Source organism: Pseudomonas syringae group sp. 26L6 (genome assembly GCF_032587815.1).
Taxonomy (GTDB): Bacteria; Pseudomonadota; Gammaproteobacteria; order Pseudomonadales; family Pseudomonadaceae; genus Aquipseudomonas; species Aquipseudomonas amygdali.
Genome location: NZ_JAWHPJ010000003.1, coordinates 114,863 through 345,548, shown reverse-complemented (window position 1 = coordinate 345,548; position 230,686 = coordinate 114,863). Strand labels below are relative to the sequence as shown.

Here is a 230,686-nt window from a genome sequence, read left to right as displayed (position 1 = left end):
TGCGCCACAGCGATGTGTCGCTGGAGGTTCCGGAACTGGGCTGGGCGGGCAAGATCAGTGCGTGGCTGGCCGCCGGTGCACTGGCGCTGATTGCCAATTATGTCGGCTACAAGACGCTGTCGGCCGATGCATTCACCGGCATGGGCATCATGATTTTCTGTGCCTTCGTCGGCGAAGCGCTGTGCAACCTGATCCGTCGCAAGATCCCGGCAGTGTGCATGGTGTCGCTGGTGGCGATGTTCCTGACTTCACCGGCCTGCCCCTGGGCGGCCGAGATTGCCCGGATGACCAGTTCGATCAACATGCTGGCAGTCATTACGCCGATGCTGACCTTTGCCGGTCTGTCGATTGCCAAGGACCTGCCAGCCTTCCGCCGTTTGGGCTGGCGAATCGTGCTGGTATCGTTCCTGGCCAACTTCGGTACCTTTATCGGCGCCGTGCTGATTGCCGAGATGTTTCATTGATTCCGGAGCGGGCTAGATCACCGCTTCGTTCACCAGCCAGTCATGCACGGCGCGGCGTGCCGGAGTAGAGAGCGCACCCTCACGATAGGCCAGGACGTATTTCTTCCTGGCCTTGATCGGATGCCCGAACGGCACGATCAACAAGCCTTGCTCCAGTTCGTCGGTAATCAGCGCCTTGCGGGCAATGGCCACGCCCATGCCCATGCGCGCGGCGTCGATGGTCAGGTGGTTGCGGTTGAAGGTGTGACCACGGCGCACGTCGATACCATCAGCGCCGATGGCGGTCAGATAAAACTCCCACTCAGCGTATTCATAGCTGCCGCGCCAGGCAGTGATGTCATGCAGCAACGGAAAGTGCACCAGCTGGCTGGGCGTATCGAGTGGCGGCTTGCCCACCAACAGGCTTGGCGAACAGACCGCAAACAGCTCTTCTTCCAGCAACGGCGTGGTCGACAGCCCCGGATAGCTGCCGTCGTTCAGGTCGATGGCCAGATCGAAATCGTCATCGCGCAACGACCCGCTGCTGTCTTCGGCAATGATCCGCAACTGGATGTCCGGAAACGCTTCCTGCAAGCGTGGCAGGCGCGGCATCAGCCATTTGCTGAGGAATGAGGGGATGCAGCGCAACTTGAACACCCCGCCGATGCGCCCGGAATACAGCAGACGCAGCTCTTCACTGATACGGCTCTGCACCTCGTTGGCGACCACCGCCAGACGCTGACCTTCGGCGGTCAGCTCCAGCCCGCGCCCGACCCGGTGAAACAGCGCGAAGCCCAGGCGCTCTTCAAGCTGGCGCATCTGCTGGCTGATCGCGCCGGGAGTGACGTGCAGCTCTTCGGCGCACCGGGTGAAGGAAAGATGTCGGGCTGCGCAGGCGAACACCTGTAACCAGGCGTGCATCTGTGCGTTGAAGATTCTGCTCATTGAAGAGTTCCGCTAAAGCGTTGCATAGCAACAATCGTTTGTCGTTTCGACAGCCGAAGCCAAAGATGAGTAACAGAAAAAGGGGAATACCAAATTCCCGTGCATCATCTCACCTGAAGGACCTTCGTGATGGCTATCAGCGTCTTCGACATGTTCAAAATCGGCATCGGGCCGTCCAGTTCCCACACCGTCGGGCCAATGCGCGCCGGGGCACTGTTCGTGACCGAGCTGCGTAACCAGAACCGGTTGCACAGCGTAGAACGGATCGAGGTGCGATTGTACGGTTCTCTGTCGGCCACCGGCATCGGACACGGCAGCGATCGCGCAACAGTCATGGGCTTGATGGGCGAATGGCCGGACCAGATCGACCCTGGCCAGGTCAACCAGCGCATCGACGCGCTGCGTGCCGATAACCAGTTGATGCTGGCGGGCGAGCAGGCCATCACCTTCGTCTGGGAGCGGGACATGTGCCTGCTCAATGAAAACCTGCCCTATCACCCCAACGGCATGACGCTGTGCGCCTACGGCAAGACCGGTGAAGTTTACGAGCAAACCTACTATTCGGTGGGTGGCGGCTTTGTGATCGATGCCGAACAGGCAGCCAGCGGCGTGCTGGACAACGACACCACCGTCCTGCCCTACGACTTTTTCAGTGGTGCGCAGTTGCTGAAGCTGTGCAAGACCCACGGCATGAGCATTTCCGAACTGATGATGGCCAACGAGAAGGTATGGCGCAGCGAGGAAGAAATTCGCGAGAAAATAATGGTGATCTGGGCCGCGATGCGCGCCTGCGTCGACAAGGGCCTGCTTGAAACCGGCATCCTGCCCGGCGGGTTGAACGTGCGCCGTCGCGCCTACCGCCTGCATCAGAGCCTGCAGAACCTCGATAACCCGAACGTGATCGGCTCGACCCTGAGCGCCATGGAGTGGGTCAACCTGTTCGCCCTGGCGGTCAACGAGGAAAACGCCGCGGGCGGGCGCATGGTGACCGCGCCCACCAACGGCGCGGCGGGTATCGTGCCTGCGGTGCTGCATTACTTCATGAAGTTCAAGCCTACGGCCAATGATGACGACGTGGTGCGTTTCTTCCTGAGCGCTGCTGCGGTCGGCATTCTGTGCAAGAAGAACGCGTCCATTTCCGGTGCCGAAGTGGGTTGTCAGGGCGAAGTAGGATCGGCCTGCGCAATGGCCGCCGCTGGCCTGGCGGAAATTCTCGGTGCCACGCCCGAACAGGTGGAAAACGCGGCGGAAATTGGTCTGGAACACAACCTGGGACTGACCTGCGACCCGGTTGGCGGGCTGGTGCAAATTCCTTGCATCGAGCGCAACGCGATTGCTGCCGTGAAAGCAATCAACGCTGCACAAATGGCGCTGCGCGGCGACGGCGAGCACTTCATCTCGCTGGACCACGCCATCCGCACCATGCGCGATACCGGCGCGGACATGCACGATAAATACAAGGAAACTTCACGCGGCGGGCTGGCAGTCAATCTGATCGAGTGCTGATCGGCTCAGGCGTTTACTGATTCAACAGTGCCGAGCCCGAATAGAAGATTCCGCCCAGCGCGATCAGCAGCAAGGTCACGCTGGAGGCGACTTCGATCTTGCGCTTGTACTTCAAGGCCAGCTTCTGACGCATCAGGAAGATGTAGGCAAACAGGATCGACAGGTCAATGATGATCCACAGCAACGACAACAAGGCAATGCTGCCCTTGAACGATTCGGTGACGTGAATGAACTGCGGGAAAAACGAGACGAAGAAGATGATGTCCTTCGGATTGGAAATCCCCACCAGAAAACCGGTCACCAGCCCGCTGTGCCTGCTACGCGCAGGCAACGGCGCTGGCGCTGCTTCAGGCGGCGTCGGGGCGTAACGCAACGCCTGTTCCAGCGCCTGCATCGACAGATAGGCGATGAAGAAACAGCCCACCAGGCTGATCCAGTTGAGCATGCTTACGCTCACCGACAGCGTGCCCGTCAGAATCAATGCCGCGACCAACACCAACACCAGTGATGCCCAGTTGGTGCCCAGCGCCGTCAGCATCGCACGTTTCGGCCCGCACGCCAGGCTGGTATTGACGATCAGTGCCACCACCGGACCAGGGGTGATGATCAGCATGAAGACGCTGAACATGTAGATCAGCAGCAACGATATATCCATGGGTACTCAACGCTCGTTCAAATGGTCAGTCTTGTCGACTTTGATATGCAGAGGACAACGGGACAGTGAAAGCCCGCCTTCTTCATACAGTTGGTATTGCTTCCATTCCAGGCTGCTACGGTCGCCGAAAAAACCCAGCGTGTCGGGTACCACGCCGTTGTTGTAATCGGCGATTCGCTGGCGAATCTTTTCCCTGACCTTGCGACCACTTTCCGTCTCGGCGCTTGCCACCTCGTCAAAGTTCTCTCGAGGGTTGACCACAAACACAATGTGCCCACCCAGCGAACGGCTTTTCATCGCGCTGTGACGGGGAAAGCTCATGTTGATGAACATCGGCAGTCCGGCGAAGTGATAGGTCCACTCGAACACTTCAGGGTCTGTGCAGGCTTTGGCCGGCCAGGGCGTTCGGTCACCATCATGTAAATGCTGCAAGGTGGCCCACGCATAGGCCTGCTCTTCGGCCAAGGTGTTGAAATCGGTTTTCTCGAAAATGACAATCAACGGGTTGAACAGGCGATCTTCAAGTGGCGTGTCATTAACGAACTTTACGTACGCTTCCATGCCGTCACGTAGCGCTTGTTGCTCATTCTCACAGGGGATGAACAGCAGCAGACAGCTTCCGGACTTGTTGGCACGGCGGCCAAACAGACAAGGAAAGCCCTTGTCACTCAGCACCTGCTCGAACTGCCTGTAAGCCTGAACCCTCCAGCCCATTTCCAGGGCGGTGTCACTTTCCAGCAAATGTCTTACAACAGATTGGCGTAACAGCTTTTCGGACTTGGGCAGCATATTCCCTCACGCACGCAGCAGATAAGAACACCGCCTTATTGTTTGATTTTTACGACAGTGGACGAGCCGGCGATTCTGACCGGAGACACGTGCGCGGAAAAATGGAAAAAGGTGTAACCTACTATGACAAATAATCATGGTTAGTTATCACATGACTGAACGTATACCGCCTCTTTACGCGCTGAGAGCCTTTGAAGTCGCGGCTCGATCATGTTCATTTACGCGTGCTGCGCAGGAACTCTCCCTTACCCAGAGTGCCATCAGTCGTCATATTCGTACCCTGGAAGAAACCCTTGGCTGTCGATTGTTCGAGCGCAATGGCCCGCGCCTTTCGCTCAGTGACGAGGGCCGGCGGCTGTCCAGTCAACTCAAGATCGGCTTCCGGATTATCGAGGACGCCTGCCAGCCATTCCGGGGTCAGGGCGCGAATCTGCGCCTCAAATCACCGTCCACCCTGACCATGCGCTGGCTGCTGCATGCGCTGGAGTCCTTTAAAAAGCCTGCACCCGCCCTGCCGGTGCAGCTCTCCAGCGTATGGATGGACTTTGATAGCGTGGACTTCTATTCGGAGCCTTTCGACTGCGCGATTCTGCTGGGCAATGGCAGCTTTGGTGCCGAGGTGGAAACCTGCAAGCTGTTCGATGAGTGGCTGATTCCGATCTGCTCGGCAGACACGTTAGGCGACCAGCCGTGGGGAACAGAGAGGCTGCAGGCCGCCGAACTTATCCATCCTTCCAGCGACCGCCGCGACTGGCGGCGCTGGCTGAGCCGGATGGACCTCTCTGGTCAGGTGACGTTGAGCAAAGGCAAGGTGTTCGACACCCTTGATCAGGGCATTACCGCTGCAGTCAGAGGGCACGGTGTGTCGATTGGCGATCTGTTTCTGGTCGCTGATGACCTGAACGAAGGTCAGGTCTTTCTGCCGTTCAACTCGGCGGTTGGCACCGGAGATGCCTATTACCTGGTCTGGCTGCAGGACAGCTTCAAGCGCCAGCGAGTACTGGAACTGCGCGACCACCTGCTGACCTGCCTGCCGGACATATCCGGTATTGCAGTGGAGTTGCTCGCGGCACCTTGAAGGAGTCCGTTCCCGGTGGGAGTGAGCTTGCTCACGAAGAAGCCGGACAACCCCATAAAAAGGGCGTCTGGACCATTGCCTTCGTGAGCAAGCTCACTCCTACGGCATAGTATGCAAGCCATTCAACTCAGCGGCAGACACTGCTCCACCAGCGATGTCCAGACCGCCACACCCGGTTCGATCACCTGGTCGTTGAAGTCGTAATACGGGTTATGCAACGCCGCCGACGGTTTCTCGCCATCGACGCCCATCCAGATGTACGCACCCGGGCAGGCATGCAGCATGAAGGCGAAGTCTTCGGAGGCCATCGACGGGTTGCAGCCCCACTGCACGTTGTTCTCCCCCACCGCAGCGGCCGCTGCGCGGCGGATCGTAGCAGCAGCATCGACGTGGTTTTCAGTCACCGGATACCCCACGTTGTAGACCAGTTCGCCACGCACCCCGAAGGCCGCCGGCAAACGCTCGACGAACTCGCCAATCAGTTGCTGAACCTTCTCGCGCACCGGCGTTTGCAGACAACGCACCGTGCCGCGCAAAACAGCGGTTTCCGGAATGACGTTGATGGCTTCACCGGCGTTGAACTGAGTGATGCTGACCACCGCAGAATCCAGTGGCGACAGACGGCGGGAAACGATGGTCTGCAGCCCGAGCACCAGTTCGGCAGCCGCCACAATCGGGTCATTGCCCTTGTCCGGCATGGCCGCATGGCTGCCCTTGCCAGTCAGGGTGATTTCGAAGGTGTCCAGCGATGCCATCATCGGCCCTGGATTGATGACCACCTTGCCAGCAGGCACGCCCGGCCAGTTGTGCAAACCGTAGATCGCTTCCATCGGAAAGCGCTCGAACAGACCGTCTTCGATCATCCGTTGCGCGCCGCCGAGGTTTTCCTCGGCAGGCTGAAAGACAAAATGCACCGTGCCGGCAAACCGGCGGGTTTCCGACAGGTGCCGGGCGGTGGCCAGCAGAATTGCCGTATGGCCATCGTGTCCGCAGGCGTGCATGCAGCCCTTATGGGCCGACTTGTGCACGCTGTCGCCCAGCTCCTGAATAGGCAGGGCGTCCATGTCGGCGCGAATGCCGATGGTTGGGCCGTCGCCATTGCGCAGGGTGCCGACCACGCCAGTACCGCCCAGACCGCGGTGCACCTGAATGCCGAAGCTACTCAGCAGATCAGCCACCTTGTCCGAGGTTTTCAGCTCCTGAAACCCCAGCTCCGGCGCAGCGTGGATCGTGCGGCGCCAGACAGTTGCTTCGTCGATCAGTGTCTTTGAAATGGGCATGTACTTACTCCAGACTCGCGCCGTAGCCAAAACTGGCGGCAGGCTTGGCGGCGGTTTCGACCCAGACGCTTTTCACTTCGCTGTACTCGCGCAGTGCATCCAGGCCGGAAGAACGGCCATAACCACTTTCACCATAGCCGCCAAACGGCGAGCTGACGTGGATAGTCTTGTAGCCATTGACCCAGAACGTCCCGGCACGCACCTGTCTGGCAACGCGATGGGCACGCCCGACATCACGGGTCCAGACGCCACCGGCCAGGCCAAAACGGCTGTCGTTGGCGATGCGGATCGCGTCTTCTTCATCCTTGAACGGAATCGCTACCACCACCGGGCCGAAGATTTCTTCCTGCGCACAATGCAGCTCGTTGGTGCCCGCCAACACCGTCGGGTTGACGTAATAACCCGGCTTGTTCGGGATCGGATCAGCCTGCTCGCCAACCAGTCTTGCGCCGTCTTTCAATGCGCGCTCGACCATGCTCTTCACATGGTTGTACTGCTTGGCATTGTTGATCGGGCCGATCTGGGTTTCCGGATCGCTCGGGTCACCGACCTTGAACTGCGTCGCCGCCACCGCCAGAGCGTTGGTGAACTTCTCGAAAATCGATTCCTGCACCAACAGCCGTGAGCCGGAGACACAACTTTGCCCGGCACCGGAGAAAATCGCCGCCTGAGCGCCACGCAAGGCCACTTCCAGATCCGCATCGTCGAATACGATGTTGGCTGACTTGCCACCCAGCTCCAGCACCGCGGGAATACAGCGCTGCGCCGCAGCCACGGCGATATGCCGACCGGTCGCTGGCGAGCCGACGAACACCACTTTGCGGATGTCAGCCTTGGCAATGAACGCCTGGCCGATGGAATGTCCGAAACCGGCAATCACGTTGACCAGCCCTTTCGGTACGCCCGCGCGCTCAATCAGCACACCGACCATCAAAGAGCTCAGCGGGGTCAGTTCCGACGGTTTGAGGATGACTGCGTTACCCGCCGCAATCGCCGGGGCGATCTGCCAGCCGCAGGTGAAGATCGGCGCGTTCCACGGGGTGATCTGCAACACCGTGCCCAGCGGTTCGTAGGTCACGTAGTTGAGGTGGGTGGTCGGCACCGGGATGATTTCGCCATGCAGCTTGTCTGCCCAGCCGGCGTAATACTCGAACATCTCGGCTACCTTGAGCACTTCAACGCGGGCATCGCGGATCGGCTTGTTGGCGGTCAGGGATTCGATCTGCGCGAGGTTTTCCAGTTCTTCACGAATCAGATTGCCTACCTGATACATGGCGCGACCCCGCGCCTGAGCGGTCAGCGCCCACCATTGCTGCTGCGCAGCCTTGGCCGCCTTGTCGGCGATGTCGACCAACGACTCGTCAGCGTCCGGAAAGCTCAGCAACAGGCTGTCGTCATGGGCATTGCGCACTTCAACCGGCGCGCCATGGCCTTCAATGAACTGGCCGCCGACGTAGCTGGCAATGACGCTGCGATCGCCCCAGTAAGGACGCATCAGTTCAAGAATTTTTGCAGTGCTCATCGCTTATTCTCCATGACCGTAAAGTTTGCCATCGGTGCGTTGCACGATGGCGCAGAAGTCTTCGTTGTCCGCCAGGGTTTCACTGCTGGCCTGCCACAATTGCGCGACGACGCGCGACAGCGGCAGGTCCATGTCGAGGCTGTCCGCCAGATCGCTGGCCAGGCCGACGTCTTTGCGCATCAGGCCCATGGTGAAACCTGAGTCATAGGCCTTGTTGAGTACCCAGGTCGGGAACATCACTTGCGTGGCACCGCTGCGTCCGGAACCGGCATTCAGGCCCTGCAGAAGCTTTTCCGGATCGACACCTGCACGCGCGGCCATCGCCACGGCTTCGGCAGTGCTGATCAGGTGGCAGGCGGCGAGCATGTTGTTGGCGATCTTGGCCACATTCCCTGCGCCGCACTGGCCGACGTGCACGCGTGTGCCGCTCATTCCTTCCAAAATCGGCATGGCGCGCGCAAGATCGGCATCTTCAGCGCCGACGACCATCGACATGGTGCCGGTAGCTGCGCCTTTCGGGCCGCCCGAGACAGGTGCATCGATAAAGGCAATGCCGGTTTTGGCCAGTTCGGCGGCGACCTTACGGCTCATTTCCGGTGTTGATGTGGTGGTATCGACCACGATCAAGCCCTTGCGACCGAACTCGCTGATACCGCCCGCACCGAGACACACCGACTCCACATGCTCGGCCTTGGGCAGCGACAGGATCAGAATATCCACGCCTTGAATCAGTTGTTTGCGGTCGGCAACCGGCTTGACGCCTTTGCTTTCAGCCTGGGCCAGCGCAGCCTGCGACAGGTCGAAGCCGCTGACATCAAAGCCCTTGCCCGCCAGCGTGGCAGCCATGCCGCCGCCCATGTTGCCCAATCCGATCACACCTGCTTTCAAAGTCATGTCTGCATCCCGGTCAAAGGTTTTGTACGAATTCGAGAACGACGCTGCGAGCCTTGTCGGCGAGCAATGTGCTGATGATCCGAGTATGGACAGCGCTCTCACCTCTCAGCAATAATCCTCAAATCGAATTTATGTTGCCTTTAGCGCAACACAGAGCCTCTACAGGAGCCTTATGAGCCTGGTGCAAGATCGACGCATCCTGTATTTCTTCGAAGCCGTGCGGCTGGGCAGCGTCAGGGCTGCCGCCGACTTCCTCAACGTCGCGCCCTCGGCGGTCAGCCGCCAGATCGCGCAACTGGAACAGGAGCTCGGCTCGCCATTGCTCGAGCGCCATCGCCGAGGGGTCAAACCCACTGAAGCAGGCGACAAGGTGCTGGCCTACTACCGCCAGCGACTGACGCAGCAGGAGGTCCTGCTGGATTCGATCCAGGCGCTGAAGGGCCTGCACAGCGGCTCGGTGACATTGGTATCCGGAGAAGGTTTTCTTGAAAGCCTCGCCCAGCCGCTGGCCCGGTTTTCCGAGCTGTACCCGCGCATCGAACTGCTCGTGAACGTTTGTGGCAGCAACGAGGTGATTCGCCAGGTCGTGGAGGACGAAGCGCATATCGGCCTGGTCTTCAACCCCGCTGCCGACCCGAAAATCCGCTCTCACGCCCATCAACGCAAGCCGGTGTGCGTGATCACCGCACCCGATCATCCGCTGACGCAAGAGCAGGCTCCGATAGAGCTGCGGGCACTGGAACACTACCGTGTCGCGCTGCCTGCTGTGTCTTACGGCATTCGCCAGATTCTTCTGCAGGCCGAACATCAACTGGGTATTACAGTGCAGCCGACACTGACCTGCAGCACCTTCGCCATGCTCAAGCATTTCGCCATGCAGGGTGGCGTCACGCTGTTGCCGACCTTTGTTGTGGAGGAGGAGATAAAGGCCGGAAAACTGCGCGCCCTGCCCTTGCAGCATGAGGTGTTCAGCAGCCCGCAGACGCATTTGATCAGCCGTCTGGGTCGGCAGCTCAGCGTCGGTGCCAACCGCCTGATGGGCATGCTGTTGCAGGACATGACGGCGTTTCGCAATTGACCTACCGTTAGTCCCGCTTCGACCAATCGCGCTGAACCAACAAAATCCTCATGGTTCATCTTCAGTACGGATCAGAACTTCTGCTGCCATCGAGGATTAAACATGAGAGCTTTGACTTACCACGGCGCGAACAGTGTGAAGGTCGACACAGTGCCGGACCCGGAAATACAAGAAGCTGACGACATCATTTTGAAAGTCACCGCAACCGCAATCTGCGGCTCTGATCTGCACTTGTATCGCGGCAAGATACCCACGGTGGAACACGGCGACATATTCGGCCATGAGTTCATGGGCATTGTCGAAGAGACTGGCCCGGCGGTCACCGCTGTGCAGAAAGGTGATCGTGTAGTGATCCCTTTTGTGATTGCTTGCGGCAGCTGCTTTTTCTGCAACATCGACCTGTTCGCAGCCTGTGAAACCACCAACACCGGGCGCGGCGCGATCATCAACAAAAAGTCCATTCCGCCAGGGGCAGCACTGTTCGGTTTCAGTCATCTGTATGGCGGCATTCCCGGCGGTCAGGCTGAGTACGTGCGCGTGCCAAAGGCCAATGTCGGCCCGTTCAAAGTGCCGGGCACACTGGCTGACGAGAAGGTTCTATTCCTTTCCGACATCTTGCCCACTGCCTGGCAGGCGGTAACCAATGCGGGCATCGGCCAGGGTTCCAGCGTTGCCATCTATGGCGCTGGTCCAGTGGGTCTGATGAGCGCCGCATGCGCGAGAATGCTCGGCGCCGAGAAGATATTCATGGTCGATCACCACCCGTATCGCCTGGCTTATGCGCAGAAAACCTATGGTGTGATCCCGATCAATTTCGATGACGACGATGACCCGGCCGATACCATCATCCGTCAAACAGCTGGCATGCGCGGCGTGGACGGTGTGGTCGATGCAGTCGGTTTCGAAGCCAAGGGCAGCACCACCGAAACCATTCTGGCCACGCTGAAACTGGAAGGCAGCAGTGGCAAGGCATTGCGTCAGTGCATCGCAGCGGTAAGGCGTGGCGGCGTAGTGAGCGTACCGGGCGTTTACGCAGGGTTTATCCACGGTTTCATGTTCGGCGATGCGTTCGACAAGGGCCTGACGTTCAAGATGGGCCAGACCCATGTCCATCGCTTCATGCCTGAACTGCTCGAGCACATCGAAGCGGGACGACTCGAACCGGAAGCCATCATCACCCACCGCATGTCGCTGGAAGATGCTGCGAAAGGTTACAAGCTGTTCGACAAGAAGGAAGAGGATTGCCGCAAGGTAATTCTGACTCCGGGCAACAACACCATTGTGGTGCCAGACGCCACGACAGAAGCGCTGGTTGCGGGTGGCGTGCCAGCCATGTGAGGCGCACCCTTGGTGCTCAAGATCGGACGCAGAGCGTCCAGAAGTGCTAGTAAGCGGAGCGTGGGAGTGATCGCCACACGCTCCGTCGCTAGAGAACGCGGAGCGTCCAGAAGATAGTGGTCGTTGAGACTATCGTTCCCTACGTTCCAGCGTGGGGATGCCGTTCTGGACGCTCTGCGTCCGATCTTTGTGCCGCGGAGCATCACCCAAAGCGTGTGTCAGTGCATTTGCGGACGCACATTTTATCGGCTCAGGTAGGCAAATCGCCCTTTGAACGGTTTGCCGATGGGGTCGGCCAGGTCGCCGTGTTTGCTGGTACTCAGCCCAAGGTCCACCAGCGACTCTGCCAGTTTCACCGCCGCCGCCACGCCGTCGATCACCGGCAGACCAATCGCTTCACTCAATTGCCTGCCCAAATCCGCCATCCCGCCGCAGCCCAGCACAATGGCACCTGCCCCCTCTTCATCACGTGCCCGGCGAGCCTGTTCGGCCATGCACTCGATCAGTTCGGGCCCGCTCTCTTCCAGCGCCAGCACCGGTAGATCGATACAACGTACCGAGGTGCACAGTTCGCTGAAGCCATAGCGCTGCAACAGGTGCTCGGCGATGATCCGAGTTCGGGTCAGCGTGGTGACCACTGCGAAGCGGGTGGAAATCAGACTGGCCATGTGGAAAGCCGCTTCGGCAATGCCGATCACGGGTGCGCTGGCGTACTCGCGGGCTGCCAGCAGGCCAGGATCGCCGAAACAGGCGATGATGTGCGCGTCGACCTGTTGCTCACGGCCTTTGCGTATCTCTTCCAGCACGCCAAGGGTCGCTATCGCTTCGTCAAAATGGCCTTCGATAGACACCGGGCCATCATCGGGACTGCACGCAAGAATCTGCGTACCGGGGCGTGCAATGGCTTGCGCCGCGAGGCCAATCTTGTGGGTCATGGCTTCGCTGGTGTTGGGGTTGATCACTTGAATACGCACCGGAACTCCTTCAGCGCCGTTTGAAAATGCTATGAAAATCTACTGTCTCGCTCACCGGTGCATCTACATTCAGGCTGGCGCGGATACGGCGCAGATGCTCGGCCATCCACTCGCGGGCCTGTTCGCCCTGCCCGGCTTCGAGCAAGGTCAGCAAGTCAACGTGCTGACCACAATCACAGCCGACGCTGCGCCGCGAACCGTACACCGCCACGATCAGCGAAGAACGCGTAGTGAGCTGCGCGACTTGCTCGGTCAATACCTGATTGCCCGCCAACGCGCTCAATTGCACATGAAATCTGGCCGACAACTGAATAGCTTCGCTGTGACGCCCGGCGTGTTGCGCCTCATGTTCCTGTTCACAGAGCGCACGCAGTGATTCCAGACGCTGACCGCCTGCCCGTGCGGCGATATCGGCCATCAGCGCGGGTTCGATCAACTGCCTGGCACCCAGCACATCCTGCGCTTCCTGCGCCGACGGTTGCGCGACCTCTGCGCCGCGCTTGGGACGCAAGGTCACCAGCCGTTCCAGGGCCAGGCGCTGCAAGACCTTGCGAATGCCGGTCCGGCTGATCTCGAACACTTCAGCCAATGCGTCCTCGGGCAAACGCGTGCCTGGCGCAAGCCGGTGCTCGACGATTGCTTCCAGTACGTGCTGATAAATTTGCTCGTCGCGGCCTTTTTCATCGGCAGCGGGCGTCAGGAACAAGGGAGCGCTGGCAGGTCGAGTCATGGTTTCAGATCACTTTTTCGGTACAGATCGTATACAGGAATAGTGCCCGATGTACCACTTGATAAATAGCGCTATCTAAGCCGCCAAGCAACGCCTATGGGCTGGGCAGCCTACAAAATCGCACCGAAAATGGGCCATTGCGCTCCGTTAGTGTGCGCTTTAAACGCTATGACGGACGTGCCCACTGTGCTGACTTTTCTGGACTGAAACGCCAGCTGGCATAGCGCGCATTGACTTTTTGTCTATGAAAAAACGTATGGCACATCTTTTGCGTACACGATCGTATACAAAAATATCATCGATCGTACCCCGATCCCGCCACGATCCATCGAGGGAGTAACGCTATGACAGACCAACGCCCGGCCGGATACAGCCCGCGCCTGCACAACCATGATCTGGGGCCGGTGCCGCAGAAGTGGACCTGGTACAACATTCTGGCGTTCTGGATGAGCGACGTGCACAGCGTCGGCGGTTACGTTTTCGCCGCCAGCCTCTTCGCGCTCGGTCTGGCCAGCTGGCAAGTGTTGATTGCGCTGCTGGTGGGCATCTGCATCATTCAGGTGATTGCCAATCTGGTCGCCAAACCCAGCCAGCAAGCCGCCGTGCCCTACCCGGTCATCTGTCGCCTGGCCTTCGGGGTATTCGGTGCCAACATTCCTGCAATCATCCGCGGGCTTATTGCAGTGGCGTGGTACGGCATTCAAACCTATCTGGCGTCCAGCGCACTGGTGATCGTGGTTCTACGCTTTTTCCCGGAACTGGCTGCGTATCAGAACCTGACCTTTCTCGGGCTGTCGTGGCTTGGCTGGTTCGGTTTTCTGGCGTTGTGGGTGGTCCAGGCTGCTGTGTTCTGGACCGGCATGGAATCGATCAGACGCTTCATCGACTGGGCCGGTCCTGCCGTTTACGCGGTGATGTTCGCGCTGGCAGGCTGGATTGTCTGGCGCGCCGGTTGGGATAACATCAGTTTCACCCTGGCTGAAAAAGAGTTATCCGGCTGGGCGGCGTTCGGGCAAGTGGTCATGGCCATCGCGCTGGTGGTCTCATACTTCTCCGGCCCGACCCTGAACTTCGGTGATTTCAGCCGCTATTGCCGCAGCATGGCTGACGTGCGTCGCGGCAATTTCTGGGGCTTGCCGGTGAACTTTCTGGCGTTCTCGCTGGTGACGGTGGTGATTGTCTCGGGCACGCTGCCGATTTTCGGTGAAATGATCCACGACCCTATTGCCACCGTAGCGCGTATCGATAACACCACCGCCGTGCTGCTCGGCGCATTTACTTTCGTGACCGCCACTGTCGGCATCAACATCGTCGCCAACTTCGTTTCCCCGGCCTTCGACTTTGCCAACGTGGCCCCCAGCCGCATCAGCTGGCGTGCAGGCGGTATGATTGCTGCCGTAGCTTCGATCTTCATCACGCCCTGGAACCTGTTCAACAACCCTGAAGTGATCCATTACACCCTGGACGTGCTCGCGGCCTGCATCGGCCCACTGTTCGGCATCCTGCTGGTGGATTACTACCTGATCAAGAAGCAGCAGATTGATGTCGACGCCCTGTTCAATGACACGCCAAGCGGTCGCTACTGGTACACCAATGGCGTGAACTGGATCGCGGTCAAAGCGCTAGTGCTGACAGCGCTGGTGGGTCTGTGCTTTACCTTTGTCGAGTGGTTCAAGCCCATTGCCAACTTTGCGTGGTTCACCGGGTGCATCCTGGGTGGCGCGCTCTTTTATGTGATGACCCGATGGTCGCCCGTGCAGACTGCCAACCTGCCTGCGCCTGTCGGCCAGAACTAAGAGCTACTGTAGAGGCGCTGGCACCTGACCGGGACCAGCGCCTGCACGTTACACAAACACCGGTCGCCTCGCGAAATCAGCGCTTTCAGCTGGCTCGGCAAGCCCGATATGACCTGAAAGCACTGCCCAGACTGCCTCCGTAGAAAATACTGCACTTATCAGGTGATATTAATTTAATATCACTCTCAGGCCAAACCCATGGAATGATGAAGTGTCACTGATCGCCTGTAAGGCCTGGGGCACAAAATAGAATAAAATTTGTACAACTTTCAGGCCGCTGCGCTGCCCTATGACTGAGTCTTTGTGAACCAGGCGTTCAAGTGGGTCGATAGTGATGAGCAATGATGTTTCCGGCGGCATGCCATTCGCCCCCCAGCCACTCCTGCCTTCAGAGCAGGAAGCGGCCGAGCAGCTACAACTCGCCCTTGATTCAGGGGCAGTTGTCGGCACTTGGGTGTGGGACATCATTGCCGATCAGTTGACCGGCGATGAGCGTTTTGCCCGGACCTTCGGCTTGTGCCCGAAGCTGTGCGCCAAAGGCTTGCCACTGGAGCTGGTGATAGCCTCCATTCATCCCGACGATTCGGCCAGAGTCGACAAGTCAATCGAGGACGCGCTTCAGAACAGCGAAACCTACCGATGCGAATACCGGGTTCTGCATGAAGACGGCCTTTATCGCTGGGTTGAAGCCAGCGGAAAAATCGAGCGTGATAGTCGCGGCAAGCCTGTTCGCAGTCCGGGCGTATTGCTCGATATAGACAGCCGTCGCATGGCTGAAGACGAGCGCGACCGGCTCAACGAGTTGCTGAGGATATTCACGGCTGCCGTTCCGGGCGTTGTCTACGCCAAGGATCTCGAAGGTCGCATGCTGGTCGCCAATCGTGGCACCGCTGAACTGATCGGCAAGCCGCCCGAATTTTTCATCGGCAAGACGGACCTGGAGTTTCTGGATGATCAGCAACAGGCACGGGTGCTCATGGAAACCGACCGCCGGATCATGCAGAACAATGTCAGCGAACAGATCGAAGAACAGGTCAACCTGCCTGACGGCTCTGCAGCGACGTGGCTCTCGACCAAAGCGCCCTTGCTCGATGAAAACGGCGAGGTGATCGGTCTGATCGGCTCGTCTGTTGATGTCACCGCCAGAAAAAAAGCCGAAGAAGCGGTCAGAGAACTCAATCAGACACTCGAACAGCGCATCGAACAAGCCGTTTTCGAACGTGAGCAGATCGAAGACGCCCTGCGCCATTCCCAGAAGATGGACGCCGTCGGACAACTGACAGGCGGCATCGCACATGACTTCAACAACCTGCTCGCCGGCATTTCCGGCAGCCTTGAACTGATCACCAAACGACTGGCTCAAGGCCGTGTCGGTGATGTAGACCGGTACGTGTCGGTCGCTCAGGGCGCAGTACGACGCGCGGCTTCGCTGACTCACCGGCTGCTGGCGTTTTCGCGGCGTCAGAACCTGTCCCCGAGAGTCACCAACGTCAACGTGTTGATTCAGGACATGGAAGAACTTATTGCACGCACGGTCGGCCCGGAGATAGATATAAAAGTCGTCGCCCACGATGACTTGTGGCCTGCACTGATCGATCATGCCCAGTTGGAAAGTTCGTTACTGAACCTGTGCCTGAACGCCCGTGACGCAATGCCCAGTGGCGGGCGCATCGTCATCGAAACAGCCAATGCGTCCATTGAAGAATGTACCGACCCTGATCACGGCATTCCTGCCGGCGAGCACCTGAGCATCCGCGTCACAGATACTGGCATGGGGATGAGCCCGGACATCGTCGCCAAGGCGTTTGAACCGTTCTTCACCACCAAACCGATTGGCGCCGGGACCGGCCTGGGCCTGTCGATGGTCTACGGTTTTGTGCGCCAGTCCGGCGGTCAGATCCGCGTCGAGTCGGTTGAAGGTCAGGGCACCAGCGTGGTCATGCACCTGCCACGCCATATTGCTGAAAATGCTCCACGCGCTGCAGAGCCCGAAATAACCGAAGAGCCAGCGCAGCACACCGGCGAAACCGTTCTGATCGTTGATGACGAGCCGTCGGTCAGAATGCTTGTCGCCGAGGTGATCACCGGCCTGGGCTACAACTGCCTGGAAGCAGGCGACGCTCAGTCAGGTTTGCAGATCCTGCAGTCAGATACCCGCATCGACCTGCTCATCAGTGACATCGGTTTGCCGGGCGGCATGAACGGCCGGGAAATGGCTGACGCTGCGGGCGACTGCCGACCGGGGCTGCCGACCCTGTTCATCACTGGCTACGCCAAGACTTCAGTGCTGGACGACTGCCACCTGCGGCCCTGCACACAAGTTTTGACCAAGCCGTTCGGGCTGGATGCGCTCGCCGGGCGAGTGACAGGCCTGATCGGCGCGGATGCAGCCACTCGCTGCTATTGATAGCGTGCACCCTACGACACCCGATGGCCGGTATTTTGTGGTCAAGGGACAACTCTGGCGATGTTCCAATCCGTCCCTGAACGAAGAGGTTCGTCAGCGATTAGTGAATGAGTTGATGGCTGCCCGGCGCGAGGTCAAGGCAGCCAAGGCAAGCGCGGATTCAGATGCACTGAAAGCCGCCCGGGCCGGGGTTCACCAGGCCAAGGTTGCACTTGGGGAGCGCGGCGACGTCTGGTGGACTGACGGGGCGAGGGATTTCAATCGGTGCAAGGTGGAAAACACGCCATATGCGCAGTGGTATGTAGGGTCAGAAGCACAACGATCGACTAAGTAAACGCCTTCGATACAGCGGCAAACCTCATTCATTACTATTCACCGCCCCGCTTGATCATCGGATTAGGCTTCGCCTTGCCCCTGAGGCGCTGTGATAGACGCTCCGCGAAGCATTTATATGATAACCAGCATTCATTAATCGGCGCGCCCGCCGATAAACCGCTATTGCTTTCGCTGTACTTCACCTCTCGGCACTCCCCCTCTAAAGGCCCTTATCGGCATGACAAAATCGCTAAAATTCAGCCATAAAATCCTGTTGGCGGCGTCTCTCGTGGTGATCGCCGCATTCACCCTGTTCACGTTTTACAACGACTATCTGCAACGCAACGCCCTGCGTCTGCAATTGAAGGAGAACCTGAATCAGACGGGTGACAGCACCGCAGGCAACATCCGCAACTGGCTTTCAGGGCGAATTCTTCTGGTAGAGAACCTGGCGGAAAATGCGTCTTCGCCGCAATCAACCGACGCGCAGAATCTTGCCCTCGGCCAACCCACGCTTATCGCCACCTTCATGAGTATTTACCAGGGTAAGAGCGATGGTTCTTTCGTCACTCAGCCGCCTGATGACATGCCGGCCGACTATGACCCCAGGACCCGGCCGTGGTATGTCGATGCCGTGCGCGCAGGCAAGACGATCCTCACCGAACCGTATCTGGATGCTGTGACCAAAGGGTTGATCGTGACCCTTGCCACACCGGTCAAAAGTGCATCGGGTGTATCCGGGGTCATTGGCGGTGATCTGAGCCTGGAAATACTGGTGAAAATGATCAGCTCGCTGCGCCTTCATGGCGACGGCTACGCGTTTCTGGTCGATGCGAATGGCCGCATTCTGGTCCACCCGGACACTTCGCTGGTAATGAAAACGCTGGCAGAAGTCTACCCGGCGAATACGCCGAAATTGTCCCAGGACCTGAGCGAAAGCGAGCATGCCGGAAAAGCTCAGATTCTTACGTTTGCCCATGTAGACGGGCTGCCTTCCGTCAACTGGTATGTGGGCGTGGCGATGGACAAAGAGATCGCCTATGCATCACTGGGCGAGTTCAGAAACTCGGCCATCGTGGCGACTGTCATTGCGGTGGTGCTGATCATCCTTCTGCTGGGAATGCTTCTGAGCGTACTGATGCGGCCGCTCAACCTGATGGGCCGCGCCATGCACGATATCGCTGCCGGCGAAGGTGATCTGACCAAACGCTTGACGATTCAGAGCGAAGACGAGTTCGGGTATCTGGGCAACGGCTTCAACCTCTTTGTAGAACGAATCCACGACTCGATGCGTGAAGTAGCCTCCTCCACGGTACAGCTCAATGAAGTTGCCCAGCGGGTAGTGAATGCCTCCAACTCGTCGATGCTCAATTCCGATCAGCAGTCCAACCGTACCAACAGCGTGGCCGCAGCCATCAATGAGCTGGGCGCTGCAACCCAGGAGATTGCCCAGAACGCCGCGCGCGCCTCTGGCCATTCAAGCGATGCACGCACGCTGGCCTCGGACGGTCAGGACGTGGTCGGGCAGAACATCGCGGCCATGAGCCGCCTGTCAAAGCGCATCAGCAACGCAAGTGAACAGATTGAAACGCTCAATACAAAAACCGCCAACATCGGCCAGATACTGGAAGTGATTACCGGCATCTCTCAACAGACCAACCTGCTGGCCCTTAACGCAGCCATCGAGGCGGCACGCGCGGGTGAAGCCGGCCGAGGTTTTGCCGTGGTGGCCGACGAAGTACGCAGCCTGGCCCACCGAACGCAAGAATCGGCGAGCCAGGTGCAAGAGATGATCGAGCAGCTGCAATCGGGCGCTCGCGAGGCTGTTGCGCTCATGAACGAAAGCCAGCGTGAAAGTGTTGAAACGGTCGGCATTGCCAACAAGGCCGTTGCAAGCCTTGAACACGTTACCGAACGCATTGGCGAAATCGACGGCATGAACCATTCGGTTGCCACGGCGACCGAAGAACAAACTGCCGTTGTGGAAGCGATCAATGTGGATATCACAGAGATCAATACCCTGAACCAGCAAGGTGTGGAGAACTTGAACGCTACCCTGCGCGCCTGCACTGACCTTGAACAGCAATCCACCCGCTTGACGCAGCTGGTGGGTAGCTTCCGTATATAACGCTCAAGCCGCTGCCAGAGAATTTCTGGCAGCGGCTCTACATCCCGGCTGCCAGGAAGCACGCGCAACTAAGGCAACTGCTGTTCAATCACCCCCAGCCACCCCATGCCGGGATAAGTCTCAAAGCCCGGGGTCATTGAATACCCTTGAATGCTGTTGTTGGGCAGTGTGCTGTAACCGGTGGCCTGCCCTGCCCTGGTCTGCAAGTCGATACTGTGGCCCAACGGGCTTTGGGGGTCGGAACTGGCAATTATCCTGTGGCTGGCATCGACCATCATCACTCGGGTGCGGGTGCGCTCTTCATCACTCAGACGCACGCCATTGATCACCGAGTCCGACTGATTCTTCCAGTCAAAGAAAATCCCGATGACGCCGATCACAGGTGAGTGTTTGCCAGCGTTACTGCGCACGGCTGCACTGAACGCACAGGTTTGCGAGCCGTTGAGCAAGGGCTCCACAGCGACTTCACCGGCAAAGTATTGATCGCCAGACGAGTGCCGCACCGCCTGCTTGAACCAGGTCGCCTCATTTACATTCGCACCGATAACCTTGTCGAAGGTATCGGGCCGACCGGACGCAATCACGCAGCCGGTTGTATCGGCAACCCAGATGTCCAGATACACCGTATAACTGTCCAGAATGACGCCGAGGCGCTCACTGGAGTGTGCGCGACTCTGCGCAGTTGGGGTCATCAGTACATCAACCAGCGATGCATCGGTCGCCCACCAGCGAACATCGCACGTGCGCTCATATAGATTGCGATCAATGATTTCGATCAGGTTCAGTGCGAGGTCTGCCAGCCGTTGACCTCGCACATCAAAACACATGCCCTTACCAAGCTCGGTCAGTTCATTGACCGATGCTTGCAGGTCTTGAGTCAGACCGCTGGCAATCTTCGAAATCTGCTCAGAGATATTCTTCACCTCCTCGGCCACCACCGCAAAACCCCGACCGGCTTTACCTGCATGCGCCGCTTCGATCAGCGCGTTTATTGCCAGCAATCGAGTCTGGCGGGTGATCAGTTGTATATCGCTGACGCCACGAGTTGCCAGAGATTCCACTTCACGGGACAGAGTCACAATTCGTTCGGGTTCGATCATTTTCTTTCTGCTTCAATGAGTTACCGTAGGCGGCAGCCATCGCACAATCGTCGTGCAAAAAACAGAGGGAAAGAAGTTGTCATTCTCAAGGGCGCGGAAGTCTGGGCTTCCTGTTTTTATCGACTGATGTCGTAATGCCCTCAACCCCGCTAATGTAGTTTTGAAGGTCGACAATCTGCAAGCATTGCGCACGGAACGTTTGCACTACGGGTTTAAGAAGCATGTATGCGGAAGGGATTCGGGCTGAGTGCGGACGCTCAACTGTTGACGCTTTCGATCTCAGACTTTGTTGCTTGCACTACAGCCTCGCCCACCTCGGTAAGACCGAAAATAATATGCTGCACATAGGGAAACGAAGCGTCACAGGGCAATACGGCACCTGAAATCAACAGGCCTTCTTTCACAAGAGTATCGATCATCTCCATGAATTCCCCTATTGCCGGAACCGCTGGCTGGAGACGAATCAAACTCAGGTACAGCTGACCAGACGTCATCTTTCCAGGGCGGAAAAAATGGGCGCTGTCAACGATCTCCAGCACGGCCAGCTCATCGGAAAAATGATGATTGCTCACAGTGACCTCCAGCCTCAGGAACCACGACCCGCGTCTCCAGCCAGGTCAGGGTTCAATCGGCGTTGGCAAGTGACTATCCGGCTTCAGAAACTCCATCACTTCAGCAGTAACGGAGGGGTGATCAATCAGCCGGTTATGGCCCAGCCCTTCCGTGGTAAAGAGACGCGCTCCGGGCCATAGCTTTGCGAACCGGGCACCCTTTTCCCACGGGGTTTCGCGATCTCGGCGGTCATGAATAACAAGCGCTGGACGATCAAGCAACTGCAGTCGCGCAGAAGCGTCGTAATCCGCGAAGCGGCGGCCGCTCAGCGCATGCAAGTATCCTTCAAAAGGTGCGAAAACCTTGTGCGCGATACCAAAAGTTTCAAACTGATGAAGCGCGTTGTCAGCCGGGGCCAGGAACGGCGCAATCAACACAAACCGGTCGGGACGCCACTGCTCTTCCTGAGCGAATATGATTGACGAAGCGCCCAACGAATGAGCGATCACGGCCGCAGGCTTTCCGAAATGGCGTCCTACCTGCTGAAGCACTTCCACAAACTGCGGCATGTGGCTGATATCGCCAGAGCTTAATCCATGGGCAGGCTGATCAAAACCAACCACCGCATAGCCCATCGATCGTAACAACGGCACCCAGCCGACAAAACGCATCGCGTAGCTTGACCACCCATGGGAGAACAACACATAAGGTTGACTGGAAGGATCTCCCCACACGTAGGTGCAGATCTTGATCCCGTTCAGTTCCAGAGTACCCGTTTGCACATCCGCCGATGCGCTCAGCGCAGCCGCAGCCTCGGCACGTCCTGCGGCCTGGGGTGTCACGAAACGTCGGGCAAGGTATCTTCCGGTGGGGCCAGGTAGAATACGGCTGGCAAGCATGAAGGTGCCCCGCAGCGTCAATAATCGAAGCCTGTTGGTAAGTTTGCTCATCGGTATTCTCCGCACCAGCCATAAGACCTGGAGCAATTAGAGCAGCCTATCTTGTCACTGACAAGATAAGCTGTACGATGGCTATATAACTTTTATTTCATGACAGGGAGCTTCGTATGTCGACCTCAGATACCCCGCGTACTTACCACCATGGCAACTTGCCGACCGTCTTGCGGCAGGCGGCCTGGGACATCGTGGGGGAAGCAGGCATGCGAGGACTCTCACTGCGTGAATGCGCAAGGCGGGCGAACGTTTCACACGCCGCACCTGCGCACCATTTCGGCTCTCTGGAAAACCTGATGGCAGAGGTGGTGGCCGATGGTTATGAACGGATGGTCGACGCTATCCGAGCCGCGCAGCGGGACCTTGGCGACTGTGTGCTGGGCTGTGGGATAGGCTATGTCAATTTCGCTAAAAACTACCCACAGCATTTCCGGTTGATGTTCGGAATGGGCGGGGTCAACCGCACATTACCCAGATTGCTCACTTCAGGCGAAGCCACGCTGCAACTGCTTCGTCAGTCGATACGTACAGCATGGGTCGCAAAAAACGGTGCCGAACCAGACTCGACAGTGCTTGAGCAACGCACCTTCCTCGCCTGGAGCACTGCGCATGGATATGCCTCATTGGCGATCGACAGAAAGCCGGATGAACTCTCTGTGGTCTCGGCCGAATCGATACTCAAACCGATGGCGTCTTTTTTGCTTACACCATAGCGCCCCGCGCCCCGCAAAAAGCGCCCGGGCCTATATGCCCACTTCGCCCTCTGAAACGCCCTCTGCGCCGCATCTCCCGAGCGGCCAAGCGCCTGCGCGCGAGATTTCTCTTCGCCCCTCTCGCCTATGAATGCAGACGCACACGACCTCGCCGCATTTTGATGTCGATCAACATCAATACGTTGACATTTTAGATTTAGATCGTAATCATAACTCCAAGGATCAATTGGCAGGGCCCTTCAGCGTCAGCGTCGAAGGCCCTGCCGGGTGACCGACAATCGCAGGCGCAAACGCCTGGCTGCCCTCATCGCATTACTTGTCAGGACATCACCAATGACTACTCTCCCCACTGTTCTCATCACTGGCGCTTCCAGCGGTATTGGTGCCATTTATGCCGAGCGATTTGCCCGTCGCGGCCACAATCTGGTGCTTGTCGCACGTGACAAACCACGCCTCGATGCTCTGGCAGCAAGGCTGGGTAAAGAAAACGACGTAGCTGTCGAAGTGCTTCAGGCCGACCTGACCAACTCTGCCGACCTCACAGCGCTTGAAACTCGCCTGCGCGACGATGCCCGGATCGGCGTCCTTATCAATAACGCAGGTATTGCTCAGTCCGGCGGATTCATTGAGCAGAGCGCTGAGGCTATTGAAAAGCTTGTCGCCCTCAACATTGTTGCGCTGACGCGACTCGCTGCCGCAGTGGCCCCTCGCTTCGCGCAGTCCGGTACCGGTTCAATCGTCAACCTCGGGTCGGTGGTGGGCTTGGCGCCAGAGCTCGGCATGACCGTTTACGGTGCCACCAAGGCTTATGTGCTGTTCCTGTCTCAAGGCTTGAACCTGGAACTGGCACCCAAGGGCGTGTACATCCAGGCGGTCCTGCCGGCAGCTACCCGCACCGAAATCTGGGAGCGCGCCGGGATCGACCTCAACACCCTCCCCGAGGTGATGGACGTTGAAGAACTGGTCGATGCAGCGCTGGTGGGCTTCGATCGTCGCGAACTGGTGACCATTCCGCCACTGCACGTTGCAGGTCGTTGGGACGCGCTTGATGGCGCGCGGCAAGGGTTGCTGTCGGACATTCGACAGGCGAACGCCGCAGAGCGCTATCTGACCAAAGCCTGAAACCAGGGTACCCATCATGAGTAGCTCAAATCTGCAGACTCATTCGGCGCAGTCGTTTGTCCAGGCGCCTAATAAAATCGCAACAGTCGCAGGCATTGCCTTCGCCTATCGCGAGTCAGGTTTGCGTGGTGGCGTGCCGCTCTTGTTGCTCAACTACTGGGGCGCGGTACTGGACGATTTCGACCCGCGCATTGTTGATGGTCTTGCTACCCGGCATCACGTTATCGCCATCGACTATCGCGGGGCTGGTTTATCGACCGGCACCGCGCCGCTGACGATAGGCGAGATGGCTCGGGACACCCTCGAGCTTGTGCGGGCAATGGGCTACAGACAAGTGGATCTGATTGGCTTTTCAATGGGCGGTTTCGTGGCCCAGGACCTGGCATTGAAAGCACCCGATCTGGTACGCAAAGTTATTCTGGCAGGCACCGGACCGGCAGGCGGACACGGTATCGAGCGCATAGGTGCGCTGTCCTGGCCACTTACTCTCAAAGGTTTGCTGAGGCTGCGAGACCCCAAGGTCGATATGTTTTTCACCTCCACGCTCAATGGCCGACGCGCTGCCAGAGACTATCTGAGCAGGGTGAAGGAACGTACGGTTGACCGCGACAAGCCGCCAACGCCTCGCTTGCTGCTTCGCCAACTCAAAGCAATCAAAGCCTGGGGCAAACAACCCGCGCAGGATCTTGCACGCCTGCGGGTGCCTGTACTTATCGTCGTCGGGGACAGCGACGTCATGGTCGCAAGCGAGTTGAGTCGCGATATGAGCCAACGTCTCCCGCAGGCACAACTGGTGGTTTATCAAGACGCAGGCCACGGTTGCGTCTTTCAGTATCACGCCGACTTCGTCTCAACGGCTCTGGAGTTCCTTGCATAAAGCGTTCGAACTTCAACTGCACATCGTTTTTAAAAACAATCCATCACTGTCAGACGACCCTGGAAACCTAGCGTCATGAAAGCACTTACCTTCGAAAGCTATGGCAAGTCGCCTGAAATTGCGATAACGCATGTACCTCTGCCGACCATCAAGCCTGATGAACTGTTAGTGGAAGTTCACGCGGCCGGGTTGAACCCGATCGACAACATGATTACTACAGGCACGTTCAAGGCCGTCCTCAAGTACGAATTACCCGCCATTATGGGCAGCGATCTTTCCGGCGTGGTCATCGCGGTAGGCAAAGCCGTCACCCGCTTCAAGGCGGGTGACGCCATTTTCGCCAGCCTCTTTGACCTCGGCAAAGGTAGCATCGCCGAATTTGCAGCCGTGCCTGAGCACGCTGCTGCACTTAAACCGGCGAATCTGGATTTCGTACAAGCGGCCTCTATTCCAATGGTCGGGCTTACATCCTGGCAAGCCTTGAAAGAACGCGCCAATCTTCAACCCGGCCAGAAGGTATTCATACCTGCGGGGGCTGGAGGCATCGGCACCTTCGCTATTCAACTGGCTAAACACCTGGGGGCCAACGTCGCCACGACCACCAGTACCGGCAATGTAGAGCTGGTGCGCAGCCTGGGTGCAGATGAAGTGGTGGACTATAAAAAGCAGGCATTCGAGCAAGTATTGCGCGACTACGACCTGGTGCTGGGTACAACGCGAGGAGACACGATTAAAAAAGCCGTCGGCATCCTCAAGTCAGGAGGTTTGATCGTATCCCTCGTCGGGCCACTGGATAAGGCGTTCGCCAAGGCACGCCGGATGAATGCCTTCTTCACTTTCCTCTTCGGGCTGATGAGCCACTCAATCAGGCGCCGTGCGAAAAAACACCACGTGACCTACTCGTTCCTGTTCGTACGCCCGCAGGGGGCTCAACTCGAGAAGATTGCCGTGTTACTTGAAAGCGGGCAAATCAAACCCGTCATTGACAGGGTCTTTGCGCTTGAGCAGGCCAAAGAAGGACTTGAGTACCTGGCCCGGGGGCGTGCCAAAGGGAAAGTAGTTGTGAAGATCAGGTAAGTGTCGGTGACCCGCGTTTTCAATTCCCCACATAAGCAACTTGTCGGCCCCCAGCCTTTTGAACACTGGAGCATTACATGAGCACATCTTCCGGAAAAACGGCCATTGTCACCGGTGCATCATCCGGTATCGGCCGCGCAACGGCCGAGGCGCTGGTGCGCTCGGGCTATACCGTATTCGGCACCAGCCGCAAGATTGGCGAAAGTGCAACGCAGGTATCCATGCGTACTTGTGACGTAACTGACGATGACTCGGTCAGCGCGCTCGTTTCCAGTGTACTTGCGCAGACCGGGCGGATCGACCTGCTGGTCAACAATGCAGGTATTGGCCTGATAGGCGGCTCCGAGGAATTCTCGATACCCCAGGTGCAGGCGTTGTTCGACGTCAATCTGTTCGGCGTCATCCGCATGACCAATGCAGTATTACCGTCGATGCGCGAACATGGCCAGGGGCGCATTATCAATATCGGTTCGATTCTGGGCTTGATACCCGCGCCCTACTCTTCGCATTATTCGGCGGTCAAGCATGCGCTGGAAGGTTACTCGGAATCTCTTGATCACGAAGTGCGCGCCTTCAATATTCGTGTCTCGGTCATCGAGCCGGCATTTGTACGAACCGTCTTCGATCAAAACGGCCTTGAGCCGGACCGGTTATTGAAGGAATACGATCAGGCCCGAGCAGGATTCAAGGCGTTGCTCGCCGATGTAATGCCGAAAGCCGATTTGCCGGAAGTGGTGGCGGCTGTAGTGCTTAAAGCGGCGAGCGATGTACTCCCCAAGCGGCGCTACACTGCCGGCAAGACAGCCCGACAAATCAGCATGCTGCGTCGCTTTGCACCTGCCGGGGTGTTTGACAAGAGCCTGCGCAAGGAGCTTCGTTTGCCGGTTTGAAATGCAGGTGAGGCGGTCACTTCAGGGGCGGTGCTTGAGCTGGACAGCCGGGGAATGCAGGGGCGTACGATGACAATTCAGACACCAGACCACACCGCTGACCAGCAAGGCAATGGCCGCCAGCTCATAGCCGTCGGGTAGCCGGCGCTCCCATAAAAAACCGAAGACGAGCGCCGCCAGCGTTTCAATCACGAGCACTTGCCCGCTGAGTGCCAAGGGCAGAAGTCGGCTCGCTTGATTCCAGCAGGCACCACCCACCACCGAAGACAAAAGCGCAACGCCACCGGCCACTACGAGAAAATGCAGCCATTCGGAAATACCATAGGTGCCCACTTGAGAACCCAAGACCGGCGCTGCCAAAAGCAGTGATTGAGCGCCCGTCATGACCCCCATAAGCAACGCCCAGTCATGCGCGGAGACGTTGGTGACCTGCACCAGCCGCCGGGCATTGCTCACCGCAAACCAGCTCCACGTCAGCAACGCACCTGACGCGCATAAAATCCCGACAATATTTGCCGCTGTATCGGGCCTTTGGTCATTGATCAGCGCGTGCCAACTGATAAGCACAACACCGCCCACTGCGCAGCACAGTGAGGGGAAGAGCTTGCGCAGAGAAACGGCATTTGCGTCATGACGACCTGCCAGGGTTACGAGCACCGGAATAAGTCCGACAATCAACGACGTTGTGGCGATGCCGACCAACTGCACGCCTGTGCCCACTAGCGAGTAGTAGATGAGGTTGCCGACCAGGCTAAGCCAGAAGAGTGACTTCCAGTCGGCCAGGGTGAGACTGGCGCAAACACGCCGCCAACGCAGCATCAGCAGGGCCGCAGAAATGGCACCGTAGCAGAGAAATCTTATGACCGCGAACTGCACACCGCTCAAACCTGGAGTCAGCTGCGGGCCCAGGAAAATCACGCCCCAGCACAGACCGGCGCAAACGCCATAAACAATGCCCTTGGGCAATGATCGATCAGCAAACATTTCACCTGCGCTCCAACGCCTAAAGCATGAAGTCTGGAGCGTCGGGCCTGGAGGATATTGTCGGTAACTGCGGAATTTTTTACCCGGACTGTTTTTGCGCTTTACGATAAACCGCCGGGGTCGTAGCGCTCAAACGCTGCATGGTGCGCGTCAGCGATGCCTGATCGGAAAAGCCCGCACGCAAGGCAATCTCGGCTATCGGCAGCGAGGTGCCACGCAACCACCGTTTAGCCTCCTGTATACGTAGTTCAGTCAGCCAGGCTTGAGGACTCATCGCGAATAATTGCCGGAATCGCTGGTGCAACTGGCTGATGCTCATGTTTGCGACTTGGGCCATGGCCTGATTGCTCCAGTGTGCCCCAGGATTTGCTCGCAGACGGGCTATCAAGTGCTCTACAGGGGACGAAAAACGGCAGGTGTCCGAGCCAAGGGACGACAGAAGCAGAGGGCCCAGCTGTGAGGCAGCAATGGCCAGTTGCTGGTTACCGATCAGCTCGGCGAATTCGATAAGGCGACGGGTCGCGGGCGAAACAGGCACATATATTTTCTCGGCCAGACGCCCCATCTGGATTGTCTCCAGCGTCGTCGGTGCGCAGTCCAGCACCAAAAAACGGCTGTCGACGTGAGTGTCCTGCGAGTGCCGCGAACCAGGCTTTACCAGCGCGGCCAGCGACTGATCGATAAAGCCACCGCGACCGTCCACGTCAATTTCCATTCGGCCACGAATCGGCAGTACCAATTGAGTATGGTCGTGACAGTGCTGAGGGCTTTGCGTCTTGTAGCTGCGAACTTCAAGGCTTAGAAACATTAGTGCACCCCTTGCCGTCGGGTGATTCGAGGTCTGGCGTTCCATAGTGTCTGCGCGCTTACAGGTTCAGCGGCGTCAGCAACAGGTCAACTGGCTGGCAATCCTGATCCCGCTTGATCAGCATCTACTTAAGCCGGCAGCGGCCCGCAGGCACGATAGGTATCGATCAGCGTATCAAAAAGGGCAATGTCTGACCGGCTTCTCGCAATGAGTTGAGCGCCCGCCACAGCCGAAAAAATCGCCTGCGCCCGCACCTCGCTGGCCGCTGGCATACACACATTCGCCGCCACCAGAAGCTTGCTCAGCCAGGCAATATTGACCTGGGCAAAAAGCTGAATTTCCTGAGTCATCTCTGGCGGCAATTTATCGGTTTCAGCGCCGATAAAACTGCCCAGACAAAGGCGGTTTTCAGCCTCTAGCGAGCGGCGGAAAATTTCCGGGAAACGGTGCAGCGCTTCGACAGGGTCTGGTGTTTCTTCAGAAATAGCCTCAAGAGCAGCAGCACCGTCCTGCCAGTAACGCCTGGCAACCGCCACACCCAGGTCAGCCTTGCTTGGAAAGTGGTAGTAAATACTGGCTGGTTTGATTCCAACCTGAGCCGCCAGATCGCGAAAGTTCAGACCGTTATAACCCTGAGACTGAGCAATGTTTCTCGCGGCAAGCAGAATGGCCTCTCGTGCGTTGATCGTCATCGTGGTGCCTTGTGCTTCGGACAGGTTTCTGCAAACGGGCGCATGCTAATTCAAAAACCTGACTGTTGTCAGGTAGAACGGTTGTCGAGGCACGGGGAAGTCGAGAACGCCATGCAATGACGGTCCCGACGATAATGTGCGCGCGCAACAGGTCGGTCACTCGGCCGGCGAGTCCAGTTCGGGTATACCGCTGCTGCGATCAGCATAGGCGGCCTGGAAACCCGGGCGTTTCTGCCAGCGCTTCCAGTACAAGTCCAGGAACTCGAAACGCTCATCCAGCGGCGTGGCGTTGACCGGAAACTTGGAGAAGGCAATGGCGGTTGCAAGGGTGATATCCGCGAAAGTCGGCGCCTCGCCGCCCAACAGCCACTCGCGGCCATCGGAAAGATGACGGTTGACCAATGCGGCGTGTGTCAGCGCCTCTTTGCGGCAGTGCTCGCCCCATGCTTCGTTCTTCGTCAGTTCAAGTTTGAAGCCGAGCCCGGTGTGCAATACATGAAACGCGGTAACGATCCGGTAGAGAATATGCACCCATATCCGGTTATCCCACATGTTATCAAGGCCTTGTTCCAGAGCGCCTTCCCCCATGATCTTGCGGCCCGGATAAGACTGATCCAGATAACGAGCGATAGCGGCGGTCTCGGAAATGAAGCTGCCGTCTGCCAGTTCAAGGGTGGGCGTTTCTCCCCAAGGGTTCATATTGAGATGACGCCAGCCACGCTGCTCTCCGCCGGGGGCCATGTCGTAAATAGTCTCATCGAACTGATCGGCAATGCCTTTTTCGTGGATGAACAGGCGCAGGCGCTGGGGATTCGGAAAAGCCGAAGGAGATGTGAAAAGTCGCAATCTGGAGGTCATGGTCGGGCCTGTGAAATGGAGTGGGCATCCACCTAACAACTGTTAGGTGGATAGACCGTAGCACACTCCTGAGCCCAGTCAATACCCTACCTAACATTTGTTAGGTGGATGACCGTAGCGCCCTATTTTCGCTGGCCCGTGTTTTCAGCGCTCAAACGCGAAGTCCTTGATATTCTATTGGCTGCGCTCCAGAGACTCGTGAGTGCAGCTCAAGACAGACAAGGCCCGCGCCTGAAATACACAGGTTTGCCAGGCCGAACAGTGCAAAGAAGGGAAAAGAATGCAGCACGCTTCGCTGAACCGTTTTCATACTGGGCTGCTCGCCTTGCTTTTGCTGTGCGTGACCTTGCCAGCCCTGGCCCAGAATAGCCCGGCGCCTCAAACCGATAGCACCAGTAGCGCATCCCCCGCAGTGGATGCACCGAGCCTGGATGACTTGAGCGAACAACTGGATCAGATCCGTCAAAAAGTGACGGGCAGTGCCAACGATGACCTGCTTTCAAGCCTGCGGCAGGCCGCTTTGCAGGTCCAGAAACAAGCCGACAATCTGACTGCCCGACAAGCTGTCGACATCGAACACCTGAATGATCAGCTCAACATTCTCGGGCCGGCGCAACCGGACGAGGCGCCAAGTCTGACCAGTCAGCGCAAGACATTGACCGCTCAGAAAAACGCGCTGGTCAATGATGAACGCCAAACCAACACGTTAAGCCAGTCAGCCCGTGATCTGGCTACGCAGATATTCAATCTGCGCCGCAGCCTTTTCGATTCGCAGATAAGCACGCGGACAGCGAGCCCGCTCAGCTCGGCGTTCTGGTCCACGCTGATTCGTCCTACCGATGACGACCTGGGACGCTTGAACAGACTTCTGGTGGATGTCCGCCAAGTGCTCAGCAGCACGCTGGCACCGGAAAACCGTGTGCAATTCATCAGCATCGTAGTCGCCGCGCTGTTCGTATGGGTCGTTGTTCGCCGCCTGCTGGAGCGCTTGCTGATCTGGTCGATGATTCGCTGGCTACCCGAAGGCCGCCTGCGGCGCAGCGCCCTGGCACTGGCTGTAGGGCTATCGACCATTCTCACCATTACCGTTGCCACTTCCTTGTTGCGCTGGGGGATCGTGCGCAATGCGGTGCTCAGCAACGACGTGGTCAACCTGCTCGATCAGGTGCAGACGCTGATCACTTTCTGCGCTTTCATCGTCGGTCTGGGCCGCGCGTTGTTGATGCGGGCACACGCCTCATGGCGTCTGCCGCAAATCCCTGACCAGATCGCCACGGCACTGGGCCGCTTCCCGCCAGCCCTGGCGCTGGCGCTCATGATCATCGGCACGCAGGAACGCATCAACAGTGTCATAGCCAGCAGCCTGGCCCTGACGGTGGCGGTCAATGGCCTGACGGCGCTGGCGGTTTCGCTGGTGTTTTTCTACGCTCTGGTGCGCTACCGCCGAACCCGCCGACGCTTCGAGCTGGAGCGGCCAGCAGGCTTCGTCGGACTGCTTCCCTTTATAGTTGCGGTATGGGTCGGCCTGAGCTTGCTGGCGTTGCTCAGCGGCTACCTGACGCTGGCTTACTTTCTGGCGGTGAAACTGCTTTGGGTGAGCGTGGTGGCGTCCACTGCGTATCTATTGATCGCCTGCTTCGGTGACATCTGCGAGACCCTTCTGTCGCCCAAACAACCTGGCGGCATGGCGTTGGGTTCGGCGCTGGGCTTGTCCGCCCGTCACCAAGCCCAGGCAAGCACCGTACTGGCAGGCATAGGCCGTACCCTGCTGTTGCTTACCGCATTGCTGCTGGCTTTCCTGCCTTCGGGTTCCAGCCCGGGCGACCTGCTCGCAAGTTTCACTCAAATGGACGTCACGTCCAAATCCCTGGGCAACCTGAACATCGTCCCCAGCGATATTCTGATGGCACTGATTTGCCTGGTCGTCGGCCTGCTGGGCGTGCGGGTACTCAAGGAGTGGTTCGGAGAACGCCTTCTGCCCGAGACCAACATGGACGCGGGCATGCAGGCCTCGCTGGTGACCTTGATCGGCTACATCGGCTTTGTGCTGGTGGTGGCCGTGGTGATGTCCACGCTCAAGATCAGCCTGACCAATTTGACTTGGGTGGTCAGTGCGCTATCGGTGGGGATCGGTTTCGGTCTGCAGGCCATTGTGCAGAACTTTATCTCGGGCCTGATTCTGCTGACCGAGCGTCCGGTCAAAGTCGGCGACTGGGTAAGCCTGGCAGGGGTCGAAGGCGATATTCGCCGGATCAACGTCCGCGCGACCGAAATCCAGATGGGCGACCGCTCGACGGTGATCGTGCCGAACTCGCAGTTCATCACGCAAAACGTGCGCAACGTCACCATGGGCAATGCGTTGGGGGTGGTTGGGATCACGCTTACCCTGCCCCTGGAAACAGATGTTCTGCAAATACGCGAGCTGCTGTTGCAGGCCTTTACCGAGCACGAAGCGATACTCGACACGCCTGCGCCTTCAGTCACCTTCAAGGACCTGACCAATACCGGTTTGATCATCAGCGCCAGTGGCTACGTGAACAGCCCGCGCTCGGTGGGAGGTGCGCGGAGTGATCTGTTGTTTACGGTCTTGGGGCGTCTGAGGGAGCTGGGTGTAGCGCTGTCTGCGCCGCAGAGCATGGTATTGATTAATGAGGGGGCTGGGAAAGAGGTCACGGAAGAGTCGGTGACGCCTTAGCGTAGGAATGAAATGCGTGGGCAGCCGTCTGAAGACACTAGGGGAGATCCCTGCGGACGGCCCGTAGCTCCAACGGTTAGAGGCGAGTCCGACGTTCCGTGAATGCATAGTCTTCCTGGCAATCTCCTGAAGGATCTGATTCGACGCTGGTGTAATGGACGGTGTCGGCATCGAGGAATTTATAGCTGTAGACATCTGGCGAGGACACGCCAACCGTCTTCATGGCATTCTTTCCGTTAGCTGCTGACCATGTCCCATGCTCGACCTGGATCCGCTGGGTTTGCTGAGCGTCCCGATAGAACGTAACGGTGAATTTTCCGTCTTGTTGAAAGTTGGTATTCCAAGACAAGAACTGACACTTACCGTTTGCCTCTCGCAAGCCCTTCCACGATCCGACCAGAGCTAGATCATTTGGAAGCCTGCTAGCTGCGCAGCCGCCAAGCACTGCTGCAAGGACGATGATACTAATTGATATGCTCCGTTTCACCTGAACTTCCGTCTTCAAAATAATAGGTAACGCGACACCGAAATGCACACGGGATTGATATCGACCGTAGGAAGGAAAACTTTTGTCATGTCGGCTTATTCAGTTCAGCCGGAGTCTTCCTTTTGAATTGATCATCCTCTTAAGAGATTCCCAATTCGTTTGGCTGAGCCGGGAAAGGCAATCCACTGATTCAACACACAAAACTTCCCCAGACTCCGCACTGGTCAACAGCCTGTGGAGTTCAGGCCGTTGCAATTTGGTACCAGAGAAATTGTCGGCATAGATCCCAGCCGCTACATAATTTCGGCTGATCTGCAAAAGCCATCAAAGAAACGCGGGGCCGGTTCGCATCTTGGTTTTATGTAGAGGCCCGCAGATGTAGGTGTGCAAGGACCATGCAGAAAGACTCTCATCAAGAAATTCCAATTGATAGCCTAATGATAATTTATCATTTGGAGATCTGCCCATATCTATTTGATATCCATCCTAGCCGCTCCAGTGACTCTCGAAGTGGTAGACTCATTTGAGAGTCCGCTTGACCGCATAACCTCTAGGTCTCAAGCTACAAATCCATCATTGGCGCCCGGTGCGTGCCGATAGTTCTTCAAGGCTTTGCGGGAACTCCAGATAAGACATCATCTCTTTGCAAAAGCGATTCAGGTCAGGCGATGCACCTTGCAACACCAAAAACACAGCATCATAAATAAAATTCTTGAAAATAGACCATTCGGCAGGATCGGCCAGCACAGCGTATGCGTGTGTTTTAGTAACCTCTGCGGGATATAGCTTCTTTACCGCATGGCTTTGCCGTCGGGCTGAATTCTTGTCTTTATCCGAGTGTTTGGAATTTGACGCGCCACACTCTACATGACCACCGTTACTAGGTAATTACGCAGAGGGATCATGACGCTCCGATTCGAGCATCGTGAGTTATGAAATGTATTCCGGATTGCATACCCCACAGATTTTCGCCGCGCTCACTATCAAAAATGGAGTTGTATTTATGCGTCATTACTTTATCGTAGTCGCTCTCCTTGTAACTGTATCTTCTCCCTCCGTATTTGCTGAGAGTAATTACTCTCCAGCATACAAAACTTGTACTTCTAACTCGGGTGGCAATACGTCAAACCTTAGCGACTGCGCCGGTATAGAGTTAGCATACAGAACGCTCGGCTGGATAGGCATACAAAACGGCTATGGCTGTCCTACATGCCGATAAGAAGAGAAATTTGCAAGAAGCCCAGGCTCTATGGGTGAAGTTTCGAGATGCTGATTGCGGTATGTACTATTCACTCACCGGCTGCACGATGGACCTTTTAGAGGGGGCGGGGTGCGAACTGAACATGACCCGAGAACGAGTTGACTCGTTAGAATGGTTTGCTAAGAATGGTGCCGAGGAGATTGGAGAGGATGGTGAAACGGATGCGTGGTGAGTAGTGGGTAGACTCCGAAATTAAACGTCCGGCTCTTACGTTCTAGCTCATCCATAACGTAAAAGGCCCTGTCTGAGAAATCCAGAGCGGGGCCTTTTCGTCCGTACTGCTGTCACCGCTTTTGGCATCTGAATTTGCTACGCAATATAATCAATTGATTGGTACTTTGCACTTAAACGGCAATCACACCTTTAACAGAAGAATTGTGTAAAAACGGTTATTTTCGGCACAGCATATTCGAGCAAACGTTTGTTTTTGCCTGACTCTGTTGATAACAAAATTCTTTTCAGGATATAGAATCAAAACTTCATACGCCAATGGCGCGAAAGTTACTAAAACCATATATAAAAGAAGTACAAGGTGACTGAGGTTTATTAATGAGCCCGAGCCACCTTATACTTAACCGGCCACACATACCTTATAGTAAAATGTCATTGAGCACACTGTTCAAACGCCCGCTTTACTATCTTCGCGACATCACCGCCCGAAATATAAACTCCTATTTCGTCATAGTTATCGCCATTCGCAGATGCTGACAGCCAATTAAGACTTGTAATTACGACATCATCATTGTCCCAGGCTAGGATTTTTGCATGAATCGTTGGGCGTACGATTTTATCTACATTAACCCCGACACTTTTGAGTTCGGCGGAAAGCAGCTTTAATTCACTATCGCGCATGCCTCCACTGGATCGTCCGTAAAAAATATTTGCTTGAACCTGCGAGTTATATTTAATGGATGTTGTCAAAGGGGCAATCACCGGCCTTTCTGCAACATGACTAAATCGATGACTGCACACAAATATGTCGGAACACGCCTCATCTCTAGCCTTGCGAACCAAATCATAATGATGATTCTTTAGTATTATTTGCATTTTTATTCGGTGTGCGGTGTTTGTCCCAACGGGAATGTTAATCGCTCCGGACCTCAGCCGATTGGCTAAAACAGCCAACTCCTTACTAAAATCATTAGAAACTCTAACGGCCCCTTGAGCAAGACTACTCGCGACAACTAACATCTCAGAAACTATCAACTTATTGCTTACCTGAACTGACGCCTCAAACCGATTAAATCCGCTACTTAACCAGTTACAAGAACCTAAAGTAACAGAAAACTCGCCCGAGTCATCATCGCAGATTACAAACTTAGAATGGGATCTGGTAGGGTCTAAATGAATATTAATCAGTGTATCTAAACCATCAGACTTCGCTGCATCTATTAAGCTACTCAAACTATCCCGAGTACGTTGATACGAAACTAAGTTTGTGCCGTCGTCCGGCTCGACTTGCCCCCAAAGGATGTCTACGCGAACTGATCGCCTGGCTGCCGAAATAAGTATTGGGAGAATATCAGAGAGATTGTCGGGATTAATAAAAGTAGAGTGAATCACTAACCTCGTCTTGGCGACTCGCATCAAGTTAAAGAAGTGCTCCCTATGCTCACTTGCCCCAAGGATTAGCTTAAACTCCTCCATTAAAACTTCATGAGGAGCGCAAAAAGCCTCAACCGATGAACCTGCATATGTTAGGAGCGAGTTTTTTTGTCCTAGTCGCTCCTGCCCTAAAAGATTTATTGCCTCATATTTTTTGTGTGCTGCTTTGATTATTTGATCAACTAGCTCACGGGAGGTTTCCCCAGGAAGATTGCTTACTCTGTCAGAGTCATCCACTGCGACCAACGCATACTTAATGCTCTCCTTATTAAACTTTCCGAAGCCTGAGTCATCGAACCCAATAACCTGTTCATCCTTCTCTGAAACGCAGTCAAAAATGTCAGAATAGTTAATACCTTTACGTACCTTTTCAAAATCCATAGAAACAACAACATCACCCTTGGATTTGATGATTTCTTGGACTCGTTTATCACTGTAAATTTGAAAGTTTTGCTGTCTATGCCCAGTTCTATAACACTGCCCAGTACAGGGATCAATAATATACTGTCTTGTAGAAATGATTGGCTCCTTTTCAAGAGGAAGCTCTTCGAGTGTAGCAACCGCTTTTCCACGCAAAGTGGCTTGAAATAAATAGTAACTATCGCCCTTAATCAACTCTAACCAACCAACTCTCATAAGTGGAATTAGAATTTCGATAATTAGCCGTTTGGGCATTTTCGACAGCATGGATAGCTGTTGCGCTGACTGAGGAGCCGAGACAATTTCCTGCAATAACAAATGATCAATTGCCCCCCATCTCTGCCCCTTCAAAATCTTAAACTTTTGTTGACCAAAGTAAAATGGAACTTTCACATAAATAATAGGGCGCAGATTCATTTATTTGGCCCTCCATTTCGACTAATATCTGCGTCTAACCCAACTGCGTCCCTTGAGCGATTGCTATCTTTAGCACCCTTAGCTTTTCTTTTCTGCGTTCCAGAGGTTCCGTTCTCATCTACTAACTTACTGCTAGAAATAAAGGAGATTTCACCTTCTCCTTTATATTTTTCGATCTTTTCAATCAATTTAAACAAGAAAGCCCCCTCCCCTCTTTCACGGGAAATGCCTTTGTCGCGAATTTCAAAAGCCCATGACTTTAAAAAGTCATATGAACCTACAACAATAAGTTTATGACGAGCCCTACTTAGGAGCACATTCATTCGGCGCTCATCAGCTAAAAACCCTAAAGCACTTCTCATAGTTGCGTTTCCATTATTCCTAACCAGAGAAACTATTACAAGGTCGGCTTCACTCCCCTGAAAGCCATCAACGGTACTGCAAAAATCAGAATGATCATCAGCGGAATCAAAACCACTCAGATGAGAATACTCATTCCTAAGCGTTTCTTTATTATAAATGAGCCTTGAAATCCTACCTACCTGCTCAGAGTATGGAGAAAGCACTGCGATTTTAGCTTTTTTTGAAAGCCCGCTTATCGGATGCAACCGCTTCAAAAGTTCAGCTACAACTTTTCGCTCCTGCGAATTATGCCAACGAGGAGTCTCATCTCCCTTGCTCATATATTTAGTTAACTGAACATCTGGCATATCAATCCAAGTTAACACTTTCGATTCTTTTAGCTCTTGAATCCCATCAAATATAAACGGTGGAATTGTCTCTAAACCCCGATAATAGAGCTCTTTTTCTTTATCCGTCTTCAAATCGCCATTATAAAATACATCTGAGATAATTTCCGCTATATCTGGATGCATACGATGCTGCACGCTTAGCATACTTCCAATTGATGTACGCCCATATTTAGAACCGAATATATTCTCATGATTTTTAGCCTCAGCAACTTCATTTTCGACTAAGGTTTGAAATAGCATAAAGTTTTGAGCGGCGATACGCCCAACTTCTCGAACTGCTTCATCCGAACTTGGGAATTCAGTCAAGAACGTCTTAACTGTCTCACCCTTTATTTTCGTATTGAATATACTTTCACCCTCCTGAAAAACCTTCCTAAGCTTCTCAGGACTTGTAAGAACTGTTTTTATCTCATTAGATCGATAGGGCGGAAGCTGCTTATGATCACCGATCATTAACCGTCTATGAGACAGCAGTAGCGGACTCACCAGCTCCAACCCGGTGACTTTCCCTGTCTCCTCCATAATTGACCAGTCGAACTGAGCTCGGTCCTTGATCATCCGCTCAACTTGCTCAGAGTTAGTAGTGGAGAATACGATATTTGCGGACCGCAGAAGCTGATTTATCAATGAATGCCGCTTATATACAGTTCCATTTAACATGGAACGAACCTCACTTTTAACTTCATCGGATGTTGAGCTTGCATACAAGTCACTATCTAGAAAACACCTTAAATAGCTTTTCGCTTTTTCATCTGCATCAGAGAGTGAAGTCTCATCATTCTTGTCTTGCTTGCTGCACCGGATTACTAATAGGTCTTGGGGAAAGCTATCGCCTAATCCAGAGCCATAGACTTCGTGAAAAAGATGCTGAACTGTTGAGTGACTTTGGGCGGTTAAGAGAACTCGACTATCAGGTTCCTCCTCAAAGAGATGCTTTATTAATGTCGATACTAGATACGTCTTACCTACTCCTGGAGGGCCCTGGACCAAGTATAGTGACAGTGTTGTTAGTATTCGCTGAAAAGCATCTTGCTTAGACTCGTCTAGGCTATCGAAGTATTTTTCGATACCCTTTGGTGTACTTGTAGTAATCGCGTGTTTTTGAGGATTCATTAAAACGTCCACTAGCTCTGAGTGCGTCTCCAGAGTATCTAGGGCCTTCGCTCGTCGACTTAACTGCCGAAAAGTCCCCTGCAAAGAGTTTGGAGCAATGAAATAAGACTGCTGAAACGGTAAAACTTGCCTGGATGTGAATACAAATATTAACTGCCCTTCGTCTGATTTATAAAACTCTTGGAATGTAAGCAATACCTCTTCTTCTTCCTTTCCTAGGCTAGAGTTGCTTACAAGGCTCCAAACTAACGCTTCAAAATCTCCTTCGCTTTTTGAAAGTATTTTCTCAAGCCTCAATGCAGGTGATTCTAATCCTAATGATGCAGCTAGACTTTCCGCATCTTCAGATTTTGTGCTAAATAGTTCAACCCTCCAATTATTGTCACCATCCTCTCTAGTATCTAATATATCCACAGGGAAAATTTCAGCCCGCGCGTATGCTATCTCTGTTAGGTGACAGGCCACAAAACCGTCAATTAATTTTTGCTGTTCAGGACTTCTAGAAGAATCGTCGACTTCAAATTTGTGAAAAAGATTACTCCAAATATTTTTAGAAATATTCTCGGGATTGCGTCGCGAAAGGTCATAAGCCTCAGCTATTGAAAGCACTCTTATTTTGTCCGACGACAACGAAATGCTATTGACGTTTCTTGAAAGCGCATAAGGCAACTCTACGTGAGCTCTTTCGCAGACGGCTATTTCCCAACTTTCCTCATCGCTTGATCGATTAGGTTTAAAGCAACCAAGCTGATAGAACAACTCTTGACCTTTTAGGAAGTACACAACATCTGAATTGCTTGTTGAAATGGACTTCACGAGCGTCGATGCATTTTTTATGTCTTGCTCAACAAACCTCTTCAACTCCTCAATATTTGTATGATCCAGAGTAACCCCGTACTTGATTTTATAAATATCTTGGATTCTAGATGTCACACTGGAACTTGATCTAGTAGCATCTGGATTGCTTGAAATCTTGATGGCCAGGTCATAAGCTGAAGATGTAGTTGATACATTTTTCTTAAGCGCTTCTATTATTTCAGATAGGGCCTTCTTTACAGTTCCACCATCCAAATTTTCTTGAGACACATTCGCTCTAAACGGAACAACTCCAAGTAGCTTCCGAATAAAACTTATTTCGATCAACATCAAGTCTGAGTCGATCGCCATTTGCTTGAATGGTGTTGATAGATCTTCTAAGACATTTACGGCAATATTCAATATTTTTGCTATTAGCCTTCCAAGGTCGGCCCAGTCTGTAGCGAAAGAATATACCGTTCTATCATTAGAAGCGTTTGGCCAATCAGCAATTGCGCTGGTTAATGTGGGAACTCTCATTGACCATTCGAAGCCAGTAAGCTGGAAATCCTTGTATTCATTATGCGGAGTTATAGAAGTTAATATTGAACTATCGTCTAGCTGACGATGCAGCAATCCTTGGCCGTGCAGTATCTCAATTGCATCAGCAATTCGAATAATGTTCTCCCAAAATATTATTCGAGACGCTGGACTTTTCAGCCTCTTAATCCAATGAGATCTAAGTCCCAAGGCTCTCTGCTTCATAAGACAAGTTAGAGGCAATCGCTCCTGCGCGTCCAGTACCAAATAGAATCCATTCTGATCTCTCCCGGAGTCTACGAGGGTAGCAATTAAGTCTTCAACGCCAGGATAACCTTTTAGGCGATGTAACTGACGGAGTTCATGTAGCCAAATTGCTTCGACCTCATCATCATTGACTTCAGGAGTGCGAGGCCATTGCTTGATTATATAAATTTCACCATCTTTCTCTGCACTCAGAATATTGGGTTTCCCAGAAAGGTCTGGTGCAGCCACCAAATACTCATCATCTACTTCATATCGTTGAAGAAAATCATCTGTCTTCGATTGCATAGTCAGTTCCGTTGATAATTAACATCCGAGCTTTCTACACCATATCAGAATAATGTTCGGATTGCAGGCCATGTGCCATCGGTTAATTTTACTAGACGTTAGCATGTGCAACGCGTGCCGTTACCAATCGCAGCCAATGTGCAGGAGGACACCACCACTGAATCCATGCTTTGCACTCCGCCTTACCATCGCAAGCCAGTTGGCAAATTCCCCATCATTGGATGGCTGGTTGTCCAGAGTGGATTTGTAGCCTGATAAAGGACGGGGAGATTTTGAGCAGCATAGGCGAACACCAAGCGCCGCGCTCGACTGTAGCGCTGACACAGAGCAACCTTGATTTAGCAGACCATAAAGTGGAAACCACGCATCTGTGACCTACAGAGATCTAACTGACTTCTCTTGCCTTGTTTGCGCGCCCCACTGGATAGTCGCCGCGATCCCTGATTGTTCTCTTTCGACGATTCCAGCGGCGTTCAAGCGTGGCAAATTTGTGGCAAAAACGCTATCAGGACCAGAACGGGCTAATAGAAGAGAAAAAAGATGGTGCTAAGACGGGATATCAACCTACGTGCTGAGCACTAGGAGGGCGGAATTGAAGGGGGTCTCTTTGGCTGGGTGTCAGCGCTAGCACCCACATGCACCCATGGAGATTTCGATCTCTTAGCGAGAATCGCTAAGGAGCCTATATTATATGGTGTCCCAGGCGGGGTTCGAACCTGCAACCTTCCCCTTAGGAGGGGGATGCTCTATCCAATTGAGCTACTGAGACACTGCGTGCCAGCACACCGATCGGTGCCAGCGAGGACGGCGTGCATCTTAGCGACATGTGCCGCTTTTGTCATGTCGTCATTGCCCTTCAGGGCTGTAGCCGATGTCGCCCCGAAACGCGGCTGAATAAACCGATCATGCAATTTGCAATCCCCCAAAAAGCCATCATTGCAAAACGCACTGCACCCGACTTTTTTTCAATTCATATCTCATTGATTTAAAAGGAATTTTTATCATTTTCTGATTGGCATGCAGACTGCATTATCAGTATCAGTGAACACATCTCCTCCCAAACGGTCGGGCACAGGTACTGGAAAATGAACAAGACTCTCTCAGTGTTGAATGCGGCAGCTCTGGTGGCTCTGGTGGCATTTCATTTTCATGACTCCGGTGCCAGTGACAAGCAGGTCACCGCACCTGCTCCTGTTCATCACCAGATCAGCCATGCGCCTCAGTTGGCTATCATGACTGACCGCATTGCTAGCGCAGCGGTATTGGCCAATGACGATGATGATTCACTTCAGATGCCACGCGCCGAGCAGCGCTGGATTTTCTGAGAACGTTTGAACCAGCCATTTTTTATAGAGAGAGTAGCCATGTCAAAATCCGCGTTGTCATTTCTGGTCCTGGCGATTATGGCTGTGATCGTTGACCTGTTGCTTCCTGTCCAAGCGCACACCCTGAGCATCGCTGCCAACATCGCTGCAGGCGTGTTCGCCAGTCTTTTCGTAGTAGCGCTTTTTCTCGGCCGTCGTATCAAATTTGACCCTGTGCTTCGCTAATCTAAAAGGCATAGCACCAAAAGCTCACAACCCTCTCGCTCAACCAGCTTATCGCGCCGAGCACCGCGCTCATATCCTCCAAATCCTCCTCTCGCCCCGCCCTCGCAACCCTTGGTCGGGTAGCTTCGTTTGCGCTGAATTCCGACCTACTCTCAGAGTCAAATGGCCATGATGGCAAAAAGAAGCTCGGTGACGTGCCCGGTTATTCAGGGGCAAATGCGAAGACTTTGCAAATTTGCTCGCATTTCTGATAATTGGTGCTGGCCAAACGCCGCCACCTGAGTCAATATTTGTCACAGAATTGACGCCAAGGATTCGACGTATTACGGCATGATGTCGGCCCCTTGGAACCCCGGTTGAACATTTGGCCAAAATGACTGTCTCACGATGACAATCTTGCGGCCACTTGCTAGAACCGCTTCCCCTGAACTAACCGGTTAAATATATGAGCCCTATGAAACAGGCTACTTATTCCAGCCGCACGGCTGACAAGTTCGTCGTTCGCCTACCAGACGGCATGCGTAATCGCGTGCAAGAGGTAGCCAAGAATCATCACCGCAGCATGAACTCGGAAATCATTGCTCGCCTCGAACAAAGCCTGATTCAGGAAGGTGCACTTGGTGATGAACCAAGCCTGCGTCTTGACAGTCCTGAGCTGTCCTTGCACGAACGCGAGCTGCTGCAACGTTTTCGTCAGCTTTCACATCGTCAACAGAATGCACTTGTTTCGCTGATTGCTCATGACACGGAACTCGCTTCCGAAGAGCCCTGAGACTTGGTGTAACAGACAAAGGCCAGCGAAAGCTGGCCTTTTTCGTTGTAGCCTTTTTCGTTAGTAGTCGTAGGCCTAGTGGCAGTACATGGCAAGCCGAAGACTTCGTCAGGGCATAAAAAAACCGCCTGATCATGGCGGTTTTTTTATTTTAAGAGCCTATCTTGAAACAGAAAGCTTAGAGCAGAAAGATCGTCGCCAACCCTAGGAAGATGAAGAAACCGCCGCTGTCGGTCATCGCCGTAATCATGACGCTTGCCCCCATGGCAGGGTCTCGCCCCAAGCGCGCCAGCGCCATAGGGATGGAAACGCCCATCAGCGCCGCTAGCAGCAGATTGAGCGTCATGGCTGCGGTCATGACCACGCCTAGCGACCAACTGCCGTACAGCATGTAGGCAACCACGCCGATCACCCCGCCCCAGAGCAAACCGTTGATCAAGCCGACAGCCAGTTCCTTGCGCAGCAAGCGGGCGGTATTACCGGTATTGACCTGATCCAGCGCCATCGCGCGCACGATCATGGTGATGGTCTGATTACCGGAGTTGCCACCAATCCCGGCCACGATAGGCATCAGTGCAGCGAGCGCCACCAGCTTCTCGATGGAGCCTTCGAACAGGCCGATCACGCGCGAAGCCAGGAAGGCCGTCACCAGATTGACTGCCAGCCAGGCCCAACGGTTGCGCAGCGAACGCCATACCGAAGCGAAAATATCTTCTTCTTCGCGTAGACCCGCCATGTTGAGAACTTCGCTTTCGCTCTCCTCACGAATCAGGTCGACCATTTCATCGATGGTCAGACGGCCGATCAGCTTGCCGTTCTTGTCCACCACCGGCGTAGAGATAAGGTCGTAACGCTCGAAGGCCTGTGCCGCATCGTAGGCATCGTCTTCCGGGTGAAAGCTGACTGGATCGTTGGCCATGACTTCGCCAACCTGCTTCTCCGGATCATTGACCAGCAGGCGCTTGATCGGCAGCACGCCCTTGAGCACGCCTTCGGAGTCGACCACAAATAGTTTGTCGGTGTGGCCCGGCAGCTCTTTCAACCTGCGCAGGTAGCGCAGCACCACTTCAAGGCTGACATCCTCACGGATCGTCACCATCTCGAAGTCCATCAGCGCACCGACCTGGTCCTCGTCATAGGACAAAGCCGAACGGACACGCTCACGCTGTTGTGAATCCAGTGCCTCCATAAGCTCGTGAACGACATCACGGGGCAACTCGGGAGCAAGGTCGGCCAGTTCGTCGGCGTCCATGTCCCGTGCCGCCGCGAGCAACTCGTGATCATCCATGTCGGCGATCAGGGTTTCACGAACGGAATCGGATACTTCAAGAAGAATGTCGCCGTCACGCTCAGCCTTGACCAGCTGCCATACGGTCAGACGATCTTCCAGAGGCAGGGCTTCGAGGATATAAGCGACGTCGGCAGAGTGAAGGTCTTCGAGCTTGCGTTGCAACTCGACGAGGTTCTGCCGGTGAACCAGGTTTTCTACACGGTCCTGATGCTGACCTTCCTGACGATGGGTCAGGTCTTCAACAATACGCTGGCGCTGCAGCAGATCGACAACCTGAGCCAGGCGATCCTGCAAGCTTTCCTGCGTTTTTTTTACTTCTCTTTCGGTCATAGGCGAACTCCACTCCCAGCAGCGGAGCACGCCGGGAGATCAATCAGTTAATTCATGATTGTTGAAAAACATTATTGAGTAACGACTGGGTAAGTCCATGGAGGTGTTCCACAAGCCCCGGCGGAGCTGACGGGCGCAATGATACACCGCTTTTAGAGAAGCGCATGCGAGAAATTCGGCCTATAACAACCGTTTGCAGCACAAACCTGTAAAACTCTGTGAGCTGGCCCGGCCTCGACGTCACATTCAGCCAAGAAAACCTGCTCGCCGCCTCCAGAGGCTGCGGCTAGGCTTGCACGACACCCTGTCATGGAGGACTTGAGCATGCGCACAGCCGTTCATATATCCCTGTGGAGCGCTCTACTCTGCTCTCCTGCACCCGCGACCGCCAGCACTGTTCATCGCTGCGAAGACGCTTCCGGAAAAATCATGTTCACCACTCTCGGCTGTCCCGAAGGCCACAGCACCAGCATGCAAAGGGCCTTCAATGCGCCACCGGGAACCAACATCGATCTACTCCCGCCCGCAAACCTTTCAGCGCCAACACGCAGGAAGCCCGCGAGCCAGGAACTGGTAGTGGTCGGCACGCGCGATGATGGTTGCGGCAACCGCCTGAGCGCCGAACAGCGCCGGACAGCTATCATCAACCAGCGCACACCTCCCGGCATGACTATGCGTGATGTCGAGAGCCTGCTGGGGCGTCCGGACAAAATCACCAACCGTAATGGCGAATTGCATTACGTGTACAACCAGAAAAAGGACCGCAGCAATAATGTGACATTCGACAGGAACGGATGCGTTAAAGGAAAACGCTAGAAAGCAAAAAGCCCACATCTTTCGATGTGGGCTTTTCGTTGTATGGTGCACTCGACAGGATTCGAACCTGTGACCGCTCGGTTCGTAGCCGAGTACTCTATCCAGCTGAGCTACGAGTGCATTGGTGTTTTTAGACCAGATCACCTCTGGTTGAAGCCAGTTATCGGAAACCTTGTAATTGCTTACAACACTTCAAACAACTTTAAATGGTGCACTCGACAGGATTCGAACCTGTGACCGCTCGGTTCGTAGCCGAGTACTCTATCCAGCTGAGCTACGAGTGCATGTGTTGGTGCCGCGCATTATAGGTCGTAAAATTGTTTAGTCAAGCACTTTTTCTAGTAAATTCAACAACTTACCGATCAAGCCCAATCTTACGCACTACATAAATAATGGCGGAGAACGGGGGATTCGAACCCCCGACACCCTTTTGAGGTGTACTCCCTTAGCAGGGGAGCGCCTTCGGCCACTCGGCCAGCTCTCCGCAACACGGGGCGTATAATAACCACCCTTTTCCCCGTTTGCAAACCAAAAATTCAATAAAAATTAATGGCTTGGTTCTTCGTCCTTCTCTTTCTTGATGCGAAGGTAAATCTCTTCACGGTGGACAGCGACTTCCTTGGGCGCATTGACACCAATACGCACCTGATTACCCTTCACTCCGAGCACGGTCACGGTAATCTCACCGTCACCAATGATCAGGCTTTCCGCGCACCGACGAGTCAGAATCAGCATACTTTTCTCCTTACGCCTTTATTCAGGGACAACAGTCTGCAAACCAGTAGGCATCGACCTGTAGCACAAGGCCACAACCCTTACCTGTGTATCGACTAACGCAAAGAAAACCACAGCCTTTCTGCGCAGCACCCGAAAGACGCGGTCGGACCGCGCCCTTCGACGACAGGATCACTCACCCTGCCGCGGAGCATCCAGCTCAAAAGCCGTGTGCAACGCGCGCACAGCCAACTCCAGATACTTCTCTTCGATGACCACGGAAACCTTGATTTCCGACGTGGAGATCATCTGTATATTGATACTTTCCTTGGCCAATGCTTCAAACATACGGCTGGCAACGCCTGCGTGCGAGCGCATGCCGACACCGACAATGGACACCTTGGCGATCTTGGTATCGCCAGACACTTCACGAGCGCTGATCTCACGTGCGGTGGACTCAAGCACCTGCAAGGCAGCCTGATAGTCGTTGCGATGGATCGTGAAGGTGAAATCGGTGGTGTTATCGTGCGAAACATTCTGCACGATCATGTCGACTTCGATATTGGCCGCGCTGATCGGGCCGAGAATCTTGAACGCTACGCCGGGGGTGTCTGGCACACCACGGATGGTCAGCTTGGCTTCATCGCGGTTGAAGGCGATGCCGGAAATGATCGGCTGTTCCATGGATTCCTCTTCATCGATTGTAATGAGGGTGCCCGGCCCCTCTTTGAAGCTGTGCAAAACGCGCAGCGGGACGTTGTATTTGCCGGCGAACTCGACCGCACGGATCTGTAGCACCTTGGACCCGAGGCTGGCCATTTCCAGCATCTCTTCGAAGGTGATCTTGTCGAGGCGCTGAGCCTGCGACACGACACGCGGGTCGGTGGTGTACACACCATCGACGTCAGTGTAGATCTGGCACTCGTCAGCTTTCAGCGCTGCGGCCAGCGCAACACCGGTAGTGTCCGAGCCACCACGGCCGAGGGTGGTGATGTTGCCGTGCTCATCGACGCCCTGGAAGCCGGCGACCACCACCACACGACCGGCTTTCAGGTCGGAGCGGATCTTCTGGTCGTCGATCTGCAGGATGCGCGCCTTGTTGTGCGCGCTGTCGGTAAGGATACGGACCTGATTGCCGGTGTAGGACACCGCAGGCACGCCACGCTTCATCAGCGCCATCGCCAGCAGCGCGATGGTGACCTGCTCGCCAGTGGAAACGATCACGTCCAGTTCACGGGGAACCGGCTGATCACTGATCTGCCTGGCCAGCTCGATCAAACGGTTGGTTTCGCCGCTCATGGCCGACAGCACGACCACAAGGTCGTCTCCAGCCTCACGGAATTTCTTGACCTTGTCGGCCACCTGCTCGATGCGCTCTACAGAGCCCACCGAGGTGCCGCCAAATTTCTGTACGATTAAAGCCATCTCAAAGCCGCCTCAGAACCCATTAAGAGCACCCATTAACCCATTCAAATCCTTGCAAGGCCTGTCGGCAATCGACAGGCCTGCAGACTCGACTCAGATACCCTGCTCTACAAAAGGAACGGCCAGTGCCAGCGCTGAATCCAGCGCACCTGCATCGACACCACCGCCTTGAGCCATATCAGGACGCCCACCGCCTTTACCACCGACAGCGGCTGCCGCCTGCTTCATCAAATCACCGGCTTTGAGTTGGCCAGTCAGGTCCTTGGTCACGCCTGCGACCAAGACAACCTTGTCCTCATGAACACTGCCGAGCAGGATCACTGCGCGGCCGAGCTTGTTCTTCAACTGGTCGACAAGCGCCAGCAGCGCCTTGCCGTCCTGGCCATCCAGGCGCGTAGCCAGAACCTTGACCCCTTTGACATCCAGCGCGGCAGACGACAGGTCGTCGCCGGCGGCACTGGCTGCCTTGGCTTGCAGTTGTTCCAGTTGTTTTTCCAGCAGACGGTTGCGCTCAAGCACAGCCGTCAGCTTGTCCAGCAGGTTGTCGCGATTGCCTTTGACCAGCGTCGCGGCTTCCTTGAGTTGATCTTCGGCCGCATTCAGCCAAGCCAGCGCAGCAGCACCGGTAACCGCCTCGATACGCCGCACACCTGCAGCCACACCGCCTTCACTGACGATCTTGAACAGCGCGATGTCACCGGTGCGGCTGGCGTGAATGCCACCACACAGCTCGACGGAAAACTCGCCGCCCATGCTCAGTACGCGAACACTGTCGCCGTACTTTTCGCCGAACAGCGCCATGGCGCCCTTCTTCTTCGCGGTGTCGATATCGGTTTCTTCGGTCATTACCTCGGTGTTCTTGCGAATCTCGGCGTTGACTATATCTTCCAGCGCACGCAGTTGCTCGGGCTTGATCGCCTCGAAATGGCTGAAGTCAAAGCGCAGGCGCTGACTGTCGACCAGCGAGCCTTTCTGCTGAACATGCTCACCCAGCACCTGACGCAATGCGGCGTGCAGCAAGTGAGTGGCCGAATGGTTCAATTTGGTTGCATCGCGAACTTCATCGGCCACCTGTGTTTCAACCTGGGCGCCGACGCTCAGGCTGCCGGAGGCCACAACACCGTGGTGCAGGAACGCACCGCCAGTCTTGGTGGTGTCACTGACATCAAAACGCACATCACCGGCATGCAGGAAACCACTGTCGCCGATCTGACCGCCTGATTCGGCATAGAACGGGGTGGTGTCGAGAATCACCACGCCCTCTTCGCCTTCATTCAGGTGAGTGACCGACTGACCTTCTTTATACAGCGCCACAACGCTGGCGCTGCCAGTCGTTGCAGAGTAACCGGTGAACTGCGTGGCAACGTCGACCTTGACCAGGCTGTTGTAGTCCATGCCAAACGAGCTGGCCGAACGGGCGCGCACGCGCTGGGCGTCCATTTCACGCTCGAAGCCGGCTTCGTCCAGGGTCAGATTGCGCTCGCGGGCGATGTCACCCGTCAGGTCCATCGGGAAACCGTAGGTGTCGTACAGCTTGAACACGACTTCACCCGGCACCACGGTGCCTTTGAGGTCAGCCAGATCCTGCTCAAGAATTTTCAGACCCTGCTCAAGGGTCTTGGCGAACTGTTCTTCTTCACCTTTCAGCACGCGCTCGATATGCGACTGCTGTTGCACCAGCTCAGGGAACGCAGACCCCATCTCGGCAACCAGCGCGGCAACGATCTGGTAGAAGAAGCTGCCCTTGGCACCCAGCTTGTTGCCGTGACGGCAGGCGCGACGAATGATGCGGCGCAGCACATAGCCACGACCTTCGTTGGAAGGCAGCACGCCGTCTGCGATCAGGAAACCGCAAGAACGGATGTGGTCCGCCACGACCTTCAGCGAAGCCTGGTTGTCATTGCTGCAACCAATGGCCTTGGCCGACGCAGCCAGCAGGCTCTGGAACAGGTCGATTTCGTAGTTGGAATGTACGTGTTGCAGAACGGCACTGACACGTTCAAGCCCCATACCGGTATCGACCGAGGGCGCCGGCAGCGGGTGCAACACGCCATCAGCCGTACGGTTGAACTGCATGAATACGTTGTTCCAGATTTCGATGTAACGGTCGCCGTCTTCTTCCGGCGAGCCTGGCGGGCCGCCCCAGATTTCCGGGCCGTGATCGAAGAAAATCTCGCTGCAAGGACCGCATGGCCCGGTATCGCCCATCGTCCAGAAGTTATCGGAGGCGTAAGGCGCGCCTTTGTTGTCGCCGATACGAACCATGCGCTCGGCAGGCACGCCGATCTCTTTGGTCCAGATGTCGTAGGCTTCGTCGTCGGTCGCGTAGACCGTGACCCAAAGCTTTTCCTTGGGCAGGTTCAGCCATTTCTCGGAGGTCAGGAAGGTCCAGGCGTAGGTAATGGCATCACGCTTGAAATAGTCACCGAAGCTGAAGTTGCCCAGCATTTCGAAAAAAGTGTGGTGACGAGCGGTATAGCCGACGTTTTCCAGGTCGTTGTGCTTGCCACCGGCACGCACGCATTTCTGACTGGTAACGGCGCGGGTGTAGGCGCGTTTTTCCTGGCCCAGGAAGCAATCCTTGAACTGGTTCATGCCTGCGTTAGTGAACAGCAGGGTTGGGTCATTGCCCGGAATCAAGGAGCTTGAAGCAACACGGGTGTGGCCTTGCTCTTCGAAGAAGCCAAGGAAGGCTTCACGGATTTCTGCGCTTTTCATAGGTTCTTCCACGGAGACTGCGGCCAGAGGCAAGTGCAAAACGTCAAATGACGTAGCGACGGCAAAGGGCCGCATTATATAGGCGTTGCGCCCTCGGTACAGTGTGTTTGTGCGATAGAAACAAGTAACTGGATTATCGTGATCTCATGAGTGTTCAAAGGCTGCAAATGCAGCGATGACCTGTTCAACCTGCGCACGCGACACATTCAGATGAGTCACCATGCGCAGCCGCGCTGCGGCTGTGAGCACGATGCCACGCTCGGCGCAGAACGCCTTGAGTGCTGCAGCGCGCTCACCAATCTGCACGTAGACCATGTTGGTCTGCACCGGCTCGACAGCGTAGCCGAGCCCGCTCAGGCCTTCGGCCAGAAACGCAGCATTGGCATGGTCATCCGCCAGCCGCTCGACCTGATGATCCAGCGCGTAGAGCCCTGCGGCAGCCAGCCCTCCAGCCTGACGCATGCCGCCACCGAGCATCTTGCGCAGGCGACGCGCTCTGGCGATCAACGGCTGCGATCCGCACAGCACCGAGCCGATCGGTGCGCCCAGGCCCTTGGAAAGGCACACCGATACCGAATCGAAGTGCCGGGTAATCTCGCGGACATCGACGCCCAGCCTGACCGATGCGTTGTACAGCCGTGCGCCGTCCAGATGAAGGGCGAGGCCTTTTTCCAGCGTCAGTGTGCGTGCGGCGGCCAGGTATTCCAACGGTAGCACCTTGCCCTGCATGGTGTTTTCCAGGGCCAGCAGGCGTGTGCGGGCGAAGTGAAAGTCATCGGGTTTGATGGCGTCGAGCACCTGCTGCAGGTCAAGGGAGCCATCGGCCTGCACCTCCAGTGGCTGCGGCTGGATGGAACCCAGCACGGCTGCACCGCCGCCTTCGTATTTATACGTGTGTGCCTGCTGGCCAACGATGTATTCATCGCCACGCTCACAGTGCGCCATCAGTGCCAGCAGATTGCTCATGGTACCTGACGGGACAAACAGCGCGGCATCAAACCCGAGGCGCTCGGCGAGCGTCGCTTCGAGCAGGTTGACGGTGGGGTCCTCACCATAGACGTCATCGCCGACGGGCGCACGCGCCATGGCATCCCGCATACCGGACGTAGGCAGAGTCACTGTGTCGCTGCGCAGATCGATGACAGTCACGAAAAAAACTCCCTGAAGTTGAAGATCGATAATGCATGCAACCTTTGGCTTGCAACAAGGCATTACTGAGGCCACAGCACATGATAATCAAGCGCCGTCACTCTCGATACTCTGTGCCCTTATAAGAAAAAGGTAGGTGCACCGTACGAAAGTGTCCATGCATGATCCGGCGAACTGTGATAAAAATCCTGCGCCGGCCACGTAAAGTGCCGGCAACGTTCTCAGGGCGGGGTGCAATTCCCCACCGGCGGTAATGGCGCGCAATGCGTCTAGCCCGCGAGCGCTTGGGGGTCGCAGCTTTGGCTGGCGATCGGCAAGGTCAGCAGACCCGGTGTGATTCCGGGGCCGACGGTCATAGTCCGGATGAAGAGAGAGCGGGATTGGTGTCAGCAAGAACGTCTGCAAAACCTCATCATGAACGACATCGTTCAGGAGGCTTTCCTACGCGACTTGAATCCCTTTCGATCCAAACGCCCTGTTTTTTCCATAAACAGGAGTCAGAACACGTGCAACCTACTGCAATCGACAGCAAAAGCAAAAGCCACCCGAACGAACGCGTTGCTTTCATCCAGGCCTGCTGGCACAAGGATATCGTCGATCAAAGCCGTAAAGGTTTTATCGCCGAGATGGCCAATCATGGCTATGCGGAAAGTGACATCGACATCTTTGAAGTGGGCGGTGCCTTCGAAATTCCGCTGCATGCAAAACTGCTGGCCAATACCGGCCGCTACGCTGGCATCGTCGGCGCTGCACTGGTAGTGGACGGCGGCATCTATCGCCATGAATTCGTTGCGCAGTCAGTGGTCAGCGCGCTGATGCAGGTCCAGCTGGAAACCGAAGTACCGGTGTTTTCCGTGGTCCTGACACCGCACCACTTCCATGCGGGCGAAGAACATCAGAAGTTCTTCTTCGATCACTTCTCCCACAAAGGCGAAGAAGCGGCCAAGACCTGCGCTGACACCTTGAACAAGGTACGCAGCCTGCGTCGCCTGGACGCTCAGCAAAAAGCGGCCTGCTGAAACGCGTAGCAGCGGCACGAGAGGCGTTCGTCAGGACGACTCTCGTTGCGCAGGTTCTATGTCGCAAAGAGGACGCAGAGCGTCCAGAACGGCATGCCGACGCGGAGCGTCGCACGATAGTCGAGATTATCGCTCCTCACGCTGCAGCGTCGCACGATAGTTGAGATTATCGTTCCTCACGCTCCAGCGTGGGAATGCAGTTCTGGACGCTCTGCGTCCGATCTTGAGGGTGCCCAGCGATCAGCCAAGGCTACCCGCATCAGTCGGCACAATCAGAATCCCCGCCCGCAGGCCGTTTTTGACCTTCGGGTTGGGGAAGATGATTCTCGCGCCATCCTCCTCTACCACCCAGCGTGAACCACCCGCGTCTTCGGCCAGCACGTAGCCCTTTTCCAGCGGTGAGAAGTTTTCTACAGCATCGGCGAGGTTGAACGTGAATGCATCGGTGCGCTTGATGACTTCGCGTGCCACGCTGAACAGTTGCAACCCCTCAAGATTTTCATCCAGCTCGGGCTCGCGGCCTTCGATGATCTGCTCCAGACGCAGACGCAGCGGCGCAAGATTGACCTGCTGGTTCTGGCCGAACGGCCGGGCCTTGCCCAGTTCCAGAGTGAAGGCCTCGGCACCCAGCTGATCGTAGGTATAGGCGCTGAACACAATGGACGGCTTGTTCTGCAGCAACACCGCACTCATCCCCGCAGCACGCAGCCGGGCCAGTTCGAGACGCGAGTGCTGACGACCTTCTTTCCACGGGTACAGCGCGAACTGCTCGATCTTCGAACCGCGAATGGCAGTGTGCAGGTCGTAATGCAGGCGGTAGCGATCCGGCAGGCTGAAAAAGCTGGCGGCCAAGTGCTCCAGCTCGCAGGCACGCAGGGCTTCTGCACCGCCACTTTGCTCGTGACGACCGTTGAACAGCCGATTGACGTCCTGCTCGACAAACCGGGTACCGCGCCGCATGGCGTCGGGATTGCCAAACAGAAACAGAATACGTGCGCGCGGTTTAAGGTCGCCGCGCGCGATGCTGCGGATCAGCTCATCCAGCAGCTCGATGGGTGCAGTCTCGTTGCCATGAATACCGGCAGAGAGCAGCAGGTCCGTGCCATTGTCACGGACCTCCGGCGGGCGGACCTCCAGAGCCCCCTCGCCCATCCATCGCATTCGCACGCCTTCGACGGTCAGTTGAGTCTTTTCCGCTGGCTCACGTCCAGCCAGGGTCAGTTCAAGCAATTTGCCGAGGGCGAGCATAGGGCAACTTCCTTAGTGGTTGCAGTCAGGACCGTGAACGTGACCGTCTTCGTCGGCACCGGCGTCGGCCGGTTCCATTTCCAGTTGCAGGCTGACCAGGTTGGTTGCCAACGGGCGCAGCAGCAGGTTGGCGTACTCGGCATCGTCTTCTTCGACATCAACACCGATCAGCAATTGGCCACGGCCATCCTGCTGAATCCACAGCTCCTTGCCCTGCCAGATAATGGCAACGCGGGTGCAAGAGGTTTCCAGCTGGGTGCCATCGGTGTCTTCAAGGATCAGTTGCAGGGCGTCGCTCATAGTCGGAATGCTCTAGATAAAGAAATCATGCGCTAGACATTTGCCCGGCGCGCAGGGTGTTTCAATTCAGTTGAAACGGATAGACGGCACCCAGTTTAAGGATTTGCGTCAGTTCATCCAATGCCGTACGGCATTCGCTCAGCAATCGGGGGTCGGCCAGATCGTTTTCACTCATGCGATCACGGTAGTGCCTATCGACCCATTGCGTCAGCGTGTCGTACAGCGGCGCGGTCATGATCACGCCCGGGTTCACCGCAGCCAGCTCGGTTTCCTTGAGCGCCACACGCAGTCGCAGGCAGGCAGGGCCGCCGCCGTTCTGCATGCTTTGCTTGAGGTCGAACACTTTGACCTGGGCAACCGGGCCGTCATCGGCAATCAATCGCTGCAGATAAGCCCAGACGCTCGCATTGGCCTGACACTCCTGCGGCACGATCAGCAGCATCGAGCCGTCCGGACGTGACAACAACTGGCTATTGAACAGGTAAGAGCGCACTGCATCCTGCACCGAGACTTCGGCACGCGGCACACAAATCGCCCGCAACTGCCCACCGACACGGCCGAGTTTGGCGCGCAGCTCATTGAGCATCAGCTCGGTGTTGAGGAATGCATCCTCGTGATAGAACAGCACCTCACCGTTGCCGACCGCGATCACATCGTTATGAAATACACCCTGATCGATGACAGCCGGGTTTTGCTGAGCATAAACCACACCGCCCTCGCTCAAGCCATGCAAACGCGCAACAGCTCGTGACGCTTCCAGGGTCTGGCGGGCCGGATACTTCTGCGGTGCCGGGTAGCGGGTATCGAACGCACTGCGGCCAAAAACGAAAAACTCCACGCCGGCCTGGCCGTAGTCCTGACAGAAACGGGTGTGGTTGGCTGCGCCTTCGTCGCCGAACTGCGCGACTGGTGGCAACGCAGGATGATGGGCAAAGTGCTTTGCATCGGCAAACATCGCCCCCAGCACGCGGCTGGTGGTCGGGTGTTCGATGCTGCGATGGTATTTGCAGTTGAGGTTGGCTGCCGTGAAATGCACGCGCCCATCTGCGGTGTCGGCACTGGGGCTGACCGTCGCCGCGTTGGCCACCCACATGCTCGATGCCGAGCAACTGGCAACCAGCAATGGCATATCCTGACGGGCGGCTTTTTCAATCACCTGTTCATCGCTGCCGGTGAAACCCAACTGCCGCAAACCGGCCACATCAGGGCGTTCCTGCGGTGCCAGCACGCCCTGGGTAAAGCCCAGGTCCATCAGCGCTTTCATTTTCGCCAGGCCTTGCAGCGCTGCCTCACGCGGGTTCGCGCATTGCTGGCTGTTACTCTGGGAGGCGACATTACCGTAGGACAACCCGCCGTAGTTGTGGGTTGGCCCGACCAGACCGTCAAAATTCACTTCACAGGACTTCATCGGCAAGGCTCCGTGGATCTGTTTTTATAAGCAATCGTGCGCACCCTGTCAGCTCAGCCTGATGCCGGGGGTCAGTGTCGACGGCAGGGTCAGGCTGCCCGCCTCCAGCGAAGCCACCGGATAGGCGCAATAGTCGGCTGCGTAATAAGCGCTGGCGCGGTGGTTGCCCGAGGCACCTACCCCGCCGAACGGTGCGCTGCTGGCGGCGCCGGTCAGCTGTTTGTTCCAGTTGACGATCCCGGCGCGGCTGTGCAGCCAGAACTGCTGATAGCGTGCTTCGGAGTCCGAGAGCAAGCCTGCCGCCAGGCCATAGCGAGTGGCGTTGGCTTCGGCGATGGCGGCGTCGAAACCGGCGTAGCGGATAACCTGCAACAGCGGGCCGAACAGCTCTTCGTCAGGCCGCTCGGTGACCGCGCTGACATCGATAATGCCCGGCGTCAGCAGCGCTGCTCCGGGCTGCGGCTGACGCATTTCCAGCAAGGTCACTGCGCCGTTGGCGAGCAGGTTGCGCTGCGCGTCGAGCAAGGCGTGTGCGGCCTCCAGTGAAATGACCGAGCCCATGAACGGAGACGGCTGCTGATCGAACGCCCCCACCTCGATAGTCGCGCTGACGGCCACCAGCCGCGCCAGCAAGGCATCGCCCCAGTCGCCCTCGGGCACCAACAGGCGACGCGCGCACGTGCAGCGCTGGCCTGCAGAAATGAACGCCGACTGAATAATGGTGTAAACCGCTGCGTCGATGTCCTGAACCTGATCAACGATCAGTGGATTGTTACCGCCCATTTCCAACGCGAGAATTTTGTCGGGGCGCCCGGCGAACTGTTGGTGCAGCGCGTCACCGGTGCGGCTTGAGCCGGTGAAGAACAGCCCGTCGATGCCTGGGTTGGCAGCCAGTGCGATACCGGTTTCGCGCCCGCCTTGCAGCAGGTTGAGAACACCGGCAGGCAACCCGGCTTCGATCCAGCACTTGACGGTCAGTTCGGCGACTTTCGGCGTCAGTTCGCTGGGCTTGAACACTACCGTATTGCCCGCCAGCAAGGCCGGAACGATGTGCCCGTTAGGCAGATGACCAGGAAAGTTGTACGGCCCGAACACCGCGACCACGCCATGTGGCTTATGACGCAATACTGCCGTGGCGTCGCCTAGCGGCCCGCTCTTTTCGCCGGTTCGTTCGCGATAGCTCTGCACCGAGATGGCAATCTTGTTGACCATGCTGGTTACTTCGGTCGCTGACTCCCACAAAGGCTTGCCGGTTTCTTCACCGATGCAATGCGCCAGTTCGTCGGCGCGGCTCTTGAGGCTGGCAGCAAAGGCCTCCAGCACAGCAATGCGCTGATCCAGAGAGCGCTGCGCCCAGCCGGGAAATGCCTGACGCGCAGCCTGCACAGCGTAATCGACTTGTTCTGCTGTAGCGCTTTGCCCGGACCACAAAGTTTGCTGGCTCACCGGGTTCAAAGAATGGAACAGCTCGCCCTGCCCGGCCTGCCATGCACCTGCAATGTAGAGGGTACTCATCAAACGCCCTCCCGCGCCGCAGACAAAGGCACGGCGCGCACGTTGTCGCCTGCACTCATGCGCAGCCGCTTGGCGGTTTGTGGCGCAACCACCAGCGTGCCAGCGGCGAAACGCGCAGCGCCTACCGTAATGCGGCAGTCTTCACGCTTGCGGTTGTAAATCAGAAACTGTGGCGCATCGTCACCTGGCGTGCCGATGGCCAGTACCAGCGCCTGGCTGTCCTTGATTGCGCGAATCTTGCCGGTCTCGCACTCGATGGCAGGTCCCGCATCGAAGATGTCGACGTAACCCTGATACGAGAACCCTTCGCCCTTGAGCATGGTCAGCGCAGGCTCGGTGTCGGCATGCACGCGGCCGATCACATTGCGTGCGTCTTCGGAAAGAAAGCAGCTATAAAGCGGAAATTTGGGCATCAGCTCGGCAATGAATGCCTTGTTGCCAACGCCGGTCAGGTAATCGGCCTGACTGAATTCCATCTTGAAGAAATGCCGACCCAGACTTTCCCAGAACGGCGACCGGCCATTCTCGTCGGACATGCCACGCATCTCGGCAATGATCTTGTTACCGAACAGCTTCGGAAATTCGGCGATGAACAACATGCGCGCCTTGGACAGCAGGCGGCCATTGAGGCCGTTGCGCGAATCGCTGTGCAGGAACAGCGAGCACAGCTCGGAATTACCGGTCAGGTCGTTGGCCAGGAACAGGGTCGGGATTTCCCGGTAGATGTTCAGTTCCTGCGAAGCACTGACCGTGAGGCCGACCCGGTAGTTGTACCAGGGCTCACGCAGGCCGACCGCCCCGGCGATGGCAGAAATGCCGACCACCCGACCATCGTCATCTTCAAGCACGAACAGATAGTCGGCATCGCCGCGCTCGGCTTCTCCGCGAAAGGTTTTTTCAGCCCAGCCTACCCGGTGCGCGAGACGCTGCTCATTGGCGGGCAGTGTCGTCAGACCGGCACCGGTGCTGCGCGCCAGCTCGATCAGCGCAGGCAGGTCACTGCTGCGTACAGGACGAACGATCATGTTATCTCCTCAGCGGCTCATCGAGAGCCTTGAAACTCGCTAATCGGCTATCGAACGTCTGGCTCAGACCGCGACGATCCGCACACTGGCACCTTCACCAACGCCCAGTGCTTCGGCGGCCTGCAGGCTCAGCACCACCGGTCTGCCAGGTGCCCAGTCCAGTTCCAGGAGCACCGCGCGGTAATCCTGCAACAGGCCGTTGGCAACCAGATAAAGACGCCCGCCTGTGCCGACATCGCTGCTTTGCGCGGTTTCGACCTTGACCGGCACCAGACGGCTCTGCGCGATGGAGCGGATTCCGGATACCTTGGCATGCAGGGTCGGGCCACCGTCGAAGATGTCGATGTAATGGTCGGTTTCAAAGCCTTCGCGCATCAGGATGTCGAAGGTGATCTGCGCACGCGGATGCACCTGGCCCATGGCCTCCTGCGCAGCGTCAGGCAGCAATGGCACGTAGATCGGGTAATGCGGCATCAGCTCGGCGAGGAAGGTCCGGCTTTTCAGCCCGCACAGGCGCTCGGCAGCGGCGTAGTTGAGATCGAAGAAGTTGCGCCCGATGGCATCCCAGAACGGCGAATCTCCCTGTTCGTCGCTGTAACCGACGATCTCGGTGACCACCGAATCGGCAAAGCGCTCGGGGTGACTGGCGACAAACAGCAGACGGCCGCGCGAATTGAGCTCCGACCATGCCGTGCCGACCAGCTCCGGGACCACGTAGAAACTGGTCAGCAGGCTGTTACCGGTCAGGTCGTGACACTGGGACAGAACATGGATCTTGTTATGGATCTTCAGTTCGCGGGAAGCATGCACGAAGGTTTCGTTGCGAAAACTGTAAAACGGCTCGGAGTAGCCCGCCGAGGCAACGATCCCCGAGCAGCCCACCAGCTTGCCGCTTTCGCTGTCTTCGAGCACGAAGAAGTAGGTTTCTTCGCCGTTGAAGCTGACCTCGGCGGCGAATGATGCCTCCGACGAGCCGATCTTGTCGGTCAGGCGGCCAGCATCGTCGGGCAAGGACGTGACACCGATAGGGCTGTCGGCAGCGAGGCGTTGAACCTCGGCCAGATCAGCCATTTGCGCAGGGCGCATCACCAGCATGGTGCCACTCCTTGTAGATCGACCGGCATTTACGACCGGCACTGGTAAAAGCACCACACGGCATCATGCCGCACAGCACAGGAAAATGTCCGGTGTTTGCCGATCAGGCAGACACCGGGATAAAGCGGATGAATCAGGACGTCAGCTTGGCGATGGCACGTTCGAAGCGGTTCAGGCCTTCTTCGATGTCTGCGTCTTCAATCACCAGGCTCGGCGCGAAACGGATTACGTCGGGACCGGCCTGCAGAATCATCAGATCCTGGGCTTCAGCGGCGTTGAAAATGTCCTTGGCCTTGCCTTTCCAGGCGTCGGACAGCACGCAGCCGATCAACAGGCCCAGGCCGCGCACTTCGGTGAACACGCCATATTGCTGGCCGATGCTCTCCAGGCGGGTCTTGAATTGCTGATGCTTGCGCTGCACGCCAGCCAGCACTTCAGGCGTATTGACGACATCAATCACCGCTTCACCGACCGCGCAGGCCAGCGGGTTGCCGCCATACGTGGTGCCGTGAACGCCGACCGCAAAGTGTTTGGCAAGTTTTTCAGTGGTCAGCATGGCCGCCAGGGGGAAGCCGCCACCGATGCTTTTAGCGCTGGAAAGGATGTCCGGGATCACGCCGTAATGCATGTAGGCGAACAGATGACCGCTACGGCCCATGCCGCTCTGCACTTCATCGAATACCAGCAACGCGTTGTGCTCGTCACACAGCTTGCGCGCGCCTTGCAGGTATTCCAGCTGGCCCGGCAACACGCCGCCTTCGCCTTGAATCGGCTCCAGCACCACAGCGCAGGTCTTGTCGGTAACAGCCGCTTTCAACGCTTCAAGGTCGTTATACGGCACGTGGCTGATGCCGGTGATTTTCGGCCCGAAACCATCGGAGTATTTCGGCTGGCCACCGACGCTGACGGTAAACAGGGTGCGTCCATGAAAACTATTTACGGCCGAAATTATTTCGTATTTTTCAGGACCGTGCAGGTCGTGCGCCACTCGGCGCGCCAGCTTGAAGGCCGCCTCGTTGGCTTCAGCGCCCGAGTTACAGAAGAACACGCGCTCGGCGAACGTCGCATCCACCAGCTTTTTGGCCAGACGCAGGGTCGGCTCGTTGGTGAAAACGTTGGACACATGCCAGAGGTTGTTGGCCTGCTCGGTCAAGGCACCGACCAGCGCCGGATGGCAGTGGCCCAATACGTTGACGGCGATCCCGCCCGAGAAATCCACCAGTTCGCGTCCCGCCTGATCCCAGACCCGGGAGCCCGCACCGCGCACGGGAATGAACCCGGCCGGGGCGTAATTGGGGACCATTACCTGGTCGAAATCGGCGCGTTGCACCGCAGCATGCTCAACGGACATCGGAGTCTCCTGATGAGGAACGCCTGCCTGAAACTGGCGAGCGATGGAAAGATTGTAAGGACTGAATTGTGTTCGGCCTTGCCGCCAGGCGACAACTTGTTACAGCGCAAAACCGGGTTTTTTCAAGGTTTTCGGCAATGCGACATATTGCGTCACAAAGGCGCAGTTTAAACGGATTGAGGCCGGCCTGTCTGGACCAGAGCTGTCGCGGCAGCACTTCTATCGCGACAAGACAATCAACCGCGCTCGGCAGGCACCGGCGAAAGTTCGAACGGGCTGCTGCTGCGTCGCTGGTTACGGTCTTCACGCGGCGTGGCGCCGAAGAAGTTGCGGTAGGCACTGGAGAAGTGCGGACCCGAGGAAAAACCGCACGAAAGACCGATCTGAATGATCGACTTGCTGGTCTGCATCAACATCTGACGCGCCTTGTTCAGGCGCAGCTCCAGGTAATACTGACTGGGTACACGGTTGAGGTACTGCTTGAAGATTCGCTCCAGCTGACGGCGCGACACACACACGTGCTGGGCGATTTCGTCAGTGGTCAACGGCTCTTCGATGTTGGCTTCCATCAACAGTACAGCCTGGGTCAGCTTTGGATGGCTGGAGCCCAGACGGTTCTGCAACGGAATGCGCTGACGCTCGCCGCCTTCGCGAATGCGCTCGACCACCAGTTCCTCGGAAACCGCCCCTGCCAGTTCCGCGCCATGATCGCGAGACAGCACCGCCAGCAGCAGGTCGAGCACCGACATGCCACCGCAGGCAGTCAGGCGATCCCGGTCCCAATCGAACAAATGGCTGGTGGCGATGACCTTGGGGAAGCGCTCGGCGAAGTCGTCCTGCCAGCGCCAGTGCACGGCAGCGCGATAGCCATCCAGCAGGCCCAGTTGCGCGAGCGGGTAAACGCCCGCCGACAGCCCGCCAATCGAACAGCCGGCACGCACCAGTTGCTTGAGCGCGCTGCCCAGCGCCGGAGCCACGGCTGCCGGAGGCTCATCAGCGAGCAGAAACAGCTTCTGAAAACCGTCCAGTCGCCCGGTCCAGGGCTCGCCCGGCAATTGCCAGGCTCCGGCAACCGCTGTCGGCTCCCCTGCCTCGGCCTGTAGAAACGACAATTCGTAGACCACTTCAGGATGAACGCGCTGAGCGACACGCAAGGCTTCCTCGGCAAGTGCCAGAGTCAGGGCTTTGGTGCCAGGCCAGACGAGAAAACCTATTCGATGGGCAGTCATTGGGACATCCGATACGTATTGCCGCAAAAGCCGAGCCTCAGAAGATGGCTCGATCTGGAACATCCAGGTCATGTCGCGCGTCGCGCAGCATGCCCTGTTCTGCCGTAAAAAGGCATCGCCATGCGATGCCGATCGTCACTTGAGGCTGCCGGACAGGAACTGCTGCAGACGCTCGGTCTGCGGGTTGGCCAGTACCTCGCGCGGGTCACCACGCTCCAGAACCACACCCTGGTGCAGGAAAACCAGCTGGTTGGAGACTTCCCGGGCAAAGCCCATTTCGTGAGTCACCACCACCATGGTCCGGCCTTCCTGAGCCAGCCCCTGCATGACCTTGAGCACATCACCAACCAGTTCAGGGTCGAGCGCCGAGGTAGGCTCGTCGAACAGCATCACTTCAGGTTCCATCGCCAGCGCGCGGGCAATGGCCACACGCTGCTGCTCGCCACCGGACATGTGTCCTGGATAAGCGTCCTTACGATGGGACACGCCGACCTTGGCCAGGTAGTGCTCGGCTTTTTCCAGCGCTTCCTTTTTCGACACGCCCAGAACATGAACCGGCGCTTCGATGATGTTCTGCAGCGCCGTCATGTGCGACCACAGGTTGAAGTGCTGGAACACCATCGACAGACGTGAGCGCATGCGCTGCAACTGTCTGGCGTCGGCAGCTTTCAGACCGCCGTCCTTGTTCGGCACCAGCTTCAACTCTTCGTTGTTGAGCAGGATCTTGCCGGCATGGGGCTGTTCGAGCAGGTTGATGCAGCGCAGAAAGGTGCTTTTGCCCGAGCCGCTGGAGCCGATGATGCTGATGACATCGCCAGCTTTGGCGGTCAGGGACACGCCCTTGATCACTTCGTGACTGCCATAGCGCTTGTGCAGGTCCTGCACTTCCAGTTTGTTCATGCTTTGGGTTCCCACAGAACGGTCAATCACTGAGCAGACGTCCATGACGCAGCGCGGTGCGCCCCGCCACTTTGGCCAGCCAGAAACCTGGTTGAGCGTAACGAAGCCGCTCGATGGCAAACAGCACCCCGGCAGTATTCGCACAAATGGTACTGACCTGATCGGACAGCGGGTCGATGACTTCGAACAGCGCATCGCCGATTTCGACTTTATCGCCTGCGGCACGCAGGAATGTCACCACGCCAGGATGCGGCGCATAGAGCAATTCGGTACCTTCGAATGGCAGACCTTCACAGGCTTGATGTGCGGGCTGCGGCCAGTCACCGCTGATAAAACCCTGTTCGGCCAGAAACGCCAGAATGCCTTCGGCGTGCGCTTGCGCCTGAGGCTTGCCGGTGTCGGCCTGACCACCCAGCTCGATAGTGGTCGCCAGACACGCCAGCGGGATCTGCGCCTGCGGGAAGGTCCGTGACAGACGCAACCACGGCAGCGAACAGGCTTCATCGAAGGAACTGCCACCGGAATCCTCGGCCAGCAGTGCCACCTGAATATTCAGGTGCGCCGACAGCGAGCGCCATTGCGGCCAGTGCTGTGGCAAGGCGTACATGTGCAGCGCGGCATCGGCATCGCAATGCAGATCAAGCACCACATCAGCGATGCAGGCATGCTTGAGCAGGATGCGCTGCATGCCTTGCAACTCCGATTGCGCGGCAGGCAAGCCTTCAAGTGCAGTCATCATCGCCTGACGAATCAATTGGGTATTGGCGCGCGGGTCATCGCCCAACTGGCCTTCCAGCAACTCGGTGACCGGCTCGCTCAGCTCGGTGAAGTCACGGTTGAAATTCTTGCCGCTGCCGAACTCGAAACGCCCCTGGTGCGCACCTTGCAGTAACTGCCCCAGCCCCAGCGGGTTGGCCACCGGCACCAGCTCGACGACGCCCTTGAGCGCGCCTTGCTGTTCCAGCTCGGTCAGGCGTTTCTTCAACTCCCAGGCGGTGCGCATGCCGGGCAGTTCGTCTGCGTGCAGACTGGCCTGAATGTAGGCTTTTCGCTCGCCAGTGCCGAAGCGAAAGACACTCAGCGTGCGTTCGGTGCCGAGGGTGCTCCACGGCAATACATGATCGATTCTTTGCATTTCAGACCTTCCGTGGGGCCAGATAGCCCAGCCAGCGGCGTTCGGCAATTTTGAACAGCCGCACCAGAATGAATGTCAGGCACAGATAGAAAACGCCTGCGGTAACGTAAGCCTCGAACGGCAGGTAGAACTGCGCGTTGACCGTGCGGGCAGCGCCGGTGATGTCGATCAGGGTCACGATGGAGGCCAGACTGGTCGTCTGCAGCATCATGATGACCTCGTTGCTGTACTGCGGCAGCGCCCGGCGCAAGGCCGAGGGCAGCAGAATGCGCCGATACATTTTGGCCTTCGACATGCCCATGGCCCGCGCAGCCTCGATTTCACCGGCCGGCGTGGCCTTGAGGCTGCCGGCAATGATCTCGGCCGTATAGGCGCTGGTATTGATAGTGAACGCCAGACAGGCACAGAACGTAGCACTGGACAGCCAAGGCCATAAAAAGCTTTCGCGCACCGCGTCGAACTGGGCCAGCCCGTAATAGATCAGGAACAGCTGGACCAGCATCGGCGTGCCGCGGATCACATAGGTGTACAGCCAGGCCGGCATATTGACCCAAGGGTTTTTCGAGACCCGCATCAGGCCCAGCGGCAACGCCGCGAGCAGCCCGAATGCGAGCGAAATCGCCAGCAGTTTCAGGGTGGTCAGCAAACCGCCGAAGTACAGCGGCAGGCTGTCCCAGATCACGTTGTAGTCAAAGATCATAGGTCAGCCGCCCTCACGCCTACCGAGTAGCGTTTTTCGAGGTAACGCAAGGCGAGCAGCGAAACACTGGTAATCACCAGGTACATCGCCGCAACCGCCAGAAAGAAGGTGAAAGGCTCGCGGGTGGCATCGGCCGCCTGCTTGGCCTTGAACATCATGTCCTGCAGTCCGACGACGGAAATCAGTGCAGTGGCCTTGGTCAGGACCAGCCAGTTATTGGTGAAACCGGGGATCGCCAGACGAATCATCTGCGGCACCAGAATGCGGAAGAACACCTTGCCACTGCTCAGGCCATACGCCATGCCGGCTTCGGCCTGCCCCTTGGGGATGGCCATGAACGCACCGCGAAAGGTTTCCGAGAGATAGGCACCGAAGATGAAGCCCAGAGTGCAGATCCCGGCCAGCAAGGGGTCAAGATCAATGTAGTCATCAAAACCCAGCAGCGGCGCAACCCGGTTGAGCAGGTCCTGACCGCCGTAGAAAATCAGCAATATCAGGACCAGATCGGGAATGCCGCGAATGACCGTGCTGTACAGATCGCCCAGCCAGGCAATCCAGCGTACCGGCGACAGACGAAGCGCCACGCCGATCAGACCGAGAACGATCGCCAGAGCCATCGACGACAGGGCCAGCTGCAACGTCAGCCAGGCACCTTCGAGGATGACAGCTCCGTAACCTTTCAACATGATGTGCGGTCCTCAAGCGTGGAATAAAAATGGCGCAAGCCAGGCAATTCTGTTTGCGCCATTGATCAGGATCGGTATGACGACTTACTTGCCGTAGATATCGAAGTCGAAATATTTGTCCTGAATCGCTTTGTACTTGCCGTTGGCACGGATGGCTGCAATGGCGGCATTCAGGCGCTCAAGGTTGGCCTTGTCACCCTTGCGCACGGCGATGCCGATGCCGTCACCGAAGTATTTCGGGTCGGTAAACGATGGACCTGTGAACGCGTAACCCTTGCCTGCGTCGGTCTTCAGGAAACCGTCCTGCAGCAGGGTGGCGTCGGCGATGGTGCCGTCCAGACGACCCGCACCGATGTCCAGGTAGATTTCGTTCTGCGAACCGTACGGCGTCACTTCCACACCCTTGGGAGCAAGAACTTCACGGGCGAAACGCTCATGGATCGAACCGCGCTGCACGCCGATTTTCTTGCCCTTGAGTTCCGCCAGGCTGTCGCTGATCACGGTGCCGTCTTTCATGACCAGACGGGCCGGGGAATTGTAGTACTTGCCGGTGAAATCCACAGACTTCTTGCGGTCGTCGGTGATCGACATGGACGAAAGGATCGCGTCGATCTTGCGCACTTTCAGTGCCGGGATAAGGCCGTCGAATTCCTGCTCGACCCAGGTGCACTTGACCTTCATTTCTTCACACAGCGCATTGCCGATGTCGTAGTCAAAACCGACGATGCTGCCATCCGGAGCCTTGGAAGCGAACGGAGGGTAAGCCGCTTCGATGCCGATTTTCAGCGGTTTTTCATCAGCAAAGATCGGCTGGGCGAGCACGGACAACGCCATCGCGCCAATAAGCATGAGCTTCTTCATTTCCAGGACTCCATCGGTAAAGCACGACAAGTGGCAAAGTGAGCAAGCGCCCAATGTGCGAAAGGACATCTCGGGGGAGAGCGACGCCGGGGGCGTGACACCGCATTGGTGGCTCACGGACCTTCGGCGAATGACGGGCATTTTAACGACAGGCTCGAAGTCGATATTTCTTCAATGCGACAACTAGTTACAGATGCACCGAAAAACCCACTACCAGCTATTGACGAAGCATATTTATGCTGATCCAGCAGAGCCAGCTAAACCTGTCATAACAGCAAAAAGCGCGCCCATTATTGGCAAACCCTTCTAATCCGGCAAGCCCAGCGTTCCATATGACGGATGAAACGCCCTGATGCGTCGCAGCTTCCTACAAGAAAGCCAGAGAACGTCCCACAATGAAGCACCGTCCGACAACGCCGTGTAAACCCGTAACAAACCGATATATATCTCGTTTCCGATACCGGGCCGCACAAACAAAAGCGCCCCGCCCGGCGTTCACCGGACGAGGCGCGCTCAGTCAATGAGAGGTCAGGCAGCGTTCATGGTCTTGTGCGTGTCAATCAGGTGCTGCACCACACCCGGATCGGCCAGCGTCGAGATGTCACCCAGCGCATCGTACTCAGCGGTGGCAATCTTGCGCAGGATACGGCGCATGATCTTCCCCGAACGGGTCTTCGGCAATCCAGGCGCCCACTGGATGAAATCAGGCGAAGCAATCGGGCCGATCTCCTTGCGCACCCAGTTGCGCAACTCAGTGCGCAGCGCGTCGCTCGGTTCTTCGCCACCGTTGAGGGTGACGTAGACGTAGATGCCCTGCCCTTTCAAGTCATGCGGCACACCGACCACTGCGGCTTCGGCGACTTTCGGGTGCGCAACCATCGCGCTTTCAATCTCTGCGGTGCCCATGCGATGGCCGGAAACGTTGAGCACATCATCTACGCGCCCGGTGATCCAGTAGTAGCCGTCCTCATCGCGACGGGCACCGTCACCGGTGAAGTACATGCCACGGAAGGTCTTGAAGTAGGTGTCGACGAAACGGTCGTGGTCGCCATACAGCGAGCGTGACTGACCCGGCCAGGAATCGAGAATCACCAGATTGCCTTCGGCCGCGCCCTCGATGAGGTTGCCCAGGTTGTCCACCAACGCCGGAATCACGCCGAAGAACGGACGTGTTGCCGAGCCAGGTTTCAGCGCCGTTGCGCCTGGCAGCGGGCTGATCAGAATGCCACCTGTTTCGGTCTGCCACCAGGTATCGACAATCGGGCAGTTCTGTTTGCCAACGGTGTTGTAGTACCAGCCCCAGGCTTCAGGGTTGATCGGCTCGCCCACCGAACCCAACAGACGCAGACTGGACCCGTCGGCACCTTCAACGGACTTGGTGCCCTCGGCCATCATGGCGCGGATCGCGGTAGGCGCGGTGTAGAGGATATTGACCTTGTGCTTGTCGATGATTTTCGACACACGCGTGATGTCCGGGTAGTTCGGCACACCTTCAAACAGCAGCGTGGTTGCACCATTGGCCAAGGGGCCATAGACAATGTAGCTGTGCCCGGTGACCCAGCCGACGTCGGCGGTGCACCAGTAGATTTCGCCCGGTTTGTAGTCAAACACACGCTCGTGGGTCAGCGCCGCATAAAGCAGATAACCTGCGGTGGTGTGCAACACACCCTTGGGTTTGCCGGTCGAGCCCGAAGTGTAGAGGATGAACAGCGACTCTTCGGCCCCCATCTCTTTTGGCGCGCAGGTGCTGGAGGCCACTTCCAGAAGCGAGTGGTACCAGATATCACGATGACGGTTCCACTCGATTTCGCCACCGGTACGTTTGCAGACGATGACCTTCTGCACGCTGCTGGTTTCCGGATTGGTCAGTGCGCGGTCGACATTTGCCTTGAGCGCAGTCTTCTTGCCACCGCGCAGGCCTTCATCCGCAGTAATGACCACTTTGGAGCTGCAATCGATGATCCGGCCAGCCAGTGCTTCCGGCGAGAAACCGCCGAATACCACCGAGTGAATCGCACCGATCCGGGCGCACGCGAGCATGGCGACCACAGCCTCGGGGATCATCGGCATGTAGATAGTGACCACGTCACCACGGTGCACGTCCTGGCCGCGCAGTGCGTTGGCAAACTTGCAGACTTCGGCATGTAGCTCGCGGTAGGTGATTTCACGGTGCTCGGAAGGGTCATCGCCTTCCCAGATGATCGCAATCGTGTCGCCGCGCTCTGCCAGATGGCGATCCAGGCAGTTATAGGCAACGTTCAGCGTACCGTCGGCGAACCATTTGATATCGACCCGATGGTCGTCGAACGAGGTTTGCTTGACCACACTGAAAGGTTTGATCCAGTCGAGGCGCTGAGCCTGTTCACGCCAGAAACCATCAGGGTTGACCACCGACTGCTGGTACATGGCCTTGTAGGTCGCTTCATCCGTCAGCGTAGTCGCTGCGACTTCTGGGCGGACGGGGTACAGGGAAGCTGCACTCATCTTGGTTACCTCGGTGGATAGTTGTTGTTTTATGCACCCGTTGTATCCCGCCCCACCCGGTGGGGCCATTCGACGTTGGTATTACCGGCGGGACCGGAGCGTCAAGAGCCCCCCCGGATTATTACCGTTTTGATGAAAGCGCTTATCCAAAGTCTTTATATATGTCGCCATGCAACGGGCCTAGAATTCATCTCGCCAACACGGCAACTATCAGCTGCCCCCACGCAGCCCGCTTCTTGATATCAAACAGAGTTCGTACATGACGCTAAAAGCGTGATGCGCACGCGCTCACTTTCAAAAAGGTAAAACATAATGAAAGCTTTATTAGTGACATTGGCACTGTGCGGTGTCAGCAGCTTCGCCATGGCCGAAGAATCGCAGACTAAAGTTGCTGCCCAGCAAGCCCGTGTCGAGCAATACACGTATGGCACTCATCTGGATATCGCCCGGGTTATTTCCATCAGTCAGATCCCCAATGTCTGCGAAGTGGTCCCGGCGCGCATGGTCTATGAAGACTCGCAAGGCGCAAGGCACACCATGAGCTACCAGGTGATGGGCAACGGCTGCAGTAACGGTTGATGCTTTTCGCTGTTGCGACCCGTGCTCGACGCCTCGCAGATATTGATTGCGGGGCGTATACACGAGCGTTGATTGCCGGGCGGTCAATCAGCAGATTGTTGATCGGCTGCGTGCCGGCCTGACTCACGCCCCAACTCATAGCCACGCAACTTGTTGGCAATGGTTGTATGTGACACCCCCAGGCGTTTGCCCAATTGGCGACTGCTGGGATATTGCGCATATAAATGTTCCAGCACCGATTTTTCGAAACGCCCGATAATAGCGTCCAGCCCCCCTTCCAGAGACACGTCGCTCAGCCCTGGCCGCACACCGTAATCCGGCAAACGAATATGCTCGGCCTGCACCTTGCTGCCGTCACACAGCGATACAGCCTGAAACAATACATTTTCCAATTGCCTTACATTTCCGGGCCAGTGGTACTGACTCAGGCGCTTGATGGCACCCGGCGCAATGCCTGGCAACGGGCAGCCGATCTGGCGGCTGGCGTGATCCAGAAAGTGCTCCACCAGCGGCTCAAGACCGTCCAGACAATCGCGCAACGGCGGTATGTGCAGCGACAGCACATTGAGGCGATGGTAGAGGTCCTGCCTGAAGACCCCTTGGGCGCATAGCTCCGACAGGTCAACCTGGGTCGAACACATCACACGCACATCGAGAAACATGTCCTCGTCGCTGCCGACCCGGCGAAGGCTGCCGTCCTGAATGAAACGCAGCAGCTTGGCCTGCATGCGCGCACTCAGCTCACCCACACCATCAAGGAACAGCGTGCCGCCTGCTGTCAGCTCCAGCAACCCGAGCCGGCCTTCCGCTCGCGCGCCCTCGAACGCTCCGGGGTCGTAGCCGAACAGCTCAATCTCGGCCATGGACTCCGACAGCCCGGCACAGTTAAGCGCCATCAGCGGTGACTGGCCACGCGGGCTGGCAAGGTGGCAGGCACGGGCGAGCAATTCCTTGCCGGTGCCGGTTTCGCCCTCGATCAGCAGCGGTGCATCCAGTGGTGCCATGCGCCGCGCCTCGCGGACCACCGCAGCCATGACCTTCGAACTCTGAAAGATGCTGTCAAAGCCGCGTAACTCCTGTTTGCGTACATGGTAGATGCGCTCACCAACCCGATCAGCGCGGTGCAGGGTCAATACAGCCCCGGCCATGGCTTCGCTGTCATCGTGCTCCGATTGCAACGGGGCGATGTCGGCGAGAAACACATCGCCGCGCACCTTGACCCGCAGACCATTGATCCGCGACTGGCTGGCCCGCACCAGCTCAGGCAGGTCGAAATCCTCGGCATAGCGCGACAGCGGCATCCCCGGCACTTCATCGACCCGCACGCCCAGCAACTGCGCGGCTGCACGATTGGCTGCGACGATTGCACCGGCCATATCGATGGACAGCACAGGGAACTCCAGCGCACCGAGCAAGGCGTTGAGCTCCATGTGCCGACGCTCGCTGGGCATCAGCCCGACACGCTTGACGCCGAATACACCGGTGATCGCCTCAAACTTCGGGCGCAGGGCCTGAAACTGCAGATTGATCAGGTTCGGGCAATGCAGATAGATAGCGTCGCCATGCTCGCCCCCCACTTCACCACGCGCCACGTTGACGCCGTAGGCCACCAACAGATCGAGAATATCGCGAAGAATGCCGATCCGGTTCTGGCAATGCACCTTGATGCGCATGATTCAGTCGCCCCTGTGAGCGTGGTTTTTTAGAGAGTGGCAAAGTTTCCGTCAACAATACGTTACAGACGCACGCTTCGCGAGAGACCAATCTGCTGAATTCATAGTCCACGGGAACCCCGCGTAAAGTTTTCGTTACGAAATCTGGCGACAGGACGGGAGCGCGACGACTTTCACAGGCAGACCCATCGTCGAAAGCGGGTTATTCCTGCAGGCAGGCTTTTACAAAAATACTTCACAAGAGCAGCCTTTCGAGGACATCAGCATGGCCCAGACGCTTTACGTGGCACGCGAGCCGGACGCTTCGGGCTTCATTGATTACACAGCTGCCGAACATGCGGTATGGAACACCCTGATCACCCGGCAGATGACGATCATTGAAGGTCGGGCCTGCCAGGAGTATCTGGACGGTATCGAGCAACTGGGCCTGCCCCATGAGCGCATTCCGCAGCTGGGGGAAATCAACAAGGTTCTGGGCGCGACCACTGGCTGGCAGGTCGAGCGAGTGCCAGCGCTGATCCCCTTCCAGACGTTCTTTGAGCTGCTGGCCAGCAAGCGTTTTCCGGTGGCAACGTTCATTCGTACCGCAGAAGAACTGGACTACCTGCAGGAACCGGACATCTTTCATGAAATATTTGGTCACTGCCCGCTGCTGACCAATCCTTGGTTTGCCGAATTTACCCATACCTACGGCAAACTCGGCCTGAGCGCGAGCAAGGAACAACGTGTGTATCTGGCCCGGCTGTACTGGATGACCATCGAATTTGGTCTGGTCGACACACCACAGGGGCGCAAAATCTACGGCGGCGGTATTCTTTCTTCGCCCAAGGAAGCGGTGTACAGCCTGTCGCCGGCTCCCGAACACCAGCTATTCGACCCGCTTGAAGCGATGCGCACGCCGTACCGCATCGACATTCTGCAACCGCTGTATTTTGTTCTGCCAAGCCTCAAGCACCTATTCGACCTGGCGCAGGAAGACATCATGGCGCTGGTAGAACAGGGCATGCAGTTGGGCTTGCACGCCCCGAAATTCCCACCTAAAACCAAAAGCCACGCGGCCTGAAACGCGGCCAGGTATCTGAAAAGGAAACCCTGTTTATGAGTACCTTGAATCAAGCCCATTGCGAAGCCTGCCGAGCAGACGCCCCACAAGTCAGCGAAGCCGAATTGCCGGAACTGCTCAAGCAGATCCCGGACTGGAACATCGAGGTCCGCGACGCGGTGATGCAGCTGGAAAAAGTGTTTCTGTTCAAGAATTTCAAATGGGCGCTGGCGTTCACCAACGCGGTGGGCGAAATTGCTGAAGCGGAAGGCCATCACCCGGGCCTGTTGACCGAGTGGGGCAAAGTGACCGTGACCTGGTGGAGCCACTCGATCAAAGGCCTGCACCGCAACGATTTCATCATGGCCGCGCGCACTGACGAAGTGGCCAAGGATGCAGAAGGCCGAAAATAAAATGTTCAACGGGCCGCGGACCCTGCTCACGCGGTCTGGCCCAATGAAATCAAGCTCGTCAGCGCCTCGCGAGATAAAAAGCCGGACAGTAAAAAAGCCATTTTGTTTCACAACCAGGGTAATCGGGGTAAAAAAATATCCTGATTGTCATTTTCGGTGGGTTATCCTGCGCAGGCTTTTTAAAGCACGGTTCTATCTGCAACCCCTTGCGAGGAGCGACGACGATGCATGAAATCCCTAACTTCCCACCAGGCCAACAGGAACCACAACAGTCGACCCTGGCTCAACAGGAGCTTGGTCAACCTGTCGCAATGAAAGCAGCACCCTCGGCTCAAGACAGCCAGAAAGCCGGAAGCAAAGACTGAAGGCGATTGTTTTCAGGCGTATCGAAAAACGGTTCTGCCGATTTTCAATACGCCTGGAAAACCAGTAACAGGCAAACAGCAGATTTTTATGAGCGACTTCACTGAAACGCAAGCCAATGCCCTGATTGGCACCGCCGAGAAAATGATCGAAATCTGGTCACGCCTCAGCCCGGAAAAACAGAGCGCCCTGCTCGCCCGTTTCGGTACTCAGGAAAACGCCTTGGCCGCCCTAGTGACCACACAGCTTGTAGCCCCGGCAAACAAATAATCCTCCATTCGCCGTTTATTTCACTTCATTGCACCTGCATGACGCGATGCGTCGGTATGATAAGCACTTCGAGAGCTTGCTAAGGGTTTTCCCCTGCCCGCTCGAACGCCATACCCGCACAGAATGAAAGCCTGCCCCATGCCCGAGACACAGCAAACCACGCCGCAAACCCCTATGGCTGTTACCCAGACCGTCATTTCCATTGTGATGTTCACGTTTATCGGCTACCTGAATATCGGTATTCCGCTTGCCGTACTACCAGGCTACGTCCACAGCGATTTAGGCTTCGGCGCGGTTATCGCAGGCCTGGTGATCAGCGTGCAGTACCTGGCGACATTGATCAGTCGACCATGGGCGAGCCGTATCATCGACAATCTGGGCAGCAAGAAAGCCGTGCAGATCGGCCTGACCGGCTGCGGGCTGAGCGGTATATTCATGCTGGTGCCGGTCTGGCTGGACAGCTGGCCGATGGCGAGCCTGGTGATTCTGCTGATTGGCCGGGTGATTCTCGGCAGCGCGGAAAGTCTGGTAGGTTCGGGCTCGATTGGCTGGGGCATCGGCCGGGTCGGCGCGCAGAACACTGCCAAAGTGATCTCCTGGAACGGTATCGCCAGCTACGGCGCTCTGGCCATCGGCGCACCGCTGGGTGTCTGGATGGTTGACTCACTCGGGTTGTGGACAGTAGGTGTCAGCATCATGCTGCTCTGCGCACTGGGCCTGTACCTGACCTGGCACAAGCAGGCCGCACCGATTGTGCCAGGTGAACGGCTGCCCTTCATGCACGTACTGGGGCGAGTGTTTCCACACGGCATGGGCCTGGCGCTGGGCGGCATCGGCTTCGGCACCATCGCCACCTTTATCACCCTGTATTACGCGAGCAACCACTGGCCGAATGCGGCGCTATGCCTGACGCTGTTCGGTGGCAGCTTCATCGCGGCGCGCCTGCTGTTCGGCAACCTGATCAATCGTCTGGGCGGCTTTCGGGTGGCGATTGTCTGCCTGTCAGTGGAAAGCCTGGGGCTGTTGCTGCTGTGGATGGCCCCCACTCCGGAGCTGGCACTGGCTGGCGCGGCGTTGACCGGTTTCGGGTTCTCGTTGGTGTTTCCCGCGCTGGGCGTGGAAGCCGTCAACCTCGTCCCCGCCTCCAGCCGGGGCGCTGCGGTCGGCGCTTACTCGCTGTTCATCGACCTGTCCCTGGGCATCACCGGCCCACTGGCAGGCGCGATTGCCGCAGGCTTCGGCTTTGTCTCGATCTTCCTGTTTGCGGCGCTGGCGTCACTTACCGGGCTGGCGTTAAGCGTCTATCTGTACAAGCAGACGCAGGTATTGCGCCACTGATGATCGGTTCCGGTCATCGTCCCCACGATCCAGAACGGCATGCGACGCGGAGCGACGCACGATAGTTGGGATTATCGTTCCGCACGCTCCAGCGTGGGAATGCAGGTCTCGACGCTCTGCGTCGCCGAGAGGACGCAGAGCGTCCGGAAAGGCATGCGACGCAGAGCGTCGCACGATATTCGGGCTGATCGTTCCCACGCTCCCGCGTGGTAACGCCGTTCTGGACGCTCTGCGTCCGATCTTGAAGGGCCAGCTGTACTCAGAAATCCACTTTCCCGCGTCCAGCCTTGATCGAGCCGCGTTTGCTCTTGGACTCCAGGCGGCGGGTCTTGGAACCCAGGGTCGGCCGTGTCGGGCGGCGTTTCTTTTCGACTTTGGCGGCGTTGACGATCAGTTCGCTCAAGCGCAATAACGCGTCGGCGCGGTTCTGTTCCTGAGTGCGGTATTGCTGGGCCTTGAGCACGATCACACCATCGCTGGTGATGCGACTGTCACTCAACGCCAGCAGCCGCTCCTTGTAGAACGGCGGCAGCGACGAGGCGTTGATGTCGAAACGCAAATGCACGGCGCTGGAGACCTTGTTGACGTTTTGCCCACCCGCGCCCTGGGCGCGAATGGCCGTCAGCTCGATCTCGGCGTCCGGCAAATGAACATTGTTGGAAATCACCAGCATCGGGGCATCTTCTTTTCTGCAACAGGCACAGTTATTTGCCAGTCTCGGCATTCACGACAACGCTACGCCTGTTCTTGGCTCGATAACACACCCACATGACCGCCAGCCAGACCGGTATCGCGTAAACCGATATCTGGATGCCGGGAATCATCAGCATGATGCCAAGGATAAACAGCACAAACGCCAGACACACGTAGTTACCGTAGGGATACCAAAGCGCCTTGAACAGCGGCACTTGGCCGGTACGGTTCATGTGCTGGCGGAATTTCAGATGCGAATAGCTGATCATAGCCCAGTTGATGACCAGGGTGGCCACTACCAGCGACATCAACAGCTCCAGCGCCTGCTGCGGCACGAAGTAATTGAGCAGAACCGCCACCACGGTCACCGCGGCAGACGCAAAGATAGCCTTGACCGGCACCCCGCGCCTGTCGACCTGCGCCAGCGCTTTGGGTGCATCGCCCTGCTCAGCCATGCCTACCAACATGCGGCTGTTGCAATAAGTGCCGCTGTTATAGACCGACAGCGCTGCAGTCAGTACCACGAAGTTCAGGATATGCGCCGCCGCATCGCTACCCAGCATCGAGAACACCTGCACGAACGGGCTGCCGCTATAGGAGTCACCCGAGGCATTGAGGCTGGCCAACAGGCTGTCCCAGGGTGTCAGCGACAACAGCACCACCAGTGCGCCGATGTAGAAAATCAGGATGCGGTAGATGACCTGATTGATCGCCTTGGGGATCACGGTCTTCGGCTGTTCGGCCTCGGCAGCAGTGAAGCCGAGCATTTCCAGACCGCCGAACGAGAACATGATGATTGCCAGCGCCATGACCAGCCCGCCGACACCATTGGGAAAGAATCCGCCATGCTCCCAGAGGTTGCTGACCGACGCCTGCGGGCCGCCACTGCCACTGACCAGCATGTAACTGCCCAGCGCGATCATGCCGATAATCGCCACCACCTTGATGATCGCGAACCAGAACTCGGTCTCGCCGAACACCTTGACGTTGGTCAGGTTGATGGCATTGATGAGAATGAAGAACGCAGCCGCTGAAACCCAGCTCGGGATGTCCGGCAGCCAGTAATGAATGTACTTGCCGACAGCAGTCAGCTCCGACATACCGACCAGGATGTACAGCAGCCAGCAATTCCAGCCGGACAGGAACCCGGCGAAACCGCCCCAATAATTGTGGGCAAAATGGCTGAACGACCCGGCGACGGGCTCTTCGACGATCATCTCGCCCAGCTGGCGCATGATCATGAAAGCGATGAAGCCACAAATCGCATAACCGAGAATCATCGAAGGCCCGGCCGATTTCAGCACGCCCGCCGACCCGAGAAACAAGCCAGTGCCGATAGCGCCGCCCAGAGCAATCAGCTGAATGTGCCGATTCTTCAGACCGCGCTTCAATTCACCCGAGGGTGCAGTTGTTTCACTCATTCGATAGCTACCTGATTGTTCTTGTTCTGTGACCGAAAAGGACCTGCCGCGCTTGTGACGCAACAGAATTGCAGCACCCCGGACGGGTGATCCGAAGTATTGAGCAGCAATGATTCACAGAAAAAAGCGCGGCATTGTACACCTGCATCCAGGTTGAGGTTTGAAACAGGGAAATGAATGCAGCGGGGCTGTATGACAAGGTTTTTCACATCGCCAAAAACGACAACGCCAGCCCTGGGGGCTGGCGATGCCATTCATTCACACCACAGGATCACTCAGGCTTGCGACGACCGAAGCCAGGACGCTGACCCGAACCTGCCGGTGGACCGCGACGCTTGCCTGACGGCGCATCGTCGTTGACCAGCTTGATGCCGACACGCTTTGGCCCAGGCTTGGCCGGGCGCTTATTCATCTCGCTCGGACGCTCGGCGACCGGTGTGCCACGGCTGTTGTCTGCCGGACGCGGTGCACGCGAACCTGGCTTGCCCGAGTCCTTGCGCGGCGAAGGACGCTGCGTGGAGTCGCCGCCACGCGGACGATCACGTTCGCTGCCGGTAATTTGCGGCTGACGCGGTGCGCGGTCGCCAGTCGCCGGAGCGCCAGCAGCCGGACGCAAGGTGCGAACGCGCTCGCCTTTGCCCAGAGGGCGCGACGATTGACGCTGCAGACGCTCCATCTTGTCTTTGGTCTTGGCATTCATCTGCGGCTGGGCCACAGGTTGCAGACCGACTTCGGCAGCCAGAATGTCGACTTCGTACTGGCTCATTTCGCGCCAGCGGCCCATCGGCAGGTCGGAGTTGAGGAACACCGGCCCGTAACGCACGCGCTTCAGACGGCTGACCACCAGCCCTTGGGATTCCCAGAGACGGCGCACTTCACGGTTACGACCTTCCATTACCACGCAGTGATACCAGTGGTTAAAGCCTTCGCCGCCCGGTGCCTGCTGGATATCGGTGAAACGTGCCGGACCGTCTTCAAGAATCACACCATTCTTGAGGCGCAGCAGCATGTCGTCATCGACTTCGCCACGTACACGAACCGCATATTCGCGGTCCATTTCAAACGATGGGTGCATCAGACGGTTGGCGAGCTCACCGTCAGTGGTGAACATCAGCAGACCGGTGGTGTTGATGTCGAGACGGCCGATGTTGATCCAGCGACCCTCTTTCGGGCGCGGCAGACGATCGAACACGGTCGGACGACCTTCAGGGTCGTCACGGGTGCAGATTTCGCCATCGGGCTTGTTGTACATGATCACGCGGCGAACCGTTTCGGCTGCTTCTTCGCGCTTGATGACGCGACCATCGACACTGATGGCGTCATGCAGGTCGACGCGTTGACCGAGGGTCGCGTCCTTGCCATTGACCTTGATGCGGCCTTGGGTAATCCAGGCTTCTACGTCACGGCGTGAACCCACGCCAATGCGCGCCAGAACCTTCTGCAGCTTTTCGCCTGCGGGTCCGATTTCCTGGCTGTCCTGCTTGTCTTTTTCACTCATCTGGGCACCTCCCGGTGTGTCGAATCAGGGCTGGCCGAGAACCGGCAAGACCTGTGCCCGGCACGCTGTGGATAGCGGCAGGGCGAAATACTTGAAAGCCCGGGCTACACTTGATCGCCGAGGGTCGGCCATCATACGCCCCTGCGCCGGTTTACGCATCCAGCGTCAGTGGCAAATGCCCGAATCACTTCTTCTTTTTACGACCGGCGGTCTTGAGCTTCGCCAGCCGCTTGGCAGACTCCTCGAGTACCGTGCGCTTGTCATCCTTGTCGAGTTTCTTCCAGGCCTTGATTTCACGCTTGCTGCGGCCACAGCCCAGGCAGATATCATCATCGAACTTGCACAGGCTGATGCAGGGGTTCTTGGTCGAACTCATGGGCAGCGGGTCTCATGGCGAGGGATATAGTTTGTGACTCTGGTCAGGCGTATGAATTCGACCGAAGTGCGCTGGGCATTGTGCACGACAGTTCTGATTACCGTTCCGCACTCCAGCGTGTGAATGCAGTTCTCGACGCTCTGCGTCGCCAAGAGGACGCAGAGCGTCCAGAAAAGCGCTACCACGCGGAGCGTGGGAGCGATAATCAGGAGCCTTTATCCTCGTCGCCATCCTCGCTCTCGATCTCAGGCTCCGCCCGCAGCAGGTCGTCGAAGTCGGTCTTGAGGCCCTGCTCCATCGAATCCAGCTCCACCAGCAGGCTGCGGAAGCTGGTTTCGTCGCGAGGTGCTTCGGGTTCCGCTTCCGGATCGAGGCTGGCGTCGGCCAAGGCCTGCAGGTGCGCGGGTACGGGGGCGTCTTCGAAATCCAGGACCGGCTCGGTTTCCATCTCGCGCAGGTCGGCCAGCGGCGGCAGCTCGTCCAGGCTTTTGAGGTTGAAGTGATCCAGAAAACCCTTGGTGGTGGCAAACATCGCCGGCTTACCGGGCACGTCACGATAGCCCACCACCCGAATCCACTCGCGTTCCAGCAGGGTCTTGACGATGTGGCTGTTCACCGCAACACCGCGCACGTCTTCAATTTCGCCCCGCGTGATCGGCTGGCGATAAGCGATCAAAGCCAGGGTTTCCAGCATGGCGCGGGAGTAACGCTGCGGCCGTTCTTCCCACAACCGTCCGACCCAAGGGGAGAACCGGTCACGAATCTGCAGGCGATACCCCGAGGCGACTTCCTTGAGTTCGAAAGCACGCCCCTCGCAAGACTTACGCAGCACCTCCAGCGCTTTTTTGAAAATCGGCGGTTCGGGACGCTCGCCCTCTTCGAACAGCTCATACAGCCGCTCCAGTGTCTGCGGCTTTCCGGAGGCCAGCAGAAAGGCTTCAAGCAACGGGGCCAGTTCACGCGGTTCGTTGAGGTTCATGGGTGTGTTCTTGCTCTACTCGGCTCGCGCCCGGACATGGATCACCGCAAAGGGCTCGTTTTGGACCAGCTCGACAAGGGATTCCTTGACCAGCTCCAGCACCGCCATAAATGTCACGACCACACCCAAACGCCCTTCTTCTGCGGTAAACAGCTCGGCGAACGGTACAAAACCGCTGCCCTTGAGACGTTCCAGCACGTCGCTCATGCGCTCACGCGTCGACAGCGCCTCGCGGCTGACCTGATGGCTTTCGAACATGTCGCCGCGGTGCAGCACTTCGGCCATCGACATCAGCACTTCTTCAAGACTGACATCCGGCAGCAACTTGCGCGCGCGGGCTTCGGGGGCGTCCAGTTTCGGCACGATGACATCGCGGCCGACCCGGCTCAGGCCGTCAATACCTTCAGCAGCGGCCTTGAAGCGCTCGTATTCCTGCAGGCGGCGAATCAGCTCGGCGCGCGGGTCGCCTTCTTCCTCTTCGACTTCCGCCGAGCGCGGCAGCAGCATGCGCGACTTGATCTCAGCCAGCATGGCGGCCATGACCAGGTATTCGGCCGCCAGCTCCAGGCGCACGGTTTTCATCAACTCGACGTAACCCATGTACTGCTTGGTGATCTCGGCCACGGGAATATCGAGGATATCGATGTTCTGTTTGCGGATCAGGTACAGCAGCAGGTCGAGCGGCCCCTCGAACGCTTCAAGAAAGACCTCCAGCGCATCGGGCGGGATGTACAGGTCCAGCGGCATCTGCGTGACCGCACGCCCGTAGACCAGCGCGAACGGCAGCTCCTGCTGGGCGTCTGCCTGGCTGTCGACGGACTCGACGACGGTCATTAAGCGCGTTCACCGAACGGCGTTGGATCACCGCAGCCAACCCGAACCACTTCTGGCTCTCCGCCAGCCAGGTTGATGACTGTGGACGCCGAAATACCGCCGATCCCGCCATCAATGATCAGGTCCACCTGATGCTCAAGAATCTGGCGCATCTCGTAAGGATCGCTGAGCGGCACAGTGTCACCCGGCATGATCAGGCTGACGCTCATCAGCGGCTCGCCCAATTGCTCGAGCAAGGCCTGGGCAATGGGGTGGCTCGGCACGCGCAGGCCGATGGTGCGGCGCTTGGGGTGCAGCACCAGGCGCGGCACCTCGCGAGTGGCGTTGAGAATAAAGGTGTACGGCCCCGGCGTGTGCGCCTTGAGTGCGCGGAAAGCGCCGGTGTCGACCTTGGCAAAAAGCCCCAGTTGCGACAGGTCGCAGCACATCAGGGTGAAGTTGTGCTTGTCGTCCAGCTGACGCAGACGGCGGATACGCTCGATGGCGCTCTTGTCACCGATCTGGCAACCCAGCGCATAGGACGAATCTGTCGGGTACACCACCAGCCCGCCGGCTTTTATGATTTCCGCGGCCTGTTTGATCAGGCGCGGCTGCGGGTTTTCCGGATGGACCTGGAAAAATTGACTCACGGTAACTTCCTGTTCAGACGGCGGCAGTAGGCTGTTCATGTTTGAATCTGCACCACAAAGGCGGTAGATCTTCAGGCACGGGACGATAAGTGCCGATCTCGCCCCAGTTGCCAGGACCGTGGAAGTCGCTGCCGGCAGTAACCAGCAGACCGAACTCGCGTGCAAGGATGGCAAGGGTCCCAACCTGATCGGCAGGCTGCATGCCATTGACCACTTCTATGGCGTGCCCACCGGCCTGGACGAAATCGCCGACCAGTTTACGCCGTTTACTGCGAGTAAAGTCATAATGTGAAGGATGCGCGAGGCTGACCCATGCACCCGATGCCCGCAAGGTGGCGACGGTTTCTTCCAGCGTTGGCCAGTGCTGCTTCACATCGCCCAGTTTGCCAGCACCCAGCCATTTGCGAAACGCCTCGGCGCGGTCCTTGACGAAACCTGCGCGCACCATGAAGTCAGCAAAGTGTGGACGCGCAGGCGCATTACCGCTGTCACCCAGCTCCTGCTGGATCGCGCGAGCGCCTTCCAGCGCGCCAGGCATACCTTTGATCGCCAATTTGCGGCTGATTTCTTCAGCACGCAGCCAGCGTCCCTCATGCAAACGGCTGATAGCTTCAGTCAGCGCCGGGGCCTGGGTATCGAATCCATAGCCCAGAATATGGATGGTCGCACCGCCCCAGGTGCAGGACAGCTCCACCCCGTTGACCAGCTGCATGCCCAATGAATGCGCTACCGCGCGGGCTTCTTCAAGCCCTTCGAGGGTGTCGTGGTCGGTCAGCGACAGGACGCGCACGCCGTTTTCATGAGCACGGGCAACCAGTGCCGTGGGCGAGAGCGCCCCGTCGGAAGCGGTGCTGTGGCAGTGCAGGTCAACATTCATAGTGGTGCTTTCGTGTTCATTGATGTTTGTTATTATGCCGCCACATCCTGCTTCTGGCTGCCATTGTGAAACAATTCATCGACTTCATCCCGCTGCTCCTGTTTTTCATCGTTTACAAAACCGAGCCGCGTGCCGTGGATATCCTCGGCAATACCTATATGGTAGGCGGCATTTTCAGCGCAACGGCGATGCTGATCATCAGTTCGGTGGTGGTCTACGGCATTCTTTACCTCAAACAGCGCAAGCTGGAAAAAAGCCAGTGGCTCACACTGGTCGCCTGTCTGGTGTTTGGCAGTCTGACACTGGCCTTCCACAGCGAAACCTTCCTGAAATGGAAAGCCCCGGTGGTCAACTGGCTATTTGCCGTGGCTTTCGCCGGCAGTCATTTCATCGGTGACCGCCCGCTTATCCAGCGCATCATGGGCCACGCATTGACCCTGCCAGCGGCGATCTGGACCCGGCTCAACATCGCCTGGATCGTATTCTTCCTGTTCTGCGGCGCGGCCAACCTGTACGTGGCCTTCACCTATCAGGAATTCTGGGTCGACTTCAAAGTATTCGGCAGTCTGGGCATGACCCTGATCTTCCTGGTCGGCCAGGGGATCTACCTGTCACGCCATCTGCACGACACCGCACCCAATACGACCAAATCCGAGGACTGACATGCTCTACGCAATCATCGCCACCGACGTCGAAAACTCGCTGGAAAAACGCCTCAGCGTGCGCCCGGCACACCTTGAGCGCCTAAACGCGCTCAAGGATGAAGGCCGTCTGGTGCTGGCCGGCCCACACCCGGCAGTCGACAGCAACGACCCGGGTGCTGCCGGTTTCAGCGGCAGCCTGATCGTGGCCGAGTTTGAATCGCAAAGCGACGCCAAGGCGTGGGCCGAAGCCGATCCATATGTTGCGGCAGGCGTTTATGCCAATGTCGTGGTCAAGCCATTCAAGCTCGTCCTGCCCTGATCACCTCCTCTGACACCCTTACGGCTCTGCCTCAACCGAGGCATAGCCGTATTGAACCCCGCCTCTTGCTCATCCTTCCTGACACCCTGCCGATACCCTGCTCAATGTGCGAATTTATACGGCTCGGTAAAAGGGAGTTCAGATGCGTTCAGGTACGTGGTGTCTGTTGGCAGTTTTGATGGCGACAGGGTTTCAGGTGAACGCCGAGACGGTCAATGAGAGCGGCGCAGTGCAGCCTTTGCACCTGCCCAGCCCCGCCAATCAGATTGCCGACCTTCAGTTGCGGCTCAAGGACAGCGAGCGTCAGCGCGACGAGCTGACACGGCAGTTGCAAAACGTCGATCCGGAACGCGACAACGCCTTGTTGACACGTTTGCGCCAGGAGAACCAAAAGCTCAAGTTGCAGCTCAAAGAAGCACTGTCGGCAGCGCCTCCTCGCTTGCTGACCGAGCAACAACAATGGTTCGTCGCAGGCGGTGGCGTTGCGATGTTCGCCCTTCTGTGCGGTATATTGGTCAGCGGTTGGCGTAGGCAACGTCGGCAGTGGCTAAATTGAGTGAGTCATGAGCGAGCTGTTACTAATTGATGATGATCAGGAGCTGTGCGAACTGCTGAGCAGTTGGCTGAGCCAGGAAGGCTTTCAGGTGCGCGCCTGTCACGACGGGGCCAGTGCGCGTCAGGCTCTGGCCGATGCAGCTCCGGCGGCCGTGGTGCTGGACGTGATGCTGCCTGATGGCAGCGGCCTGGAACTGCTCAAGCAATTGCGCAATGACCACCCGGACCTGCCGGTGGTCATGCTCTCGGCACGCGGCGAACCGCTGGACCGCATTCTGGGCCTTGAACTGGGCGCTGATGACTACCTGGCAAAACCCTGCGACCCGCGTGAGCTCACCGCCCGCCTGCGCGCCGTGCTGCGTCGCAGTCACCCGGTGGCGTCGTCTACGCAACTGGAACTGGGTGACCTGACCTTCAGCCCGATGCGCGGCGTGGTCAGTGTCGACGAAAAGGAACTGACCCTCACCGTCTCCGAAAGCCGTCTGCTTGAAGCACTGATGCGCCAGCCCGGCGAACCACTGGACAAGCAGGAACTGGCGCAACTGGCGCTGGGCCGCAAACTGACGCTCTACGACCGCAGCCTGGACATGCACGTCAGCAACCTGCGCAAGAAAATCGGCCCTCACGCTGACGGTCGTCCACGCATCGTCGCCCTGCGCAGCCGCGGCTATTATTATGCTTTGTAAGCAACTGCCCCCTTACACAAGCTTTACCAAGCGCTGACTGCGCTTGACCTTGATCTCCCTAAACTGGGCTCATCGGCATCGAGCCGCACTAGAGACAAGGAGATACACAATGCGCAAGACCCTGATCGCTTTGATGTTTGCCACTGCCCTGCCGACCATTGCCATGGCCGCACCACCAGCGCCACCTGCCGGTGGCCCGGATGCTGACGCACCTGCCATGCACATGGATCGTGATGACCGCGGCCCTGGCCCACGTATGGATCGAGGCCCTGGCCCGATGGGACCGATGGCTGAGCTGGACCTGACACGTGAACAGCGTCAGCAGATCGAACGCTTGATGCGCGAGCAACGGCACGAGCGCCGCGAAATCACTCAAAGCTACCTGGAAAAAATGCCTGCTGCCGACCAGAAAGCAATGCACGACGAAATCGAAGCCAAACGCTCCAAGACCGACAGCGAAGTTCGTGCACTGCTGAGGCCTGACCAGCAGAAGCTGTTTGACGAAATCAAGAAGAAAGAAGATGAGCGTCGCGCCGAATGGGCCGAGTTCAAGGCCTGGAAAGCGGCAAAAGCAGCAAAAACGCTGTAATCATCAGGCCTCGCGGCCCGATAAGCTGAACACAACCCGGCATGCACGCGCATGCCGGGCTTCTTTATTGAGATCGAGGGAATCCTGTGCGTTCATTGTTCTGGCGAATCCTGGCCAGCTTCTGGCTGGCCATAGCTCTGGTAGGCGGCCTGTCGGTGCTCATGGGGCACATGCTCAATCAGGATGCGTGGATCCTCAGTCGTCACCCGGTGCTCAACTCGTTGCCCGAGCAGTGGACGCAACGCTTCGAGGACAAGGGCGCGGATAACGCTCAGGAATTTCTTCAGGAGATCAAACGTCGCAATCGTATCGACACACAAGTGCTCAGCGACAGCGGCGAGCCGATGGTGCGTGGCACCTTCCCGCCGCGCGCAGCCGCGCTGGAAGCGCGGCAGCGGGAAGACGACGATCAGGGGCGCAAACTGCCCTGGCGCCGTCTGGCCACCGAGTACAGCAGCCCGAAAACCGGTGAAACGTACCTGTTCATCTACCGCGTTCCACACCCGGAGCTCGACGAGTGGCACCGCCAGAGCCTGATGTGGCCGCTGAGTGCGCTGGGCATTGCACTGGTGGTGCTGACCCTTTTCAGCCTGTTCGTGACACTCTCGATCACCCGACCGCTGAGCCGTCTGCGTGGCGCTGTGCATGATCTGGGGCAAACCAGCTATCAACAGCATAGCCTCGGACAACTGGCCAACCGGCGTGACGAGTTCGGCGTGCTGGCCAAGGACTTCAACCGCATGGGCGCGCGCCTGCAAAGCCTGATTGGCAGTCAGCGTCAGTTGCTGCGCGATGTGTCTCATGAATTGCGCTCACCGCTGGCCCGATTGCGCATCGCCCTGGCGCTGGCTGAACGTGCGGAGCCTGCCGAGCGTGAAAAGCTCTGGCCACGGTTGGGTCGTGAGTGTGACCGGCTGGAGGCGCTGATCAGCGAGATCCTGGCCCTGGCGCGCCTCGACGCCGAGCTTCGCGGCCCTGAGCCTGTCGACCTCGAAGCACTGCTGCAGCGCCTGAAGAACGACACCCAACTGGACGGTATCGACCAGAACATTCGCGTCGAGGTGCAGGACAACCTGCAGTTCAAAGGCTGGCCGGACATGATCGAACGTGCGCTGGACAACCTGCTGCGCAACGCGCTGCGCTTCAACTCCACCGGTCAGCGCATCGATCTGCAGGCAACTCAGGTCGGCGATTACGTCCGTCTGAGCGTCCGCGATCATGGCCCGGGGGTTGCCGACGAACATCTGGCACAACTGGGCGAGCCGTTTTATCGCGCGCCCGGCCAGACGACGCCGGGACACGGTCTGGGCCTGGCGATTGCAAAACGTGCAGCGGAACGGCATGGCGGCAGCCTGATACTGGGCAATCACCCGGACGGCGGCTTCATTGCCACGCTGGATCTGCCCAGAGAACCGCTCAGCTCATCATCTGTTTAGCCTTGCCACTCGCTGACAAACCCGCCAACGTCGACTTTCGGGGCTTCGCGCGGCGGGTTCTGCGGGGTGCCGAGGTATAGAAAGCCAATTACCTCTTCGTCGGCCTCAAGCCCGAACCCTTTGGCGACGTGTGGCGTATAGCACAGCTCACCCGTCCTCCAGACCGCGCCGACACCCAGTGCATATGCCGCCAGCAACACGCCGTGGGCGGCGCACCCGGCGGTGATCAGTTGTTCCGAGCGCGGAACCTTGAAATGGTCTTGCAAGCGAGCGATCACCACCACGACCAAGGGTGCGCGCAACGGTCCCAGACGGGCCTTTTCCAGCGCCTGCGGGGTAATCTCACCGCTACTTTGCTGCAGCGCTTCCACCAGCAGCTCGCCCATGCGATCACGCGCCGGGCCTTCGACGGTCAGGAAACGATAAGGCTTGAGCTGTCCATGATCCGGTGAGCGCAGCGCCGCACCGAACATGATTTCCCGCTGCGCAGCATCCGGGGCCGGGTCGACCAGTCGCGGAACCGATACGCGATTGAGCAAAACGTCGAGCGCCTGCATGGGCGGTCTCCTTGAAAAGTGATCGAGCATTCTAGAGCCTGTTTACCGTCAATAACGAGTGCGACGGACAATTCCTTACCCACTCTGTCGAACCCTGCCCCTGGCTGCACTGGTTTACATGCCTTCAAGCGCGGGTAGAATGGCGCCTTCCCTCACACCCGCCCGAGCCATTCATGTCGTTGCCGACCTTTCGCATCATCGGTTTCATTATCGGCATCTTCCTGATCACCCTGGCTGTCGCCATGATCGTGCCTATGGCTACGCTGGTCATCTACGACCGTTTCGAGGACCTGCGCGAGTTTCTGTGGGCCAGCGCCATCACCTTTATCGCCGGCCTGGCGCTGGTGGTGCCCGGACGCCCCGACAACGTCCAGTTGCGCCCGCGGGACATGTACATGCTGACCGTCTCCAGCTGGATCGTGGTGTGCATTTTCGCCGCCCTGCCCTTTCTGCTGACCCAGCACATCAGTTACACCGATTCGTTCTTTGAAAGCATGTCAGGCATCACCGCCACCGGCTCCACCGTGCTCAGCCATCTGGACAGCATGTCACCGGGTATTCTGATCTGGCGTTCGATGCTGCACTGGCTTGGCGGTATCGGCTTTATCGGTATGGCCGTGGCGATTCTGCCGTTGCTGCGTATTGGTGGCATGCGCCTGTTCCAGACCGAATCGTCGGATCGCTCGGAAAAGGTCATGCCCCGCTCGCACATGGTGGCCAAGTTCATTGTGCTGGCCTACGTCGGTTTTACCGCGCTGGGCAGCCTGGCCTTCTGGGCGGCGGGCATGAGCCTGTTCGATGCGATCAACCATGCGATGTCGGCCATTTCCACGGGCGGGTTCTCCACCTCCGACCTGTCGCTGGCCAAGTGGCCGCAGCCTGCGGTGCATTGGGTCGCGATTGTGGTGATGATCCTCGGCAGCCTGCCCTTTACCCTGTATGTCGCGACCCTGCGCGGTAATCGCAAGGCGTTGATCAAGGATGAGCAGGTGCAGGGGCTGATCGGGCTGCTGTTGGTCACCTGGCTGGTAATGACCGTCTGGTACGCCAACACCACCGACCTGCCGTGGACCGAGGCGCTGCGTCACGTGGCCCTGAACGTGACGTCGGTGGTGACGACTACCGGTTTTGCACTCGGCGACTACAGCCTGTGGGGCAACTTCTCGCTGATGCTGTTCTTCTATCTGGGTTTCATCGGCGGCTGCTCGGGCTCGACGGCGGGCGGGGTGAAGATCTTCCGCTTTCAGGTCGCCTATATCCTGCTCAAGACCAACCTTAATCAACTGATTCACCCACGCGCGGTGATGAAGCAGAAATACAACGGCCATCGACTGGACGACGAAATCGTTCGCTCGATTCTGACCTTTTCGTTTTTCTTCACCATCACCATCTGCCTGATCGCATTGATGTTGTCGCTGCTCGGGCTGGACTGGATGACCGCACTGACCGGGGCTGCCAGCACCGTATCCGGCGTAGGGCCGGGGTTGGGCGAGGTGATTGGGCCTGCGGGCAACTTCTCTACCTTGCCCGATGCTGCCAAATGGATTCTGTCCGGCGGCATGCTGCTCGGCCGCCTGGAGATCATTACCGTACTGGTACTGTGTGTACCGGCGTTCTGGCGGCATTGAGGTCTGGCTGGGCGCGGGAGCAGAACGGGCGACGCTTCGCTTATTCGCGAAGACGGCATTTGATCTATCGTTCCCAAGCTCCGCGTGGTAATGCAGTCGAACTCTGCGTCGTCAGTGCCATCGCGGTTGAAAAGCGCTTGTGGCGGTTTGGCCAAGGCTCGGTTCAGCCAGGCGCATAGCAACTAGTGCCCGCCCCCCGCCGCTGGCCCCGCCTTGGCACCAAACGGCGGTTTGGCCAGCCAGACCAGCAGTATCAGCCCCGCAAATACCCAGCCCAGCAGGTAGAAATAATCCACCGTGGACATCATGTAGGCCTGCGCGTTGAGAGTGCGTTCCAGCTGGGCGTAAGCCTGCGGGCTCGCGCCGCCCAGGCTGTCGAGGGCGTGCCGGGTTGTCGGGTCGAAGGTGCTGATGTTTTCACTCAGGTAAGCATGATGCTGGTTGGCGCGACGGATCCAGATCCAGGTGGTCAGCGAGGCTGCGAAGCTGCCGCCCAAGGTGCGCAGGAAGGTCGCCAGTCCCGAGCCGTCGGCGATCTGATTGGGCGGCAGGTCGGACAGCAGAATGCTCAGGGTCGGCATAAAGAACAGCGCCACACCAATGCCCATGAACAACTGCACCATCGCTACGTGCTCGAAATCCACGTCGGTATTGAAGCCGGCACGCATGAAACAGCTCAGCCCCATCGCCAGAAACGCCAGCCCTGCCAGCAGACGCAAGTCGAACTTGTGCGCGTACTTGCCGACAAAGGGCGACATCAGCACCGGCAGGATGCCAATCGGCGCGACGGCCAGCCCCGCCCAGGTCGCGGTGTAGCCCATCTGGGTCTGCAACCACTGCGGCAGAATCAGGTTGATACCGAAGAAGCCTGAATAGCCGCCGATCATGACCAGCGTACCGATACGGAAATTGCGGTAGGCAAACAGCCGCAGGTTGACGATCGGGTGCTTGTCGGTCATTTCCCAAATCACGAAGAAGACCAGCGCGACCAGCGAAATCAGCGAACCGAAGATGATGAAGTTCGACTCGAACCAGTCCAGATCATTGCCCTTGTCGAGCACTATCTGCAACGCACCGACACCGACAATCAAGGCCAGCAAGCCGATGTAATCCAGCGGTTGATGAGCAGTGCTGACCGGCCTTTTAGCCATCTGCGAACGCACCACCAGCACAGCGAACAAGCCGATGGGGATGTTGATAAAGAAAATCCACGGCCAACTGTAACTGTCAGTGATCCAGCCACCGAGGATCGGCCCGGCGATAGGCGCAACCACCGTCACCATCGCCAGCAATGCCAGCGCCATGCCCCTTTTCGCCGGAGGATAAACCGCGATCAGCAATGTCTGGCTCATCGGATACAGAGGACCGGCCACCATGCCCTGCAACGCCCGGAACCCCACCAGTTCCGGCATGGATTGGGAAATGCCACACAAAAACGACGCCATCACGAACAGAATGGTTGCCCACAGAAACAGCTTCACCTCACCAAAGCGACGACTGAGCCAGCCGGTCAGCGGCAAGGCAATCGCGTTGCTGACTGCGAACGAGGTAATCACCCAGGTGCTCTGCTCGGAGCTGACCCCCAGGTTGCCGGCGATGGTCGGCAACGCCACGTTGGCAATCGTGGTATCGAGCACCTGCATGAAGGTCGCCAGCGACAGACCGATGGTGCACAGCAACAGGCTTGGCGGGGTAAAAGAAGCGGGGGCGTTGTTGCTCATCGCAAATCCCTGAAGACGAGTGCGACACCCCGGCCAAGTGGCCGGGGTTCACGGATTGGCGGTTCAGCGCTGAACGGCAGTCTTGCCACTGGAAGCACTGTTCTCGTGAATCAGACGGGCGATCAACGCATCAGCGTCGGCCAGCTGCGCGGCGTAAACCTGAGTGCTGAAAGCGGCCTGCTTGCGCGGCTGTTGCGCCAGCACCGGACCGCTCTGGTCATGCAGATTGACCTCGACGGTGGTCGACAGACCGATGCGCAACGGATGCTTCGCCAGCTCTTCAGGGTTGATATGTACACGGACCGGCACACGCTGGACGATCTTGATCCAGTTACCCGTCGCGTTCTGTGCCGGCAACAGCGCAAAGGCACTGCCGGTGCCTGCGCCCAGGCTGTCGATGGTGCCGCTGTACTTCACATCGCTGCCATACAGGTCGGAGCTGATCTCCACTGGTTGACCGATGCGCATCTTGCCCAGTTGGGTTTCCTTGAAGTTGGCATCGATCCACAACTGATCCAGCGGGATCACAGCCATGGTCGCGGTGCCCGGCTGGATGCGCTGGCCCAGTTGCACGCTGCGCTTGGCCACATAACCGGTGACCGGCGCTACCAGCGTACTGCGTGCATTGGCCAGAAAGGCCTGACGCAACTGGGAGGCAGCAGCCTTGACGTCGGGATGTGAAGAAACAACCGTGTCATCGACCAGCGCCACGCTGGTGCTCAACTGCTGCTGAATGTTGTTCAACTCACTTTGCGCGCTGGTCAGGCTGTCTCTGGAATGCGACAGCTCTTCCTGGGAAATCGCCCCGCCCGCAGCCAGACTGCGCCGACGGTTGTAGTTCTCCTGAGCGGTCTGCACGGCGGTGCGCTGCGCAGCCAGTTGTGCCTTCATGCCATCGACATTGCTGTACAAACCACGCACCTGACGCACAACCTTACCCAGATTGGCCTCGGCGCTTTGCAGCGAAACTTCGGCATCGCTCGGGTCGAATTTGAGCAACACCTGCCCTTCGTGCACCAGATCGCCGTCGTCGGCACCAATGCTGATAACGGTTCCGGTAACCAACGGGGTGATTTCGACGACATTGCCATTCACGTAGGCGTCGTCGGTCTCTTCGCTCCATTGGCCGTAAAACTCGTACCAGGCCCAGATGGCCAAACCAAGAATCACGACGATGACGGCGAGCCCGATCAGCAGGAACTTGCGCTTGCCGGGCTTCGGCGTTTGCTGCGAGGACGGGGCAGATGTGTTTTCAGTGGCGGCAGTGGCCATGGCAGTTACCTTTTTATCAGCGAAGCGGCGAGACAGGAACGAGCGGCAGGCGCACGCCTGCCGACAGGTCTGCCGCTCAGCTTTTAGCTTTGGGGTTGAAGCTCAGACGAGTCAGGGTGATGTGGTCATCGGCGGCCACCAGTACCTTGGTGAGAATCCTTGTCAGGGTCTCGACCTCATCACTGTCGAGCGCGGCAAAGGTGTCATTCATGGCGTCCGCGCCAATCTGCGGCAGCAGGTCAGAGAGCGCCTGCCCCTGCTCCGTCAGCGCCAGGCGCACCTGGCGACGATCAGTCGCTGACCGCTGGCGCACGACCAGCCCTTTCTGCTCCAGACGATCGAGCATGCGGGTCATCGAACCGCTGTCCAGCGACAGGTGACGACACAATTCCACAGGGGTGTCGGTCGAGAACTGGGCAATGATGATCAGCACCTTGAACTGCGCGAACGTCACGTCATAAGGCAGCAGGTATTTGTCGAGCATGCGGTCTTTGAGCGCATTGGTACGACCGACCAGCAGCCCGATCAGGCTGGAATCGAAATTGTCGGGACTGAAATGTTTCAAGAAATCATCCAGATAGCTGCCTAGGCAGTGATTGCAAAATATTACTGCCTAGGCAGCCGTTGTCAAAGCATTTATTAGCTTGCTTACTAAATACCCATAAAAAAACGACCGCTGGCAAGGCGGTCGTTTTTGAAGGTGCGCGCGGGGAATCAGGCGGCGACGGGCACACCACTGTGAAAGCGAAACTCTTCGTCAGGGCTTTCGATCAGCTCACGCTCGGCCAGACGGATTTCCTCGATCTTGGCATCGACATCAGCCTTGTCGCCGTAGCTGTAAGCCAGCTTGAGATAATCCTGAAAATGCCGCGCTTCGGATTTCAGCAGGCCGCCGTAGAATTTGGCCAGTTCTTCGTCCAGGTGAGGCACCAGCGCAGCGAAGCGCTCACAGGAACGGGCCTCGACAATGGCACCGACGATCAGCGCGTCGGTCAGTCGGTAAGGATTGTGATTGCGCACAAGTTTGCGCAGCGCTCCGGCATAACGCGCCGAGCTGATGTTGGCCATAGGGATCTGGCGCTTTCTGATGATGCTGATCACTTGCTCGAAATGGCGCAGCTCTTCCCGAGCCAGACGCGACATCTTGCTCAACAGGTCGAACTTGTCGTTGTACTGAAACATGAACTGAAACGCAGCCCCGGCCGCCTTCTTCTCATTGTTCGCATGGTCGATCAGCAAGATATCCAGGTTGCGCAACGCGGCCTGAACCCAACTGTCGGGGGTGCGGCAAAGCAGGAAGGCTTCGATTTCGGGGATCGGGTACATAAGCTCACAGAATGACAGAGAGACAAAGCCCGGCATTATACGAGGAGCGACGATGCCTCGCGATACAAATGCATGCAGTGAAGGACGTCTGCCTGATCAGGCCCCGAACGCATCGCGCAGAAAGCCCGGTGCGATGTAACGCTGATAATGCGCCTCGGACAGCAGGAAAAACTCGCGATCGATAGCATCGCGCAATTCCGGCAGCGTCCAGTCACGAAACTCCGGCAGCAGCACAAAGCCGTAGGCCTCAACCTGACTGATGACCCGTGCGCCGCGCGCGATCAACTGGTAGGCCCAGCAATACTCGGACTGGTGCGGCACGAAACGGATCTTGCGCTGGGTGAGCTGCGCGCGCAGCTTGTCGGCATCGAAGACTTCAAGCTTGGCAGTCATCACCTGGACCAGCAATTGTTCCAGACGCAGCCATACCGCTCTTTTTTCATCCTCGTTATAGCCGTTCCAGTGGATGACCTCGTGGTGGAACCGCTTGCAGCCACGGCACACCAGGTCCCCGTAAACAGTGGAGCAAAGGCCGACGCAGGGGGTTTTGATAATGTAATCAGGCATGTCAGGCAGGACTGGGGAAGGCGAAACAGGGGCTCATGTTAGCCCTTTGTCTAAGCAAGTTCACCCCCGAAGATGTAGGGGCTAACTTACCTTTAGCGAAGTTTTGGCGTAGAATCAGCGAGCCTTTTAAGGCGCCAATGTCCGTTGGAAGCTGTTTTCAAAGCGTCACGAGCACAGTCAGGTTAACCCCGCATTGCGGCGTCGACAGGCCATTCCCTCATCAAGAATGGCCGTGTCGACCGTCACTCCCCCCGTTCTGCAGGCGTAAAACTTTGAAAACAGCTTCTGTTAGGAATCGCCGACACCCTGCCAACAAGGCTCAATAAGCCTTGCGTGGGTACGGACGATTTCTGGATGAGCGTCCCGGACACCCATTTGGGACCACTGATGAGGGTTAATACTGTGCTTGAAGCCTACCGTAAACACATCGAAGAGCGTGCCGCCCAGGGCATCGTGCCCCAGCCGCTTAACGCCGAACAAACTGCAGGCCTGGTCGAGCTGCTGAAGAATCCCCCGGCTGGCGAAGAAGCTTTCCTTGTCGATCTGATCACCAACCGCGTTCCGCCAGGCGTTGACGAAGCCGCTTACGTCAAGGCCGGTTTCCTGTCTGCCCTGGCCAAGGGCGAAGCCACTTCTCCCCTGATCGACAAAAAACGTGCAACCGAACTGTTGGGCACCATGCAGGGCGGCTACAACATCGTCACCCTGGTTGAACTGCTCGATGACGCCACCCTCGCGCCGGTCGCCGCCGAACAGCTCAAGCACACCCTGCTGATGTTCGATGCCTTCCACGACGTGGCCGAAAAAGCCAAAAACGGCAACGTTCACGCCAAGGCTGTCCTGCAGTCCTGGGCTGACGGCGAGTGGTTCAAGAAGCGTCCGACGCTGGCCGACAAGATCAGCCTGCGCGTCTTCAAGGTCACCGGCGAAACCAACACCGATGACCTGTCCCCGGCACCTGATGCCTGGTCCCGTCCGGATATCCCGCTGCACGCCCTTGCCATGCTGAAAATGGCCCGTGACGGCATCGTTCCAGACGTTCAGGGCTCTATCGGCCCGATGAAACAGATCGAAGAAATGCGCGGTCAGGGTTTCCCTATTGCCTACGTCGGCGACGTGGTCGGTACCGGTTCCTCGCGTAAATCGGCAACCAACTCGGTACTGTGGTTCTTCGGCGACGACGTTCCTTACGTGCCGAACAAGCGTGCCGGTGGTTTCTGCTTCGGCAGCAAGATTGCCCCGATCTTCTACAACACCATGGAAGATGCTGGCGCCCTGCCAATCGAATTCGATGTCTCGAACATCAACATGGGTGACGTGATCGACGTCTACCCGTACGCCGGCAAGGTGTGCAAGCACGACAGCGACGAAGTCATCACCACCTTCGAAATGAAGACCCCGGTGCTGCTCGACGAAGTTCGCGCAGGCGGCCGTATTCCGCTGATCATCGGTCGCGGCCTGACCAGCAAGGCGCGCGCCGAACTGGGCCTGCCTGAGTTCGACCTGTTCAAGACCCCTGACCAGCCAGCCGAAAGCACCAAGGGTTACACCCTGGCGCAGAAGATGGTCGGCAAGGCGTGCGGCGTTGCAGGCGTTCGTCCTGGCACCTACTGCGAGCCGAAGATGACCACCGTCGGTTCCCAGGACACCACTGGCCCGATGACCCGCGACGAGCTGAAAGACCTGGCATGCCTGGGCTTCTCGACCGACCTGGTCATGCAGTCGTTCTGCCACACTGCAGCCTATCCAAAGCCTATCGACGTCAAGACGCACCACACGCTGCCTGACTTCATCATGACCCGCGGCGGCGTTTCCCTGCGTCCGGGCGACGGCATCATCCACAGCTGGCTGAACCGCATGCTGCTGCCGGACACCGTCGGCACCGGTGGCGACTCGCACACCCGCTTCCCGATCGGTATCTCCTTCCCGGCCGGTTCCGGTCTGGTGGCGTTTGCCGCTGCCACCGGCGTCATGCCGCTGGACATGCCTGAGTCGATCCTGGTTCGCTTCAAGGGCAAGATGCAACCCGGCATCACCCTGCGCGACCTGGTTCACGCCATTCCTTACTACGCCATTCAGGCTGGCCTGCTGACCGTAGAGAAGAAAGGCAAGAAGAACGCATTCTCCGGCCGCATCCTGGAAATCGAAGGTCTCGACAACCTGAGCATCGAGCAGGCTTTCGAGCTGTCCGACGCCTCTGCCGAGCGTTCGGCTGCCGGTTGCACCATCAAGCTGGCCAAAGAGCCGATCATTGAATACCTGAATTCGAACATCACCCTGCTGCGCTGGATGATCGAACAGGGTTACGGTGATCCGCGCACCCTGGAGCGTCGTGCTCAGGCGATGGAAGCCTGGGTTGCCAACCCGGAGCTGCTGGAAGCAGACAAGGACGCCGAGTACGCCGAAATCATCGAAATCGATCTGGCCGACGTCAAAGAGCCTGTGCTCTGCGCGCCGAACGACCCGGACGATGCCCGCCTGCTGTCTTCGGTACAGGGCGAGAAGATCGACGAAGTGTTCATCGGCTCCTGCATGACCAACATCGGCCACTTCCGCGCTGCGGGCAAGTTGCTGGATCAGGTCAAGGGCCAGCTGCCGACGCGTCTGTGGCTGTCGCCGCCGACCAAGATGGACGCTCACCAACTGACCGAAGAAGGCTACTACGGCATCTACGGTAAGGCTGGCGCGCGTATGGAAATGCCGGGCTGCTCGCTGTGCATGGGTAACCAGGCACGCGTGGAACCGAACTCGACTGTAGTGTCGACGTCGACCCGTAACTTCCCGAACCGTCTGGGTGACGGCGCGAACGTCTACCTGGCCTCCGCCGAGCTGGCGTCCGTTGCTTCGATTCTGGGTCGCCTGCCGACCGTCGAAGAGTACATGGGCTATGCCAACCAGATCGACACCATGGCAGCGGACGTGTACCGCTACCTGAGCTTCGATCAGATCGCCGAGTTCCGTGAAGCCGCTGCGAACGCCAACATCCCGGCCGTTCAAGTGTAAGCACGAAAGCAGGCGTTAAAAGAACCCCATCCTCGTGATGGGGTTTTTTTGGTTTGAACCATCCCCGTACATATATTTTTCACATCCGGATGGCTATAGTAGCGGCCCTTGTTGGGGAGTAGCCTGCTCTTGACTCCGGTCACTGAGCGTTCGCATCAACATTCTCGGCTGCATGCCGTGGTGCGGACACCTTCTGGTTGGCGAGACCAACGATGCATCCATGCCTAAAGTCGGGCGTATGGTTGCGTCGTTGACTCATAGCCCGACTGGATATAACCGTGAACCCGATTTCCCTCCTCTTTCTCGCGCTTGCCATGTCCACGGACGCCTTTGCTGCGGCCCTTGGTAAAGGGGCAAGCCTGCATAAACCGCGCTTTATCGAAGCGTTGCGTACCGGTTTGATATTCGGCGCTATCGAGACCATCACTCCGGTGATCGGTTGGGGCATCGGCCAGGTCGCTGCCCGCTTTGCTGAAAGCTGGGACCACTGGATCGCCTTCACCTTGTTGCTGGTGCTGGGCCTGCACATGATCTACAACGGCATCAAGCACGATGACGATGAAGAGCAGGAAAAACCCGGCTCACACTCCTTCTGGATACTGGCAGTCACCGCATTCGCCACCAGCATCGATGCACTGGCGGTCGGCGTAGGCCTGGCGTTTGTCGACGTCAATATCATGGCCGCAGCGCTGGCTATCGGCCTGGCCACCACCGTGATGGTTACCATCGGCGTGATGCTCGGTCGCGTGCTCGGCACCATGGTCGGCAAGCGCGCTGAAATCGTTGGCGGCATCGTGCTGATCGTGGTTGGCGCAACGATTCTTTATGAGCACTTGTCTGCGGCGGCCTGATTGAGGGCCCGAGACCTATAAATGCAGAATCGAGTAGGAGGCGGGTTCACACCCGCCGTCCTCTCACACCACCCCCCGCCGACCAGCCAGAACCTTTCAGGCACTAAGATTTGTTACCACTACAACGATGTCACCCAGCACAGCCAGAAATATAGATGACATCCCGATCAGATTCTCAAGGCACTACGCGAAAATTAAGACTTCTCCTACAGACCACCTTTCACGTTTCCGATAGCCTCCCATGCGTCAACTAAACGCTGGTTATTGTTTACGGATCAAAGACATAAGGACGGCCTGCAATGATTTTTTCAGCTCGATTGGGTGACAAGCACGCCTGCCCATTGCCGGGTCACGGTACAACGCCAATCACTTCTGCATCCGGTGACGTCAACATCAACGGCATGGGCGCGGCACGTGTGGGTGATACCTGTGGGTGCGGGGCGGTCATCACTTCGGGTTTCCCCTCTATTCAAGTGAATGGCCGTCCTATGGCGCACCTGGGAAGCCCAACCAGTCACGGCGGGACAATCATCACGGGCTCCAATAATGTTGGTGGCGGCTTCGTCATGGGTGACGCGGGTGGCGCGACCATTATTAACTTCATGGCGCTGGGGGCCTTACGACCAGACGGTTCCGTGGACGACGAGAAGATGGCGACCTTGTTGGCTGACCCGAAGCTCGCGGAGAAAGCCTTGGCGGCGAACGCTTTGGTAAATCCAAATGCGGCCCGTGAGAAACCTGAAGAGGAAGCTGTACCAAATGATGGACCTGAAGGCTGTACGCATCCGAACATGATGGAAAAGCTGGCGACCTACATCGCAGACGAGATGAACAACAATATCCACCACTCCTCCGTCTTGAAGATGAATAAGCTGCTCAACTATGACGTTGCGGAAGAGACTCGTAAAAAAATGGACCTGCCTTGGTACGCCCAAATAGGGAACACCAGCCCTCAAGCTATCGGCGCTTCAAACGTGGCGGCAGCCATGATCCTTTGGACTGAGCGAGTAGGCCAGGGTCGTGATTGGGACCACAAACCAAAGATCCACGCGAAGTTTGGCAGGTATCGCCATAGGCAAGGCAAGTACGACTACTACTACGATATTTGGTCCAACATTCATTACGGCTATGTGGGCATGGCCGGAGGACTCAGTGAGAGCGTCCTTTTAGACGGCGCGGGTGTCGAGCAGATTGTTTCTGATCAATTACGACGGTGGGGAGAGCAGATATTCGAAGCCAAAGAAGATCAGAGACTCAAAGGACCTCATGCCACTGAGGGCGTAGAAGGGATGCGCGCATGGGATGACGTCCCGGATCGGATTTCTATTAGCATTGGCGTTAAACTCTTCTATGAGAATCCAAACGGAGGCGTCACGGCAAGAATGATCATGGACAAAGTACTCGCTGTCACACCGTCAGAATGGGGAGATGGCGCCAGTGTCCATGTCTGTGAAAAATATTAAGGCCCGGTATCTTATTGGGGCATTCATAGTTATTCCAGCGCTGTTCTGGTACGTGGCGACCCCAGTCGTTCGTGTCCATTATTCTAAAGAAGCTACAGACGAGCTTCGTGTGATTTGGAACACCCAGCACAACATCCATAAAGAAGGAATGCTACCGGGTCAGGGCACATACGATACCGGGCATATTTTCCCCAATGAGAAATTCTTTATGAACTTTGATTGGTGGAATGAAAAGAGTCTGCGGAGGTGTATAGCAATTACGCCAAAATGGGGCGGCGTGATCGACATCTACCTCGATGGCAGAGGCCGCATCGAAACTGCTAAAACTGGCCCTGACGTTATGGCTCGCTTGAAGAGATGTGAGGGTGACGCTGATCCTTTCCGGCCTTAAGGTGCCCAACCAGCCGCCCAAGAATGGGGAACACGTGTTATTGAGCACAAATGCAAAAAAATCAAGGTCCGTTACTTGTTCCTTTTCCTATTGATAGCTCCGCTGGTGGCTTGGTATTTTGCTGCTCCCGGCGTAATTGTCCACTACCCTAAAGAAACCCCGGACGAACTGCGCTTAATTTGGAACACTCACGACCAGATTACACGACAGCGAATGCTACCGGGGGAGGCGACATCGGAGTTTGGTCATGTATTCCCTGATAAGAACTTCTTCATGGTGTTCTTTTGGTGGACCGACAGAGGTTTACGAAAATGCATCGACATCACACCTAAGCGCTGGGCAACGATAGACATCTACCTTGACAGGCTGGTAGGGTCGATATCGAAAAAACATCTCCTAAGGTTATTGCCCGGCTGAAACAATGTGTGGGTGAATCTGACCCCTTTCTGCCCTAAAGAGCCCTGCCAGCAATACAAAAAAGACAATCAGCACGGCCATCATGCAGACCGAGACGACCTCCTTACGGAACACCACATCCAAGCTGGTTGCGCTTAGGCGCAACGCGCCATGCTTGTCGCACCACAAAAAAAACCGCATCTCTCGATGCGGTTTTTTCATGGCTCTACCGGTTACAAGCGGATCAGACCGTGAGGCTCTGCCCGCTCATGGCCAGGTCCAGCAGCTCACGGTTGGCAACGGCGTACATGGCGTAATCCGTGCCGCTTGCCGCACGAAGCTCGACCAGCATGGCACGCCAGCGCTCGACCATCAGCGAGTGCTGTTCCAGCCACAGGGCCAGACGCGCATCGATTTCCGAAGGGCCGTCAGCCATTTGCAGGACCGACACGGTGATCGCCCGTTGCTGCCAGTCGACATCGTCACGGAACGCTTCACGCGCCAGGGCCTGCCAGTTGTTTTCCACCGGCAGGCTGCTGATCTGTTGCAAGTACCAGGTGATGTCCAGCGCGCTGCCCACGGCAAAGTACGCCTTGGCCACGTCGGCAGCGTTCTGCCCGGTAACGTCGGAGGCTTCGATGATCGGCAGCAGCGTGTACAGATGCGTCGTACCCGCCACCATACGCGCCAACAGTTCCGGCACGCCGGCTTCGACATAAGCCTGATAACGCGTCTGCCAGATCTCGCGGGTAGGGCCGTCTTCCAGCAACTCGTCAAGCTTGAGGCCCAGTGCAGCAAGGTGCGGACCGAAGTGCGCCACGTCACGACCGGCATCCAGCTCGTTGCGGCGACTGCGCAGGAACCAGCGCGTCGCACGACGCCCCAGACGCATCAGTTCATCCATCAGCGCCAGCTGGATCTCGGCGGAAACCTTGTAGTCCAGCGCTTCGATCTGACGGAACCAGTGCGGCAGGTGGAAGATGTCGCGCACAATCACGTAAGCACCAGCCACAGCCGCAGCACTCATGCCGGTCGACTCCTTGAGCCGCTGCACGAAGGTGATGCCCATGTGGTTGACCAGATCGTTGGCAATCTGGGTGCTGACGATTTCGCGTTTCAGACGATGACTGCGCATGGCCGTTGAAAATCTGGCACCCAGCGACGGCGGGAATGCAGTTTCCATATCGCGCGCCAGATAATCGTCATCCGGCACTCGGGATTCCAGCAACGCTTCCTTGAGGTCGATCTTGCTGTAGGAGATCAATACCGACAGTTCGGCACGGCTCAAGCCCTGTTTGGCCGCCACCCGCTCGGCGATCTGCTCTTCAGCAGGCAGGAACTCAATGGCGCGGTCGAGCTTGCCACGGGCCTCCAGGTCATTCATCAGACGCTTGTACTCAGCAATCCGCTCGTAAGCACGGCGTGCTGCCAGCGACAGTGCCTGAGTCTGCTTGTAGTTGTTACCCAGCACCAGGTGGCCCACTTCGTCGGTCATGCTTTCGAGCAGCTGGTTGCGCTGCTTCTCGGTCATGTCACCGGCCTGCACCACCTCGTTGAGCAGGATCTTGATGTTCACCTCGTGGTCGGAGCAGTCCACACCACCGGCGTTGTCGATGAAGTCGGTGTTGGTCGCGCCGCCATTGAGGCCGAACTCGACACGGCCCAGCTGGGTCATGCCCAGGTTGCCGCCCTCGCCCACCACCTTGCAGCGCAGCTCGTTGCCATCGACGCGTAGCGCATCGTTGGCCTTGTCGCCCACGTCGGCGTGCGACTCTTCGCTGGACTTGACGTAGGTGCCAATACCACCGTTCCACAACAGGTCGACCGGGGCCTTGAGCAGCGCGTGGAGCAATTCGGTCGGGGTCAGCTTGTCAGCCTTGATGTCGAAGCGCGCCTTCATCTGTTCGGTAATGGCGATGCTCTTGAGACTGCGCGGGAAGATCCCGCCGCCAGCGGACATGATGCTGGTGTCGTAGTCGGTCCAGGACGAGCGCGGCAGATTGAACAGGCGCTGGCGCTCGACAAAGCTGCTGGCCGGGTCCGGATTCGGATCGATGAAAATGTGCAGGTGGTTGAATGCGGCAACCAGTTGCAGCTTGTCGGACATCAGCAAGCCGTTGCCGAACACGTCACCGGCCATGTCGCCGATGCCGATCACACTGATGCTGTCCTGCTGGACATTGATGTCGCGCTCACGGAAGTGACGCTGCACGCCTACCCAAGCACCCTTGGCGGTGATGCCCATCTTCTTGTGGTCATAACCGGCCGAACCACCGGACGCGAACGCGTCACCCAGCCAGAAGCCGTAGTCGATGGCGATGCCGTTGGCGATGTCGGAAAAGGTCGCGGTGCCCTTGTCGGCTGCGACTACCAGATACGGGTCATCATCGTCATGACGCACCACATTGACCGGCGGTACCAGTACACCTTCCTTGAGGTTGTCGGTGATGTCCAGCAGCCCCGAGATGAAGATGCGGTAGCAGGCAATCGCTTCAGCCTGCACCTCATCACGGTTGCCAGTGGTCGGCAGACGGCGCGGCACAAAACCGCCCTTCGCGCCGACCGGCACGATGACCGAGTTCTTCACCTGCTGGGCTTTTACCAGGCCCAGCACTTCGGTACGGAAGTCTTCTTCGCGATCAGACCAGCGCAGGCCGCCACGCGCCACGTTGCCGAAGCGCAGGTGCACGCCTTCGACACGCGGCGAGTAGACGAAGATTTCAAACTTGGGCACCGGCTTTGGCAATTCGGGGATCAGGCGCGGGTTGAACTTGAAGCTGAAATAGCCCTTGCTCTGCCCGTTGGCATCAGCCTGATAGAAGTTGGTCCGCAGGGTGGCCTTGATCAGGTCCAGATAACGACGCAGGATGCGGTCTTCGTTGAGCACCTGAACGTCGTCCAGGGCAGTCAGAATCGCCTGTTCCAGACGCAGCTGCTTGTCATCCAGATCGTCGGAACCCAGCTTGCGCGCCAGGTAGAAACGGGTCTTGAACAGACGCGTCAGCTCGCGGGCAATGTCGGTGTGGTTGTTCAGCGTGCTGGCGATGTAGCCCAGATCGAAGCCCAGACGAATCTGCTTCAGATAGCGCGCATAGGCACGCAGCAGCGCCACGTCGCGCCAAGGCAGACCGGCAGTCAGCACCAGACGGTTGAACGCATCGTTTTCGGCGTCGCCGCGCACGATATGCACGAACGCATCCTGCAAGGTGTCATTGAGCTGCTGAATATCGAGGTTCAGACCTTCGCCATAGGTGAAGGCGAAGTCATGAATCCAGAATTCGCGACCATTGGCGTGGTGCAGGCGATACGGGAACTCGCCCAGTACACGCAGACCGAGGTTTTCAAGAATCGGCAACACATCGGACAGTGCCAGCGGTGTGTCGGCGTGATACAGCTTGCAATGCAATTGCTGGCGGCCACCAGCCAGTGGCTGATAGAAGCTCATCACCAGCGGATTGGTTTCGCTCAGGCTCAGCACGTGCTGCATGTCGACCACCGCCGAATGCGCAGCAAAGCGCTCGCGGTAGCCGGCCGGGAAACCTTTCGGGAAATCGGCCAGCACGTTGGTGCCGTGGGCCTCGCCAAAGCTCTCGACCACCAGACTGGCGTAGTCGTCTTTCCACGAGCGGCAGGCCTGAATGACTTCGTTTTCCAGCTGGGCAACGTCGATGTCCAGATTGACCTTCGGATCGACCCGCAGGATCAACTGCACACGCGCCAGCACGGATTCAGAGAAGAACGTCCAGAACTCACAATCGCTGGCTTTCAGGCGATCCATCAATACCTGCTGGATCTTCTGGCGCACTTCGGTTGAGTACACGTCGCGCGGCACATAAGCCAGGCAGTAGCAGAAACGGCCGTACGGGTCCTTGCGCAGGAACACGCGAATCTTGTTGCGCTCCTGAATCTGCACGATGGACATGACCGTAGTGAACAACTCGTCCACCGGCGTCTGGAACAAGTCGTCACGGGGCAGCACTTCGACGACCTGCGCCAGCTCCTTGCCCAGGTGCGCCTTGGCGTCGAAACCGGAACGGCGCTCGACTTCTGCGACCTTGCGACGGATGTACGGGATCTGCCGTACGCTCTCGCCATACACCGACGAGGTGTACAGGCCCATGAAGCGACATTCCTTGATGACCTTGCCCGAGGCGTCTATCTGCCGGATCGACACGTAATCCGGATAGGCCGGACGGTGTACGCGGCTTGGATGCGCCGCCTTGGCAAACGACAGCAGCACCGGCTCTTGCAGGTATTTCACTGCGTAGTCTTCGATGTGCAGCTCTTCGCGGGTCAGACCGGGGCGTAACAGTCGGGTCAGCCCCAGGAAAGACGACTCGTCATAAACCAACTGGCCGCCTTCGGCGTCGTTGCGCACTTCAAACTCTTCATAACCCAGAAAGGTGAAGTGGTTATCCACCAGCCATTGCAGGAAGACCTTGATCTCGGCCTTCTCTTCGACGTCGGTATTGGATTCGTTGGCATCGATACTGGCCAGCAGCTCATGCAGACGCGCTTTCATCGGCCCGAAGTCTTCGACGGCAGCACGCACCTCGCCCAGCACCTGCTCCAGCTCGCGAGCCAGCACATTCAACTCGCTGACGTTGGCGCAGCGGTCGATCTCCAGGTACATCAGCGATTCCTGCAGCACGTCCTCGCCGGTGGTGCCCTTGGGCAGCAGCTCCAACAGTTCGCCAGCAGCGCCGCGACGCACGCTCAGTACGGTGGTCTGCAGGGTGTGGATGCTGTAACCGCGACGGTTCAGCTCGGTACGCACGGAGTCGACCAGAAACGGCAGGTCGTGATGCAGCACTTCAACGGCAGTATGAGTCGACTGCCAGCCGTGGCGCTCGTAATCAGGGTTGTAGACCCGGACCTGCGGGTGAGCGTGTTCGAAACGCTCCAGCAGGCGCCATGCGGACAAGGTGCAGCCTGCCAGGTCGGACAGACGCCGCTGGGTGAGTTCGTCGAGGGAAATGATGCCGAAGAATTGCTCGGCAAACAGCGCCACTTGTGGCAGTGCCTGTTCGCTGATGTGCTGAGCCAGTGCCGCTTGCAGTTGATGCTGGAAGTCGGCCTTGCTGGCTGCGGTGAAGAACGCCATCTGTGGTACTCCGCTTTGGCTTTTATTGGGGAGGCTTGAAGAAGGTGTTGCGACCGGTGTGCCCTTACATTCACTTGCGTGGGCATAACCTGATCGAGTGTAAAGCTAAAGTACTAACGCGCGCAGTGTCAGGGTAGTCACATTTGAATGCGGGAATAAAAAAAGCTGCGCGCATCCGACACCGTACACCACTCGTCTGCCATGCAGCTTAACGAGAGCTGACGGCGTGCTGCTTACGAGGCTGCGACATATTCGGTCATCAGGTCGCGTTAAAATCCGCACGATGGTGCCAAACATCCCCGACAAAATTTACTCGGGACTGGCAAAATCCCCCTCACGCCTCAGTTGCCAAGACCCGGAGCCACATCATGCAAATCAAGACCGCCAGCCTCATCGCCAACCCGTGCGACGACGAATACGACGACATGGCGCTGCTTTGCTGCCACGCAGAGAACGGCGTGCTGTTTTCCCTGACCCGCTTCCCGGACGAGAACGAAGTGGAAATCACTGTCAGCGATGAAAAGTCACTTAATGTGTCCAGCCTGAAAGTCAGCTTCAGTGCCGAGCGCCTGTTGGTGGAAATCACCCCGGAGGACGCGAAGCAGCTCGATGGCCACCACCAGTATGAAATTCTCCACGGCACCGACGCAGCCGAGCTGCAGGATGTTCACCACACGTTACAGATCATTCTTGAAAACGTGGGCGAGTACACCAGCACGATCAGTTAACGGGCAAAACCGCTAGAGTGAGTACTTCGCCGTAAAGGAGCCCGTCATGAACCGCATTTTCGACGCACACTGCCATATCATCGACCCGCACTTCCCGCTGATAGCCAATAACAGCTACCTGCCGGACCCGTTCGGCGTCGGAGACTACCTTGCGACGGTCCAGCCGCTGGGCGTTCAGGGCGGCGCGGTGGTGTCCGGGTCCTTTCAGGGCTTTGATCAGGGTTATTTACTTCAGGCGCTGCGCTTGCTGGGGCCGGGCTTCGTCGGTGTCACTCAACTGCCCGCCAGTGTCACCGATACTGAACTGGACACCCTCAATGCTGCAGGCGTGCGCGCCCTGCGTTTCAACCTCAAGCGTGGCGGCTCGGAGCAGCTCGACCAGCTGGAAGCGCTGGCCGTGCGAGTGCATGAACGCGCAGGCTGGCATTCGGAGCTGTACATCGACTCCCGAGAACTGGCAGAAATAGAAACCCGTCTGCTGAAATTGCCAGCGATCAGCATCGATCACCTGGGATTGAGCGCCGAAGGATTGCCCGTGCTGCTGCGACTTGCCGAGCGCGGTGTGCGGGTCAAGGCCTGTGGTTTTGGACGCGTTGACTTCCCGGTGCGCGAAGCACTCAGGGATATCCATGCCGCCAATCCGAATGCGTTGATGTTCGGCACTGACCTGCCCTCCACGCGAGCGCCCCGCCCTTTCCAGCCTGACGATATCGAATTGCTGATCGACGCACTGGGTGAAGGCGGCGCCCGTCAGGCGTTGTGGGATAACGCAGCTGAATTCTATCGGCTCTAACCCTGCCGCATTCGACGGCCTGACCCTGTCGTCCTACACGCCCATACACAGAACATGTAGGGCAATTCCCAGTTAAATGACGTATGCGTCTCTAAATGCAATAAAAAACGCGGTAGTCGTTAGTCGATACCTGCCTGGATGGATTAAAGTATCGCCCCCAGCTCAGCAGTCACCAGACACAGCTGATTACCCTGCCAGGAACCGTCACCGATGGAACATCGTGAAGCGCTGATTGCGCTGCGAACCTTTCTTTCAACGCAGATCCTTGGCCAGGAAAAGCTGATCGAACGCCTGCTCATCGCCCTGCTTGCCGACGGCCACATGCTGGTCGAAGGCGCACCCGGCCTGGCCAAGACCAAGGCCATCAAGGAACTGGCAGAAGGCATCGAAGCACAGTTCCACCGCATTCAGTTCACCCCCGACCTGCTGCCTGCCGACATCACCGGTACGGAAATCTATCGCCCGGAAACCGGCAGTTTCGTATTCCAGCAAGGGCCGATCTTCCACAATCTGGTACTGGCAGACGAAATCAACCGTGCGCCGGCCAAGGTTCAGTCAGCGCTGCTCGAAGCCATGGCCGAACGCCAGGTGAGCGTGGGCCGCAGCACCTACGACCTGTCACCGCTGTTTCTGGTCATGGCCACCCAGAACCCCATTGAGCAGGAAGGCACTTACCCGTTGCCCGAAGCCCAACTCGATCGCTTTCTGATGCACGTCAAGATCGGTTTCCCGGATGCCGCCGTCGAACGCAAGATCCTGCAACAGGCGCGTGGCGAAGCCCTGAATGGCGAAACCAAGCCGGAACGCCGTGTCAGCCAGCAGGCGATCTTTGCCGCACGCAAGGAAATTCTCGGCCTGTACATGGCCGATGCGGTCGAGGAGTACCTGGTGCAGCTGGTCATGGCCACCCGGACCCCGGCCAAGTTCGACCCGGAGCTGGCCGAGTGGATTGCCTACGGTGCCAGCCCGCGTGGTTCCATTTCGCTGGACCGCTGCGCCCGCGCACATGCCTGGCTGGCCGGACGTGACTTCGTCAGCCCCGAAGACATTCAGGCAGTGCTGTTCGATGTATTGCGCCACCGGATCATCCTGTCGTTCGAAGCCGAAGCTGCCGGTATCGATCAGGATCGCGTGATTCAGCGCATCCTCGACGTCGTGGCCGTCGCCTGAGCCCATGCAACCCTACCTGATCCCCCAGCCGGGCATCCGCGTCAGCCTCAGCGAGCTGATCGAAATGCGTCATCGGGTGCGGGAAGTGCAGCTGTTCTCTACGCCCAGCCAACGCAGCCCGTTGATCGGCCTGCACCATTCCAAACTGCGCGGGCGCGGCGTGGATTTCGATCAGGTGCGGGTCTATCAGGCTGGCGACGACGTGCGCAGCATCGACTGGCGCGTGACCGCACGCACTCAGGAGCCGCACACCAAGCTGTTCCACGAAGAACGCGAGCGGCCGATTTTCATTCTGGTGGAGCAAAGCCGTCGACTGTTCTTCGGCTCCGGCCTGATGTTCAAGTCGGTACTCGCGGCCCAGGCTGCCGCGCTGATCGGCTGGGCAGCGCTGGAACACAACGACAGGGTCGGCGGGCTGGTGTTCGGCGATAACGAGCACTACGAGATCAAGCCCCGACGCAGCAAACAAAGCCTGTTGCAGTTGCTCAACCGACTGGTGCGGGTCAATCAGTCACTGCACACCGAGATCCCGGCGGACCGCGATGCCTTCGGCACTGCGCTGCGTCGCGCCCGGGAAGTGCTGCGCCCTGGCAGCCTGGTCATCGTTTTGTGCGACGAACGCGCCCTTTCCGATGCTGCCGAACAACAGTTGAGCCTGCTGTCACGCCACAGCGACCTGCTGTTGCTGCCATTGTCCGACCCACTGGACCGCGCGCTGCCCGCTGCGGGCCTGCTGCGCTTTGCCGAACGCGGCGCGCAGCTGGAACTCGATACCCTCAACCCCGAACTGCGCCGCGCCTACCGGCAGCAGGGCGAAGACCGCTCTGCGCGCTGGGAATTGCTCGCGCAGAAACTGCGGGTATTGCTCATGCCCTTGAGCACCCAGGCGGAACTCGTTGAACAATTGCGCGAATACCTCAACGCAAAGCGTCCGGTGAAGCGCAAATGAATCCGCTTGATCAGCTCGAGCCGCTGATTGCTCCCGATGCCGTCGGCTTTTGGCCGCTTGCCCCGGGCTGGTGGCTGCTGCTGTTGCTGATCCCTGCAGCAGGCTGGGGCCTGTGGCGTTTGCGTGTACTGCTGCCAGTCAAGGCGCGCAAGGTTCGCAGCGAACAACCGCTGGACCCGGTTCGCCTCGCCGCCCTGGCGGAACTCGCCAGCTTGCCCAAGCCATACGATGGCGCTCCGGCAGGTGCCTGGCTGCAGCAGATCAACGGCTTGCTCAAACGCCTGTGCCGCAACCATTATCCGCATAGCCAGAGCCACACGCTGAACGGCCGTAAATGGCTGGCATTCCTCGACAATCGCTGTCCGGCGGCAGGCCTGACGCGCTGGATGATTCTGGTCGAAGGTGCCTACAAGCCCGAGTGCAAGCTGGACGACAAGGCGATCACCGGGCTGACCCAAGCGGTCGATACCTGGATTCGCAAACATGTTTGAGTTCGTCTGGCCCTGGGTTTTCGCCCTGCTGCCGCTGCCGTGGCTGATGCGTGCCCTGCTGCCCATGGCGGACAGCGGCGAGCCGGCGCTCAAGGTCAGTTTTCTCAGTGAACTCGAAGGGCTGAGTGGACGCCGCGCCAAGGCCAATCTGCCGGTCTGGAGACAGCGTGCGCCCTTTCTGCTGATCTGGCTGTTGCTGTTGATTGCCACCGCGCGACCGCAATGGCTGGGCGAGCCACTGCCAGTGGCTGCCAGCGGGCGCGACCTGCTGGTGGCTGTCGACGTGTCCGGTTCCATGGACTACCCCGACATGCAGTGGAAAAGCGATGAAGTCAGCCGACTGGTGCTGGTGCAACAGTTGCTCGGTGACTTTCTCGAGGGCCGCAAGGGCGACCGGGTTGGTTTGATCCTGTTTGGCACTCAGGCTTTTGTCCAGGCACCGCTCACCTATGACCGGCGCACTGTAAGGGTCTGGCTTGACGAGGCAAAAATCGGTATTGCAGGCAAGAACACTGCGCTTGGCGATGCTATCGGTCTGGGCCTGAAACGCCTGCGCCTGCGCCCGGCCACCAGCCGCGTGCTGGTGCTGGTCACCGACGGTGCCAATAACGCCGGTCAGATCGATCCGATCACTGCCGCACGGCTGGCTGCCGAAGAAGGCGTAAAAATCTACCCTATCGGTATTGGCGCGGACCCCGACAAGGACGCGCTACAAAGCGTCCTCGGTCTCAATCCGAGCCTTGATCTGGACGAGCCGACGCTCAAGGAAATCGCCAGTCTCAGTGGCGGCCAGTATTTCCGTGCTCGCGACGGCGACCAACTGGAAAAGATTCGCGCCACCCTGGACAGCCTGGAACCGGTTGCCCAGCAACCCACCCAGGCACGTCCGGCGCAGACGCTTTATCAATGGCCGTTGGCAACAGCCCTGCTGTTGAGTGTGCTACTGGTGCTGCGTGAACTGTGGCCAAACAATGCACTGCAACGCCTGCTGACTGTCGTGCGCTCCGTCAACTGGCGTGAGCGCGTCAAAAGCCTCTGGAGGTCGGGATGATCGCCTCTCTGTGGCCGCACTGGTTTCGCCCCGAGTGGCTGCTGATCCTGCCGTTGCTGGCGCTGTTGATCTGGCGGCTCTGGCATCGGCAGAAACGCGCCGGGCGCTGGCAAATGCTTCTGCCGACCCATTTTCATGCCGTCCTGCTCAACGGTGGGCGCGGCAGCAACAGCAAACTGCCGTGGGTCGCACTCGGGCTGGCATGGCTGCTGGCGCTTTTCGCGTTGCTGGGCCCCAGCTGGCAACGCGTCGAACAGATCAGCCAGAAACCGGTCGATCCGCTGGTGGTGATACTTGAACTCACCCCGCAGATGCTCGCCACCGACACTGCGCCCACCCGCCTGGAACAGGCGAAACGCAAACTGCTGGACCTGTTGCAAAAGCGCAGCGATGCGCAGACCGCCATTGTCGTCTATGCGGGCAGCGCGCACACGCTGGTGCCGCTGTCCGATGACCTGGTCACCAGCCATAACCTGCTGGAAGCCATCAGGCCGTCGATCATGCCCATGACCGGCCAGCGTGCCGATCTGGCGGTCCAGAAAGCCCTGCACCTGCTGAAACAGGGCGCACTGGGCCAAGGTCGAATTCTGCTGATTACCTCGTCACTGAGCGAACAGGAACGTCAGGGCATCCGTGCGGCGTTGCGCGGGCAATCGCCGCCGTTGCTGATCCTTGGCATCGGCACGGCTGACGGCGCGCCGGTCATGCAGGAAAACGGCAGCCTGCTCAAGGACGATCAGGGCGCTATTCTGGTGTCGCGCCTGGACAGCAACAGCCTCAACGAATTCGCCGATCAGGTCGGCGGCAGCTATCGTCAGGCACGAGGCGATGAAGAAGATTTGCGCAGCCTTGGCCTGCTGGCCAGCCCCCAGCACATGAGCAGCGACGGGCAGGTCGTGCAACTCGATACCTGGGCCGATCAGGGCCACTGGTTCCTGCTCCCGCTATTGTTGATCGCAGCCCTGGCTGGTCGGCGCGGCTGGCTGTTCTGTCTGCCGCTACTGTTCATGTTTCCGCAAAACAGCCAGGCGTTCGAGTTTCAGGACCTGTGGCTGCGTCCCGATCAACAGGGCCAGCGGCTACTGGAACAGCATCGGCCAGCCGAGGCCGCACAACGCTTCGAGGACTCACGCTGGAAGGGCGTGGCCTTTTACCAGGCGGAAGACTACGTCAGCGCCGCCCAGCAGTTTGCCGAAGGCAACAGCGCCGCCGACCATTACAATCGCGGCAATGCCCTGGCGCGCAGCGGCGAACTGGCGGCAGCACTGGATGCCTACGAACAGGCCCTGGACCGCCAGCCGGAGTTTCCCGCTGCACAAACCAACCGGGCGCTGGTACAAAGCCTGCTGGACAAGGCCGATGTCCAGAAGCCTGCCGAGGATGAACAGAATAAGGCCGATCAGGGCGAAGAAGGCCAGCAAGCGTCACAGGACCCCAACAGCAGTGCATCGCCAGCCGATCAGAACCCGTCCCGCTCGGATCAGCCCGGTGCCAGCGAGAGCCTGCCGCCAGACGTCAGCGGTCAGGCCACCTCAGGCGAATCGGCGGACGACGAGCAAACTATCCGCCCACCGCTCCAGGCCGCAGACACCCCTATTACCGGCGAGCGGCGTCAGGAACTGGAACAGTGGCTGAGGCAGATTCCGGATGATCCGGGCGAGCTGCTGCGGCGCAAATTTCGCTACGAACAGCAACATCAGGAAAAGACCCGATGAGTCGCGTGTACACCTTATTGATCGGCCTGCTGCTGAGCCTGATCAGCTTGTCATTGCAGGCTGCGCAACTGACCGCCAGCGTCGACCGCACGCGCCTGAACGCCGGGGAAACTGTCGAGTTGACGCTGGAAACCGACGATGTCACCCAGTTTGGCAAGCCGGACATGAGCGGTTTGGAGAGCAGCTTCGAGGTGCGCGATACGCGTCAGCTCAACAGCCTGAAAACCCTGGACGGCAGCAGTCAGGCCACCACTCGGTGGATCGTTACCCTGCTGCCTCGCGAGACCGGCAGCGTGTTGATCCCGTCGTTGCAACTGGGTGAGCTGAAAAGCCAGCCACTGACGCTACAGGTTCTGCAAAGCGAGCCCCAGGACCCAGGCAGCCATCTGGCGTCGATCTTCATCGAAGCGAGCCTCGATCAGGACAGCGTCTATGTTCAGGCCCAGACCGTGCTGACCCTGCGCGTCTACCACTCGGTGTCGCTGTTCGATGACAGCAGCCTGAGCCCTTTGCAAGTACCGGACGCCCGGGTTGAAAAACTGGGTGATTCGCGCACCTACGAAAAGCTGATCAATGGTGTGCGTCATGGCGTGATCGAAACACGCTACGCGATCTATCCGCAGCAAAGCGGCGTGCTGAAGATACCGGCACAAGTGTTCAGCGCTACGCTGGTGCAGACGCCTGCCGAAGGCTCGCAAGGCCAGGAGGCCAACCCGTTCGGCCCGCAACCAGGCCGATCGGTACGGGTCAAGTCCGCCGAAGTGCCGTTGACCGTCAAACCCAAACCCGCCGACTACCCGGCTGATGTCGCCTGGTTGCCGGCGCGCAGTATCAGCCTTGAAGAAAACTGGAGCCCGGAGCCCGGCACCACTCAGGTCGGCGATTCACTGACCCGCACCCTCATACTCAAGGCCGAAGGCCTGGCCGGTGCGCAACTGCCACCCTTGCCGCCCACCGAAGTGCCCGGCCTGCGGCGTTACCCGGATCAGCCACAGCTGCGCAACCTGCCCAGTGAACGTGGCCTGATCGGCACCCGCGAAGAACGCGAGGCACTGGTGCCCGGCCGGGCCGGGGCAATTGACCTGCCTGCGGTTGAAGTGACCTGGTGGAATACCCGTGAAGATCACCTGGAACACACCAGCCTGGCCGCACGTACCCTGCAGATCAGCAGCAACCCCGGCCTGGCAGTGGACACGCCGGTGAACAACGACATGAGCGGCGTGACGGTGATCGGCCCGCCGGTCTGGCCGTGGCAACTGAGCACGCTATTCCTGGCCTGCACCACCTTTTACGGTTTCGCCCTGTGGTGGCGGGCCCGCGGGCAGCCGGCAATCGCCCGGGCCGTGCAGACCGGGCCCAGCCCGCGTACCGTCCTGGATGACCTCAAACGCGCCTGCCTGGCCAACGACCCTCAAGGCACCCGTCAGGCACTCGACGCGTGGGCACGCCAGCAGCCGGAAACCCTGGCCGAAATGGCCGCGCGTTTCGTGCCGCTGTCCGATGCACTGGACGGTCTGAACGGCGCGCTTTATAGCGAGACCGGCAAGCTGTGGCTGGGTGAAGACCTCTGGCGCGCCGTGCGCAAGCTGCCCGCCGCCGAACATATCAAGGACCCGGCAGGCGATGCCGGGTTGCCACCGCTGTATCCCAAGTGAGGATGCAGCTCAGGCAACACCTCTACACGACAAGGTAAACCAATGCGTCTGTTTCACACCTCTGACTGGCATCTGGGTCAGAACCTGCACGGTCAGGAGCGGGATTTCGAACACGCCTGCTTTCTGACCTGGCTGCTGGCCCGTCTGGCCGAACGAAAACCCGATGTACTGTTGATCGCGGGCGACATCTTCGACACCGTCAACCCGCCGGTCAAAGCGCAGGAACGCCTGTACGACTTCATCGTCAACGCCCATGAACGGCAGCCGCTGCTGACCATCGTGATGATCGCAGGCAACCATGACTCCGGCTCGCGTATCGAACTCCCTGCACCCCTGATGCGCCGTTTGCGCACACACGCACTGGGCAGGGTGATGTGGCTGGACGACGGTGTGTTGGACGCCGAACGCCTGCTGCTACCGTTGCCGGACGCCGAAGGCAACGTCAAAGCCTGGTGCCTGGCGCTGCCCTTCCTGCGTCCTGCCGAGGTCACCGGCCCGACGCTGGGTGACGACTACCTGCGCGGTATCGGTCGGGTTCATGAGTTGCTGATCGAAGCAGCCAACCTCAAGCGCCAGCCAGGTCAGGCACTGATCGCCATCAGCCACGCGCACATGGCAGGCGGTTCGGTCTCGGAAGATTCCGAGCGCAGCCTGATCATCGGCAACGCCGAAGCCCTGCCCGCCAGTCTGTTCGGACCGAGCATCACCTATGTTGCGCTGGGCCACCTGCACAAACCGCAGCGGGTCAACGGCGAAGAGCGCATTCGCTACAGCGGCTCGCCGATCCCGCTGTCCTTTTCGGAAATCAGCTATCAGCACCAGATTCTTGAGATCAATTGCGACGGTGAGACGCTGACCAGTGTCGAGCCGTTGCTCATCCCTCGCGCCGTCAACCTGCAACGCCTGGGGCCTGCGCCCTTGGCCGATTTGCTGGTACAGCTCAAGGCGCTGCCGGACATCGATCTGCTCGCCGACCCGGACCGCCAGCCGTGGCTGGAAGTGCGCGTGCGTCTTGATGAACCGCAACCGGACCTGCGCAACCAGATCGAAACCGCGCTGCAAGGCAAAGCCGTGCGGTTGGTGCGCATCGGTGCTGAATACGCCGGTAAAGGCAGTGCTGACGGCAACGAGGGTGAAGCCGCCCTGATCGAGCTGGACCAGCTCACGCCTCAGGAATTGTTCAGCCGTGCCTGGCAGGACAACTTCGGCAGCGAGGTCGACGAACAGACCCTGACCGATTTCGCCACGCTGCTGCGTGAAGTCCAGCAGGAGAGCGAACAGCCATGAAAATCCTTGCCATTCGCCTGAAAAACCTTGCCTCGCTGGCCGGGCCGTTTGAAATCGATTTCACTGCCGAGCCGCTGGCCAGCGCCGGTCTGTTCGCCATTACCGGCCCGACCGGCGCAGGTAAAAGCACCCTGCTCGACGCCTTGTGCCTGGCGCTGTTTGGAGCGATTCCGCGGCTGAGTAATATCGGGCAGTCCAAGGTCCCGGACATCGACGGCGACATCACCACCAGCGACCCGCGCACCCTGCTGCGGCGTGGCACGGGCAGCGGTTACGCAGAAGTGGACTTTATCGGCATCGATCAGCGCCGTTATCGCGCCCGCTGGGAAACCAACCGCGCACGCGACAACGCGACCAAAAAGCTGCAGGCCAGTCGCCAGATCCTGACCGACCTGGACAGCGAACAGGTGCTCAGCAACCAGAGCAAGCGTGAATTCGAGCAACTGATCGAGCAGCGTCTGGGGCTGAATTTCGAACAATTTACCCGCGCCGTGATGCTCGCTCAGAGCGAGTTCAGTGCCTTCCTCAAGGCCGACGACAAGGAACGCAGCGAACTGCTGGAGAAGCTGACCAATACCGCCATCTACAGCCAGCTCGGGCGGCGCGCCTACAGCAAGAGCAAAGAGGCCGAGGAAGCGCTTAAAACCCTCACTGCTCAAGCCAGCAACATCGTCCCGCTGGCTCCGGAGCTGCTGGCCGAACTGGAGCAACGCCTCAACGACGCACAGCAGCAGCTCAAGGCGCACCAGGCACAGCAAAGGCAACTGGAAATCAAACAGCAGTGGCTGATCGAGCTACACCGCCTGCGCGATGAACAGCTTGCCGCGCAGGAGGCGATCACCCGTGCTCAACAGGCCTGGGACGACCAGAGCGGTGCACGTCAGACCCTTGGGCAACTGGAACGCCTGGGCCCGCAACGCCACCGTTTCGCGCGTCGGGTCACGTTGAACGCCCAGCTCAACCCGCTGGCGGAACAGATTCTTCAGCATCAGCAACAGCAGGCTTCGCTGCAAGATCAGCAGCGACAACTGGAGACCCACCGCACCCAGGCGCAGGCCAGTCTGCTGGAGGCCCAGCAAAACCACAGCAGCGCCAAACCACTGTTGCAGCAGGCTTTTGACACACAGAACACGCTTAACCACCTGGCTCAGGAACTGGCCAAGGTGTCTGACCTGCATCAGCAAACCGGGCAGCTTTGTACTGAGGGTCAGGCCAGCCTGCACATTTTGCTCGACCAGCAGCAACTGGTTTCGCAGCGCCTTGAACGTATTGCCGGGCAGCTGGAGCACAGCAGCGAACTGGCCCCCCTGGCTCAGGCCTGGAGCGCCTGGCGCGACCGGCTGAAATCCCTCACGCTGATCGCCAACCGCCTCAAGCACGGACAGAGTGAACTGCCTGCACTGCAGCAACGTGCCAGCACGGCTGATCAACAGTTGACCGAGCAACGCAACGCGCTGGAATTGCTGTACCGCGAAGCCGATTGCGAAGTGGATGCGGTCACCGAACAGGTACAGATTCTCGGCAGCCTGCTGCAGGATAATCGCAAGCAGCAACGCGCGTTCGAAGACCTGGCTCGTTTGTGGACCAGCCAGCAGGACGTAGACCGGCAACTGGCCGATCTGGCGCAGCAACAGCAAAGCGCTCAGCAGCAACGCGAACAGCTCAACAGCGAAGGCATTCGCGTTCGTGATGAACTGACCGTCGCCGAACAGACCCTGACCGTTACCCGGCAACTGCTGGAACGTCAACGCCTGGCCCGCAGCGCCAGCGTCGAGGAATTACGCGTCCAGCTGCAGGACGACCAGCCCTGTCCGGTCTGCGGCAGCATCGAACACCCTTGGCATCAGCCGGAAGCGTTACTGGAAAGCCTCACGCAACATGATGACAACGAGCAGGCCAGTGCGCAGAAGGCGGTGGACCAGCTGACCGAACAGCGCAACCAATTGCGCGAGCAGGTTGGCGGCGTGATCGCCCGCCAGAAAGAGCTGCTGCGTCAGCACGAACAGCTCACCCTGCGCCATCAAACCCTGGCACCGGACCTGGAATCTCATCCCCTCGCGGCTCAATTGCTCGACCACGACCCAGGCAAGCGTGACAGCTGGTTGAGCCAGCAATTGAATAACCTGAGCGAAGTCATCACCCGTGACGAGCAACGCCAGGAAGCGTTGCTGACCCTGCAGAAAGACGCCGCCCGCTTGCAGCAGCAACTTCAGGCAGCCACAGAAGCCAGTCAGACTGCGGCGAGCCATGTTGCCGAGCAGCTCAAGCAGCTGGACGTCGACAGGCAGCGGCTGGACGAAGAACTGAGCGCATTCACGCCGCTGGTCTCGCCACACGTGCTTGAAGGGCTGCGCAGCGATGCATCGGCGACAGTGATGCAGCTTGAGCAGCAGGTGACTCAGCGGCTGGATCAACTTGAACAGCAACACGAAGAGCAACAGGAGCAGAGCGAGCGCCAGCAGAAGATCGAAAAGCAACAGATCGAGCAGCAGACTCGCCTGCACCGCCAGACCGAACTGGCGCAGGAAGTCGCCCGGCTAGGCGAGCAGCAACAGGCCAGCCAGCAGGCACTGACCGGCTTGCTGGGCGAGCATGCGACTGCCGAGCACTGGCAACAGGCGCTGGAAAACGCCATCGAGCAAGCCAGGCAAACCGAAAGCTCGGCCGCCGAGGCTCTGCAGCAGATTCAAAGCCAGTTGATCCAGCTGGCTGCCGAACTCAAGTCCGCCCAGCAACAACAGCAATCCTTGCAGCAGGAACTGGCTGAACTTGATGTGCAGATCAGCGAATGGCGCGGCCAGCATCCCGAGCTGGACGATACCGCGCTCGACACGCTGCTGACTTACGATGACGCGCATGTCGAGCAACTGCGTCTGCAACTGAACGCTACCGACAAAGCGCTGGAGCAGGCAAAAGTATTGCTGCAGGAGCGCGATCAGCGCCTGCAACAGCATCAGGCGCAACACAGCGACCTTAGCGACAGCACGCAACTGGCGGCAGCGCTGCAACAGGCCCATGAACAGTCCGCGCTCGGCGAGCAGCAATGCGCCGACCTGCGCGCCGAACTCAGCGAAGATCAACGCCGTCGCAACGCCAACAGCGCGTTGCAGGCGCTCATCAACGATGCCAATAACGAATACCTGCGCTGGGCACGCCTGGCATCGCTGATCGGCTCGGCCGAAGGCGACAAATTCCGCAAGATCGCCCAAGCCTACAACCTTGACCTGCTGGTCCATCACGCCAATGCGCAGCTCCGGCAACTGGTGCGCCGCTACCGCCTGAGACGCGGCGGCAGCATGCTCGGCCTGCTGGTCATGGACACCGAAATGGGCGACGAACTACGTTCGGTCCACTCGCTGTCGGGTGGCGAAACCTTCCTGGTCTCGCTGGCGTTGGCGCTGGGACTGGCGTCGATGGCCTCCAGCACGCTGCGTATCGAATCGCTGTTCATCGACGAGGGCTTCGGCAGCCTCGACCCGGAATCGCTGCAACTGGCGATGGACGCACTGGACGGCTTGCAGGCACAGGGTCGCAAGGTCGGCGTGATCTCCCACGTACAGGAAATGCATGAGCGGATTCCGGTGCAGATCAAAGTGCGTCGCCAGGGGAATGGGTTGAGCACAATCGAGGTGGGTAACTGAAAGACCTGTGACGCGGAGCGTCACGAACGGCATTCCCACGCTGGAGCGTGCGGAACGATAATCTCAACTATCGTGCCGTAGCTCTGGACGTTTTCAACTATCGTGCGGCGCTCCGCGTCGCATGCCGTTCTGGACGCTCTGCGTCCGGTCTTGAATACGCCATCGCCGTCAATGCTTTCGCGAACAGGCTCGCCTGACATTCCGTGCATGGTCTGCCGCGCAGTGGGCAGTAAGTCGCAGGGACCTGTGTTGGCGAACATGCTCGCGAAAGCGTGACGGCTGATGAATCATTGAGCGGATTTGTGATCCAGCGCTGCGTAGAAATTAGCGCTCTGTTGCAGGTATTTCGAGGTGTAGGTCTGAGTGTAGGTCTGAGCAGCGTGGGCTTTTTTGTCAGTTACATCGACACTGGCACTGGCTGGAAGCGCAACGCTTGCGGAAACAGCCGATGCAGCAATGATGGAGAAAAGATTGAAATTCATGTCGGTCACCCCTCGTTATCCGGTTAGCGTTTGCTTGAAGTGTTAGCCGTCTTGGCCGTGACTCAAACTTACGCCCGAGGGTGGTTCAGCAGAAATCTTTTGTAGCACTAACCCATATCATCAAGAATGATAACGGCTCCAGCCCTTGTATCTAGAGGGCTGGAGCTGGAAAGGCTTACTTGTCAGTCAGAAAACGCAGATAAGAAGGTGAATCTGCATCAAATTTCTGCACAGTTTCACCGATCTTCCCGCTCTGCGGATCACGGCGCACGGTCACGATCTGGTTGCTCTTCTGATTGGCGAACAGCATGTACTTGCCAGTCGGGTCAAAGGCGAACTCGCGTGGCTCCTTGCCTTCCAGGGAACGGCGCTGAATTTCTTCCAGCTTGCCGCTGGCCTGATCGATCCGGAATACCACGACCTGATTCGCGTCACCCCGATTGGTCACGTACAGAAACTTGCCATCCGGTGAAGTGTGCAAGGCGCCACCACCGTTTTTCTCTTCCACGCCCTTGTTCTTCATGTCGACCAGTTGGGTCTGCTTGAAGACGCCGTCATGATAGTCAAACACCGCGACCTGCGCCGTCATTTCCAGCACCAGCCAGGCATGCTTGCCATCAGCACTGAACAGGGTGTGACGTGGTCCGGAGCCACCCGGCAATTGCACGGTCGGCTCCTTGGCTGGCTGCAGTGGCTTGGGCTGGCTCGCGTCGTAGCGATACACAAACAGCTTGTCAGCGCCCAAGTCAGCGCTCACTACGTACTTATCATCCGGGGTCGGCACGGCCAGATGCACATGGGACGACATCTGCCGCTCACTGTTGACCTTGCTTCCAGGACCCAGCGGCAGCACCTGAACGGCTTCGCTCAACGTGCCGTCCTTACCCACCGGCACCACGGTCAGCGCACCGCCCGGTTCAGGGTTTACTGCGTAGTTGGCAACGAACAGGTAGCGGCCGTCATAACTCAGGCTGGAGTGCGTCGGTTCTTCACCGCGGCTTTGAACCTGATTGATCGGCGTGATCTGACGGGTTTTCGGGTCGATTGCAAAGCTGCTGACCTTACCGACCACATCTTTTTGCCCTGGGCCGTTTTCATTGACCGCGAACAGATAACGCTGGTCTCTGGAGACGGTCAGCCACGAGGGGTTTTCGGTTTTGACCACTTGCAGCGGCTTGGCATCGATCATCCCGGTTTCGCTGTTGAAGGCAAAACGATAGATCCCTTCACTCTTGCCTTGTGTGTAGGAACCTATCAGCAATTCAGTATCGGGCATGGCTTGGGCCTGCAGGGTAAACGCGCTCATGGCACTGGCAATCGCCAGCCACGGCAGAAATTTATGGGGCATGGGGGCATCCCTTTTTGTCGAAATTATTGATGCCTGTTACGGCACTGTCGGGTCTATGACAGCGCCAGCCCGCATTTACTCAATCCTGCGCGGAATCATCTTCATCGGAGGGGGTAAAGGCATCCAGGCAGATGATCCGGTGATCGGCATTGCCGTCATTGATCACCCAGCTTTGCAGGGATTCATCAAAGGTCGCGGCATCGACTTGCGCCTTGGTGAAGCGCCATACCTTGCGCTCACGGCCGTCCATGCATTCGACGTTCAGTTCCTCGCCCAGAGAGAAGTCCCAGGCGTGCAGACCGTCGATTTCCAGCATGGTGGTGGCTTCGAGTGCGGCGAGCAGTGTGGTGGGTGTGGTAGTCATGACAGTTATCCGGCCTGCAAAAGCGCGAATGATAGGGCAAAAGGCAGGCGCAGATACAGTCGGAGCGCAAGTAGAGCCGTACCAGCGCCGAGCGCTGGCACGGTGAGCAATCAAACAGGGACTGCGCTTACAGCTTGCCGATGCCGCCCGGCTGAAACACCGGCTCGCTCGGTGCCAGGCCGTTGACCAGCGGCTTGCCGAACTCGGCCTGACTGATCTCGAAACGATCGCCCGGCTGGGTGCGCACGCCATCGGCAAACGACAGGGTCGCGGTGCCGAAGAAATGCACATGCACATCACCGGGCCTGAGGAACTGGGCGTATTTAAAGTGGTGATACTCAAGGTTTTCCAGACTGTGGCACATGTTCGCTTCGCCACTGAGGAACTCTTTTTCCCACAGCACCTTGCCGTCGCGCCAGACCCGGCTGGTGCCCGACAGGCTTTGCGGCAAGTCGCCCACGCGCAACTCCGGCCCGAACGAACAGGCACGCAGTTTCGAATGCGCCAGATACAGGTAGTTGCGACGCTCCATGACGTGATCGGAGTATTCGTTACCGATGGCGAAGCCCAGGCGATAAGGCTTGCGGTCATGACCGATCACATACAGGCCGCTCAGCTCGGGCTCTTCCCCGCCATCTTCGGCAAAGGGCGGCAGCGAAAACGAATGTCCGGGGCGCACGACAATGCTGCCATCACCTTTGTAGAACCACTCTGGCTGAACACCGGCCTGCCCCGCAGCCGGCTTGCCGCCTTCAACGCCCCATTTGAAAATACGCATGGTGTCGGTCATCGAAGCTTCGTCTCCGGACTGCTGGTGCATCTTGTCGCGTGCCGAAGCACTGCCCAGATGGGTCAGCCCGGTGCCGCTGACCAGCAGGTGCGCCGGATCAGGATGGTCGAGCGGCGGCAGGATCCGCAACTCCTCAAGCAACTGCGAATAGTCGTGCGTCTCGCCAACGCCACGCTGCTCGACCTGGTGCGCCAGAGCCGAACCCGCCTCGATTGCCGCCAGCGCCAGCTCGCGAACACTTTCGACACCCTGGACCTCACGTACCTGATCACCGTCGACCAGACCGACCCGGCGCTGACCGTCGCTCAATTCAAACTGTACTAACCGCATGAAATTCTCCTTCCAGATAATGGGCCGCTGAAAACCTATCTCGCCTTGGCACTCGCCGCGAAGTCGGACACTGGCAGCACATGCTTGCGCTCCAGCACGTGATAGACGATGCCGGTCAGCAGCAGCCCGAAGACCATGACGCCCGACAGAAAATAGAGGCCCGATGCCAGGCTGCCGGTGATTTCCTTCAACGCACCGATCACGAACGGCCCGATGTAGCCGCCCAGGTTGCCGACCGAATTGATCAGCGCGATACCGGCTGCGGCACTGGCACCCGCGAAGAACCGCCCCGGCAAGGTCCAGAACACTGCCGTGCAGGAAAACAGCGCGAACGCCACGACGCACAATGCAGCCAGCTGCGCCACCGGCAGGGTCAGCCAGGCGCTGCAGAACAGGCCGATGGCACCCAGTACATACAGCACGGCCAGATGCCCGTAACGGTCGTTGAGGCGGTCGGAACTGCGCGGCACGATCAGCAGGCCAATGATGCCGAAAATGTACGGCACCGAAGACACAAAGCCGGTGGTCAGATCACTGCCACCGAACTGTTTGATCAGCGTCGGCAGCCACAGGCCCAGACCGTAGATACTTAAGGTCACTGGCAGATAGAACAGCGCGAGAAGCAACACACGCTTGTCTTTCAAGGCGTGCAAGGGATTGCCGTGGCGAGTCTGGCCGTATTCTTCCAGGTCCTTTTTCAGCTCACCGGTCAGCCAGTCTTTCTCGGCCTGGTCCATCCATTTGACCTGTTGCGGACCGTCCGGCAACCAGCGCAGCACCGGCCAGGTCAGCAGAATCGCTGGCGTACCAATGACGATGAACAGCCATTGCCAGCCATGCAGACCGAGTATGCCGTCCATGCCCAGCAAACCGCCGGAAACGGGCCCGGTGATCATCATGGCGATGGGTTGCGAGAGGATGAAAAGGCCAAGAATCTTGCCGCGATGGCGCACCGGAAACCATTGGGTGATGTAGTACAGCACGCCGGGAAAGAATCCCGCCTCGGCTGCACCCAGCAGAAAACGCATCACATAGAAGCTGTGTGGCCCCTGCACGAAGGCCATGCCGATGGTGATTGCGCCCCAGGTGATCATGATCCGCGCGAACCAGCGACGTGCGCCGAAACGCTCGAGCATCAGGTTACTGGGGATCTCCAGCAGGAAGTAACCGATGAAGAACAGGCCGGCACCCAGCCCGTAGGCGGCGTCGCCGATACCGATGTCCGCGCCCATGTGCAGCTTGGCAAAGCCCACGGCAGAGCGGTCTACATAAGCGATCAGGTACAGCAGGATAAGGAAAGGAATCAGTTTGAACGTAATGCGGCGTATAAGCCGCAGTTCCTGGCTCATGTAGGCGGTCTCCCATTGTTTTTGTTATGGAACCTGCGGGGATCGCCTCTGTGCCTGGGGGCTGAATGAAGATGCACATATGCCAGGATGATCCCTCGTCTACGATTGACTATATAGTAATACTATTTGAACTGACAACTCTTCCAATACGCGTTTTTTAGGCTTACCTTAGCCAGCAGCATCGCCATTAAGTCTTACAATAAGAGAGCCGATCATGTCTGACTCCGATAAAAAACCGACCCTCCGTTCTGCCCAGTGGTTTGGCACCGCTGACAAGAATGGCTTCATGTACCGTAGCTGGATGAAGAATCAGGGTATCGCCGACCATCAGTTCCAAGGCAAACCGATCATCGGCATTTGCAATACCTGGTCGGAGTTGACCCCCTGCAACGCGCATTTCCGGCAGATCGCCGAGCACGTCAAACGTGGTGTGATCGAAGCAGGCGGCTGGCCGGTCGAGTTTCCGGTGTTTTCCAACGGCGAATCCAACCTGCGCCCTACCGCGATGTTCACCCGCAACCTGGCGAGCATGGACGTTGAAGAAGCGATTCGCGGCAACCCCATCGATGGCGTCGTGCTGCTGACTGGCTGTGACAAAACCACGCCTGCCCTGCTGATGGGTGCCGCCAGTTGCGACATCCCCGCCATCGTCGTGACTGGCGGACCGATGCTCAACGGCAAGCATCAGGGCAAGGACATCGGCGCCGGCACCATCGTCTGGCAGATGCATGAGTCCTACAAGGCCGGCACCATCAGCCTGGATGAATTCCTGTCCGCCGAAGCCGGCATGTCTCGCTCGGCAGGCACCTGCAACACAATGGGCACGGCCTCGACCATGGCCTGCATGGCCGAAGCGCTGGGCACTTCATTGCCACACAACGCCGCCATTCCTGCGGTGGATTCGCGACGTTACGTGCTGGCCCACATGTCCGGCATGCGTGCGGTGGACATGGTTCGTGAAGACCTTCGCCTGTCGAAGATTCTCACCAAGGCCGCATTCGAAAACGCCATCCGGGTCAATGCGGCCATCGGCGGTTCGACCAACGCCGTTATTCACCTGAAGGCCATTGCCGGGCGCATCGGCGTCGACCTGGACCTGGACGACTGGTCGCGCATGGGCCGCGGTATGCCGACCATCGTCGACCTGCAACCCTCAGGGCGCTTCCTGATGGAAGAGTTTTACTACGCCGGTGGCCTGCCTGCCGTGCTGCGGCGCATGAACGAAGCCAATTTGCTGCCCAACCCGGACGCACTTACGGTCAATGGTAAAAGCATTGGAGAAAACACCTGCAATTCACCGATCTATGGCGAGGACCAGGTAATACGTGCGCTGGACAATCCGATTCGCGCCGATGGCGGTATCTGCGTATTGCGCGGCAACCTCGCCCCCCTCGGCGCAGTGCTCAAACCGTCTGCCGCCACCCCGGCACTGATGCAGCATCGGGGCCGGGCGGTGGTGTTCGAGAACTTTGAAATGTACAAGGCGCGGATCAACGATCCGGATCTGGACATCGACGCCACGTCGGTCATGGTCCTCAAGAACTGTGGCCCCAAGGGTTATCCCGGCATGGCCGAGGTCGGCAACATGGGCCTTCCGGCCAAGCTGCTGGCGCAGGGCGTGACTGACATGGTGCGTATTTCCGATGCACGTATGAGCGGCACGGCCTACGGCACAGTGGTTTTGCATGTGGCACCGGAAGCCGCAGCCGGCGGTCCGCTGGCGGTGGTCAAGGAAGGTGACTGGATCGAGCTGGACTGCGCTGGCGGACGTCTGCATCTGGACATCCCGGAAGCCGAACTGGCCGCACGCCTCGCCGATTGGCAGGCACCGCAGCAGCTGTTACTCGGTGGCTATCGCCAACTGTACGTGGACCGTGTGATGCAGGCGGATCAAGGCTGTGACTTCGACTTTCTGGTCGGTTGCAGAGGTTCAGAAGTGCCTCGCCACTCGCACTAAAAGAAGCGGCGGTCCCTTGTTCTGGCGACCGCCGTCACTGTTGTGCGATGGTATGATGCCCAGCAATCACTGCCAGGACCCAATTGCGCTCTCATGGATTATCGAAAGCCTTCCGACCGAAAAAGCATGCACGCGCGCATTGTTCAGGAACTGGGCATGCAAATCGTATCCGGCCGTTTCAAGCCTGACGAAAAGCTGCCTGCCGAAGCGCTGCTCTGTGAAGAGTACGCCGTCAGCCGCCCGGTACTGCGCGAAGCCACACGGGTTCTGGTCGCCAAGGGGCTGGTCTACTCGCGGCCGCGTGTCGGCACGGTGGTCAAGGCCCGACGCGAATGGCACCTGCTGGACCCGGATGTGCTGCACTGGGTGATGCAAAGTTCGCCGCAGAATGAATTCTTCAACCTGCTGACCAGTGTGCGCGCAGTCATCGAACCGGCTGTTGCAGCACTGGCTGCGCAACATGCCACGGACGCAGAAATCGAGTCGATTCACGAAGCCTACCTGCGCATGGAGGCCGCACCGACCCCGGAAGACCTGCTGCAACCCGATCTCGACTTCCACAGCCGCATCGCCGATGCCACCCATAACGACCTGCTGGCGCACTTGTGCAACATGCTGTCGCTGGCGTTGCGTGAAGCGCTCAAATACTCCAACAAACGCCCCAACCTGCACGAACTGGCCATGCCCCGCCACAAAGCCATCCTCACCGCCATCCAGAACCGCGACGCACTGGGCGCACGCCACGCTTCGCTGGTGCAACTGGACGATGCGCGCAATGCGCTGAGTGTGGTCCTGGGCGGCGGTTGATGGGCTCGACTGAGTCGATAACGCTTTGAGTCTGTATGTTCGCCGTGTTTATTGATCAAATAGGGCGAATCCTCCTTATTGCTGGTACCCGCCTCTGAATATTCTATTTATGTGGGAAATATCCATACTATTTGTAAGAGCCTTATCAGCCCAGCGTAAGCTCAGTCCTTAATTATCGCAAATGACGCTCCGTCATTTCCGAAAACATAAAGTAATGATATCTCTCCCTGCACATTAATTAAAACGCTGCGCCTGTTCATAAACGTCGATTAAACCTATCAGACGTCAGAGACTCGTGCTGCTGATAAAAAAGTGTGCAAGGAGCATTGCATGAAACTTCTGGCCATCGTTCAGGGCGATACCACAGACCACGGAGGGTCTGTTATCAACGGCGATCAAACAAAGCGCATCAATGGTTTCCCCGTGGCGCACAGAGGCTGTGACGTCATCTGCCCACTGCATGGTGCCAGCAAAATCATCGGCGAAGAAAACAGCTTTCATATCGAAGGAAACATCATCGCACTGGAAGGCGACCTGACCAGTTGCGGGGCTCGGTTGATATCCAGGCAACAAAGTTTCTTTCGGGTTGAGAGGCAGTCGAGTGTTGTGCAGTCTGCGCCCGATCCTTCGGTTGGTAATGATCAGGGTGTGGCCAGCGAAAGTGTGGTGGATCGGGTTGTGCATTCAGTTAATTCGCTGGTGGGCCAGCGAGAGTCAATCATGTGCGACGAACGTTTTCGTCTGTTCAATCAACAACGCTCCAGCCTTGGTCATCTGGGCTATGTGGTGATGCAAGACCAACGCTGCACCTGCGTTGGCGCGCTTGACCTGCAAGGCTACAGCCGCAGCCATAAAAGCCCGGCTGTCATCGCACTGCAACTCGCAACCACCGCCCCTTGGCCGGTCATGGAGTAACCTCAATGTCTCTGAACGATTTCCAGCGTACCAACGCCTTGGGCCCCGACACTTACTTCGCCTTGCCCCAAGGCGCCTCACACACCTACGCCCCGACAGACACCCCGGCCAAAGAAGTCATCATCCAAAGCCTGGCCCTCTCCCGCATACCCGGAGCCATGCGCAGCATGGGTTGGAACACGGCAGCGGCGCTGATGCAGCGATGGTTTGACAGTCCCGCGTGGGAGATGCCGCAGGAGTGGAAGGAGCCAAAAACCCAACCTGACCCTTTGAGCTTACCTGCAATACAGTGTGACGAAAGTATTGTAAAAATGGAGTGGGCAATGCAGTTTGAGCGTTGTCGGGAAGCAGTAGATGAGGCCGAGTCCATCGTATCCTCGGCAAAAGCGGTTGAAAGATTGAGAAAACTTTTGAAACGTGCCGGATGGGATGAGAATAGCTCATTTGAACTGGGCAACAACTTACTGTCTTCTCGGCAGATAGATGTTTTATCCCAAGTAAATTTTCGTATATTCGGCAGTACGTGGGACTCACTGGACGATATGTACGGTGCGCTGGGGTCTGCAACACTAAAAGTTGGTGTTACAGGACGAGCTTTCAGTAAGAAAAATTTCATCACCCAGCAGACCGAGCTGTATTTCCAGATAAAAAACCTAGGCTTCTACATACGGGACCATTACGACTTTAGCGGATTACAATATCTCGGCACGTGGACAGAAGATCGCGTGCTGACCAAGGCAGAAACCGCTATAGCCTTGACGCCACAAGGAAATCTGGTCATCCGTTTAAAAGACGGACCATTTGCTGCAGTTACAAACTCCCACTTTCGCAACTATCGTGGCGACACAGGTCAAGGGGGCGATTTTTTTATTTACTCAAACATTTTGTGGAAAAAATCTGATCAGATCATAAAGTTGGGAGTCCGTAAATGAAACCACTTCCACAACGGCTCAAATTTTTTATAGCCTACATTATTATCGCCGGTAGTCTCTGGACCGCATCGGAATGGTGGGAAAAAGGGTTAGCGGAACGCTCTGGCGAGCCTGACATAAGCCCTGGAGGCTGTTACAGAGTGGAGCTGTTCAAACCACTCTGGGTTCTTCCGATGATGTTTCATTCGATGCCACACCCGGATAGTGAGGTGCCAAGAAGGTGGCTACCCTGGTGGGAGTACCCTGCGTTTTTTCGGCTCTATGATCATCGCACTGGCGAGTTGATTTCAGAGACAGAGGTTTACGATCTGGCGTCAGCGAGTGGACCGCTGGACTGGGGGGGCGGATCGGGTGAGGTATCGGCTGGAATGATCTCAATTGGCCCCAATCTCCCTGATTGTCTGGGTGACCGCCCTACTCCAGTAAGCCCTCAATAACGAGAGCATCACGATGCTGGACGTTTTTAAATGATCGTTCCAACGCTCAGGACGCTCTGCGTCCTGTCCCAAGTAAGCGACGCGGCGCAAATTTGTGACGCAGAGCGTCACGAACTGCGTGCCAACGCGGAGCATTGGCACGATAGTTAATAGTTAAAAGGACCCAGAGTTACAGGCCGCCACAGCCTTAATGTGAAAACAGCGAATTGCCCACTTTCCCCGCCATCTTCTCCGGTTTGATCAGAAACCGTGCCAGCGCGGGCAGCAGCCACAGTGCGCCGAACATGTTCCACAGCAGCATGAAGGTCAGCATCAGGCCCATGTCGGCCTGAAACTTGATCGCCGAGAAGATCCAGGTGCACACGCCGATAGCCAGGCACAGACCGGTGAACAGCACGGCCTTGCCGGTGGACTTCAGGGTTTCGTAATAGGCTTGCTGGAGCGGCAGACCGGCGCGCAGGAAGCTTTCCAGGCGGCTGTAGATGTAGATGCCGTAATCGACACCAATCCCCACTCCCAACGCCACAACCGGCAGGGTCGCGACCTTGACGCCGATGCCCATGAACGCCATCAGCGCGTTACCCAACACCGAGGTCAGCACCAGCGGCAGGACGATGCACAGGGTCGCGGCCCATGAGCGGAAAGTGATCATGCACATGGCTGCCACGCAGAGGTAGACCAGCACCAGAATGACCAGCTCGGACTGCTTGATGACCTCGTTGGTCGCGGCCTCGATCCCGGCATTGCCTGCGGCCAGCAGGAACTGCAGGTCCGGCGTGTCGTTCTCTTTGGCGAAGTCCTGGACGGCATGTACGGCACGGTCCAGGGTTTCGGCTTTATGGTCGTTGAGGAATACCAGCAGCGGGGCCAGGGAACAGTCGGTGTTGTACAAACCATCGGCGCGGGCGATGGAGTTGTTCAGCACGTCTTTGTTGCGCGACAGGCTTTCCCACTTCAGGTTGCCCTCGTTCATGCCCTTGATGACCTGCTTGGAAACGGTCACCAGCGAAATGGCTGACTGCACGCCTTGGGTGTTTTCCATCTTCCAGGCCAGTTCGTTGATCGCTGACATAGTCGAATACGCCGAGCAGCCCTCGGGGGCTGTCTTGACCATGACCACCAGCACATCGGAACTGGTCGAGTAGTGATTGATGATGAACGCGTTGTCCTTGTTATAGCGCGAGTCGGGGCGCAGCTCAGGGGCGCCCTGGTCCAGATCACCGATCTTCAGGTTCTGGCTGTACCAGAGCCCGCCACCGAAGGCCAGCAACGCCAACACAATCGACACCGGCGCGACTTTGGCACTGGCAAAGTTCGACAGCAGTCGCCAAAAAGGATGCTCGCAGACCGCATCCTGCTTGCTACGGCTCACCGCCCGTTTGCTGATACCCACGTAGGAAATGGCCACGGGCAACAGAATCAGGTTGGTGAACACGATCACCGCAACGCCTATGGACGCGCCGATGGCCAGTTCGCGGATCACGCCGATGTCGATGATCAGCAACGTGATGAACCCGACGGCATCAGCCAGAATGGCGATCATGCCCGGCAGAAACAGCTGACGAAACGTGCGACGCGCAGCAGTCAGAGCGTTTTCGGCCTCGCTGGATTGCAGGGCGATACCGTTGATTTTCTGCACGCCGTGAGAGATGCCGATAGCAAAAATCAGAAACGGCACCAGCATCGAATACGGGTCAATACCGAAGCCGACGACGTGCATCAGCCCCAGTTGCCAGATCACCGCAATGAGCGTGGTGCTCAGAACCGCTACGGTACTGCGGATACAACGGGTGAACCAGATCAGCAATACCAGAGTGATCAGAAACGCGATGCCAAAGAACATCACCACCATGAACAGACCGTCAATCAAGTCGCCGACTTTCTTGGCGAAACCGACGATATGAATCTTGATATGGGGGTTTTGTGCCTGGTATTTGTCGCGGATCTTCTCTTCAAGCTGATGAGAGAATTGCTGGTAGTCCAGCGCCAGCAAAGTGCCCTGGTCTGCCGGATCCGGGTAAGACTCCTGCAGCGGAACCTCAATAATGCTCGACCTGAAATCGTTGGCGACCAGTCGCCCGACCTGCCCGGACTTGAGCACGTTGTTGCGTAACTGATCCAGACTGGCGTCCGAGCCGTTGTAACTCTGCGGTATGACTTCGCCCCCTGCAAACCCCTCTTCCGTCACTTCGGTCCAGCGCACGCTGGGGCTCCAGAGCGATTTGAGACCCGAGCGGTCCACCCCGGGAATGTAAAACACCTCGTCACTGATCTGGCGCAGGGTCTCCATGTACTCTTTGGAGAAAATATCGCCATCCACCGCCTCGACAGAGATGCGCACGGTATTGCCCAGGTTCGCCAGATCGTTGCGGTGCTTCATCATGTTCTGAATGAACGGATGAGACAGGGGGATCATTTTTTCGAAACTGGTGGAAGGCCGAACCTGCGTGGCCTGCCAGAACAGAAAAATACTCGCCAGCAGACAAAGGATAATCACCGCAGGGCGATGATTGAAAATCAGGCGTTCAAGGAAGGTTGCCTTTTCGTCCGAGTGTTGCGTGTGTTGAACAGTGCTCATGCCGGAATGTCCCCGCCCTGAAAGGTCTTATTGTTGGGTCGTATCGGCGCCCGTCGGCGAGGTGACGCGCACGCCGCCTTGTCCTACCAGAATCAGATTGCCTTGAAGGTTGCCGGTGACCCCGGCCAGCGAGATGCGATCGGGCCGATTGAACACCTCGAACGTTTCGCCATCATCATTGCTGCGCATGACGCTACCGCCGTTACCGACCAGCACCAGCGAACCACCGGCCAGCAATGTGGCGCTGGCCAGACCGAACTCGACCGGGCCGCGTGCGCCCTTCAGTTCTATAGGCTGCCAGCTGTCACCAAAATCGCTGGAACGAAACAGATTGCCGCGCAAACCATAAGCCAGCAGCGTAGAAGGCTGAGCCGTGCCGATCACGCCGAATAGCGAGCCTTGATAGGGGCCTTCGAGTTTCTCCCAGGTCTGCCCCTGGTCACTTGAGCGAAACATGCTGCCCGCCTCGCCGACAATGAACAGGCCTGCGTCTTTGACCTGAGCAATGCTGTTCAGGTGATACTGGTCTTCGTTGTCCAGCCGCTCGCTGACATCTTCCCAATGCTGACCGCCATCAACGGTGCTCAACAGCGCACCGTAAGCGCCCACGGCAAAACCGGTGTCGAGGTCCTTGAACCAGACGTCCAGCAGTGGCGCCTCGCGCTTCAAGTCCTCGAACTGCTTGCTCCAGCTCTTGCCACCATCGTTACTGGCCAGTATCTGTGCGTCATGACCCACCGCCCAGCCATGCTGTTCATCCACGAAAAACACAGCCGTCAACAGCTGACGGGTCGGCACGCGAGCCTGGCTCCAGGTCTTGCCTTGATCATCGGAGAACAGAATATGCCCATGATCACCCACCACGACCAGCCGTGCGCCGGCATGGGCGACGTCCAGCAACAAACCGCGTGAGGCTCTGGCCGATTCGACAGCATAAACAGCCTTGTCTGCAGCAGCGGCTGATGTCGATGCAGAGTCGGACCCGGCCGTTGCAGAGACGGCAAAAGAACATGAAGTAAAAATCACCAGGGGCAGGCCCGCGTATAACCGGATACGTCGATGGAAAGGGGCACGCATGAACTTCTCCGCTCTTATTATTATCAGGTGGCTGCTTTCGACTGCGGGTACCAACCGACTCGTATTGACCCGGACGTCCACAGCCGTCCGGCTTTACCTGTGTGGAAGACCGTTCATCCTAGGCAGCTTTGCAAATGCCTGACAATCGACATGTCGTTATCTTTTGTTAAGCGCACGAATGTGATTGATGGATCATCACGATGGTTAATCGCGCAGCTTCCCCAGACGCCTGTCAGTGAATACCCCGGCGACGCAATGCGGCGGGTTTGAAGGCATTTACGCTGGGCACAGGCTGGGAGAAATCACTGGTGCCGGGCTCCTGATTGTCCAGGTTCTGTACGTGGTAACGGCGTGCCTGCAAATCATGGAAAACGTCCAGTGCAGACCAGGTGGTCGGTAGCTCGTAATAGTTTTTCAGGTACGCCATGGAGACCCGCCACAATTGTCCTCTGCCGTCATATTGATCGACAACTGCGGCCTGCCAGCTGTCTTCATCCAGGTACAGCGTGCGCCGGGAGTAGACGTGCCGCGCGGTAGGTTTGAGCCTGCCCTCCACCACCCATACACGATGCAACTCATGGCGCGTATAAGCCGGGTTGAGGTGGCCGACCTGCAATAACTGTCGGTAGGTAATATCAGGGCTGGATATCCGGTAGTTGTTGTAAGGAATATAAATTTCGCGTTTGCCCAGCAACGTCCACTCGTAACGGTCCGGCGAACCATTGAACATGTCGGTATCATCTGCGGTACGCAACCCCTCGGAGGCCGGGATCGGCATATCGTAAGCCAGACTCGGCGCCCGTCTCACCCGACGTTGCGCAGCACTGTAAGCCCACGCTTGCCGAGGCTCCTGCACCTGATCAAGTGTTTCATGGACCAGCACGGCGGAACCGGCCATGCGGGTCGGGCACTGGATAAACGACAGGTAATAAAACAGCACATTATCCAGACTGGCAAAACTGCCCGCGGGGTCATAAAAGCGGAACAGCACTTTCTGACGCGAGGTGTTTAATTTGAAACTGCCGTCACGCTGTATGGCGACCTCCGAAGTCCCTCGCACCACGTAATGACCGCGATAGCGGGCAATATGATTCCACACAGCCTGAATACCCTTTTCCGGAACAGGAAATGGAATGCCGCCATAGGCATCGATAAAACCGTTACCGCCACCGATCAACCGGGCGTTTTGTGCATTATGCCGTGTATTATCGTACACCCATTGCGGTGCCGACCCGGAACGTCGGGTGGTGTATATCGGCATCTGATAACTATCAGGCCAGGTTTCGAACATCGCCACCTGCCCAGGTGTCAGGTAGCTGCGATAGTGCTGCATATTGGCGTGCGTAATAGTGAACAAGGGCTTGTCTGCGGCATACGGGTCGACATGCCGCGTACCTGAGCCCTTGTATCCAGGCGGAGGCCGAGTGATTCCGCCGCGCCATGGCGGGATGGTCCCTGCTGCGTTACCCGCCACCTCGCCTCCCAGCGGTGTCAGGCGGTTTCCGAGCAGCGTAGCGTCAGCTGCCAGACTGGTGTTGAGCGCGAGCAGCATCGCCAGCGCGAACCCCGGCAGTTGTTTCATGAGCATGTGGGCTCTCCTTGCGTGGCCTGTCCGGGACAAGTGTCCGAACTCAGGCCGATAGTATTTGCGATGTAAACGAGGTGTCGTGAGAGACGAATAAACTTACCGCCCGTTCATAAAGACTTATTAAACGGATGAACCCGTCAATGTAATTATTGATCCCGCGAACACTGTGGAGGTCAGGCAAGAGTCTGTAGGAAACTTCCTAAACTTACGATACCTTACAAGATGACCGACACAGCAGGCACCCAGAGTTGTCCGCAGTAATGCAACGCGAATGCCAATAAGCGTCAACATACAGATCAACATAGAGAGCCGGTACAGATCAGTTCATTAACGGACCTTCTGTATCGCCAGAATTAAAAACACGAGCACAGCCTGTGTGATTGTCAGACATAGCATCAAAATAGTAACCGCTTGATGCCGGTCATTGCGGACTCTATAAACGTTCGGTAACAGCGAGGGTGTTACGTGTATTGGACAAGTAACACTTATTGAGAATAAGCAGCGTTCAGTCGATGACCACGTGGGGCAGGAACCGGCTGGTGTCCTTGGTGATCAGACTGTCGTCTTCGCGAATGCCGATTCCGGAGGCAAGGTCGCCGATGACCCAGGAGCCGATCAGCGTGTAGCTGTCACCGAATCGCGGCAGCGGCGAGTACGCCTGCAAAATATAAGGCGCATCAGTGTAAGGCCCATCGACTGAAATCACCTGATCGCCAGGCGTGCGCATTTCAATGTTGGCACCTTCACGAGAAAAGTAGGGTTTGCGTACCCAGCCCTTGGGAACCGGTCTGCTCGGGTCCTGATCGACGCGCGAAGGCAGCAGGTTCGGATGGCCCTCATTGAACTGCCACAACAACGGCAGAATTCCCTTGTTGCTGAGAATCGACTTCCAGGCAGGTTCAACGAACTGAGTGCCACTGGCTGGAACGTGCTGGCCAAACTCCTCGTGAAAGATATGTTCCCAAGCGTGAAGTTTGAACAGCCGCTCGATCCAGCGTCCGTCCAGGTCGACAAAACGCCCCTCGGCACTGAGCCCGATGTCCTCGATATCGATATGCCGGGCATCAATGCCCACGTGCGCAGCCATGCGCCGCAGAAAGTCGGTAGTACCACGATCCTCGACAGAGCCGGACATCGCCGAAAAGTAGAACGGGCTCACCCCCGGAAACTCGGCAAACGCCCGAACAAGATCCTCGGCAATCGAATTGAACTGGCTGGCATGCGCGGGCAGAACACCGCGCGCCATCTGCTCGTCCAGCCAAAGCAACTGGAACGCACCTGCCTCCATCAGACTGGTGGGCGTATCAGCATTGATTTCGTACATCTTTGCCGGGCCCCTGCCGTCGTAGGCAAAGTCGAAGCGCCCGTAAAGGTGTGGATGCCCCTGTTTCCATGACGCGCGGATCACATCAAAGAACGCTTCCGGAATCGCCAGGCGGTGCAACAACTCTTCGCTGTCCACCACCCGCGCTACTGCGTCCAGACACATCTGGTGAAGTTCCTGGGTAGGCACTTCAAGGTCGCGGGTAATCTGCTGCTCGGTGAACAGATAATACCCGCGCTCATCCCAATAGCGCTCGCCGTCGATGGTGTGAAAGTTGAACCCTTCACGTTCCGCCGTTGCGCGCCAGTCCGGGCGTTCCTCGATACTGATCTTTTTCATGGCCCGGACCGTCAGCCTCCGAAACTGCTGCTGCCACCGCTGCTCTTGCCGCCCCAGCCACTGCGTGCCGAGGCCTGGCTGCCGAATCCGCCGCGCGAGATAGTCGACGACACCGAGGACGAGCCGGAGCCCGAACTGCCCAGGTTACGCCCCAGTGTGCTCTTGCCATAGCTGCGATCCGGACTGGATTGCGCCTGGGTCGAACGGCCAAAGGTTTTGCCGCGATCAATCTGACTTGGCAAGGACGAGCTGTAGTAACCGCCGCGGTCATCGCGCGTCTGGTAGATAGGTTGCGAGTAATAGCGATTGTTGCCGAAGCCATTGCTGAGCAGATTACCGATCAGCAGACCGGCCATCAGCCCGGTGGTGCCGCTCATGCCTGCTGGAGCGGACTGGGCGACTTCCTGATTGGCCCGGTCCAGCGCCTCTTTGGGCACACGCCCGGAAAAACCCAGCTCAAAGCCGCCGAGTTTCGGCATGTACTTGCCATCCGAAGTGACCTGGCAATAATCCGGTACAAAGTCCGCGTCGCAAGACGCCTTGTCATCATAGGTCGGCGCTATGCGGCGATGGTCGGACAGCGCCTGCATGTAGGCATCCGAACAGACATTTACCGGCACTTTGGCATCAACGCACTCCTGCACCGAACTGAAGTTGGCCTGCGCGTTGAAAGTATCCTTGTCTTGCGACGGGCCACACCCGGCAAGGGCCAGCGGAAGCGTGCTGGCAAGTACCAGCTTTACTGAACTGCGTCTCATCGTGAGTCTCCTTGTTCAAGCTGCCGTCAGACCGAAGGGGTCATGCAGGCTGCGTTGAGAAGACCGACGCTGATTGCGACGCTGGCCGAGTAAATGGCGGCAGCCATTTCGCCCTTGGCAATACGTGTCGACAGGCCCTTGAGCACCAGGCTGGTAACACCGAACGCCAGCAGTTGCACAACGGCTGCAATCACCACCCAGACGATCACATCCAGAATGCTGATGCTGTAACTGATGATGTTGCTGGCTGGCAGTGCGAAACCGATCAGCGAACCACCCAACGCCAACGCGGCAGCACTGTTGTTCTCGCGGATCAGCGCAAATTCCTTGTGCGGCGTGATCCTGCTGTAGATGAACTGGAACAGGGCGAACAGAATGGCCGCTACCAGAATGTACAGGATGAAGCCAATCACGGCAGGGGCATTGAGCGACATACGCAGCGCGTCGATCATGAAGATTTCCTTGTCAAAGAACGTTGATATCAGTGGATTGCAGCGTTATGCCAACGGCCGTGGTGAGGGTAATGCTGCCCTCTTCGTCTTCCTCGACGGAAAACAGCAGAAACTCGCGGCGGTTGATCAGCCCCGTTTCGCGGGCGTACAGCATGCTCAGGTGTTTGACGCGATACGCAGCATCAGGGCTGACAATGTCCTCATCCAGCGGCGTCAGCTCGGTCTGGCCGGGCGACGTGCCCCATTGCCGTTCGAATACCTCGCCATCGTGTTCGTAGGTGGGCAGGCCGATCTTCGACGAAGGACCGGTCAGGCGCAGCAACTCATCCTTGCTGGTGATCGGCTCGGCGCTGTAGTAACCGAACAGAATGATGTCCTGCACGTCTTCCGGATTGGGGCCGTTGCTGACCACCTGCAGGAAGTAGTCCTCGTTATCCAGGTAGAAGCGATGCAACGCCATCGACTGGCCCAGATCTACGCGCCCCACGGCCCAGACCTTTTCATCGCCTGGAACAACCACTTGCGAATGCCCGTCGAGCAACAGCTTCAACGAGCTGTCCAGACACAACATGCGACCGGACGCCAACCCTAACGGGCTGACCGTGTTGACGGATTGCACGCCATCACGACCTGATGCCTTGGGTGCTTCCAGCCCCATGGCACGTTTGAACCAACTCATAGTGCAGTTCCCTTGAAGTCGACTGGAGCCGGTATGGACATGTCTTTAACCGGAATAAACACACTGTTCAAAAGACTGGCTCACTTCTGCGCCAGCAATGCCTTGGAATGCATCAGCCACGCTACACAAATACCCGCCAGTGCGCCGGCAATATGTGATTCAAACGATATGCCAGCTACCGGGACAAAGCCGAAAACCAGTCCGCTGTAGCCCGCCAGCACCAACAGCGCGACCAGCACGCTGGCGATACTGCGCTGATACCATGCCCGCGCGAGCAGGTAAGCCCACAAACCAAAAATCAGACCGCTCGCACCGACATGGATATTGCTGCGACCGAAGCTCCAGACCAGCAACCCGCCCAGCAGACAGACCAGCCCGGCGACCCACGCATAACGCCTGACACCCTCGGTGGCGACCAGCCAGCTCAGCACAATGAACGGCAGCAGGTTGCTGAGCAAGTGCTGAATCGAACCGTGCAGAAAAGGCGCAAACACAATGCCGCGCAACCCGGTCGCATTGCGCGGAATGATACCGAAATGAATCAGGCCGTTGCCGGTGATCGAGTTCAGTACTTGCACCGCAATCATAACTGCTGCCAAGGCGAGGATGACCTTGAGTCGTTTGGAAAACTCCATTCACCACCCTCGCCTGCCCTGTGGCGTCGCTTACTGAGCCGGCGTCTGGTTTTTGGCTTTCAGACGTGCCAGCACATCTTGCGCACCGCCACTTTTGGCACCAATACCTGCATCCTGCAGACGACGCTCCAGATCGCTGCCGCTGGACTGGCTGGCCAGTTCTTCGGCCGCTTCGAGTTTGGCGTCCTGTTCATCCTGACGTTGCTTGAGACGCGCCAGCGAGCCTACTGCGGTTTCGACTGCGCCGCTGGCACCACCGGTTGCAGTGGCCGTTGCAACGCGAGCCTTTTGCACGGTTTCACGGGCCTTGGCCATCTCGACCTGCTGCTTGAGGCTCTTGATTCGCGATTCGGCCTTGCCCACCTGTTCTTGCAGCAGGCTGACCTGCTTGTTGAACTGATCGGCCAGTTCCTGCTCCTGATCACGCAGGGCCTCGATCTCGGCGATCTTGTTCGCGCACTCCACAGCCAGCGCTTCTTCACCCTTGTTCAGAGCCTGCATGGCGCGGCCTTCCCAGTTGGCGATGCTGGTGGCGTGTTCTTCAAGACGCTGTGCCGAGAGCTTGTGCTTGGCCTTGATGGTAATCAGCCCGTCGCGGGCCTTGACCAGCGCATTGTCGGCGTCACGAATTTCCTGATCCAGAATGCGGATGGCATTGGCATCGGCAATCGACTCGCCCACTTCGGAAGCGCCACCACGAACGGCGGTCACCAGTTTTTTCCAGATACTCGTAGTCATGAATAGTCTCCGCCTGACAGCGCTGTTCAGTAGATGAAATGATCTTCAAAAGCATCGGCCGCACGGATCACGTTGTCCGCGAGGGTAAGGATTTCCTGCACCACCACTGTGAGCGACGATGCTGCGCTCAACGCGCCAAACAGGCAGTAGACTTCCTGACCGTCACCCAGCTTTTCGATACCGACCGATGACAGCGGAAACAGATCGCGGCTGCGCAGGACGACATCGTTGAACGCCTGCACGTTCTTGATCTTGTTCACCTCGATCAAGGTCGCATCGGCGAGAATCTGCTCGCCTTCCACGGCGATGTAGATCGGCAGGTCGCCGTAGTCGGCCATGGTCAGCCTGATGCCCGAGGCATCGCCCTCGGTCACATCGAGCTCGATCTTGCCGTTCGTCACCAGTTCCAGTTCGCAAAGTGCCTTCTGCAGAGAGCTGATGGTCCAGTGGGTATTCTCGGTCATGAAATCCTCCAGTTTTATTCTGTCGCCCAAAAAGGGCTGTCTTAAGGCTTTTTCAATGCCACGCAGGGCATCGACGTTCTCGGGCCGGATCCAGAATTCCCGCTTGACCAGCCCCGCCTCTTTGAGTCGCAGACGCATTTCACGCATGTAATCGGTGGAGCTCTTCGAAGCCTTGGCCGGGACCGCTGCGTTATCGCCCTGGGTTTTACGAGGCATTGGCGCTTCCCCCTTGCTGCTGGCCGTGGATCAGGTGAGCAACGTATCAGATGTTTTTGAAGATAGATACGCATCACATGTGAGATTTTTATGGACGCCAAAATTCTCGTTTCCACGCCCCGCGTTGGCACAATAGTCAAAACACCGCACGGCGACGCACACTCCAAAAAAAAAGCGCTGTCCGCATCAGCGGACAGCGCCTTTCTCACAATTGCCTGTCAGGCACTGGGCAACCCTTATTCAGCCAGGCTTTTACTCACCACTTCATACACGTCCGCCGACAGTTTGCCGGAGGCGAGGATACGCTCCAGCTCGGCCTTCATCAGCGCCTGACGGGCGCTGTCGTATTTGCGCCAGCGGGTCAGTGGTGCCAATTGGCGGGAGGCGATCTGCGGGTTCAGGGCGTTCAGCTCGATCACAAGGTCCGCGAGGAAGCGATAGCCGGAGCCATCTGCCGCGTGGAAATTGATCAGGTTCTGCCCGGCAAATGCACCGATCAGGGCGCGGACCTTGTTCGGGTTCTTGATGCTGAATGCAGGATGCTTCATCAGTTCCTGCACGCGTTGCAGGCCGCCCGGCTGAGTGCTGGCCGCCTGTACGCTGAACCATTGATCCATGACCAGCGCGTTGCTCTTGAAGTTCTCGGCGAACACGGCGAGCGCTTTGTCGCGCTCGGCCGTAAACGGCGAATTGACCAGCACCGCCAGCGCAGTCAGGCGTTCGGTCATGTTGTCACTGGTATCGAACTGGTCGATGGTCGCCGCCAGTACTTCAGGTTTGCCGCTAAGCATCAGGTACGACAGCGCAATGTTCTGCAGCGCGCGACGGGCGAAATGCGTGGACTCGGCGACGTATGGCGTGGCCCTGGATACCTCGCGGTTGGCCTTGTAGCGCGTCAGCAGACTGTCAAACAGGCCGTCGGCCAGTTGCTGGCGAGCAAATTCGCGAGCGGCGTGAATGGCATCGACATCCGCCACCTCGCTGATCTCGGCGAGATAAGCCTCACCCGGCAACGAGAGCATTTCTGCGACCATCGCCTGGTCCAGACGCTCATCCGCCAGCACGGTGCCCAGCGCAGTGATCAAACGCTGGTCCATGACCAGTGCCTGACCTTGCTGGTGCTGACCGATCAGCTCCTGCAATACCTGAACCGACAGTTGCTGACCGGCATCCCAACGGTTGAAACCGTCGCTGTCGTGTTGCATCAGGAACATCAGTTGATCACGGTCATACGGAAAGCTCAGCTTGACCGGCGCAGAGAAACCGCGCAGCAGTGACGGCAGTGGCTTTTCGGCAACGTCAACGAAGGTGAAGGTCTGCTCGGACCCGGTAACCGAGAGCACTCGCGTGGTGCTGGAAGCTGCGGTTTCGTCCGCCAGACGCAGAGCAATTTCGCCGCCTTTGCTGTCCAGCAGCCCCAGTTCGACCGGAATCACAAACGGCTGTTTCTGATCGCCAGGCTGGCCTGGTGTGCTTGGGCAGCTCTGCCGGAAAGTCAGGCTGTAGGTTTTCGCAGCAGCGTCATACGACTCGCTGACCGCCAGACGCGGCGTACCCGCCTGGCTGTACCAGCGCTTGAACTGGCTCAGGTCGACGCCGTTGGCGTCTTCCATGGCCTTGATGAAGTCGTCACAGGTCACGGCCTGGCCGTCATGACGTTCAAAATACAGATCACTGCCCTTGCGGAAGCCTTCGGCGCCCAGCAGGGTGTGGAGCATGCCAACCACTTCCGAACCCTTTTCGTAAACGGTCAGGGTGTAGAAGTTGGAGATTTCGATGAAGCTGTCCGGACGCACGGCGTGGGCCATCGGGCCTGCGTCTTCGGCAAACTGGTGAGTTCGCAGGTAAGCAACGTCCTGAATACGCTTGACCGTGGCCGAGTTCATGTCCGCCGAGAAACCGGCGTCGCGGTACACCGTGAAGCCTTCCTTGAGCGACAGCTGGAACCAGTCACGGCAGGTCACGCGGTTACCCGACCAGTTGTGGAAGTATTCGTGGGCAACGATCGCTTCGACCCGCTGATGCGCGGCATCGGTCGCAGTCTCGGCACGTGCCAGCACGGCACTGGAGTTGAAGATGTTGAGGCCCTTGTTCTCCATCGCGCCCATGTTGAAGTCGTTGACCGCGACAATCATGAAGATGTCCAGGTCATACTCACGACCGTAGGTTTCTTCATCCCAGCGCATGGATTTCTTCAGGCTGGTCATGGCGTGCTGGCACTTGTCGACGTTTTCTGGCTCGACATAGATGCGCAGGGTCACTTCCCGCTGGCTCATGGTGGTAAAGGTGTCTTCGATGCACCACAGATCACCGGCCACCAGCGCGAACAGGTAAGCCGGCTTCATGAACGGGTCTTCCCACGTCGCCCAGTGCCGTCCGCCCTCTTCTTCACCACTGGCAATCGGATTGCCGTTGGAGAGCAGAATAGGGAAATTCTGCTTGTCGGCGCTGAGCGTGGTAGTGAACTTGCTCATCACGTCGGGGCGGTCGAGGTAGTAGGTAATCTTGCGAAAGCCTTCGGCCTCGCACTGGGTGCAGAACATGCCGCTGGATTTGTACAGGCCTTCCAGCGCGGTATTGGTTTCAGGATGAATGCGCACGGTGCTGTCGACCGTGAAACTTTCGGCTTGCGGATGCAGCGTCAGGTGATCTTCTGTCAGTTGATAATCCGCAGCGCTCAGCTCCACATCACTCAGCTTGACCGAGACCAGTTCCAGATGCTGACCGTCCAGCACCAGCGGCGGCAGGCCTGCGCCGCGCTCGGGGTTGCGGCGCATGACCAGTTGGGCATGGACCAGCGATTGGTCGTCGAACAGTTCGAAGGTCAGGTTCGTCTCATCGATGAGGTACTCGGGAGCCTGGTAGTCCTTCAGGTAAATCATTTTCGGTTGTTCGGTGCGCATGCTGGAATCCTTCTACTGATGCACGGCCAGCTGATAGGCCGTGTACTTGCGAATATTGATCACGCCGGTATCGAAAATCAGGTATTGGCCCTTGATCCCCAGCAGCGTGCCTTCGGCAATCGGGTTCTTGTCCAGATTGAAGCTGACAATCTTGGTCGGATACGCCTCGACCGGGTAACGAAACTCGACAGGCTCGGCGTCATGTAGCAATTGGATGGCTTGCAGACCGAATCGTTCTTGCAATCCCAGCAGGCCCGCGCCGCAACTGTCGAACAATTCCTGGCGAATGGCCTTGAGATCGACCGGCTGGGCATCACCTTTGAGCAGCGCACGCCAGTTGGTACGGTCGGCCACCTGACTGCGCAGCAGGTCTTCGACAAAGCCTGACTGCTGACGGGTGGCCACACGCAGAATCGGCAACGCCTGACTTGCGCCCTGATCCAGCCAGCGGGTCGGCAACTGCGTGGACCGGGTAATACCGACCTTCACGCCTGACGAATTGGCCAGGTAGACGATGTGATCGGTCATGCAGAACTGTTCGCCCCATGCCGGATCGCGACAGGTGCCCTGATCGTGATGGCATTTTTCCGGGCTCATGATGCACATGTCGCATTGCGCCAGCTTGAGCATGCACGGGTAGCAGTAGCCCTGGCTGTAGCTGGACTTGGTCTTGCGCCCGCAATGACTGCAATGAATGGCACCAAGAAACTCCAGGCGCAGCGTCTTGCCGATCAGCGGGTTGACCGCAATCTCGGTCTCGCCCAGGCGAAAAGCGTATTGCACACATGACGCATCATCCTGACGCGCCGACATTTTGTTGACTGCTCCGCGACCAATTTCGATCAATGAATAGCATCCGATTTGAACAGGATATTGGGCACTGGCGCTGATTTGGAGGCGCATTCCTGCGGCCCCATGTAGCCCGTGCGCTGGTCTTCCGGCAGGTTCTGCACTTCCCAGGCGATCAGCGCCTGCAACGACAGCTCACGCTGTTCCTGAGTAAGCTTGCGGCCATCGGACCATTTGCCGATTTCCACGGCCAGCTTCAGGCTTTCGTAGATATCCGGGGTGATGTTTTCGATCATTTCTATAAAAGACGACATGGCGCACTCCAGAAAATAGCGGGTAATTTTACGACTTGCGGCGCGCAATCGCACCGCCGACCAGGCCGGTAGCACAACCGATGATCAGACCGCCGACATGCGCGCCGTTGGCGATCTCGCCGAAACCGAGCATGCTCACCAGGCCGGACAGGCATAGCGCCAGCCAGATGAGCATCATGATCAATACCCCACGCGGCAGGCGATAGACCGGGTTGGGCGCCAGTATCTGGAAAATCCAGCAATGCCCGAGCAGGCCATACAGCACGCCGGACAGTCCGCCAAACAGGCTTGGGCCGCTGAACAGGTACTGCACGTAATTTGAAACAGCTGAAAACAGCAGCGTGAGCAGCAATAAAGACAGGCTGCCCTGACGAATTTCGATACGTCGGCCCAGTTCCCAGAACCACATGCCGTTCATGGCCAGGTGCAGGATGCCGAAGTGAATCAGCATCGGTGAGACGATCCGCCACCATTGCCCGGCGGCCAGGCTGTCGGACAACGGCAGAAACGTCGCGTACTCGCCACTGATCCGGAAATCCTGAAAGGTCAGCCAGCGGATGGCTTCAAGGTTGTCGCCCAGCAACGTCATGCCCGCCACCAGCAGGGTGACCAGCAATACCAGGGCCGTTACCGGGCTGTTGCGTAGCTGCTCGATCAGGCCTGGCGACTTGTACGTCACGTTTGGGGCGTCTTGCGCCAGTTGAAAATGCTCGTCCCCTTCAGGAAAGCGCGTGTACAAGTCGCGCACCTCATCGGCCAGTTGCGGCGCATCCGGCACCCAAAGTACCTGCTCGCCAGCCTCTTCGCTGACCCTGTGGGGAATCCGCAAGCGCTGCAACAGGCTGACAAACCCGCTCAGGTTGGTGGTCAACGGCAACCGCAGGACTGCAACAGCACTCATTCTGAAACCTCGGGACGCTGCACGTCGACCCAGACGAATTTGTCCGGGTCGATCTGTGTTTCCTGGTCCAGCCGATAGGCGACCAGCTTGCCGTAGAGCACGGCGCTGTAATCCAGACAGGCCAGGTTCGGCCGGATGGGCGCAGGGACGCCGCTGCGCCAGTAATGACCGACAAACAGCAGCGGCTCATTGATACCGTAACGCAGCAATGCGTTTTTTTCCGACGTGGACAGCGGGGTCTTGGCTACGCCTTCAGGCAGCGCGTCGGGCTGAAATACCACGTCGCCATAGGTCTGCGGGTCATCTTCCCAGAACTTGGTACGAAAGAACTCGCGGGTCAGCCCGTCGCCGCCGGTCAGGGTAAGACCGTGCGGCAAACGCATGTCGGTGCCGCGCAGCAGACGGTTGAAGACATTGCTGGCGAAGCTGCCGGGCACTGCCGAGGCCTGGACAAAATGCTTGTCGATACAGCCGGTGCCATGCAGGCCGCGCAACGGATCAATCAGAGTCGCATCCCAGCAGGCATGCACCACCCTGAAGCGACCGGCGTCCATGTACAGCGGCAGCTCATAGAACCAGTTGACGAACTCGCTCCATTCATCCAGGTAGCGCTCGAACTGCGCCAGGGTTTCGCCGATCAGCCGGGCATGGCGCGGGGTGTGCTCACGCACGAACTCATGACCGCTTTCCGGCAAGGCTGGCGTCATCCAGCCCAGCGCGTTGAACTCATGGTTGCCCATGATGCACAGGGCATGACCGGCCTGAACCATATCGCGGACGATATGCAGCGACTCGCGAATACGCGGGCCACGGTCAATGATGTCGCCGAGGAAAATCGCAATACGCTCAGGGTGACGCCAGACGCCAGCCTGCAGACGGTAGCCGAGAAGCTCCAGCAAGTGCTCCAAGGTATGGGCGCACCCGTGCACGTCACCGATCAGATCGTAGCCACGCGCCGGATCGAGCATTAATCGCCCCCGCCGCCGAGCTTGCTGCCCCAGCCGAGCTTGGTGCGGCAGACTTCGTAATAATTGTGATCCAGCGGGTGAATCAGACGCAGCTTCTGCGGTTTCTTGCTGACCGTGATGGTGTCACCCGGTGCGCAGGTAAAGTGATTCTGGCCATCGCAGGACACTTGCGGATAAATGGTCATGTCCTTGGACACCACGATTTTCAGCTCGCTGTTGCCGTCGACCACGATGGGCCGCCCGGACAAGGTGTGCGGGTACATCGGCACGATAACGATGGCGTCGAGCTTGGGATGCATGATCGGCCCGCCCGCCGACAGCGCATAGGCTGTCGATCCGGTCGGCGTGGCGACGATCAGGCCATCGGCCTTCTGACTGCACACAAACTGACCATCTATATAGATCTCGAACTCGATCATGCGCGTGGACTTGCCGGGGTGCAGCACAACGTCGTTGAGCGCATCGCCCTGACCGATGGCCTCGCCGTGGCGACGCACTTCGGCCTGAAGCAGGAAGCGGTTTTCAACCAGATAGTGCCCGTCGAGCACTTCAGCGCATTTGACCTCCAGCTCGTCGGGACGAATGTCGGTCAGAAAACCCAGGCTGCCGCGGTTGATACCCAGCACCGGAACGTTGTGCCTGGCCAGTGCCCGTGCTGCCCCTAACAGGCTGCCATCGCCACCGACCACGATGACCATGTCACAGACTTCACCGAGCATCTTGCGCGACGAGGTTTGCAGGCCATGACCGGGCAGGACTTCGGCAATCGTCTCTTCAAGAATGACGTGCAGGTGGCGGTCCAGCAGGAATCTCTTGAGTCGGCGAACGGTCTCGAGCACCTGAACACTGCCCAGGCGACCGATGATGCCGATATTGCGAAATTGCTCCATGAGGCTCCTGCTGCGGTTTCGAGACGACTTAAAACAGCGATTATGGGCGAAACGGCCCGGTAGCAGCAAACCGGCACGTAAAGATCTAGCGAAACGCCTCATCACGAAGCGCTTCAATCAGCAGATTGCCTCTGAACGAATGAGCGAATTCCCGCAAAAAAACCGGATTTGCCTTACATACCCCACAGAAGATGTTCATTAGCTTCGTCCATTTTCAATACACCTAAGGACGACACATGATTCCCTCAGGCCGCCAGGGCGACATGCACCTCTGCCCGTTGCCGGGCCACGGTTGCACCCCGATTGTCACAGCCTCCTCCGACACCCTGATCAACGGCATGTCCGCCGCCAGAGTAGGCGATATGTGCGGCTGCGGCGCGGTGATCGTCACCGGCTTTCCCTCAATCCTCATCAACGGTCGTCCGATGGCCCACCTGGGCAGCCCGACCAGCCACGGCGGAACGATCATTTCCGGCAGCCCCGATGTGGGTGGCGGCTCCGACTTCGGCGATGCCGCTGGCCCAGCCATCGATTTCTCCAGGCTCGGCATCCTTCGCAAGGACGGCACACTGGACGAACCGAAGCTGAATCAGCTTGTGAAAGACCCTGGGTTGCAGGAGAAAGCCAAAGCGGCTGAAGCACTATTCCCACCTGCAACGTCCAACACGGCCATAGCGCCAGCCTGCAACCACCCGGATCAAATGGAAGAACTGACCCGCTACATCGCTGACGAGATGAACCGAAACCTTCTGCATCCCACCGTGCAGAAATTGAAACAACTGCTGAACTACGACACCGCAGAAGAAACCCGTAAATGGATGGAGTTGCCGTGGTACGCGCAGATGGGTGCGCATAATAATCCACAAACGATTGCGGCTTCGAATACTGCGGCGGCAATGGTGATATGGGCGGAAAAGGTAGGACAGAACAGGGAGTGGGATCACAAGCCAAAAATACTGGAAAAATTCAACAACGATTCTCGTCATAAACAAGGCAGGTACGCTTATTACTATGACATCTGGTCGAACATTCACTATGGATACATCGGAATGGCTGCCGGGTTCTCAGAAGCCGTGCTTCTGGACGGTGCAGGACTTGAGCAAATCGCGTCGGAAACATTGGGGAAAATAAAAAGACCACTCAAGAACGATTGGCCAGCACCCTCTGAGGGAGCCGATGGGCTACGAGCCTGGGATGACGCCCCCGACCGAATATCCATTGGCATAGGTGTGTCGCTCTATCGCCGCTTCCCGAATGGCGAAATACAGGCCGATGAAATCATGAAAGACGTTTTACAGATACCCAAGAGCAGCTGGGGTAAAGGAGTGGAACTGCACTCATGCTTTGGCAAGCCTGAAAACAAGAGCACTGCATGAACCGAAAAATCCTGATACACGCCATTGCCCGCTGGCCGAAGTTAACGGCGACCTTTCTCATCCTCGCACTATGGGATTTCGCTACGCCCTACGTAAGCGTCTATTACTCAGACAAGGCAGACGGAGAGCTTAGCTACACATGGATTACCGATCATCGCATAAGCAGAGGTGGCATAGAGCCTGGAGGAGCAACTGGGGACAGCGGCCACATATTTCAAAAAAAGAAATTCTTCATGTATTTCTTCTGGCACAACTCAACATTCAGCGGCTGCGTGAACATAGATCCACAATGGCCAGAGACTACAATCTTCATAGATGCCAACGGCCGCATCGACCTGAACGCCAAAGGGGCAACCGACGTCAAGCGATTCTCGCCTTGTCCCGGTGAAGACGCTGATTTTCTCGGGCTGGCCAGGCCCGTTGGATAGCACCGCATCTTTTCGCCTTCACAATCAGCTCACCTGCACATCAGCACCCTGCTGCACCTCAACTCACGCTATCCTCGGCACATGACTTTATTCCCCAGCCTGATAGACCTCCCCCGCCAACTACGGCACTCCGAAGTGCGCGACCTTGCCTGGGTGATCCTCGCGCCGCCCATGCTGGAAGTCGCGCCGTGGCCACAGCGTCATCCGCTGGCCGGCAGTGACTGGGTACAGGACCCGCAGCGATTGGCAGACTTTCTCTGGCAACTCGACCGTGACAGTCGCCCGCTGGAAGACTGGCTGGCGCTGGCAACCACACGCCGGCTGGGCCGCTATTACGAACGGCTCTGGCAGTTCGCAGTGCAGCACGCGCCGGGGGTGGAAATCATTGCCGCCAACCTGCCGATCCGGCTCGGCAGCCAGACGCTGGGCGAACTGGACATGCTGCTGCGTGATCGTGAAGGCGTGCATCACGTTGAACTGGCAATCAAGCTCTACCTTGGGCCGCAGGACGGAGACGGCCGCGATCCGGCGTGCTGGCTGGGGCCCGGCTGCCAGGATCGGCTGGACCGCAAGCTTGCCCACCTGAGCCAGCATCAGTTGCCGATGTCTGCACGTCCGGAAAGCCGAGCGGCCCTGGCAGCGCTGGGTGTCGAGGCATTCAGCGCGCAGTTGTGGCTGGGCGGTTATCTGCTGTATCCGTGGCCAGGCTCATGCGAATCGCCCGCAGGTGTTCACCCGCAGCATCTCAAGGGCCGCTGGTTGCATCAACGTGACTGGAAGCGGTTTGTGGCGCAAAGCAGCCCCGGACGCTGGCAACCCCTGCCGCGTCATGCCTGGCTGGCACCAGCGCTTTACCACGATGCGTGGAGCGATCAGCAGCTACGCGACTGGCTGGCCGAACTCGACCCGCTGGCTCCGGCGCAATTGCTGGTGCGCCTGAAAGAGAATACCGAGGGCAACTGGGAAGAAGCCGAGCGCTTGTTTCTGGTGTCGGACATGTGGCCGAATCTGGCCGACACCAGCCACCTGCTCAACTCAATCGAAGTGCCAGCGCAGCCAGTGTAATCAGCAACACCGGCACGGTCAGTACGATGCCGACCTTGAAGTAGTAGCCCCAACTGATGGTGATTCCCTTGCGCTCCAGCACATGCAGCCAGAGCAGCGTCGCCAGACTGCCGATCGGGGTAATTTTTGGCCCCAGGTCGCTGCCGATCACGTTGGCGTAGATCATCGCTTCCTGAATGGCCCCGCTGGCATGGCTTGCATCAATGGACAGCAGCCCGATGAGCACGGTGGGCATGTTGTTCATGATCGAAGACAGAAACGCGGTCATGACGCCGGTGCCCATCGCTGCGCCCCAGATGCCATAGCCGGCAAACCAGTCCAGCAGACTGGCCAGATAACCGGTGAGTCCGGCGTTGCGCAGACCATAAACCACCAGGTACATACCCAGCGAAAACACCACGATGTGCCACGGTGCTTCTTTCATCACCTTGCGCGTCTTGATCGTATGCCCTTTGGCGGCAATGGCGAGCAGCAGCAACGCGCAGACCGACGAAATCGCACTGATCGGGATGCCCAGCGGCTCAAGAGCGAAACAGCCCACCAACAAAATCAGCAGTACGGCCCAACCGGCCAGAAACGTAGCGCGGTCATGGATAGCCGTTTCGGGCTTGTCCAGATGTTCGGGCTCGAACTCGCTGGGAATATCCCGACGGAAATACCACATCAACACGGCCAGAGTGGCGGCGACACTGGCCAGGTTCACCGGCACCATGACGGCTGCGTAACGGTTGAAACCGATCTTGAAGTAATCCGCCGAAACGATGTTCACCAGGTTCGATACCACCAACGGCAGGCTGGCCGTATCGGCAATGAAGCCGGCCGCCATGACGAACGCCAGGGTCGACGCAGCGGAGAAGCGCAACGCCAGCATCATGGCAATGACGATAGGCGTGAGAATCAGCACGGCACCGTCGTTGGCGAACAAGGCTGATACCAGCGCACCGAACAGCACGAACAGGGCGAACAGACGACGTCCCTTACCCTTGCCCCAGCGCGCCACATGCAGCGCGGCCCAGGCAAAGAAACCCGCCTCATCCAGTAACAGCGTGATAATGATCAGCGAAATGAACGTCGCCGTGGCATTCCAGATGATGCCCCACACCACAGCGATGTCGCCGAGGTGCACAACCCCTGTCAGCAACGCCAGAACCGCCCCGAGTACCGCACTCCAGCCTACGCTCAGGCCTTTGGGCTGCCAGATGACCAGCGTAATGGTGAACAGGAAGATCAGCGTTGCTATCAGCATTATTTGGTCCGGGGTAGAAGAATGGCGAGGATGCCAAGCAGCGGCAGGTATGAGCACAACGTGTAGACGAACAGAATGCCGTGGCTGTCAGCCAGATAGCCGAGCAAGGCTGCGCCAATGCCGCCGAAGCCGAACATCAGGCCAAAGAAAAGCCCGGCAATCATGCCCACGTTGCCAGGTACAAGCTCCTGGGCGTAGACGACGATGGCGGAAAAAGCCGACGCCAGTACAAAGCCAATGATCACGCTGAGCACGCTGGTCCAGAACAGGTCTGCATAAGGCAGGGCCAGGGTGAACGGTGCAGCGCCAAGGATCGAAAACCAGATCACGGCCTTGCGACCAATGCGGTCGCCGATCGGACCGCCGAAAAAGGTCCCGGCCGCCACTGCGCCCAGAAACAGGAACAAGTGCAACTGCGAGCTGGCGACTGAAAGGTCAAACTTCTCGATCAGGTAGAAGGTGAAATAGCTGGTCAGGCTGGTCATGTAGAAGAACTTGGAAAACACCAGAAATGCCAGCACTGCCAGTGAGGCAATCACGCGTTTTCTGGACAGTCCATGAGTGGCCGCCTGACCTGCCTTGAGCTTGAACAGGTTGAGGTGCGCGCGATACCAGCGGCTTATCGCATACAGCAGACCCAGCGAGAACAATGCGAACAAGCCGATCCAGGCCACGTTGCCCTGGCCGAACGGGATGATGATCGCCGCCGCCAGCAATGGCCCGAACGCGGAGCCGGTGTTGCCGCCCACCTGAAAGGTCGACTGCGCGAGCCCATAACGACCACCGGAAGCCAGTCGCGCGATACGCGAGGCTTCCGGGTGGAATGTCGAAGAACCGATGCCGATCAAGGCGGCAGCCAGCAGAATCAATGGAAAACTGCCCACCATCGACATCATCACAATGCCGACCAGCGTACAGATCGACCCTACAGGCAGTACCAGGGGGTTAGGATGGCGGTCAGTGTAATAACCGACCCAGGGCTGCAGCAGCGATGCGGTGATCTGAAACGTCAGGGTAATCAGGCCGATCTGGGTGAAGCTCAAGTCGTAGCTGGCCTTGAGCATCGGGTAGATCGACGGAAGAATGGCCTGAATCAGGTCGTTGATCAGGTGAGCAAGGGCAACGGCACCAATAATGCGCATCACCAGCGGGCTGGCTTGAGGGGGGGTCGAGGCCTTCGCCGTTACAGGCTGAGCGCTGGTCGCCATGGGTATTCATCCGTAAAAAGGTTTTCAGGTTCCCCGGACGGATGATTACAAGATGTGTCACGCGTACCAAGGCGCGCCAATGTGCCATTTTTCAGGGCAACTGTGCCATGTTTTGTTGCGTTTTTGCTGACGGGTCGAGAACTGCTCCGCGCTGCACAGCGGTTCTGTGATGTCAGGTGGATTGAGGTTCGACTCAGATTCTCGTTCCCACGCTCAGCGTGGTAATGCCTTATGCCAACGCGGAGCATTGGCACGATAGTCGTAAACATCAGCAAGCTAGTCACGTCCATCGTGCCCACGCTCCACATCGGCACGACAGTCGGCTAAATTTGTGTATAACAACAAGGGCCAATACGAGGGTGCGCGCCGTGGATACCATCAAGCGTTTCTCAAGCTTTGCCGAGTTCTATCCTTTCTACCTCGCCGAGCACAGCAGCAGTACCAGTCGGCGCCTGCACTTTGTGGGCACCTCATTGGTGATCTTCCTGCTGGCGTTCGGTGTGGGCAGCGGTCGCTGGGGGTTGTTGTGGTTGTTACCCGTCGCGGGTTACGGTTTTGCCTGGGCCGGGCATTTCTTCTTCGAGAAAAACCGGCCGGCCACGTTCAAGCATCCGTTCTACAGCCTGCTCGGCGATTTCGTCATGTACCGCGATATGCTGTTGGGCAAGGTGTCGTTCTAGCCGGTTGAATCAGGCAACCGTTTCGCTGACCGGCTCCTGAACCACCGGCTGGCTTGCTTTCAAGTGCGCGTCCGCCAGACGAAACAGTTCGATAGTGCCGTCCAGGTGTTCGATCAGGGCGGTACAGGATTCAACCCAGTCGCCGCAATTGAGGTATTCCACGCCACCCACCTGGCGGATTTCCGCATGATGGATGTGCCCGCAGACCACGCCATCCAGGCCGCGCTTCACGCATTCGTGGGCGATGGCTTCCTCGAAATCGCTGATGAAATTCACCGCACTCTTGACCTTGTGCTTCAGGTAAGCCGACAGCGACCAGTAACCATAGCCGTACTTGGCGCGCCAATGGTTCAGCCAGCGGTTGAGGGTCAGGGTGAATTCGTAGGCCGAATCGCCGAGAAAAGCCAGCCAGCGGTGATAACGGGTAATCACGTCGAACTGGTCGCCGTGGATGACCAGAAGACGACGACCATCGGCCGTCACGTGCTCGGCTTCGTCCACCAGCTGGATGTTGCCCAGAACCAATTTGGAGTAACGACGCAGGAATTCGTCGTGGTTGCCCGTGACATAAATGACTTCGGTGCCGCGCTTGCTCATGGTCAGCAGCCGACGGATCACATTGGTATGCGCCTGCGGCCAGTACATGCCGCCGCGCAGCTTCCAGCCGTCGATGATATCGCCCACCAGATACACCCTGTCAGCCTGATAGCGCTTGAGAAACGCGGACAAGTGCTCGGCCTGGCAATCGCGCGTGCCCAGATGAACGTCGGAAATCCACAAGGTGCGCACGCGTTGTTTGCGGCTGGGTGTGGCGAGCTGAGCACTGGTCATGGGATGACCTCCGGCAGGGTTTCCAAGAGAGTGGAGCATGCCGGTTAACCGAATGTGACACGTGCGTGGCGATGTCGTGACAATGGCCTTTATTACTGAGGACTGGCGGGAGTATGACGGTCGTTGTGGCCCAGATCACGGGCCGGGTCGATCTGGTCGCGGAGCCGCTGCTTGAGCACCTTGGCCTCGGGAAAGCCGCCGTCGGCCTTGCGTTCCCAGAGTTGCACGCCATCGCAGGTAATGCGAAACACACCACCGGTGCCCGGCTGCAACGAGACCTTGCCCAGGTCGTCACTGAACGTGCTCAACAGCTCCTGGGCGAGCCAGGCGGCGCGCAATAGCCACTGGCATTGAATGCAATAGGTGATGATGACTTCGGGCTTTTCGGCAGACATGGACGTCCCCTCCAGAAATTCAGACGCCCATGATACGCACCCTGCGCAGGATCAACGAGCATTGGCGAAACGACGCAATGCGCTGAGCGTCACGTCGTGGGTTGGCTCCTGCGTTGCAGTATCGGCAGCCTGCGTCTTCACGCCCAGCAAACCCAGCAAGCGGCTACGAATTGCCTGAAACCCGGCCTGCCCGCTGTCACGTTGGCGTGGCAGGTCGACGCGGATGTCATCGGCGAGTTTACCGTCGGCCAGCACGATGACCCGGTCAGCGAGCAGGATCGCCTCATCGACATCGTGCGTTACCAGCAGCACCGCCGGGGTGTGCTTGCGCCACAGATCAATGATCAACTGGTGCATGCGAATGCGGGTCAAGGCATCGAGGGCGGCGAAAGGCTCGTCGAGCAACAGCAGTTTCGGCTCACGGACCAGGCCGCGCGCCAACGCTACACGCTGCGCCTCGCCACCGGATAATGTGGCCGGAAAGGCATTCAGCCGATGGGCCAGACCGACTTCGGTCAATGCTGCTTCGGCCCGAGCCTTGGCATCGTTGATGCGCAGGCCGAGAACCACGTTTTTCCAGGCACTTTTCCACGGCATCAGCCGCGGTTCCTGAAACACCGCGGCACGTGCCACCGGCACACGCAGCTCGCCACTGTCGATGTCGTCCAGCCCGGCCAGAGTGCGCAGCAAGGTGGTCTTGCCGGAGCCACTGGCACCCAGCAAAGCGACAAACTCGCCCGCGGCAATGTCCAGGTCCAGCCCGTCAATCACCCGTTGTGGGCCAAACTGGCGAACCACGTTACGCAACTGAACCGGGGGCGTGACTGATGAAGTGTTACGCAACTCAAGGGTCGCCATGCTCAATTCCTCACGAAGGTCGGTCGCCAGGCCAGCGCATAGCGCTCCAGCGTGCGAATGATGCCGTCGATCACCAGGCCCAGGACGCTATAGATCAACAGGCAGATAACGATCACATCAGTGCGCATGAAGTCGCGGGCATCGCTGGCCAGAAAGCCGATTCCCGCGGTGGTGTTGATTTGTTCGACAAACACCAGCGCCAGCCAGGAGATACCCAGTGAATATCGCAGCCCGACAAAAAAAGAAGGCAGCGAACCGGGCAGAATCACGTGCCAGATCAGCTCGCGACGGCTCAGCCCCAAGGTGTTGGCGGCCTCGATCAGTTTCGGGTCGATGTTGCGGATGCCGGAAAACAGGTTCAGGTACACCGGAAAGGTGGTGCCCATCACGATCAGCGCCACTTTGGTGAATTCACCAATGCCGAACCAGAGGATGAACAGCGGCACCAGTGCCAGCGACGGAATGGTGCGCAGCATTTGCATCGGCGAGTCGAGGGCGATTTCGCCGCGCCGGGAAAGCCCGGTTATCAATGCAGCGACCACACCAATACTGACGCCGATGCTCAAGCCCAGCAATGCGCGCTGCAGCGATACCCACAGGTGCACGGCCAGTTCGCCTGAAACAATCATCGACCATAGCGTACCGCCGATCTGCGACGGTGCGGCGATCACTCGGCTGGGCAACAGACCGGTTTGTGAGGCCAGTTCCCAGAGCAGCAACAGCGCCAGCGGGCTGAGCAGACGCAAAACAGAGCCCGGCACTTGCCGACGCTGGCGATGCTGTTCAGAGGCGCGACGCTGTTCAGGCTTGTTGACCAGCAGAAAACCGGGGTCGGCGGGGTTGAGCGTTGTGTCAGACATAGGCGCATCCTTTCTGGGCAAATCGGGCATGACGCACCCGACGCAGTATGAACATCATGCTAAGAGCATAAGAAAGCCGAGTGAAATTCTATTTAGCTCTAAGCTAATAGTTAAAATATTTGATTACCAATAAAACTTATAATGCATATTTTTTATAATTAACTTAGACCAAAATCGAATTTCACAGCCTCGTCTGCTTGCCTTTATGGTGCTTCTCGACAAGGTCGAACGGACCTCAACCATTGGCAGGAGTTTTCATGAGCATCGAATTCATTGGCTATATCGCCACGCAACCCGGTTCTGAAATCCACCCGCGCAGCGGCGCGACCATCCAGCCCGACTACGTGAAGACAGTGGCCAAGGCTCATGAAGACGCAGGTTTTGATCGTGCGCTGATCGCATACCACTCCAACAGCCCGGACAGCACACTGGTGGCCGCGCATGCCGCCAGCGTGACCAGCACACTGAAGTTTCTTGTCGCGCATCGTCCCGGTTTCATCTCCCCCACCGTGGCAGCCCGGCAATTTGCGACGCTGGACGTGTTCAATGGCGGGCGCACTGCGGTGCATATCATTACCGGCGGCGACGACAAGGAGCTGCGCGCCGATGGCAGCCACATCGGCAAGGACGAACGCTACGCGCGCAGCGATGAATACCTCAGCGTGGTGCGTCAGGAATGGACCAGCGACAAGCCCTTTGACCATCAGGGCACTTACTACCAGTTCGAGGGCGCGCACTCGCTGGTCAAGTCCCCGCAGCAGCCACACATCCCGCTGTACTTTGGCGGTTCTTCGGCAGCGGCGATTGCGGTGGCTGGCAAGCATGCCGACGTCTATGCCTTGTGGGGCGAGACGTACGAACAGGTGCGCGATGTGGTCAAACAGGTGCGCGCCGAAGCCGCCAAACATGGCCGGACCATTCGTTTCAGCCTGTCGTTGCGCCCGATTCTGGCCGACACCGAAGAACAAGCCTGGGCACGCGCCGACAGCATTCTGGAAAAAGCCAAGGCATTGGCAGACCGCAACGGCTTTGTCCGTCGCGAACCACCCAACGAAGGGTCGCGTCGCCTGCTGGCCGCAGCGGCACAAGGTTCACGTCTGGACAAGCGCCTGTGGACCGGCATCGCTGGCCTGCTCGGCGCGCAGGGCAATTCCACGTCGCTGGTCGGCACCCCGGAACAGGTCGCCGAAGCGCTGCTGGACTATTACGACCTGGGGATTACCACCTTCCTGATTCGCGGCTTCGACCCGCTGGAAGATGCTATCGATTATGGCAAGAAGCTGATCCCGCTGACCCGCGCACTGGTGGCTCAGCGTGAACGGCAGGCTCGCGAACAAGTGGCCTGATTCAACGCCATGCGGGCGGGCGAGGCTTCTGACTGAAGACTGCCCGCCCGCAATGACGTTTCAGGCGGCTGCTGAAACCGGCTTGAGGGAGCGCGCCACCAGCGCGCCAAAAGCCTCGACCGGTGCTTGCAGATTGCCCAGAAAACGTGGGTAGAACAGCCACAGGTCCATCACCGGTTTGAAGTCCTTGAGCGGTAGCACCACCAGTTGCTCGCGGTGAGCGCTGCGCTCCAGCAACGGCCTTGGCACCAGACCCAACCCCATGCCATCGGCTACCAGCCCCAGTTGCAGCTCGGTGCCGAAGGTTTCCAGATTGACCTTCATGCTCAGCCCCTGATCGGTCAGCGTACGCTGCAAACCTGCGCGAAAACCGCAGCCGTCGGGGTTGAGTACCCAGCCCTGCTCGTAGCAATCCGCCAGCTTGCCGGGCTTTTTCGGCACCAGCCCCTTGGCGCAGACCACCACCAGTTCCATCTTGCCGATTGACTGACCGACAATGTTGTCCGGAAATATCTTGCCAGCAGGGAACAGCGCTGCCGCAGCATCCAGCTCACCGTTTTCGATCTTGCCGATCAGGTGGCTGCCCCAGCCGGTGCTAACCTGGGCGCGCAAATCCGGGAATTCTCCGCGTAGCTGCTTGAGCGCATCGAGCAGCACCACGTCACCGATGGTTTGCGGCACACCCAGACGCAATAGGCCGCTGGGCGGCGTGTCGCTGGCCACCAGCTCGCGCAACGCATCCATCTCGCGCAGGATTGCCAGGCACTTCTGGTACACCTGGATGCCCATCGGCGTTGGCTTGAGCGGCTTGGTATTACGATCGAACAGCTCGACCCCAAGGGCCTGCTCGAAATTCTGCACCCGGCGAGTAATCGCCGGCTGGGTCAGATCCAGCGATTCAGCGGCATGGCTGATCGACTGACAGCGGATGACTGCAACGAACGCATCGATATCATCAATTTTCATTCGGACCGCACATAAAGAAGAGAAGAAACACAGGCAAAAAGAATAGTCCCGGCAGACGTCCATTCATAGCCCGTCCAACAGACCGACGCTAGATTTCACGCATTGCAGCACGGAAGTAAAAGACGTTTTCGTTATAATCTAATCATTAAAAAATAGCATATTAAATATCCATATTATGCTTATATCAAACCATTCCCTGACCCTGATCTGGAAATGGACATGACTCAGAACCGACACCCGGAACGACTCGGGGCCTTTATCGACGCGCTGGGCGAGCTGATTGGCAGCGAGCCGCACGAAGGCGATCTGTTGCGTCGCGGCGGCAAGCTGCTGGCGCAACTGGTCAGCCACGATGACTGGTTGGCAGAAGAATTTGCCGTACCCGACCCCGACCGTTATCAGCAATTTCTGCTGCATGCCGACCCGCAGCAGCGCTTTTCAGTGGTCAGTTTTGTCTGGGGGCCGGGGCAACGCACGCCGATTCATGACCATCGCGTCTGGGGCCTGATCGGCATGCTGCGCGGTGCCGAGCATTCACAGGGCTATACCCGCAACGCGCAAGGACGCCTGGAAACCAGCGGCCCGGCAATTCGCCTGCAACCCGGCCAAGTCGAAGCGCTGTCACCGAAAAGCAACGATGTGCATCAGGTCAGCAATGCTTTCAACGATCAAGTGTCGATCAGCATCCACGTTTACGGCGCCGATATTGGCACCGTGAAACGTGCGGTCTACGACCTGGACGGCACAGAAAAACTGTTCATCTCCGGCTATTCGAATGCCGCAGCCATCACCCACGCCACTCAGGATCAGCCAACAGGGAGCCCCGCCCGATGACCACCCCCGCCACCCGATCATTCGCCGACGTTCGTCAGGCATTGCTGGACCGCCAGGAACTGGCCTTGGTAGACGTCCGCGAAGAAGCACCCTTTGCCCAGGCCCATCCTCTGTTTGCGGTGAACATCCCGTTGTCGAAGCTGGAGCTGGAGGTGTTCCCGCGCATCCCGCGACGCGACACAGCCATAACCCTGTACGACGATGGCGAGGGCCTGGCGCAGGTTGCGCTGCAACGTTTACAGGCGCTGGGCTACAGCGATGTGAGACTGCTCGACGGCGGCCTGCAAGGCTGGCGTGAGGCTGGCGGCGAGTTGTTCATTGATGTAAATGTGCCGAGCAAGGCGTTTGGCGAACTGGTGGAACACCATCGCGCTACCCCGTCTCTGGCGGCTGAAGAGGTCAAGGCCCTGCTCGACAACAACGCCGATGTAGTGGTGCTCGATGCCCGGCGCTACGACGAGTACCAGACCATGAGCATCCCCGGCGGCATCAGCGTACCGGGCGCGGAACTGGTGCTGCGGGCACGGGAGCTGGCACCGGACCCGAACACCCGAATCATCGTCAATTGCGCCGGTCGCACGCGCAGCATCATCGGCACTCAGTCACTGGTCAACGCGGGCCTGCCCAATCAGATCAATGCGCTGCGCAATGGCACGATTGGCTGGTTACTGGCCGGTCAGACGCTGGATCATGGTCAAGACCGGCGTTTTGCAGCAGTCAGTGAGGAAACCCGCGAAACCGCCAGTGCCGATGCGCGCAAGGTGGCTGATCGCGCCAAGGTCAAACGCGCCAGCCGCGCTGACCTGCAACGCTGGCAAGCCGAGACTTCGCGCACCACGTACCTGTTCGATGTGCGCACACCGGAAGAGTTTGCCAAAGGCCATCTGCCCGGTGCGCGCTCCACACCGGGCGGGCAACTGGTGCAGGAAACCGATCACTTCGCCAGCGTACGCGGCGCACGAATAGCCTTGGTGGACGACGACGGCGTGCGCGCCAACATGTCGGCTTCCTGGCTGGCGCAACTGGGCTGGGACGTGTCGGTGCTCGATGATCTGCATGCAGCAGACTTCAGCGAAACGGGTGACTGGGATGCGCCGTTCCCTGCGCCACCGCAAGTGGAGGCGATCAGCGTCGAGACGCTTGTTCAATGGCAGACACAGGTCAAGGTGGCGGTGCTGGATTTCACCGCCAGCGCCAATTACGTCAAACAGCACATTCCCGGTGCCTGGTGGACCTTGCGCGCCGACCTCAAACAGGCGCTGGAAAAAATACCTGCCGCCGACCGCTACGTATTGACCTGTGGCAGCAGCCGGCTGGCGCGCTTTGCCGTGGCCGACGTCGAAGCGCTGACCGACAAGCCGGTGTTTTTGCTCGATGGCGGCACCGCCAGCTGGATCAAGGCTGGCCTGCCGTTGGAGCATGGCGAAAGCCGACTGGCCTCGCCACGCATCGACCGCTATCGCCGACCGTACGAAGGCACCGATGCGCCGCGCGAAGCCATGCAGGCCTACCTGGACTGGGAGTTTGGCCTGGTGGAGCAATTGGGCCGGGACGGGACGCACGGGTTTTACGTGATTTGAGCGTGAGGAACGATAAGTGTCTAGCCGACCGATCAACTCAATGGAGAAACACCTCAATGCTGCCTTTTTTCAAATCACCTCTACCGCTCAAAAGCCTGCTGCTGGGCGCGTTGCTCAGTGTGCTGGCAGGCCAGCAGGTGGTGGCTGCCGAGCAGGCTCCGCTGTTGGTCGCCAATCAGAAGTCGCTGCTGAAAATACTGTTGCAGGTCTCCGGCGAACTCAAGGACGTGCCTTACGAGATCCAGTTTTCCGAGTTCCCCTCGGCGGCCCCTCTGGGAGAGGCATTGAACGCTGGCGCTGTGGATATCGGTGCGCTGGGTGATGCGCCCTATGTGTTCGCGCTGGGCGCGGGTGCGCCCTTGAAAGTGGTCAGCATTACCCATGCCCAGGGCCGTTTCACCACGGCGGTGCTGGTCTCGAAGGACTCGCCGATCAAGACCGTTGCCGACCTCAAGGGCAAGCGCATCGTCACCGGGCGCGGCTCCATCGGCCACTATCTGGCGATCCGCGCCTTGCATGAAGCCGGGCTGAAAACCAGTGACGTCACCTTCATCAACCTGCTGCCCAGCGAATCGCGTCTGTTGCTGGACAGCGGAGATGCCGATGCCTGGGCGACCTGGGACCCTTACACGACGATTTCCATCGCGCAAAGCGACGCTCGTGTGCTGGTCAGTGGCAGCGAGTTGCTGAGCAATCACCTCTACCTCGCCGCCACCAGCAAGGCCATTGAAGGCAAACGTGCCCAACTGGATGATTTTGTAGCCCGCGTGGAGCGCGCCTTCAACTGGTCCAATGCTCATCCCGAAGAGTACGCGGCCGCTCAGGCGAAAGTCACCGGCCTGCCGCTGGCGGTGCATCTGGCGGTGGCCAAGGCGACGAAAATGCAACGTACGCCGATTGATGATCAGATCGTTCAGGGACTGCAGAACACTGCGGACACCTATCTGGCTGAAGGCATCCTGACTAAAAAAATCGACGTTTCAACCGGCTTCGACAAGAGCTTCAACGCCTCACGCGCGCAGATCGCTCAGGCCGCCACGCAATGACCGCTGCCTAACCGCTGCGAAAAGGACCCCGCATGACACTCTCGACCCTGCGCCCTACCCCGCGCCAGCATTATCCGGCAGCCGAGTCGGCTGAAGACTTCAGCGAACGACTGGCTACGCTGACCGCCACACTGGCTGAAACTGCCGAGCAGTACGACATCAGCGCCCAGTTCCCGCATGCCAACTTTCAGTTACTGCACACCCACGGCCTGCTCGGCCTGACCGTACCGGCTGAACTGGGCGGCGGCGGTGCCGATCTGCCGCGCGCGCAGCAAGTAGTCAGCGCAGTAGCCAAGGGCGAACCGTCGACGGCGCTGATTCTGGTCATGCAATACCTGCAGCATTCAAGGCTGCAAGAGAACCGTAACTGGCCGAGCCATCTACGTGTACAAGTTGCCGAAGAGGCGGTACGCGAAGGTGCGCTGATCAACGCCCTGCGCGTCGAGCCTGACCTGGGCACCCCTGCGCGTGGCGGCCTGCCGGGCACCGTCGCCCGCCGCAGCGCCGACGGCTGGCGCATCAGCGGCAGCAAGATCTACTCCACCGGCAGTCATGGCCTGACCTGGTTCGCCGTATGGGCGCGCAGCGACGATGATGACCCGCTGGTGGGCAGCTGGCTGGTCCACAAGGACACGCCGGGCATCAGGATCATCGAGGACTGGGACCACTTGGGCATGCGCGCCACCAGCAGCCACGAAGTCCGCTTCGACGACGTGCTGGTGCCGCTCGATCATGCCGTCAGCGTTAGCCCGTGGAGCGCCCCGCAATCCGAACTTGATGGGTCGGGCATGCTGTGGATGTCGGTGCTGCTGTCGTCGGTCTACGACGGCATCGCCCACTCCGCACGCGACTGGCTGGTGCACTGGCTGGAACAGCGCAAGCCGTCCAACCTCGGGGCTGCGCTGTCGACCCTGCCGCGCTTTCAGGAAACCGTCGGGCAGATCGACACCTTGCTGTTCGCCAACCAGAGCCTGCTGCAGTCCGCGGCCCAGGGCCACACGCCCGCACAGCATGCTGCACAGATCAAATACCTGGTGACCGGCAACGCTATCCGTGCGGTGGAACTGGCCATCGAGGCCTCAGGGAATCCAGGACTGTCACGCAGCAACCCGCTGCAGCGCCATTACCGCAACGTGCTGTGCGGCCGGGTACATACGCCGCAGAACGACGCGGTATTAGCCAGCGTGGGCAAGGCGGTTTTTGCGGCACGTAATAAAGAGCAGTAAAACGCACTCAGAGCAGTGACGGCGGCTCGAACGCCGTCACCGGCGGCAGTGCCTGATCCCATTTGACGATATCCACCGACGCGGTCTGCGCCGCACACCCTTGCGACAGGCTGGAAGCACCGATGTCCTGGGTGATCACATTAGGGTTGCCGTGCTTTTCCAGGCTGCCCGGCTCGCCATGCACCAATGGATCGAACCAGGCACCGGTGGCAATCTGCACCACGCCGGGTCGAATACTGTCCGATACGATTACTCCAGCCAGAAACGCCCCCCGCTCATTGAAGACCTTGGCCACATCACCATCGACCAACCCGCGCATTTGCGCATCCAGCGGGTTCAGGGTCAGCGGCTCGCGTGCCTGAATTTTCGAGGAAAGGCTGTAGCTGCCGTGGTCGTACTGACTGTGCAGGCGGGTTTTGGGTTGATTGGACAGCAGGTGCAGCGCGTGGGTAGGCGCAGGTTTATCCAGCCATACCGGATGGCCAGGACAGTCCGCATAAGCGAAGCCTGCGATGCGCTCGGAGAAAATTTCGATACGCCCGGACGGCGTCGGCAGTGGATGCGCGTCAGGGTCATCGCGAAAGGACTTGAGCAGTACGTTATCGGTCTGGGGATAGTCTATTTCCAGTAATCCGTCACGCCAGAACTGTTCGAAATCCGGCAGGGTAATACCAAAGGTTTCAGCGCGCTGCCGAGACTCATCGTAAATAAAATGCAGCCAGGCCTGGGCATCACGTCCTTCGGTAAACGCCTGCGCCACACCCAGCCGCTCGGCCAGCCCGGCCAGAATCGAATAGTCATCACGAGACTCGCCCACAGGCGAGATGGCCTGCTGCATCGCAATCATGAAACGATCGGACGCCGAGCTGCCGATGTCATTGCGTTCCAGCGCCGTGGTGGCTGGCAGCACGATGTCGGCATAGCGTGCCTGAGCGGTCCAGAACTGCTCGTGAACGATGATGGTTTGCGGCCGCTGCCACGCTTCCAGCAGCCGATTGAGGTCTTGATGGTGGTGAAAGATATTGCCACCCGCCCAGTACACCAGGCGAATATCCGGGTAAGTCTGCTGCTGCCCGTTGTAATCGAAGGGTGTGCCGGGGTTGAGCAACATATCTGTCACCCGCGCAACCGGAATGAAGTCCTTGACCGGATTGCTGCCTTGGGAAAAGCGCGGCCCGGAGAACGCCTTGCGGCCGCTGCCGGTGTTGTTCATGCAGCCATAACCCAGGCCGAAGCCGCCACCGGGCAAACCGATCTGCCCCAACAACGCCGCCAGGGTGACGGTCATCCAGAACGGTTGCTCGCCATGTATAGAACGTTGCAATGAATAAGCGACGTTGATCATGGTGCGTTTGCTGGCCATGCGCCGCGCCAGGTCGACAATCTGCTGCGCAGGGATATCGGTCAATGCTGCGGCCCACTGCGGGTCCTTAGGCTGGCCGTCGACGTGACCCAGCAGATAATCGCGAAAACGCGCATAACCCACGGTGTAGCGCTGAACGAAATCTTCGTTGTGCAGCCCTTCGCTGATCAATACCCAGGCAAGCGCCATCATCAACGCCGTATCGCTGCCGGGGCGTACCGCCAGCCACTGGTTATGCGCCGGGCCAGCCAGGTCATCACGCAGCGGGCTGACGTTGACGAACTGCACGCCCGCGTCGGACATGCGTTGCAACGCGTCGGCCAGCAGATGGTCACTGGCACCACCGGGGCTGGTCTGCGCATTCTTGGCGGGCAATCCCCCGAAGGCGACGAACAGCTCGCAGTGCTCGGCAAGGTTCTTCCAGGACGTATGCGCCGCCAGCAGCCAGTCCATGTTGCCGACAATGTGCGGCATCAGCACCCGCCCGGCCCCCAGGCTGTAGCTGTCGGTACTGAATACATAACCGCCGATGCAGTTGAGGAAGCGATGCAGCTGGCTTTGTGCGTGATGAAAACGCCCCGCGCTGCCCCAGCCGTAGCTGCCGCCAAAAATTGCCTGATTGCCATACTCGCCTTTGACGCGCTGCAACTCACTGGCGACCAGATCCAGCGCCACCTCCCAAGAGACCTCGACGAACGGCTCCTGCCCACGCAGATCGGGTCGCCCGCCGGTTTGCTGAAGAAAACTGCGACGTATCGCCGGGCGCATGACGCGTGTGGGCGAGGTAATGGCATCGGCCACCGAATCGCCAATCGGTGAAGGGTCCTTGTCCCACTCCGCAGGCAGCAGGGCTTTCAACTTGCCTTCCTCGACCTGCGGGCGATAAACACCCCAATGCAATGACGTAAAACTCATGGTGAAGGCTCCAGGACAAGGCAGTCGTTCAGCGGGCAACCTGCGCCTGGCTGTCCAGCGCCGCATTGAACGACTCGTCAAACACGCTGGCAGCAGGATAGCGTTTGGTCAGCCCGGCGTGGTTGAAAAAATCGATAGTCTGCTGTGCGCCTGCCACCACTTGCGGGGTGATCGGCACCACCACGACCTGGGCGCGGGAAAACCAGCGGCGCGCTACTTGTGCATCGGCTTTGGTCAGCGCAGCCCAGGCGTTGGCGTAGATTTCATTGTGCTGCGGGTCGCTGACCGACCAGGCGCGCGCGGCTTGCAGGCGCTGCAGGAAATCGCTGATCTGCGCGCGCTTGTCCTTGATGGCCTGATCGTTGGCGACAATAAAGCTTTGCGCAGGGATCAAGCCGTCGGCAGTTGCAATGATTCGTGCGCCCTGACGCTCCTGCTGAGTGACATAGGGCTCCCAGGTCGCAATCGCGTCCACCGAGCCGCCATCCAGAGCGTGAGAGGAATCCAGTGCACTGAGGTAGCGATAGTCCACGGCATCGCGGGCGACACCCGCCTTGTCCAGCGCGGTGAGCATCAGTTGCTGGCTGAACGAGCCTTTCCAGATGGCGACTTTCTTGCCGGCCAGATCCGCGACGGTTTTGATCGGCGAATCCTTGCGCACCACAATCGCAACGCCGTCGAGGTTCTGCCGCGATACGCCGATGACCTTGATCGGCGCACCCAGCGCGCCCATGAACAGCGCAGGCGAATCGCCCAGCAAACCGATGTCCAGGCTACCTACGTTCAACGCTTCGGCGACCGGGGAGCCTGCGGTGAACTGTTTCCATTCAAGCTCATAGGGCAGATCCTTGAGTACACCGGCCGCTTCCATCACGGTCCGGGCGCTGTAACTCTGATCACCGACAATCAGGTCGGCAGCCTGGGTGTTCAGCGTGGCCAAAAGGCCCAGCGCCAGGCCCGTCAGCAGGCGTTGGCTCCAGCAGATGATAGTTGTCGGCACAGGCAGGGTCTCCAGAAGCATCGGGCAGATCGAATTGATCGGCAACGACCCTAACACCCGAACAAAAATTAGCTAAATTCATTTTTGTTCTAGCCTAAGATGCAAAAAAATTATCTAACCCTGTGCGACGAAGCGCTCAGCCAGGCGGTTCATTGAGCTCGACACCTGATTCCAGACGCTCGCGCAGGAATTCTATGAATGCCTGCACTGGACGTGAGGCCTGACGGTGCTGGGGATAAACCGCTGACAGCGTCAAGGGCTCGGGCCGCAAGTCATCTAGTACCCGCACCAGGCTGCCGTCACGCAGCGCCGCGCCAACAATGAACGTCGGCAGGTAGGTGATGCCCAGCCCGGCCACCGCCGTGTCTCTCAGCAGCTCGCCATTATTGGCGCGCATCCGCCCGCTGATGTTCAATATCAAAGGCTTGCCCTGCACCTGAAAACGCCATTGCGCCTGACGGCTGTGGCCATAGGGCAGGCAATCATGAGCATGCAGATCTTCGGGTTTTTGCGGCGTACCGCGCTCGGCCAGGTAGGCAGGGCTGGCGCAGTAGACCCGATCAATCGAGGCAATGCGCCGGGCGATCAGGCTGGAGTCTTCCAGCACCCCGATACGCAGCACCAGGTCATAGCCTTCGCTGATCAAGTCCACTGCACGGTCGCTCAGGTCCACCTCCACCGCCACGTCGTGGTAGCGCTGCAAAAACAGCGGCAGCAGACAGCCCAGATGCGCAACGGCAAACGACAGCGGCGCACTCAGGCGCAGGGTGCCGCGTGGCTCGCTGTTCTGCCCGGTAATCCCCTGCTCGACCTGTTCGACCTCGGCCAGCAGGCGCAGGGCAGACTCGTAATAACTCTGCCCCAGCGGCGTGACATCCAGACGTCGCGTCGAGCGGTTGAGCAAACGTACGCCCAGCCGTTCCTCCAGTTGCATCAGGCGCCGACTGACAAATTGCTTGGACAGGCCCAGCTTGTCGGACGCCGCCGTGAAGCTTCCGGACTCCATGACCTGGCAGAAAATCCGCATGTCTTCAAAAGGGTTCATGTGTCGTGGCCTGAGTGAACGCTGGGTGCTGTGCGACAGAGCGTAACGTGCCACCCGGCACTGTCAACCACAGCGAGACAGTCATTCATGTTTCAGCTACTTATTGCGACAGTCGATAAGCCGTAACCTTTGTCTCACTTGATCGATTGCTGAATGTGCAGCGTCGATAGACGGATGGAGAAAGAATCATGCTGACTCTTCGTAAAGCTTCCGACCGCGGCGCTGCCAACCATGGCTGGTTGAAATCCTTTCATACCTTTTCCTTTGCCGGTTATCGCAACCCTCAGGAGCAGGGCTTTTCCGATCTGCTGGTGATCAACGACGACCGCGTGATTGCGGGCAAAGGTTTTGGCCAGCACCCACACCGTGACATGGAAATCTTTTCCTACGTGCTGGAAGGTGCGCTGGAGCACAAGGATACGCTGGGCACCGGGTCGGTGATTCGCCCTGGCGACGTGCAATTGATGAGTGCCGGCAGCGGCGTGGCGCACAGCGAGTTCAACCATTCGCACACCGAGGGCGTGCATTTTCTGCAGATATGGATCGTGCCGAATGTTGCAGGCGCAACCCCGAACTACCAGCAGGAGCATTTCAGCGCTGAACAGAAACGCGGTCATTTGCAGCTGATCATTTCGCCAGAAGGCGAGAACGGTGCGCTCAAGGTCCGTCAGGACGCTCGTGTGTATGCCGGTCTGTTCAATGGCAATGAAACTGCGACCCTGGAACTGGCTGCCAACCGATATGCCTACGTGCATGTCGCCCGTGGCAGTGTGGTGCTCAATGGGCAGCCGCTTGACGAAGGTGACGGGGTGCGTTTGCGTAACGAACAGGTCATTAGCCTGAGCGAAGGCGTTGACGCAGAAGTGTTGGTCTTTGACATGCGGCCCAATGAACTGCCGCAAATGCCCTGATGTATCGGGCCCGTTACTCGGACCGACATGGCGTTTCTTTCACTTGATCGACGCCTGCGCCTGAGCCACGCTTCGCCCGACAAGGCATAGTATTCACCCCCCTGCCCTTGCCGGGCAGCGGGCCGGGTGGGTCAGCGCTATCGAGCATCAGGCGAGGAGAAAACCGTGGCCAGTGATCAACTTGATTGTGTCCTTTTGAAACCCGCCAAGCCCTCTCAAGGCAAGCAGGGTATGGATTATCAGGTCGGCATCTCCGCACAAAGTGCAGGTGCCCGACATATCCATATGCAGCTGCTGACAATTGCCCCTGGAGGCAGGGGCAAGGCTCACAAACATCAGGAGCATGAAACCGCCATCTATGCCCTGAGTGAAGCTACCGGCTGCTGGTATGGCGAGTCGCTGGAAAAGCATGCCATCGTGGAAGAAGGCGACTTCTTTTATATCCCGGCGGGAATGCCGCATGTGCCCTATAACCGCAGCAACGAGCGCGAAGCAAAGGTTCTGGTCGCGCGTACTGATCCCAACGAGCAGGAGAGCGTGACCCTGATGCCGCAGCTCGACGAGTTATTGGCGTCCAGACAGGGCTGAGCGTGACATGCGGGAAAGATGATCTTTTATAAAGATGCTCAAAACGCACAAACAAAAACGCCGCCCTGATGAGCGGCGTTTTTGTGAATTTGGAGCGGGAAACGAGACTCGAACTCGCGACCCCGACCTTGGCAAGGTCGTGCTCTACCAACTGAGCTATTCCCGCAATATGGCGTCCCCTAGGGGACTCGAACCCCTGTTACCGCCGTGAAAGGGCGGTGTCCTAGGCCACTAGACGAAGGGGACACTGCCTGAAACACAATGGTGTGTGTTTCAGTTCCAGACATCATCCGAAGATGTGTTCTGGTTTCACTCAACCCTGCCCTGAGGCAAAGCTGCTTAAAATTGGAGCGGGAAACGAGACTCGAACTCGCGACCCCGACCTTGGCAAGGTCGTGCTCTACCAACTGAGCTATTCCCGCAATGGCGTCCCCTAGGGGACTCGAACCCCTGTTACCGCCGTGAAAGGGCGGTGTCCTAGGCCACTAGACGAAGGGGACACACGTACAACATTCACTACTTATTTGCGCTACGCTGTGTGCTTTACGCTGTAAGTGGCGCGCATTCTATGGATGGATTGAGGGGTCGTCAACCCCCATGTGAAAATTTATTGAAATCAATAACTTCGATGCCGTTCGGACGCTGACCGACTGTCGCCAATCGTTCAGCTGCCTAATCTATATAGAAGAGATGCCGACAAACTCCAGGAGGGACATCTATGCGCAGTAGTGCTTAGCCACTACACTCGCACTAAAACTAATTGAACAAATGAGGTTTGCACAGTGACTCCACTCATGATCACGCTGATGGTATTAGCAGGTATCGCTCTGCTCATCGCGATCGGCTACCTGAATCACGTCGCTGAAAACGGCAAACTGGAAAAGGCCCGCACCAAGGTCGAACTCAGTGATCGCTTGCGTCGCTGCAGCGAAATCACCGAAGTATTCCCCGGCCAGTTGATGTCGCCAGCCTTGAAGCTGCTGCTTACGCGTCTGGAACTGAACGTCGTGCAGCGCATGCTCAGCCTGGACAAGGGTAACGCTCAACTCAAGCACCGCATCGGCGAGCTGGAAGAGCAGATCGGCAAAGGCGAACGCATCGACATCCCCAACCCGGTCACGCCGATCCAGACCGAAGCCAAGGCCAAGGACGTGCGTTTCCTTCTGGAAGCCCTGCATGGTCAGGTGACCCGAGCTGCACATGACGGCTTTCTGCAAACCAGCGAAGCCAAACACTGGATCCGCGAAATCCGCACGATTCTGGTCACGCTGCACATCGAGTTCTTCAACAACCTCGGTCAGATGGCCCTCAGCCAGGACCAGCCGGGCCAGGCTCGTCTGGCGTTCGAACGCGGCGTGCAGTATCTGCGCAACCAGCCGGACCCGGTGACGTACCAACAGCAGTTGCTGGCGATGGAGAAACAACTGGCCCGCGCCAACTCAATGGTACTGACCAATACCGCGCCATCCGAAGACGACGACAACGCGCTGACCGAAGGCCTGAAGGCAGACGAAACCGAATCCGAATGGAAGAAGAAAGTCATCTACGATTGATAACTGCCCCGCCGCTGCCGGACCTGTGCTCCGGACAGCGGCAGGTCGAGCGACTCAACAGTCGGTCGATGCCAGAAAGATAGCCGCCAGACGTTCGATCCCCGCCTGATCCACCTCGTTGAAACGCCCCACACTCGGACTGTCCAGGTCCAGCACGCCGATCAGAAGCCCATCCTTGACCAACGGCACCACCAGCTCGCTGTTCGATGCGCTGTCGCAGGCGATGTGTCCGGGAAACTCGTGAACGTCCTGAACACGCTGGGTTTGCCGACTCTGCGCTGCTGCCCCGCAAACGCCGCGACCAAAGGGAATGCGCACGCACGCAATCTGCCCCTGAAACGGACCCAGCACCAGCTCTTCGTTGCGATTGAGGTAAAAACCCGCCCAGTTCAGATCGTCGATCTGCGTATAGAGGAATGCCGAGAACTGCGCGGCATTGGCGATGAAGTCGCGCTCGTCGGCCAGCAATGCCTCAAGCTGGGCGGCCAGCAGACCGTAGCCATTGAGGCCGGCACCGGTGTTTTGCAAATCGATCATGTGTGTTGCTCCAACAATTCAAGTCCTACCCAGTAACGTGCAAATTGATACGCGCAGCGGCCATTGCGATTGCCACGCGCGGTCGCCCAGCGAATCGCAGCCTTTTCCAGGCGTTCGTCGCGCTGCCATTGCAAGCCGGCTTTGTCTGCCAGTTGCGTGATCCAGTGCTCGACCACGTTCAGGTAATGCTCCTGAGTGAATGGATAGAACGACAGCCACAGGCCGAAGCGGTCAGACAATGCGATCTTGTCTTCCACGGCCTCGCTGGGGTGCAACTCGCCGTCGACGTGCTTCCAGTCAACGTTGTCGCTTTCCTTTTCGGGCACCAGATGGCGGCGATTGGAGGTGGCATACAGCAATACGTTATCCGGTGCCTGCTCCAGCGAGCCGTCAAGCACGCTTTTCAGTACGCGATAATCACCCTCGCCCGACTCGAACGACAGGTCATCGCAGAACAGTACAAAGCGCTGCGGCAGTTTGTGCAGTTGTTCGACCACACGCGGCAAGTCGCCCAGATGATCACGCTCGATCTCGATCAGGCGCAGACCGGCCGAGGCGTGCTCGGCCAGCAGAGCGCGGATCAGGGACGACTTGCCGGTACCGCGCGAGCCCCAGAGCAAGGCATGGTTGGCAGGCAGGCCATCGATAAACTGACGTGTATTGCGCCCCAACTGATCGCGCTGCAGGTCGACGCCGATCAGATCGGTCAGGCGCGTATCCAGGCTCACCTGCAACGGCATCAGGTAGCCGCTACGACCCTCTTGAACCCAGCGCGCCGCAAGCGTCTGTGACCAGTCGACCGGCTCGCGCACGGCTGGCAAGAGCGGTTCCAGCCGGGCCAGCACGGCATCGGCGCGTTGCAGAAAAGCATCCAACCGAGAATCCACGGGATCTCCTTATATTTAACTGATTGGTCAGCAGTGCCTATCAGCTATGCTTGGCCAACCAGAAGTGGCAGTAAGTACTCATGGATATATCGCTCAAAAACAGGCTTTCGTTCAAGCAGGCGCGCCTGGCTGTACTGATCGGCTTCGCGCTGGGGACCTTGCTGAGCCTGTTCCAGATTGCAATCGATTATGCCAGCGAAGACGCGTCCATCAATCGTGAAATCAAATCACTGCTGGAAATCATCCAGAACCCGGCATCGCGCATTGCCTACAACATCGACTCGGAGCTGGCTCAGGAGCTGACACTCGGGCTGCTGCGCTCGCCTGCCGTGGTCAGCGCGAGACTGACCGATAACAATGACGCCGTGCTCGCAAGCGTCGAACGCCCCATGGCGACAGGGCGTTATCGGGTGTTCAGCGATTGGCTGTTCGGTGAAAGCCGCCAGTTTCAGGAAAAACTGCACCTTAACCATTTGCCGGATGAAACCATCGGCACACTGTACCTGACCGTGGACACCTTCGCTTTCGGCAGCCACTTTCTGCAGCGCGCCGAGATCACTCTGCTCAACGGCTTCGTGCGTAGCCTGGCGCTGGCCGGCATTCTGACCATTCTGTTCTACGCCACCCTGACCAAGCCGCTGGTAAGGGTGATCCGCGAACTGAGCAGTCGCGACCCGCGCAACCCCGACCAAGGGAAAATAACCTGCCCGCCTCACCATGAGCAGGATGAAATCGGCGTATTGGTCGCGACCTTCAATCGTCAATTCGAAACCATGGGCAGCGAGTTCTCCAGACGACGCGCGGCCGAAGATCGGCTGACCGAACATCTCAACGAGCTGGAAAACATTGTTTCGGCACGCACCAATGAGCTCAAGGCCAGCAACATACGCCTGCGCGAATCCAACGAGGAACTACAGATAGCGCGCAGTACGGCGCTGGACATGGCCCATGCGCGCTCGGCGTTTCTGGCGCACATGAGCCACGAAATCCGCACCCCGCTCAACGGCCTGCTGGGCATGCTGGCGCTGTCACTGGACAGCCCGCTCAGCGCCGAGCAGCGCCAGCAACTGATGATAGCCCACGACTCCGGCAAGGTGCTGGTCGAACTGCTCAACGATATTCTCGACATGTCCAAGTTCGACGCAGGTCATCTGGAGATCGAGCGCATTCCCTTCGACCTTGGGGTATTGATCGAGGACACCGCCAACCTGCTGTCACAGAATGCGGCCCCCAGCGTGGAGCTGACCTGCCTGATTGCGCCGGACTTTCCGGCCATGGTTACTGGCGACCCTACCCGGGTGCGGCAGATCGTCAGCAACTTGCTGTCCAACGCACTCAAGTTCACCCGTTTTGGGCGCGTGGATGTGCGTCTGACTCACCATAAAGATGTCAGCGGAGAAAACCGGGTACGCATCGAAGTCCGTGACACCGGTATCGGGATTGCGCAGGACGCCCAAGCGAAAATATTCCAGCCGTTCACTCAGGCAGAAACCGCCATCACTCGGCAGTATGGCGGCACCGGGCTGGGTCTGGCGCTGACCAACAATCTCTGCGAGGCCATGAATGGCACGCTGAGTATCCAGTCACAGTCCGGTTTCGGCAGTCAGTTCTGCGCCGAGCTGCCGCTGCCGGTGCATGTGTCCGCAGTCACTCAGACCGCGCTCAGGGGCCGGGTCACTGTGGTCAGCTCGGCTGGCAGCGGCCTGGTGGAGCTGCTTGGCAACCTGCTGCCAACCTGGGGGGTCGATCTCAAGCGACGCAGCATTGATGATCGCCCGGAAGACGTGGACCTCGACAGCAGCCCGGACCTGGTCATTACCGACTGCCCCGAATGCCTGTTTGCGATTCGCCCCACTACACCCGTGCCGATCCTGCTGGTCACCGCCTATGGCAATTTCATGCCCGGCGAACAGGTTACAGCCCTTGCCCCGCTGCAACAGCAGGCTCGACCACTGGCGCGCAACGCGCTTTACCACACGCTGCGGCGTGTACTGGGTCAGGAAGAGACAGGCGTCAGGGACACAAAAGCGCCAGAGCAAACGGCTCAGCGCATGGCCAGAGTACTGTTGGTGGAAGACAACCCGGTCAATCAGCTGGTGGCCAAGGGCATACTTGGCAAGCTGGGGTGCGAGGTGATCATCAGCAGTCACGGCGGCGAGGCCTTGGAACAATTGGAGCAAGGCCACTTTGATCTGGTGTTGATGGACTGCAACATGCCCGTCATGGACGGCTATGAAGCCAGCCGCCAGATCCGCAGCAGCGGCCGCTGGCCAAACCTGCCGATCGTGGCACTTACCGCCAACGCCATGCCCGATGAACGTGAGCGCTGCAAGGCGGCAGGCATGAACGACTACCTGGCCAAGCCATTCCGGCGCGCCGAACTGGCGGGCATTCTGGACCAGTGGATTCCCATCGCTGATATCCGCTGAAACGGCTTAGCGCAGCAGCGCTTCGATTTCACCGGTCAGTTCCTCGGGCTTGGTCAACGGGGCGAAACGCTTGACCAGCGCGCCATTCCTGCCAATCAGGAACTTGGTGAAATTCCACTTGATTCGCTCGGTCCCCAGCAACCCCGGTGCCTGCTGCTTGAGCTGAACGAACAAGGGATGGGCCTGAGCGCCGTTCACGTCGATCTTCTTGAACAGCGGGAAGCTGACCCCGTAGTTCAGTTCGCAAAACCCGGAAATCGCGCCCTCGTCACCCGGCTCCTGCTTGCCGAACTGATTGCAAGGGAAGCCCAGCACTACCAGCCCTTTATCCTTGTAGTCCAGCCAGAGTTTTTCCAGGCCTTTATATTGCGGGGTAAAGCCGCATTTACTGGCCGTATTGACCACCAGCACCGCCTTGCCAGCGTAGTCGGCGAGGGTTTTCTGTTCTCCCTTGATCGTAGTGACCGGGATACTCAGCAGGTTTTCGCTCATCAAAAGAGGCCTCAAGACCAGGCGGTGGCGGGATCTGAATGTGAGCACTGACCTTAGCCTGCAACGGCGTGCGGCGCACGCCAATTTTCGGTATTGATACAGGTCGATAAGCCCGGAGCCGCTGCGCGCAGCGGCACAGCAATCGCCCGGCTACTGGCGAGGGACCAGGTCCAGGCACACCGAGTTGATGCAGTAACGCAACCCGGTCGGTGGCGGACCATCGGGAAACACATGACCCAGGTGAGCGTCGCATTTGGCACAGACCACTTCGGTACGAATCATGCCGTGGCTGACATCGCGCACTTCGACCACCGCGCTACCTTCCAGCGGCGCATAAAAGCTGGGCCAGCCGCAGCCCGAATCGAACTTGGTAGTGGAATCGAACAGCGGCTCATTGCAGCAGATGCAGTGGTAGACGCCTTCTGTCTTTGTCTCGTTGTACTTACCGGAAAACGGCCGCTCGGTGCCTTTCAGGCGGCAAACCTGATACTGCGCCGGGTCGAGCATCTCTTTCCACTCTTCAAGCGTTTTCTGCAACTTGTCCACAGGTACACCTCCGAATTCGAAAAACCCCGATCTGTACCTTTTCCACAGATCAGGTGGCACGTATGATTGCGCCAGGTCAGACGTCAGTCTGGCACCCGCGTTTGTCGCATACAAACCCATTTTCATGGCGAACGTGCTGCGACCTTCATTGCAAGCCGGCAACAGCTCGTCCATTTTCGGGATCATCACCATGCAGTTCAACAAATCGAACAAGCTCGCAAACGTCTGCTACGACATTCGCGGGCCGGTGCTCAAGCACGCCAAACGCCTGGAAGAGGAAGGCCATCGCATCCTCAAGCTGAACATCGGCAACCCGGCACCGTTTGGTTTCGAGGCGCCGGACGAAATCCTGCAGGACGTGATCCGCAACCTGCCGACTGCCCAGGGCTACAGCGACTCCAAGGGCCTATTCAGCGCCCGCAAGGCTGTGATGCAGTATTACCAGCAGAAGCAGGTCGAAGGCGTCGGCATCGAAGACATCTATCTGGGCAACGGTGTGTCCGAGCTGATCGTGATGTCGATGCAAGCATTGCTCAACAACGGCGACGAAGTGCTGGTTCCGGCACCCGATTACCCATTGTGGACTGCGGCAGTGGCGCTGTCCGGCGGCAGCCCGGTGCATTATCTGTGCGACGAGCAGGCCAACTGGTGGCCAGACCTTGAAGACATCAAGGCCAAAATCACGCCGAACACCAAGGCCATGGTGATCATCAACCCCAATAACCCGACCGGCGCAGTGTATTCCCGCGAGGTATTGCTGGGCATGCTGGAGCTGGCTCGCCAGCATAATCTGGTGGTGTTCTCCGACGAAATCTACGACAAGATCCTCTACGACGACGCCGTGCACATCTGCACTGCCTCGCTGGCACCGGACCTGCTGTGCCTGACCTTCAACGGTCTGTCCAAGTCGTATCGGGTCGCAGGCTTCCGCTCCGGCTGGATTGCCATTTCCGGACCGAAACACAACGCACAGAGCTACATCGAAGGCATCGACATCCTGGCCAACATGCGCCTGTGTGCCAACGTGCCGAGCCAGCACGCCATCCAGACTGCGCTGGGCGGCTATCAGAGCATCAACGACCTGATCCTGCCGCCAGGCCGTCTGTTGGAGCAACGCAACCGCACCTGGGAGCTGCTCAACGATATTCCCGGCGTCAGCTGCGTCAAGCCGATGGGCGCGCTGTATGCATTCCCGCGCATCGACCCGAAGGTGTGCCCGATCTTCAACGACGAAAAATTCGTCCTCGACCTGCTGCTTTCTGAAAAACTGCTGGTGGTTCAGGGCACCGCGTTCAACTGGCCGTACCCTGATCACTTCCGCGTCGTGACACTGCCACGTGTCGACGAACTGGAGCAGGCCATTGGCCGCATCGGTAACTTCCTGAAAGGTTATCGTCAGTAAACAGACATCGTCCCCTCTCGCGCCGCATCCCTGCCCCGACCTGTTCGGGGCAGTTTATTTGTGACCTGCCAAAACAGCATCACCGCCCTGCCCTCACCCCCTCAGGCATCGACCACTCTGGCTCAGGCGCCGTTCAGCTTTGCGGGATTACCATCGATTGCGTGAAGAGGACACAGTTTGAAATAGTCCCTCTGTTGAATAGCAGCGGGCATCACCTTATATACCCGGCATCGAGTTACATATTTACCTGAGGAGAACGTTTCGACCATGATGCGCATTTTGCTGTTTTTGGCCACTAACCTTGCGGTCGTGCTGATTGCCAGCATCACCCTGAGCCTTTTTGGCTTCAATGGGTTCATGGCGGCCAACGGGGTTGATCTGAACCTCAATCAGCTGCTGGTTTTCTGCGCTGTGTTCGGTTTCGCGGGCTCGTTGTTCTCGCTGTTCATCTCCAAGTGGATGGCGAAAATGAGTACCGGTACTCAGATCATCAGTCAGCCTCGTACCCGCCATGAGCAATGGTTGCTGCAGACCGTTGAACAACTGTCCCGCGATGCGGGTATCAAGATGCCGGAAGTCGGTATTTTCCCGGCGTATGAAGCCAACGCTTTCGCCACGGGCTGGAACAAGAACGACGCACTGGTTGCGGTAAGCCAGGGCCTGCTCGAGCGGTTCTCGCCGGATGAGGTAAAAGCTGTACTGGCGCACGAAATCGGCCACGTTGCCAACGGCGACATGGTCACACTGGCGCTGGTGCAGGGTGTGGTGAACACGTTCGTGATGTTCTTTGCCCGCATCATCGGTAACTTCGTCGACAAGGTGATCTTCAAGAGCGAGAACGGTCAGGGTATTGCCTACTACATCACGACGATTTTCGCCGAGCTGGTATTGGGCTTTCTGGCCAGCGCCATCGTCATGTGGTTCTCGCGCAAACGCGAATTCCGCGCTGACGACGCAGGGGCTCGACTGGCCGGTACGGACGCGATGATCGGTGCGCTGCAACGCCTGCGTTCCGAGCAGGGCGTACCGGTGAACATGCCTGACAGCCTGACGGCGTTCGGCATCAACGCCGGCCTGAAGAAAGGCCTGGCAGGGCTGTTCATGAGCCACCCGCCGCTGGAGCAACGTATCGAGGCGCTGCGCCGCCGCGGGTGATTCAGGGTTTCGAGATGACTATCGTGCCGGCGCTCTGCGTCGGCACGCCGTTATGGACGCTCTGCGTCCGGTCCTGAGTGCATGGCACGGCAGGAAAGGCGGCACGGTCGTAAAAGGCTGCGCAATGACCAATATCGTGTTGTCCCAGGTCCCGATTGACCTGCGCCTGATGAAAGCCAATCTACCCTGCCTTCCAACGCTGCAGCCAAAACTCCGCCTGCATGAAACCTCCTGAAAATTAGATCAAAAAGCGCCAGAACTTATATTAGATTTAGATCATGAGAATGACCGACTATGGGGCATTCCCATATTCTGGAGCTGTAAATGTTCCCAAGCCTGTTTATTTCCCATGGCTCTCCCATGCTCGCGCTGGAGCCCGGCGAGAGTGGCCCCGCCCTGATGCGATTGGCCGCCAGCCTGCCCAGGCCTCGCGCCATCGTAGTGGTGTCTGCACACTGGGAAAGCCACGAACTGATCGTCAACGCCAACCCTGAGCCCGAGACCTGGCATGATTTCGGCGGCTTTGCGGCTGAACTGTTTGCGGTGCAGTACCCGGCGCCAGGTCTACCTGAGCTGAGCCGCACGATAGTCGAGTTGCTGGCCGCCAGCGGTCTGCCCGCACGCATCGACAGCAGACGACCGTTCGACCATGGTGTCTGGGTGCCTTTGTCGTTGATGTACCCGAACGCCGATATTCCGGTGGTGCAGGTCTCCCTGCCCAGCCGCCAGGGCCCCGAGCTACAGACACGAGTGGGCCGCGCGCTGGCCAGCCTGCGCGCACAGGGTGTATTGATTATCGGCTCCGGTAGCATCACGCATAACCTGCGCGATCTGGACTGGAACGCCGGCCCCGGAAGCACAGAGCCATGGGCTGCGACGTTTCGTGACTGGATGATCGACAAGCTGCAAAACGACGATGAAGCCGCACTGCACCACTACCGCAGTCTCGCCCCCCACGCGATGCGAGCGCACCCGAGTGACGAGCATTTGCTGCCGCTGTATTTCGCACGCGGTGCAGGCGGTGTCTTCGGCATTGCCTATCAGGGCTTCACCATGGGCGCGCTAGGGATGGATATCTACCGCTTCGATTGATCCCGAAAAGATCCGACCGCCCGAATTCGAGACAAAAAAATCCCCGAACCAGTCGGGGATTTTTTATTGACCTATCAGCTCAAAAGCCGATCAGTCTTCGCGATAGCGACGCAGCTTGAGCTGCTTGCCAGCAACACGGGTGTCCTTGAGCTTGGTCAGCAGACGCTCAAGACCATCTTCCGGCAGCTCGACCAGGCTGAAGCTGTCACGCACCTGGATGCGGCCGATAGCTTCGCGGGCCAGGCCGCCTTCGTTGAGGATGGCACCCAGCAGGTTCTTGGCAGCGATACCATCACGCGCACCCAGCGCGGTACGGCAACGAGCACGGCCTTCGGCCAGCGGGACCGGCGCACGACGCTCACGCTCAGGACGATCACCGCGATCGCTGCTGCCGCTACGCTCTGGACGATCACCGCGGGGAGCGTTGTTCGGAACCAGCGGGCGCTCGCGCTCGATAGCTGCCAGGGTCAGAGCCTGACCGTTGGTAGCCTTGCGCAGCAGTGCAGCAGCAAGGGCACGCGGGCTGCAACCGATGTCGGCAGTCAGACGATCCAGCAGATCGCCATGAGTCGATTCGGCATCGGCAACCAGTGGCGACAGGCTGTTGGTCAGTTTCTTGATGCGGGCATCCAGAACGGCCTGGGCATCCGGCAGGCGGACTTCAGCAACCTTCTGACCGGTTACACGCTCGATCACCTGCAGCATACGGCGCTCGCGAGGAGTTACCAGCAGCAGTGCACGACCTTCGCGACCGGCACGACCGGTACGGCCGATACGGTGAACGTAGGACTCTGGATCGTAAGGCATGTCCACGTTGAATACGTGGGTGATACGCGGAACGTCAAGACCACGGGCAGCAACGTCGGTCGCTACAACGATGTCCAGACGGCCATCCTTGAGGGAATCGATAACGCGCTCGCGCTGGTTCTGAGCGATGTCACCGTTCAGTGCAGCAGCCTTGTAGCCTTTGGCTTCAAGGGCGCTTGCCAGGTCCAGGGTCGCCTGCTTGGTGCGGACGAACATGATCAGGGCGTCGAAGTCTTCGACTTCCAGCAGGCTCAGTACAGCGGAGGTCTTCTGGTCAGCGTGAACCAGCAGGTGAGCCTGCTCGATCGCGGTAACGGTCTGGGTCTTGGTCTGGATCTTGACGTGCTTCGGATCGCGCAGATGGCGCTCGGCGATGGCACGGATCGACTGTGGCAGCGTTGCCGAGAACAGTACGGTCTGGCGGGTTTCAGGCATGGCCTTGAAGATGACTTCGAGGTCGTCCATGAAGCCCAGCTTGAGCATTTCGTCCGCTTCATCGAGAACCAGATGGTTCACGGTTGCCAGGACTTTCTCGTCACGACGCAGGTGGTCGCAGAGACGGCCCGGGGTGGCGACAACGATTTGTGCGCCGTTGCGGATGGCCTTGAGCTGCGGGCCCATTGGCGCGCCGCCGTAGACCGCTACAACGGTTACGCCCGGCATTTGTTTGGCGTAGGTCTCGAACGCGGTGGCAACCTGAAGTGCCAGTTCGCGGGTCGGGGCCAGGATCAGTGCTTGCGGCTCGCGCTTGCTCGGGTCGATGCGATGCAGGATAGGCAGTGCGAACGCGGCGGTTTTACCCGTACCGGTTTGCGCCTGACCAATCATGTCGTGACCGGCGAGAATAATCGGGATCGATTGCTGCTGAATGGCCGAAGGCTCTTCGTAGCCAGTGGCGACGACTGCTGCAACGATATTTGGATGAAGTTCGAGAGCGGCGAAGCCGCCGATTTCCTGGGTCATGGGTCTGCCTCTAGTGCATCCGCAAAGACCCATGCTTCAAAGCTGCGCGTGCCGTGTACGACCTTGAGGTCACCCTGGCTGCTTTGTCGGCGGGGATTTGCGAAAACGTTTGATGAATGGATCGTCCAGGCTAGTCCGTTGTGCGAACAAGCAACCGAAGCTGGCTTCGGGGTACTGCAATACCTTGACGAGGGCCCTGTTAAGGCCGGCGCGCACTATACCGGAAATACGCACCTTAGTGAGTCTTTTTTTGCGAAACATTGCGCCATCCTTGAGCAACCCAAGCCCCTTGGTCCGGGCAGAGGGCTGGCCGACAAGGGCGCGGGCCCGAGATTGCGGGCGTTGCCGCTTAAACGTTTAATCTGCTCTTGCGGATGGCCGGTATCCCGACCTGCGGGGTGTGGCGAATTGTCTCACCCCTGATTTCAGACCAGCCAGCACATGCCTCGCCCGCTCAGGTCGCGGAACGGACCGCCCTGATCAACGACTCCAGCGAGTACCCAAGATGCGGCGCAAGTGCCTCGGCACGCGAACTCAGTGCCTCGATATCCAGCGTCTGATCGAGGTCGGCAGGCACGATCAGAATGACGTTGCCCTCCTTTACCGGCAGCTCCCAGTAATGACGGTGGTACAAACCCCGCAGCAAGGCCGCGCCCAGCGGTTTACCGTCGTCGGTGGCCCACTGGTTGATGATCAGCCAGCCACCGGGATTGAGGCGTTGCTGGCAGCCCTGCAAAAAATTCCAGGCCAAATGCCCGACGCCCGGCCCGACATCGGTGTACAGGTCGACAAAGATCAGGTCGGCAGGCTCTGCGCTGTCCAGCAACTCCAGCGCATCGCCGATGCGGATATACAGACGCGGATCGTCATCGAGCCCCATGAACTCCATGGCCAGGCGCGGCACATCAGGGCGCAGCTCGATGACTTCCACGTCTTCAAGCGGCAGGAACTTCATGCAGGCCTGGGTCAGCGTACCCGCACCCAGCCCCAGAAACAGCGCGCTGTCCGGCGCATCGTGACACAGTGCGCCGATCAGCATCGCGCGGGTGTAGTCGTATTCCAGCCAGCTCGGGTCAGCCGTAAACGTGCAGCTCTGCTCGATGGCCTCGCCAAACTCCAGAAAGCGATAATCCTCTACTTCCAGCACGCGGATCATGCCGAAGTCGTCGTGGACCTCGGCCAGAATTCGTTCTACGCGCTCACGCTCTTCCGTCATTACCGTTCCTGGTCATCGCTGCGCCGAGCGCAAAACGCGAATTGTCGGGCAAGCGCGCGGCTTTGTCACACATTGCCGGGCGTGATGCCGTCCCGGTGGTCTGCCCTACGCTGGCAGAGCAACAGCGAACTGCTAACATGCGGACCCGATTGCACAACCCTAGAGCCAATAATGAGCCAACCCTGGAGCCCCGACAGCTGGCGGGCACTGCCGATTCAGCAGCAACCTCACTACCCTGATGCCGCGCATCTGTTGAAGGTCGAACAGACCCTGGCCAGCTATCCGCCGCTGGTGTTTGCCGGCGAAGCCCGAGAGTTGCGCCGCCAGTTTGCCGAAGTGACCCAGGGTCGCGCGTTCCTGCTACAGGGCGGCGACTGCGCGGAAAGCTTCATGGAGTTTTCCGCAGCCAAGATTCGCGACACGTTCAAGGTGCTGCTGCAGATGGCCATCGTCATGACCTTCGCCGCCGGTTGCCCGGTGGTGAAAGTCGGACGCATGGCCGGACAATTTGCCAAGCCTCGCTCGGCCAACGACGAAATCATCGACGGCGTAACGCTCCCTGCGTATCGCGGTGACATCGTCAACGGTATCGGTTTCGATGAGAAAAGCCGTGTGCCGGACCCCGAACGCCTGCTGCAAGCCTATAACCAGTCCACCGCCACCCTGAACCTGCTGCGCGCCTTCGCACAGGGCGGGTTTGCCGACCTGCATCAGGTACACAAGTGGAATCTGGACTTCATTGCTAACTCGGCGCTGGCCGAAAAATACAGCCAGCTGGCCGGACGCATCGATGAAACGCTCGCGTTCATGCGCGCCTGCGGCATGGACAGTTCGCCGCAACTGCGTGAAACCAGCTTTTTCACCGCCCACGAGGCATTGCTGCTCAATTACGAAGAAGCCTTCGTGCGGCGCGACAGCCTGACCAATGATTACTACGATTGCTCGGCACACATGCTGTGGATCGGCGACCGTACCCGGCAACTGGATGGCGCGCATGTCGAATTCCTGCGTGGGGTGAACAACCCGATCGGCGTCAAGGTCGGCCCGAGCATGAACACTGACGACCTGATTCGCCTGATCGACATCCTTAACCCGGACAACGATCCGGGCCGTCTCAATCTGATCGCGCGGATGGGTGCCAACAAGGTCGGCGATCACCTGCCACAGCTGATTCGTGCGGTTGAGCGCGAAGGCCGCAAAGTGCTGTGGAGCTCCGATCCGATGCATGGCAACACCATCAAGGCCAGCAGCGGCTACAAAACCCGCGACTTTGCGCAGATCCTCGGCGAAGTGAAGCAGTTCTTTCAGGTGCATCAGGCTGAAGGCACTTATGCCGGAGGCATCCATATCGAAATGACCGGGCAAAACGTCACCGAATGCATCGGCGGCGCCCGCCCCATCACCGAAGATGGCCTTTCGGATCGCTACCACACCCACTGCGACCCGCGCATGAACGCCGATCAGTCACTGGAGCTGGCGTTCCTGATTGCCGAAACCCTGAAGCAGGTCAGGCGCTAAGCAGAGCAAACCGCCCGCTCAGCGCTTGAGCGGGTCATCCCAAAACGGACGCTCGGCTTCCTGCTGAATGTCGGCCCTGCTCAGCCCCAGGTCCTTAAGCGTGTCATCACTCATCTGCGCCAGATAGCGGCGCTGACGATGCAGCTCCAGCCAGCGCTGCAAGTGATGCTTCAACCACACCAATGCCTTGCCAGGCTGAGCATGCCCGGCAGCCCTTGCGATCAATACACACTCTTTTTGACCATTCATCATCTTGCCCTCCGTGTGAGATGACTAAAGTCTCGCGCCTGACCCAAGATCAATCCAACGAATGTTTCTTATGCAATACATCTTTGAAATTGATGTATTGATCGACCCAAATGTGCTGCCGCTCACACCGGCAGTCGATAATTATTTAAGTGCCCACTTGCCCCGACAGACAGATAACCAATATATAAAAACCCAAGCCAGACATGCAGCAACCTTACAGCAAGCCAAACGCTTTCGTTATTACAGAATAGACTAGCGTTTCAATTGACAGGCCCCGTGAACGTTCTAGAATTCTGAAAACAGCTTCTTGGGTAACTACTATAAAAACCATTATACCAATGCCCATTATAAAAACGGCTGACACCCGTCCATTGAAGATAATAGCTAACCACTGAGGGTGCTAAGAGACGCCCCCTAAACGAGAAGACGTGCATCGGTAATATGTGGCGTTCTGGAGAAACACATGGGCATGGAAGCCAATCGCATTTTATTCAACGCCGAACCGTTTGGATTCGGTCCCTCTGCGGCAATTGCCGCCATTGCACCTTACTTTATAGGCAGCGGCTGCCATGCCTACGCGGGTGAAGGGCACTCACTGGATCTGCAAAAGCACCTTCCCTATCGAAAAATCCATGACATGACCGGAAGCAGCCCGAGAGACTGGGATAAATTAATCTCTGATGTCGATATCGTTGTAACAGCCATGGATCTCGACATAGCAATTCGATCACTGTCCTTAGGTAAACGCGTTGTTTTTTATGATGCCTTGACCTGGTGCTGGCAAGCAGAAACACGCTGGCCCCGCATCGAAGAACTTATTCACCGCCCTCGCTTGCTTTATATTGCCCAGAACTTTATAGGCGTAGTTGAACGCCTGGCGGGCATAAAATCAAAAAATCACTTTGTCGTCCCGCCCATTACATCCCGAGCCAGGTACGCACCTCGAAATAGCCAGTCCAACGTTGTCCTGCTTAATCTGGGCGGACTTAAGAACCCTTATACCGATGAGGCGATGCTTATCGACTTTGCCCGCGCGATTACGCTCGCCTTGCGTGCAGCACTCGATCAGGGGGTGAAGCTTCACATCGCCACCAGCCAAACAATCGCAGAAGCACTGGCATCAGACGATGCCAGCACTTACCCCCTTACGGAGGTCGCCCGGATGATGCATGACTGCCAATTTGCAGTTTGTACACCTGGCTTGGGCAACATCTACGAATCGGCTGTTATGCAAACACCGGTCATATGGCTGCCGCCGGTCAACAATACGCAAGGCCTTCAGCTGGCTCATCTGCGCAACGCCGGTATGGTTGACGCGGAGCTAGGCTGGGAAACGCTGGGCGTCAACATTGATTACACAACATCCACACAAACCTGTCTGGCTAGCATCGACGAGGCAATTTCAACACTGGGAGACATTGAGCGAAGTGCCGTTCTCAATGAAAAAATGGCAGTTGCAGTTGCCCGCATGCGCCAGTGCACAGGCGGCAAGACTTCTCGGCTGATCGAACGCTTCGGCAGCGGAGGTGACGCAGTGGCCGCTCAAAAAATCAGGGAATGGATAAACGTACCCGAAAACGGAGATCGCTTATGAAAATTGCCCAGGTTGCCCCTTTGTTCGAGGCGGTCCCGCCTCAACGCTACGGAGGTACGGAGCGAGTGGTGTCCTACCTCACTGAGGCACTTGTTGAACTAGGCCACCAAGTGACGTTGTTCGCCAGCGGCGACTCATTGACGTCTGCAGAGCTTGATGCAGTCTGGCCCGCCGCTCTGAGGCTCGATTACGGAAGCTTCGACGTCATCAGCCCGCACCTGGTCATGATGGAACGCGTGAGGCGTCGTGCGCAGGAGTTCGACATTATTCACTTCCACCTGGACTTCTACCCCTTCTCCCTGTTCAGCCGCCAGCCCACACCGTTTGTTACCACCTTGCATGGTCGAGTCGATCTGCCCGCACTCAAACCGGTGTTCAACACCTTTGCAGACATGCCGCTTATTTCGATTTCCAACGCTCAACGCAATGATCTGCCAGCCGCCAACTGGGTGGGCACGGTGTATCACGGCTTGCCGCTACAACTCCATACACCCCGGCAAGTGGAAAGGACATACCTTGCTTTTCTGGGACGAATCACGCCTGTGAAGCAAGTCGATGCGGCCATTCGCATCGCCCAACAATGCGATATCCCCATCAAGATTGCTGCCAAGATAGACGCCGTTGACAGCGCTTACTTTGAACGAGACATACGTCCGCTATTGGATTCTCCGCTGGTCGAATACATAGGTGAGATCAATGAGCAGGAAAAAACCACTTTCCTGTCAGGTGCCTTGGCACTTTTGTTTCCTATTGATTGGCCAGAGCCTTTCGGTCTGGTCATGATCGAGGCAATGGCGTGCGGTACTCCAGTGATCGCATTTCCCTCCGGCTCAGTCCCGGAAGTCATAGAAGACGGAGTCACAGGCTTCGTTGTCCGCAACGAAGCAGAAGCGGTAGCCGCCGTCCATAAGGTGGGCCAGCTATCTGCCATGCGAATACGCGAGCAGTTTCAAAAGCGTTTTTCAGCGCGTCAAATGGCCGAAAACTATGTCCATGCCTATCAGTCACTCATTGACCGGTCCTCATCCTGTTAAAAGTCGTCATCGCAAAAAATAGAGCTGACGCATAAGATCAGCTTGAAGAATGTTTCTTATGCAGTCCATCTGGGAGATTGATGGTTTGGCCAGCTATCCAGGCATCGATACAGAGCTGCTTCGTACCTTTGTGGCAATTGCCGACCACGGCGGTTTCACCCGCGCAGGTGAAGCCGTGAACCGCACTCAATCGGCGGTCAGCATGCAAATGAAGCGTCTGGAGGAGGATGTCGTACAGCGTCAACTGTTCCAGCGTGAAGGCCGGACCCTGAACCTGACGGCAGAGGGGCAAGTGTTACTTGGCTATGCGCGGCGCATCCTCAAGCTGCACAGTGAGGTGTTCAATACGCTGCGCGAGCCACACATGATCGGGGTGGTAAAAATCGGCTCGCCCGATGACTACGTGATGCGCTTTCTGCCCGGCATTCTTTCGCAGTTCGCGCAGGCCTACCCGCTGGTTCAGGTAGAGGTGCATTGCGAACCGTCCGACCTGCTGCTACAACGCAATGACCTGGACCTGACCATCGTTACGCGCAAGCCCGGCACCGAGATCGGTACGCTGTTGCGTCATGAGCGTCTGGTCTGGATGGAAGCCAGCGGTTTTGCTCCGCATGAGCAAAACCCCATTCCGCTGGCGATGTTCAATACGCACTGCTTCTGTCGCGACTGGGCATGCAACGCACTGGACAGCGTGGAGCGTGATTACCGCATCGCCTACAGCAGCTCCAGCATGGCAGCAATCACAGCAGTGGTCAGCGCGGGCCTGGCAGTCACTGCACAGTTTCAAAGCCTGATCACTGCAGATTTGCGCATCATCGGCGCGGCCGAACAATTGCCCGAGCTGCCAACGGCCAGCATCGTACTGCTGCGCAATCCGAAAAACCCCTCGCCCATCACCGAATGCATGGCCGACTACATCATCGACGGCTTCAAACCTTGAGCGCGAGAATGACTGCGCAGAGCACCAGAAACACGCAGAACATCAGGCGCAGCGTTCGCTCCGGCAGCGAATGCGCCAGTTTGACACCCCAACTGATGCTCGCCAGACCACCAATGGCCAATGGAATGCCCATCGACCAGTTGACGTGATCGTGCAGCGCGTAGGTAACCAGCGTGATCCCGGTGCTCGGGGCTGCGAGGGACAGCGCCAACCCTTGCGCCACAACCTGTGTCGTGCCAAACACGCTGGTAAGAATTGGCGTGGCCACCACTCCCCCGCCAACGCCAAACAGACCTCCGGTCATACCGGACCCGACGCCCAGCAGCCATAGCCATTTTTCGTGGCGCAACCCGCTACCGGCCTGATGGCCGCGCCAATACATCTGCGCCACGTTGAACACGGTCAGAACCACTAGAAAGCCGACAAAGCCCAGGCGCATGCTTTGCGGATCCACGCGCACCGCCAGCAGCGACGTCAGCCAGGCAAAAATAAAACTGGGAACAATCAACGTCAACGCATTACGCAGCAAAATCCGGTTGCGCTGGTTATAGCGCCACAAGGCGAGTAACACGTTAGGCAGCACCATCAACAACGCTGTCCCTTGCGCCAGCTGCTGATCCAGACCGAACAGCACACCCAGCGCGGGAATTGCCACAAGACCACCACCGATTCCGAACAGCCCCCCCAGGGTGCCCATCGCTGCACCCAGTAACACAAACATCACAATTTCAATCACACTACGTCCCCGCCCAGTCAATGGCCAAATGCTACGCAGTCCTGCGCGCAACCAACACCCGGTGTTACCTGTTTTTTTTGCGCGCGGCGCGAACTGTCAGCGCTTTGAGCCTGCACACTCGAAATTATCTGGCACATTAAAGAATGCAACACTAAGTTAAACTCATTCGACTGAGTTTGAGGACCTGATATGAGTGCCGAAGAAAACCCTGCCCACGCTGCACCTGCCGATTGCGATTCGCTGCTGCTGGATAACCAATTGTGCTTCGCCCTGTATTCCACCTCATTGATGATGACCAAGGTTTACAAACCGCTGCTGCAGGCGCTTGGGCTGACCTATCCGCAGTATCTGGCAATGATGGTGCTGTGGGAAAAAGACGGCCTTACCGTAGGTGATGTCAGCACGCGCCTGCTCACCGATCCGGGTTCTCTGACACCTTTGCTCAAGCGTCTTGAGGGCGAGGGCTTTATCAGCCGCACCCGCAGCAAGGAGGACGAACGCGTGGTATTGCTGCACCTGACTGAACAAGGTCGTGCACTGCAACACCAGGCACTGAGCATACCCGGCTGTATTCTGTCGGCGAGCGGCCTGAACATGGAAAGGCTTCGTGACCTGCAGACACAGTTGCTGGACTTGCGTGACCATCTGCACCAGAGCCTTTAAGACAAAGGGTCACGCCCACCCGGACTGACCTGTTGCTCGTCTCGCCAAAGCCCCGCACATCAAGGGGCTGGCAAGATTTACAGCTGCCCGCCCTGGTAGCTTTCCTCCTCCGGAAAAAACCTCTTTCGACTTTTCGCAAAATTTAGCTTGCGCGCTAACTATCCTTGGACTACCTTTGCCCTGCACTTAGTTAGCGCGCAAGTATTTTGCGCAATGAAACCTACCGAACGAGGAAAAATCATGGACACTCTTTACACCGCAGTTGCAACCGCCACAGGCGGCCGTGATGGTCGTGCCGTATCCAACGACAAGATTCTCGACGTCAAACTCGCCACTCCGAAAGAGCTTGGCGGTGCTGGCGGCGCAGCCACCAACCCGGAGCAACTGTTCGCTGCCGGTTATTCGGCCTGCTTCATCGGTGCCCTGAAATTTGTCGCCGGTCAGAGCAAACGCAGCATCCCGGCAGACGCCTCGATCACCGCCCACGTAGGGATTGGCCAGATTCCTGGTGGTTTCGGTCTGGACATCGACCTGCATGTCAGCCTGCCCGGCCTTGAACAAGCCGACGCTCAGCAACTGGTCGATGCCGCTCACGTGGTCTGCCCTTATTCCAACGCCACACGCGGCAACGTCGATGTGCGCCTGCATGTAACCGTCTAACCCACCGGCCATAGATACGAACATGAGCAAGGGAACGAACATGAAGACCTTCAGCAAAGTCATGACGGGTACGCTTCTCGCACTGTCCATCGGCAGCGCGTTTGCCGCAGGCGATCCCGCCATCGAGCACAACACTCAGGCTTTTCTCGATGCCTTGAATTCGGGCACTGGCAAGCCCATTGAGCAGTTGTCGCCGAAAGATGCCAGGGCCGTGCTGGTAGGAGCACAGGCAGGGGTCAAACTGACGCTGCCCAAAGCCGATGTCAGCGAAAAGACCATCAACGTCGATGGCCAGCCGATCAGCCTGAATATCGTGCGCCCTGCTGGCGTAAAAGGGACCTTGCCGGTTTTCATGTTCTTCCACGGCGGCGGCTGGGTACTGGGTGATTTCCAGACCCACGAGCGACTGGTCCGCGACCTGGTCGTCGGCTCGGGCGCGGTAGCGGTGTTCGTCAATTACACGCCTTCACCCGAAGCGCATTATCCGACGGCGATCAACCAGGCTTACGCAGCAACCAGATGGGTAGCTGAGCACGGCAAGGAAATCAACGTCGACGGTAAGCGCCTGGCTGTGGCGGGTAACAGCGTGGGCGGCAACATGGCAGCGGTCGTTGCACTGATGGCCAAAGAAAAAGGCACTCCGGCGCTCAGGTATCAGGTGCTTCTGTGGCCGGTGACTGACGCCAACTTTGATAACGATTCATACAACCAATACGCCGAAGGCCACTTCCTGACCCGTAACATGATGAAGTGGTTCTGGGACAACTACACCACCGATGCCGCGCAACGCAACGAGATCTACGCCTCGCCGCTGCGCGCCACCACCGAGCAACTGAAAGGTCTGCCAGCGGCGCTGATTCAGACCGCCAGTGCCGACGTGCTGCGTGATGAAGGCGAAGCCTATGCGCGCAAGCTGGACCAGGCGGGCGTGCCGGTCACGGCGGTACGTTACAACGGCATGATCCATGACTACGGTCTGCTCAACGTGGTCAGCCAGGTCCCGGCTGTTCGCTCAGCCATCCTGCAGGCGTCTCAGGAGTTGAAAGAACACCTGAAATAGCGCCCGAAATAACGGCAGGGGCTCAAACTTCAGCCGTAAAAAAACCCGCAGCAATGCGGGTTTTTTGCGTAACGGGGTTACAAAACCATGCTTACTTCGCACGACCTTTGTAGGAACCGCCTTCACGGGTATCGATCTCGATCATGTCGCCGATTTCGATGAAGTCAGCAACGCTCAGCTCGGTACCGTTTTTCAGTTTGGCAGGCTTCATGACCTTGCCCGACGTGTCGCCACGAGCGGAGCCTTCGGTGTAGTCGACCTGACGCACGATAGTGGTCGGCAGTTCTACGGAAACCAGACGGTCTTCGAAGAATACGGCTTCACAAACGTCGGTCATGCCTTCTTCGACGAAAGGCAGAACGCTTTCGATGTCTTCGGCGTTCAGCTCGTACATGGTGTAGTCAGTGGTGTCCATGAACGTGTAGGTGTCACCGCTGATGAAAGACAGAGTGGCTTCCTTGCGATCGAGGATCACATCGTCCAGCTTGTCGTCGGCGCTGTAAACGATCTCGGTCTTGTAACCGGTCAGCAGGTTTTTCAGCTTGGTCTTCATGATTGCGCTGTTACGACCGGATTTGGTGAATTCAGCTTTCTGAACCAGCCAAGGATCTTTTTCGAGACGGATCACGGTACCGGGTTTCAGCTCTTTACCAGTTTTCATTGCATATATCCGAATTTGGATGGAATTAACCAAAGGCTCTGTACGAGAAACAGCCTGCGCAGGCCTTTTTCGTACAGAGTCTTGTATCAAGGCCGCGTATCATAGCGAATTTCCATAAAACTGCACCAGCGCCGTGGCAAGATCAGTCTGTGCGGCTTGTTGCAGGCACCAGTGCCCGGCGTGCTTTTCAATTTCAGCCCAGTGTTCGGTGAGTGCCAGCCAGCTTTCGCCCAGGTCGCTGCCGATATTCCAGTTCTGCCAGAACTGATTCACAGCATGCGCTGCCTCAGGCGCAAGATCCGCCAGGTAGAGCGCTAAAAACGCATCAAGCTTGGGCAGGTGCGCGTCGTCTTCCTGCTGATAGATGTGCCAGAGCATCGGCCGCCCCGCCCATTGCGCACGGACGAATGAATCTTCGCCACGCACGACGTTGAAATCGCAGCTCCACAGCAGTTGGTCGTAGCGCTCCTGGCGGATGAACGGTAACACCTGAACCGTCAGCCCTCCCCTTACCTGCATGAAACCTGCGTGTAACTCATCGTCGACGCCCAGCCAGCGCCGCAGATCGGCGAGAATGCGTCCCTCCGGCACCAGCAGGTGATTCGGCCGAGTGTCGCTGGCCAGCGCGTCAAGCCAGCTGCCCAGCCCGGGATTTTCATAGGCAAATACCGAGATCAAGCGGGCATCAGGCAACGGCTCGACACCCAACCCCTGCAAGAAACCTTGCCTCGCGGCCTTGTCTTGCTGAAATCGCTGGCGCTGTTCGATCAGGTTTCTTTCGCGCAGCAGGCCACCCGTGGCGTCGGAAAATCCGGGAAAGAAAAAGAACTTCTTCAAACCGTTCAACTGTGGCGAAGGCAAACCGTGGCAACCCGAGACCCAGTCTTCGGCGCTGAGGTACTCGAGGTTCAACCACAGCGGCCTTGGCGAACGCTGCAGCATCGATTCGGTATAGGCAGGCGGCAGGCGGCAGGCAAAGGCCTCGATGACCACGTCAGGAATATCGCTGTTTACCCATTCAGCGGGCCATTGGCACACCCTCACACCCTCTTGCCATTGCTGCAGAGCCTGAGGATCAGCGTTGGGGCACAAGCGAATGAAAGCCGACAGGTCGTCGATCCATAAACGCACGTGCAGCTCCTGCTCGGCAACCAGTTGGCGTGCCAGACGCCAGGTCACGCCGGCATCACCGTAGTTGTCGACTACGCTGCAAAAAATGTCCCACGAGACTTTCATCGTGGCTCCCTGAGGCTGGATGGCAAAAACGTTGATTGTCGTTCAGAACGCCCCGTTGCCACCAGCCTGATGCCACTGGACAGCACAGTTTTCATGCCCGGCCATCAGGCATGGCACAATCGCATCTGTTGCCCTGCAAGGAATTCAGCCATGTCATCCACTACCCGCCGTCGCGACCTGTATGTGTCGTTGAAATTGATTGTCTGCATTGCGCTGGGTATCTGGCTGGGCGCAATGGCGGTCTTCCTGACCGCTCTGCTGTATTACAAGAGCCTGCCCCCGGCGCAAACCCAGGCGTTGGAAAACGCCGCCGCCCAGCTCACCGCCCCGCCTGCGCAAAAAACTGCCGCGCCGTCCGGCCCGGAGACTGAAATGTTCCGCAAATACGAGCAAAGCCTGCGTGAAAGCGAGGCCCGTCAGGCCCGTGAACAGGCTCAGGAACAACAACAGCGCACCTTCAACCGTTCCAAGTGTGATTTCTGGATACAGCAGGACCGCACTGCGCCGAGCGAAAAAAGTCGCGCCAGCATCAATCAGTACTGCGGATAAACCATGAACAAGCAGGACGTGCTGCAATCGATCATCGACAAGCTGGAAATCGATCTGGACATCGCGCAACGGGCGGCACAGACCGCCTACGAAACGGCAACCCACGAAGAGAATATTGCCGAGAACAAATACGACACGCTGGGACTGGAAGCATCGTATCTGGCAGCAGGCCAGGCACGACGTGTCGAGGAGATTCGCCAGTCGCTGGCGGCGTATCGGAAATGGTCGCTCAAGCCATTCGATGAATCACGCGGCATTCAGACCGGTGATCTGATCGCTGTCGAAGCCTTGGGCGGTCAGACGCAATACCTGTTTCTCGGCCCTGATGCTGCTGGCCTGAAGGTCAGCGCAGGTGAACAACTGGTCACGGTCATCACTGCCAAGGCACCGCTGGGGCAGAGCTTGCTGGGAAAATTCGAAGACGATGCCGTACAGATTGTCATCAACGGCAGCGGACAATCCTATGAGATCACACAAACGATGTGACGCACCCGGCATCTGCAGGGTTGATTGCACCAAGTTTTTGTGGGTAAGGTGAAGCGTCGCAATCACCACCGCAACCGGGGCAACATCAAAGCAAACAAGGACTAAAACCCAAGGAGATTTTTCATGACGAACGTCATCGCTTTCCCTGACGCCCATGAACGTGATCGCCTGAAGTCCAGTCAAGATCCGGCGTTGAGATACCTGAACAAGAAAGAGCGACAGTTGATCGACCAACTGCGTTCCACCAGCCATGCGGGACGCCAGTACGTCTATGACTATGCCAGCATCATGCATTTGTCCAGGCCGTTGTATCCCGAACCTGTGGATTGACCCTGATTGCAGAACCTGGCCAAACGCTGCGCCGGTATATCGGCGCAGCTTTCTGGGTTATGTCTGCCGGGTTCAGCGTGTCAGCGAAAAGATCAGTGCAGAGATCGCCACCACACCGGCGGCCACCACAAAGTAGTTCGACCATGCACCTGCATATTTGCGCATGGCTGGCACCTTGTAGATAGCGTACATCGGCATCAGGAACAGCAGAGCTGAAATCACCGGCCCGCCCAGGGTCTCGATCATGCCCAGAATGCTCGGGTTCAGCGTTGCGACCAGCCAGCACACCACCAGCATGAAGACTGCTGTCAGACGATCCAGAGCCTTTGGTGCAGGACGACGCCCGGTTTTCAGAACCAGCCCTTTCAGGCCCTCGCTTGCACCGATGTAGTGGCCGAGAAACGACTTGGAAATAGCCACGAACGCAATCAGCGGTGCCACGAAGGCGATGGTCGGGTTGTTGAAGTGGTTGGCCAGGTAGGAGAGGATCGAAATGTTCTGTGCTTTGGCCTCAGCCAATTGGGCTGGCGACAGCGTCAATACGCAGCTGAACACGAAAAACAGCACCATCACCACCATCAAACCGTGGGCACGGGCCAGTATCTGCGAACTGCGTACCTCGGCGTTTTCTCCATACTGACGTTTTTGATCAACGGCAAACGCCGAGATGATCGGCGTGTGGTTGAAAGAAAACACCATTACCGGAATGGCCAGCCACAAAGTAGGCAGGAACGCCGAAGGCTCGGGAAAGGTGGTCGCGGTACTCAGGATGCCACCAGTCCAGTGCGGAATCAGGAATACCGCCAGAAACAGCAGTGCGACGATGAACGGGTAAACCATCAGGCTCATGGCCTTGACGATGATCCGCTCGCCACAACGCACCACGGCCAGCAGGCCCATGATCAGCACGAACGCCAGCGCTGCGCGTGGCGGCGGCGCTATGTGCAACTGATGCTCAAGAAAACTGCCCACGGTATTGGTGAGGGCCACGCTGTAGATCAATAGGATCGGAAAGATCGCAAAAAAATACAGCAAGGTGATCATCGCGCCGGCGCTTTTGCCGAAATGCTGCTCGACCACTTCAGTGATATCGGCCCCTTCACGCCCGGACAATACGAAACGGGTCAGCCCGCGGTGAGCATAGAACGTCATGGGAAACGCCAGCAGCGCCAGCGCCATCAGTGGCCAAAAACCACCGATGCCTGCATTGATGGGCAGGAACAGCGTACCTGCGCCAATGGCAGTACCGAACAGTCCGAGCATCCAGGTGGTGTCATTACGGTTCCAAGAGGCGATGCTCTCGGGAGCTACATCCAGGCGTTCTACGACGCCGTTAGCCTGATCATTCATCCGGTCGACTCTCCGTGGCCGGTTTATCAAAAAGGGCAGCGCGTCGAAAAAGCCGGCAGTTCAGCGCTCCCCTCGAAAACAGCGGGCGAGATTCTCCGGGATTAACGCCAGAAGTCAAAGGCTTGTAGGACAACAATTTCCGGACTGTAGGCAGGTAAACCCGTGCACGCCTTCTGCATAAAGGGCTGGCGAATGATCGACCTCTTGTCGACGACGTCGTGGTTTTACAGGACAGCGCGCTCAGTGAGCACCCGTGCCTGCATTCTGCGCGGGAACAGTTTGCGTTTTTCAGCCAGCCTCACTCATTAGCTGGATAAGCAGACAGGCGTTCTTTCACTTGATTCCGGTACAAGTTCTCATCACGATTGAAAGCCTGCTGCATCGATTCATCTATCCATGTATAAATGCTGTTACACATTGGCCCATCTCTGGAGACTCAGCGCATGCGTTACGCGCTCGATCATAAGGCCCAAACCCATCAACGTATCGTCAAGGAAGCGTCCATGCGCTTTCGTCGCGACGGCATTGGTGCTACGGGCTTACAACCTTTGATGAAGGCACTAGGCTTGACCCATGGCGGTTTCTACGCGCATTTCAAATCCAAGGATGATCTTGTTGAACAGGCACTGAGTCACGCCCTCGACAATGTAAAAGGAATCACCAGCGACGTTTTCGCCAGACAGGACTCGCTCAGTGAATTCATTGATCTCTACCTCTCTTTGGACAGTCGCGATCCACCAGACGGCGGCTGTCCGCTGCCGACCATGTGCCTGGAACTGGGTCAGCGCGACCAGCCCAGCGCGACGACGGATAAAATCATTCTTCACTTGCTGGAACTGTTCGATCAGTCTCTGTCGCAGACGGGTACTGAATCCAAGAGCCTGCCAGTACTGTCTACCCTGGTAGGCGGCGTGGTACTCGCCCGCAGTGCTTTTAACGAAGAATTGTCGCAGCGCATTCTGGACACGACCCGGGACTATCTCAAACAGGAGATAAAGAAGAGCGCCAACTGACTTATCGAAAGCAGAACGTTATCAAGATCCGTTCTCGATAAAGCGTGCATAAACAGACAGGCCGATCATCGATCGGCCTGTCTGTTTAGTGGATAGAGCAAGGGTTAATCAATTGCCAGCTTCTCGCGATTCCTCTCCAGAATAGCCTTGCCAATGCCCTTTACTTCGATCAATTCATCGACGGAGGTAAACTCGCCATTGGCGTCCCGGTAAGCAACGATGGCATCGGCCTTGTTTTTTCCTATACCCGCCAGTTCTTTCTGAAGCATTTGCGCATCAGCGGTATTGAGATTGACCTTATCGTTACGTTGCTCGTGAACGGCAGCGGGCGCTGCGTTTTCCATGGTGGCGGGCGACACGGCGGAGGAAGACGGTGCCGCAGTGGCGTTGACCGCAACCGAGGCACTGGTAAGCAAGGCAAAGATCAAAGCACTGAAGATACGGGTTCGCATAGATAAGGCTCCATAACAGTTAAAGGCAGCATTTCACATGCTGTGCCTGAAACTTAGAGCACTGCTGCCGCCTGGAAAAGAAGTCGAGCGTTGCTGTCTATGTCCAGATCAATCAACGTATGTCTGCCGTTGCCGGGCACTCGGTAATCGTTGATCAAATCACGGTTCGCCGCTGCGCTCCTGATACATCCAGTCAACGATTTCACCTTCCGGCGCATACCCGTTTACGGTTTCTCGCAGTAATTGACGCACGCTGTTGTAATCGTCGCGGTCCACCGCATCCAGCAGTTTTACAAGACGGCCCTTCAAGACATCCCACTGCAGGAAATCTTCATTCGCACTCATGATCATCGGGTGCTCGGTGGCAACGACGTTGTCCCCGATCAACAGCTCTTCATAGAGCTTTTCACCAGGACGCAGCCCGGTGAATTCGATGGAGATATCTCCCTGCGGGTTTTTCTCGGAGCGAATGGACAGACCGGACAGGTGGATCATTTTCTCGGCCAGTTCGACAATCTTGACCGGCTCGCCCATGTCCAGAACGAACACATCCCCACCATGCCCCATGGAACCCGCCTGAATGACCAGCTGCGCGGCCTCGGGGATGGTCATGAAGTAACGGGTGATCTTGGGATGCGTCACCGTCAACGGTCCGCCTGACTGGATCTGCTTGTGAAACAGCGGAATAACCGAACCGGACGACCCGAGCACATTGCCGAAACGAACCATTGTGAAGCGCGTCTTGTTGACCTGATAAACGTTGGCCTTGTCACCGAATATCACCGGCGCGGTCTCGCGACTCAGCGCCTGCAGTATCAGTTCGGCAAGGCGCTTGGTGCTGCCCATCACGTTGGTCGGGCGCACTGCCTTGTCGGTGGAAATCAGAACGAAGTTGGAAACACCCGCCTGCAACGCCGCCTGTGCGGTATTGAGCGTACCGACGACGTTATTGATGACTCCCTCGGCAATATTGTGCTCGACCATAGGGACATGCTTGTAGGCTGCAGCGTGATAGACCGTGTCGACCTTCCAGGTTTTCATGATCGACAGCAGCTTGGGGTGATTGCGTACCGACCCGAGTATGGGCAGCAACTTGACCGAGAGAGACTCGCGAGCCGCTCGCTGCTCAAGCTCGGTAAGAATGCTGTAGAGGTTGAACTCGCTGTGGTCGAGCAACAGCAACTGGGTGGGCTGCAACAGTAATATCTGTCGGCACAACTCTGAGCCGATCGAGCCGCCTGCGCCGGTTACCAGCACCGTTTTGCCCTTTATGCAGTGCTCAAGCAGGTTGTCCCGGGCCGGAACTGCATCGCGTCCCAGAAGGTCCGCGATATCGACTTCCTGAAGATCGTCTACCTTGACCCTGCCGGCGGCAAGGTCCATGAAGCCGGGAACGCTTCGTACGTGGAGCGGAAAGCCTTCCAGAAAGCCCAGAATTTCCCGGCGACGCCCGCGCGATGAAGACGGGATCGCCAACAGGATTTCCTGAGCTCCAGTGGAATCTATCATTCGCTGGATATTTCGGGGCTTGTAGACCTGAAGGCCGGAAATCACCCGATTGGAAATCGACTCGTCATCGTCAATGAACGCCACCGGATGCATAAGGCGTCCCATGCGCAAGGCAGCAACCAATTGGTTTCCTGCCGCGCCAGCACCGTAAATGGCGACCTTCTGCAGACCGTTGTCACTCTTGGCAAAGGGTACGTGTTGCGCTGCGGCGAACCAGTCGCCGAGAAAATACTGCCGCATGGCCAGGCGCAGGCCGCCGATCATCACCATGCTCAGCCACCAGTAGTTGAAGATGACCGAGCGCGGCACCAATTGCTGGTGATTGCTGTAAACGTAGACCATGCAACCGAGGATCAGAGAGGACATCGTGACGGCCTTGATGATCGCAATCAGGGCGTCGTTACCGAAATAGCGCATCACCGCGCGGTACATGCCAAAACGAATGAACAATGGGATAGCAGCCAGCGGCGCACTGATGAAAAGCCAGGTATGTTTTTCCAGAGGATTGATCAACTCATCAATTCCCAAGCGCACGACAAATGACATCCACAGCGCGAGCCAGACAAGAAGAACGTCAGCAGCGACCTGAATTATTCGCTTTTTGCGGCGTGGTAGAGCCAGCAAACTGGCCCGCAACCTGCTCATCAATTGTTTAATGCTCCGTTATGATACCGGCTGAACCATCACCTCATACCAGTATCTGTGAAACAGCTACGAGCCTGAGACAACCAGAAAACCGCTTCGTTACCTGATTTCCGCCTCACCGGCGCGGAACCTTAGCGCCAGAAAAACAAGGGGGATGTACGCAATTACCGTCCATATCAGCCCTTCGCCATCGCCCAGTGCTACCCACATCGCAATAGGTAACAACCAGACCAGATTGATCAGCCCCACAGCCAGCGTGACCGGCGAATGCCTGCCGTAATGACGTGACGCGAACTGATAAGCATGGCTGCGATGGGCCTCATAGAGCTTTTCCTTGCGCAACAGACGCCGGACAAGCGTTACCGTGGCGTCGACAATAAACACACCCAGCAGAATCAGCCAGGACCAGAGTAACTGAGGCGAGGCCCAGGAACCCTGAATGGATAGCACACCGAGCACTATTCCGAGAAATCCGCTGCCTGCATCGCCCATGAATATCTTCGCCGGCGGAAAATTCCAATAAAGGAAACCGGCAACGGCGGCGGCCAGCAAAAGCACCTCCAACGACAGCCCGACATAGTCACCGAGCGCATAAATGATGCTCATGCCCAGGCACACCGTAACTGCCTCGATACCGGCGATCCCGTCAATACCGTCCATGAAGTTATAAAGATTCAACATCCATACCAGGTAGAACGCCGCGAGTACCTGGCCGACTGCACCAGGGGTGAATGTCCACCCCATGATCTCAACCGGAGCGAGCCCGTCCAGCCAGAACAACGCCCACGCAGCGGCAAAAAAATGCCCCAGCAGGCGCCATCGTGCGGCGATGTGCCCATGATCGTCCATGAAACCGATCACGGCGACCAACCCTCCCGAGCCGACGATTGCAGCAAAAGCCGATGCAGATAGATCCCCCGCCCAAGCCAGAACTGCCATCGCCATGACAAAGGTAACGACGATAGAAACGCCACCGCCCCTGGGTGTAGGTGTGGAATGTGAGCTGCGGGCATTTGGAACGTCGATCAAACTTCTGGCGAGGGCATACTTGCGCAGCAACGCCGTCAGAAGCAGAGACACAAAGGCAATAGCAATGACTGACAGCCACTCAATCATGTTTGTCGTGTTCCAGATAATATCGAGCAGTATCCTGCATGGCGTGTTCAATACTCACAGGTGGATGCCAGTCCAGCATCGTACAGGTTTTACTGATATCGACCTGCAGCGAGCTGCATAACCGTTGTGAAAAGGCTTTCTTGCCAAGCAATGCAGCAGCGCTTTTCAACAGCCCTGCAGGCACCGGCAGCAAGCGGGCCGGTTTTCCGAGGGCCTTGCTCATTTCACGCAGAAGTCGGGTAGTGGACAGGTAGTCCCCGTCACTGACCAGAAATGTCTGGTCACCTGCAGCAGGATGATCGACGCAGACCATGACCAGATCAGCCAGATTATCCACCGCCACCAGGCTTCGACGATTATTGATTGACCCGAGCGGAAGCGGCAGCCCTTTGTCGAGCCAGCGCATCATGCTCTTGAAGTTGGCCTTGACCCCCGGGCCGTAGACCAGAACCGGACGAATAATCACAACCTGCATACCGGATCGGGCAGAAAGCTCGCGTAGCCCCTCCTCGGCCTTCTGCTTGGAAACGCCATAAGCGTCCAGTGGATTACAGGGATCGTCGGCTCTGAACGGCGCACCGGGATGGGTGAACTCGCCGTTGGCCTTGATGGAGCTGAGGAAGATAAAGCGCCTGACCCCCGCTGCTGCAGCTTGCTCGGCAAGATTCAGCGTCGCAGTGACATTGGCGCGAAAGTATTCCTGATCCGGCTCGTCAGCAGTCTCATTGAGTACATGGACCCGGGCAGCACAATGAATAACTACATGCGCCCCGGTCACCAGATCAGACCATTGGTTATCCGGGGCCAGAGACTCTGCGCTGACAACATTGATGCGTTCTGAAGAGCAGCTATAGGCCCCTCGCACCGCGACCCGAACAGAATGACCGGTGTGCTCGATCAATCGGCGCACCACCGCACTGCCCACGAAACCTGTCGCACCTGTTATTGCAACCAATGCAACATCACCGCTCATGCAAGAACGCCCTTCCAAATTAGCCAAATATTCCGTATATGACGCTTTTTGACAACTGAAATATCTTCAATTCATTTTATAACTTTCCAGCTGGCGTAAGAACCCTTTTCGGCAACGCACCTGAATCAACTGTATAAATCCCTGCATCAATGCCCTCCGGCCTTCAGTGTGGGCCAGAGGTGATTTACACTAAACCGGGTCAGGTGCACACCTCGAAAATTCAATTACACCCCAACCGTAACTAGCGCGCTCGCCCCTCAAGGAATAAGCAGTTCCACGGTTCTTTTTTCAAGCGCGTATTTACGACCCAGAATATTCCCCAGCATCTTTTTCGCAGTTGCCTCGCCATGCACCAGTCGAATCTGCGCAGGCCACTCTTTCATGCCGGTCACGAAACTGACAAGTCCTGCCTGATCCGCATGGGCGGAGTAGCCTTTGGCAGTATGAACCCCTGCGTGGATATCAAAGCGTTCACGATCCAGTTCGACATAGCCACCCAAAGGACCGTGCATCTGAATGGCTGCACCGGGTGTCCCCTTGCCCTGATAGCCGACAAACACCACGTTATGCCTGGCATCGCCCAACATGGCTTTCAGGTAATTGACAATTCTGCCGCCGGCGCACATGCCGTTGCCGGCAATCACGATGGCCGGACGCGCAGTGCTGGTCAGGTAGTTGACGGTACGCAGGTGCTCCTCATGCGTATCGACGGTGATCAGCTGCTCGAAACCCAGCGGCTTTCTGCCAGCGTCAAGCCTTAGCCGGGCATCCTCATCCCAATAGTCTTCGAATGCCTGATAAACCTTCGTGAACCGGTTCGCCAGAGGTGAGTCAAGAATGATCGGCAATCTTGACCAATCGGCAGGCGTTACTTCACCTCCAGCCGGGAGCGCACTGTTTTCGACAGAGTGATTCAACGGCATTTTGCGCCGCAGAATGTCCTCCAGCTCGTAGAGCAATTCCTGAGTACGGCCGATGCTGAACGCAGGTATCAGAACGGTGCCGTTATCTTCGAGTGCCTTGTCAATGATCTGCTCAAGTGCTTGCTGGCGAATGCTGCGATCCTCGTGAAGGCGATCACCGTAAGTGCTTTCCAGAATCAGAACATCCGCGCGCTCCGGAGGCTTGGGGGCGGGCAGAAACGGTGTATGACTTGCCCCCAGATCACCGGAGAACACCACACGCATGGAACGCTCTTGCACAGGGTAATGCAGATCGCACTCGATATAGGCAGAACCGAGTATATGTCCGGCACGCTGCAGACGAACCCGGCAGCGCAATGTTTCGTGATCGACCAGACTGAACCAGTTATCGAATGGCAGCGCGATGATTCTCTTGTTGATGAGCTCCAGGTAGCGCTGTATTTGTTCGGGGTCATGCGCAAACTCGATCTTCAGAATATCTTCCATGACCAGTGGCAGCAGATGAGCACTGGGCTCGCTGCACAGTATGGGTCCCTTGTAGCCAGAGGCCAGCAACTCGGGGATACGCCCGACATGGTCATTGTGCACATGGGTGACCAGCAGCGCCCTGATCGTCTCGGGATCGAACCCGAACGAGGCGGCACGCTCACCGCGCTCCTGCACCGAGCCGCAGTCGATCAACAGGTTACTCGAGGCATCCATACACAGTTGATGGCATGAGCCCGTTACCGTATCGACAGCACCATGATGAATAATTTCCGGATAAGACATGCAGTCACCTTTTCTTGCCAGCCTTCACTTGATGTTTGCAACATCCGGCATCGGATCTGAACAGTAAGTTTCGGCGCATTCTGCACGTGAAAGGCTTATTTTCAAGACTTGACACAAAGCCGTCAGAACAGCAGCAATAGACGCTGCTAAAGAAGATAACCGGATAGCCCTTTAGAATGGGCACCTTAATTAAAAAAGAGAATATTCCTACATACCGAAGTAACTATTCCTCGTAAAACATAAGAATAAACTGACAGAATTATAAGTCGGCTTTTTTTGAAAAATACCGACTATAGACATGAATTACACGCCAGCCTCAAAACGCCGCATGGCATTCAATTGAGCGCAAGGGCGTGGAGAATACGCATATCACGTCGCCAGAAATGCCTGCGGCGACGCCTGATCAGCGCTGCTGTGATGCTCAGACGGAGCGAGGGGAAGGCGCACGTTTTTTTCGAAGACTGGTTATCCATGTCAGCACTGGGCCGATAATCATGCCCAGCAGCAGAGCGAGGACAACAGGCAATGCCAACGGAAGCTGAGGCGCTGACCAGCCGAAAAAAGTTACCGCGACAGATTGCCGGTTTTCAAGAACGAACACGGCTGTTGCCAAAACAGCAAGCAACACGGCGACGATCAAAATGACTCGTTTGAAGATACGCATCTGATGATCCTGTGGTGAATGGCTTCAAAAGCCCTCTTCTTCATCCTCATTGACCCGATCCCGCAGCTCTTTGCCCGGCTTGAAATGCGGGACAAACTTGCCGTCGAGGCTGACCGACTGACCGGTCTTCGGATTGCGCCCTACTCGCGGTGCACGGTAATGCAGCGAAAAGCTGCCAAAGCCCCGAATTTCAATTCGGTCACCGGTCGCCAGGCACTGGGACATTTGTTCAAGCATGGTCTTGATGGCCAGCTCGACATCCTTGGATGAGAGCAGCCCTTGATGGGTGACAATTCGTTCGATCAACTCCGACTTCGTCATATTTTTCCCTTCTTTTTCAAGCAGCTAGATCAGCGCTTGGAAGGTTTTAGCATGACCGGATGAATTTGAACAGCCCATCTATTGACTTATGTTCAACACTGTCTACCAGGCATGAAAAGATTACGCCCACATTACAGGCGAGACGTATCGGAAGGGAGCTGAAGCATTCGAAGAATAGAGACGGCCTGAGAGGCTACTGAGGACATTTGGCAGCTAGGGCAGTGCATGTGCAGACATTCCTGAAACAAGGGCCTGTAAGGCCTTAGCAGCAGAAATAAAAAAGGACGACCGAAGTCGTCCTTTTTGTGGTCAAGCAGAACTTAGTTCTGTTTTTCCATTTGCGCGCGCAGCAGATCACCAATGGTGGTAGGACCAGTGCTTTCAGCGACTTCAGGCTTGCTACGCAGGCTCTGAATGGCTTCTTTCTCGTCTTCAACGTCTTTCGACTTGATGGACAAGCTGATTACGCGGCTCTTGCGGTCAACGCTGATGATCTTGGCTTCGATCTCTTCGCCTTCTTTCAGAACGTTACGCGCGTCTTCAACGCGGTCACGGCTGATTTCGGAGGCTTTGAGGGTCGCTTCGATGTCGTCGGCCAGGGTGATGATGGCGCCTTTGGCGTCAACTTCTTTAACGATACCGCGAACGATAGCGCCCTTGTCATTGACAGTGACGTACTCGGAGAACGGATCGCTTTCCAGCTGCTTGATACCCAGCGAGATGCGCTCACGCTCAGGATCAACAGACAGGATCACAGTGTCGAGCTCGTCGCCCTTCTTGAAGCGACGTACGGCTTCTTCGCCCACTTCGTTCCAGGAGATATCGGACAGGTGAACCAGGCCGTCGATGCCGCCGTCCAGACCAATGAAGATACCGAAATCGGTGATCGACTTGATGGTGCCGGAGATTTTATCGCCCTTGTTGAACTGGCCAGAGAAATCTTCCCATGGGTTGGATTTGCACTGTTTGATGCCGAGGGAGATACGACGACGCTCTTCGTCGATGTCCAGAACCATGACTTCCACTTCGTCGCCAACCTGAACGACTTTCGAAGGGTGGATGTTCTTGTTGGTCCAGTCCATTTCGGAAACGTGTACCAGGCCTTCCACGCCTTCTTCCAGCTCTGCGAAGCAGCCGTAGTCGGTCAGGTTGGTAACACGCGCGGTAACGCGGGTGCTTTCCGGGTAGCGAGCCTTGATAGCAACCCATGGATCTTCACCCAGTTGCTTCAGACCCAGGGAAACACGATTGCGCTCGCGATCGTACTTCAGGACCTTTACATCGATCTCATCGCCAACGTTGACGATTTCCGATGGATGCTTGATGCGCTTCCAGGCCATGTCGGTGATGTGCAGCAGGCCATCGACGCCACCCAGATCGACGAATGCGCCGTAATCGGTGAGGTTCTTGACGATACCCTTGACCTGTTGGCCTTCCTGCAGGGACTCGAGCAGAGCTTCGCGCTCGGCACTGTTCTCGGCTTCCAGGACACTGCGACGGGAAACGACAACGTTGTTGCGCTTCTGGTCCAGCTTGATGACCTTGAACTCGAGCTCTTTGCCTTCCAGGTGAGTCGTGTCACGCACAGGGCGGACGTCAACCAGAGAACCAGGCAGGAACGCACGGATGCCGTTAACGTCGACAGTGAAGCCGCCTTTAACCTTACCGTTGATAACGCCCTTGACCACTTCTTCAGCTGCGAAAGCCGCTTCCAGAACGATCCAGCACTCGGCACGCTTGGCTTTTTCGCGGGACAGCTTGGTTTCGCCAAAGCCATCTTCGACCGCGTCCAGCGCAACGTGAACTTCATCGCCGATCTTGATGGTCAGCTCGCCAGCGTCGTTGTGGAACTGTTCCAGCGGGATGAGGCCTTCAGATTTCAGACCGGCGTGAACCGTAACCCAACCTGCCTGGTAGTCGATATCCACGATGATAGCGGTGATGATCGAACCAGCCTGAAGGTTGAGGGTCTTTAGGCTTTCTTCAAAAAGTTCTGCAAAGCTTTCGCTCATTTTAATTCCTGTTGATCAAGGGCGAAGAATACGCCCATCTGCCACGCTCCAGACAACGTGGGTTTCGTTCAAGTAAAAGAAAGCCTGCGGGACTATGACTGGTCTCCCACACGCTTCTTCGTCATCCGGCGATACCGCGAAGCGCGATTTCGCTCAGAATGCGTTCCAGCACCTGCTCGATGGACAATTCAGTGGAATCCAGCTGTATGGCGTCGTGCGCCGGCTTCAGCGGGGCTACCGCTCGCTGGGTGTCACGCTCGTCGCGTGCACATATCTCATCTAGCAGACTCGACAGACTAACATCATCGCCCTTGGCCTTCAACTGCAAGTAACGCCTGCGCGCACGCTCCTCGGCACTGGCAGTGAGGAAAATCTTCAGTGGCGCATCCGGGAACACCACGGTGCCCATGTCGCGACCATCCGCAACAAGGCCCGGCTCCTCCTGAAAAGCGCGCTGGCGCAACAGCAAGGCGTCGCGCACCGCCGGCAGCGAAGCCACCTGCGACGCGCCGCTGCCTACCTGCTCGTTGCGAATGGCATGGGTGACATCCTCGCCTTCCAGAATGATGCGCTGCCCCTGCCCCGCCGCAGTCGCTTCGAACTGCACATCCAGATGAGCGGCCAGAAGCTTGAGCGCTTCTTCATTGGTCAGGTCGACGCCATGATTGCGCGCGGCAAAAGCCAGAAGACGATACAACGCACCGGAATCAAGCAGGCACCAGCCGAGTTTTCTGGCCAGCAACCCGGCTACAGTGCCCTTTCCGGAACCGCTGGGTCCGTCGATGGTGATAACGGGAGCTTTGATTTTCACTTTTTGTCCTCTTGCGCTACACGCATGCCAACCTGAGCGCACAGCGCCAGAAAATGGGGAAACGATGCGGCGGCATCCGCGCACGCTTGAATACGGATGGGCGCCGAAGCCCTCAACGATGCAACGCGAAACGCCATGACGATACGCTGATCGCTGCGAGCATCAACCTCGCCGCCACCCGGCACACCGCCTTCGATAATAATGCCATCCAGCACAGGCTCGGCCTCGATACCCAGAGCCAGCAGACCATCGGCCATCAGCCTGACGCACTCTGACTCGTCGGCTTGCAGCGCCTGTGCGCCGCGCAGAATGGTACGCCCTTCTGCACACGCTGCGGCAACAAGCAGTACCGGAAATGTATTGATCGCCAATGGCACCAGCGCTTCAGGAATATCAGCCCCTTTCAGCCGGGCGGAGCGGACATGCAGGTCTGCGAGCGTCCCGCTCGCCAGTTTGCGGACATTTTGCAGCACGATGTCGCCGCCCATCAGGCGCAGGATATCGATCGCCCCCTCACAAGGGGAACTGACCGGAACGTCCTCGAGCAGCAAGTCGCACCCTTCGCTGATCGACGTTGCCACCATGAACAGCACCGCAGACATGACATCCACCGGCCCTTTGATGTGGTGGCTCACGCCATCCGCAGGCCCGCCGCGAACCTCACGATGGTCGCCAGACGCTATATCGACCCGGGCACGACTGGCCAGAATTCTGCCGAAGTGCTCCCTGGCTGCGCGAGCGCGGGTGAACACATCCTTCAGTTGTGCGCCATCGCCAGCGTCTACCGCATCGCGCAAGGCATCGAGATCCGTACGAAAGCTGTCCAGCGTGCGCAGTACTGCCTGCCGATTGGCCATGAAGATGTCGTGCCACATGGTCGGATCGCTGCCTGCGATACGCGTGAAATCACGAAAACCGCCAGCGGCATACCTGAATATGTCCAGGTTTTCATTACGCTTGGCCAGTGAGTCGACCAGACCGAATGCCAGCAAATGCGGCAGATGGCTGGTTGCAGCCAACACCTCATCGTGACGCTCGACCTGCATGTGCTCGACATCGGCGCCCAAGGCAGACCACAACCGGTCGACAATCGCCACCGCTTGAGGATCGGTCTCAGCCAGCGGAGTCAGAATGACTTTATGACGCCTGAACAGCGCCGCGTTGGATGCTTCAACGCCGCTCTGCTCGGACCCGGCAATCGGATGCCCGGGCACAAAACGTGTCGGCATATGGCCGAATGCCTGGCGCGCAGCGCTGACCACATTGCCTTTGGCACTGCCGACATCGGTGAGAATTGCGTTACCCAGATCCAGCGGCGCAAGCAGCGCGAGGAGCTTTTCCATAGCCAGAATCGGCACCGCCAACTGAATCACGTCGGCGCCATGACAGGCCACGGCAAGATCGGCCTCACAGCGATCCACTACCCCCAGTTCGACAGCCAGCTTTCGCGACTGCGGATCAAGATCGACGCCGACGACTTCGCGACACAGGCCGCTTTCGCGCACGCCCTTGGCAAAGGAGCCGCCGATCAGCCCAAGCCCCACGACCACCAGACGACCGATCAACGGCCGGGCAGGTTGTTCCGAAATCACATCAACCACGCGAACACACCTGACAGCCCGACAAGACAACAAACAAACGGATCATGCACAACACCCTCAAAGAACCGCTTTCGGGTAGGAACCCAGCACCTTCAAGGCAACGGCTTCACTTCTGATTTTTTCCAGCACGGCCTTGACCAGCGGGTCCTGGTGATGGCCGACAAAGTCGATGAAAAACACGTAAGTCCACTTGCCACTGCGCGACGGGCGGGTTTCGATGCGTGTCAGGTCCAGGCCGCTCTCGTGAAACGGCACCAGCAGCTCGTGCAGCGCACCCGGCTTGTTGCTCATCGACACAATGATCGAGGTCTTGTCATCGCCGGTCGGCGGGACTTCCTGGTTGCCGATGATGAGGAAGCGCGTGGAGTTGTCCGGGCGATCTTCGATCTTTTCCGCAAGACGCGTCAGACCATACAGGCCTGCCGCCATATCGCCAGCGATAGCCGCCGAATTCCACTCGCCCTTGACCCGCTTGGCGGCTTCGGCGTTGCTGGCAACGGCCACACGTTCGACATTCGGGTAATGAGCATCGAGCCATTTGCGGCACTGGGCCAGCGACTGAGCGTGAGAATAAATGCGCGAAATGCTTTGCGTCTTGGTGCTTTCGCCAACCAGCAAATGGTGGTGGATACGCAGCTCGACTTCTCCACAGATCACCATGTCGTGCTCAAGAAAGCTGTCGAGCGTATGGTTGACCGCGCCTTCGGTGGAGTTTTCCACCGGGACCACGCCAAAATTCACGGCACCGGCAACCACTTCACGAAACACTTCGTCAATCGCAGCCATCGGCAGACTGATGACTGCATGCCCGAAATGCTTCATCGCCGCGGCCTGGGTGAACGTCCCCTCAGGCCCGAGATAGGCGACCTTGAGCGGCTGCTCCAATGCGAGGCAGGAAGACATGATTTCGCGGAACAGACGCGCCATCTCTTCGTTGCTCAACGGACCACGATTGCGGTCCATGACTCGCCTCAGCACCGCAGCTTCGCGCTCCGGACGGTAGAACACAGGCACTTCGCCTTCCGCCAGCGAGGACATCTTGACCCTGGCCACTTCCTGGGCGCAGCGGGCACGCTCGCTGATCAGCTCCAGAACTTTCTCATCGAGGCTGTCGATACGGACGCGAAGCGCCTTGAGTTCTTGCTCGGACATCAGCCGTGCTCCTTCTCGAAATCTTTCATGTAGGCCACCAGCGCGTTGACCGCGTTGATATCGACAGCGTTGTAGATGGACGCACGCATGCCGCCCACCGAGCGATGGCCTTTGAGGTTGAGCAGGCCGTTTGCATCAGCACCTGCCAGGAAAGGCTTGTCGAGGCGATCGTCAGCCAGACGGAACGGTACGTTCATCCACGAACGATCAGGCTTGTTGATGGGGTTGCTGTACAGCTCGCTGGCGTCGATGAAGTCATACAGCGTGCGCTGCTTGATATCGTTGCGCTTGCCGATTGCCTCGACACCGCCCTGCTCCTTGAGCCATTCGAAGACCAGCCCCGACAGGTACCAGGCGAGAGTCGGCGGCGTGTTGTACATCGAGCCATTGTCGGCAGCGACTTTGTAGTCGAGCATGGTCGGGCACAGCGAACGTGCGCGGCCCAGCAGGTCTTCACGAATGATCACCACCACGATGCCGCTCGGGCCGATGTTCTTCTGGGCACCGGCGTAGATCATGCCGAAACGCGAAATATCCACCGGACGCGAGAGGATGTCCGAAGACATGTCAGCCACCAGCGGCACGTCGCCCGTTTCAGGAATCCAGTTGAATTCCAGACCTCCAATGGTTTCGTTTGGCGCGTAGTGAACGTAGGCAGCATCCTTGGACAGCTTCCATTCGTTCTGACCGGGAATGGCAAAGTAGTCGTAAGGTTTGGCGCTGGCGGCGACGTTGACCGTGCCGTAGCGCGATGCCTCGTCGATAGCCTTCTGCGACCAGATGCCGGTATCGATGTAATCGGCCTTGCCGTTTTCCGGCAGCAGGTTCAGCGCAATCTGCGCGAACTGCTGGCTCGCGCCGCCTTGCAGGAACAGCACTTTGTAATTGGAGGGGATGGACAGCAGATCGCGCAGATCCTGCTCGGCCTTGGTGGCAATGGAGACGAACTCGTCACTGCGGTGGCTCATTTCCATGACGGAAAGGCCTTTGCCGTGCCAGTCGAGGAGTTCCGCCTGGGCACGCAGCAGAACAGCTTCAGGAAGCGCAGCAGGACCTGCGCAGAAGTTAAAGGCTCGCTTGCTCATATCCACTCTCGTCAAATACGTTGGGTCTGTACGCGCTTGTTTCTGGTTGCTTGCCACGAGCAGACAGACGCCGCAGCGACTGGCAGCTCCTTGCTGAAATTCTGATCCGGCTGCAGGGCTGGCCGAATGTCGCAAGGGCTGGACTTGCCTGGAATGCAGATGCACTCACAGACGAGCCAGCCCTTACCTGATTTACGCTACAACTCAGTTCTGCGGTTCGTCTTCGTCTGGCGCAGCGTCCGCTTGCAGGTCTTCACCGGCGTCGCCCACTTCAGCTTCAGCGGCATCGACAATCACGCCGTCGATAACTTCTTCGCCTTCAAGCTCTTCGCCTTCGACTTCCGACGGCTCCTGAACACGCTCCAGACCGACCAGTTTCTCGTCGCTGGCCAGCTTGATCAGGGTCACACCCTGAGTGTTACGGCCCAGACTGGACACTTCGCCCACCCGGGTACGCACCAGCGTGCCCTGATCGGAAATCAGCATGATTTCTTCGCCATCAAGCACCTGAACTGCGCCAACCAGACGGCCGTTACGCTCGTTGCTGACCATGGCGATGACACCCTGACCGCCGCGCTTGTACTCGGGGAACTCGGAAATGGCCGTACGCTTGCCGTAACCGCGCTCGGAAGCGGTGAGGATCTGGCTGCCTTCTTCCGGGATCAGCATCGAAATGAGCTTTTGCCCTTCTGGCAGACGCATGCCACGCACGCCGCGAGCGGTACGCCCCATGGCGCGCACATCGGATTCCTTGAAGCGGGTCACTTTGCCGCCATCGGAGAACAGCATGATTTCCTGTTCGCCATCGGTAATGGCAGCGGAGATCAGGATGTCGCCCTCGTCCAGCTCAAGGGCAATGAGGCCCGAACTGCGTTGACGGCTGAATGCAACCAGCGGGGTCTTCTTGACGGTACCGTTGGCGGTGGACATGAAGATGAACGGAGCCTTCTTCTTGTCGGCGGCCTTGATACGGGCCTTGCGCTCTTCTTCGGTCTCGCTGCTGTTTTCCGCGTCGTCCAGCTCGCCTTCGAGGGCTTCGCCTTCTTCGTCGGCACGCTTGCGCATGGCTTCGAGGTCAACCGGCAGCATGGTGGTGATGTATTCGCCGTCGCTCAGCGGCAACAGGTTGACCAACGGACGACCACGGGCAGCGCGGGACGCTTCCGGGATCTCATAGGTCTTGAGCCAGTACACCTTGCCCTTGCTGGAGAACATCAGCAGTGTCGTGTGGCTGTTGGCGACCAGCAGGTGAGCAATGTAATCCTCATCCTTGATGCCGGTGGCCGACTTGCCCTTGCCGCCACGACGCTGAGCCTGATAGACCGCCAATGGCTGGGTCTTGGCATAGCCGCCATGGGAGATGGTGACCACTCGCTCTTCTTCGGTGATCAGGTCACCCAGGGTCAGGTCCAGACGTGCATCGAGAATCTCGGTACGACGGGCATCGCCGTACTCGGAGCGGATCACTTCCAGCTCTTCGCGGATCACTTCCATCAGGCGCGTTGCGCTGTTGAGGATGCGGATCAGCTCGCCGATCTGGTTGAGGATTTCCTGGTACTCGCCCAGCAGCTTCTCGTGTTCCAGACCGGTCAGGCGATGCAGACGCAGTTCCAGAATGGCCTGAGCCTGTTCCGGTGACAGGAAATACTTGCCTTCACGCAGACCGTATTGCGGGTCCAGGTTCTCAGGGCGGCACGAATCGGCACCTGCACGCTCGACCATTTCGACCACTGCGCTTGATTCCCAAGGCGTCTTGATCAGCGCTTCCTTGGCTTCTGCAGGTGTCGGAGAGGCCTTGATGAGGGCGATGACCGGGTCGATGTTGGACAACGCAACAGCCTGACCTTCAAGGATATGGCCACGCTCACGCGCCTTGCGCAGCTCGAATACGGTACGGCGGGTAACCACTTCGCGACGGTGACGAACAAAGGCTTCCAGCAGGTCCTTGAGGTTAAGGATGCGTGGACGGCCGTCAATCAGGGCAACGATGTTGATACCGAAAACGCTTTGCAGCTGGGTCTGGGCATAAAGGTTGTTAAGAACAACCTCTGGCACTTCGCCACGACGCAGCTCGATGACCACGCGCATACCGTCCTTGTCGGACTCGTCACGCAGCTCGGTAATGCCTTCGAGTTTCTTTTCCTTGACCAGCTCGGCGATCTTCTCGATCAGACGTGCCTTGTTAAGCTGGTACGGCAGTTCGGTGATGACGATCTGCTGGCGTCCGCCGACCTTGTCGATGTCTTCGACGATGGAGCGGGCACGCATGTAAATGCGTCCACGACCCGTACGATAGGCTTCGATGATACCCGCACGGCCGTTGATGATCGCCGCTGTCGGGAAATCCGGGCCGGGGATGTACTGCATCAGCTCATCGATCGTCAACTCGGGGTTGTCGATCAGTGCCAGGCAACCGTCGATGACTTCACCAAGGTTGTGCGGCGGAATGTTGGTCGCCATGCCCACGGCGATACCGCTGGAACCGTTGACCAGCAGGTTGGGAATACGGGTCGGCATGACCGCGGGGATCATTTCGGTGCCGTCGTAGTTCGGCACCCAGTCCACGGTTTCCTTGTGCAGGTCGGCCAGCAGCTCGTGCGCCAGCTTGGTCATGCGCACTTCGGTGTATCGCATGGCCGCAGCGTTGTCGCCATCGACCGAACCGAAGTTGCCCTGACCGTCTACCAGCAGGTAGCGTAGCGAGAATGGCTGAGCCATACGAACGATGGTGTCGTACACGGCTGTATCGCCGTGCGGGTGATACTTACCGATCACGTCACCAACCACACGGGCGGATTTCTTGTACGGCTTGTTCCAGTCGTTACCCAGCTCGCTCATTGCGAACAACACGCGCCGGTGCACGGGCTTCAAGCCGTCGCGCGCATCGGGCAGTGCTCGACCGACGATTACGCTCATCGCGTAGTCGAGGTAGGACTGCTTCAGCTCGTCTTCGATATTGACCGGGAGGATTTCTTTGGCCAGTTCGCCCATGAGAAGCCTGATTCCTTTTTCTGGTGAAACCTCGCAAACCCATTCGGGGTATACGAAGCTCGCCGCTGCCAGCATGTGCAGGGCAGCGACTTACGACAAATCAACGAGTTATGCCATGAATCTACGCAGCTTGGGCGACTACAATCAGTGTCCCCGATAACCGCCGGATATTACCACAATCGCCGAGGCGCTCACATCCTTTGCAGGCGCTGAAAACGAGCCACCGGCCTGCAAGACGCCTGAGAAACGCTTACAGGCCCGCCCAGCCGCATTGCACAGCGGCAACGGCTCGAGCCCGACCGCATCAGTGAAGGTGTTTACGGCTCATCAATTGCGCCATCCGGGCGGTATCGGGACGCTCGACAATGCCCTTCTCGGTCACAATCGCATCGATCAGGTCTGCCGGTGTCACATCGAACACCGGATTGAAGGCCTCGACCTGTGCACCGACCCGCTGACCGCCCACTTCAAGCAGCTCACGGCCGTCGCGCTCTTCAATGATGATGTCGTCGCCGCTGGCCATCTCCATATCGATGGTCGAACTCGGTGCCACTACCATGAAGCGCACCCCGTGGTGCATCGCGGCTACGGCAAGCTGATAGGTGCCGATCTTGTTCGCAACATCGCCATTGGCGGTGATGCGATCAGCCCCGACGATGACCCAGGTAATGCCCTTGGTACGCATCAGGTGCGCAGCGGCGGAGTCTGCATTCAGGGTGACCGGGATGCCTTCATTGGCCAGCTCCCAGGCGGTAAGCCGCGAACCCTGCAGCCAGGGCCTGGTTTCATCGGCATAAACCCGCTCGATCATGCCTTCCAGATGCGCTGCGCGGATCACGCCCAGCGCAGTCCCGAAACCACCGGTGGCCAACGCTCCGGTATTGCAGTGGGTGAGCACCGTCTGCAAGTTGCCTTGATGCCTGCGGATCAGGTCGGCGCCCAGTTGCGCCATGGTCAGATTGGCCTCGCGATCACTCAAGTGAATCGCCACGGCTTCTGCCTCAAGGGCCACGAGCGGATCGTCACCGTCCTTCACACGCATCAGACGATCACGCATCCGGTTCAGCGCCCAGAACAGGTTCACGGCGGTCGGGCGTGAGTCGGCCAGCAACTGCATGTCTTCTTCCAGCGCCGGATACCAGTCCTCGCCTTCGGTAATGCGCGCACGTGCGCCCAGCACCGCACCGTAGGCGGCACTGATACCGATAGCCGGTGCCCCGCGCACGACCATCGTGCGAATCGCCTCGGCGACTCCCTCGGCGGTGGTATAGCGGTGCCAGACTTCCTCGAACGGCAGTACCCGCTGGTCCAGCAGGTACAGAGCGTCGTCTCGCCAATCGATGGCCTTAACTTTCTCTGCAGCCAACAGTCGATCGCGCATCGCCAACTCCATCTTGAACATCCGAAACCCAGCATCAAAAGCCGTTGATTATAGCGAGCCGCCTGCGAAGACGCTCGGGTATACTTCGCCATCAACGTAATAAACGATGGAAACCTTCTCATGCCGAACGCTACAGCACCGCTCGACCTTTTGCTCCTGCCCGCCTGGCTGGTGCCGGTCGAGCCCGCAGGCGTGGTGCTCAAGGACCACGGCATCGGCGTGCGCGACGGCTGTATCGTCTATATAGGGCCGCGGGCCGAGGCATTGAGGCAAAACGCAGTGCAGGTGCAGGAGCTTCCCGGCATGCTGCTCAGCCCAGGCCTGATCAACGCCCACGGTCATGCAGCCATGACACTGTTTCGCGGGCTGGCCGATGACCTGCCACTGATGACCTGGCTGCAGGACCATATCTGGCCCGCCGAAGGCAAATGGGTCAACGAAGACTTCGTTCGCGATGGCACCGACCTGGCCATCGCCGAGCAGCTCAAGGGCGGCATCACCTGCTTCTCGGACATGTATTTCTACCCCAAGGTGGCTGCCGAGCGCGTCCACGCCAGCGGCATGCGCGCGCAGATCACCGTTCCGGTACTGGATTTCCCGATTCCGGGGGCTCACACAACGGATGAAGCACTGCACAACGGTATCGAGCTGTTCAACGACCTCGCCCATCATCCACGCATCAAGATCGCCTTTGGCCCGCATGCGCCCTACACCGTGGGCGACGAGAATCTGGAGAAGGTCCGGGTTATCGCCGATGAACTGGACGCCATGATTCAGATGCATGTCCATGAGACCGCATTCGAAGTCGAACAGGCTGTCGAACAGCGCCAGGAGCGCCCTCTCGCCCGCTTGAATCGGCTGGGCATGCTCGGCCCGCGCTTCCAGGCCGTGCACATGACACAGATCAACGACGACGATCTGGCCCTGCTGGTGGAAAGCAATACCAGCGTGATTCATTGCCCAGAATCCAATCTCAAGCTGGCCAGCGGTTTCTGCCCGGTCGAACGATTGTGGCAGGCCGGTGTGAACGTTGCGGTAGGTACCGATGGTGCCGCCAGCAACAATGACCTGGACCTGCTCGGCGAAACCCGCACCGCCGCCTTGCTGGCCAAGGCTGTTGCCGGTTCGGCCACGGCACTGGATGCACACCGTGCGCTGCGCATGGCGACGCTGAACGGCGCTCGCGCCCTGGGTATTCAGGCCGAGACCGGCTCGCTGGAGATCGGCAAGGCGGCAGACATGGTCGCTTTCGACCTGTCGGGTCTGGCCCAGCAACCGATCTACGACCCGGTATCGCAGCTTATATATGCCACTGGCCGCGATTGCGTAAGCCATGTCTGGGTGGCCGGCAAGCAATTGCTCGACGCTCGCCGGCTGACTCGCATGGATGAACCCGCACTGCGCGACACCGCGATTGCGTGGGGCCAGCGTATTTCCGGTAAAGCCGAATAATTCGATTCGGACCGAACACATGCCAGCCAGGCTTATCTATAAGCCTGACTGATGAAAAAGAATTTTGAGTTCAAGAGGGACACCCATGAGCAACGTCGACCGCGCAGAAATCGCTAAATTCGAGGCCCTGGCCCATCGCTGGTGGGACCGCGAAAGCGAATTCAAGCCGCTGCATGACATCAACCCGCTGCGCGTCAACTGGATCGACGAGCGTGTCGGCCTGGCAGGCAAGAAGGTGCTCGACGTGGGCTGCGGCGGCGGCATTCTCAGCGAGGCGATGGCCCTGCGCGGCGCAACGGTCACCGGCATCGACATGGGCGAAGCGCCGCTGGCCGTCGCACAGCTGCATCAGCTTGAATCAGGCGTCAGCGTCGAGTATCGGCAGATCACCGCCGAGGACATGGCCGAAGAGATGCCCGAGCAGTTCGATGTGGTGACGTGCCTGGAAATGCTTGAGCACGTACCGGACCCATCGTCGGTGATCCGCGCTTGCTATCGCATGGTCAAGCCGGGCGGTCAGGTGTTTTTCTCGACCATCAACCGCAACCCGAAAGCTTATCTGTTCGCTGTGGTCGGTGCCGAATACATCCTCAACCTGCTGCCACGCGGGACCCACGACTTCAAAAAATTCATCCGCCCTTCCGAACTGGGTGCCTGGAGCCGCGATGCAGGCTTGCAGGTCAAGGACATCATCGGTCTGACCTACAATCCGCTGACCAAGCATTACAAGCTGGCCTCCGACGTCGACGTCAACTACATGATCCAGACCCTGCGGGAGGCGTGAGACATGCGTTTGAGAGCGGTTTTATTCGACATGGACGGCACCCTGCTCGACACCGCACCGGACTTCATCGCCATTGCTCAGGCGATGCTGGCCGACCGCGGCCTTCCCCCCGTACCGGACAAACTGATCCGCGATGAAGTTTCAGGTGGCGCCAGGGCCATGGTGGCAGCGACCTTCGCGATGTCGCCGCAAGCGCCGCAATTCGAAGCATTGCGCCTCGAGTTCCTGGAGCGCTATCAGCGTGACTGCGCCGTCCACAGCAGACTGTTCGATGGCATGGGCGAGTTGCTGGTCGACATCGAGAAGGCCGGCCTGATCTGGGGCGTGGTGACAAACAAGCCGGTGCGCTTCGCTCAGCCGATCATGGAACAGCTCGGCCTGGCCGAACGCTCCGCCGTACTGATCTGCCCGGACCACGTCACGCACAGCAAGCCACACCCCGAGCCGATGATTCTGGCCTGCAAGATGCTCGACCTCGACCCGGCCAGCGTCCTGTTCGTAGGCGACGATCTGCGCGACATTGAGTCCGGCCGCGACGCAGGCACCAAGACTGCTGCCGTGCGCTACGGCTACATCCACCCCGACGACAATCCTGATCACTGGGGTGCCGACGTGGTGGTCGATCATCCGCTGGAACTGCGCAAGGTGCTGGATAACGCACTGTGCAGCTGCTGAACGAGGTTTTACATGTTTGACTACTCAGCGCACCCGGAACTGCTCAAGGGCCGGATCATTCTGGTCACCGGTGCCGCTCGCGGCATCGGTGCTGCAGCCGCAAAAACCTACGCAGCGCATGGCGCGACTGTTCTGCTGCTGGGCAGAACTGAAGCCAGCCTGGCTCAGGTGCATGACGAGATACAGGCAGCAGGTCATCTGCTGCCGTTGGTCATACCCTTCGATCTGGAAAGCGCCGACCCCGCGCAGTATCACGACCTGGCGACCATGATCGAGCGCAAAGTCGGCCGTCTTGACGGGCTGCTGCACAACGCCTCGATCATCGGACCGCGCACTTCAGTGGAACACCTGCCAGGCGAAGACTTCATGCAGGTCATGCACGTCAACGTCAATGCCACCTTCATGCTCACCCAAGCATTGCTGCCACTGCTTCGGCGCTCGACCGATGCATCGGTGGCCTTCACTTCCAGCAGCGTTGGTCGCAAAGGCCGCGCGCAATGGGGCGCGTACGGGGTGTCGAAATTTGCTACCGAAGGACTGATGCAAACCCTCGCCGACGAGCTTGAAGGCGTCACCAGTGTGCGGGCCAACAGCATCAACCCGGGCGCTACCCGTACCGGTATGCGTGCGCAGGCCTACCCTGACGAAAACCCGCAGAACAATCCTGCGCCTGAAGACATCATGCCGGTCTACCTATACTTGATGGGACCGGACAGTAAGGGCATAAACGGGCAGGCGCTGAATGCTCAGTGAGCAAAAATAACCAGACATTGCCGTGACGGAAAACTGTCACGGCAGGCGTTTTTAGCGGCATTTTAAGTCAAGGAATTGCCGACTCGCCCTCACTGTCAGAGAGATGGCGTCAGCTAAACCACTGATTTTAATAAGTCCGGGCAAAAATGAACCGAATGGCACGACATCCCCTCTAACCCAGCCAAGCCAGCAATATGTGCTGAGGAGCGAAGAGATGAATTTTCCTACCCAGACCCATGCAATCGATTTCGATACGGCTGAACTGCAACGCCTGGGTTTTCGAAATCGACCCGACGCCATACTTCCACCCCCGTCACTGCCCGAGCTGGTTTATCAGCTTGGGCGACAATTGCAGACCAGCCTGGAAGCCGAGCGGATACTGACCCTGTTTTTTCAGGGTGTGCAACGGTTCCTGCCATTGAGTGGTCTGGTCTATCGACATATCGAAAGCGACCTGAATCTGCGTCTGGGCGAGATGTCATCCGACAGCGCCACTTTTCACCTGCGTCACGAGGGCAAGTGCATCGGTGAGCTGGAGTTTCAAGGCGCCAAGCCATTTGATACCCGGCAGCTGAGCGACCTTGAATCGCTGCTGGTCTGTCTGGTCTACCCGCTGCTGAATGCACTGCTGTATCGCATTGCGACACAGACAGCGCTGCGCGACCCTTTGACCAGTACCGGTAACCGTATCGCAATGGATCAGGGCCTGGCTCGCGAGATAGAAATATCGCGTCGTCACAAGCAACCGCTTTCATTGCTTATGCTGGATATCGATCATTTCAAGAAAGTGAACGATGAGTACGGCCATCATACTGGCGATGATGTACTGAAAACCGTTGCGCAAAGCCTGAAAGCGCAACTGCGCAACATCGATCGTGTGTTCCGCTATGGCGGTGAAGAGTTCGTGGTGATTCTTTCCAACACCGGAGCCAGTTCGGCTGAACTGATCGGCGAACGCCTGCGTCAGGCCGTGCGGAACCTCGAGTTTCGCGAGCTTGACCCAGCCCTGACCATGACCGTCAGCCTGGGATGCTCAACACTGCTGCCGGCAGAAACCGCCGACAGCCTGCTGCGCAGGGCCGACAACGCCCTGTATGTTGCTAAACGCGAAGGTCGCAACCGTCTTGCCATGGCCAGCTAGCACTCTTTCCTGCCTTTCTCGCCCAGCCTCTAAACTTCCAGCGCGGCAACACGCCCACGCGCAGGCTTGACCCTGTCCAGCTGCATGCAGCGCTCCAGGAACAAATGCATGTAATCGTAACTCTTGGTAACGGCCTGACGCAGCTCAGCTTGCAGCTGCAGGCTCGGTTTATTACCCACCAACGTGCAAATGATCTCGAGCGCCTCCCAAGGGTGCGCGTCGTCGTACTGTGCATGCATCTTGAGCCACTTCATGGCTTTCTTGCGGGTTTCTTCAGGGAATGCTTCGGCGTACGCACCATTGGAGCAGACCACTGCCGACCACTCGCCCGTCGCCCCTTCAATGGCATAGTTGGTGGCCGCCATCGCAACAGCCAGTGCATCCGAAGAGCTGGTCTGCCAGCACCAGTGGCTCAGTGCATGCAGCTCAGGCGCAACTCGTTGATCGTGGAGGTCTTCAAGCGTCACGTCGTGCGCCGCACACCAGTTCACCCAGTAGTCGGCATGATTGAGTTCGACGCGGATATTGCGCATCAGCCAGCGGCGCGCCATGTCTTCGCCGGGATGACGACCAAAGCGGGTCTTGGTGAGGTTCTTGGCCATGTACACCGCGAACTGCTCGACAACCGGCCAACCGCCGATCAGGTAATGGCGCATGATCTGCGGGCTCAGCTTTGCATCACGCATCTGCTGGTACAACTCGTGCTCGACCACCCGTGCCTTTGCAGCGCTGCAATCCTTGATCAACTGCTGCGCCCAGGCCGGATAACTGCTGGCTTCCATGAGCGGACCGGTTCTCTCGAAAGTGTCGATCACTGGGTATCTCCTTATAGGGTTTCAACTGATTAACGTAGCGTTCCTGGCGCGCCGAACATCAGGGGGTCAGGCCGTACGGGCTGAATGTAAAGACTCTCGCAAGTGAACAATTCAGGGCGTGCTATCAGATACCCTTGTGCAAAATCCACGCCCATTTCCTGCAACGCAAACTCTATCTGCGGCGTTTCTACGTACTCGGCAATGGTGCGCTTGCCCATCACATGACCAATATTGTTGATGACCTCGACCATAGCCTTGTTGATCGGATTGTCGAGCATGTCCTTTACAAAACTGCCATCGATTTTCAGAAAATCCACAGGCAAATGTTTCAGGTAGGCAAAGGACGACATGCCCGAACAGAAATCATCAAGGGAAAACTGACAGCCCAGCCCCTTCAACTCGTTGATAAAGCGAATCGCGCTGTCCAGGTCTGCAATGGCACTGGTTTCAGTGATCTCGAAACAGATCATTCCGGGCGATACGGCAAATGCCTTGAACTGCTGTTTCAGGTATTCGAGGAACGTATCATCGCCGATACTTGAACCTGACAAATTTATAGCACATAGCGCCTGCGGTGCCTGATGCCGATCATCACTCTGGCATTGGGCGATCACTTTGAAGACATTGTGCACCACCCAACGATCCAGCGTCGTCATAAGACCGTAGCGCTCGGCAGCCGGGATAAAGTTGTCCGGAACCACCATTCGTCCGGACTCATCACGCAGGCGCAGGAGGATTTCTATGTGCCGCACCTCATCGCCTTCACCTTTGATCGAAGCGATTTCCTGCGCATAAAGGCAAAAGCGATTTTCATCCATTGCCATGTGCAGACGTTGTATCCAGGCCATCTCGCCGAAACGCATCGACAGGGTCAGGTCGTCAACACTGTAGACCTGAACCCGGTTGCGGCCTCTCTCCTTGGCCATATAACAGGCCATGTCGGCAGCAGACAACGACCCTTCAAGCGTGGCGGGTGTATCGCCGAGCTGCACCAGACCGATACTTACGGTAGTCATGAATGGCCGACCTTTCCACATGAAATGCAGGGTCTGCACGATCTCGCGCAACCCCTCGGCTATATCGAGGGCCGTGTCGGCAGGGCAATCGACCAGCAACACGCCGAACTCGTCACCTCCCAACCGGGCCAGTGTGTCACCGTCGCGCAAGCCCTGCGGCAGTGCCCGGCAAAGCTGGCGCAGCAGCTCATCGCCCGCCGCATGACCACCGGTGTCATTGACCAATTTGAACTGATCCAGGTCAAGAAACATCAGACAGTGGCTGCTCGCCTGATCGTCAATACCATCCAGTACCCGCTGCAGGCGATGCTCGAATTCACTGCGATTGACCAGCCCGGTCAGCGGATCATGGGCGGCCTGCCATGACAGATCGGCGATGTACTGACGCTCCTGTGTCATGTCATGCAGTACCAGCACCGCCCCGCTGACCACCCCCTCGTTGTAGATCGGCGTACCGACCAGTGCTACCGAGACCGTACTGCCATCCAGCCGCTGGATAAGCTTGCTGTTGGCGCTGCCGCCCTTGAGCTTGCCGGTGACGATCTGTTCGACCAGCGTCGAGGTGTCCTTCTGATCGTTTTCATCCAGCAGATTGAACAGCGCTGTCAGCGGAAGCCCGCTGGCCTGGGTGCTTTTCCAGTGCGTCAGGCCCTCGGCTGCGGGGTTCATGTAGACAATGGCCCCGGCCACGTCGATGGTGATCACTCCGTCGCCGATGGACTCCAGGGTAATCTGGGCGCGCTCTTTCTCAAGTTGCAGGGCATCAGCAAACACGCGCCGCTGGACAATCAGACGACGCACGCGCAGCAGCGCCAGAAGAATCAGTAAAACGGCAGTGACCAGATTGACCGCAATCAGCAGGTTGAGGATGAACCGGGACCCCTCGCCCAGCGCATCACTGAACGCCCGCGCTGCGGGTGTTACCCCTTCATTGATGACATTGATCTGCACTCGCCACTGATTGACCTCGGCGGCAGTCACCTCACCCTCACCGACCCGGTCGTGAATATTCCGCGCAAGTTCATTGAGCTGCATGAGGTAGCCATCACCCACCTCCCAAAAGTGAATGGCCTGCTTCATGAAGCTGAAGTTATGGAAGTTCAGGTACATCCAGATGATGCCGTTCGCGTCATCGGGGTGATTGCCGCCCTGGATGATCCCGGCCCTGGCATCCGCCATGGACGGAATAGGCTGATCGAGCGCCTTGCGCAAGGCGTGGCCGCCCTGAGGGACGGAAAAGGCGTTTTGATACTTCAGATAGTCACGCTCATCATGCGTGATGGCGTATAGGCTCAGGTAATGGATGGCGTCTTTCTGGCCCTTGGACCAGAGACTCTCGCCCGCCACATAGCTGCGCACCGCAGACATGGTGTAGAGACTGACACACCCCAGCAACGCCTGAAACAGCGCGACGGCAATGAATGGCCATACGATGCCCAACAGACGGGGCTTGGAGAAGGTCCATGGTTGATTCATGGGTTTCACCTCACCACATGCCTGAATAAACGTCTAGCGCAGAGACTAGGCTAAATTCGTAAATGATGGCGGGTGATTCTCCCGCAATCGAGCCAACCTGTGCGCTGATCGAGGCATCGCACATCAGATTTGTTGCAAGTGTCCGTACAGCTTTGCGTAAAGACCTCCATCGGCAATCAACTGTTGGTGTCCGCCGTCTTCGACAATCCGCCCGCCATCAAACACCAGCACCCGGTCAGCCTGCTTCACGGCCGACAGGCGGTGCGCGATGATCAGCGTTGTGCGACTACGCAGAAAACGTGCGAGGGCCTGATGCAGGTTGTACTCGGTAGCCGCGTCCAGTGCCGAGGTAGCTTCATCGAGGATAACCACTTTAGGGTCGGACAATACCATGCGTGCGATGGCCATGCGCTGACGCTGGCCACCCGACATTCTGACCCCGGAGCGCCCTACCACGCTGTCCAGACCTTGTGGCAGATCGCGGATCGCAGAATCGAGTTGCGCAACTTCCAGCGCACGCCAGCAGGCTTCGTCGCTGCAGTCACGACCCATGGTCAGGTTGGCGCGCACCGTGTCATTGAACAGGGCGGGATGCTGCAGTACCACGGCAACGTTCTCGCGCACAGTGTCCAGACCGATATCCTGCTGACTGACGCCGCCAAAACGGATCACTCCGGTGCGGGCCGTGTACAAGCCCAGCAGCAACTGCACCAAGGTGCTCTTGCCGCCACCACTGGCACCGACGATGGCGACCTTTTCACCCGGCGCGATGCTCAGGTTCAACTGATCCAGCACCAGGTCTTCGCCATAACCGAAACTCAGGCCACGCACCTCGACCCCCACGGTCTCGCGCCCTGCGAAAGGGTCAGTGCCGCCGACATATTGCGGCTCGTCGGCACGCGCCAGCAACTCGTTGATACGCGTCAGAGCACCACCCGCCGCGTAATAGGCGTATTGCAGATTCAACAGTTGCTCAACCGGCGTCATCATGAACCACAGGTAGCTGAACACCGCGAGCATCTGCCCGATCGACAGGTCCGAGAACAACACCGTGAGCATTGCGGCGGCACGAAAGATATCGATACCGAACTGGAACAGCAGCCCGCTGGCACGTCCCGAGGCGTCGCTTTTCCATTGCGAATTGATGGCGTAATCACGCACTTCCTGCGCCCGCACGCCCAGCCGACCAAGGAAGAAACCCTGTCGATTACCCGCCCTGACTTCCTGAATAGCATCCAGTGTTTCACTCAGCGCCTGGGTAAAACGCGACGTGCTGTCGTTTTCCAGCTTCTTGAGATGCTTGACCCGCTTGCCCAGCTTCACCGTGAGCAGAATCACCAGCGGGTTGAACAGCATGATCAGCAGCGCCAGCTTCCAGTGCATCCACATCAAAATGCCCGCCGTGCCTGCCAGGGTCAGCGTGGCTACCAGCAGTCGGCTGAGGGTTTCGCCGACAAACTTGTCCAGCGTGTCCAGGTCGGTCACCAGATGCGTAGTCACCGTGCCGCTGCCCAGGCTTTCGTACTCACGCAGGGAAATGCGCTTGAGCCGTTCGATCAAACGTAGCCGGATACGGTAGACGATATCCTTGGCCAGCCCGGCAAACAGCCGCGCCTGCAGAACGTTGAACACCAGCGCTCCGACACGCAGTACCAGAGTCAGCAAGAGCATCAGGCCGATGTAGCCCGCCGCCTTTTGCAGGCCATCAGGCAGCAAGTGATTCATGACTTTCAGTGCCGCATCGCCGCGCCCCAACAGTACTTCGTCAACCAGCAACGGCAGCAACAACGGGATCGGCACGCTGCACAGTGTCGCCAGAACCGCGACACCATTGGCCAGCCACAGGGCTTTTTTATGACGCAACGCAAGACGCCGGATCTCGGCCCAACTCAACGCATCGCCATGCCTGGCTTGCGACTGCCGGGCGGCATCGGGCGATTCATCACGCACTGGCTGCACGCTCCAGCCATCGACCCAGCAAGGGCGAAAGGCTGCTCAACGGCTGATAACCGTTGGTCAACAGCGCCAACTGGCCGTTACGCTCGGCAAGCAGGGTCGGAAAACCGGCGATGCCCAGATCCTGCGCCCAGGCGAAATCAGCTGCCGTGGCAGCTTGCCGCTCCTTACTCTCGAATTCATCGGCAAATGCCTGACGCGACAGCCCCGCCTGCCCGGCCAGTTCGGCCAGCAATGAAGGGCGTGTTACGTCACGACCTTCGCTATAGAAAGCCCGCTGAATCAGCCCGACCAGTTCCCAGGCGCGGTCAGGGTCCAACTGCCGTGCCGCAGTGACGGCCAGACAGGCAGGCGTGGTGTCGTAGACAAAACCTTCCGGCAGCGCACCGTCGCGAAGAAACGGCTGGCCGGTGGCCTCTTCGACCGCCTGCCAGTGCTCGAGAATGTAACGACGCTTGGCCGGTTCCAGCGCTGCACCCTCAGAGCGCAGACCGCCCATGACCAGATGCAGCGGCACGCCCGCTGCCCGAGCCTGTTGCACCAACGCGTCGGCAACTGGAGCGAAGCCCCAGCACCAGGAGCACATAGGGTCCATGACATAGATCAGACGGGCAGACATGTCAGGCCTCGGAGGGCAAACGATAGTTGCGACCAATCGGATGGGGCTGGTTACGTGCCTTGGCCAGTTCGATCTGTTTTTGCCGGTCGATGGCGCTGCGACGAGTCTTCTCGCTCAGCGAATCCCAACAATGCGGGCAGCTGACACCCGGTGAGTAATGCTCGCTGGCGCGATCCTCGGCACTGATCGGCGTGCGGCAGGCATGGCATTGATCATAATCGCCTTCGGTCAGGTCGTGGCGCACCGTAACCCGGTTGTCGAACACGAAACACTCGCCGCGCCACTGACTTTCCTGCTCGGGGACTTCTTCCAGATATTTGAGAATCCCGCCCTTGAGGTGATAGACCTCTTCAAAACCTTCGCCCAGCATGTAACTGGAGGCTTTTTCGCAGCGAATGCCACCGGTACAGAACATGGCGACCTTCTTGTGAACCGCCGGGTCGAAATGCGCCTTGATGTATTCCGGAAACTCGCGAAAAGACGTGGTCTTCGGATCTATGGCGCCCTCGAAGGTGCCAATCGAGACTTCGTAGTCGTTGCGGGTATCGATCAACAACACTTCAGGGTCAGTGATCAGCTCGTTCCAATCCTTGGGCTCGACGTACGTACCGACGCTCTTGTTGGGGTCGACACCCTCTACGCCCAGGGTCACGATCTCTTTCTTGAGCTTGACCTTGGTGCGATAGAACGGCTGCTCGTCGCAGTAGGATTCCTTGTGATCGATGTCGATCAGGCGCGGATCGCTCTTCAACCAGGCCATCAGGCCGTCAATGCCTTCGCGGCTGCCGGACACCGTACCGTTGATGCCTTCATCGGCGATCAACAGCGTGCCCTTGATGCCGTTGTCGACCATCGCCTGCAACAGGGGCTCGCGCAGTTCCACGTAATCGCTGAGGGTGACGAACTTGTACAGCGCGGCCACGACGATCGGCTGAGTCATCGGCTCTTGAGTCATGTATCTCTCCAGTGGCGACCCTCGCAAAGGGCCTACCGGGTAAAAATGTGCGGACAAAAAAACGCACCGGCCAGGCGGCGCGGTGCGGATTCTAGCAAAAACCGGAGTGCCGCAGGCAGGTCAGCGGATCAATAGCCCCGCTAAAAGGGCGCAAATCAACCAAAAAACCCTGATCAGTGACCGCCAGCACAGGTCGGTGAAGCAGGCGCTGCACCGACCTTCGACCATTCTTCAGGCGTGTAAGTGTGCAACGCCAGCGCATGAAACTCGCCCATCAGGGCACCCAGCGTGGCGTAAACCTTCTGGTGCCGCTTGACCGAATTCAGGCCCTGAAACTGATCACTGACCAGAACAGCCTTGTAATGGGTCTGCTGACCACGACTGTGCATGTGGCTCTCGTCGAGCACTTGCAGATGGTGCGGTTGCAGCAGCGCAAGCGCCGACTCGATTCGTTGTTGCATGGTCATGGCAGCAATCGCCTGTCAGGGCTTTTTGGCAGGAGCTGGAGCGGCTGCCTTGGCAGGTTCCAGTTCGGCAGTCATGTCAGCCAGAAGTTTGTTGACGACCGGCACTGCGCTTTCCAGCTTGCTTTGGGTCAGTTGGGCCGATTGCTGAGCCAGCTCAGGCATTTTGGTCATCACTTTCTTGCCCAGCGGAGACTGGTAGAACGCAACCAGGTCCTTCAGCTCGCTTTCAGTGAAATTGGCGGTGTACAGCTTGACCATCTCAGGCTTGAGCTTGTTCCAGCCAATAGCCTGGTCCAGAGCCGTGTTGGCCTTGGCCTGATAGGTTTCAAGCAGGGCTTTTTTCGATGCAGGTGCCTTGGTTTCAGCAAAACGCTGAGCGAACATCTGCTGAACCTGCGCATAGACCGGAGCGCCCAGGCGATCGGCGTTGGCAAGCTTCAGGAACGTTTCGGCGCTCGCGTTGTGACTGGCGGTGTCGGCGAAGACCTGGCCGCTGGCACAGACCAGGGCTACCGCGGTACAAATGGCACGAAGACGGGTCATCGAGTTTCCTTATCTAGCAAACGAGGCATTACCCCAGGGCCGACCATTCTGCGCTTATCTGGGCTTTTGGCTCAACCCCCGGTTCACCCAGCGGTTAAAAAGCACTGCGCGGGAACCCTGTAGGCATATGGACACCTAACCCTGCAACGCACTTAAAGGAGTAAGAACAGTGAGCCGCACCGAAACCGACAGCATTGGCCCGATCGAAGTCCCCGAAGATGCCTACTGGGGCGCGCAGACCCAACGCTCACTGATCAATTTTGCGATTGGCGATCAGCGTATGCCACTGCCCGTTCTGCACGCGCTGACCCTGATCAAGAAAGCCGCGGCACGCGTCAACGACCGTAACGGCGATCTGCCCGCCGACATTGCCCGCCTGATCGAACAGGCCGCCGATGAGGTGCTCGACGGTCAGCACGACGCGCAATTCCCGCTGGTGGTCTGGCAGACCGGCAGCGGCACGCAAAGCAACATGAACGTCAACGAAGTGATCGCAGGCCGAGCTAACGAACTGGCAGGTCAGGGCCGTGGCGGTAAATCACCAGTTCACCCCAACGATCACGTCAACCGCTCGCAAAGCTCCAACGACTGCTTCCCGACAGCCATGCACATCGCCACTGCCCAAGCGGTCAAGGAACAGCTGCTGCCCGCCATCGCCGAGCTTTCCAGCGGGCTTGCCGAACAGGCTGCGCGGCACATGAAACTGGTCAAGACCGGGCGCACGCACATGATGGACGCGACGCCTATCACCTTTGGCCAGGAGCTGTCGGGGTTTGTCGCGCAACTGGATTACGCAGAAAAGGCCATTCGCGCTGCGCTTCCCGCCGTCTATGAGCTGGCTCAGGGCGGTACTGCGGTCGGTACCGGGCTCAACTCGCCGAAAGGCTTCGCCGAGGCCATCGCAGCAGAGCTGGCTGCACTGTCCGGGCTGCCGTTCGTCACTGCGCCCAACAAGTTCGCCGCACTGGCCGGTCACGAGCCGCTTGCAGCACTTTCCGGCGCACTGAAGACCTTGGCCGGAACCCTGATGAAAATCGCCAACGACCTGCGCCTGCTGGGTTCCGGCCCGCGTGCCGGGCTGGCCGAAGTCAGGCTGCCAGCCAACGAGCCCGGCAGTTCGATCATGCCCGGCAAGGTCAACCCGACCCAGTGCGAAGCCTTGTCGATGCTCGCCTGCCAGGTCATGGGCAACGACGTGACCATCGGCTTCGCCGCCAGCCAGGGCCACCTGCAACTGAACGTCTACAAGCCGGTGATCATCCACAATGTGCTGCAATCGATCCGCTTGCTGGCCGATGGCTGCAGCAATTTCAATGAACACTGCATTGCAGGCATGCAGCCGGATGCTGAAAAAATGGCTGAGCACCTGGAGCGCGGACTGATGCTGGTTACTGCACTCAATCCGCATATCGGTTATGACAAATCGGCGCAGATTGCCAAGAAGGCTTACACCGAAGGCCTGACCCTGCGTGAAGCCGCATTGGCGCTGGGTTATCTGACCGATGAGGAGTTCGACGCCTGGGTGCGTCCGGACAAAATGCTCGAGGCAGGCAGTAATGGCTGATGCCAGAAGCGGCGCAACGCCACTGGAAGGTAACGGCAAACGGATTCTGATGGTTTACGGTACGCCGAAAGCCATCAGCCTCTGCCATGCCCTTGGTGAAGCCTATGCACAGGCTGCGCGCAGTGAGGGGCATGTGGTGCGGGAGCTCAAGCTGGGCGAGCTGGATTTCGATCCTATTCTGCACAACGGCTACGATCAAACCCAGACACTTGAACCGGACCTGCTCGACGCCCAGCGCCAGATTCACTGGGCCGAGCATCTGGTATTCGTCTATCCCGTCTGGTGGGGTGGCTTGCCGGCGCTACTGACGGGCTTTTTCGACCGGGTACTGACGCCCGGTTTTGCGTTCAAGACCCACGGCCGCAAGCATTCCTCCAATGAGCTGCTCCGAGGCCGCACTGCGGAGCTGCTGGTCGCCATGGACACGCCGCCACGCTATTTTCAATGGATTTACGGCGCGCCGGCTCACCGGCAGATGGTGCGGACGATATTGGGCTTTTGCGGGATAAAAACCAAACGCCTTAGCGAATTTGCCCCAGTGCACAGTGCCAGCGAACAGCAACGCCAGGAATGGATTCTCCAGGCACAGGCACTGGGCAAGCGCTGATCTGTCCGGGCGGTGAATTCAGGCCTGTGCGAGCCTTGCCTTGCGCGCTCTGAGGCCAGCGACCAGTGAAGGGCCAAGCGCGGTCAGCGCCGACCCCGTCACCACCAGCAGCGCGCCGCCGTAACCCATCACGTTCAATTCCTCTGCCTGCACATAATCAGGCCATAGCCACGCTGCGGCAGCCACGGCGGTCAGCGTAACCAACGGCGTCAACGCAAGCGTCGCGCTAACCCGTGATGCCTCCCAATGCGCCAGCGCCTCAGCGAAAGCACCGTAGGCCACCAGCGTATTCAGACAGCAGGCGAGCAGCAACCAGCCCTGCAACGGGCTCAACAATAACGCCTCGGCGGGGTGCGCCCAAGGCGTTAGCAACAGCGCACAGAACAGGTAAATCACCATCATCACCTGCAGCGAATTCCACACGGTCAGGAGCTGCTTCTGGCTCAATCCATAGAACGTCCAGATGGTCGAGGCCAGGAGCACCACCAGCACACCAAGGGTGTAATCGCCCAACGAGGTGAACAGCTCCACCAGACGCTGATTGAAAAAGAAGCCGAAACCGATCAGCAAGACGGCCAGACCAATGCCCTGCCCCAGACTGAAACGTTCCTTGAACAAAAAGATACTGCTGATCAACAGGAAGATCGGGCCGACCTGAACCAGTAATTGCGTGGTACCGGGGCTCAGCAGCCGCAAGCCGATGAGGTACAGCACGTAGTTGCCGACCAGGCCGAATACCGCCAGCCCCACCAGTACCTGCCCCTTGCGTCCCAGCACCTTGAAGCTGGGCAGGCGCTTGACCGACGCCAGCCAGATGAACAACAGCGCGCCGGAAACAGCCAGGCGAAACCAGGTCACAGTGACAGGGTCCATCACCTGCAGAACCTGCTTGAGCTTGATTGGCAGAATGCCCCAGAGCAACGCAGTCAACAACGACAGACAAAGGCCATAGACCCAGCGACCAGACGAGATGTGCATTGAACCTTCCGCAAGAGATAGAACCAGTTGCTCATTCTAGGCGCTGATCTGCAAAGCAACAGTTACAGCTGGGCGCAGTTAACGCCGCCAATTGTGTTCTTTACCCCTGACCGCCGTGATTGCGCTGATACGTCTCGCTGCCCATTGCCTGAATCTGACCTTCGATCAAGGCGTCGAAAGGCTTCAGCAGCGCCTCGAAAGAGCGTGGCGCTTCCAGCGTCTGCAACGTATGAACGATAGCCTCAAGCGTCGATAAGGCATCCGGACCCGGCGCTTTGCGCAAGCGATAACGCGAAACCGGCACAATGCCTGGTGTGACCCTTGGCAGGCCCGCCAACAAGGGGTTGAGGTGTAGCAGTTTGCGCGCCTTGCGCCAAGTGCCATCCGGCACGACCAGCAACATGGGCAGCGAGTTCTGCACATAGGGCAGCAACGTCTCGGCAGCGTCACCCGGAAACAGCAACCGCACCTGATAGCCGGGCGGGTTCAAAAGCGTTTGCAGATCATCGAACACTTCCCCCACACGCAACTGCGCATTGACCAGACCCAGTGCGGCCAGTCGCGCCGTATTCAACGCATGGCCGGCTTCATCGGGATGCTGCAGGATCAACACTCGCGTGCGGCTGTCCAGTTGCGGAATCAAGGCGCAGAGACAGTGCGGGACGGGACGCAGGCAACGTTTACAGCGGGCGCGGGGCATCGGTTCTTACTCGGACAATCCAAAAAGGTTAAAACATGCCGCGCTGCGCCATGACCTTGAGCTCATCACAACCGCCTGTCGAACTGCGGCGCAGTTTAACCGGATAGTCCCCATTGCGCGGGGGTAAACCGTAGCTGCAACAGCGATTTGAGCTAGCCTTGAGGTCTGGGCTGGTGAAATGAAGTACGCCTGCTGAATCTGACAAGATCAACCTCAGGGGCTCTCATGAATCGCGAAGAAATCAAACAGAAGGTGTTTGACGCGCTAGGCATCATTCTAGTGGATAAAAGCATGATTCACGAAGGTGCCACCTTCATCGACCTGGCTTTTGAGGACGATGACATAGAGTGCCTGTTCGCGGCGCTGGGGGACGTCTTCAACTTCGCGTTTCCTGACCAGATCAAGGAACAGGCCATCACAAAGCCCGAGGACCTTTCCCTGCACATGATCATCGAGCTAATTCTGTTAATGGGAAGCGAAGGCAACAAAACCAAGGAAAAACCTGAACATCGGCATTGAATGCCAGCCCTTGTATCGGGACACTCCTGTGCGTCCCGACCAGATTCAATATGCGCGCTGCCCAGCGAAGAGGGTCAGGCGAGAGGTTTACCGGCGTTGGCGACGACGATCATCATCGGCACGAACCGGAATGGGCTGCAGTTTTGGTCGTTCTATAAGACCCAATGCAACGCCTGCGTCATGGAGCCATTCTTGCAGTTTGCTATTCATAGAGCCCCCTTGAGGGAAATACCCGGCAGTCAATCTGTACACATCACTCACTAGAGATCATAGAAGCAAAATGAACCGTTAGCCGAGTGCTACGGAAAACAATTTTCCGATAGAGCCAATGTGACATTTGTACAGGCTCGCTTCTAGTCTTTGCGACGGACGGCCTGTTACTGAACGTTGCGCCGACGAGCCAAACTGATCATTCAGGCGGACTGATCAGGCCGTCATTGTCAGTCATAGCCCGTTCGAGCAAGTCCGCGGGCAGACTCTTGCTGGCACGCGCACCCAGCAGCTTGAGTTGCTCGCTACGACTTATCAGGTTGCCGCGCCCCTCCGTCAGCTTGTTGCGCGCCGCCGAGTAGGCCTTGTCCAGTTGCTGCAGACGGTTGCCTACCTCGTCCAGATCCTGAATGAACAACACAAACTTGTCGTACAGCCAACCTGCCCGCTCGGCAATCTCGCGCGCGTTCTGGCTCTGACGTTCCTGCTTCCACAGGCTGTCGATGACCCGCAAGGTGGCCAGCAGTGTGGTGGGGCTGACAATCACGATGTTGCGATCAAAAGCTTCCTGAAACAGATTCGGCTCCGCCTGCAAGGCTGCAGAAAAAGCCGCTTCGATAGGCACGAAGAGTAGAACGAAATCCAGACTGTGAAGCCCCTCAAGACGCTTGTAATCCTTGCCCGAGAGGCCTTTGACGTGATTGCGCAGCGACAGCACATGTTGCTTGAGCGCAGCCTGACCGATAACGTCGTCATCAGCCGATACGTACTGCTGATAAGCCGTCAGGCTGACCTTGGCATCGACCACCACTTGTTTGTCACCGGGCAGCATGATCAGCACATCAGGCTGAAAGCGCTCGCCATCCGGCCCCTTGAGGCTTATTTGCGTCTGGTATTCACGGCCCTTTTCAAGCCCGGCATGCTCCAGCACCCGCTCAAGAATCAGTTCACCCCAGTTACCCTGG

The 230,686-nt window shown here is 58.0% G+C and carries 208 protein-coding genes, 8 tRNA genes, 2 pseudogenes and 1 riboswitch (2 of these 219 cut by a window edge); of the genes and pseudogenes, 88 read left to right on the top strand and 130 right to left on the bottom strand.

From position 1 onward, the window contains the following. A protein-coding gene (locus RYA97_RS02430; protein ID WP_005746337.1) for a DUF3100 domain-containing protein crosses the window boundary here: on the top strand, positions 1–464 show its 3' end. Its footprint begins 865 nt before the window's first position; only the last 464 of its 1,329 coding nucleotides appear in the window; the start codon falls outside the window, past its left edge; it ends in the stop codon at positions 462–464. A 12-nt stretch (positions 465–476) separates the two neighbouring features. Here RYA97_RS02430 and RYA97_RS02425 read toward each other — a convergent pair whose 3' ends face one another. After that, on the bottom strand, positions 477–1,388 hold the full coding sequence (locus RYA97_RS02425; protein ID WP_002554369.1) for a LysR substrate-binding domain-containing protein: 912 nt from the start codon (positions 1,386–1,388) through the stop codon (positions 477–479). Positions 1,389–1,517: 129 nt separating this feature from the next. Between RYA97_RS02425 and RYA97_RS02420 the strand changes: the two genes are divergently transcribed. Further along, positions 1,518–2,894, top strand: coding sequence for an L-serine ammonia-lyase (locus RYA97_RS02420; RefSeq protein WP_004664394.1), 1,377 nt, complete (start codon positions 1,518–1,520; stop codon positions 2,892–2,894). Between the two features lie 13 nt (positions 2,895–2,907). Here RYA97_RS02420 and RYA97_RS02415 read toward each other — a convergent pair whose 3' ends face one another. Then, positions 2,908–3,549 (bottom strand): LysE family translocator, encoded by a 642-nt coding sequence (locus RYA97_RS02415; RefSeq protein WP_005781925.1) that lies wholly within the window; start codon positions 3,547–3,549, stop codon positions 2,908–2,910. A 6-nt stretch (positions 3,550–3,555) separates the two neighbouring features. Next, on the bottom strand, positions 3,556–4,338 hold the full coding sequence (locus tag RYA97_RS02410) for a YqcI/YcgG family protein (RefSeq protein ID WP_005733792.1): 783 nt from the start codon (positions 4,336–4,338) through the stop codon (positions 3,556–3,558). A gap of 151 nt (positions 4,339–4,489) precedes the next feature. Here RYA97_RS02410 and RYA97_RS02405 point away from each other — a divergent pair, with 151 nt between their 5' ends. Beyond that, a complete protein-coding gene (locus tag RYA97_RS02405; RefSeq protein WP_032638651.1) occupies positions 4,490–5,416 on the top strand; it encodes a LysR family transcriptional regulator in 927 nt (308 codons plus the stop codon). Positions 5,417–5,538: 122 nt separating this feature from the next. On the opposite strand, the gene RYA97_RS02400 is transcribed toward RYA97_RS02405, so the two are convergent. From RYA97_RS02400 to RYA97_RS02390, 3 genes are read right to left on the bottom strand one after another with little or no spacing between them, the layout of a single operon-like run. Further along, positions 5,539–6,696 carry a M20 aminoacylase family protein gene (locus tag RYA97_RS02400; RefSeq protein ID WP_046832751.1) on the bottom strand — a complete coding sequence of 386 codons (1,158 nt, stop codon included), beginning with the start codon at positions 6,694–6,696 and terminating at the stop codon, positions 5,539–5,541. A 4-nt stretch (positions 6,697–6,700) separates the two neighbouring features. Beyond that, the gene (locus tag RYA97_RS02395; protein ID WP_005781920.1) at positions 6,701–8,218 is read right to left on the bottom strand and encodes an aldehyde dehydrogenase family protein; all 1,518 of its coding nucleotides are present in this window, start codon (positions 8,216–8,218) and stop codon (positions 6,701–6,703) included. Positions 8,219–8,221: 3 nt separating this feature from the next. Then, complete coding sequence (locus tag RYA97_RS02390) at positions 8,222–9,112, bottom strand: NAD(P)-dependent oxidoreductase (RefSeq protein ID WP_005781918.1); 891 nt, start codon at positions 9,110–9,112, stop codon at positions 8,222–8,224. Positions 9,113–9,284: 172 nt separating this feature from the next. On the opposite strand from RYA97_RS02390, the gene RYA97_RS02385 reads away from it, so the two are divergent. Beyond that, the gene (locus tag RYA97_RS02385) at positions 9,285–10,190 is read left to right on the top strand and encodes a LysR family transcriptional regulator (RefSeq protein WP_002554377.1); all 906 of its coding nucleotides are present in this window, start codon (positions 9,285–9,287) and stop codon (positions 10,188–10,190) included. Positions 10,191–10,292: 102 nt separating this feature from the next. After that, the gene (locus RYA97_RS02380) at positions 10,293–11,528 is read left to right on the top strand and encodes a zinc-dependent alcohol dehydrogenase (RefSeq protein ID WP_005746328.1); all 1,236 of its coding nucleotides are present in this window, start codon (positions 10,293–10,295) and stop codon (positions 11,526–11,528) included. A 242-nt stretch (positions 11,529–11,770) separates the two neighbouring features. On the opposite strand, the gene RYA97_RS02375 is transcribed toward RYA97_RS02380, so the two are convergent. Then, positions 11,771–12,502: an aspartate/glutamate racemase family protein gene (locus RYA97_RS02375; RefSeq protein ID WP_002554379.1), complete on the bottom strand. Its 732-nt coding sequence runs from the start codon at positions 12,500–12,502 to the stop codon at positions 11,771–11,773. Between the two features lie 10 nt (positions 12,503–12,512). After that, complete coding sequence (locus RYA97_RS02370) at positions 12,513–13,232, bottom strand: GntR family transcriptional regulator (RefSeq protein WP_005754903.1); 720 nt, start codon at positions 13,230–13,232, stop codon at positions 12,513–12,515. A gap of 344 nt (positions 13,233–13,576) precedes the next feature. Here RYA97_RS02370 and RYA97_RS02365 point away from each other — a divergent pair, with 344 nt between their 5' ends. The 5 genes and pseudogenes from RYA97_RS02365 to RYA97_RS26370 all read left to right on the top strand — a co-directional run bounded on the left by RYA97_RS02365 (position 13,577) and on the right by RYA97_RS26370 (position 19,878). Continuing rightward, positions 13,577–15,028: an NCS1 family nucleobase:cation symporter-1 gene (locus RYA97_RS02365; RefSeq protein WP_004664387.1), complete on the top strand. Its 1,452-nt coding sequence runs from the start codon at positions 13,577–13,579 to the stop codon at positions 15,026–15,028. A 334-nt stretch (positions 15,029–15,362) separates the two neighbouring features. Beyond that, positions 15,363–17,435: a PAS domain-containing sensor histidine kinase gene (locus tag RYA97_RS02360; protein WP_005781913.1), complete on the top strand. Its 2,073-nt coding sequence runs from the start codon at positions 15,363–15,365 to the stop codon at positions 17,433–17,435. 4 nt (positions 17,436–17,439) lie between these two features. Further along, the gene (locus tag RYA97_RS02355; RefSeq protein WP_029241085.1) at positions 17,440–17,769 is read left to right on the top strand and encodes a hypothetical protein; all 330 of its coding nucleotides are present in this window, start codon (positions 17,440–17,442) and stop codon (positions 17,767–17,769) included. Between the two features lie 219 nt (positions 17,770–17,988). Continuing rightward, positions 17,989–19,023, top strand: a pseudogene (locus tag RYA97_RS26375) (cache domain-containing protein); the annotation flags it as partial. 15 nt (positions 19,024–19,038) lie between these two features. After that, a complete protein-coding gene (locus tag RYA97_RS26370; protein WP_371411888.1) occupies positions 19,039–19,878 on the top strand; it encodes a methyl-accepting chemotaxis protein in 840 nt (279 codons plus the stop codon). 68 nt (positions 19,879–19,946) lie between these two features. Here the strand turns inward: RYA97_RS26370 and RYA97_RS02345 are convergent, their stop codons facing one another. From RYA97_RS02345 to RYA97_RS02335, 3 genes are all read right to left on the bottom strand, one after another. Next, positions 19,947–20,978, bottom strand: a complete 1,032-nt coding sequence (locus RYA97_RS02345) for a methyl-accepting chemotaxis protein (RefSeq protein WP_004661284.1) — start codon at positions 20,976–20,978, stop codon at positions 19,947–19,949. Positions 20,979–21,235: 257 nt separating this feature from the next. Next, the gene (locus RYA97_RS02340) at positions 21,236–21,550 is read right to left on the bottom strand and encodes a hypothetical protein (RefSeq protein ID WP_002554386.1); all 315 of its coding nucleotides are present in this window, start codon (positions 21,548–21,550) and stop codon (positions 21,236–21,238) included. A gap of 45 nt (positions 21,551–21,595) precedes the next feature. Next, positions 21,596–22,480 (bottom strand): alpha/beta hydrolase, encoded by an 885-nt coding sequence (locus RYA97_RS02335; RefSeq protein WP_005781909.1) that lies wholly within the window; start codon positions 22,478–22,480, stop codon positions 21,596–21,598. Positions 22,481–22,596: 116 nt separating this feature from the next. On the opposite strand from RYA97_RS02335, the gene RYA97_RS02330 reads away from it, so the two are divergent. The 5 genes from RYA97_RS02330 to RYA97_RS02310 all read left to right on the top strand — a co-directional run bounded on the left by RYA97_RS02330 (position 22,597) and on the right by RYA97_RS02310 (position 27,162). After that, positions 22,597–23,196: a TetR/AcrR family transcriptional regulator gene (locus RYA97_RS02330; RefSeq protein ID WP_005781907.1), complete on the top strand. Its 600-nt coding sequence runs from the start codon at positions 22,597–22,599 to the stop codon at positions 23,194–23,196. 333 nt (positions 23,197–23,529) lie between these two features. Further along, a complete protein-coding gene (locus RYA97_RS02325; RefSeq protein WP_005781905.1) occupies positions 23,530–24,318 on the top strand; it encodes an SDR family NAD(P)-dependent oxidoreductase in 789 nt (262 codons plus the stop codon). A gap of 16 nt (positions 24,319–24,334) precedes the next feature. Continuing rightward, positions 24,335–25,195 (top strand): alpha/beta fold hydrolase, encoded by an 861-nt coding sequence (locus RYA97_RS02320; RefSeq protein ID WP_117139655.1) that lies wholly within the window; start codon positions 24,335–24,337, stop codon positions 25,193–25,195. 75 nt (positions 25,196–25,270) lie between these two features. Beyond that, positions 25,271–26,272 carry an NADP-dependent oxidoreductase gene (locus RYA97_RS02315; protein WP_117139656.1) on the top strand — a complete coding sequence of 334 codons (1,002 nt, stop codon included), beginning with the start codon at positions 25,271–25,273 and terminating at the stop codon, positions 26,270–26,272. Positions 26,273–26,349: 77 nt separating this feature from the next. Continuing rightward, complete coding sequence (locus RYA97_RS02310; RefSeq protein ID WP_005733772.1) at positions 26,350–27,162, top strand: oxidoreductase; 813 nt, start codon at positions 26,350–26,352, stop codon at positions 27,160–27,162. A gap of 21 nt (positions 27,163–27,183) precedes the next feature. Here the strand turns inward: RYA97_RS02310 and RYA97_RS02305 are convergent, their stop codons facing one another. The 4 genes from RYA97_RS02305 to RYA97_RS02290 form a co-directional block, all read right to left on the bottom strand. Further along, positions 27,184–28,146 (bottom strand): DMT family transporter, encoded by a 963-nt coding sequence (locus tag RYA97_RS02305; RefSeq protein WP_117139657.1) that lies wholly within the window; start codon positions 28,144–28,146, stop codon positions 27,184–27,186. 79 nt (positions 28,147–28,225) lie between these two features. After that, complete coding sequence (locus RYA97_RS02300; RefSeq protein WP_117139658.1) at positions 28,226–28,954, bottom strand: helix-turn-helix domain-containing protein; 729 nt, start codon at positions 28,952–28,954, stop codon at positions 28,226–28,228. Positions 28,955–29,082: 128 nt separating this feature from the next. Beyond that, positions 29,083–29,646: a TetR/AcrR family transcriptional regulator gene (locus RYA97_RS02295; RefSeq protein WP_016982651.1), complete on the bottom strand. Its 564-nt coding sequence runs from the start codon at positions 29,644–29,646 to the stop codon at positions 29,083–29,085. 156 nt (positions 29,647–29,802) lie between these two features. Further along, a complete protein-coding gene (locus RYA97_RS02290) occupies positions 29,803–30,504 on the bottom strand; it encodes a glutathione S-transferase family protein (protein WP_010194446.1) in 702 nt (233 codons plus the stop codon). A gap of 280 nt (positions 30,505–30,784) precedes the next feature. Here RYA97_RS02290 and RYA97_RS02285 point away from each other — a divergent pair, with 280 nt between their 5' ends. Continuing rightward, positions 30,785–33,199: a DUF3772 domain-containing protein gene (locus tag RYA97_RS02285; RefSeq protein ID WP_117139660.1), complete on the top strand. Its 2,415-nt coding sequence runs from the start codon at positions 30,785–30,787 to the stop codon at positions 33,197–33,199. Positions 33,200–33,785: 586 nt separating this feature from the next. Here RYA97_RS02285 and RYA97_RS02280 read toward each other — a convergent pair. Together RYA97_RS02280 and RYA97_RS02275 are read right to left on the bottom strand one after the other, a co-directional pair. Next, the gene (locus RYA97_RS02280; protein WP_232829561.1) at positions 33,786–33,941 is read right to left on the bottom strand and encodes a hypothetical protein; all 156 of its coding nucleotides are present in this window, start codon (positions 33,939–33,941) and stop codon (positions 33,786–33,788) included. A 318-nt stretch (positions 33,942–34,259) separates the two neighbouring features. After that, positions 34,260–34,433, bottom strand: coding sequence for a hypothetical protein (locus RYA97_RS02275; RefSeq protein ID WP_157973345.1), 174 nt, complete (start codon positions 34,431–34,433; stop codon positions 34,260–34,262). A 446-nt stretch (positions 34,434–34,879) separates the two neighbouring features. On the opposite strand from RYA97_RS02275, the pseudogene RYA97_RS26365 reads away from it, so the two are divergent. After that, positions 34,880–35,119 (top strand): annotated as a pseudogene (locus tag RYA97_RS26365) (lysozyme inhibitor LprI family protein); the annotation flags it as partial. A gap of 431 nt (positions 35,120–35,550) precedes the next feature. On the opposite strand, the gene RYA97_RS02270 reads toward RYA97_RS26365, so the two are convergent. The 3 genes from RYA97_RS02270 to RYA97_RS02260 form a co-directional block, all read right to left on the bottom strand. Next, positions 35,551–37,389, bottom strand: coding sequence for a phospholipase D-like domain-containing protein (locus tag RYA97_RS02270; RefSeq protein ID WP_117139663.1), 1,839 nt, complete (start codon positions 37,387–37,389; stop codon positions 35,551–35,553). Then, on the bottom strand, positions 37,386–41,141 hold the full coding sequence (locus RYA97_RS02265) for a DEAD/DEAH box helicase family protein (protein ID WP_117139664.1): 3,756 nt from the start codon (positions 41,139–41,141) through the stop codon (positions 37,386–37,388). The genes RYA97_RS02270 and RYA97_RS02265 overlap by 4 nt, the downstream gene beginning before the upstream one ends. Before the next feature lie 692 nt (positions 41,142–41,833). After that, a tRNA-Arg gene (locus RYA97_RS02260) sits at positions 41,834–41,910 on the bottom strand. 316 nt (positions 41,911–42,226) lie between these two features. On the opposite strand from RYA97_RS02260, the gene RYA97_RS02255 reads away from it, so the two are divergent. The 3 genes from RYA97_RS02255 (at position 42,227) to RYA97_RS02245 (ending at position 43,463) form a co-directional block, all read left to right on the top strand. Continuing rightward, positions 42,227–42,466, top strand: coding sequence for a hypothetical protein (locus RYA97_RS02255; RefSeq protein ID WP_005781885.1), 240 nt, complete (start codon positions 42,227–42,229; stop codon positions 42,464–42,466). A 39-nt stretch (positions 42,467–42,505) separates the two neighbouring features. Next, positions 42,506–42,691 carry a PA3371 family protein gene (locus tag RYA97_RS02250; RefSeq protein ID WP_002554422.1) on the top strand — a complete coding sequence of 62 codons (186 nt, stop codon included), beginning with the start codon at positions 42,506–42,508 and terminating at the stop codon, positions 42,689–42,691. Between the two features lie 445 nt (positions 42,692–43,136). Then, entirely contained in the window at positions 43,137–43,463 is a 327-nt protein-coding gene (locus tag RYA97_RS02245; RefSeq protein ID WP_117139666.1) for an Arc family DNA-binding protein, read from the top strand. Between the two features lie 178 nt (positions 43,464–43,641). Here the strand turns inward: RYA97_RS02245 and mgtE are convergent, their stop codons facing one another. Beyond that, entirely contained in the window at positions 43,642–45,084 is a 1,443-nt protein-coding gene (gene mgtE / locus RYA97_RS02240) for a magnesium transporter (protein ID WP_002554424.1), read from the bottom strand. Positions 45,085–45,408: 324 nt separating this feature from the next. Between mgtE and bamE the strand changes: the two genes are divergently transcribed. Next, a complete protein-coding gene (bamE, locus tag RYA97_RS02235) occupies positions 45,409–45,900 on the top strand; it encodes an outer membrane protein assembly factor BamE (RefSeq protein ID WP_117139667.1) in 492 nt (163 codons plus the stop codon). A gap of 43 nt (positions 45,901–45,943) precedes the next feature. On the opposite strand, the gene RYA97_RS02230 is transcribed toward bamE, so the two are convergent. The 7 genes from RYA97_RS02230 to ltaE all read right to left on the bottom strand — a co-directional run bounded on the left by RYA97_RS02230 (position 45,944) and on the right by ltaE (position 51,906). Then, positions 45,944–46,020: transfer RNA gene (locus RYA97_RS02230), tRNA-Arg, on the bottom strand. 87 nt (positions 46,021–46,107) lie between these two features. After that, positions 46,108–46,184: transfer RNA gene (locus tag RYA97_RS02225), tRNA-Arg, on the bottom strand. A gap of 109 nt (positions 46,185–46,293) precedes the next feature. After that, positions 46,294–46,384: transfer RNA gene (locus tag RYA97_RS02220), tRNA-Ser, on the bottom strand. A 62-nt stretch (positions 46,385–46,446) separates the two neighbouring features. Next, on the bottom strand, positions 46,447–46,635 hold the full coding sequence (csrA, locus tag RYA97_RS02215; protein ID WP_002554426.1) for a carbon storage regulator CsrA: 189 nt from the start codon (positions 46,633–46,635) through the stop codon (positions 46,447–46,449). Between the two features lie 171 nt (positions 46,636–46,806). After that, a complete protein-coding gene (locus RYA97_RS02210) occupies positions 46,807–48,039 on the bottom strand; it encodes an aspartate kinase (protein ID WP_002554427.1) in 1,233 nt (410 codons plus the stop codon). A gap of 93 nt (positions 48,040–48,132) precedes the next feature. Next, entirely contained in the window at positions 48,133–50,757 is a 2,625-nt protein-coding gene (gene alaS / locus RYA97_RS02205; protein ID WP_005731385.1) for an alanine--tRNA ligase, read from the bottom strand. 144 nt (positions 50,758–50,901) lie between these two features. After that, positions 50,902–51,906 carry a low-specificity L-threonine aldolase gene (gene ltaE / locus RYA97_RS02200; RefSeq protein ID WP_117139668.1) on the bottom strand — a complete coding sequence of 335 codons (1,005 nt, stop codon included), beginning with the start codon at positions 51,904–51,906 and terminating at the stop codon, positions 50,902–50,904. Between the two features lie 213 nt (positions 51,907–52,119). Then, positions 52,120–52,286, top strand: a riboswitch (FMN riboswitch). A gap of 126 nt (positions 52,287–52,412) precedes the next feature. Between ltaE and RYA97_RS02195 the strand changes: the two genes are divergently transcribed. Beyond that, positions 52,413–52,925, top strand: a complete 513-nt coding sequence (locus RYA97_RS02195; RefSeq protein ID WP_005746300.1) for a 6,7-dimethyl-8-ribityllumazine synthase — start codon at positions 52,413–52,415, stop codon at positions 52,923–52,925. 240 nt (positions 52,926–53,165) lie between these two features. Here RYA97_RS02195 and astE read toward each other — a convergent pair whose 3' ends face one another. From astE to acs, 14 genes are all read right to left on the bottom strand, one after another. Continuing rightward, positions 53,166–54,173 (bottom strand): succinylglutamate desuccinylase, encoded by a 1,008-nt coding sequence (gene astE / locus RYA97_RS02190; protein ID WP_002554431.1) that lies wholly within the window; start codon positions 54,171–54,173, stop codon positions 53,166–53,168. Between the two features lie 12 nt (positions 54,174–54,185). Next, entirely contained in the window at positions 54,186–54,473 is a 288-nt protein-coding gene (locus RYA97_RS02185; RefSeq protein ID WP_005731381.1) for a hypothetical protein, read from the bottom strand. Between the two features lie 61 nt (positions 54,474–54,534). Next, positions 54,535–55,881, bottom strand: coding sequence for an N-succinylarginine dihydrolase (gene astB, locus RYA97_RS02180; RefSeq protein ID WP_057405030.1), 1,347 nt, complete (start codon positions 55,879–55,881; stop codon positions 54,535–54,537). A 48-nt stretch (positions 55,882–55,929) separates the two neighbouring features. Continuing rightward, positions 55,930–57,399: a succinylglutamate-semialdehyde dehydrogenase gene (gene astD / locus RYA97_RS02175; RefSeq protein ID WP_162882974.1), complete on the bottom strand. Its 1,470-nt coding sequence runs from the start codon at positions 57,397–57,399 to the stop codon at positions 55,930–55,932. Beyond that, a complete protein-coding gene (astA, locus tag RYA97_RS02170; RefSeq protein WP_004659722.1) occupies positions 57,396–58,421 on the bottom strand; it encodes an arginine N-succinyltransferase in 1,026 nt (341 codons plus the stop codon). Before astA ends, astD begins: the two co-directional genes overlap by 4 nt. A gap of 63 nt (positions 58,422–58,484) precedes the next feature. Then, a complete protein-coding gene (aruF, locus tag RYA97_RS02165; protein ID WP_002554436.1) occupies positions 58,485–59,516 on the bottom strand; it encodes an arginine/ornithine succinyltransferase subunit alpha in 1,032 nt (343 codons plus the stop codon). Between the two features lie 133 nt (positions 59,517–59,649). After that, the gene (locus RYA97_RS02160; RefSeq protein WP_016981618.1) at positions 59,650–60,867 is read right to left on the bottom strand and encodes an aspartate aminotransferase family protein; all 1,218 of its coding nucleotides are present in this window, start codon (positions 60,865–60,867) and stop codon (positions 59,650–59,652) included. A 236-nt stretch (positions 60,868–61,103) separates the two neighbouring features. Next, positions 61,104–62,096, bottom strand: coding sequence for a transcriptional regulator ArgR (gene argR, locus RYA97_RS02155; RefSeq protein ID WP_004665895.1), 993 nt, complete (start codon positions 62,094–62,096; stop codon positions 61,104–61,106). A gap of 135 nt (positions 62,097–62,231) precedes the next feature. Then, positions 62,232–62,996, bottom strand: a complete 765-nt coding sequence (locus RYA97_RS02150) for an ABC transporter ATP-binding protein (protein ID WP_002554439.1) — start codon at positions 62,994–62,996, stop codon at positions 62,232–62,234. A gap of 22 nt (positions 62,997–63,018) precedes the next feature. After that, positions 63,019–64,131 (bottom strand): succinylglutamate desuccinylase/aspartoacylase family protein, encoded by a 1,113-nt coding sequence (locus RYA97_RS02145; RefSeq protein WP_004665896.1) that lies wholly within the window; start codon positions 64,129–64,131, stop codon positions 63,019–63,021. A 1-nt stretch (position 64,132) separates the two neighbouring features. After that, the gene (locus RYA97_RS02140) at positions 64,133–64,831 is read right to left on the bottom strand and encodes an ABC transporter permease (RefSeq protein WP_002554441.1); all 699 of its coding nucleotides are present in this window, start codon (positions 64,829–64,831) and stop codon (positions 64,133–64,135) included. Next, positions 64,828–65,517: an ABC transporter permease gene (locus RYA97_RS02135; protein ID WP_002554442.1), complete on the bottom strand. Its 690-nt coding sequence runs from the start codon at positions 65,515–65,517 to the stop codon at positions 64,828–64,830. Before RYA97_RS02135 ends, RYA97_RS02140 begins: the two co-directional genes overlap by 4 nt. 84 nt (positions 65,518–65,601) lie before the next feature. After that, entirely contained in the window at positions 65,602–66,378 is a 777-nt protein-coding gene (locus tag RYA97_RS02130) for an ABC transporter substrate-binding protein (protein WP_002554443.1), read from the bottom strand. A 528-nt stretch (positions 66,379–66,906) separates the two neighbouring features. Continuing rightward, entirely contained in the window at positions 66,907–68,862 is a 1,956-nt protein-coding gene (gene acs, locus RYA97_RS02125) for an acetate--CoA ligase (RefSeq protein WP_002554444.1), read from the bottom strand. Positions 68,863–69,174: 312 nt separating this feature from the next. Here acs and RYA97_RS02120 point away from each other — a divergent pair, with 312 nt between their 5' ends. Continuing rightward, positions 69,175–69,441 carry a DUF2790 domain-containing protein gene (locus RYA97_RS02120; protein ID WP_002554445.1) on the top strand — a complete coding sequence of 89 codons (267 nt, stop codon included), beginning with the start codon at positions 69,175–69,177 and terminating at the stop codon, positions 69,439–69,441. Between the two features lie 83 nt (positions 69,442–69,524). Here the strand turns inward: RYA97_RS02120 and RYA97_RS02115 are convergent, their stop codons facing one another. After that, the gene (locus RYA97_RS02115; protein WP_117139670.1) at positions 69,525–71,114 is read right to left on the bottom strand and encodes a sigma-54-dependent transcriptional regulator; all 1,590 of its coding nucleotides are present in this window, start codon (positions 71,112–71,114) and stop codon (positions 69,525–69,527) included. 265 nt (positions 71,115–71,379) lie between these two features. Here RYA97_RS02115 and phhA point away from each other — a divergent pair, with 265 nt between their 5' ends. The 4 genes from phhA (at position 71,380) to RYA97_RS02095 (ending at position 74,540) form a co-directional block, all read left to right on the top strand. After that, positions 71,380–72,177 (top strand): phenylalanine 4-monooxygenase, encoded by a 798-nt coding sequence (phhA, locus tag RYA97_RS02110; protein ID WP_010194395.1) that lies wholly within the window; start codon positions 71,380–71,382, stop codon positions 72,175–72,177. Positions 72,178–72,212: 35 nt separating this feature from the next. After that, entirely contained in the window at positions 72,213–72,569 is a 357-nt protein-coding gene (locus RYA97_RS02105) for a 4a-hydroxytetrahydrobiopterin dehydratase (RefSeq protein ID WP_005781855.1), read from the top strand. A 453-nt stretch (positions 72,570–73,022) separates the two neighbouring features. Beyond that, positions 73,023–73,202: a hypothetical protein gene (locus RYA97_RS02100; protein ID WP_002554448.1), complete on the top strand. Its 180-nt coding sequence runs from the start codon at positions 73,023–73,025 to the stop codon at positions 73,200–73,202. A gap of 138 nt (positions 73,203–73,340) precedes the next feature. Next, on the top strand, positions 73,341–74,540 hold the full coding sequence (locus tag RYA97_RS02095) for an MFS transporter (RefSeq protein WP_005781852.1): 1,200 nt from the start codon (positions 73,341–73,343) through the stop codon (positions 74,538–74,540). Between the two features lie 259 nt (positions 74,541–74,799). On the opposite strand, the gene arfB is transcribed toward RYA97_RS02095, so the two are convergent. The 8 genes from arfB to RYA97_RS02055 all read right to left on the bottom strand — a co-directional run bounded on the left by arfB (position 74,800) and on the right by RYA97_RS02055 (position 81,847). Continuing rightward, positions 74,800–75,213: an alternative ribosome rescue aminoacyl-tRNA hydrolase ArfB gene (gene arfB / locus RYA97_RS02090; protein ID WP_003314723.1), complete on the bottom strand. Its 414-nt coding sequence runs from the start codon at positions 75,211–75,213 to the stop codon at positions 74,800–74,802. A gap of 31 nt (positions 75,214–75,244) precedes the next feature. Then, on the bottom strand, positions 75,245–76,654 hold the full coding sequence (locus tag RYA97_RS02085; protein ID WP_005781850.1) for an amino acid permease: 1,410 nt from the start codon (positions 76,652–76,654) through the stop codon (positions 75,245–75,247). Positions 76,655–76,925: 271 nt separating this feature from the next. Then, positions 76,926–78,152: a 23S rRNA pseudouridine(2605) synthase RluB gene (gene rluB, locus RYA97_RS02080; protein ID WP_005781848.1), complete on the bottom strand. Its 1,227-nt coding sequence runs from the start codon at positions 78,150–78,152 to the stop codon at positions 76,926–76,928. Between the two features lie 184 nt (positions 78,153–78,336). Then, complete coding sequence (locus tag RYA97_RS02075) at positions 78,337–78,528, bottom strand: DUF1289 domain-containing protein (RefSeq protein ID WP_002554453.1); 192 nt, start codon at positions 78,526–78,528, stop codon at positions 78,337–78,339. Between the two features lie 205 nt (positions 78,529–78,733). Further along, the gene (scpB, locus tag RYA97_RS02070; protein ID WP_005781847.1) at positions 78,734–79,507 is read right to left on the bottom strand and encodes an SMC-Scp complex subunit ScpB; all 774 of its coding nucleotides are present in this window, start codon (positions 79,505–79,507) and stop codon (positions 78,734–78,736) included. 15 nt (positions 79,508–79,522) lie between these two features. Next, positions 79,523–80,221, bottom strand: coding sequence for a segregation and condensation protein A (locus tag RYA97_RS02065; RefSeq protein ID WP_170947370.1), 699 nt, complete (start codon positions 80,219–80,221; stop codon positions 79,523–79,525). A gap of 119 nt (positions 80,222–80,340) precedes the next feature. After that, the gene (locus RYA97_RS02060; protein WP_002554456.1) at positions 80,341–80,970 is read right to left on the bottom strand and encodes an L-threonylcarbamoyladenylate synthase; all 630 of its coding nucleotides are present in this window, start codon (positions 80,968–80,970) and stop codon (positions 80,341–80,343) included. A gap of 13 nt (positions 80,971–80,983) precedes the next feature. Further along, on the bottom strand, positions 80,984–81,847 hold the full coding sequence (locus RYA97_RS02055) for a PHP domain-containing protein (RefSeq protein WP_005754998.1): 864 nt from the start codon (positions 81,845–81,847) through the stop codon (positions 80,984–80,986). Positions 81,848–81,912: 65 nt separating this feature from the next. Between RYA97_RS02055 and RYA97_RS02050 the strand changes: the two genes are divergently transcribed. The 6 genes from RYA97_RS02050 (at position 81,913) to RYA97_RS02025 (ending at position 86,076) form a co-directional block, all read left to right on the top strand. Beyond that, positions 81,913–82,509, top strand: coding sequence for a septation protein A (locus RYA97_RS02050; RefSeq protein ID WP_002554458.1), 597 nt, complete (start codon positions 81,913–81,915; stop codon positions 82,507–82,509). A gap of 1 nt (position 82,510) precedes the next feature. After that, the gene (locus RYA97_RS02045) at positions 82,511–82,810 is read left to right on the top strand and encodes a YciI family protein (RefSeq protein WP_005781842.1); all 300 of its coding nucleotides are present in this window, start codon (positions 82,511–82,513) and stop codon (positions 82,808–82,810) included. Positions 82,811–82,952: 142 nt separating this feature from the next. Beyond that, positions 82,953–83,366 carry a translation initiation factor 2 gene (locus RYA97_RS02040; protein WP_004659681.1) on the top strand — a complete coding sequence of 138 codons (414 nt, stop codon included), beginning with the start codon at positions 82,953–82,955 and terminating at the stop codon, positions 83,364–83,366. A gap of 7 nt (positions 83,367–83,373) precedes the next feature. After that, entirely contained in the window at positions 83,374–84,051 is a 678-nt protein-coding gene (locus RYA97_RS02035; RefSeq protein WP_002554461.1) for a response regulator transcription factor, read from the top strand. A gap of 109 nt (positions 84,052–84,160) precedes the next feature. After that, positions 84,161–84,640 carry a hypothetical protein gene (locus RYA97_RS02030; protein WP_005746735.1) on the top strand — a complete coding sequence of 160 codons (480 nt, stop codon included), beginning with the start codon at positions 84,161–84,163 and terminating at the stop codon, positions 84,638–84,640. Between the two features lie 86 nt (positions 84,641–84,726). Then, positions 84,727–86,076: a sensor histidine kinase gene (locus RYA97_RS02025; RefSeq protein WP_057405024.1), complete on the top strand. Its 1,350-nt coding sequence runs from the start codon at positions 84,727–84,729 to the stop codon at positions 86,074–86,076. Here the strand turns inward: RYA97_RS02025 and RYA97_RS02020 are convergent. Next, positions 86,073–86,633 (bottom strand): nitroreductase family protein, encoded by a 561-nt coding sequence (locus tag RYA97_RS02020; RefSeq protein WP_005781837.1) that lies wholly within the window; start codon positions 86,631–86,633, stop codon positions 86,073–86,075. The genes RYA97_RS02025 and RYA97_RS02020 overlap by 4 nt on opposite strands. A 173-nt stretch (positions 86,634–86,806) precedes the next feature. Between RYA97_RS02020 and RYA97_RS02015 the strand changes: the two genes are divergently transcribed. Beyond that, positions 86,807–88,261 (top strand): TrkH family potassium uptake protein, encoded by a 1,455-nt coding sequence (locus RYA97_RS02015; RefSeq protein WP_004665905.1) that lies wholly within the window; start codon positions 86,807–86,809, stop codon positions 88,259–88,261. Between the two features lie 182 nt (positions 88,262–88,443). Here the strand turns inward: RYA97_RS02015 and RYA97_RS02010 are convergent, their stop codons facing one another. The 5 genes from RYA97_RS02010 to RYA97_RS01990 form a co-directional block, all read right to left on the bottom strand. Further along, positions 88,444–89,982, bottom strand: a complete 1,539-nt coding sequence (locus RYA97_RS02010) for a DHA2 family efflux MFS transporter permease subunit (RefSeq protein WP_005731352.1) — start codon at positions 89,980–89,982, stop codon at positions 88,444–88,446. Between the two features lie 63 nt (positions 89,983–90,045). Next, on the bottom strand, positions 90,046–91,254 hold the full coding sequence (locus tag RYA97_RS02005; protein ID WP_005746740.1) for an HlyD family efflux transporter periplasmic adaptor subunit: 1,209 nt from the start codon (positions 91,252–91,254) through the stop codon (positions 90,046–90,048). 76 nt (positions 91,255–91,330) lie between these two features. Next, on the bottom strand, positions 91,331–91,819 hold the full coding sequence (locus tag RYA97_RS02000) for a MarR family winged helix-turn-helix transcriptional regulator (RefSeq protein ID WP_004659671.1): 489 nt from the start codon (positions 91,817–91,819) through the stop codon (positions 91,331–91,333). 149 nt (positions 91,820–91,968) lie between these two features. After that, a complete protein-coding gene (locus RYA97_RS01995) occupies positions 91,969–92,580 on the bottom strand; it encodes a tRNA-(ms[2]io[6]A)-hydroxylase (protein ID WP_003368536.1) in 612 nt (203 codons plus the stop codon). 96 nt (positions 92,581–92,676) lie between these two features. Next, a complete protein-coding gene (locus RYA97_RS01990; RefSeq protein ID WP_002554470.1) occupies positions 92,677–93,147 on the bottom strand; it encodes a DUF1289 domain-containing protein in 471 nt (156 codons plus the stop codon). A gap of 402 nt (positions 93,148–93,549) precedes the next feature. Between RYA97_RS01990 and acnB the strand changes: the two genes are divergently transcribed. From acnB to RYA97_RS01970, 4 genes are all read left to right on the top strand, one after another. Beyond that, a complete protein-coding gene (gene acnB / locus RYA97_RS01985) occupies positions 93,550–96,150 on the top strand; it encodes a bifunctional aconitate hydratase 2/2-methylisocitrate dehydratase (protein ID WP_004665908.1) in 2,601 nt (866 codons plus the stop codon). Between the two features lie 278 nt (positions 96,151–96,428). Next, complete coding sequence (gene mntP / locus RYA97_RS01980; RefSeq protein WP_005746742.1) at positions 96,429–97,001, top strand: manganese efflux pump MntP; 573 nt, start codon at positions 96,429–96,431, stop codon at positions 96,999–97,001. A 299-nt stretch (positions 97,002–97,300) separates the two neighbouring features. Then, the gene (locus tag RYA97_RS01975) at positions 97,301–98,464 is read left to right on the top strand and encodes a polymorphic toxin type 44 domain-containing protein (RefSeq protein WP_316891783.1); all 1,164 of its coding nucleotides are present in this window, start codon (positions 97,301–97,303) and stop codon (positions 98,462–98,464) included. Further along, positions 98,445–98,855 (top strand): hypothetical protein, encoded by a 411-nt coding sequence (locus RYA97_RS01970; RefSeq protein ID WP_010194350.1) that lies wholly within the window; start codon positions 98,445–98,447, stop codon positions 98,853–98,855. The genes RYA97_RS01975 and RYA97_RS01970 overlap by 20 nt, the downstream gene beginning before the upstream one ends. A gap of 402 nt (positions 98,856–99,257) precedes the next feature. On the opposite strand, the gene RYA97_RS01960 is transcribed toward RYA97_RS01970, so the two are convergent. Together RYA97_RS01960 and RYA97_RS01955 are read right to left on the bottom strand one after the other, a co-directional pair. Beyond that, positions 99,258–99,473, bottom strand: a complete 216-nt coding sequence (locus tag RYA97_RS01960) for a hypothetical protein (RefSeq protein WP_225231445.1) — start codon at positions 99,471–99,473, stop codon at positions 99,258–99,260. A 22-nt stretch (positions 99,474–99,495) separates the two neighbouring features. After that, positions 99,496–104,355, bottom strand: a complete 4,860-nt coding sequence (locus RYA97_RS01955; RefSeq protein ID WP_054996834.1) for an NAD-glutamate dehydrogenase — start codon at positions 104,353–104,355, stop codon at positions 99,496–99,498. Between the two features lie 368 nt (positions 104,356–104,723). Here RYA97_RS01955 and RYA97_RS01950 point away from each other — a divergent pair, with 368 nt between their 5' ends. The 10 genes from RYA97_RS01950 (at position 104,724) to RYA97_RS01905 (ending at position 117,835) form a co-directional block, all read left to right on the top strand. Beyond that, entirely contained in the window at positions 104,724–105,083 is a 360-nt protein-coding gene (locus tag RYA97_RS01950) for a hypothetical protein (RefSeq protein ID WP_002554474.1), read from the top strand. Between the two features lie 46 nt (positions 105,084–105,129). Then, positions 105,130–105,876, top strand: a complete 747-nt coding sequence (locus tag RYA97_RS01945; protein ID WP_316891781.1) for an amidohydrolase family protein — start codon at positions 105,130–105,132, stop codon at positions 105,874–105,876. Positions 105,877–106,086: 210 nt separating this feature from the next. Next, positions 106,087–107,046: an AAA family ATPase gene (locus RYA97_RS01940; protein ID WP_002554476.1), complete on the top strand. Its 960-nt coding sequence runs from the start codon at positions 106,087–106,089 to the stop codon at positions 107,044–107,046. Positions 107,047–107,050: 4 nt separating this feature from the next. Then, positions 107,051–107,995: a DUF58 domain-containing protein gene (locus tag RYA97_RS01935; RefSeq protein WP_002554477.1), complete on the top strand. Its 945-nt coding sequence runs from the start codon at positions 107,051–107,053 to the stop codon at positions 107,993–107,995. Then, complete coding sequence (locus tag RYA97_RS01930) at positions 107,992–108,486, top strand: DUF4381 domain-containing protein (protein ID WP_005746750.1); 495 nt, start codon at positions 107,992–107,994, stop codon at positions 108,484–108,486. Before RYA97_RS01935 ends, RYA97_RS01930 begins: the two co-directional genes overlap by 4 nt. After that, positions 108,479–109,537 carry a VWA domain-containing protein gene (locus RYA97_RS01925; protein WP_316891778.1) on the top strand — a complete coding sequence of 353 codons (1,059 nt, stop codon included), beginning with the start codon at positions 108,479–108,481 and terminating at the stop codon, positions 109,535–109,537. The genes RYA97_RS01930 and RYA97_RS01925 overlap by 8 nt, the downstream gene beginning before the upstream one ends. Then, positions 109,534–111,252 carry a VWA domain-containing protein gene (locus tag RYA97_RS01920; protein ID WP_316891777.1) on the top strand — a complete coding sequence of 573 codons (1,719 nt, stop codon included), beginning with the start codon at positions 109,534–109,536 and terminating at the stop codon, positions 111,250–111,252. The genes RYA97_RS01925 and RYA97_RS01920 overlap by 4 nt, the downstream gene beginning before the upstream one ends. Beyond that, positions 111,249–112,907, top strand: a complete 1,659-nt coding sequence (locus RYA97_RS01915) for a BatD family protein (protein ID WP_316891776.1) — start codon at positions 111,249–111,251, stop codon at positions 112,905–112,907. The genes RYA97_RS01920 and RYA97_RS01915 overlap by 4 nt, the downstream gene beginning before the upstream one ends. Before the next feature lie 42 nt (positions 112,908–112,949). After that, positions 112,950–114,194, top strand: coding sequence for an exonuclease SbcCD subunit D C-terminal domain-containing protein (locus RYA97_RS01910; RefSeq protein WP_005781813.1), 1,245 nt, complete (start codon positions 112,950–112,952; stop codon positions 114,192–114,194). Continuing rightward, complete coding sequence (locus tag RYA97_RS01905; protein ID WP_117139674.1) at positions 114,191–117,835, top strand: SbcC/MukB-like Walker B domain-containing protein; 3,645 nt, start codon at positions 114,191–114,193, stop codon at positions 117,833–117,835. Before RYA97_RS01910 ends, RYA97_RS01905 begins: the two co-directional genes overlap by 4 nt. Positions 117,836–118,122: 287 nt before the next feature. Here RYA97_RS01905 and RYA97_RS01900 read toward each other — a convergent pair whose 3' ends face one another. The 5 genes from RYA97_RS01900 to RYA97_RS01880 form a co-directional block, all read right to left on the bottom strand. Beyond that, positions 118,123–118,317 carry a hypothetical protein gene (locus RYA97_RS01900; protein ID WP_004665916.1) on the bottom strand — a complete coding sequence of 65 codons (195 nt, stop codon included), beginning with the start codon at positions 118,315–118,317 and terminating at the stop codon, positions 118,123–118,125. 175 nt (positions 118,318–118,492) lie between these two features. Beyond that, positions 118,493–119,665, bottom strand: a complete 1,173-nt coding sequence (locus tag RYA97_RS01895; protein WP_057405015.1) for a lactonase family protein — start codon at positions 119,663–119,665, stop codon at positions 118,493–118,495. A 79-nt stretch (positions 119,666–119,744) separates the two neighbouring features. Then, positions 119,745–120,029, bottom strand: a complete 285-nt coding sequence (locus tag RYA97_RS01890) for a DUF5629 family protein (RefSeq protein WP_003368505.1) — start codon at positions 120,027–120,029, stop codon at positions 119,745–119,747. A gap of 127 nt (positions 120,030–120,156) precedes the next feature. Further along, positions 120,157–121,149, bottom strand: coding sequence for an AraD1 family protein (araD1, locus tag RYA97_RS01885; protein WP_004418549.1), 993 nt, complete (start codon positions 121,147–121,149; stop codon positions 120,157–120,159). A gap of 35 nt (positions 121,150–121,184) precedes the next feature. Further along, entirely contained in the window at positions 121,185–122,498 is a 1,314-nt protein-coding gene (locus RYA97_RS01880; RefSeq protein ID WP_057402602.1) for an MFS transporter, read from the bottom strand. Between the two features lie 214 nt (positions 122,499–122,712). Between RYA97_RS01880 and RYA97_RS01875 the strand changes: the two genes are divergently transcribed. The 5 genes from RYA97_RS01875 (at position 122,713) to RYA97_RS01855 (ending at position 127,546) form a co-directional block, all read left to right on the top strand. Beyond that, on the top strand, positions 122,713–124,455 hold the full coding sequence (locus RYA97_RS01875; RefSeq protein ID WP_002554488.1) for an IlvD/Edd family dehydratase: 1,743 nt from the start codon (positions 122,713–122,715) through the stop codon (positions 124,453–124,455). A 93-nt stretch (positions 124,456–124,548) separates the two neighbouring features. Continuing rightward, positions 124,549–125,262, top strand: coding sequence for a FadR/GntR family transcriptional regulator (locus RYA97_RS01870; protein WP_002554489.1), 714 nt, complete (start codon positions 124,549–124,551; stop codon positions 125,260–125,262). 330 nt (positions 125,263–125,592) lie between these two features. Next, on the top strand, positions 125,593–126,177 hold the full coding sequence (locus tag RYA97_RS01865; RefSeq protein WP_005746764.1) for a PAAR domain-containing protein: 585 nt from the start codon (positions 125,593–125,595) through the stop codon (positions 126,175–126,177). A 5-nt stretch (positions 126,178–126,182) separates the two neighbouring features. After that, positions 126,183–127,109, top strand: a complete 927-nt coding sequence (locus tag RYA97_RS01860; RefSeq protein WP_117139675.1) for a DUF6402 family protein — start codon at positions 126,183–126,185, stop codon at positions 127,107–127,109. Continuing rightward, complete coding sequence (locus RYA97_RS01855) at positions 127,106–127,546, top strand: hypothetical protein (protein ID WP_080544533.1); 441 nt, start codon at positions 127,106–127,108, stop codon at positions 127,544–127,546. Before RYA97_RS01860 ends, RYA97_RS01855 begins: the two co-directional genes overlap by 4 nt. Positions 127,547–127,733: 187 nt before the next feature. On the opposite strand, the gene RYA97_RS01850 is transcribed toward RYA97_RS01855, so the two are convergent. The 16 genes from RYA97_RS01850 to RYA97_RS01775 all read right to left on the bottom strand — a co-directional run bounded on the left by RYA97_RS01850 (position 127,734) and on the right by RYA97_RS01775 (position 145,159). Further along, on the bottom strand, positions 127,734–130,124 hold the full coding sequence (locus tag RYA97_RS01850; RefSeq protein WP_054996545.1) for an efflux RND transporter permease subunit: 2,391 nt from the start codon (positions 130,122–130,124) through the stop codon (positions 127,734–127,736). Between the two features lie 27 nt (positions 130,125–130,151). Next, positions 130,152–131,201 carry a YCF48-related protein gene (locus RYA97_RS01845; protein ID WP_117139676.1) on the bottom strand — a complete coding sequence of 350 codons (1,050 nt, stop codon included), beginning with the start codon at positions 131,199–131,201 and terminating at the stop codon, positions 130,152–130,154. Between the two features lie 232 nt (positions 131,202–131,433). Next, complete coding sequence (locus RYA97_RS01840) at positions 131,434–132,789, bottom strand: DUF1329 domain-containing protein (RefSeq protein WP_004660798.1); 1,356 nt, start codon at positions 132,787–132,789, stop codon at positions 131,434–131,436. Between the two features lie 505 nt (positions 132,790–133,294). Beyond that, entirely contained in the window at positions 133,295–134,452 is a 1,158-nt protein-coding gene (locus RYA97_RS01835; RefSeq protein WP_117139677.1) for a glutathionylspermidine synthase family protein, read from the bottom strand. 11 nt (positions 134,453–134,463) lie between these two features. Next, positions 134,464–135,210: a DUF1190 domain-containing protein gene (locus RYA97_RS01830; protein WP_002554494.1), complete on the bottom strand. Its 747-nt coding sequence runs from the start codon at positions 135,208–135,210 to the stop codon at positions 134,464–134,466. 26 nt (positions 135,211–135,236) lie between these two features. Beyond that, positions 135,237–135,662 carry a DUF350 domain-containing protein gene (locus tag RYA97_RS01825; RefSeq protein WP_005744647.1) on the bottom strand — a complete coding sequence of 142 codons (426 nt, stop codon included), beginning with the start codon at positions 135,660–135,662 and terminating at the stop codon, positions 135,237–135,239. Between the two features lie 13 nt (positions 135,663–135,675). Next, positions 135,676–136,341: a DUF2491 family protein gene (locus tag RYA97_RS01820; protein ID WP_117139678.1), complete on the bottom strand. Its 666-nt coding sequence runs from the start codon at positions 136,339–136,341 to the stop codon at positions 135,676–135,678. Positions 136,342–136,421: 80 nt separating this feature from the next. Next, positions 136,422–136,976, bottom strand: coding sequence for a rhomboid family intramembrane serine protease (locus RYA97_RS01815; protein WP_002554497.1), 555 nt, complete (start codon positions 136,974–136,976; stop codon positions 136,422–136,424). A gap of 30 nt (positions 136,977–137,006) precedes the next feature. After that, a complete protein-coding gene (locus tag RYA97_RS01810) occupies positions 137,007–137,714 on the bottom strand; it encodes a PspA/IM30 family protein (protein WP_005744650.1) in 708 nt (235 codons plus the stop codon). Between the two features lie 26 nt (positions 137,715–137,740). Next, positions 137,741–138,394: a YjfI family protein gene (locus RYA97_RS01805; RefSeq protein ID WP_005744651.1), complete on the bottom strand. Its 654-nt coding sequence runs from the start codon at positions 138,392–138,394 to the stop codon at positions 137,741–137,743. Between the two features lie 236 nt (positions 138,395–138,630). Beyond that, positions 138,631–141,297, bottom strand: coding sequence for an aminopeptidase N (pepN, locus tag RYA97_RS01800; protein WP_005744652.1), 2,667 nt, complete (start codon positions 141,295–141,297; stop codon positions 138,631–138,633). Between the two features lie 12 nt (positions 141,298–141,309). Beyond that, a complete protein-coding gene (locus tag RYA97_RS01795) occupies positions 141,310–142,143 on the bottom strand; it encodes a DUF2797 domain-containing protein (RefSeq protein ID WP_004665926.1) in 834 nt (277 codons plus the stop codon). After that, positions 142,140–142,400 carry a YeaC family protein gene (locus tag RYA97_RS01790; RefSeq protein ID WP_002554502.1) on the bottom strand — a complete coding sequence of 87 codons (261 nt, stop codon included), beginning with the start codon at positions 142,398–142,400 and terminating at the stop codon, positions 142,140–142,142. Before RYA97_RS01790 ends, RYA97_RS01795 begins: the two co-directional genes overlap by 4 nt. 28 nt (positions 142,401–142,428) lie before the next feature. Next, entirely contained in the window at positions 142,429–143,301 is an 873-nt protein-coding gene (locus tag RYA97_RS01785) for a rhomboid family intramembrane serine protease (RefSeq protein ID WP_005744653.1), read from the bottom strand. Beyond that, entirely contained in the window at positions 143,298–144,269 is a 972-nt protein-coding gene (locus tag RYA97_RS01780) for a metallophosphoesterase (protein ID WP_005744654.1), read from the bottom strand. The genes RYA97_RS01785 and RYA97_RS01780 overlap by 4 nt, the downstream gene beginning before the upstream one ends. After that, a complete protein-coding gene (locus RYA97_RS01775) occupies positions 144,269–145,159 on the bottom strand; it encodes an NAD(+) kinase (protein WP_003409651.1) in 891 nt (296 codons plus the stop codon). The genes RYA97_RS01780 and RYA97_RS01775 overlap by 1 nt, the downstream gene beginning before the upstream one ends. A gap of 236 nt (positions 145,160–145,395) precedes the next feature. Between RYA97_RS01775 and RYA97_RS01770 the strand changes: the two genes are divergently transcribed. The 3 genes from RYA97_RS01770 to RYA97_RS01760 all read left to right on the top strand — a co-directional run bounded on the left by RYA97_RS01770 (position 145,396) and on the right by RYA97_RS01760 (position 148,028). Continuing rightward, entirely contained in the window at positions 145,396–146,535 is a 1,140-nt protein-coding gene (locus RYA97_RS01770) for a polymorphic toxin type 44 domain-containing protein (RefSeq protein WP_057405012.1), read from the top strand. After that, positions 146,532–146,963: a hypothetical protein gene (locus RYA97_RS01765; protein ID WP_005744658.1), complete on the top strand. Its 432-nt coding sequence runs from the start codon at positions 146,532–146,534 to the stop codon at positions 146,961–146,963. Before RYA97_RS01770 ends, RYA97_RS01765 begins: the two co-directional genes overlap by 4 nt. A gap of 81 nt (positions 146,964–147,044) precedes the next feature. After that, complete coding sequence (locus tag RYA97_RS01760) at positions 147,045–148,028, top strand: DUF1853 family protein (protein WP_316891766.1); 984 nt, start codon at positions 147,045–147,047, stop codon at positions 148,026–148,028. On the opposite strand, the gene RYA97_RS01755 is transcribed toward RYA97_RS01760, so the two are convergent. Both RYA97_RS01755 and RYA97_RS01750 read right to left on the bottom strand, forming a co-directional pair. After that, entirely contained in the window at positions 147,994–149,274 is a 1,281-nt protein-coding gene (locus RYA97_RS01755) for an arsenic transporter (RefSeq protein WP_005744660.1), read from the bottom strand. The two genes, RYA97_RS01760 and RYA97_RS01755, sit on opposite strands and share 35 nt — an antisense overlap. Beyond that, positions 149,274–150,482 (bottom strand): MFS transporter, encoded by a 1,209-nt coding sequence (locus tag RYA97_RS01750; RefSeq protein WP_002554510.1) that lies wholly within the window; start codon positions 150,480–150,482, stop codon positions 149,274–149,276. The genes RYA97_RS01755 and RYA97_RS01750 overlap by 1 nt, the downstream gene beginning before the upstream one ends. Positions 150,483–150,850: 368 nt before the next feature. Here RYA97_RS01750 and RYA97_RS01745 point away from each other — a divergent pair, with 368 nt between their 5' ends. Continuing rightward, positions 150,851–151,162 carry a DUF962 domain-containing protein gene (locus RYA97_RS01745; RefSeq protein WP_002554511.1) on the top strand — a complete coding sequence of 104 codons (312 nt, stop codon included), beginning with the start codon at positions 150,851–150,853 and terminating at the stop codon, positions 151,160–151,162. A 9-nt stretch (positions 151,163–151,171) separates the two neighbouring features. Here the strand turns inward: RYA97_RS01745 and RYA97_RS01740 are convergent, their stop codons facing one another. The 4 genes from RYA97_RS01740 to RYA97_RS01725 form a co-directional block, all read right to left on the bottom strand. Continuing rightward, entirely contained in the window at positions 151,172–151,993 is an 822-nt protein-coding gene (locus tag RYA97_RS01740) for a UDP-2,3-diacylglucosamine diphosphatase (RefSeq protein ID WP_005744662.1), read from the bottom strand. A gap of 92 nt (positions 151,994–152,085) precedes the next feature. Further along, on the bottom strand, positions 152,086–152,388 hold the full coding sequence (locus RYA97_RS01735; protein WP_002554513.1) for a SelT/SelW/SelH family protein: 303 nt from the start codon (positions 152,386–152,388) through the stop codon (positions 152,086–152,088). A gap of 51 nt (positions 152,389–152,439) precedes the next feature. Further along, positions 152,440–153,246 carry an ABC transporter ATP-binding protein gene (locus RYA97_RS01730; protein WP_005744663.1) on the bottom strand — a complete coding sequence of 269 codons (807 nt, stop codon included), beginning with the start codon at positions 153,244–153,246 and terminating at the stop codon, positions 152,440–152,442. A 2-nt stretch (positions 153,247–153,248) separates the two neighbouring features. Further along, on the bottom strand, positions 153,249–154,106 hold the full coding sequence (locus RYA97_RS01725; RefSeq protein WP_054994756.1) for an ABC transporter permease: 858 nt from the start codon (positions 154,104–154,106) through the stop codon (positions 153,249–153,251). A 257-nt stretch (positions 154,107–154,363) separates the two neighbouring features. On the opposite strand from RYA97_RS01725, the gene RYA97_RS01720 reads away from it, so the two are divergent. Further along, a complete protein-coding gene (locus RYA97_RS01720) occupies positions 154,364–155,452 on the top strand; it encodes an LLM class flavin-dependent oxidoreductase (protein ID WP_002554516.1) in 1,089 nt (362 codons plus the stop codon). Between the two features lie 60 nt (positions 155,453–155,512). Here RYA97_RS01720 and RYA97_RS01715 read toward each other — a convergent pair whose 3' ends face one another. Beyond that, positions 155,513–156,418 (bottom strand): LysR family transcriptional regulator, encoded by a 906-nt coding sequence (locus tag RYA97_RS01715; RefSeq protein ID WP_004657392.1) that lies wholly within the window; start codon positions 156,416–156,418, stop codon positions 155,513–155,515. A 219-nt stretch (positions 156,419–156,637) separates the two neighbouring features. Here RYA97_RS01715 and RYA97_RS01710 point away from each other — a divergent pair, with 219 nt between their 5' ends. The 4 genes from RYA97_RS01710 to RYA97_RS01695 are packed head-to-tail and all read left to right on the top strand — an operon-like array spanning position 156,638 to position 161,104. Next, positions 156,638–157,252 (top strand): cysteine dioxygenase, encoded by a 615-nt coding sequence (locus RYA97_RS01710; protein WP_002554518.1) that lies wholly within the window; start codon positions 156,638–156,640, stop codon positions 157,250–157,252. Next, entirely contained in the window at positions 157,249–158,832 is a 1,584-nt protein-coding gene (locus tag RYA97_RS01705) for a rhodanese-related sulfurtransferase (RefSeq protein WP_057405007.1), read from the top strand. The genes RYA97_RS01710 and RYA97_RS01705 overlap by 4 nt, the downstream gene beginning before the upstream one ends. 56 nt (positions 158,833–158,888) lie before the next feature. Next, positions 158,889–159,878 (top strand): ABC transporter substrate-binding protein, encoded by a 990-nt coding sequence (locus RYA97_RS01700; protein WP_004667817.1) that lies wholly within the window; start codon positions 158,889–158,891, stop codon positions 159,876–159,878. 32 nt (positions 159,879–159,910) lie between these two features. Further along, entirely contained in the window at positions 159,911–161,104 is a 1,194-nt protein-coding gene (locus RYA97_RS01695) for an acyl-CoA dehydrogenase family protein (RefSeq protein ID WP_016982455.1), read from the top strand. A 7-nt stretch (positions 161,105–161,111) separates the two neighbouring features. Here RYA97_RS01695 and RYA97_RS01690 read toward each other — a convergent pair whose 3' ends face one another. From RYA97_RS01690 to RYA97_RS01680, 3 genes are all read right to left on the bottom strand, one after another. Then, positions 161,112–163,382, bottom strand: a complete 2,271-nt coding sequence (locus RYA97_RS01690) for a molybdopterin guanine dinucleotide-containing S/N-oxide reductase (protein ID WP_117139681.1) — start codon at positions 163,380–163,382, stop codon at positions 161,112–161,114. Positions 163,383–163,410: 28 nt separating this feature from the next. After that, positions 163,411–164,403 carry an ABC transporter substrate-binding protein gene (locus RYA97_RS01685; protein WP_183132694.1) on the bottom strand — a complete coding sequence of 331 codons (993 nt, stop codon included), beginning with the start codon at positions 164,401–164,403 and terminating at the stop codon, positions 163,411–163,413. 115 nt (positions 164,404–164,518) lie between these two features. Beyond that, positions 164,519–165,427 (bottom strand): LysR family transcriptional regulator, encoded by a 909-nt coding sequence (locus RYA97_RS01680; RefSeq protein ID WP_057401959.1) that lies wholly within the window; start codon positions 165,425–165,427, stop codon positions 164,519–164,521. A 188-nt stretch (positions 165,428–165,615) separates the two neighbouring features. On the opposite strand from RYA97_RS01680, the gene RYA97_RS01675 reads away from it, so the two are divergent. Continuing rightward, a complete protein-coding gene (locus tag RYA97_RS01675; RefSeq protein WP_002554527.1) occupies positions 165,616–166,338 on the top strand; it encodes a pirin family protein in 723 nt (240 codons plus the stop codon). Between the two features lie 231 nt (positions 166,339–166,569). Continuing rightward, entirely contained in the window at positions 166,570–166,926 is a 357-nt protein-coding gene (locus RYA97_RS01670; protein ID WP_225231693.1) for a cupin domain-containing protein, read from the top strand. Between the two features lie 90 nt (positions 166,927–167,016). Here RYA97_RS01670 and RYA97_RS01665 read toward each other — a convergent pair. The 4 genes from RYA97_RS01665 to RYA97_RS01650 all read right to left on the bottom strand — a co-directional run bounded on the left by RYA97_RS01665 (position 167,017) and on the right by RYA97_RS01650 (position 167,426). Next, positions 167,017–167,092: transfer RNA gene (locus RYA97_RS01665), tRNA-Gly, on the bottom strand. A gap of 4 nt (positions 167,093–167,096) precedes the next feature. Further along, positions 167,097–167,172: transfer RNA gene (locus RYA97_RS01660), tRNA-Glu, on the bottom strand. 100 nt (positions 167,173–167,272) lie between these two features. Further along, positions 167,273–167,348 (bottom strand) — tRNA-Gly (locus tag RYA97_RS01655). A 2-nt stretch (positions 167,349–167,350) separates the two neighbouring features. Continuing rightward, positions 167,351–167,426, bottom strand: a tRNA-Glu gene (locus RYA97_RS01650). Positions 167,427–167,720: 294 nt separating this feature from the next. On the opposite strand from RYA97_RS01650, the gene RYA97_RS01645 reads away from it, so the two are divergent. Continuing rightward, a complete protein-coding gene (locus tag RYA97_RS01645) occupies positions 167,721–168,479 on the top strand; it encodes a hypothetical protein (RefSeq protein ID WP_019742402.1) in 759 nt (252 codons plus the stop codon). 54 nt (positions 168,480–168,533) lie between these two features. On the opposite strand, the gene RYA97_RS01640 is transcribed toward RYA97_RS01645, so the two are convergent. Together RYA97_RS01640 and RYA97_RS01635 are read right to left on the bottom strand one after the other, a co-directional pair. After that, a complete protein-coding gene (locus tag RYA97_RS01640; RefSeq protein ID WP_005744672.1) occupies positions 168,534–169,016 on the bottom strand; it encodes a GAF domain-containing protein in 483 nt (160 codons plus the stop codon). Then, positions 169,013–169,903 (bottom strand): ATP-binding protein, encoded by an 891-nt coding sequence (locus RYA97_RS01635; protein WP_005744673.1) that lies wholly within the window; start codon positions 169,901–169,903, stop codon positions 169,013–169,015. The genes RYA97_RS01640 and RYA97_RS01635 overlap by 4 nt, the downstream gene beginning before the upstream one ends. Positions 169,904–169,983: 80 nt before the next feature. Here RYA97_RS01635 and RYA97_RS01630 point away from each other — a divergent pair, with 80 nt between their 5' ends. Continuing rightward, the gene (locus tag RYA97_RS01630) at positions 169,984–172,332 is read left to right on the top strand and encodes an ATP-binding protein (RefSeq protein WP_005755107.1); all 2,349 of its coding nucleotides are present in this window, start codon (positions 169,984–169,986) and stop codon (positions 172,330–172,332) included. Between the two features lie 6 nt (positions 172,333–172,338). Here the strand turns inward: RYA97_RS01630 and RYA97_RS01625 are convergent, their stop codons facing one another. Together RYA97_RS01625 and msrB are read right to left on the bottom strand one after the other, a co-directional pair. Beyond that, the gene (locus tag RYA97_RS01625) at positions 172,339–172,824 is read right to left on the bottom strand and encodes a glutathione peroxidase (RefSeq protein WP_004665941.1); all 486 of its coding nucleotides are present in this window, start codon (positions 172,822–172,824) and stop codon (positions 172,339–172,341) included. 150 nt (positions 172,825–172,974) lie between these two features. Further along, positions 172,975–173,370 (bottom strand): peptide-methionine (R)-S-oxide reductase MsrB, encoded by a 396-nt coding sequence (msrB, locus tag RYA97_RS01620; RefSeq protein ID WP_002554534.1) that lies wholly within the window; start codon positions 173,368–173,370, stop codon positions 172,975–172,977. A gap of 190 nt (positions 173,371–173,560) precedes the next feature. Here msrB and RYA97_RS01615 point away from each other — a divergent pair, with 190 nt between their 5' ends. The 3 genes from RYA97_RS01615 to RYA97_RS01605 all read left to right on the top strand — a co-directional run bounded on the left by RYA97_RS01615 (position 173,561) and on the right by RYA97_RS01605 (position 177,019). Continuing rightward, on the top strand, positions 173,561–174,772 hold the full coding sequence (locus RYA97_RS01615; RefSeq protein ID WP_004657364.1) for a pyridoxal phosphate-dependent aminotransferase: 1,212 nt from the start codon (positions 173,561–173,563) through the stop codon (positions 174,770–174,772). A 267-nt stretch (positions 174,773–175,039) separates the two neighbouring features. Further along, positions 175,040–175,927, top strand: a complete 888-nt coding sequence (htpX, locus tag RYA97_RS01610) for a protease HtpX (RefSeq protein WP_002554536.1) — start codon at positions 175,040–175,042, stop codon at positions 175,925–175,927. Positions 175,928–176,251: 324 nt separating this feature from the next. Beyond that, positions 176,252–177,019: a DODA-type extradiol aromatic ring-opening family dioxygenase gene (locus RYA97_RS01605; RefSeq protein ID WP_044293970.1), complete on the top strand. Its 768-nt coding sequence runs from the start codon at positions 176,252–176,254 to the stop codon at positions 177,017–177,019. Between the two features lie 90 nt (positions 177,020–177,109). Here the strand turns inward: RYA97_RS01605 and RYA97_RS01600 are convergent, their stop codons facing one another. Together RYA97_RS01600 and RYA97_RS01595 are read right to left on the bottom strand one after the other, a co-directional pair. Beyond that, entirely contained in the window at positions 177,110–178,822 is a 1,713-nt protein-coding gene (locus RYA97_RS01600) for a DEAD/DEAH box helicase (RefSeq protein ID WP_011169210.1), read from the bottom strand. A 421-nt stretch (positions 178,823–179,243) separates the two neighbouring features. Further along, positions 179,244–180,005 carry a spermidine synthase gene (locus RYA97_RS01595; protein ID WP_002554539.1) on the bottom strand — a complete coding sequence of 254 codons (762 nt, stop codon included), beginning with the start codon at positions 180,003–180,005 and terminating at the stop codon, positions 179,244–179,246. Between the two features lie 171 nt (positions 180,006–180,176). Here RYA97_RS01595 and RYA97_RS01590 point away from each other — a divergent pair, with 171 nt between their 5' ends. After that, entirely contained in the window at positions 180,177–181,523 is a 1,347-nt protein-coding gene (locus tag RYA97_RS01590; RefSeq protein ID WP_002554540.1) for a class II 3-deoxy-7-phosphoheptulonate synthase, read from the top strand. An 18-nt stretch (positions 181,524–181,541) separates the two neighbouring features. Here the strand turns inward: RYA97_RS01590 and RYA97_RS01585 are convergent, their stop codons facing one another. Then, positions 181,542–181,775: a DUF1127 domain-containing protein gene (locus RYA97_RS01585; protein ID WP_005744682.1), complete on the bottom strand. Its 234-nt coding sequence runs from the start codon at positions 181,773–181,775 to the stop codon at positions 181,542–181,544. A 460-nt stretch (positions 181,776–182,235) separates the two neighbouring features. Between RYA97_RS01585 and RYA97_RS01580 the strand changes: the two genes are divergently transcribed. The 3 genes from RYA97_RS01580 to RYA97_RS01570 all read left to right on the top strand — a co-directional run bounded on the left by RYA97_RS01580 (position 182,236) and on the right by RYA97_RS01570 (position 185,340). Continuing rightward, complete coding sequence (locus RYA97_RS01580; RefSeq protein ID WP_016981417.1) at positions 182,236–183,366, top strand: hypothetical protein; 1,131 nt, start codon at positions 182,236–182,238, stop codon at positions 183,364–183,366. Then, positions 183,363–184,400, top strand: coding sequence for a glycosyltransferase family 4 protein (locus tag RYA97_RS01575; protein ID WP_005744686.1), 1,038 nt, complete (start codon positions 183,363–183,365; stop codon positions 184,398–184,400). The genes RYA97_RS01580 and RYA97_RS01575 overlap by 4 nt, the downstream gene beginning before the upstream one ends. An 85-nt stretch (positions 184,401–184,485) precedes the next feature. Continuing rightward, on the top strand, positions 184,486–185,340 hold the full coding sequence (locus RYA97_RS01570) for a LysR substrate-binding domain-containing protein (RefSeq protein ID WP_029240944.1): 855 nt from the start codon (positions 184,486–184,488) through the stop codon (positions 185,338–185,340). Here the strand turns inward: RYA97_RS01570 and RYA97_RS01565 are convergent. Then, a complete protein-coding gene (locus tag RYA97_RS01565; protein WP_039847302.1) occupies positions 185,330–186,076 on the bottom strand; it encodes a sulfite exporter TauE/SafE family protein in 747 nt (248 codons plus the stop codon). The two genes, RYA97_RS01570 and RYA97_RS01565, sit on opposite strands and share 11 nt — an antisense overlap. 189 nt (positions 186,077–186,265) lie before the next feature. On the opposite strand from RYA97_RS01565, the gene RYA97_RS01560 reads away from it, so the two are divergent. The 3 genes from RYA97_RS01560 to RYA97_RS01550 all read left to right on the top strand — a co-directional run bounded on the left by RYA97_RS01560 (position 186,266) and on the right by RYA97_RS01550 (position 188,459). Further along, complete coding sequence (locus RYA97_RS01560) at positions 186,266–186,739, top strand: MarR family winged helix-turn-helix transcriptional regulator (RefSeq protein WP_002554546.1); 474 nt, start codon at positions 186,266–186,268, stop codon at positions 186,737–186,739. A 240-nt stretch (positions 186,740–186,979) separates the two neighbouring features. Further along, the gene (locus tag RYA97_RS01555; protein WP_004657344.1) at positions 186,980–187,399 is read left to right on the top strand and encodes an organic hydroperoxide resistance protein; all 420 of its coding nucleotides are present in this window, start codon (positions 186,980–186,982) and stop codon (positions 187,397–187,399) included. Positions 187,400–187,439: 40 nt separating this feature from the next. Continuing rightward, the gene (locus RYA97_RS01550; RefSeq protein ID WP_316891762.1) at positions 187,440–188,459 is read left to right on the top strand and encodes an alpha/beta hydrolase; all 1,020 of its coding nucleotides are present in this window, start codon (positions 187,440–187,442) and stop codon (positions 188,457–188,459) included. Positions 188,460–188,550: 91 nt separating this feature from the next. Here the strand turns inward: RYA97_RS01550 and RYA97_RS01545 are convergent, their stop codons facing one another. Then, positions 188,551–189,120, bottom strand: coding sequence for an elongation factor P (locus RYA97_RS01545; RefSeq protein ID WP_005744690.1), 570 nt, complete (start codon positions 189,118–189,120; stop codon positions 188,551–188,553). Between the two features lie 99 nt (positions 189,121–189,219). Then, the gene (gene earP, locus RYA97_RS01540; RefSeq protein WP_316891760.1) at positions 189,220–190,356 is read right to left on the bottom strand and encodes an elongation factor P maturation arginine rhamnosyltransferase EarP; all 1,137 of its coding nucleotides are present in this window, start codon (positions 190,354–190,356) and stop codon (positions 189,220–189,222) included. A gap of 150 nt (positions 190,357–190,506) precedes the next feature. Between earP and RYA97_RS01535 the strand changes: the two genes are divergently transcribed. From RYA97_RS01535 to RYA97_RS01525, 3 genes are all read left to right on the top strand, one after another. After that, positions 190,507–190,905, top strand: coding sequence for a hypothetical protein (locus RYA97_RS01535; RefSeq protein WP_004667822.1), 399 nt, complete (start codon positions 190,507–190,509; stop codon positions 190,903–190,905). Between the two features lie 3 nt (positions 190,906–190,908). Then, complete coding sequence (locus tag RYA97_RS01530) at positions 190,909–191,391, top strand: elongation factor GreAB (RefSeq protein WP_005744692.1); 483 nt, start codon at positions 190,909–190,911, stop codon at positions 191,389–191,391. Between the two features lie 123 nt (positions 191,392–191,514). Then, positions 191,515–191,721, top strand: coding sequence for a hypothetical protein (locus tag RYA97_RS01525; RefSeq protein WP_002554553.1), 207 nt, complete (start codon positions 191,515–191,517; stop codon positions 191,719–191,721). Positions 191,722–191,793: 72 nt separating this feature from the next. On the opposite strand, the gene RYA97_RS01520 is transcribed toward RYA97_RS01525, so the two are convergent. Continuing rightward, the gene (locus RYA97_RS01520) at positions 191,794–193,071 is read right to left on the bottom strand and encodes an aromatic amino acid transport family protein (RefSeq protein ID WP_005782569.1); all 1,278 of its coding nucleotides are present in this window, start codon (positions 193,069–193,071) and stop codon (positions 191,794–191,796) included. 443 nt (positions 193,072–193,514) lie between these two features. Here RYA97_RS01520 and RYA97_RS01515 point away from each other — a divergent pair, with 443 nt between their 5' ends. Beyond that, on the top strand, positions 193,515–194,084 hold the full coding sequence (locus tag RYA97_RS01515) for a TetR/AcrR family transcriptional regulator (protein WP_004657326.1): 570 nt from the start codon (positions 193,515–193,517) through the stop codon (positions 194,082–194,084). A 104-nt stretch (positions 194,085–194,188) separates the two neighbouring features. Here the strand turns inward: RYA97_RS01515 and RYA97_RS01510 are convergent, their stop codons facing one another. From RYA97_RS01510 to mtnA, 14 genes are all read right to left on the bottom strand, one after another. Then, the gene (locus tag RYA97_RS01510; protein WP_002554556.1) at positions 194,189–194,536 is read right to left on the bottom strand and encodes a ComEA family DNA-binding protein; all 348 of its coding nucleotides are present in this window, start codon (positions 194,534–194,536) and stop codon (positions 194,189–194,191) included. 159 nt (positions 194,537–194,695) lie between these two features. Further along, positions 194,696–196,690 (bottom strand): polysaccharide biosynthesis protein, encoded by a 1,995-nt coding sequence (locus tag RYA97_RS01505; protein ID WP_004665954.1) that lies wholly within the window; start codon positions 196,688–196,690, stop codon positions 194,696–194,698. 99 nt (positions 196,691–196,789) lie between these two features. Then, positions 196,790–197,806, bottom strand: a complete 1,017-nt coding sequence (locus RYA97_RS01500; protein WP_004657318.1) for an MraY family glycosyltransferase — start codon at positions 197,804–197,806, stop codon at positions 196,790–196,792. Continuing rightward, positions 197,799–198,779, bottom strand: a complete 981-nt coding sequence (locus RYA97_RS01495; RefSeq protein WP_316891757.1) for an SDR family oxidoreductase — start codon at positions 198,777–198,779, stop codon at positions 197,799–197,801. The genes RYA97_RS01500 and RYA97_RS01495 overlap by 8 nt, the downstream gene beginning before the upstream one ends. Before the next feature lie 257 nt (positions 198,780–199,036). Beyond that, on the bottom strand, positions 199,037–200,473 hold the full coding sequence (locus RYA97_RS01490) for an MBL fold metallo-hydrolase (protein WP_316891755.1): 1,437 nt from the start codon (positions 200,471–200,473) through the stop codon (positions 199,037–199,039). A 421-nt stretch (positions 200,474–200,894) separates the two neighbouring features. After that, positions 200,895–201,137, bottom strand: a complete 243-nt coding sequence (locus RYA97_RS01485; RefSeq protein ID WP_004657309.1) for a lipopolysaccharide assembly protein LapA domain-containing protein — start codon at positions 201,135–201,137, stop codon at positions 200,895–200,897. Between the two features lie 24 nt (positions 201,138–201,161). Continuing rightward, positions 201,162–201,458: an integration host factor subunit beta gene (gene ihfB, locus RYA97_RS01480; protein ID WP_002554561.1), complete on the bottom strand. Its 297-nt coding sequence runs from the start codon at positions 201,456–201,458 to the stop codon at positions 201,162–201,164. 320 nt (positions 201,459–201,778) lie between these two features. After that, positions 201,779–203,470, bottom strand: coding sequence for a 30S ribosomal protein S1 (gene rpsA, locus RYA97_RS01475; RefSeq protein ID WP_002554562.1), 1,692 nt, complete (start codon positions 203,468–203,470; stop codon positions 201,779–201,781). Positions 203,471–203,591: 121 nt separating this feature from the next. Then, entirely contained in the window at positions 203,592–204,281 is a 690-nt protein-coding gene (gene cmk / locus RYA97_RS01470; RefSeq protein WP_002554563.1) for a (d)CMP kinase, read from the bottom strand. After that, entirely contained in the window at positions 204,278–205,882 is a 1,605-nt protein-coding gene (locus RYA97_RS01465; protein ID WP_316891753.1) for a prephenate dehydrogenase/arogenate dehydrogenase family protein, read from the bottom strand. Before RYA97_RS01465 ends, cmk begins: the two co-directional genes overlap by 4 nt. 57 nt (positions 205,883–205,939) lie before the next feature. After that, on the bottom strand, positions 205,940–207,034 hold the full coding sequence (gene pheA / locus RYA97_RS01460; protein ID WP_005755158.1) for a prephenate dehydratase: 1,095 nt from the start codon (positions 207,032–207,034) through the stop codon (positions 205,940–205,942). Next, positions 207,034–208,119 (bottom strand): 3-phosphoserine/phosphohydroxythreonine transaminase, encoded by a 1,086-nt coding sequence (gene serC / locus RYA97_RS01455; RefSeq protein WP_005744699.1) that lies wholly within the window; start codon positions 208,117–208,119, stop codon positions 207,034–207,036. The genes pheA and serC overlap by 1 nt, the downstream gene beginning before the upstream one ends. Before the next feature lie 204 nt (positions 208,120–208,323). Next, positions 208,324–211,110: a DNA gyrase subunit A gene (gene gyrA, locus RYA97_RS01450; RefSeq protein ID WP_004665965.1), complete on the bottom strand. Its 2,787-nt coding sequence runs from the start codon at positions 211,108–211,110 to the stop codon at positions 208,324–208,326. A 304-nt stretch (positions 211,111–211,414) separates the two neighbouring features. Then, positions 211,415–212,491: an S-methyl-5-thioribose-1-phosphate isomerase gene (gene mtnA / locus RYA97_RS01445; RefSeq protein WP_016981427.1), complete on the bottom strand. Its 1,077-nt coding sequence runs from the start codon at positions 212,489–212,491 to the stop codon at positions 211,415–211,417. A gap of 120 nt (positions 212,492–212,611) precedes the next feature. Between mtnA and RYA97_RS01440 the strand changes: the two genes are divergently transcribed. From RYA97_RS01440 to RYA97_RS01420, 5 genes are all read left to right on the top strand, one after another. Then, on the top strand, positions 212,612–213,943 hold the full coding sequence (locus tag RYA97_RS01440; RefSeq protein ID WP_005782580.1) for a TRZ/ATZ family hydrolase: 1,332 nt from the start codon (positions 212,612–212,614) through the stop codon (positions 213,941–213,943). Between the two features lie 85 nt (positions 213,944–214,028). Next, positions 214,029–214,727 (top strand): bifunctional 2-polyprenyl-6-hydroxyphenol methylase/3-demethylubiquinol 3-O-methyltransferase UbiG, encoded by a 699-nt coding sequence (gene ubiG / locus RYA97_RS01435; protein ID WP_002554570.1) that lies wholly within the window; start codon positions 214,029–214,031, stop codon positions 214,725–214,727. 3 nt (positions 214,728–214,730) lie between these two features. Continuing rightward, positions 214,731–215,402: an N-acetylmuramic acid 6-phosphate phosphatase MupP gene (mupP, locus tag RYA97_RS01430; protein ID WP_005731282.1), complete on the top strand. Its 672-nt coding sequence runs from the start codon at positions 214,731–214,733 to the stop codon at positions 215,400–215,402. Between the two features lie 12 nt (positions 215,403–215,414). Beyond that, positions 215,415–216,155 carry a YciK family oxidoreductase gene (locus tag RYA97_RS01425; RefSeq protein ID WP_005744705.1) on the top strand — a complete coding sequence of 247 codons (741 nt, stop codon included), beginning with the start codon at positions 215,415–215,417 and terminating at the stop codon, positions 216,153–216,155. A 214-nt stretch (positions 216,156–216,369) separates the two neighbouring features. Then, the gene (locus RYA97_RS01420; RefSeq protein ID WP_117139688.1) at positions 216,370–217,296 is read left to right on the top strand and encodes a GGDEF domain-containing protein; all 927 of its coding nucleotides are present in this window, start codon (positions 216,370–216,372) and stop codon (positions 217,294–217,296) included. A 29-nt stretch (positions 217,297–217,325) separates the two neighbouring features. On the opposite strand, the gene RYA97_RS01415 is transcribed toward RYA97_RS01420, so the two are convergent. From RYA97_RS01415 to RYA97_RS01385, 7 genes are all read right to left on the bottom strand, one after another. After that, positions 217,326–218,111 (bottom strand): TenA family transcriptional regulator, encoded by a 786-nt coding sequence (locus RYA97_RS01415; RefSeq protein WP_010200041.1) that lies wholly within the window; start codon positions 218,109–218,111, stop codon positions 217,326–217,328. 29 nt (positions 218,112–218,140) lie between these two features. Continuing rightward, positions 218,141–220,603 carry an EAL domain-containing protein gene (locus tag RYA97_RS01410; RefSeq protein WP_016981429.1) on the bottom strand — a complete coding sequence of 821 codons (2,463 nt, stop codon included), beginning with the start codon at positions 220,601–220,603 and terminating at the stop codon, positions 218,141–218,143. 123 nt (positions 220,604–220,726) lie between these two features. Then, on the bottom strand, positions 220,727–222,553 hold the full coding sequence (locus tag RYA97_RS01405) for an ABC transporter ATP-binding protein (RefSeq protein WP_005744708.1): 1,827 nt from the start codon (positions 222,551–222,553) through the stop codon (positions 220,727–220,729). Next, complete coding sequence (locus RYA97_RS01400) at positions 222,546–223,178, bottom strand: DsbA family protein (protein WP_005744709.1); 633 nt, start codon at positions 223,176–223,178, stop codon at positions 222,546–222,548. Before RYA97_RS01400 ends, RYA97_RS01405 begins: the two co-directional genes overlap by 8 nt. 1 nt (position 223,179) lies before the next feature. Next, positions 223,180–224,133, bottom strand: coding sequence for a rhodanese-related sulfurtransferase (locus tag RYA97_RS01395; protein WP_010200048.1), 954 nt, complete (start codon positions 224,131–224,133; stop codon positions 223,180–223,182). A 173-nt stretch (positions 224,134–224,306) separates the two neighbouring features. Further along, positions 224,307–224,600, bottom strand: coding sequence for a BolA family protein (locus tag RYA97_RS01390; protein ID WP_002554579.1), 294 nt, complete (start codon positions 224,598–224,600; stop codon positions 224,307–224,309). A 15-nt stretch (positions 224,601–224,615) separates the two neighbouring features. After that, on the bottom strand, positions 224,616–225,143 hold the full coding sequence (locus tag RYA97_RS01385; RefSeq protein WP_003314637.1) for a DUF2059 domain-containing protein: 528 nt from the start codon (positions 225,141–225,143) through the stop codon (positions 224,616–224,618). A gap of 169 nt (positions 225,144–225,312) precedes the next feature. On the opposite strand from RYA97_RS01385, the gene RYA97_RS01380 reads away from it, so the two are divergent. Next, positions 225,313–226,707, top strand: a complete 1,395-nt coding sequence (locus RYA97_RS01380) for a class II fumarate hydratase (protein ID WP_002554581.1) — start codon at positions 225,313–225,315, stop codon at positions 226,705–226,707. Further along, positions 226,700–227,314: an NAD(P)H-dependent oxidoreductase gene (locus RYA97_RS01375; RefSeq protein ID WP_002554582.1), complete on the top strand. Its 615-nt coding sequence runs from the start codon at positions 226,700–226,702 to the stop codon at positions 227,312–227,314. Before RYA97_RS01380 ends, RYA97_RS01375 begins: the two co-directional genes overlap by 8 nt. 18 nt (positions 227,315–227,332) lie before the next feature. Here RYA97_RS01375 and RYA97_RS01370 read toward each other — a convergent pair whose 3' ends face one another. Both RYA97_RS01370 and RYA97_RS01365 read right to left on the bottom strand, forming a co-directional pair. Further along, positions 227,333–228,292, bottom strand: a complete 960-nt coding sequence (locus tag RYA97_RS01370; protein WP_005744715.1) for a DMT family transporter — start codon at positions 228,290–228,292, stop codon at positions 227,333–227,335. A gap of 100 nt (positions 228,293–228,392) precedes the next feature. Next, on the bottom strand, positions 228,393–228,992 hold the full coding sequence (locus RYA97_RS01365; protein ID WP_010200054.1) for a tRNA-uridine aminocarboxypropyltransferase: 600 nt from the start codon (positions 228,990–228,992) through the stop codon (positions 228,393–228,395). A gap of 225 nt (positions 228,993–229,217) precedes the next feature. Between RYA97_RS01365 and RYA97_RS01360 the strand changes: the two genes are divergently transcribed. Continuing rightward, entirely contained in the window at positions 229,218–229,511 is a 294-nt protein-coding gene (locus tag RYA97_RS01360) for a hypothetical protein (RefSeq protein WP_117139689.1), read from the top strand. Positions 229,512–229,598: 87 nt separating this feature from the next. Here the strand turns inward: RYA97_RS01360 and RYA97_RS01355 are convergent, their stop codons facing one another. Next, positions 229,599–229,721, bottom strand: a complete 123-nt coding sequence (locus RYA97_RS01355; RefSeq protein WP_101165338.1) for a PA1414 family protein — start codon at positions 229,719–229,721, stop codon at positions 229,599–229,601. A gap of 199 nt (positions 229,722–229,920) precedes the next feature. After that, positions 229,921–230,686, bottom strand: the 3' portion of a protein-coding gene (gene rmuC / locus RYA97_RS01350) for a DNA recombination protein RmuC (RefSeq protein WP_162836993.1). Its footprint extends 599 nt past the window's final position; 766 of the gene's 1,365 nt are visible here — the last part of the coding sequence; the start codon falls outside the window, past its right edge — the gene reads right to left on this strand; the stop codon is at positions 229,921–229,923.

Coding starts and splice junctions, on each gene's coding strand:
- RYA97_RS02160 (WP_016981618.1), bottom strand. CDS start 60,867: ATGTCCGTTGAGCATGCTGCGGTGCAACGCGCCGATTTCGACCAGGTA.
- RYA97_RS01860 (WP_117139675.1), top strand. CDS start 126,183: ATGTCTCTGAACGATTTCCAGCGTACCAACGCCTTGGGCCCCGACACT.
- RYA97_RS01875 (WP_002554488.1), top strand. CDS start 122,713: ATGTCTGACTCCGATAAAAAACCGACCCTCCGTTCTGCCCAGTGGTTT.
- RYA97_RS01365 (WP_010200054.1), bottom strand. CDS start 228,992: ATGCCCCGCGCCCGCTGTAAACGTTGCCTGCGTCCCGTCCCGCACTGT.
- RYA97_RS01750 (WP_002554510.1), bottom strand. CDS start 150,482: ATGGCGACCAGCGCTCAGCCTGTAACGGCGAAGGCCTCGACCCCCCCT.
- astA (WP_004659722.1), bottom strand. CDS start 58,421: ATGATCGTTCGTCCTGTACGCAGCAGTGACCTGCCTGCGCTGATCGAG.
- RYA97_RS02140 (WP_002554441.1), bottom strand. CDS start 64,831: ATGATCTTTGACTACAACGTGATCTGGGACAGCCTGCCGCTGTACTTC.
- RYA97_RS02290 (WP_010194446.1), bottom strand. CDS start 30,504: ATGACCTCCAGATTGCGACTTTTCACATCTCCTTCGGCTTTTCCGAAT.
- RYA97_RS01550 (WP_316891762.1), top strand. CDS start 187,440: ATGAAGACCTTCAGCAAAGTCATGACGGGTACGCTTCTCGCACTGTCC.
- RYA97_RS01625 (WP_004665941.1), bottom strand. CDS start 172,824: ATGAGCGAAAACCTGCTGAGTATCCCGGTCACTACGATCAAGGGAGAA.
- RYA97_RS01520 (WP_005782569.1), bottom strand. CDS start 193,071: ATGAATGATCAGGCTAACGGCGTCGTAGAACGCCTGGATGTAGCTCCC.
- RYA97_RS01630 (WP_005755107.1), top strand. CDS start 169,984: ATGGATATATCGCTCAAAAACAGGCTTTCGTTCAAGCAGGCGCGCCTG.
- RYA97_RS02100 (WP_002554448.1), top strand. CDS start 73,023: ATGAGCGACTTCACTGAAACGCAAGCCAATGCCCTGATTGGCACCGCC.
- RYA97_RS02390 (WP_005781918.1), bottom strand. CDS start 9,112: ATGACTTTGAAAGCAGGTGTGATCGGATTGGGCAACATGGGCGGCGGC.
- RYA97_RS02135 (WP_002554442.1), bottom strand. CDS start 65,517: ATGTTGAAAGGTTACGGAGCTGTCATCCTCGAAGGTGCCTGGCTGACG.
- RYA97_RS02320 (WP_117139655.1), top strand. CDS start 24,335: ATGAGTAGCTCAAATCTGCAGACTCATTCGGCGCAGTCGTTTGTCCAG.
- RYA97_RS02330 (WP_005781907.1), top strand. CDS start 22,597: ATGTCGACCTCAGATACCCCGCGTACTTACCACCATGGCAACTTGCCG.
- RYA97_RS02285 (WP_117139660.1), top strand. CDS start 30,785: ATGCAGCACGCTTCGCTGAACCGTTTTCATACTGGGCTGCTCGCCTTG.
- scpB (WP_005781847.1), bottom strand. CDS start 79,507: ATGAACCTCAACGAACCGCGTGAACTGGCCCCGTTGCTTGAAGCCTTT.
- RYA97_RS02210 (WP_002554427.1), bottom strand. CDS start 48,039: ATGGCTTTAATCGTACAGAAATTTGGCGGCACCTCGGTGGGCTCTGTA.
- RYA97_RS01440 (WP_005782580.1), top strand. CDS start 212,612: ATGCCGAACGCTACAGCACCGCTCGACCTTTTGCTCCTGCCCGCCTGG.
- RYA97_RS01780 (WP_005744654.1), bottom strand. CDS start 144,269: ATGCTCGATCCGGCGCGTGGCTACGATCTGATCGGTGACGTGCACGGG.
- astE (WP_002554431.1), bottom strand. CDS start 54,173: ATGCTCGCCCTCGGCAAATTGCTTGAACTGACCCTGGCTGGACGTGAG.
- RYA97_RS02345 (WP_004661284.1), bottom strand. CDS start 20,978: ATGATCGAACCCGAACGAATTGTGACTCTGTCCCGTGAAGTGGAATCT.
- RYA97_RS02420 (WP_004664394.1), top strand. CDS start 1,518: ATGGCTATCAGCGTCTTCGACATGTTCAAAATCGGCATCGGGCCGTCC.
- RYA97_RS01820 (WP_117139678.1), bottom strand. CDS start 136,341: ATGAGTTGGTTCAAACGTGCCATGGGGCTGGAAGCACCCAAGGCATCA.
- RYA97_RS01425 (WP_005744705.1), top strand. CDS start 215,415: ATGTTTGACTACTCAGCGCACCCGGAACTGCTCAAGGGCCGGATCATT.
- RYA97_RS01590 (WP_002554540.1), top strand. CDS start 180,177: ATGAGCCAACCCTGGAGCCCCGACAGCTGGCGGGCACTGCCGATTCAG.
- RYA97_RS01995 (WP_003368536.1), bottom strand. CDS start 92,580: ATGTACCCGATCCCCGAAATCGAAGCCTTCCTGCTTTGCCGCACCCCC.
- RYA97_RS01725 (WP_054994756.1), bottom strand. CDS start 154,106: ATGTCTGACACAACGCTCAACCCCGCCGACCCCGGTTTTCTGCTGGTC.
- RYA97_RS02035 (WP_002554461.1), top strand. CDS start 83,374: ATGAGCGAGCTGTTACTAATTGATGATGATCAGGAGCTGTGCGAACTG.
- RYA97_RS01680 (WP_057401959.1), bottom strand. CDS start 165,427: ATGAACCCTTTTGAAGACATGCGGATTTTCTGCCAGGTCATGGAGTCC.
- RYA97_RS01500 (WP_004657318.1), bottom strand. CDS start 197,806: ATGATTGAGTGGCTGTCAGTCATTGCTATTGCCTTTGTGTCTCTGCTT.
- RYA97_RS02385 (WP_002554377.1), top strand. CDS start 9,285: ATGAGCCTGGTGCAAGATCGACGCATCCTGTATTTCTTCGAAGCCGTG.
- RYA97_RS02405 (WP_032638651.1), top strand. CDS start 4,490: ATGACTGAACGTATACCGCCTCTTTACGCGCTGAGAGCCTTTGAAGTC.
- RYA97_RS02010 (WP_005731352.1), bottom strand. CDS start 89,982: ATGAGCAACAACGCCCCCGCTTCTTTTACCCCGCCAAGCCTGTTGCTG.
- RYA97_RS01555 (WP_004657344.1), top strand. CDS start 186,980: ATGGACACTCTTTACACCGCAGTTGCAACCGCCACAGGCGGCCGTGAT.
- RYA97_RS01845 (WP_117139676.1), bottom strand. CDS start 131,201: ATGCGTGCCCCTTTCCATCGACGTATCCGGTTATACGCGGGCCTGCCC.
- RYA97_RS02045 (WP_005781842.1), top strand. CDS start 82,511: ATGCTCTACGCAATCATCGCCACCGACGTCGAAAACTCGCTGGAAAAA.
- arfB (WP_003314723.1), bottom strand. CDS start 75,213: ATGCTGGTGATTTCCAACAATGTTCATTTGCCGGACGCCGAGATCGAG.
- RYA97_RS01370 (WP_005744715.1), bottom strand. CDS start 228,292: ATGCACATCTCGTCTGGTCGCTGGGTCTATGGCCTTTGTCTGTCGTTG.
- RYA97_RS02270 (WP_117139663.1), bottom strand. CDS start 37,389: ATGAATCTGCGCCCTATTATTTATGTGAAAGTTCCATTTTACTTTGGT.
- RYA97_RS01925 (WP_316891778.1), top strand. CDS start 108,479: ATGTTTGAGTTCGTCTGGCCCTGGGTTTTCGCCCTGCTGCCGCTGCCG.
- RYA97_RS01755 (WP_005744660.1), bottom strand. CDS start 149,274: ATGCTGATAGCAACGCTGATCTTCCTGTTCACCATTACGCTGGTCATC.
- RYA97_RS01420 (WP_117139688.1), top strand. CDS start 216,370: ATGAATTTTCCTACCCAGACCCATGCAATCGATTTCGATACGGCTGAA.
- RYA97_RS01410 (WP_016981429.1), bottom strand. CDS start 220,603: ATGAATCAACCATGGACCTTCTCCAAGCCCCGTCTGTTGGGCATCGTA.
- RYA97_RS01840 (WP_004660798.1), bottom strand. CDS start 132,789: ATGCTCATGAAACAACTGCCGGGGTTCGCGCTGGCGATGCTGCTCGCG.
- RYA97_RS01690 (WP_117139681.1), bottom strand. CDS start 163,382: ATGAGTTTTACGTCATTGCATTGGGGTGTTTATCGCCCGCAGGTCGAG.
- RYA97_RS02040 (WP_004659681.1), top strand. CDS start 82,953: ATGCGTTCAGGTACGTGGTGTCTGTTGGCAGTTTTGATGGCGACAGGG.
- RYA97_RS02020 (WP_005781837.1), bottom strand. CDS start 86,633: ATGCAGGCGCTCGACGTTTTGCTCAATCGCGTATCGGTTCCGCGACTG.
- RYA97_RS01900 (WP_004665916.1), bottom strand. CDS start 118,317: ATGAATTTCAATCTTTTCTCCATCATTGCTGCATCGGCTGTTTCCGCA.
- RYA97_RS01395 (WP_010200048.1), bottom strand. CDS start 224,133: ATGACTCAAGAGCCGATGACTCAGCCGATCGTCGTGGCCGCGCTGTAC.
- aruF (WP_002554436.1), bottom strand. CDS start 59,516: ATGCTGGTGATGCGCCCTGCGCAAATGGCTGATCTGGCCGAGGTTCAA.
- RYA97_RS01495 (WP_316891757.1), bottom strand. CDS start 198,779: ATGAGCGGTGATGTTGCATTGGTTGCAATAACAGGTGCGACAGGTTTC.
- RYA97_RS01700 (WP_004667817.1), top strand. CDS start 158,889: ATGCTGCCTTTTTTCAAATCACCTCTACCGCTCAAAAGCCTGCTGCTG.
- RYA97_RS01490 (WP_316891755.1), bottom strand. CDS start 200,473: ATGTCTTATCCGGAAATTATTCATCATGGTGCTGTCGATACGGTAACG.
- RYA97_RS01960 (WP_225231445.1), bottom strand. CDS start 99,473: ATGAAAAAACCGCATCGAGAGATGCGGTTTTTTTTGTGGTGCGACAAG.
- RYA97_RS02150 (WP_002554439.1), bottom strand. CDS start 62,996: ATGAACAAACTGGAAGTGCAGGACCTGCACAAGCGCTATGGCAGTCAC.
- RYA97_RS01535 (WP_004667822.1), top strand. CDS start 190,507: ATGTCATCCACTACCCGCCGTCGCGACCTGTATGTGTCGTTGAAATTG.
- RYA97_RS02245 (WP_117139666.1), top strand. CDS start 43,137: ATGAGCCCTATGAAACAGGCTACTTATTCCAGCCGCACGGCTGACAAG.
- RYA97_RS01930 (WP_005746750.1), top strand. CDS start 107,992: ATGAATCCGCTTGATCAGCTCGAGCCGCTGATTGCTCCCGATGCCGTC.
- RYA97_RS01880 (WP_057402602.1), bottom strand. CDS start 122,498: ATGAGCCAGGAACTGCGGCTTATACGCCGCATTACGTTCAAACTGATT.
- RYA97_RS01385 (WP_003314637.1), bottom strand. CDS start 225,143: ATGACCCGTCTTCGTGCCATTTGTACCGCGGTAGCCCTGGTCTGTGCC.
- RYA97_RS02365 (WP_004664387.1), top strand. CDS start 13,577: ATGACAGACCAACGCCCGGCCGGATACAGCCCGCGCCTGCACAACCAT.
- RYA97_RS02030 (WP_005746735.1), top strand. CDS start 84,161: ATGCGCAAGACCCTGATCGCTTTGATGTTTGCCACTGCCCTGCCGACC.
- RYA97_RS01955 (WP_054996834.1), bottom strand. CDS start 104,355: ATGGCGTTCTTCACCGCAGCCAGCAAGGCCGACTTCCAGCATCAACTG.
- RYA97_RS01710 (WP_002554518.1), top strand. CDS start 156,638: ATGACTCAGAACCGACACCCGGAACGACTCGGGGCCTTTATCGACGCG.
- argR (WP_004665895.1), bottom strand. CDS start 62,096: ATGACTGCCCATCGAATAGGTTTTCTCGTCTGGCCTGGCACCAAAGCC.
- htpX (WP_002554536.1), top strand. CDS start 175,040: ATGATGCGCATTTTGCTGTTTTTGGCCACTAACCTTGCGGTCGTGCTG.
- RYA97_RS02310 (WP_005733772.1), top strand. CDS start 26,350: ATGAGCACATCTTCCGGAAAAACGGCCATTGTCACCGGTGCATCATCC.
- RYA97_RS01580 (WP_016981417.1), top strand. CDS start 182,236: ATGGGCATGGAAGCCAATCGCATTTTATTCAACGCCGAACCGTTTGGA.
- RYA97_RS01805 (WP_005744651.1), bottom strand. CDS start 138,394: ATGCCTCGTAAAACCCAGGGCGATAACGCAGCGGTCCCGGCCAAGGCT.
- rluB (WP_005781848.1), bottom strand. CDS start 78,152: ATGAGTGAAAAAGACAAGCAGGACAGCCAGGAAATCGGACCCGCAGGC.
- RYA97_RS26370 (WP_371411888.1), top strand. CDS start 19,039: ATGCGTGAAGTAGCCTCCTCCACGGTACAGCTCAATGAAGTTGCCCAG.
- RYA97_RS02095 (WP_005781852.1), top strand. CDS start 73,341: ATGCCCGAGACACAGCAAACCACGCCGCAAACCCCTATGGCTGTTACC.
- RYA97_RS02325 (WP_005781905.1), top strand. CDS start 23,530: ATGACTACTCTCCCCACTGTTCTCATCACTGGCGCTTCCAGCGGTATT.
- RYA97_RS01640 (WP_005744672.1), bottom strand. CDS start 169,016: ATGATCGATTTGCAAAACACCGGTGCCGGCCTCAATGGCTACGGTCTG.
- RYA97_RS01675 (WP_002554527.1), top strand. CDS start 165,616: ATGCTGACTCTTCGTAAAGCTTCCGACCGCGGCGCTGCCAACCATGGC.
- alaS (WP_005731385.1), bottom strand. CDS start 50,757: ATGAAAAGCGCAGAAATCCGTGAAGCCTTCCTTGGCTTCTTCGAAGAG.
- RYA97_RS01355 (WP_101165338.1), bottom strand. CDS start 229,721: ATGAATAGCAAACTGCAAGAATGGCTCCATGACGCAGGCGTTGCATTG.
- RYA97_RS01560 (WP_002554546.1), top strand. CDS start 186,266: ATGAGTGCCGAAGAAAACCCTGCCCACGCTGCACCTGCCGATTGCGAT.
- RYA97_RS01510 (WP_002554556.1), bottom strand. CDS start 194,536: ATGCGAACCCGTATCTTCAGTGCTTTGATCTTTGCCTTGCTTACCAGT.
- RYA97_RS01910 (WP_005781813.1), top strand. CDS start 112,950: ATGCGTCTGTTTCACACCTCTGACTGGCATCTGGGTCAGAACCTGCAC.
- RYA97_RS01940 (WP_002554476.1), top strand. CDS start 106,087: ATGGAACATCGTGAAGCGCTGATTGCGCTGCGAACCTTTCTTTCAACG.
- RYA97_RS02085 (WP_005781850.1), bottom strand. CDS start 76,654: ATGAGTGAAACAACTGCACCCTCGGGTGAATTGAAGCGCGGTCTGAAG.
- ubiG (WP_002554570.1), top strand. CDS start 214,029: ATGAGCAACGTCGACCGCGCAGAAATCGCTAAATTCGAGGCCCTGGCC.
- serC (WP_005744699.1), bottom strand. CDS start 208,119: ATGAGCAAGCGAGCCTTTAACTTCTGCGCAGGTCCTGCTGCGCTTCCT.
- RYA97_RS01715 (WP_004657392.1), bottom strand. CDS start 156,418: ATGAAAATTGATGATATCGATGCGTTCGTTGCAGTCATCCGCTGTCAG.
- earP (WP_316891760.1), bottom strand. CDS start 190,356: ATGAAAGTCTCGTGGGACATTTTTTGCAGCGTAGTCGACAACTACGGT.
- mgtE (WP_002554424.1), bottom strand. CDS start 45,084: ATGACCGAAAGAGAAGTAAAAAAAACGCAGGAAAGCTTGCAGGATCGC.
- RYA97_RS01830 (WP_002554494.1), bottom strand. CDS start 135,210: ATGAGACGCAGTTCAGTAAAGCTGGTACTTGCCAGCACGCTTCCGCTG.
- RYA97_RS01525 (WP_002554553.1), top strand. CDS start 191,515: ATGACGAACGTCATCGCTTTCCCTGACGCCCATGAACGTGATCGCCTG.
- RYA97_RS01855 (WP_080544533.1), top strand. CDS start 127,106: ATGAAACCACTTCCACAACGGCTCAAATTTTTTATAGCCTACATTATT.
- rpsA (WP_002554562.1), bottom strand. CDS start 203,470: ATGAGCGAAAGCTTTGCAGAACTTTTTGAAGAAAGCCTAAAGACCCTC.
- RYA97_RS02315 (WP_117139656.1), top strand. CDS start 25,271: ATGAAAGCACTTACCTTCGAAAGCTATGGCAAGTCGCCTGAAATTGCG.
- RYA97_RS02415 (WP_005781925.1), bottom strand. CDS start 3,549: ATGGATATATCGTTGCTGCTGATCTACATGTTCAGCGTCTTCATGCTG.
- RYA97_RS01775 (WP_003409651.1), bottom strand. CDS start 145,159: ATGGAGCAATTTCGCAATATCGGCATCATCGGTCGCCTGGGCAGTGTT.
- RYA97_RS01485 (WP_004657309.1), bottom strand. CDS start 201,137: ATGCGTATCTTCAAACGAGTCATTTTGATCGTCGCCGTGTTGCTTGCT.
- csrA (WP_002554426.1), bottom strand. CDS start 46,635: ATGCTGATTCTGACTCGTCGGTGCGCGGAAAGCCTGATCATTGGTGAC.
- RYA97_RS02295 (WP_016982651.1), bottom strand. CDS start 29,646: ATGACGATCAACGCACGAGAGGCCATTCTGCTTGCCGCGAGAAACATT.
- gyrA (WP_004665965.1), bottom strand. CDS start 211,110: ATGGGCGAACTGGCCAAAGAAATCCTCCCGGTCAATATCGAAGACGAG.
- RYA97_RS01545 (WP_005744690.1), bottom strand. CDS start 189,120: ATGAAAACTGGTAAAGAGCTGAAACCCGGTACCGTGATCCGTCTCGAA.
- RYA97_RS01905 (WP_117139674.1), top strand. CDS start 114,191: ATGAAAATCCTTGCCATTCGCCTGAAAAACCTTGCCTCGCTGGCCGGG.
- RYA97_RS02395 (WP_005781920.1), bottom strand. CDS start 8,218: ATGAGCACTGCAAAAATTCTTGAACTGATGCGTCCTTACTGGGGCGAT.
- pheA (WP_005755158.1), bottom strand. CDS start 207,034: ATGTCCGAGCAAGAACTCAAGGCGCTTCGCGTCCGTATCGACAGCCTC.
- RYA97_RS01400 (WP_005744709.1), bottom strand. CDS start 223,178: ATGTCTGCCCGTCTGATCTATGTCATGGACCCTATGTGCTCCTGGTGC.
- RYA97_RS01595 (WP_002554539.1), bottom strand. CDS start 180,005: ATGACGGAAGAGCGTGAGCGCGTAGAACGAATTCTGGCCGAGGTCCAC.
- RYA97_RS02265 (WP_117139664.1), bottom strand. CDS start 41,141: ATGCAATCGAAGACAGATGATTTTCTTCAACGATATGAAGTAGATGAT.
- RYA97_RS02335 (WP_005781909.1), bottom strand. CDS start 22,480: ATGAGCAAACTTACCAACAGGCTTCGATTATTGACGCTGCGGGGCACC.
- RYA97_RS02425 (WP_002554369.1), bottom strand. CDS start 1,388: ATGAGCAGAATCTTCAACGCACAGATGCACGCCTGGTTACAGGTGTTC.
- RYA97_RS02360 (WP_005781913.1), top strand. CDS start 15,363: ATGAGCAATGATGTTTCCGGCGGCATGCCATTCGCCCCCCAGCCACTC.
- RYA97_RS01870 (WP_002554489.1), top strand. CDS start 124,549: ATGGATTATCGAAAGCCTTCCGACCGAAAAAGCATGCACGCGCGCATT.
- RYA97_RS01835 (WP_117139677.1), bottom strand. CDS start 134,452: ATGAAAAAGATCAGTATCGAGGAACGCCCGGACTGGCGCGCAACGGCG.
- RYA97_RS02370 (WP_005754903.1), bottom strand. CDS start 13,232: ATGACTCGACCTGCCAGCGCTCCCTTGTTCCTGACGCCCGCTGCCGAT.
- RYA97_RS02300 (WP_117139658.1), bottom strand. CDS start 28,954: ATGTTTCTAAGCCTTGAAGTTCGCAGCTACAAGACGCAAAGCCCTCAG.
- RYA97_RS01850 (WP_054996545.1), bottom strand. CDS start 130,124: ATGAGCACTGTTCAACACACGCAACACTCGGACGAAAAGGCAACCTTC.
- ihfB (WP_002554561.1), bottom strand. CDS start 201,458: ATGACGAAGTCGGAGTTGATCGAACGAATTGTCACCCATCAAGGGCTG.
- RYA97_RS01945 (WP_316891781.1), top strand. CDS start 105,130: ATGAACCGCATTTTCGACGCACACTGCCATATCATCGACCCGCACTTC.
- RYA97_RS01575 (WP_005744686.1), top strand. CDS start 183,363: ATGAAAATTGCCCAGGTTGCCCCTTTGTTCGAGGCGGTCCCGCCTCAA.
- RYA97_RS01825 (WP_005744647.1), bottom strand. CDS start 135,662: ATGATCGACGCGCTGCGTATGTCGCTCAATGCCCCTGCCGTGATTGGC.
- RYA97_RS01810 (WP_005744650.1), bottom strand. CDS start 137,714: ATGACTACGAGTATCTGGAAAAAACTGGTGACCGCCGTTCGTGGTGGC.
- mupP (WP_005731282.1), top strand. CDS start 214,731: ATGCGTTTGAGAGCGGTTTTATTCGACATGGACGGCACCCTGCTCGAC.
- RYA97_RS01605 (WP_044293970.1), top strand. CDS start 176,252: ATGTTCCCAAGCCTGTTTATTTCCCATGGCTCTCCCATGCTCGCGCTG.
- RYA97_RS02015 (WP_004665905.1), top strand. CDS start 86,807: ATGTCGTTGCCGACCTTTCGCATCATCGGTTTCATTATCGGCATCTTC.
- RYA97_RS01685 (WP_183132694.1), bottom strand. CDS start 164,403: ATGCTTCTGGAGACCCTGCCTGTGCCGACAACTATCATCTGCTGGAGC.
- RYA97_RS02005 (WP_005746740.1), bottom strand. CDS start 91,254: ATGGCCACTGCCGCCACTGAAAACACATCTGCCCCGTCCTCGCAGCAA.
- bamE (WP_117139667.1), top strand. CDS start 45,409: ATGCGCACAGCCGTTCATATATCCCTGTGGAGCGCTCTACTCTGCTCT.
- RYA97_RS02255 (WP_005781885.1), top strand. CDS start 42,227: ATGAACAAGACTCTCTCAGTGTTGAATGCGGCAGCTCTGGTGGCTCTG.
- RYA97_RS02250 (WP_002554422.1), top strand. CDS start 42,506: ATGTCAAAATCCGCGTTGTCATTTCTGGTCCTGGCGATTATGGCTGTG.
- RYA97_RS02075 (WP_002554453.1), bottom strand. CDS start 78,528: ATGAGTTCGACCAAGAACCCCTGCATCAGCCTGTGCAAGTTCGATGAT.
- RYA97_RS01770 (WP_057405012.1), top strand. CDS start 145,396: ATGATTCCCTCAGGCCGCCAGGGCGACATGCACCTCTGCCCGTTGCCG.
- RYA97_RS01645 (WP_019742402.1), top strand. CDS start 167,721: ATGATCACGCTGATGGTATTAGCAGGTATCGCTCTGCTCATCGCGATC.
- pepN (WP_005744652.1), bottom strand. CDS start 141,297: ATGCGCACCGAACAACCGAAAATGATTTACCTGAAGGACTACCAGGCT.
- RYA97_RS01950 (WP_002554474.1), top strand. CDS start 104,724: ATGCAAATCAAGACCGCCAGCCTCATCGCCAACCCGTGCGACGACGAA.
- RYA97_RS01735 (WP_002554513.1), bottom strand. CDS start 152,388: ATGTCTGCCGAAAAGCCCGAAGTCATCATCACCTATTGCATTCAATGC.
- RYA97_RS02145 (WP_004665896.1), bottom strand. CDS start 64,131: ATGCAAAGAATCGATCATGTATTGCCGTGGAGCACCCTCGGCACCGAA.
- RYA97_RS01895 (WP_057405015.1), bottom strand. CDS start 119,665: ATGCCCCATAAATTTCTGCCGTGGCTGGCGATTGCCAGTGCCATGAGC.
- RYA97_RS01935 (WP_002554477.1), top strand. CDS start 107,051: ATGCAACCCTACCTGATCCCCCAGCCGGGCATCCGCGTCAGCCTCAGC.
- RYA97_RS02380 (WP_005746328.1), top strand. CDS start 10,293: ATGAGAGCTTTGACTTACCACGGCGCGAACAGTGTGAAGGTCGACACA.
- RYA97_RS02410 (WP_005733792.1), bottom strand. CDS start 4,338: ATGCTGCCCAAGTCCGAAAAGCTGTTACGCCAATCTGTTGTAAGACAT.
- RYA97_RS02400 (WP_046832751.1), bottom strand. CDS start 6,696: ATGCCCATTTCAAAGACACTGATCGACGAAGCAACTGTCTGGCGCCGC.
- RYA97_RS02105 (WP_005781855.1), top strand. CDS start 72,213: ATGAGTACCTTGAATCAAGCCCATTGCGAAGCCTGCCGAGCAGACGCC.
- RYA97_RS01530 (WP_005744692.1), top strand. CDS start 190,909: ATGAACAAGCAGGACGTGCTGCAATCGATCATCGACAAGCTGGAAATC.
- RYA97_RS02115 (WP_117139670.1), bottom strand. CDS start 71,114: ATGCGCATCAAGGTGCATTGCCAGAACCGGATCGGCATTCTTCGCGAT.
- RYA97_RS01515 (WP_004657326.1), top strand. CDS start 193,515: ATGCGTTACGCGCTCGATCATAAGGCCCAAACCCATCAACGTATCGTC.
- phhA (WP_010194395.1), top strand. CDS start 71,380: ATGGCCCAGACGCTTTACGTGGCACGCGAGCCGGACGCTTCGGGCTTC.
- RYA97_RS01920 (WP_316891777.1), top strand. CDS start 109,534: ATGATCGCCTCTCTGTGGCCGCACTGGTTTCGCCCCGAGTGGCTGCTG.
- RYA97_RS01720 (WP_002554516.1), top strand. CDS start 154,364: ATGAGCATCGAATTCATTGGCTATATCGCCACGCAACCCGGTTCTGAA.
- RYA97_RS01970 (WP_010194350.1), top strand. CDS start 98,445: ATGTCTGTGAAAAATATTAAGGCCCGGTATCTTATTGGGGCATTCATA.
- RYA97_RS01360 (WP_117139689.1), top strand. CDS start 229,218: ATGAATCGCGAAGAAATCAAACAGAAGGTGTTTGACGCGCTAGGCATC.
- RYA97_RS02130 (WP_002554443.1), bottom strand. CDS start 66,378: ATGAAGAAGCTCATGCTTATTGGCGCGATGGCGTTGTCCGTGCTCGCC.
- RYA97_RS01785 (WP_005744653.1), bottom strand. CDS start 143,301: ATGAGTGCTGTTGCAGTCCTGCGGTTGCCGTTGACCACCAACCTGAGC.
- RYA97_RS01865 (WP_005746764.1), top strand. CDS start 125,593: ATGAAACTTCTGGCCATCGTTCAGGGCGATACCACAGACCACGGAGGG.
- RYA97_RS01600 (WP_011169210.1), bottom strand. CDS start 178,822: ATGGGTCTTTGCGGATGCACTAGAGGCAGACCCATGACCCAGGAAATC.
- RYA97_RS01740 (WP_005744662.1), bottom strand. CDS start 151,993: ATGACCAGTGCTCAGCTCGCCACACCCAGCCGCAAACAACGCGTGCGC.
- RYA97_RS01505 (WP_004665954.1), bottom strand. CDS start 196,690: ATGAGCAGGTTGCGGGCCAGTTTGCTGGCTCTACCACGCCGCAAAAAG.
- RYA97_RS01585 (WP_005744682.1), bottom strand. CDS start 181,775: ATGATGAATGGTCAAAAAGAGTGTGTATTGATCGCAAGGGCTGCCGGG.
- RYA97_RS01790 (WP_002554502.1), bottom strand. CDS start 142,400: ATGTCGTCTTTTATAGAAATGATCGAAAACATCACCCCGGATATCTAC.
- RYA97_RS02305 (WP_117139657.1), bottom strand. CDS start 28,146: ATGTTTGCTGATCGATCATTGCCCAAGGGCATTGTTTATGGCGTTTGC.
- RYA97_RS01760 (WP_316891766.1), top strand. CDS start 147,045: ATGACTTTATTCCCCAGCCTGATAGACCTCCCCCGCCAACTACGGCAC.
- RYA97_RS01975 (WP_316891783.1), top strand. CDS start 97,301: ATGATTTTTTCAGCTCGATTGGGTGACAAGCACGCCTGCCCATTGCCG.
- RYA97_RS01695 (WP_016982455.1), top strand. CDS start 159,911: ATGACACTCTCGACCCTGCGCCCTACCCCGCGCCAGCATTATCCGGCA.
- mtnA (WP_016981427.1), bottom strand. CDS start 212,491: ATGCGCGATCGACTGTTGGCTGCAGAGAAAGTTAAGGCCATCGATTGG.
- RYA97_RS01765 (WP_005744658.1), top strand. CDS start 146,532: ATGAACCGAAAAATCCTGATACACGCCATTGCCCGCTGGCCGAAGTTA.
- RYA97_RS01390 (WP_002554579.1), bottom strand. CDS start 224,600: ATGACCATGCAACAACGAATCGAGTCGGCGCTTGCGCTGCTGCAACCG.
- RYA97_RS01375 (WP_002554582.1), top strand. CDS start 226,700: ATGGCTGATGCCAGAAGCGGCGCAACGCCACTGGAAGGTAACGGCAAA.
- RYA97_RS02055 (WP_005754998.1), bottom strand. CDS start 81,847: ATGAATGTTGACCTGCACTGCCACAGCACCGCTTCCGACGGGGCGCTC.
- RYA97_RS01730 (WP_005744663.1), bottom strand. CDS start 153,246: ATGGCGACCCTTGAGTTGCGTAACACTTCATCAGTCACGCCCCCGGTT.
- RYA97_RS01815 (WP_002554497.1), bottom strand. CDS start 136,976: ATGGAGTTTTCCAAACGACTCAAGGTCATCCTCGCCTTGGCAGCAGTT.
- RYA97_RS01670 (WP_225231693.1), top strand. CDS start 166,570: ATGGATTATCAGGTCGGCATCTCCGCACAAAGTGCAGGTGCCCGACAT.
- araD1 (WP_004418549.1), bottom strand. CDS start 121,149: ATGCGGTTAGTACAGTTTGAATTGAGCGACGGTCAGCGCCGGGTCGGT.
- acs (WP_002554444.1), bottom strand. CDS start 68,862: ATGAGTGCAGCTTCCCTGTACCCCGTCCGCCCAGAAGTCGCAGCGACT.
- RYA97_RS01705 (WP_057405007.1), top strand. CDS start 157,249: ATGACCACCCCCGCCACCCGATCATTCGCCGACGTTCGTCAGGCATTG.
- RYA97_RS01990 (WP_002554470.1), bottom strand. CDS start 93,147: ATGCCTGATTACATTATCAAAACCCCCTGCGTCGGCCTTTGCTCCACT.
- RYA97_RS02185 (WP_005731381.1), bottom strand. CDS start 54,473: ATGAGCGACGCCCTGCAACTGATCCTTGAAGACACCGATGGCACCCAG.
- RYA97_RS01915 (WP_316891776.1), top strand. CDS start 111,249: ATGAGTCGCGTGTACACCTTATTGATCGGCCTGCTGCTGAGCCTGATC.
- RYA97_RS02120 (WP_002554445.1), top strand. CDS start 69,175: ATGAAAGCTTTATTAGTGACATTGGCACTGTGCGGTGTCAGCAGCTTC.
- RYA97_RS01615 (WP_004657364.1), top strand. CDS start 173,561: ATGCAGTTCAACAAATCGAACAAGCTCGCAAACGTCTGCTACGACATT.
- RYA97_RS01890 (WP_003368505.1), bottom strand. CDS start 120,029: ATGACTACCACACCCACCACACTGCTCGCCGCACTCGAAGCCACCACC.
- astB (WP_057405030.1), bottom strand. CDS start 55,881: ATGAAGTCCTGTGAAGTGAATTTTGACGGTCTGGTCGGGCCAACCCAC.